Below are 186144 nucleotides of genomic sequence, written 5' to 3'. Positions count from 1 at the left end.
GTCGGGTGGAGCGGCTCCGCCGTGGGCTTCCATGGCAGGAGCCGCATCAGGGGCGGATCGTCATCCTGACCCCAGCTCAGGTGGGGCCGCCCCCGGCCCGGGCGCGGCCCCACCGGTGATCCACCGCACACGATCGGACCTCTCCCATGCCCCGCTCCGCCCGTTCCGCCCGTTCCGCCCGTTCCGCCCGCCTGGCCGGGGCCGCCGCCGTCGCCCTGGCCGCCGCGCTCACCCTGACCGCCTGCGGCTCCGACGCCGGCGGTTCCGCCTCCCCCGCCAAGGTCGTCCAGCAGAAGTCCGACTCGCCCTACGAGGGCACCGTGCTCGGCAAGAACTTCGAGAAGCCGGACCTCCAGCTGACCGACACCTCCGGCCAGCCGTACGACCTGCGCCAGCAGACCAAGGGCCGGACCACCCTGCTGTTCTTCGGCTACACCAGCTGCCCGGACGTCTGCCCGACCACCATGGGCGACATCGGCGTGGCGATGAAGAAGCTCTCCCCGGAGGAGCGGCAGAAGGTCGACGTGGTGTTCGTGTCCACCGACCCGAAGCGCGACACCCCGCAGGTGCTGCGCAGCTGGCTGGACTCGATGGGCAGCGACTTCATAGGCCTCACCGGGGACCTGGAGAAGGTGAAGACCGCCGCCAAGGCGCTCGGCATCCTGATCGAGGACCCGGTGATCAACGCGGACGGCACCGTCACCTCCACCCACGGCGCCCAGGTGCTGGCCTTCCTGCCCTCCGACGACAAGGCCCACCTGCTCTACCTGAGCGGCACCGAGGTGAAGACCTACGAGCACGACCTGCCGCTGCTCGCCAAGGGGGTCGCCGCGTGAAGGGCTCCCTCGGCTTCCGCCGGACGGCACTCGCCGGGGCGGCGCTGGCGACGGCACTGGGCGCCGGCGCGTTCCTGGTGGCCTGCGGGGCGGACGGCGGGAACGGCGCCGCCGGCGGCGGAGCATACGGTGGCGCGGCGGCCCGGCTGAGCGTCGCCGACCCCTACATCCCGCTGCCGCCGGCCGGCGGCATGGCGGCCGGTTACCTGACGGTGCGCAACGACAGCGGCCAGGGCGACGAGCTGGTCGAGGTCTCCAGCCCCGGCGCCTCCTCGGTCACCATGCACCGCTCCACGTCCACCACCATGGAGCAGGTCGACAAGCTGGACGTCCCCGCGCACGGCGCGCTGCAGCTCGCCCGCGGCGGTACGCACCTGATGATCATGGGGTGGCAGAAGGCCCCCGCCCTCGGCGACGAGCTCGAACTCGACCTGACCTTCGCCCGGACCGGCACCATCTCGGTCAAGGTGCCGGTCAAGGAGCTCACCTACCGCCCCGGCCAGCAGTAAGGGACACCGCACGATGCTGATCGCACCGGGACTGACGGGACGGCGGATCGCCGGGCTGATCGGCGTGCTCGCCGCCGTCCTCGCGCTGCTGCTCGGCGGCGCCGGACCCGCCGCCGCGCACGCCACCCTGCAATCCACCGACCCCGCGCAGAACGCCGTCCTGCCCGCCGCCCCGCAGTCCGTCACCCTGACCTTCAGCGAGGCCGTCTCGCTCTCCTCGGACTCGGTGCGGGTGCTCGACCCGGCCGGCAAGGCCGTGGACGCGGGCAACCCGGGGCACGCCGACGGCAAGGACAACACCGCCCGGGTCGCACTCGGCAGCGGGCTCGCCAACGGCACCTACACCGTCGCCTGGCGGGCCGTGTCGGACGACTCGCACCCGATCGGCGGGGCGTTCACCTTCTCCGTCGGCGCGCCGTCGGCCACCACCGTCTCCGCCACCGCGCTGCAGGGCGCCGAGGCGGACGGCCTGGTCGCCGCGGTCTACGGCACCGGCCGGGCCGTCGCGTACGGGGCGTTCGCGCTGCTCGTCGGGGCGGCCGGCTTCGTGCTGCTCTGCTGGCCGGCCGGGGTGGCCCGGCGCCCGGTGCAACGGCTGCTGATGAGCGGCTGGGTGGCGCTGCTGGTGTCCACGGTCACGGTGCTGATGCTGCGCGGCCCGTACGAGCGGGGCTCGGGGATCGGCAAGGCGTTCGACCTGTCGCTGGTCCGCGCCACGCTGGACGAGCGGATCGGCACCGCGCTGGCCGCCCGGCTGCTGCTGCTCGCGGCGAGCGGGGTGTTCCTGTCGCTGCTGGTCGGCCAGCTCGGGCAGCCCACCGGCCGGACCGTCCCGGCCACCGGCACCGCCGGGACCACCGGGGCCGGGTCGGCGGCCGGGGACGCCGAGGAGGCCGAACTGCGGGAGCTGGAGCGGCGCGCCGCCGAACGCCCGCAGCGCGAGGCCCGGCTGGGCCTCGGGGTGGCCGGACTGGTGCTGGCCGTCGCGCTCTCGGCGACCTGGGTCGGCGCCGACCACGCCTCGGTGGGCATCCAGGTCTGGCTCGCGCTGCCGCTCGGCATGCTGCACCTGGTCGCGATGGCGCTCTGGCTGGGCGGCCTCGCGGCGATGCTGGTCGGGCTGCGCGAGGGCATCGGCGCGGACGTCGCCGACCGCTTCTCGAAGCTCGCCTTCGGCGCCGTCCTGGTGCTGGCCGGCACCGGCGTCTACCAGTCCTGGCGCGGCCTCGGCAGCTGGAGCGCGCTGACCGGCACCGACTACGGGCGGCTGCTGCTGGTGAAGACCGGCTGCGTGGTCGCGATGCTCGGCGCCGCCTGGATGTCCCGGAGCTGGCTGGCCCGGCTGCGGGCCGCCCCGGAGGAGGCCGCGGAGGTCACCCCGGCGGAGGTCGCCGTCGCGGCCGGCGGCGTCGGCGGCGGTACCGGCAGCAGTGCCCCGGACGGTGGCGACGAGGACTCCGACGACCCGGTCCGGCGGGCCCAGCTGGCCCGGCAGCGGGCCGCCCGGGCGAACGCCGACCGGGACCGCGGGCTCACCCCGACCCGGGCCGGACTGCGCCGCTCGGTGCTGGTCGAGGCGGCCGTCGCGGTGGCCGTCCTGGTGGCCACCACCCTGCTCACCAACGCCCCGCCCGGGCGGGTGGCGGGCGAGGTCGCGGCCGGGGCCGCGAACGGCACCGCGCCGGCGGCCGGCACCGCGGCCGGAGGCACGACCGGCGGGGCGCCCGCCCCGCAGACCGTGCCGGGCCGGACGGTGGAGCTCGCCCTCCCGTACGACACCAAGGGCCGCACGCCCAACGCCAAGGGCACCGCGACGGTCACCCTCAACCCGGCGGGCACCGGCTCGAACGAGGTGCACCTGAAGCTGGACGGCGCGGACGGGCAGCCGGTCGAGGTGCCGGAGGTGCAGCTCGCCTTCACCCTGCCGGACCGCGACCTCGGCCCGCTCACCGTCCCGCTCACCCCCGAGGGCACCGGGCGCTGGACCGGGACGGCGCAGCTGCCGCTCGCCGGCAACTGGGTGGTGTCGGTGGTCATCAGATCCTCCGACATCGACCAGACCACGGAGATCAAGCAGCTGAAGATCGGATAGGGACAGCTCATGGCCACGGAGACCGGCACCGACAGCACCACCGGGCAGGACGGCACATCCGACGGCGCCGCCACCGGCTTCACCCGGCGGGCCCTGCTGGGCACCGCCGGGGCGGGCCTGGTGATCGGCGCGGGCGCCGGGGCCGGCACAGCCGTGGCCGTGGACCGGCCCGGCCCGCACCGCCCGGCGACAGCGTCCGGCGGCGGCCTCGGGCCGGCCCGGGTGGCGTTCCACGGCGAGCACCAGGGCGGCATCCTCGAACCCCAGCAGGCCCGGGTCCAGCTGGCCGCCTTCGACCTGGCCGGCGGGGTCGGCCGGGACGGCCTGCGCGGCCTGCTCCAGCGCTGGTCCCGGACGGCCGCCCGGATGGCCGTGGGCGAGCCGGCCGACGAGTTCGAGAACCAGGTCGCCCTGGACGCCGGCCCCTGCTCGCTCACCGTCACCTTCGGCTTCGGCGCGGGCCTGTTCGACAAGGCCGGCCTGGCCGACCACCGCCCGGCCGGGCTGGAGCCGCTGCCGGCCTTCCCGGCCGACGCGCTGGACCCGGCGCGCGGCGACGGCGACCTGTTCGTACAGATCGGCGCCGACGACGCGCTGGTCGCCGTGCACGCGCTGCGGGTGCTGCAGCGTCAGGCGGCCGGCACGGCGGCGCTGCGCTGGCAGGCGTCCGGCTTCGCCCGGACGCCCGGCGCCACTGCCACGCCGATGACCGGGCGCAACCTGATGGGCCAGATCGACGGCACCAACAACCCGCAGCCCACCGAGGACGGCTTCGCGGCCAAGGTGTTCGTCGCCGCCGGGGGAGAGCAGCCGGCCTGGCTGACGGGCGGTTCCTTCCTGGTGTTCCGGCGGATCCGGATGCTGCTGGACAACTGGGAGGCGCTGCCGGTGGACCGCCAGGAGCGGGTGATCGGGCGGCGCAAGTCGGACGGCGCCCCGCTCGGCGCGGCTGACGGGGCGGGCGAGCGGACGCCGGTGGACCTCGCCGCCCAGGCCCCGGACGGGTCGCTGGCCGTCCCCTCGGACGCCCACATCCGGGTCGCGGCGCCGGCCGCCAACGGCGGGGCCGCCATGCTGCGGCGCGGGTTCTCGTACCACGACGGGCTGCTGGCCGACGGCTCGCCGGACGCCGGACTGCTGTTCCTCGCCTTCCAGGCCGACCCCCGCAAGGGGTTCACCCCCGTGCAGCGCAAGCTGGCCCGGGGCGACGGGCTCTCCCGCTTCCTGCGGCACGAGGCGAGCGGCGTGTACGCCGTCCCGCCGGGCGCGCCGCAGGGCGGGTACGTCGGACAGACCCTGCTCGACTGACCGGGCCCGGTGCCCGGGCCGGCCGCTGTCCACGGATCGTCCGTCCTCCTCCCACGGAGCGGACCGCGACCACAGGAGGGCGGCGGAGTGGCTAAGGTGACTCCTTTCGGCGGTCCGCCGTTGTTCCCCACAGGTCCCGTTCCCCTTGGAGGCGTCATGTCGGCAACCCGCTACACGTACCTCGGGCCGGCGGGCACCTTTACCGAGGCGGCCCTGCGCACCCTGCCGGAGGCGGCGACCCGGGAGCTGGTGCCGATGTCCTCGGTGCAGCTGGTGCTGGACGCGGTGCGCGGCGGCGAGGCGTCCGGCGCGTTCGTGCCGATCGAGAACTCGGTCGAGGGCGCCGTCACGGCGACCAACGACGAACTGGCCTCCGGCGCGCCGCTGATGATCTACCGCGAGGTGCTGCTGCCGATCACCTTCGCGCTGCTGGTCCGCCCGGGCACCGCGCTGTCCGACGTGAAGACGGTCACCAGCCACCCGGTGGCCCAGGCGCAGGTCCGCCGCTGGCTGGCCGCCAACCTGCCGGACGCGCACTGGGAGTCCGCCGCCTCCAACGCGGACGGCGCCCGGCTGGTGGCCGAGGGGCGGTACGACGGGGCGTTCGCGGGCGAGTTCGCGGCGCCGATCTACGGTCTCGACCCGCTGGTCAAGGACATCGTGGACGCCCAGAGCGCGACCACCCGGTTCGTGCTGGTGGGGCGGCCCGGGCGGGTCTCCTCGCCGACCGGGGCGGACAAGACCTCGATGGTGGTCTGGCTGCCGGACGACCACCCGGGCGCGCTGCTGGAGCTGCTGCAGGAGTTCGCGGTGCGCGGGGTCAACCTGATGCGGATCGAGTCCCGGCCGACCGGGGAGGGGCTGGGCAACTACTGCTTCCTCATCGACTGCGAGGGGCACCTCAGCGACCGCCGGGTGGGCGAGGCGATGATGGGCCTCAAGCGGATCTGCCCGCAGGTGCGCTTCCTCGGCTCCTATCCGCGCGCCGACCAGCAGACGCCGGAGCACCAGCGGCCGGGTACCTCGGACGCGGATTTCAGCGCGGCCTCGGACTGGCTCTCGCGCTGCCTCGACGGCCGCGGGGACATCTGAGTCCGGTCGAGTCGGGCCGAGTCGGGCCGAGTGCGGCCGAGTCCGGCCGGCCGGGTCCGTCGGACATCCGGGCGCCATTCGGCGGCCATGTGTCCTTTTCGAACCGTTTTCCACCCCGCCGGGCGGCCGTCCACAGGGCGGCCGCCCCGGTGCGGGGCTTGTCCACAGGGGTGGGCACTGTCCACAGGTCCGAGTTATCCACAGGCCTGGGGATGAGTCGACAAACCGGTATAGCCACTGCGCGTTTCGGTCGGATCATCGGTTTGCGTCGCAGAGATGACTAATCGGACCAGAGTCACCCGGGTACCAGCAAATCACCCGTCCGAGCGCTTTAATTCGCTCACCCGGGAAGGTCAATTCAGGTTTGAAACCTGAATTTCATGGGTCGCTTCCTCGTCCACCGACGCCGCCCCACGATCCACAGCCTCCACCCCGAACCTGTGGATAACCGACCTCCGGACGGTTTCCCACAGCGGTTATCCACAGGCTGGAGCGAGTTATCCCCAGGGGAAAACCGGTACCGGTGGACAGGCGCCCGCCCGGTAGGCTTGGGCCCGTGATTGACCTTCGCCTGCTCCGTGAGGACCCTGACCGAGTGCGCGCCTCGCAGCGCGTCCGTGGCGAGGACGTCGACCTGGTCGACGCCCTCCTCTCCGCCGACGAGCGTCGCCGGTCCTCGGGCACGCGCTTCGACGAACTGCGCAACGAGCAGAAGGGCCTCGGCAAGCTCGTCGCCAAGGCCCAGGGCGAGGAGAAGGCCGCCCTGCTCCAGCGCACCAAGGAGCTGGCCGCCGAGGTCAAGGCCGCCGACGCCGAGCAGACCGAGGCCAAGGAGGAGGCCGAGCGCCTGCTCCGCTCGCTGGCGAACCTCATCGACCCGGCCGCCCCGGTCGGCGGCGAGGAGGACTTCGTCACCCTGGAGGAGATCGGCACCCCGCGCGACTTCGCCGCCGAGGGCTTCGAGCCCCGCGACCACGTCGAGCTGGGCCAGCTGCTCGGCGCGATCGACACCGAGCGCGGCGCCAAGGTCGCCGGTGCCCGGTCGTACTACCTGACCGGTGTTGGCGCGCTGCTGGAGCTCGCCCTGGTCAACATGGCGATCGCCCAGGCCACCGCCGCCGGCTTCACCCCGATGATCACCCCGGCCCTGGTCCGCCCGGCTGCCATGGACGGCACCGGCTTCCTCGGCCAGGCCGCCGAGAACGTGTACTTCCTGGAGGGTGACGACCGCTACCTGGTCGGCACCAGCGAGGTCCCGCTCGCGGCCTACCACATGGACGAGATCCTCGACGCCGAGAAGCTGCCGCTGCGCTACGCCGGCTACTCGTCCTGCTTCCGCCGCGAGGCCGGCACCTACGGCAAGGACACCCGCGGCATCATCCGCGTCCACCAGTTCGAGAAGGTGGAGATGTTCGTCTTCACCACGCCCGAGGACGCCGAGAACGAGCACCGCCGCCTGCTCCAGTGGGAGAAGGACTTCCTCAACGCCCTCGAACTGCCCTACCGGGTGATCGACGTCGCCTCCGGCGACCTCGGCGCCTCGGCCGCGCGCAAGTTCGACATCGAGGCCTGGATCCCGACCCAGGGCAAGTACCGCGAGGTCACCTCGACCTCGAACACCACCGAGTACCAGTCGCGCCGCCTCGCCATCCGGATGCGCGAGGAGGGCAAGGTGCGCCCGCTGGCCACGCTGAACGGCACCCTGGTCGCCGTCCCGCGCACCATCGTGGCGATCCTGGAGAACCACCAGCAGGCCGACGGCTCGGTCGTCGTGCCCGAGGCGCTCCGCCCGTACCTCGGTGGCCGTGCCGTCCTGGAGCCGGCCAAGTAGGACCGCCGGTGCCGGAACCGGCACCGGCCGCAGCCGCGGTGACGCGGACGCAGCAACGAAGCAACTCCCGGGAGACACGGCCCATGAGCACCACCAGCCCCAGCCCCGTCTCCCCCCTGGACGGTGGCGGCCTGCCCTTCAAGCTGGTCGCCACCGACCTCGACGGCACCCTGCTGAACAGCACGGAGGGCGTCTCGGCACGCAACCGCGCGGCGCTGGCCGACGCCACCGCGGCCGGGGCGCTGCACATCATCGTCACCGGCCGGTCGGCCACCTGGGCCCGCCCGGTCTTCGACGAGATCGGCTACCGCGGCATAGCCGTGTGCGGCCAGGGCGCCCAGGTCTACGACGCGGGCGAGCACCGGCTGCTCACCTCGCTCACCCTGGACCGCCGGGTGGCCGCCCTCGCGATCCAGCGGATAGAGGAGGAGACCGGTCCGCTGGCGGTCGCCGCCAGCCAGGACGGCCTGGACGGCGACGTACTGGCCGGCCCCGGCTACGAACTGCAGATCGGCTCCGAGCTGCCGGTGGTCCGGACCGCGAAGGACGAACTGCTCAGTGCCCCGGTCAGCAAGCTGTACATCCAGCACCCCGAGCTGACCGACGACGCCCTGGCCGAGGCCGCCCGCCACGCGGCCGGTGATCTGGTCGGCGTGGTGATGGCCGGCGCCGGCGTCGTCGAGCTGCTGCCGCTCGGCCTCTCCAAGGCCACCGGGCTGGCCGTCGCCGCCCACCGGCTCGGGGTGAAGGCCGCCGACACCATCGCCTTCGGCGACATGCCCAACGACGTGCCGATGTTCGGCTGGGCGCGGCACGGCGTGGCGATGGCCAACGCTCACCAGGAGCTGCTCGCGGTCGCCGACGAGGTCACCCTGAGCAATGACGAGGACGGCGTCGCGGCCGTACTGGAGCGGCTCTACCCGAACGGGTGAACCTCGCTGCGGCCACCGCCGGTTCAGCCGTTGGAGTGATGCTGCGGTGAGCCGCCGCGACGAAGCCGCGGGTCGGCGGGGGTGCGGCCGTCCCGGGCCGCCGGGCGGGCACCGGAGGGGTTTGTATGCTCCCAGGGTTGCCCGCTTCCGCCGCTGAGAGGTGCGCGCCATGTCAGTCCAGTGGGACCAGGGCCCGCCGGATCCGGCTGGGCGGCGGCGCGCCGACGGCGGCGGCGTCCGGACCGACCCCCCCGAAGAGGCCCCCGGCCGGTTCCCGCTGCCGCGCACCGGCGGCCGGGCCGAGGCCCGCCGGGCCGCGCAGGGCCGTACCGGGCAGACCCTCGCCGCGCAGACCCGCGTCGCGCAGGGCCGGATGGCACCGACCCGCACCACCCAGACCCGCACCACCCAGACTCACGCCGCACCAACCCGCACCGCACAGACCCGCGCCGGTCGGCGGGAGGCGGCCCGGTGCGGCCGGCGCGGCGCCCGGCGGCTGATCGCCTGGTCACTGGCCGGGATACTGGTCGCCCTGGCCGGCGCCGGCGCCGCGGTGTACTACCGGCTGAACGGCAACCTCCGGTCCTTCGACCCCGACGCCATCGCCCCCGACCGCCCGCCCGAACCCAGCGCCGACGCGCACGGCCACCGGCCCGTCAACGTGCTGCTGATCGGCTCCGACTCGCGCGCCGGAGGCAACGGCGACCTCGGCGGCGGCCATGAGAGCGGCGCCCGCTCCGACACCACGATCCTGCTGCACGTCCACGCCGACCACCGGCACGCGGTCGGCGTCTCGATCCCGCGCGACGCCCTGGTGACCGTCCCCCGGTGCAAGCTCCCGAACGGCACCTGGACCCGGGAGCAGCCCGGGCAGATGTTCAACTCGGCCTTCTCGGTGGGCAATTCCGAGTCCGGCAACCCGGCCTGTACGCAGAACACGGTGGAGAAGCTCACCGGCATCCGGATCGACCACACCATCGAGGTCAACTTCGCCGGCTTCGCCGCGATGACCGGCGCCGTCGGCGGCGTGGACGTCTGCCTGCCGAACGCCGTGCACGAGGGGAACATCAACCCCAATCTGGGGCGCAAGGGCAAGGTGGTGCTCACCAAGGGCCGCCAGCGGGTCTCCGGGCAACGGGCGCTGGACTACGTCCGGCTCCGGCACGGCATCGGCGACGACTCCGACGTCGGACGGATGAAGCGTCAGCAGGCGTTCCTCGCCTCGCTGCTGGCCCGGATCAAGAGCAGGGGACTGAACCCCGGCACGCTGCTGCCGCTGGCCGACGCCGCGACCAGCTCGATGACCGTCGACCCGGGCCTCGACTCGGCCGCCAAGCTGGTGGACTTCGCCCTGACGCTCAGGGACATCGACCTGCACGAGGTCAAGTTCCTGACCACGCCCTGGCGTTACAACGGCGCGCGGATCGACCTGGTGCACCCCGCGGTCGACACCCTGTGGCGGACCCTGCAGGCCGACCGGACCATCGACGGCCAGGACGCCACCGGCCACCAGCCGGACGCGGCCGACACGCCGCCCGCACCGTCACCGGCCGCGCCACCGTCCCCACCGTCCTCCTCGACGGCCCCCACGGCCCCGAGGACCCCACCGCCCCCTCCGCCCCCGCCGCTCGGCGCCGACGGTGCGCCGATCCGGGTCACCGTCCAGAACGGCACCGGCACCCCCGGACTGGCCGCCCGGGCCGCCGACACGCTCCGGGCGGCCCGGGTCACCGTGGCCGGGACGGCCACCGCGCGCGGCACCGCCCGGGCGGCGACCACCACCGTCGAGTACGGGGCCGGGCAGCGGAGCAACGCGCAGAAGGTCGCCGCACTGTTCCCGGGCGCCGCGGTGGCCCCCGGACCGGGAGCCGGGATCAGCCTGCGGCTCGGTCTGGACTACGCCACCGGCGCGACGTCCGGCGGGCCCGCTCCGGCCGCCGCCGCGCCGTCCGGCGTCCCGGCCCCGCTGCCCGCCGAAGTGGTCGGCCAGGCCCGCTCCGCCGACGACGACATCTGCAGCAACGTCTCCTACGGCTGACGGCGGGAGCGGGGGCGGCGGCGGGAGCACGCGGGGGCCTCAGAGCGCGGCGCGGATCCAGCCGTCCACCAGCCCGGTGAGGTCCTCGTCGGCCTGGCCGTGGTCGACCACATGGGTGCGGATCACGTCCCCGCCACCGCCGAACAGACCGCCGCGCCGGTCCGCCTCCAGCACCACCTCCACCTTGCCCGGGGTGGTCACGAAGCTGACCTCCAGCGAGTTGCAGGCGTGGGCGTACTGCGGTGCCGAGGAGTACTCGATCTCCTGGTAGAACGGCAGCGTCTGCCCGGTGCCGCGGATGTGCCCGGCCTCCAGGTCCGCCGAGCGGAACCGGAAGCCCAGCTGGAGCAGGGTGTCCAGGATCCGGCGCTGCACCGGCAGCGGCTCGACCTCCAGCGGGTCGGAGTCGCCCTTGTCCAGCGCGCCCGCGATGTCGACCTCGGTGCGCACCCCGAGCCGCATGCCGTGCAGGTGCTGCCCGGCGATGGTGGTGACCGGCGTCTCCCACGGCACCTGGACGGCGAACGGGATCGAGCGGTTCTCGCCCGGCGCCAGCTTCAGCGGCGCGGTCACCGAGAAGCGGGCGAACGGGTACAGGCCGGTGCTCTCGCCGTCCTCGTGCTCGATCTCCACCTGGGCGACCAGGGTCAGCGTGATCCCCCGGATGTCCGCCTCCACCGTCCCCCCGGTCAGCTCGACCGTGCCGGCCATCGTCCCGCCGGGCTGCACGACCGGCGTGCTCAGGACGGTGTCGACGCCGGGACCGCCGACGCCCAGGGCACCGAGCAGCTTCTTGAACACCATGCGGACGATCTCCTCGTATCAAAGGGGTGTGGAACCGAACGGGTGCGGACCGGGCCCGTCGTCACCGGATCACCGGTCGTCCGGAGGAACGCCAGGCCGCCGCGAGCGGTTCCCGCGCTGTTCACCGCCGGTTGTAGGATGACCGGACAAGCAGTTGTAGGATGACCGACGACCAGGCCGTAGCCGGCCCACGCCCGGGGAGGAGAGCCCGCCATGAGCAGCGCCAACAGCGGACAGGACACGCTGCAGACCGCCGGGCGGCGCTCCCTCGTCGACACCGCGATCGAGCAGCTGCGGGAGCAGCTGAGCGCCGGCGTCTGGCCGGTCGGCTCGCGGATCCCGACCGAGCACGAGCTCGCCGAGCGCCTCGGCATCGGACGCAACACCGTCCGCGAGGCGATCCGGGTCCTGGTGCACGCGGGCATGCTGGTCTCCCGGCAGGGCGAGGGCACCTTCGTGCGCTCCACCAGCGACCCGGCCGCCGTGCTGCGCGGCGTGCAGCGCTCCGGGGTGCGGGACGTCCTGGAGGTCCGCGCCGCGCTGGAGACCGAGGCCGCCCGGCTGGCGGCGCTGCGGCACACCCCCGAGGACATCCGGCGGATGCGGGCCGCGCTGGCCCGCGAGGCCGAGGTGATCGCGGCGCACCCCGAGCGGGCCGGCCGCGAGGCGACCGTCGAGCACGACCTGGAGTTCCACACCGCCGTCGTCGAGGCCGCGCACAACCCGGCGCTGACCGAGGTGTACCGCTACTTCGGCGCCTCGGTGCGCGAGTCGATGCGGACGGCGTTCGGCGACCACGAGATGCCCGAGGTGGTCGTGGCGACCCATCAGGCCCTCGTCGACGCGATCGAGAGCGGCGACCCGGAGCTGGCCGAGCGGGCGTGTCGCGCGCTGCTCGCCGAGCCGACCGCCGCCGTCGAGCAGCTCCTCGCCGCCATCGCCGCCCGGAAGTGAACGGGCCGAGGCCCCCGTTCCCCGCTCACCCGGTGTGCCCCCGCACGCCTTGAACTCCACGAAAGCAGCACCACCCATGGCCGTCACCCGTGCCCAGCAGCCGGTTGCCACCACCTCCGCGGGTACCGTCCCGCTCCCCGTCCCCAGCCGGCTGGCGCACCCCGCGCTGCTGCTGACCGGCATCGTGCTGGTCGCCCTGAACATGCGCGCCTGCCTGGCGGCGGTGTCGCCGATGGTGGCCGAGATCCAGCACACCTTCGGGCTCTCCGCCACCGCGAGCGGGCTGATCACCACCGTGCCGGTGCTCTTCCAGGGCGTCGGTGCCCCGCTCACCCCGCGGCTGACCCGGCGGTTCGGCACCGAGCGGGTGGTGCTGGGCGCGGTGCTGGTGCTCGGCGCGGGCGTGCTGCTGCGGGTGCTGCCCTCGGTGGTGGCGCTGTACGCCGGGTGCGTGGTGATCGGTGTCGCGATCGCCGTGCTGAACGTCTCGATGCCGGGCCTGGTCAAGCGTGAGTTCCCGGGCCGGGCCGCGGCGATGACCGGCGTCTACTCGACCACCATGCTGGTCGGCGCGACGATGGCGGCCGGCCTCTCGGTGCCGCTGGAGCACGCGCTGGGCGGCGGCTGGCAGGCCTCACTCGGTTCCTGGTCGGTGCTGGCGCTGATCGCCACGGTGGCCTGGCTGCCGCAGGTGCTGCGGGCCCGGGCCGCCGCCGGGACCGCTGCCGCGAGCACCACCGCGCCGGTCGCGTCGGCCGCCGCCTCCCGCCCGATCGAGGGCATCTGGCGCTCGCCGCTGGCCTGGCAGATCAGCCTGTTCATGGGCATCTCGTCGCTGCTGGTCTACACCCTGGTCGCCTGGATGCCGACCATCCTGGCCGACCACGGGATGGACCGCGGCGAGGCCGGTCTGGTCTTCGCCTTCTCCAACCTGGTGCAGGTGGCGGGCGCCTTCCTGGTGCCGCTGTTCGCCGGCCGGATGACCCGCCAGCGGGCGCTGGCCGTCTCGATGGCCGCGCTCAACGGCCTCGGCATCGCCGTCCTGCTGATCGCCCCGGTGTCCGGCGCCTGGGTGTCGGCCACCATCCTCGGCGTCGCCCAGGGCGGTTCGCTCGGCCTCGGACTCGCCTTCATCGTGCTGCGCACCGACAGCGTCGCCGGCGCCGCCCAACTGGGCGGCATGTCGCAGGCGGTCGGCTATCTGGTCGCTGCGGCCGGCCCGGTCGGCGCCGGCGCCCTGCACCAGCTGACCGGCGGCTGGACCATCCCGCTGGCGCTGATGCTGGTGCTGGCCGCCGTGGTCGCCGCCGCGGGCTGGGGCGCCGGACGCGACCGGACGCTCTGACCCCGTCCACCCCAGCCGGCCCGGGCCGGGCGCGCCCCGCTCCTCACTCCTCCGAGGCGAGGGTGAGCCCGGCCAGCCGCACCGAGGCCAGCGCGGTCGCCGCCACGCCGACCACCAGCAGCAGCGGCACGGCCGCGCCGAGCGAGACCGCCGAGGTGATCGAGCCCTCGGCCGCCACCGACTCGGCCACCGCCAGCGCCCACTGCTGGATGCTGAGCGTGCGGGCGCCCGCCACGAAGTTGCCGACCAGCGACTCCCACACCAGCGCGTACGCCAGCCCGGCCACCACCGCGTGCCGGGTCACCACGCCGAGCAGCAGGAACAGCGCGCTGTACGCGGCCCCGGCGACCAGCGCGGCGACGGTGTAGGCGAGCGCCAGGCCCTCCTTCGTCCCGTACAGCAGCAGGCCCGCGAGCAGCATCGGCAGCGCCGCGAAGGCCCAGGTGGTACCGATCGCGACGGTCAGCTTGGTGGTGATGATCTTCCACCGCGGCAGCGGCTTGGCCAGCAGGTAGACGATCGAGCCGTCGTCGATCTCGGTGGCGATGGCTCCGGTGCCGACGACCAGGCCGAGGATCGGCAGCAGGGTGCCGAGGCCGAGCTTGCCGAGCACGTTCACGACGAGCTCGTGCTTGTCGCCGTTCGACCCGGCGGTGATCGCCGAGACGGCCAGCAGCAGGGCGGGGACCACCAGCAGCAGCAGGCCGCGGCGGCGGCCGAGCAGGCCGCGCAGCGTCAGCCTGGCGACGGTCGGGTTCATGGTGGGTCGGCCTTCCTGGGGTCCTGGAGGTGGGTGCCGGTCGGCGGGACGGCGTCCGGGCCGCTACGCGGAGACGAGGTAGGAGAACACGCTCTCCAGCGACTCGTCCGCCGGTGCCACGGTGTACAGCCGGATGCCGGCCCGCTGGGCGACCTTCGGCAGCAGGGTGGTGAACCCCTGGAAGTTCACTGCCTGGATCCGCAGCGCCCGCTCCTGCAGGTCCAGCTCGATGCCGGCGGTCGACGGGTCGGCGATCAGCGCCGCCGCGAGCCGCCGGTCGTCGCTGGAGCGGACCAGGTAGCGGTGCGGGCGGTCGGTCATCAGCCGGCGGATCTTCCGGAAGTCACCGGAGGCGGCGTGCCGGCCGGCCACCACGACCTCGATGTGCCGGGCCAGCTGCTCGACCTCCTCCAGGATGTGCGAGGAGAACAGCACCGTCCGGCCGTCCGAGCCGAACCGCCGCAGCAGGTCCATCAGCTGGAGCCGCTGGCGGGGGTCCATGCCGTTGAACGGCTCGTCGAGCAGCAGCACGGCCGGGTCGTGGACCAGCGCCGAGGCCATCTTGACCCGCTGCTTCATGCCCTTGGAGTAGGTGCCGGTCCGCCGTTCCTGGGCGTACTCCATCTCGACCAGGGCGAGCGCCTTGCGGGCGGCGGCGCCCGGGTGGGGCAGGCCGTGCAGTTCGGCGTTGGCGAGAACGAACTCCCATCCGGTCAGGTAGTCGTACATCGACTCCCGCTCGGGGACCAGGCCGATCTGCCGGTACACCTCCTGGTTGCGCCAGATCGGCGCGCCGTCCAGGGTCACCGCCCCGGTGGACGGCGCCAGGAAGCCGCTCATCATGTGGATCAGGGTCGACTTGCCGGCCCCGTTCGGCCCCAGCAGGCCGGTGATGCCGGGGCCGATCGCCATGCTGACGTCGTTGACGGCGACCACGTTCCCGAACCAGCGGGAGACCTTGTCGATGGTGATGGTGGCCATGACGCCCTCTCAAACGTTCCGGTAGCGGCGCAGCAGCAGCCGGTACGAGCCGGCCACCATCGCGACGGCGACGGCGGTGAACACCAGCAGGCCGAGCCCGCCCGGCGCGTGCATCCGCTCGGGGCCGGTACCACCGAGGTCGAACAGCTCGTTGGTGAGGCTCTCCACCAGCCCGCCCGGCGACAGCAGCACCGCCCACTGGGTGGAGTCCGGGATGCTCCCGCCGACGGCGACGGTGGACATGCTCACCCCGACCACGATCGCGACCACCGTGGTGCTGACCGCGAGGTAGCCCATGATCGCGGCCACCCCGAAGCCGCGCCGCGGCGTGGCGGCGGCGATCACCACCGCGACCGAGGTCGGCACCAGCGCGTACAGCACCGCGGCCACCAGGCCGTAGCAGAAGTGCTCGGTCTGGTCGCCGAAGTCCAGCTTGATCAGCAGCGAACCGACGTACAGCACCACCAGCGGCGCGACCATCAGCAGCAGCTGGGCGCAGGCCATCGCCCCGAACTTGGCCCGCACGTAGTCGGCGCGGGTGATCGGGCGGGAGAAGTACAGCGGCACGGTGTGGTGGCGCAGGTCCCGGGAGAACAGCACCGGCGCCTGCGAGGCGAGGAAGATCGAGGTCACCAGCCCGATCGCGCTCAGGTACTGCGCGTAGTCCACCGGGAGCCGGTCGGACGCGGTCATCAGCGCGACCGCCACGATGATCAGGGCCGGCACGGTGGCCGCGCCCAGCACGATCATCGGCAGCACCTTGGACTTGCCGGACCGCCCGAGGCCGTACGCGGCGCGCAGGCTCTGGGTGAACAGCGAGCGCGTGGCGTACGCCCGGCCGAGCCGGGGGCCGGTGTAACCGCGGTAGCCGATGTCGTGGATGACGCCGGTGTCGGCCGGCCTGAACTCAGGAGGCAGTGACATCTGCGGTAACCCCCTCGTTCTCCGTCGTCCCCGCGTCCCGGGTGAACAGTTCGGCGACCCGGTGCCGCCGCTCCTCCAGCCGCACCAGCCCCAGCCCGAGGTCCGCGACCGCGTCCCGGATGGTGTCGTACGTGTCGTCACCCGCCAGCCGGACCAGCAGGATCCGGGTGCCCTCCGGCTCCACCGAGAGCCCCGCCGCCGCCAGCCGCTCGCGCACCGCGGCGCCCGCGTCCAGGCCGTGGTCCTCCGGGTGGTCCGTCACCTCGACCGCCAGGGTGGCCGTCGTGCCGGTGAAGGAGGCGGTGGACGAGGAGCGCAGCAGCTTGCCGCCGTCGATGACCACCAGGTGGTCGCAGGTGCGCTCCAGCTCGCCCAGCAGGTGGGTGGTGACCAGCACCGAGATGCCGAAGTCCGTGTACACCCGGCGGATCAGCGCCAGCATGTCGTCCCGGCCGACCGGGTCCAGCCCGTTGGTCGGCTCGTCCAGCAGCACCAGCTTCGGGTCGTGCACCAGCGCCTGCGCCAGCTTCACCCGCTGCTTCATGCCCGTCGAGTAGCCGCCCATCGGGCGGTAGCGCTCCTCGTACAGCCCGACGTGCCGCAGCGTGTCCGCCGTCCGTTCGCGCGCGGCGGCGGCCGGCAGCCCGGCCATCCGCGCCATGTGCACCACGAACTCGGTGGCCGAGACGTCCGGCGGCAGGCAGTCGTGCTCCGGCATGTAGCCGACCTGCTCGCGGATCTCCGACCCCTGGGTGGCGACGTCGAGCCCGAGCACCCGCCCGGTCCCGGAGGTCGCCGGGGCCAGCCCCAGCAGGATCTTGATGAGTGTGGACTTGCCCGCCCCGTTCGCCCCCACCAGGCCGACCACCCCGGGCTCGACCTCAACGGTCAGCTGATCGAGGGCGGTCACCCGGGGGAACCTCTTGGTGAGGCCGTCCGTCTTGATGACAGTGGACACGTTCCTCACCGTAGTGTCCGGCCCCGCGCCCGGTCATGAGCTGCGATGACGAGCCCGCCTGCTGCTCGGGTATGACGCCACCCCGCCGTTCCCCTAGGGGACCACGGCGCCCGCCCCCGAGAACCGGACCCCGGGGGCGTCGACGCGCCGTCAGGCCAACTGGGCCAGGCCCTCGGTGGCGATCCGCTCGAAGACGGCCAGGTCGTTGGCGAAGATCGAGTCCGGCACCGGCCAGTGGACCACCAGCTCGGTGATGCCGACCTCCCGGTACGTCCCGGCCCAGTCCACGAAGGCGTCCAGCGACTCCAGCGGCTTCTCCGCGGTCGAACCCTGGAGCAGCACCTTCTCCAGCGTCGCCACGTCCCGGCCCCGCTCCTCGCAGGCCGCCGTCAGCTTCGCGATCTGCTGCGCGACCACCGCGGGCGCCTGCTCCACCGGCACGTCCGCCGGAGCCTTCGGATCCCCGTACGTCACCCAGCCCTGCCCGTACTCCGCGGCCAGCCGCATCCCGCGCGGCCCGGCCGCGGCGACGTAGAAGGGCACCCGCGGGGTCTGCACGCAGCCGGGGATGTTCCGGGCCTCGACCGCCGAGTAGTACGTGCCCTCCCGGGTCGTGGCGTCGTTGCTCAGCAACTCGTCCAGCAGCGGCAGGAACTCCCCGAACCGGTCCGCCCGCTCCTTCGGCGACCACGCCTCCTGGCCCATCGCCGTCGCGTCGAACCCGGTCCCGCCGGCCCCGATCCCCACCGTCAGCCGCCCGCCGGACACGTCGTCGAGCGTGATCAGGTCCTTCGCCAGCGTCACCGGGTGCCGGAAGTTCGGCGAGGTCACCAGCGTCCCGATCCTCAGCCGCTCGGTCGCCGCCGCCGCCGCGGTGAGCGTCGGCACCGCCCCGAACCACGGCTCCTCCCGGAACGACCGCCAGCTCAGGTGGTCATAGGTGTACGCGGCGTGGAAGCCGAGCTCCTCGGCCCGCCGCCAGATCTTCTGTCCCTCGCTCCACCGGTGGATGGGGAGGATCACCGTGCTCAGACGCATACCGCCGACCCTACGGCAGCCGTCAGCGGCCGGGCGCCCTCCGACTTGACGACCTCATCCTCGCGACGGGACTCCTCTCCAGGACACGACCGCCGGTGCGGACCGGCCCCGTGCCGGATTCAACGCTGCAGCCAGCTCAGTACGCTGGAGGAGGTGCCCTGCCAGGAGCAAGCGCCAGGCCACTGGTACTACGGCGCGGCCCACACCCTGAACGTCACCGGCGGCACCGCCCACTGGTACCCGGCGTACAACGGCGACGGCACCGTCAGCGGCGGGGTCGCGGTCCTGCGCAGCGGCACCAGGGTCGCCGTCGTCGAGCTCACCGGCCGGCCCACCGACGCCCTGACCTACGTCGAGCGCATCGCCACCGCGGCACTGGAGCGCCTCTCCTCCTGAACAGCGGCCCCGCTCCGCCCGCGCCACCGTGCTCGGTCGCACGGCCCCGGCCCTACGCGGGCCGCCGGGGGCGGTGCGGGAGGCGGGGAGCCGGGTGCGGGAAGGTCAGGGGTGGGGGCGTTGGGAGGGGAGGCGCAGGGGGTGGGTGGGGCTGCCTCGGCGGGCGAGGTCGGCGAGGGTGTCGAAGAGGATGTCGCCGATCAGCACGGGTTCGCGGGAAGGCGGCGTGGCCGCCTCCTCGGGGAGGGGCGCGGGCTCGATCTCGATCTCGTCTGGGACCTGGCGAGTTCGCATGGCTCTTCCTGCCGACGGGGTGGCCGAGGAGAGTCCTGCCCGGTCGGAGGCGGTGGGACACCCCGGAAGCGGGCGGATCGGCCGGAACTGGCGCAGCGGGGGCCGAAACGTGCGCCGGACGGGGAGTGGGGGAGAGCGGCGGCGGTGGGCGAAGATGGAGCGGTGACCACACCGCGCACCGCTCCCCCGACCCGGCTGATCGCCACCGATCTGGACGGCACGCTGCTCTGCTCCGGCGGCACCGTCACCGAGCGAACCGCCGCCGCCCTGGCCGCCGCCGAGGCGGCCGGGATCCAGGTGGTGTTCGTGACCGGCCGCCCGCCGCGCTGGATGCAGCAGGTGAGCGCGCACATCGGCGGCCACGGGGTGGCGATCTGCTCCAACGGCGGCGCGGTGGTGGACGTGCGGCGCGGCGAGCTGCTGGAGTCGTTCCCGCTGGCCGGGGAGGACGCGCTCGCGGTGGTGGCCCGACTGCGGGCGAAGCTGCCGGGCACCGCGTTCGCCTTCGAGTACCCGGCCGGGTTCGCCCGCGAGCCCGGCTACGAGGTGCGGATGTGGGGGCAGGACGAGAACCACCCGGTCGGCCCGGCCGAGGAGCTGCTCGGCCCGGGCGGCCCGGTGCGCGGACTGTACAAGCTGCTCGCCAAGCACCCGGACCTGGACCCGGACAAGCTGCTGAGCGAGGCCCGGGAGGCCGCCGGGGAGCTCGCCGAGATCACCCGCTCGGCGCCGATACCGCTGCTGGAGATCAGTGCGCCCGGCGTCACCAAGGCCAGCACGCTGGCCCGTTGGTGCGCCGGGCGGGGGATCGACCGGAGCGAGGTGGTGGCCTTCGGCGACATGCCGAACGACCTGGAGATGCTGGCCTGGGCCGGCACCGCGTACGCCGTCGCGAACGCCCATCCGCAGGTGCTGGCGGCGGTGCCGCTGCACACGATGAGCAATGAGCAGAACGGCGTCGCCGCGGTGCTGGAGGAGATCCTCCGGCACCGCGGCGACTGAGGGCGCGAGCGGGTCGGGTCAGCCGAAGCGGCCGTTGACGTAGTCCGAGGTCCGCTGGTCGTGCGGCTGGTGGAACACCTGCTCGGTCGGCCCGGCCTCGACGATCCGGCCGGGGGTGTCGTGGGTGGCCAGGAAGAACGCGCAGCTCTGCGACACGCGCTGGGCCTGCTGCATGTTGTGGGTCACGATCACGATGGTGAGCCGGCCGCGCAGCTCGGCGATGGTCTCCTCGACCCGGCGGGTCGAGGTCGGGTCGAGCGCCGAGCAGGGCTCGTCCATCAGCAGGATGTCCGGCGAGACGGCCAGCGACCGCGCGATGCACAGGCGCTGCTGCTGGCCGCCGGAGAGCGAGCCGCCGGGGGCGTCGAGGCGGCTGGCCACCTCGTCCCAGAGGCCGGCCTGGCGCAGGCTGGTCTCCACCAGGTGGTCGCGCTCGTCCCTGGCGACCTTGATGCCGGCGAGCTTGAGCCCGCTGGAGACGTTGTCCTTGATGGACATCGCCGGGAACGGGTTGGGCCGCTGGAACACCATGCCGATCCGGCGGCGCACGTCGGCGGGCCGCCGGCCGGGCCGGTAGACGTCGTCGCCGTCCAGCAGCACCTCGCCGGAGAGCGCGGCGCCGCGGACCATCTCGTGCATCCGGTTGAGGATCCGCAGGTAGGTGGACTTGCCGCAGCCGGACGGGCCGATCAGCGCGGTCACCTCGCCGGCGGGCATGGCGAGCGAGACCCGCTCCAGCACCTTGCGGGAGCCGAACCAGGCGGAGACGTCCCGGGTCTCCAGTCCGGCCAGGGCGGGCTCCTGGTCGTAGCCCTCGTAGTGCGCGTCCTGCGGGTAGAGCAGGTGCTGCCCGTCGTAGCCCGCGTGGTCCGCGTGGTCGGCGTGGTCCGCGTAGTCGGCGGCCGGCAGCGTCATGGTGGTCTCGTCGGGCCCCGGGGCCTGGTCGTGCGGTAGGTCGGTCATCGGTGCATCCGTCATCGGTACGGTCCTCCGGGCGCGCTTCAGTAGAGGTTGGGCAGCAGGGCGGCGGCGTTCTCGTAGACCGCCCAGAGCAGCGCGCCGATCACCGGCGCGAGGCTGAGGTAGGCGGCCGAGCGGTGCCAGTACCGGGCGAGCACGACGGCGGCGACGACCGCGCCGAGCAGGCCCAGCGTCCACAGCTGCAGTGCGGCCAGCGCGCCCTTGTCGGCGGCCAGCGCCTTGTCGAACGGCACGGTGGCGGGGCGCCCGCCGGGGTTGGCCGCCGGGTCGCCGTCGAGCCGGGCGCCGATCAGCACCGTCGAGCTCGCGATCCAGTTGGAGTCGCTGGTCACCAGCACCAGGCGGTTGCGCACCGGGTCCACGATCGGGTGGTCCTCGTCGCCGTACACATTGACGGTGTAGGTGAAGGTGCCCTGCCCGGTGGTGGCCTGGATCTTGTCGCCCACCCGCAGCTTGGTCAGCTCGCCGAACGGCGCCCCGAAGGTCGCCCCGCGGCCGAACACCACCGACACCCCGGTCTGCCCGGGCAGCGCGGTGTCCCGGCGGTGGCCGGGACCGCGCATGAGGTCCCGGCCCGTGGTGCCCTCCACCACGACCGCCTGGTGCAGCCCGATCGCCGGGATGTCCAGCAGCGCGACGGGGGCGCCGTCCGCGGCCTTGCCGGTCGGGGCGGTCGCCTTGGCGAGCTGGTCCCGGAAGGACTTGTAGGAGGTGGACTGGAAGTGCTTCTCCTGCACGTGCGAGAGCGTGAACAGGTAGCCGACGAAGCCCATGGTGAGCGCTGCCAGCAGGCTCACCGCCCAGGCCGCCTGCAGGAACCGGACCCGCTTCGCCGTCCGGCCGGAGCCGTCCCGGCCGGGCCCGGCCGCGGCGGGCTCGGCCGCGGGCGCGGGGGCCGCCGGGGCCGGCGCGGGCTGCGCCGCGCCGACCGGCTTCTCCAGGGCGGGGGCCGTCATGACCGGCCGCCCGTCTGCGAGCGGCGGCGCAGCAGACGGCGGCCGAGCAGCGGCGGGACGATGACGACGGCGAGCAGTTCGACGGCGGTGAGGACGCTCAGCGTCCAGTCCTCGGGCCGGCCGCCGACGTTCACCACGTCGGCGGCGACCTCGGTGGTGCCGCCGGAGCCGCGCGCGACCACCTGGCCGGTCTGCGGGTCGACGGCCTGCTCGGCGCCCTGGCCCTCGCCGTCGGCCGAGGCCGCGGCGTTCGGGTCGGCGGCGACGGCCCCGGCGTTCGGGTCCGCGGCCGTGCCACCGGTCCCGCCCGTCCCGCCCGTGCCACCGGTACCGCCGGAGCCGCCGGTGGAGGACCCGCCGGTGCCGGAGCCGGAGCCGCCGGTGCCGGTGGTCCCGGGAGCCTTGGTGCCGGTCTTGTTGCCGGTGGCCTTGTTGCCGCCGGTACCGCCGGACGTGGCTGCCGCGCCTCCGGCGGCCGCGGCACCCGCGCCGCCCGCCGCAGCGCCGCCCGCCGCAGCGCCGCCGGTCCCACCGCCGGTGGCACCGCCGGTGCCCGCGCCGCCGGCCGCCGCACCGCCGGTGGTGGAGCCGCCCGAGGTGCCGCCGGGCCTCGTCTTGCAGTCCAGCGGGGCGCCCTTCGCGTCGCACTCGCTGGGCTGCGGAGCGGTCTTGAGGATGGTCAGCTCACCGGCACTGTTGAAGGTCGGGTTGTTGCAGTTGGAAAGGGTGTTGGGGTCGACCGGGCTGGCGTTCCCGGGGATGCGGTTGGTCTGCAGCAGACCGCCGCGGACCAGGTTGCGCGGGATCGGTGAGTAGCCGAGCGAGTCCGCCTCGCCCTGGCCCTGGCAGAGCACGTAGGCGAGGAAGCGGCTCAGCGCCGAGCCCTTGTCGTTGCTGAACTTCGGCAGCGACTGGAGCGAGTTGCTGCGCGGCACGATCAGGTAGCTGTAGCTGGAGAGCGGGTAGGAGCGCGGGTCCTTGTTGATGTAGACGCCGTCCAGGTTCTGCTGGAGGTAGTTCGGGTCTTCCGGCGAGGTGTTGTCGTCGACACCGCGGATCTGGGCGGCGGTCAGCGCGACGGCCACGTTGGAGGCGGTCGGCAGGGTGTAGTACCCGGCCGGGTTGAGGACCTTCACGACCGGCCAGTTGCTGTTCTTGGCGAAGGCGTACTCGTCGTAGCCGATGGTGCCCTCGCCGGAGCCGGCCTTGATGTAGCCAGCGACGGTGTCCGAGCCGCTCTGCGCGGTCATCCGGCCGGCGCGCGGGAAGAACTCGGTGTACAGGCCACAGCTCACCTTGTTGACCGACTTGCAGTACTCGTCCCACTGCTCGGGGTAGGTCCGGCTCATCCAGCGGGTGAACTGCGCGGTGGCGCCGGAGCCGTCGGAGCGGATCACCGGGGTGATCGGCAGGTTCGGCAGCTGCTTGCCGTAGTCCTCGGTGACCCTGGGGTCGTTCCAGTTGGTGATCTTGTTGGTGAAGATGTCCATGATGGTCTGCGTCGACAGCCGCAGGTCGTTGACCCGCTTGCCGCCCACCGTGAGGTGGTACATCAGCGCCGTGCCACCGGCGGTGATCGGAACATAGGAGTAGCCGTAGACGACCTTCTCCACGCCCGCCTCACCGGCGCGCTGGATGTCCTCGCCGGCCCCGGTGTCGACGGTGGTGCGGAACGGCACGTCGGAGGCGCTGAAGTCGTTGCGACCGGTGTTCCACTCGGCGCGACCACGGGCGGAACCGACCGCGTTGAAGTCGATCTGGATGCCCTGCGGGCCGACGTCCTGGCGCCACTGGTCGATCGCCGGGAAGGCCCAGCTGGACCCGCTGGCGGTGAGCGCGACGGAGGCCGCGCTGGCCGGGACGGCCTGTCCCAGCAGCAGGGACCCGGCCGCTAGCAGGGTGGACAACAGCACGGCCAAGGGACGTGCCAGGGGGCGGCTTGCGGCCTCCCGCGACATGGGGACTCCTCTGGTGCGGAGGGTGGTGGGTCGGAACATCAGTGCCCCCCGGTGGCGACGGCCGAGGTGGCGAGGCCGGGCTGGGCGGTGGGTCGGACGGCGTGCGGCCCGGCGACCTCGGGGGCGGCCGGCGCGGAGGCCCGGGAGGCGCGTTCGAGCCTGCGCTTCTGCCGGCGACTCAGTTCGCCCGGGCCGCGCCCGCCGAGCACGCGCGCGGTGACGAAGAGGATCAGCACGACCGCCATCAGGGTCAGCGCGGCGGCGAAGGCGCGCGCGATCATCGCGTCGTACGGCAGCTTGACGTAGCTCCAGATGTAGAGCGGCAGCGAGATCTGCGGGCCCTCGAAGGGGTTGGCGTTGAACCGCGAGGTGAAGCCCGCGGTCAGCAGCACCGGCGAGGTCTCGCCGACGGCGCGCGCCATGCCCAGCACCACGGCCGTCACCAGACCGCGCCGGGCGGTCGGCAGGACGACGTTCCAGACCGTGCGCCACTGGCTGCCGCCGAGCGCGTAGGACGCCTCGCGCAGGGTTCCGGGGACGAGGCGGATGACCACCTCGGCGGCCCGGGTGACGATCGGCATCATCATCACGGTCAGCGCCAGGGAGGCCGCGAAGCCACTCTTGTCGAAGCCGAAGGTGAGGATGACGATGCCGAGGATGAACAGGCCGGCGACGATCGAGGGCAGCGCCGTCATCGCCTCGACCAGGGTCCGCACCGGCCGGGCCAGCCGGCCCCCGATCTCGGACATGAAGACCGCCGCCGCGATGCCCAGCGGCACCGCGAACAGCGTGGCCAGGCCGAGCTGTTCGAGCGAGCCGACGACGGCATGGACGGCACCGCCGGAGGTGATCGGGGAGAGCGAGGCGGTCTTCTCCATCGACTCGGTGAAGAAGTTCGCGTGCTGGGCCGCCTGGTAGCCGCGCGAGGCGACGTAGCCGATCTGGTCCACGATCAGCGCGACCACGAGGGCGCCGGCGCTCCAGGCGACCACCGAGACCAGGCGCTCGCGGACCACCAGCGTGCCCCACTGCTGCCGGCCGAGGATGTAGTAGCCGGCCAGGAAGAGCAGGTACCAGCAGAGCACGAAGCCGAGCGCGCCGCTGAACGGCAGCACCCGCTCGTACAGCACCCAGTTCAGCCCGAGCGCGCCGACGATCGAGCCGGCGACGGTGAACACGTCGTCGCGGGTGATGCCGCCGAGCTTCAGCTTCTTCTCCGGCAGCTCCGGCCCGGGGGTCCGGTCACCGGGGGCGTCCGCGGGGGACGCGCCGACGGGTGCGCCGGCGGGGGGCGCTTCTGTGGGCGCCTTGTCGAGGGTGGTCATCGGTGCGTCCCTTCACGGCGGAGCGGCAGCGGTCGGCGGGCCCGGTGGCGGGTTCTCTGGTGGGCCATGGATCAGTCCGCCGTCGCCGCGCCGGAGCGGGAGCGGCTGATCACGAAGCTCGCGGCCATGTTGACCAGCAGGGTGATGCCGAACAGCACCAGTCCGGCCGCCATCAGCGCGGAGAGCGACAGGGTGTCGGACTCGCCGAACCGCAGCGCGATCAGCGCGGAGATCGAGTTGGCGCCGTTCTCGAAGATGTGGCCCATGATGTCGAAGCTGGGCGAGATGATCAGCGCGACGGCGATGGTCTCGCCCATCGCGCGACCGAAGCCGAGCATCACCGCGCCGATCACGCCGCCGCGTCCGAACGGCAGCACCACCGTGCGCACCATCCCCCAGCGGGTGGAGCCGAGTGCGTAGGCGCCCTCGCGCTCGCCCTGCGGGGCCTGGGAGAACACCTCACGGCTCAGCGAGATGATGATCGGGATGATCATCAGCGAGACCACCACGCCCGCGATGAAGGTCGAGGAGGTGTAGGAGGTGCCGATGTCACCGGTCCGGACCTTCAGGAACGGGATCGTGTCGCCGAGGTGGTTGGACATCCAGCGGACGGTGCCGATGATCTGCGGCTGGAGGAAGAAGAGCCCCCACAGGCCGTAGACGATGCTGGGGATCGCTGCCATCAGGTCGACCAGCGAGATCAGCGTGGCCCGCAGCCTCGGCGGGGCGTACTCGGAGATGAAGATCGCCGTGGCCAGCGCCACCGGGACGGCGATCACCAGCGCGATCACGGCGATCAGGATGCCGTTGGGCAGGACGGAGGCGATGCCGAAGTTGTGTGCCTGGGTCTGCCACTTCTTCTCCGTGAAGAAGTCGAAGCCGACCGCGCGCAGCGCGTCGCCGCCGCGCAGGACCAGGAAGAAGGCGATCAGCCCCATGATCGCGAAGACCGAGAGGCCGGCCGCCCGCAGCAGGCCGCGGAACACCCGGTCGCCGTTGGTGGCGGGGGCGGTGATGGTGCGGGGTACGTCGGGGTCGGGCTGGCGTGGAGCCTCGGCGTGGGGTGCCGCGGGCTCGGCGGCGGCTGTCATGGTCTGCTCTCCGGCTCGGTGGGACCTGCTCGGTACAGGGATCGGTGGGCGGAAACCGCCGCCCCGGCGCGGGGCGCCGGGACAGGGGTGCCCGCCCCCGGGAAGGGGACTCGGCGGGGCCGGAACGGCGGCCCCGCCGAGTCCTCACGGGTCGGGCGGTGTCAGGGGCGGCGGCGGATCCGCGCCCACACGCTCCGGGTGGCGGCGGTCGCCCGCGCACCCGCCGGAGTTCCGCCCAGGAACAGCGCCGCCGGGCCGCCGACCAGCAGCACCGCGCCGCCGATCAGCGCGATGGGTAGCAGCAGCCGAGCCCCGCCGGAGCGGTCGGGAGACGGCGAGCCGGCCGCGACCGGGGCCGCCGCGAGTGGGCCGTTCTGGGCCGGGGCGCCGCCGGCCGCGCCGGCTCCGGTGGCTCCCGCACCCGGCGTGGTCGCGCCGCCGGCTGCGCCGGCTCCGGTGGCTCCCGCGGTACCCGCGGCACCGGTGCCCGGGAGGTCGGGGTCCAGACCGCTCGAACCGGAGCCGCCGGAGATCCCGGAGCCGCCGGACGTGCCGGAGGTGCCGTCGCTCACCGGGGTGCTGTCGCCGCCGGTGGTACCGGTCGTACCGGTACCACCCGTGGTGCCGCCGGTACCCGAGGTCCCGGTGGTGCCGGTGGTGCCGGACGGGACCTCGGGGACGACGGTGCCGCCGGTACCGCCCGTCGTACCACCGGAGCCACCGGTGGGCGTCCCGGGCTCGGGGTTCCCGCCCTCGGGCTCGGGCGCCGGGGGCTTCTGGTTGCCCGGCCACTTGCCGTCCTGGTCCGCCACGTGCTTGACGGCGTCCTGAGCCTGCGCCCGCTGCTCCTTGGTGAGGGGGAGGAAGCCCTCGGGCAGGCGACCCGGCTCGACGCCGAACAGTTGACCGGTGTCGGTGACCGTCCGCAGGAACTTGGTGATGTCGTCGGCCTTCTTCGCCGACAGCCCGCCCGTCGGCACCATCGCGTACTGCACGACGGTCAGCGGGTACGCCCGCTGGTCGAGCGAGTACAGGGTGTTCGGCTCGCCGTAGGGCAGCAGCTGGGTGCCGGTCGCGGGATCCACCGGCATGTCGCCCAGTGCCGCCTGGAGGCTGTTGAGCGTCGGTGCGACGAAGGCGCCGGACGCGTTCTGCAGCGAGGCCTCGGGGAGGCGATAGGCCTTCGCCTGGGCGCTGTCGAGGATCGCGAAGTTCATCCGCTTGCCGATCGGGCGCGCGTCCAGTCGCGGGTTCTGGCCGTTCTGCTTGTCCCGCTTGCGGGCGGTCGACTGCCCCTGCTGCAGGTAGCGCAGCACCTCACCGAGGTTGGTCTGCAGCGGGTTCCACTCGTACTGCTTCCAGTGCGCCTTCTCGTCGGGCAGCGGCGGCTCGCCCGGCTTCTGGGCCAGACCGGTGTCGTCCTCGCGGATCAGCTGGTCGATCGGGTAGCCCTGGTAGTCGGGCCGCATGTAGCGCAGGCTGACCCGGGTGCCCCAGGGGTCGCGCTCGCCCGCCATGAACCGGGCGGCGTCCGGGTCCCCGGCGATCCACGAGGTCAGCTGGTAGGTCAGGTCGTTCGCCGTGCCCAGCACGATCGGGCTGGAGTTCTCCGGCCCGCCCTCGCAGCCCGGCCAGGCCTGGCCCGAGCCGGCCGGCAGCGGGTTGAGCTGGATGAACTCGGGGTCGGCGAAGATGCAGGCCGGGTTGCCGTCGACGGTGGGCGTGACGACGCCGTTCGCCTGGTAGGTCTGAGTGAGCAGCTTGGCGACCAGACGGGCGTTCAGCTTCATGTCCCTGAACTGGCGTCCGCTGTTCGGGTCGTCCGCCCAGAACACGATCGAGATGCCGGTCGTCGAGAGCGGCGCGTAGACGTACGGCCGGGCCGGGGTCTCCCGGTCCGGGACCGCGGTCAGTCCGACGTCCACCCGTGAACCGCTCAGGAACGACTGCCTGGCCGCCGAGTCACCACCGGCGGGGGTGTACTGGACCGTCAGCGGGGCCTTCTTGTCGAGGCACAGACCGGCCACCCACTGCTGCATGGCGCGGTTGGAGAGCTCCTGGCCCGCGGCGACCACGTCGGGGGCCTGCATGTCGCACTCGTCCGGGGTGGCGGTGAACCTGATCGGGATGACCTTGGCGTTCTGCCAGGCGCACATCTCGCCGGCGGCCGCGCCCGTCGTGGGGTTGTTGTAATTGGCGGTGCCCCAGTCCGACGCCGTGACCATGATGATGCCGTCGTTGTCGAACCCGTGGTCGGCGCAGTCCGGCTGGCCGCCGCGCATCTGGTACATGTCGACCGGGTCACCGCCGTAGTTGGCCTCGACCACGATGGAGCAGGCGTGCGTGGCGTCGCACCCGAGGTGCGGGCTCAGCCGCTTCGACCAGACCTCCATCGTGACCGCGCCCGAGCCGTCGGCACCGGTGATGCCCACCCGCATGTTCGACGGGAAGTCCGGGGTCGTCGTGCCCGCCTCCGGACGCACGTTCTCGAAGGCCTTGTCCGGGTCAGCCTCGAACAGGCTACTGCCGTAACAGTCCGTCACCTTCGGCTTGTCGCCGCGACACTGGTAGACCCGCACCGGATAGAGCACGGCGTCGCTGCCGGGCTCGACGCTCGACGCCTGCGACCCGTCGTACCGGCTCACGCTCGGGGTGAAGCCGGTCCAGGAGACCTGGATGACCTGGTCCGTCAGGTTGTCGGCCTGGGAGACGGTGATGCTCCCGGCGTCGCCGTAGTCCATCTTGCCCGGGAGCCAGACCCTCGGCCCCGGGACCGTCACCGAGGATGCCGCCTTCGCCTCGGTGAGGGTGCCGAGGCCCACCGGCACCGTCACCAGGGCACCCACGACGGCCAGGACGAGTGTCAACGACGGTAGTCGTCGGCGCCACCGCCCTCGCGCTCTCGGATCGGGTACGCGGATTCTCATGGCGGGCACCTCCGGGATGTGCGAGCCGCTCGGGGCGGCACGAGGGAATGGTCGCGCTCGGCTGACGGCTCCGGTTGCCTACTATTCGGCCAGCCCTACATGGCCGGATTCGGTCGACCGGGTGTACGAGAACACAACGCGACTACTCCGTACCGGAGTTGGGAACTCCGCATGCGGCGGACCCGCGCCGAAGCGCGGGTCCGCCGTGATGCGCTCCCGGGTTCGGGGAACCCGAGGTCAGCTGCCCTGGGTGAAGGTCAGCGCGAGCGAGCCGATGGTCTGGCCGCCCTGGAAGAAGGTGGTGTTCAGCTTGGAGTCGAGGTACTGGGCGCCCGCGGCGTCGATCTTGAGCTCCGAGGAGTTCAGGGTCTGGGTACCGGCGCTGTTGGCGATCTGGGTGCTGCCGGCCGGGTCGAACAGCGACACCGCAGCGGTGCCGCCAACCGGGACACCGGTGATGGCCCAGGAGTCGACGCTGAAGTGCAGCTGCTTGAAGGTGGTGCTCTTCCCGGTGAAGACGTTGACGAAGAGCAGACCGCCACCGAGCTCGATGTCGCCGTAGTAGCCGGCCAGGTTGGCCGCGCCGGCGGTCACCGGGAAGGTGGTGCTGATGCCGGTGGCGCTGTCGTACGAGGGAGCCGCGGTCGGCAGCGGGATGACGACGATCCCGTTGAGGGCCTGGTCCTTGAGGAAGGTGGTGCTGGAGTTGACCACCGCGCTGCCGGTGGACGGCGTGCTCGCCAGGGTCGTGTCGGCAACGGCCGCACCGCTCATGCCGGTCACGGCAAGAACGACGGCGGCACCGGTGGCGGCGAGGCGGGCGCGGGTACGGGACATGCTGAACTCCTTGGGAGAGGTGAAAGGTTGTGCTGGTGGCGCAGGCGGCCGATGGGCGCCGCCTCGACGGACGGCCGGCCCCGCACTGCCCGGCGGGGAACGGTGTCCGAAGCTTTCGGTGGTGCGGTCGGATCGCCGGGGCGAGGTGCTCCCGTACCTCGCCCTCCGCACGATCGGCCGGTAGATCAAATGTGGATCGTGGAGCCGCAGGCACCGGCCGGCAGGACCAGGAACCCGTAGCTCCTGGTGTCGGCCTGGCCGGCCGGGCTGCAGATCCAGCCGGTGACGCCGAAGATCTTCCGCAGAGCCTGACCGTGCGTGTCGGTGGCGTTCCAGTCGGAATCACGGACCACGTCGTAGAGGACCCGTCCGTAGGTGGTCGCGGCGAAGCTGGGGTTGATCGTCCGGGCGGCCGTCACGGGGATGATGCCGTTGATGTTGCGGACGGTCAGCGGACCCGCGCTGTCAGTCGCCGTCCCGCGGCCCAGGTACGCCTGACCGATGAAGTGGCCGACGGAGTAGGGGAACACCGCGTCCTGGTCGTTGAGCGCCTGGTCGGTTCCCTGGTTCTCCTCGGGCCCGGAGACGACACAGGCGCCGGGGGAGAGGGGGACACCGCCGCCGAGGGCCTTCAGGAAGAAGGCGCGGGTGCCGGAGGAGGGCGGCGGCAGGAAGGGCTTGATGGTGGCGTTCGGCCAGGTGGCGTCGATGTCGGACCACTTGGTGCTGACGCAGGTGTAGATGTCCTTCAGCTGCGCGGTGGTGAGGTTGGCCGGCGCGTGGCCGCCCGCCTGGGCGGCCCAGCTCACGGCGTCCTTGGCGAAGGCGACGAACAGGTCGCTGGGCAGGTCGCCGGCCTGAGGGCCGCGGTCGGACCGGACGAAGTCGATGGCACTCGGCCACACGTGCTGGGCCCCCAGACCGGTGCCGACGTCGATCGGCCGGCCGATCTGCGGGGCGCCCTGCTTGAGCGTGATCGGCGAGGGGCCCGTGGCGTCGAAGCTGTAGAGCCGGGGCGAGGTGGTGTCACCGGCGCTCGCGAGGGCGGCGTTGTAGTCCGTGGAGAACTGGTTGAACAGTGGCCCGGTGGTGTGCGAGCCGACCCCGACGATGTCCTGCGGGTTCGGCACGAGGGGCGGGGGCGGGTCCGCGAGGGCGGTGCCCCCGGTCAGACCGGCCGCCGAGCCCGCCAGGGTGGCGACGGCGAGCAGCTTGGCAATGATCCTGCGCATCTCGTGTCAGCTTCCTTTCGGCGGCTCTCGGGTGGGCCGGCGGCCACGGGCACGAGGCCCGTGGCCGCCGGATGGTGCGGGTTCAGCAGGTGGTGCGGGGTGACGCGTGGACCGGTGGATCAGACCGTCGAGCCGCAGGCGCCGGCCGGCAGGGCCAGGAAGCCGTAGTCCTTGACGATCGCGGCGCCCGCGGCGCTGCAGATCCAGCCCGAGGTGCCGAAGATGGCGCGCAGGGCCTGGCCGTGGGTGTCGGTGGCCACCCACTCGGCCTGGCGGACCACGTTGTAGATCACGCGGCCGTACGCGGTGGAGGCGAAGGACGGGTTGATGACGTGGACGGCCGGGGTGCCGGACAGGACGACCGGGGTGACGCTGTTCACGTCACGGATGGTCAGCGGGCCCTGGGCGTCGGTGCCGGTGGCCTTGCCGTTCCAGACCTGGCCGATGTAGTGGGCGACGGAGTAGGGAACGATCGCGTCGTTGTCGTCCAGGACCGAGTCGGTGCCCTGGTTCTCCTGGGTGCCGGAGACCACGCAGGCGCCCGGGTTGACGGTGACACCGCCACCGATCGCCTTCAGGAAGAAGGCACGCGTGCCGGAGTCGGCCTGCGGCAGGAAGGGCTTGATGGTGGAGTTCGGCCAGGCGGCGTTGATGTCGTGCCAGTTGGTCTTGGCGCAGGTGAAGATGTCCTTCAGCTGGTCCGTGGTCAGGCTGGCCGGCGCGTTGCCGCCGTTCTTGGCCGCCCAGGACACGGCGTCCTTGGCCAGGGTGACGAAGGTGTCGGTGGCCTGGTCGCCGGCCTGGCGGGCACGCGAGGAGCGGGCGAAGTCGACCGTGGTGCTGGTCTTCTGCTCCAGCTGCTTGATGCCGGCGCCCGAGCCGTTCGGACGGGTGAAGTTGGCGTCCGCACCGGTCTTGGTGACGATGGTGGCGGAGCCGGTGGCGTCCCAGCTGTACAGACGCGGGGAGGTGGTGTTGCCCGCGGCGGCCAGGGAGGCGTTGTAGCCGGCCGAGAGGCCGTTCAGGACGGCCTGGGTGGTGTCCGAGCCGACACCCACGATGTCCTGGGCGGCCGGGGTGACACCGGTGGCCGGGTCGGCGACGGCAACGCCGCTGGCGACGGTGGCGACCGAGGTGGCGATGGCGGCGGCGGCGAGCAGCTTGGCAGCGGTCTTGCGCATGTTCCTGTTCCTCCGGTGGGAGAGACGTACATCGCTTGCCCGGGTACTGGTCGTCAGTCCCGGGGCCGTGAGCCGCGTCCGCGGCGGCCCGTTCCGGCAGTGCCGATCCTGTCGGTCGGCGCGGTTCCGTCGGAAGGGCCGACAGCCGGTGCCGGCAATTGTCGATTTCTCGGTTCGGAGAGGTTTAGCAACAGGTCAGCGCGGCCGTGGAGGGGTGAAAAGTCGCAGGTCAGGGGCCGGTGACGTTCTTCTCCAGGTGGCGGCTCGGGGGGTTGCCGGATACCTGCGCTTCACCGGAAGAGGGGGAAACGGGGACCGTGCCGGGGGACAACGCGAGAAGCCGCCCGAAGGCGGCTGGGGGCGACGGCGGACGGACCGTCAGAAGGGCCAGGTGTCCTCCCGGCCGGGGCGTCGCAACTCCTGCCCCAGCCGCTGGAGTCCGGCCAGGAAGCCGGTCACGCCGGCCTGGCACTGGTCGCGCCGCAGGTACCCGCGGGCGCTGCGGGCCACCGGTCCGGCGGCGTCGGCGGCCCCCGGGCGGGTGGAGCGGACCGGCAGGAAGGCCGTCCACACCCACAGACGTGCCTCGGACTGGCCGACGGTACATCGCAGCGAGGTCCGCTCGATGATCAACTCTCTTACTGCTTCGGCGAGTTCGGGCTCGCTGCGATAGGTGCGCACGCCGACGCCGAGCTGCCGCCCGTTCGCCGCGCGAAGCGCCCAGGACAGCGAGCGGTCGCCGACCGGGACGGTCAGCAGGCGCGGCCCGCGCCGGTCAGCGGACATCTGAGGATCTCAACGACGGCCCCCGTTCGGAGAGTTCGGGACGTTCCAGGGCCGGCTGCTTGGCCAGCAGCACGACGAACCGCCGGAAGGCGTTCTGGCAGGTGGCGTACCGCTCGTAGGCGCGGCTGGACCGCACCTCCGGCAGGTTGCGCGAGCCGGGGATCACCCAGACCCAGCCGATGCCGTCCCGGACGTGCGTGATCCGGGCCGTGAGCCCCTCCGCGACGGCCCGTAAGCCGTCGAAGCCGCGCTCCGCGTCCCCGGCCGTCTCGTACGCGGCCGGAGTGACCGCGACGACGCGTCCGTTCGGTGCTTTCAACTGCCAGCGGTACCGCCCGTCCGGTGCCCGTTCGGCCCGGAACCCCCCACGACTTGCCCCTGCTGCGGTGTGACCGCGGCTCGACGCGTCCACTGCTCCCCCACCGTCCGGTTCCTCTCCGAGACGGGAGTAAAGCTATGTGTGCACACGAGAGCGCCGGAAGGGCACGAAATACACAACTTGCTCCGTTGGCCGGGAAGTTCTCTCTCGTTAAACTTTCACCAGGTGCACACCAAGTGCGCGCCAACCGAACCCGCCCCGGATCCCCGTCGTTCACGAACCGTTCGAAGAGTCCCCGGTGGCGAACCCATCGACCGGACGGGTGTTCAGAGCCGCGCCGTCCAAAGCACCCTGGTCCCCCGGCCGTACGGGCCGGGCTCGTGCCAGGCGTCGCCGCCGAGCGCCTCGGCCCGCCGTGCCAGGTTGCGCAGTCCGCTGCGCCGCCCGCCCACGGGGATGCCGACGCCGTCGTCGGTGACGGTCAGCAGCACGCCGGGCCGGCCGCCCCGGTCCAGCGACTCCGGATCGCCGCCGACCGGGCGCCCGCCGTCGTCCAGGTGCACGGTCGCGTCGGCCTCGACGCCGACCCGGGAGGCCCGGGCGTGCCGGGCCGTGTTGGACAGCATCTCCCTCAGGGCGGCGAGCAGTTGACGCCCGGTCTTCTCGCCGACCAGGCTCTCCACCGGACCGACGAAGGAGACTGAGGGCTTGAAGCCGAGCGCCGCCGCGGTCTGGCTGCACTCGCGCAGCACCCGGGTCCGCAGGGTGTCGGGCGCGTCACCGTGATCGTCGTGCTGGAGCGCGTAGATCGTGGTGCGGACCTCCTGGATGGTGGCGTCCAGCTCGTCCACCGCTTCGCCGATGCGGACCTTCACCTCCGGCACGACGGCCCGCCGGGCGGCGCCCTCCAGCATCATGCCGGTGGCGAACAGCCGCTGGATGACGAGGTCGTGGAGATCCCGGGCGATCCGGTCGCGGTCCTGGAAGACGGCGAGCCGCTGCTGGTCGCGCTGCCCCTCGGCGAGCCGCAGCGCGAGCGCGGCCTGCGAGGCGAAGGTCTCGGCGAGCTGCTTCTCGGCCTCGGAGAACGGCACCGCGCCGCGTGAGCGCCAGACGCAGAGCCCGCCGAGCACCCGGCCGGCGGCGACCATCGGCACGGCCAGCGAGGGGCCGAAGCGGCGGGCGAGCCGGATCACCACGGTCGGGTCGGTGGACATGTCGTCGAGGTGCACGCTCTCCCGCTGGAGCAGCCGGGAGGCGAAGCTGTCCGGCGGCAGCAGCTCGCCGCGGACGAACTCGGAGTCCTCCCCCGAGGCATGGGCGACCCGCATCCGGACGGTGCCCGCGTCCCCGTCCGTGACCGGCAGCAGGATCATGCCCAGCGCGGCGTCCGCCAGCTCCCGGACCTGCTCGGCGGCGACGGTGAGCGCCACCTCGGCCTCGTCGGTGGAGAGCAGCGCGGTGGTGACGGCGGCCGCGCCGGCGATCCACCGCTCCCGGCGCCGGCCCTCCTCGTAGAGGCGGGAGTTCTCGATCGCGACGCCGGCCGCGGCGGCCAGCGCGTGCACCACCTGCTCGTCCTCCGGGGTGAAGGCACCGCCGCTGCGCTTCTCGGTGAGGTAGAGGTTGCCGAACACCTCGTCACGGATCCGGATCGGCTCGCCGAGGAAGGTCTTCATCCCCGGGTGGTGCGGCGGGAAGCCGTAGGAGCGCGGGTCGGCGGTGAGGTCGCTCAGCCGCAGCGGCTCGGGCCGGTCGATCAGCGCGCCCAGGATGCCGCGGCCGACCGGCAGCTCGCCGATCTCGCGGACGGTCTCGTCGTCGACGCCGACGTGGATGAAGTCCTGCAGCCCGTGGCCGCCGGGTGCGACCACCCCGAGCGCGGCGTACCGGGCGTCCACCAGTTCGGCCGCGCCGGCGGCGATCCGGTGCAGCGTCGCGTGCAGGTCGAGCCCGGCGCCGACCGAGACCACCGCCTCCAGCAGCCGCTGCATCCGGTCGGTGACGGCGGCGGCGGACTGTAGCCGCTCGGACACCTCGGTGACCAGCGTGTCCAGCCCGAGCGAGGAGATCTCGGGCACCTGGTGCGGGGCCTGGTCGGGCTCCGGCTCACCGGGGGTGGCGGCGTCGGGCGGCTCTGGCGTGGGGTCCATGAGGAAGAGCGTAGTTTGTACGGTTTTAGACATAAGGAACGACGCGAGGGCGGCGGTCCGCTCCGGTCAGCCGATCGCGGGCGTCAACAGGCCGTCGGCCTCCCGCTCCCGGGCGTGCATGGCCCGCAGACGACCGGCCGGCAGGGCCAGCAGTTCGGACCAGCCACCGCGCTCGACGACCCGGCCGGCGTCCAGGACGAGCACCTCGTCGACCGTGGAGTCGTCGAGACCGGCCAGGCGGTGGGTGATCAGGACGGTGGTGCGGCCGGCGGTGGCGGTGAGCAGGTCCGCGGTGAGGGCGTCGGCGGTGGGCAGGTCGAGGTGCTCGGCGGGCTCGTCCAGGACGAGCACCGGGAAGTCGGCGAGCAGCGCCCGGGCGAGCGCGAGCCGCTGCCGCTGACCGCCGGAGAGGGCGGCGCCGTGCTCGCCGACCATGGTGTCCAGGCCGTCCGGCAGGGTCTCGGTGAAGTCCAGCAGCCGGGCGGCGGCGAGGGCGGCGCGCAGCTCGTCCTCGTCCGCGTCCGGCCGGGCGAGGCGGAGGTTCTCGCGCAGCGAGCTGTCGAAGACGTGCGCGTCCTGGGCGCAGAGCCCGATCACCCGGCGGACGTCCTCCCCGGCGAGCTCCCGGCTGTCCACAGCCTGTGGACGGCCGGCGGCCAGCACCACGCTCCCGGCGTCCTGGTCGAGGAAGCGCAGCAGCGCCTGGGCGAGGGTGGTCTTGCCGGAGCCGGACGGGCCGACCACGGCGATCCGCCGGCCCGGGGCGAGGTCGAGGTCGACGCCGGACAGCGCCTCGGCCTCCTGGCCGGGGTGGCGGGCGGTCAGGCCGCGGACGGCGATCGACAGCGGCTGCTCGGGCAGGGACTTCGGCGCGGCGGGCTCGGCGACCGCGGCGGGCGCGTCCAGCACCTCGGCGAGCCGCTCCGAGGCGGCCAGGCTGCGCCGGCGGGCCTGGACGGCGAGCGGCATGCCGGTGACGGCCTCGAAGGCGGCCAGCGGGGTGAGCACCACGACGGCCAGGCAGACCGGGGCGAGCGTCCCGGACTCGACGCCGCGCAGGCCGACGGCCGCGGCGGCGGCCACGGTGAGGCCGGTGAGCAGGGTGATCAGCCCGGTGCCGAGCGCGGCGGTGGTGGCCGAGCGGGCGGCCAGCCCGGTCAGCGCGGTGTCGGCGGCGCGGACGGCGGCGAGCCGGGCGGGCAGCGCGCCGGCCACGGTGAGCTCGGCCGTCCCGCTGAACGCGTCCAGCACGGTGGTGGCGAGCCGTCCGCGCGCCGGGGCCTGGCGGCGCTCGGCGGCGGCCGACCAGCGGGCGGTCAGCGCGGGCACCACCAGGCCGGCGAGCAGCAGGCCGGCGCCGAGCACCAGCCCGGCGGCGGGCAGGAAGGCGCCCATCGCGACGGCGGCGGCCAGCGAGACCACCGCGGCCACCGCGGCCGGCAGGCGCCAGCGCAGGTAGTGGTCCTGGACGGCGTCGACGTCGGCGACCAGCCGGGAGAGCAGGTCGCCGCGCCGGAACGCGGGCAGCCCGGCCGGGGCGAGCGCGGTGAGCCGGCGGTACACCGCGGCGCGCAGGGTGCCGAGGGTGCGCAGCACGGCGTCGTGCGAGACCAGCCGCTCGGCGTAGCGGAAGACGCTGCGGCCGATGCCGAAGGCGCGCACCGAGGTGACGGCCATCATCAGGTAGAGGACGGGCGGCATCTCGGAGGCGTAGGAGATGAGGTAGCCCGAGGTGGCCATCAGGGCGACGGCGCAGCCGAGCGCGAGCGCGCCCAGCAGGACGGACAGGGCGAGGCGGGGCCTGGCCGCGTCCGGGCCGGGCGCGGGCGCGTCCTCCGGGGCCGGCGGGGTGGGCCGGCCGCGGTGCGAGAGCACCGGGACGGCCGCCGGGGAGGCCGGGGGAGCGGCGGGGCCGTCCAGCCGGACCCGCCGGTCGGCGGCGGCCAGCAGCGCGGGCCGGTGGGCGACCAGCAGCACGGTGCGCGCCGGGTCGGCGGCCAGCGCCCGCACGGTGTCCACCACGGCCGCCTCGGAGGCGCCGTCCAGGTTGGCGGTGGGCTCGTCGAGCAGGACGAGCGGCCGGTCGTCGGCGAGCAGCACCCGGGCGAGCGCGAGCCGCTGGCGCTGGCCGGCGGAGAGCCCGGCGCCGTCCTCGCCGAGGAGGGTGTCCAGCCGGGTGACGAAGTCGAGGGCGTGCGCCGAGCGCAGCGCCGTCCACAGCTGGTCGTCGGTGGCCTCGGGCCGGTAGAGCCGCAGGTTGTCGGCGACGGTGCCGGCGAACAGGTGCGGGTGCTGGGGCACCCAGGCGATCTGCCGCCGCCAGCTCCCCGGGTCCAGGTCGGCCAGGTCGTGGGTGCGGCCGTCGGCGGCGGTGATCCGGACGGTGCCGGCGTCCGGGGCGGTGAGCCCGAGCAGGACGCCGAGCAGGGTGGACTTGCCGGCACCGGACGGGCCGGTGAGCGCGACCGTCTCGCCCGGGCGCAGCACCAGCGCGGCACTGTCCAGGGCGGGCGCGGTCCGGTCGGGGAAGCGCACGGTGAGGCCGTCGGCCTCGACGACGGCTCCGGCGAGGTCCGGCGCGGGGACGGTGCCGGCGGCCGGCAGCGGCGTCTCCAGCACCTCGAAGATCCGGTCGGCGGCGGTCAGGCCCTCGACGCTGGAGTGGTAGAGGGCGCCGACCTGGCGGATCGGGAAGTAGACCTCGGGGGCGAGGATCAGGATCAGCAGCCCGGTCTCCAGGTCGAGGCCGCCGTTCACCAGCCGGAAGCCGATCGAGACGGCGACCAGCGCGACCGAGAGGGTGGAGAGCAGTTCCAGGGCGAAGGAGGAGATGAAGGCGATCCGCAGGGTGCGCAGGGTGGCCCGGCGGTAGTCGGCGGTGATCCGGGCGATGGTGGCGGCCTGGGCGCGGGCCCGGTTGAAGACCTTGAGGGTGGGCAGCCCGGCCACCACGTCCAGGAAGTGGTGGGAGAGCCGGGCGAGGGTGGTCCACTGGCGGTCCATCCGGGCCTGGGTGGCCATCCCGATCAGCACCATGAACAGCGGGATCAGCGGCAGGGTGCCGGCGATGATCGCGGCCGAGGTGACGTCGGCGCCGACGATCCGCAGCAGCACGGTGACCGGCACGACCACGGCGAGCGCCAGTTGCGGCAGGTAGCGGGCGAAGTAGTCGTCGAGCGCGTCGACGCCCCGGGTGGCGAGGGCGGTGAGTTCGCCGGTGCGCCGGCCCGCCAGGTGGGCCGGGCCGAGCGCGGTGGCGTGGTCGAGCAGCCGGCGCCGCAGGGTGGACTTCACCCGGGCGACGGACCGGTGCGCGGTGAGTTCGGTGAGCCAGCCGACCAGCCCGCGCCCGATCGCGGTGAGCACCAGCAGCGCCAGCGGCGCGGTGAGCTCGTCGAGCCCGGTCCGCTGCTGGAAGCCGCGGACCACGAGCTCGGCGATCAGGCCCGCCTGGGCGACCACCAGGGCCGCGTTCGCCGCGCCCAGCAGGACGGTCCCGGCGAGGAAGACCCGGGTGGTGCGGGCGTACCCGAGGAGTCGGGGGTCGACCGGCTTCACGGCGTCAGGCCTGGTCGAGGGCGGCGGCCGGGTCGTGCCCGGGGATGTGCTGGACACCGATCCGCTTGCGGAACACCCAGTACGTCCAGCCCTGGTAGAGCAGCACGAGCGGGGTGAAGATCACCGCCACGATGGTCATCAGCTTGAGCGTGTAGGGCGAGGAGGCCGCGTTGCTCACGGTCAGGCTCCAGTCCGGGTTGAGCGTGGACGGCATGACGTCGGGGAAGAGCGAGAGGAAGAGCATGGCCACGGCGGCCACGATCGTCACGCCCGACAGGACGAACGCCCAGCCCTCGCGGGCCACCTGGTTGGCGGCGAGCGCGCCGACCAGCGCGAGCACCGCGATCACCAGGGCGGCGAGGCTCCAGCCGTTGCCGTGGTCGGCCTGGGTCCAGATCAGGAAGGCCGCGGCCAGTGCCGCCGTCGCCAGGCCGGTGCGCAGGGCGGTGGCCCGGGCCCGGTCGCGGATCTCGCCGACCGTCTTGAGCGCGGCGAACACCGAGCCGTGGAAGACGAACAGGGCGAGCGTCACCAGGCCGCCGAGCAGCGCGTACGGGTTGAGCAGGTCCCAGAAGCCGCCGACGAAGTTCTTCTGCGCGTCGATGTCGACGCCGCGCACGATGTTGGCGAAGGCGACGCCCCAGAGGAAGGACGGGATCAGCGAGGTCCAGAAGATCGCCTCCTCCCAGTTGCGCTGCCAGCGCGGCTCGGGCCGCTTGGCCCGGTACTCGAAGGCGACGCCGCGCACGATCAGGCAGACCAGGATGATCAGCAGCGGGATGTAGAAGCCGCTGAACAGGGTGGCGTACCAGTCCGGGAAGGCCGCGAAGGTGGCGCCGCCGGCGGTCAGCAGCCAGACCTCGTTGCCGTCCCAGACCGGGCCGATGGTGTTGATCAGCACCCGCCGCTCGGTGGTGTTCCTGGCCAGCGTCTTGGTCAGGATGCCGATGCCGAAGTCGAAGCCCTCCAGGAAGAAGTAGCCGATCCAGAGGACGGCGATCAGGACGAACCAGACGTCGTGAAGTTCCATGGTGTGTCGGTCCTATCGATCCTCGGGGGCCTCAGTAGGCGAAGGCGAGCGGCTTGTCGGCGTCGTCCTCGGCGGCCGGGCCGCGCAGGGACGGGTCCTTGGCGGGCGGCTGCTCGTCGGTGGCCGGGCCCGCCTTGGCGTACTTGACCAGCAGCTTGACCTCGATGACGGCGAGGATCGCGTACAGCGCGGTGAAGGTGGTCAGCGCGCCGATCTGGGTGCCGATGCTGACGTTCGGCGACACGGCGCTGGCGGTGGTCATCAGTCCGAAGACGGCCCAGGGCTGGCGGCCCATCTCGGTGAAGATCCAGCCGAAGCTGTTGGCGATCAGCGGGAAGCCCATGGTGAGGATGCCGATCCGCCAGCTCCACTTGGTGAGGAACGGGCCGAGCTCCTTCGTCGGGGTGAGCATCAGGCGCGGCACCTCGTCGTCGCCGGTGCGGAACTCCGGTGCCAGGAAGCGCTTCTTCCGGGTGGTCCAGAGTCCGATCAGGCCGGCCACGAAGGAGGTCATCCCGAAGCCGATCATGAGGCGGAAGCCCCAGTAGGTGACGAAGATGCTGGGGATGTAGTCCTTGGGGTCGCCGCCGTACTTGGCGGCCTCGGCGGCGGCGGTGTCGTTGATGCCGGGGACGGAGGAGCTGAAGTCGCTGTTGGCGAGGAAGGACAGCGCCGCGGGGATCTCCAGCTCGACCGAGTTGTGGCCCTTGCTGACGTCGCCGACCGCGAAGATCGAGAACGGCGCGGGGGCCTTGGTGTCCCAGAGCGCCTCGGCGGCGGCCATCTTCATCGGCTGCTGGCGGAACATGACCTTGGCCAGCTGGTCGCCGCTGAGCGCGGTGCCGAGGCCGGCGACGACGGCGAGCACCAGGCCGATGCGCAGCGAGGTGCGCATCGCGGCGACCCGCTTGGGGTTGGCGCCCTCCGGCTTGCGCTTGGCCTTCCAGAGGTGGAAGGAGGCGATGCCGACCACGAACGCCGCACCGGTGAGGAAGGCCGCGGTCAGGGTGTGCAGGACGACGGTGACGGTGGTGTCCTGGAACAGCACCCGCGCGATGTCGTTGAGCTGGGCCTTCCCGGTGACCGGGTCGATCGCGTAGCCGACCGGGTGCTGCATCCAGGAGTTGGCCGCCAGGATGAAGTAGGCGGAGAGCACGGTGCCGAGCGCGACCATCCAGATGCAGGCGCAGTGCAGCTTCCTCGGCAGCTTGTCCCAGCCGAAGATCCACAGGCCGATGAAGGTCGACTCGAAGAAGAAGGCGATCAGCGCCTCCATCGCGAGCGGGGCGCCGAAGACGTCGCCGACGAAGCGGGAGTAGTCGGACCAGTTCATGCCGAACTGGAACTCCTGGACGATGCCGGTGACCACGCCCATCGCGATGTTGATCAGGAAGAGCTTGCCCCAGAACTTGGTGGCGTGGAAGTACTTCTCCTTGTCCGTCCGCACCCACGCGGTCTCCAGCCCGGCGACGATCGCCGCGAGGCTGATGGTGAGCGGGACGAAGAGGAAGTGGTAGACGGTGGTGATGCCGAATTGCCATCGCGCGATGGTCTCGTGAGCGATTGCCAGTTCCACGTCGCCCTCTCTCCAACCGACCCTGTCGAGGTCATATTTCAGGACAAACTTCATCTATAGCCGGAGACCGCTGCTCAAGCGCGCAAGCTTGTCCGCTTGTGAACGTGAACACGTTCACAAGCATCAGTATCCATCACTCTTACAGGCGATTCACCGGCGGGGTGGGGTTTGACCGGCAGCGATGCCGTGCGCACAGTCTGCGAAGGGGGCCGTCGGACCACAACGAGCGCCCGGGCGCGCGCCGCGGAAAATCTGGACGATCCGTACATTGACAGCCGCCGGATCCTCCAAGGCGGCCCATTCGGCCTATTCGGGCCCCCTCCCCCGAGGCCGTGCCAGACTCGGCCCGTGCAGACGATCGTCGAAGCGATGGCCGGGCGGCTGGCCTCCGTGCCGGGGGTGGTGGGCGTCATGCTCGGCGGCAGCCGGGCCCGGGGCGAGCACCGGCCGGAGTCGGACTGGGACCTCGGTCTCTACTACCGCGGCGCCCCCGACCTCGACGCGCTGCGCGCGCTGGCCGGCCCGGGCGTCGAGGTGACCGGACCGGGCGGCTGGGGGCCGTGGGTGGACGGCGGCGCCTGGCTCACCGTCGAGGGCCTCGGCCGGGTGGACTGGATCCTGCGCGACCTCGACCGGGTCGACCGGGTCCGGGCCGACTGCCTGGTCGGCCGCTACGAGGTGGGCGTCCAGGCCGGCCACCCGCTCGGCTTCTGGTCGCCCTGCTACGTCGGGGAGTTGGCGCTCGGCCAGGTCCTCGCCGACCCGTCCGGCGCGCTGACGGAGCGCCGCTCCGCGTACGCGCCGTACCCGGAACCGCTGCGGGCCGCCCTGACCGGGAGCACGTGGGAGGCCGGGTTCCTGCTCGACGGCGCCGCCAAGGGCGCGGCCCGCGGCGACACCCTGTACGTCGCGCTCTGCCTCTCCCGCGCCGTCGGCATCCTGGTGCAGGCGCTGTTCGCGGCCGACCGCCGCTGGTGCCTCAACGAGAAGGGCGCCCTCGCCGTCGCCGAGTCGCTGCCCGCCGCCCCCGACGGCTTCGGCCCGCGCGCCCGCGCCCTGCTCGCCGCCCCGGGCGACGGACCGGCGGCGCTCACCGCCACCGTGACCGCCGCCCGCGCCCTGGTCGCCGACACCGAGGCCGCGCTGCGGGCCGGCTGAGCACGTCTATGCCCGGCCGAGGAGTTGGGTGCCGGGGGCGGAGGGGGCGCGGGCGGTGAAGAAGTCGACGAAGCCGCGCAGGAACTCGGCCACGGTGATGACGCCGTCGCCGTCGGTGTCCAGGCGGCGGAAGCCGTGCGAGAGTTCGGCCGGGTGCACCCGGCGGCCGTCGAACAGCACCCGGTACTCGGCGAAGTCCAGCAGGCCGTCCCCGTCGGTGTCGGCCGCCGCGAAGACGGCGCGCAGCGCGGGCAGCAGGCCGCCCTCCAGGTAGGCCGGGTCCCGGTCGCAGCCGGCCAGCGTCGCGGCGACGTACTCGTCCCGGCTGATCCGGCCGTCGCCGTCGGTGTCCATGCTCGCCCGCAGCTGCTCCCACCACGCCTCGAACGCGGCGTACACCCGGGCCTCGCCCTCCTCGGGGAGCTCCAGCTGCCAGCAGACGTTGTGCGCCATCGCCTGCAGGTCGCGGACGGTGAGCAAGCCGTCTCCGGTCTGGTCGAGGACCTCCCGGAAGAAGCGTTCCAGCCGGGGCGGCCGGGTGTCCTGGCGCGGCATCCGGCGGGGCCGGGAGGGCGGGCGCACGCCCGGGCCGCGGTAGCGGTAGCGGTCCGGCAGCCCGGTCAGCACCGCCCGGCCTCCCCGGTGCAGCAGCCCGGACAGCAGCGCCCCGCGGCGGGTGCGGACCAGGCCGAACCGCTCCCGGTAGACCGCCGGGAGGTCCGCGACGGTCAGCTCGGTGGCCACCCGGGCCACCAGCGACCGCAGCACCCGCCAGCCCACCGGCCCGAGGAAGCGCAGCCGGCGCGGGCAGGGCGCCTCGTGCAGCATGTCGTACAGCAGGTGCCGCGCCGCCCCGGTGAACTCCAGCCGCTCGACGGTCGTCCGCCGCAGGTAGCCGGGCAGCTCGGCGGCGGTGGCGGGCAACTCCCCGGCGGGCAGCCCGAACACCGCCGCGATCTCGGCGAACTCCCGGTACAGCTCCTCCAGTTCGTCCGGCGTGTACGGATCGCCGCTCAACTCCCGCATGGCGGCGACGGCTTCGAAGAGGGTGAGCAGCACCCAGGCCCGGGTGGCCGGGTCCTGGGCGTCGTACGCCCGGCCGTCCTCGGTGGTGCCGCGGATCCGCCGGTGCGCCCGGTCGAGCCGCTGGACCTCGCGCCAGAGCTGCTCCTGGTCGGCCTGGAAGAGCCGGCGCCCGCTGCCGAGGGTGTGCTCGATCCGGCGCCAGGGGTGGCCGCGGTAGGTGGAGTGCTCCTCCATCCCGGCCGCGACCACCGGATGGGAGGCCTGGAGCACCAGCAGCCGCCAGGCGACGAGCACGATCCGCCACTCCGAGAGGTCCCGGCGGAAGGACACCTCGGAACGTGCCGCCGAGGGTGCCGACGCTGCTGACGCTGCCATCCGGGAATCTCCTGGGAGTTGCGGGACCTTCGCGTACGGGCGGGGCCCTTCCCGGCCGTCCGGCGCGGAAACCAGACGCTGGATTGGTCAGACAGTGCTACTTAGCAGCTGCTGTCATTTCTGCGAGGTCCACCAGGTCGGCCGCGTCCAGGCGCAGCGCGGCGGCGGCGATGTGATCCTCCAGATCCACGACGGTCTCCTCGGCTACGAGCGCGACCATTGAGACACCCCTCGTTCCCGTCCGGTGCGATCGGTCCGCACGGTCCCGCACAAGCCACGGCCGCAGCCTCACACGCCGTCGGCCGATGGCGGCGGTGAACGGGCGGGGTTCACTCGGTCTGGCGGTTTCAGCGCTGGTGGGGGAGCTCCAGGCGGAAGGTGGCGCCGGTGCCCGGGGCGGTGTGGAGGGTGAGGGCGCCACCGTGGGCGTGGGTGAGGGCGGTGGCGATGGCGAGGCCGAGGCCGGCGCCGCCGCGGCGGTCGTTGCGGCTGCGGGAGGCGTCGACGCGGTAGAAGCGGTGGAAGACCAGGGCGGCCTGGTCGGCGGTGAGGCCGGGGCCGGAGTCGGCGACCTCCAGGAGGCACTGGCCGCCGTCGGTGCCCACGCCGATCCGCACCGGGGTGCCGGGCGGGGTGTGCTTGACCGCGTTGCCGACCAGGTTGGTGACCACCTGGCGCAGCCGCGCCTCGTCGCCGAGCACCGGCGCGGGCCCCGGCGGGCCGCTGCCGCCCGGGCCGGTGAGCGCGACCGAGCGGCTCGGGTCGAGCGCGGTGAGGTCGTGCAGGGCGTCGGCGGCGAGCGTGCGCAGGTCCATCGGGGCGAGGTCGAGCGGGCGTTCCTCGTCGAGCCGGGCGAGCACCAGCAGGTCCTCGACCAGGGCACCCATCCGCACCGCCTCGTTCTCGATCCGGTCCATGGTGCGCGCCACGTCGGCCTCGGACGGCAGGGCGCCCATCCGGTACAGCTCGGCGAAGCCGCGGATGCCGGCCAGCGGGGTGCGCAGCTCGTGCGAGGCGTCCGCGACGAACCGCCGCATCCGGGCCTCGGACTCCGCGCGGGCGGCGAACGCGGACTCGATCTGCGCCAGCATGCCGTTCAGCGCGATGGAGAGGCGGCCGACCTCGGTGTGCGGCGGCAGGACGGGCATCCGGTGCGAGAGCTCGCCGGCCGCGATCCGCTGGGCGCCCTCCTCGATCCGGCGCAGCGGCCTCAGCCCGGCCCGCACCGCGAAGAAGCCGAGCGCGGCGATCAGCACCAGGACGGCGCCGCCGATGCCGAGGAAGGCGGTGCGCAGCCGGGCGACGGTGCCGTCGACGTCCTCCCGGGAGACGGCGACCATCACGTACGCGGAGTTCGGCGTGGGCGCGGCGAAGACGCTGGCCGGGGCGTTCTGCCGCTGGACCGGCAGCACCAACACCCGCCAGCGGTACCGGCCGCCGCGCTGGTCGGGCAGGTCGAAGGGGGTGTCGGAGCCGACCTTGGCCGGGTCGAAGCCGGCCAGCTGCGGCGCCGGGTCGTTCTCGGAGACCGGCTGGCGCACCGCGAACTGCACCTTGCCGTCGGCGGACAGGTACTGGACCAGGTACTGGCTGGGCAGCGCGGCCAGGTACTGGGAGGTGCCGCGCTTGCCGCCCAGGGACGGCGGCTGCTGCTTGGCGTCCGGCCAGTTGAGCCGGGACGGGGCCCGGCGGGCGAGCGGCTCGCCGAAGCGCTCCAGCTGTTCGTCGAGCCGCTGCACCAGCTGGTGCCGGACGGTGCCGACCACCACGGCGTCGCTGACCACCAGCCCGGTGGTGACCAGCACGAGCGCGAGCACCAGCAGCCGGGCGCGCAGCGACAGCCGCCCGCGGCGGCGCCGCGGGGCGGGGTCCGACGCCGCCGTGGTGCCCGGCCCCACCGGGGGCAGCTCCGTCGGCTCCACGGCGGACGGCTCCGTACCGCTCAACCCTGCGGCGGGCGGCGCAGGGCGTAGCCGATGCCGCGCACGGTGTGGATCAGCTTGGGCCCGTGGGCCGGACCGGAGTCGAGCTTGCGGCGCAGGTAGGAGATGTAGGACTCGACGATGGACAGGTCGCCGCCGAAGTCGTAGGCCCAGACGTGGTCGAGGATCTGCGCCTTGGAGACCACCCGGCCGACGTTGGCCATCAGGTAGTGCAGCAGCTTGAACTCGGTCGGGGAGAGCGCGACGACACCGCCGCCGCGGGTGACCTCGTGGGCTATCGGGTCGAGGACGAGGTCGGCGACCATCAGCCGGCCGTCCTCGGCCGGTCCGCCGGAGCGGCGCAGGATGGCGCGGATCCGGGCGATCAGCTCCTCCAGGCTGAACGGCTTGGTCACGTAGTCGTCGGCCCCGGCGGCGAGGCCCTGCACCTTGTCCCCGACGCCGTCCTTGGCGGTGAGGAGGAGCACCGGCAGGTGGTCGCCGGGGTGGCCGTGGGCGGGTCCGGCGATGAGGCCGCGGCTGGTCTGCTCGCGCAGCCGCTCGACGACGGTGAAACCGTCGAGGTCGGGCAGCATCACGTCGAGCACGACCAGGTCCGGACGGTCCGCGGCGACCAGCCGCAGCGCCTCGGCACCGGTCGCGGCCGACGCCACCCGGAAGCCGGAGAAGCGCAGCGAGGCGGACAGCAGCTCGCGGATGTTCGGTTCGTCGTCGACGACGAGGAGGTAGGCCTCCCCCTGGCCGCCGCCGCTGTTCACCGCCGGAGTTCCTGGTGTCGACACAGTGCCTTGCACGGGGGTTCCGCCTCCCGGTCGGACGATGGCGTTCAGCTCGAGGCTAGCCCGGGGAGGCTATGGGCCATCGATGAATGTTGGATTAACACCTTATCGGGCGGTTTCCGGTGCCCAGTCCCGCAGGGCGGGGCTGGATGGTGTGCGCACGGCCTCCACCCCGGACCACCGCGACCCCGGAACGGCGGAGCGGGACACCGCCCGGCCCGGTGCCCCGCTCCACCCGCCTCACGTCCCGCGGACGCTAGTGGTCCGTGCTCCGGCGCCGTACCAGGAGGCCGCGGCCGGCGGTCCCGCCACCGGTCGGCAGCCCAGCCACCGCCACCGTCCCCGCGAGCAACAGCACCACCGCCCAGGCCCGGTGCGCCGACTGCCAGTGCGGATGTCCGGGGGAGACGAACAGCGCCGCCCACTCGGGCAGCAGGGCTGTGGTGATCACCAGCAGCAGCAGACCGGGCGCCGCGGTCATCGCGCCGTGCTCGCCCGCCGTGAAGCGCAGGCCCACCAGAGCCAGAGCCAAGGACGTGGCCGCCAGCGCGGCCGCCTCCAGCGCCAGCCCGCCCCAAGGGAAGAGCGGCCTCGCCTCGGCCGCCACCGCCTGCCGCGCGATCGCGGCGACACCCACCCAGGCCGCCGCCCCGATGACCAGCACCGGCAGCAGCCGCACGAACCGCTGGAGCCGCCTCGGCAGCGGCAGGACCGCCGTCGTCCGGGCTGCGGCGTCGTCCAGGGCGAAACCGACGGCGAGCGCGGTGGTGACCGCGCCCAGCCGGGTCAGCAGGGCCGCGTCCGAGAGTTCGAGGTCGCTGTGCAGCAGGACGGGCACCCCGGCGGCCAGCAGTGCGACGGCCGAGCCCGCCAGCATCGGGAGCCAGGGCGCGAGCCGCAGCGCGGGGCCCACCAGGGCGAACGCCGGCCGGGTGCCCCTCGGCCGGCGCCCGGCACCACTCAGCATCCCGCCACCGCGTCGGCGCCGTCCTCCGCCGGGACCGGAGCGCCGAGCAACTCGGCGGCCCGCGTCACCGAGGTGCCCGGGGCCGTGAGCTCGGCCCAGTGCTCGACCACCTTGGCCGCCGTCTGCTCGACCGGGTGGTCGATCAGCCCGAACGCGGCGGTGGCCCCCCGCGGTTCGAAGGAGAGTCCGGTGGCCGAGCCGAGCAGCGGCATGCTGATTCCGCCCCAGGTCCGGGTGCGCAGCGACCGTAGGGCGTCCCCGGTTCCCTCGGTGGCCTCCGCGGCCAACCACAGCACCAGGACGGAGCGGGCTCCGCAGACCATCTCCAGGCGCGGCCGGTCCGCCGAACGGCCGGTGACCGCCCGATGGGCGAACTGCAGTGCGAAGCCGGCGACCGCGTCGCTCCGCCGGTCCCCGCCGGCCGCGCCCTCGCTCCAGTCCGTTCCGACCGTGACCGCCCCGGGTGTACCCGCGGCGGCATCGTCCCGTGCCCACGACTCCAGAGGGGGTGCGACACCGCTGCCGCCGTTGCCACCTGCGGGGAAGATCCGCTGCCGAACGGCGAACGGACCCTTGGCCGTCTCCTGGGGCACGTGGCGCAGCACCCCCTCGACCACCGCGGCCCATTCTCCGGTCCACCCCTCGAAACCGGGGAACGCGCAGTAGGCGACGCCCTCACGGGTCACGCAGGTCTGCTGGGCGGCCGGCCGTTCGGTGGCCTCCGTCCGGCGCCGGTCGACCTCCGGTGCCACCGTGCGCAGTTGCAGGAACCCCCCGACCAGGGCGGCCACCAGTGCCAGCGCTCCCACGGCCTTCCAACCGACGCCCCGCGCTCCCGACCGGATCACGGCGACCCCCGCGCACACCACGGCCAGCGCGATCAACCAGAGGAGGTGGGAACCGGCGGGGCGGGCCACCAGCCCCACCGGCAGCGGCGCCGCGTTCTCGTTCTCCACCGCGAGCAGCCCGAGCCAGCGCCAGTCGGCGGTGCTGTTCACCGCGCCGGCGAAGGTCAGCACACCGAGCCCGACCAGGGCCAGCGGCGCGATGGCGGGTGCGGTGGCGACCACGGCCAGCAGCACTCCGAGGACCGCGGCCAGCAGCACGCAGGCCGGCCCCGCCAGCACGTCGAGGATCCCCACCTCGCCGGCGGCTCCCGGGCGGGCTGCCAGGTAGCCGATCCGCACCGCGGTGAGGAGCGCGGCGAGGAGAACCACCGGCACCGTCGCGAGCAGATGCGCGCAGACCCGGCCGGCCCGGTCCACCACCAGCACCTCGTAGACCGGCTCGGTGGAGTTCCGGTGCGAACGCAGTGCGCTCTGGTTCGCGGCCAGCAGGACCCCGGCGGCCAGCAGCAGCAAGGGCGGATGGATCGACCAGGACGACTCCTGCAGCACCGGGAAGCGGTTGCCGGCGTCCCCGGTCACCAGGTCGTAGCCCCAGAATCCCGCGTAGAGGGCGAGTCCGGCCAGCACCGCCGGGTGGCGCAGGAGCCGGACCGCCTCGACCCCGGCCAGTGCCGCCACCGCGGCCCTGCCGCGGCGGCCGACCGCGGCGGGTACCGGACTGCCGCTGCGCGGCCTGGACACGGTCCCCGTCCCGGCCGTCATCGCAGCACCCCCTGGTCCGCCGCGACCAGGCCGTCGAGCAGCAGCAGGTAGCCGTCCTCGAGTGTCGGCGCCGTGAGTGCGGCGCCGGCCGGAGGGTTGCCGATGTTCCGGAACGTCCCCTCCCCCGTACGCCAGCCGGCCAGCGCCGTGTCATCCCGCTCCGTGCTGGACCAGACCCGGTTCGCGGCCACCGCGACCAGTTCGGACGGCAGGCCCTGGAACTTCACCACGCCCCGGTCCAGCACGATCACCCGCTGGCAGAGCGCCAAGACGTCCTCGGTCTGGTGCGTCGACAGGAGCACCGTGCGCCCCTCGCCCAGACCGGCGATCAGTTCGCGGAACCTCAGCCGCTGTTCGGGGTCCAGACCGACGGTCGGCTCGTCGAGAATCAGCAGGTCGGGGTCGCCGACGATGGCGGCGGCGAGCGCCACCCGCTGCCGCATGCCGCCGGAGAGCGCCTTGATCTTCTTGCTCCGGTGATCGGCCAGTCCGACCGCCTCCAGGACCCGCAGGGCCTCGGCCCGCCGGGCCTTGCGGTCGGTCAGTTCCTTGAGGATCGCGACGTAGTCGATGAAGTCGAACGCCGTGAAGTTCGGGTGGAAGCCGGGATCTTGCGGAAGGTAGCCGAGCCGCCGCCGGATCGCGACCGTCTCCTGGGCATCGCGGGGGTCGTGCCCGAGGAGCGTGAGGTCGCCGCGGTCGGGCCTGGTTGCCGTGGCCAGCACCCGGAGCAGGGTGGTCTTGCCGGCTCCGTTCGGCCCCAACAGCCCGGTCACACCGGGCTGGAGCCGGAACGTGGCCCGGTCGAGCACCGGGCGGCCCCGGTAGCTCACGGAGACGTCCCGGACGTCCACCGGACTGCGCTGCTCGGACATCGGATTCCCTTCGGTTCGGGTTCTTCGGTTGGGGGTCGCGGACCCGGCAGTGGTGACTGGGCAAGGGGCTGGGGGCCGGGCGGGTCGGTGTGGCGGACGGGGTGGCCGGGGTGGCCGGGGTGGACGGGTCGAACGGATCGGGACGGGGTCAGCGGCTGTACGTCACGGGACGAGGCGCCGGGTGTGCCACCGCGATGCCCGCTCGAAGCGGTCCCGTTGAACAGCGATGTAGGCCGCCGCGGCCACCGCCAGCGCGAGTAGGACCGCCTGCCCGGCGGTGGTCAGCAACGCGGAACGGCCGCCGCCGTGGCGGCTGGTGGACAGCGCCACCACCGCCCAGCAGAGGCCGGTCACCCGGGCCGCCGTGGCGGCGTCAAGGTGGGCGGAGAGAGCGAGGGCCGCCAGTGTCACCGCCAGGGCGGGAACCAGCCAGCCGAACATGGCGATCCCCTGCCGGGGGAGGGCCAGCGTCACCAGGCTGCTGAGCGCCCCGGCCGCGACGAGCACCGTGGCGCTGCGGTAGAGGATCAGCCGCAGACTGTGCATCGGCATGACCAGCCCCAGCTCGTACATCGGGTCGAGCGCGGGACCGTACGAGAGCGCCACTCCGGCCAGCGGGATGAGCGGAGCCGTGGTGAGCAGGATCGGACCGGAGGAATCCGGCGCCAGCCGCGCGGCCACGACGGTGAAGAGCAGCGTGACCGCCGAGGCGATCAGCCACGAACGCCGCAGCAGCGGTGTCGCCATGGCCAGCCGGGCCACGTGCTCGGGCACCCCCAGACGCAGCAGCATGCGCTCGGCCGGGCCGCGCTCCGGCACGTCGATGGCCTCGGCCAACCGGCTCCAGCCGCGTTCCACCCGGACGCTCCGCGGACCGACGGCGAGCAGCCGTCGGCAGTCGGCGCAGCGATCGAGGTGGCGTTCGACCTCCGGTACCCGCGGCGTCGACAGTGTGCCCAGGCCGTAGGCCCCGATCAGAGCCGCCGCGGGGTGCGGTTCCTCGTGCCCGGTCACGACCGGTCCCATCCCGGTTCCCTCCGTTCCCTCGGCCGTCCTGCTCCTCGGCCGGCCGTCCTCATGCGAGTTCCTCCAGGAGCCTGCGCCGGGCCCGGCGGGCCCGGGTCTTGACCGTTCCCTCGGGGATGCGCAGCAGAGCCGAGGCCTCCCTGGTGGTCAGTCCGTCCAGGACCGTCGCCGCGAGCACCTCGCGGAGGTCGGACGGCAAGCGGTCCAGTGCGTCACCGACATCGCCGTGGGCCAGGTCCGCCAGCACGACCTCCTCGGCGGACGCCCAGCGCTCGTCCCGGCCGCGGAACCTCTCCAGCAGTGCGTGCAGCCGCTGCCGCGCCCCGTGGCTGCGCGCCGAGTCCACCAGGCGACGGGCGCAGATGCGCCAGAGCCAGCCCGCCACCTCGGCGTCCTCCTGCGGCCGGTACCGGCCGGCGCCGCGCCACACGCTGAGGACGCCTCCTGGATGACGTCGTCCACCTGCGCCGGGTCCGGACAGCGGCGGCCCAGCCGAGCCGCCAGCCAAGGGGCGTAGTGGCGGTAGAGCTGCTCGAACGCCTCCACGTCGCCCTCCGCCACCGCACATAAGAGCACCGCGTGCCCGCGGTCCGCCCGGTCCTTCTCGATCGCCACACCCCCTGATCGCAACCACCGGCTCCCCCGGTTCACTCCGGACCGAGAAACTTCACCCGTCCCCCGAGGAGGGCCGGTGTGCCGGACCGAGCTGATGAAGTACCCGATCATCCGGTCGGAGCGGGACCGGTGTGACGGGCGCGGCCTTCGTCCACCGGCCCGGAAAATGAGCGAGGCCGGTTCCCGGAATTTTCCGTTCCGGGAACCGGCCTTGATCGCATTCCACCTCGGGCGAATTCCGGAAGCGGAATTCGATCACCCGAAACGGGGAGTGGCAGCTTTTCGGCCGGGTCAGCCGGTGGAGGCGGGGCGGGAGGGGGCGGACGGGCCGGGGCCGAAGCCGGTGGCGCCCTCGACGAGCTGGGTCGCGGCGTAGCCGCCGTCGCCGGAGGGGGTGCCCATCACGGTGACGCTCTGGCCGGGCTGCAGGTCGGCGACCTTGCCCTCCTTGTTGAGCTGCACCTTGGTGCCGTCCCCGGTGGTCACCTTGATCGTGTTGCCGTTGGTGTCGGTGAGGTAGACGGTGGTGCCGTCCACGGCCTTGACCGTGCCCCGGGTGCCGTTCTGACCGCCTTGACCGCCCTGGCCGTTGCGGCGGGTGCCGTTGCCGTTGCCCGGGTAGCCGGACGCGCCCGCCCGCGGCTGCTGCGCGCCGGAGGCGGTGGTCCGCCCGGACCCGGCGGCACGGTCGGAGCCGTTGTCCTTCTGGTACCGGACACCGCCGGCGAACGCCGCCGTGGCGATCACCGCCCCGGCCAGGGCGAGCGACAGCCACGGCAGCCGGCGGCGCGGCGGTGCGGCCAGCTCGGCGGTGACGTCCCGGGCGTCCGGCGCGGTGGAGAGCAGGGCGACCTGCTCGGCGGGGGTGCGCGGCTCGATCTCGTTGCTCATGGTCTGCGGTCCTTGCTCACTCGTGGCGGAGGGCGTCGATCGGGCGCAGCGAGGCGGCCCGGTTGGCCGGGTAGCTGCCGAAGAACAGACCGATGGCGACGGCGATCCCGAACGCCCCGAGCACCGACTCGGGGATCACCACCGGCTCGATGCCGACGATCCTGAAGTGCGCGCCGGCGATCCCGGCCAGCACCCCCAGCCCGGCGCCGACCACCGACAGCAGGGTGGCCTCGGTGAGGAACTGCCCGAGGATCACCCCGCGCGGGGCGCCCAGCGCCTTGCGGATGCCGATCTCCCTGGTCCGCTCGGTGACCGTGACCAGCATGATGTTGGTGATGCCGATCCCGCCGACCAGCAGCGAGATCGCGGCCACCGCGCCGAGCAGCACCGTGAAGGTCCTGGTGGTCGATTCGCGGGTGCTGAGCAGCGAGGCCTGGCTGCTGATCCGGAAGTCCGCCCGGCTCGGGTCGGTGATCGCGTGCGCGCCGAGCAGGACGCGGGTGATCTCGGCCTGGGCCGCCGCCGTGTCGTCCGCCGAACCGGCCTGGACCAGGATCTGGTTGACCGAGCCGAAGCCGGTGAAGGCGTTCTGCACCGTCGGCAGCGGGGCGATCAGTACGTCGTCCGGGTCGGTGAAGCCGGTACCGCCCTTGGCCCGCAGCACGCCGACCACGGTGAACGGGGTGCCGCCGACGGTGATCGACCTGCCGACCGGGTCGGTGTCGGCGAACAGCTGCTTGGCGGTGGTCGCCCCGAGCACCGCCACCTTGCGGGAGGCCAGCACGTCGTCCTGGGTGAAGTACTCGCCGTGCTCGATCCGCTGGTTGGCGGTCTCGAAGTACGCCGGGTAGGTGCCGACGATCGAGCCGGGGCTGTAGGAGATGTCCCCGTACAGCGCGGTGCCGCTCGCCGTCACCACCGGCGCCACCGACCGGACGGCCTTGGCGTCCGCCTCGGTGGCCAGTGCCCTGGCGTCGGCGACGGTCAGCTTCCTGGCGGTGCCGGCGGAGCGGGCGCCGCCGGTGGCGGACCCGGAGGTCACGGTCAGCGCGTTGGTGCCGAGCGAGGTGATCGACTCCTTGACCGCGACCGAGGAGCCGTTGCCGACGGCCAGCAGCAGGATCACCGAGGCCACGCCGATCAGCACCCCCAGCATGGTGAGCGCGGAGCGCACCTTGTTGGCGGCCAGGCCGCCGGCGGCGAAGCGGAGCGTCTGCCAGAGGATCACGCCGGCACCCCCGCCCGGAGCAGCGCGGGCGGCGGCCCGTCCACCGGGGCCTGCCGGACGTCGGCGACGATCACGCCGTCGACCAGTCGCAGCACCCGCTTGGCGTGCCGGGCGACCTCGTCCTCGTGGGTGATCAGCACGACCGTGCGGCCGGTGGCGTTGAGGCCGTCGACGAGCGCGAGCACCTCCTCGGTGGAGCGGCTGTCCAGGTTGCCGGTGGGCTCGTCGGCGAGCAGCATCGCGGGCGCGGTGACCAGTGCCCGGGCCACCGCGACGCGCTGCTGCTGGCCGCCGGAGAGCTCGTTGGGCCGGTGCCCGGAGCGCTCGGCGAGGCCGACCAGGGAGAGCGCGGCACGTGCCCGGCGGCGGCGCTCGGCGGCCCGCACGCCCGCGTAGGCGAGCGGCAGCTCCACCTGGGCCAACGCGGTGGTGCGGGGGACGAGGTTGAAGGACTGGAAGACGAAGCCGATCTTGCGGTTGCGGACCAGCGCGAGCTGCTGCTCGTCCAGGTGGCCGACGTCGATGCCGTCCAGCAGGTAGCGGCCGGAGGTCGGCACGTCGAGGCAGCCGAGGATGTTCATCAGGGTGGACTTGCCGGAGCCGGAGCTGCCCATCACGGCGACGTAGTCGCCCTGCTCGACGTCCAGGTCGACGCCCAGCGGGGCGCCGGTGGCCGGGTCGTCGGGGCCGCGCAGCGCGTGCACGGTGGCGTCGCCGTGGCCGTAGGACTTGGTGAGGCGGCGGATCCGGATCACCGGGACCGGCGCGACGGGGTGCGGGTGGGCGGGGGCGTCGGCGCGCGAGGGGAGGCGGTGGGGCATCAGCGGCCACCGCCCCGGCCGGCGCCCGTGCCACCGGCACCTCCGGCGGCGCCGACAGCACCGCCGATCCCGGCCACCCCCGCGCCGCCGCTTCCCGCGCCGCCTCCCCGGCTGCCGTTGCCGCCCTGGCCGCCGTTCACGCCCGGGAAGGAGCCGTTGGGGAAGCCGTTCGAGCCGCTGGTGGAGGCCAGTTCGACCTTGTCGCCCTCGGCCAGCCCGGAGACCACCTGCACGGTGCTGTCGCCCTCGACGCCCACCTCGACGGTGACCCGCTCGGTGCTGCCGTCCGGGTGCACCACGGTGGCGGTCCGGCTCGCGCCGGTGCCGGACAGCGCGGCGGTCGGCAGCGACAGGGCGTCGTCCGCCTCGCCGGTGACCACCGAGACGGTCGCGCTCAGACCGGTGCGCAGCTTGCCGGTGTCCCCGGAGAGCTGCAGCGTCGCCGCGTACTGGACGGCGGCCGAGCCCCCGCCGGAGCCGCTCACCGGCAGCGGGCTGACCGACAGCACGGAGGCGTTGAACTTACTGTCGGACTGCGCGTTCAGCGTGACGGTGGCGGCCTCGCCCTTCTTCAGCTTGAGCGAGTCCAGCTCGGAGAAGTTGGCGGTGACCTGCATCCCGGTCGGGTTGGTCAGCACGATGAAGCCGCTGGGGGCGGCGGAGGCGCCCGTGGACGACTTGGTGCCCGCGGAGGAGGACAAGGAGCCGCCGGTCGATCCGACGGTGTCGCCGACCCGGCCCGCCACCGAGGCGACCGTGCCGTCCACCGAGGCGGTGAGCGTGGTGCCGGCCAGCGCCGCCTGGGCGTTGGCGAGGTTGGTCTGCGCGGTGGCGAGCTGCTGCTCGGCCTGGGCGACCGCCGCGTCGTCGACCTTGGTGGTGGTGACGGTGGTGGTCTGCGGCTCGGGAACGCTGGTCGTCGGCGCCGCCGGGACGGTGGCCCGCGCGGCCGGGCTGGTCTGCGCGGACGGGTCGGCCGTCGCGGAGGGAGCGGTCGCCGACGACGGGTCGGCCTGCGGGGCGGACGCGCTGCTCCCGTCCGCCCCGCGGCCGCTCGACCCGCCCGCGCCGGAGGATCCCGACGCGCCGGACGAGCCGTTGGCCCTGGCCGGCAGCTGCTGGACGGTGGTCGTGGTGACCCCCGCGCGCGCCTTGGCCAGGTTGACGGTGGCGGTGTTCAACGCGGCCTGCGCGCCGTCCACCTGCTGCTGCGCCGCGGTGGTGTCGACGGTGGCGAGCACCTGCCCCTTGGTCACCGTGTCACCGACGGCCACCTCGACGGCGGTGAGCCGCCCGCCGGTGGTGAAGTCCTGGGCCGCGTCGGTGGGCGACGCCAGGGTGCCGGTTCCGGACACCGTGGCCAGGACCGTGCCCTTGGTGACGGTGGCCGTCCGGGCCGGCGCCTTGGCGGCCGCCGTGCCGGTGCCGTCGTCCAGCACGGTGTACGCCAGGGCGGCGGCACCGAGCAGGGCCACGCCGAGCGCGGAGTTGACGAGGACGGCACCTCGCCGTCGCGGGAACAGCTTCATGGCGGACAGCTTCCCGGGGCGCTCTTGCACCGTCCTGGACACCGGCTGGGAGGTGGCTGACCGGCCGAACCGGGCATATGGTCACGCTCCGCCCAGCGCCGGCCGACGGCTTGGCGGACACCCGGGAAAGCGTTGACCGTTCTCCCAGCCGGCTCCCAGGGATCCCCAGGCACTCCTTGATCCATCGCGAACCGGAAGGCGCACCGGAAGACGTCCCGGAAACGCCGCGGCGGAGCGGGCGGCCCCACCGGGCCTCCCGCTCCGCCGCGCACCGGAGAAGGGGTTACAGCTCCTTGCGGAACGCCTCCGCCACCGCGAGGAAGATCGAGTTGCCCTCGACCTCGCCGATGGAGATCCGCACGCCCTCCGGGAACGGTCGGACGATCACCCCGGCCTCGGCGCACGCCGCCGCGAACTCCGCGGAGCGCTCGCCCAGTTCGAGCCAGACGAAGTTGGCCTGCGAGTCCGGGATCTCCCAGCCCTGGGCGCGCAGCCCGGCCACCACCCGGTTCCGCTCCTCGACCAGCGCGTCCACCCGCACCATCAGGGCGTCCTCGGCGCGCAGCGAGGCGACGGCCGCGTCCTGGGCGAGCTGGGTGACGCCGAACGGCACCGCGGTCTTGCGCAGGGCGGCCGCGACCGGCTCGTGCGCGATGGCGAAGCCGACCCGCATCCCGGCCAGGCCGTAGGCCTTGGAGAAGGTGCGCAGCACGCAGACGTTCGGGCGGTCGCGGTAGAGGTCGATGCCGTTGGGCACCTCGGGGTCGCGGATGAACTCGATGTACGCCTCGTCGACGACGATCAGCACGTCGGACGGGACGGCGTCCAGGAAGCGCTCCAGCTCGGCGCGGTGGATCACGTTGCCGGTGGGGTTGTTGGGGTTGCAGACGAAGATCAGCCGGGTCCGCTCGGTGACCGCGGCGAGCATCGCGTCCAGGTCGTGGTCCCCGCCCGCGGTGAGCGGCACCGGGACCGGGGTCGCGCCGGCGATCTGGGTGATGATCGGGTAGGCCTCGAAGGAGCGCCAGGCGAAGATCACCTCGTCGCCGGGGCCGGCGGTGGCCAGGATCAGCGACTGGGCGACGCCGACCGAGCCGGTGCCGGTGGCGATGTGCTCGGCCGGTACGCCGAAGTGCTCGGCCAGCACGGCGGTCAGCTCGGTGGCGGCCATGTCCGGGTAGCGGTTGAGCTTGCCGGCCGCCGCGACCGCCGTCTCCAGGACGCCGGGGAGCGGCTCGTAGGGGTTCTCGTTGGACGACAGCTTGTATGCGTCGGCACCGGCGGGCTTGCCCGGCTTGTACGTGGGAATGCCGTCCAGGGTCGGCCTGAGGCGAGGGCCCTGTGCTGCGGTCACGGTCGGTCTCCTTCTGTCTTTCCGCTGCGTTCGCCCGTCACGGGCGGGATCGCCGCCGTGTCCGGGATTCGGAAACGCACCCGGTCCACCCCGGTCGGGTGCCCTGAACGATACCGATCCGCGCTCACCCGTAGGAGTGAGATGCCCGGTCGGGTTACAGGTGCAGATCAGCCATTCTGCCGGGTTCCTTTGGCACATGTCAGAGGTGAACCGGCTGGTTTCGTACGGGGATCGAAGGGGCGCGCACGGGCTCACTCATGGAGAAACGTATCTCCATAGGCTCCCAATGCGCCGGTCACAGACCCTTGTCAGGAGCCATACGATCGGTCCGCCATGACAGCAGCAGCCAACCAGAGCGGTCGGCGACCCACCACCTCACGGCGTCTGGAGCGGGCCGGCATCCGGGATGTGGCAGCAGCCGCCGGAGTGTCGATCACCACCGTCTCCGACGCGCTGAACGGGAAGGGCCGCCTGCCCGACGAGACCAGAAGCCGGGTGCGCGAAGTCGCCGAGCGCCTCGGCTACCGCCCCTCGGCGGCCGCCCGAACCCTGCGCACCGGACGTTCCGGACTGATCGGGCTGACCGTCACCACCTACGGCGAAGAGCCGTTCACCTTCACCGAGTTCGCCTACTTCGCCGAGATGGCCCGGGCCGCCACCAGCGCCGCCCTGGGCCGCGGCTACGCGCTGGTGGTGCTGCCCGCCTCCTCCCGGCACGACGTCTGGGGCAACATCGCCCTGGACGGCACGGTGGTGATCGACCCGCCCGACCAGGACCCGCTGGTCAGCGAGCTGTACCGGTCCGGGGTCCCGGTGGTCAGCGACGGCAAGCCGGGCAACTGCCCGGTGACCGCCTGGGTCGACAACGACCACGAGGCCGCCGTGCTCGGCATCCTCGACCACCTCTCCGAGGCCGGCGCCCGCCGGATCGGCCTGCTCACCGGAACCAGCACCGACACCTACACCCGGCTCTCCACCGAGGCCTACCTCGGCTGGTGCGCCAAGGTCGGCCAGGAGCCGGTCTACGAGACCTACCCCGCGCACGACCCGGCCGCCGGCGCCGTCGCCGCCGACCGGCTGCTCGCCCGCCCCGACCGTCCCGACGCCGTCTACGGCCTCTTCGACCCCAACGGCACCGACCTGCTCGCCGCCGCCCGCCGCTACGGCCTGCGGGTGCCCGACGACCTGCTGCTGGTCTGCTGCAGCGAGAGCGACGTCTACGCCACCACCGAGCCGCCCATCACCACCCTGTCGCTCAAGCCCCGGCGGATCGGCACCACCGTGGTGAACCTGCTGATCGACGCCATCGAGGGGGTGGACTCCGGCACCGGCGTCGACATCGCCCGGCTCTTCCCGCCCCGCTTCCGCACCGCCGGCACCGGCCCGCCGCCCGGCACCCTGATGCCCACCGAACTCATCGTCCGGGCCTCCTCCCAACGGCGGAGCCCGCGCACCACGGTCAGCCCGCCCCGCCCGCCGGGCGAGGTGTGACCCCGGGCCGCACGGCTCGCACGTGCGGCCCTCCCCCTACCGAGTCAGGACAAATCGGACCTGACGGACCGACCGGCTGACGCTCCGGAGGATTGGATACCCACCAGGTGACGACGCCGGGAGAGTGGTCTTCCTATGATGGGCGAATGACACCCGAGGACCGCTTCCCCGGGCCTGAACACCCGGACCCAGGCCCCCGCCACCAGCCGGACCTCGACGTGCTGCCGTACGGCACCTACTACGAACCGGAACCCGTCGCCGACTACTCCGGGGGCGGGTACGAGGCCGAGACCTACAGCGGCTACGGCGGCGCCCGCTACCTCGAACAGCACTGGCCCGCCGCCGGCCCCGAGCACGGCCACACCGTGCACGCCCCCTCCGGCAGCGACGACCCGCCGACCATCGAGCTCGGCCCCCCGCTCGCCGAACCCGGCGTCCCCTACCACCCGTACCCGGCCCCCGGCCCCGACGAGCCGCCCGGCCCGCTCTACGTGGTCGGCGACGTGCACGGCTACCTCGACGAGCTCCGCGCCGAGCTGCGCCACCAGGGCATCATCGACGCCGACGGCCACTGGTCGGCCGGCCGCGCCCGGATCTGGTTCCTCGGCGACTTCACCGACCGCGGCCCGGACGGCATCGGCGTCATCGACCTGGTCATGCAGCTCGCCGCCGAGGCGGCCGCGGCCGGCGGCTACTGCCGCGCCCTGATGGGCAATCACGAACTGCTCTTCCTCGGCGCCGCCCGGTACGGCGACGAACCGGTCCAGTCCACCGCCGGCACCGCCTCCTTCCTCGCCGCCTGGCGGCTCAACGGCGGCCAGCAGAGCGACCTGGACCGCCTGGAGGCGCACCACATCAGCTGGCTCTCCCGGCTCCCGGCGATCGCCCTGGAGGACGGCCACCTGCTGCTGCACTCCGACACCACCGCGTACCTGGAGTACGGCGAGTCCATCGCCGAGGTCAACGACGCCGTGCACGTCCTGCTCGCGGACGAGGGCGTCGACGAGTGGTGGGACTGCTTCCGCCGCTTCACCAAGCGGTTCGCCTTCCGCGGCGACGCCGGGCCGATGGCCGTCCGCGAGCTGCTGGACACCTACGGCGGGACCCGTGTCGTGCACGGGCACAGCCCGATCCCGTACCTCACCGGCGCGGTGCACGCCGACGACGGCATGCCGCCGCACGTGCCGGGGCCGTACGTGTACGCGGACGAGCTGGCCGTCGCCATGGACGGCGGCGTGACCATGGAGGGCCGGCTGCTGGTCTCCCGCCTGCCGATCTGAACCGCGGGCCCGCCGGGACCGGCCGGGACGCGGCGCACAGCGCGGAGCGGAACGCGACCCGCCCCGGAAGGGGGGACCTTCCGGGGCGGGTCGGCCGGGGCGGGTCGGCCGGAGCGGGTCAGCCGGAGCGGGTCAGCTGCGGCGGGCGCGGCGGGCCAGCGCGACGGCGGCGGCACCGACCGCCAGCAGCGCGGCGGCGATGCCCGCCGGGACGGCGGGGTCGGAGCCGGTGTCGGCCAGCTCGCCCTGCGCGGCGGCGGCGGTCTTCGTCGGGGAGGGCTTGGCGGCGGCCTTGACCACCGACGGGGTGGCGGTCGGCGTGGCGGTCGCGCTCGGGGCGGCCGTGCTCGGCGCGGCGGTCGGGGTCTTGCTCGGCGTGGCGGTCGGCGTCGCACTCGGTGCGGTGGTCGGCACCGGCGCGTTCGGGTTCACGCAGTCGGGCGCGCCGTCGACCGGGGTCGTGGCGAGCGGCTGGGTGGTCCAGAAGAGCATCGGGCCGGCGCCCGGGAAGTAGCCGAAGCCGAGCCTCGGGTCCGAGGGGTCGAGCTTGAAGTTCCTGCCCAGGGTGATCCGGGCGTTGAGCACCTTGTCGTCGACCGGGCCGGTCGCCCACTTCGCCACGTCGACGGTGCCGTCGCCCATGCCGACCGCGCCCAGGTCCACCCGGTGCCAGCTGCCGTCCTTGGGGTCCTGGACGTCCACCTCGGCGTCGCAGCGCGCCGGACCGTCCATCGATCCGACGCCCTGGCCCGCCCACAGGAAGAACGAGGCCGTGGTGAGGTGCCAGTCGAACTTGTTCGCGGTCTTGATCGAGACCTTGAACGGGTGCGGCCTGCCGTCGGCGGGAATCGACTTCGGCAGCCCCTCGATCGTGGTGGAGAGGCCGTTCACCTTGGCCACCCGGCCGGTGCGCGCCACCACGTCCTTCGCCTGGCCGTCCGACCCCAGCCCGAGACCGATGAAGGCCTCCACCCCGAAGTCCGTCGCCGGACCCTCCTGGCCGGACTGCACCAGCTTGAACCGCAGCTTGAAGGTCCGCTCGGAGTGCGGCTGCACCTCGACCGCGCCTCCGGTGAGGTCGGCGGCGGTGCCCTCGTGGCCGCCGGTCTTCGCACCCAGGTCCTGGGCCACCAGCTTGACCGGCTGCCACGCTCCGGAGGCCCCGTCGGCGTACTCGGCGACGATCTCGTCCAGGCCGATCATCTGGGAGCCGAAGTAGACCAGCACGTGCTCGTCGGCGGAGAGCCGGTCGGTGTCGTTCTTGACCGTCACCGACCCCTCGGACCAGCCGCCACCGGGCTCGACGGAGTCGAATCCGTCCATCCGGACGGTGTGGGCCGGGTCGTTGCCGGCGGCCTGGGCAGCGGGAGCGGTCAGCGCGATCGGCGACGCGACCAGCGCCGCCGCCATGAGCGCATGGCGAATTCTCACATTTACCTCAATGGTCCGAAATGGCCGCGAGATCCGGCGGCCGCGCGGGGTTTCCCCACCGCGGAGGCGCAGACTATCCGATCACCGGATCGGGATGTCAACCAACTAATTCGCGGCAGAAATTCGATACAAGTCGACAAATACGGCCTTGATCACGGCGGCCTCGCGACGGATCGTGGAAGGTGTCGCCACAGCGTGCCCCTCCCCGACTGGAGCCACCATGACCCCCCTCCGCGTGAAGGCCCTCGACCACCTCGTCCTCAACGTCCGCGACATCGAACGTTCGCTGGCGTTCTACCAGGGCCTGCTCGGCCTGGAGCCGGTCCGCGTCGACGAGTGGCGGGACGGAAAGGCCCCCTTCCCGTCCATCCGGATCACCCCCGAGACGATCATCGACCTGATGGTCCGACCGCGCGGCGAGTCCAACGTCGACCACATCTGCCTCACCGTCGAACCGCTCGACTGGCAGGCGGTCCTCGACGCCGGCACCTTCACCGTCCTGGAGGGCCCGGTCCAGCGCTACGGCGCCCGCGGCAACGCCACCTCCGTCTACGTCCGCGACCCGGACGGCAACACCGTCGAACTCCGCTGGTACCCCGAGGACGCCACCCGCTAGGCCACCGGCGGCGCAGCGGACACGCTCATATATTCCTCCGATATATAAGGCCAACAGCATCTTTGAATATGGCAGTCGCCCGGCCGGACCCGTACCGGATGACGACGTCGGAAATCCGCCAGTGCCGGGGCCTGCCCGCGCCTAGCCTCGCCGGCATGTCACAACGCAGCCGCGACATCGTCCAGCACGCCTGGAAGGCATTCGCCAGCCACGACGCGGACCGGATCTCCGCCGTCTTCACCGAGGACGCCGAGTGGCTGGCACCGGCCGGGAACGCGACGGCCGTCGCGCTGGACTGCCCCAGCCACATGATCGGCAGAGAGGCGATCGCACGCTTCCTCGCCGAGGACTTCGGCCGGCTGTTCGCCCGGGACGTCGACGTCACGTTCCGCGGCTTCCACGTCGACGGCGACCGCGTCGTCGTCGAGGAGACCATGACCGCGACGCTCGCCAACGGCAACCACTACACCAACGACTACTGCCTCGTCTTTGAGCTCCGCGACGGCCTGATCCACCGCGTCCGCGAGTACATGGACACCGCACGCGGCCACCGCCTGGTCTTCGGCCCCGCCGAGCAGTGACCGGGAACGGCGAAGCGCCGCCCCGAGGCCTTCGGGCGGCGCTCGTCCCCTCGGCTCTCATGGCACGGGCGAACCGGGGACCAGCAGCCGGCGCAGGGCGGTGGGGGTGTGTCCCACGTGCTCGCGGATGGTGCGGGTCAGGTGGGCCTGGTCGGCGAAGCCGAGCTGTGCGGCGAGGTCGGCGAGAGCGGGTGCGCCCTCGGCGAGTCGGTCCATGGCCCGGGTGACCCGTACGCGGTTGCGGTAGCGGGTCAGCGAGACGCCCATCTCCCGTGAGAACAGCCGGCTCAGCCGGTAGGGCGACACCTTCAACAGCGCGGCCAGATCACAGAGTCGCCCGGCCTCCGGAGCCTCCTCGTTGATCGCCTCACGTGCCGCGGCCACCAACGCCCGGTCGGCCGGTCTGGGGCGTACGGTCGACTCGCCGGTCACCACGGCGACAAGACCCAGCAGCTCCTCCGTCAGCGCGTAGTCGATGTCGCCGGTGCCTGCGGCGGCGACGAGACGACGGTGGGCGAGATCGACGCGCGCGTCCACGTACAGCGTCGTCGCGGCGAGCGGGCGCCCCAGGAGGGCGGGATCGAAGCCGACCGACGTGCAGACGTCGCCGCCGGCCGGGTGCGCGAAGCGTTCCTCCTCGCCCGGCACGCCCAGGTAGGCCATGGTCGGGTCCAGATCGGCATCGGCGCCGTCGGCCCATCGCCGGAACCTGCCGCGCCGTACCAGCACCAGGCGGTGGTCGTCGCGCCGCTCCGGCTCCGACCATCGGACGTGGTCGGAACGGCACCCCACCACCGTCACGGTGAACTCGGGCCGGACGGCGAGGGTCGAGGCGGACAGCATGCTGCGCACGGTACGCGCCGGGTACGACAGGACGGCCCGCAAGGATCTTCAAGACCTTCCGCGCCACCGCCCCGAATGCTTGGGGTCACGTGATGACACGAAGGGAGCCACCCATGGCCGTCCACGCGGAACTCGCCGCGATCACCGTCGACTGCGCCGATCCCCGGGCACTCGCCGACTTCTACCGGAAGGTCACCGGCTGGGAGATCGCCCAGGCCGACGACGACTTCGTCCAGCTGGGCCAGGGGCCGATCCAGCTGGCCTTCCAGCGGGTCGCCGGCTACCGGGGACCGGGCTGGCCCGACACCGCCAAGCACGCCCACCTCGACTTCACGACCGCCGACCTGGAGGTCACGGTCAAGGAACTGCTCTCGGCGGGAGCGACCCTGCCCGAGTTCCAGCCCGGCGAAGGCCAGTGGACCGTTCTCGCCGACCCCGAGGGACACCTGTTCTGCCTCGCCTCGGTCTGACCCGCCTCGGCCCCGACCGGCTGACGCGACGACCGAGCGCCGCCCCGGGACCGGAACCACCTCGGGGCGGCGCGCCGAAGGTGGTGCGTCAGTCGGCGAGCGGGGGTCTTCCGACCGATCTCCGTCGCGGAGAGGCTCAGCCGGAAGGCGGCACGTCCGCCTCGTCGCACCGGGCCTGCGCAGCGGCCACCAGGACTTCCGCCGCCTCCGTGCGGACGTACAGCACGTACCGGCCGCTGCGGTGTGCGTCGACCAGGCCGGCAGTGCGCAGAGCGGTCAGGTGTTGGGAGACTCCTCCGGCGGTGATCCCGGTGCGGTGGGCCAGATCGGTCGTCGAGGCGGGGGTGTCGAGTCCGGCCAGCAGGCGGGCCCTGGACCGGCCGATGACCGCTGCCAGTGCCTGCGGGACGGCGGATCGCCGTTCCCAGAGCGTGGCTACGCCGCGCGGCGGATAGCGCAGGGTGGGCTGCCAGTTCGGGCTGACGACGGAGAAGACCCGGGGCCAGACGAACACTGACGGAACGAGGAGCAGCCCGCGCCCGCCGAGTTGCCGGCTGCCGCGGACATGGTGGTGCCCGACGTACAGGGTGTCCTCGTCCCAGGCCACGTCGGACGCCAGGTCGCCCAGCAGCTGATCCGCTCCGTGCTCGGCGAACAGCCTGGCCCGGTGCAGCACGTCGCCCTCCAGGAGGGAGCGCATCCGGGGCCAGTGCGGCGCGAGTGCGATCTCCCAGTAGCTCTCCACCAGTTCGGCGAGTTCGCCGAGACCGCGGCGCGGATCGCCGCGCAGCCGATCGATCCGCTCGGAGCGCGGCGCACGTTGGCCGCTGAGGCCGGACCGGACCTTCTCGGGTGGCGTCGCGCGCAGAACGGCAAGCTCAAGTCCCAGGTCGGCGACCGAGGTTGTCGGTGGTGGTGCGATGAAGACCGGGATCGACCGGGGCGGGTCCGGGACCAGATCGGCGAGCAGGCGCCAGTCCAGCTCCGAGGCGGCCAACCGGCGACGGGCATGATCGGTCCACGGGCGGTGCAGCGGGTGCTCGGCCGGATGCTTCAGCACCCTGACACTGGCCACCACCTCCCACAGCGGCGACAGAGCGAACCGGGTGCGGGCCAGATCACGGACGGAGAATGCCAGGTCCAGCACGGTGCAGCCCCCTCTGCGGCGGAAGACCCGGCGGCCGGCGGGTCAGGATTCAGCCCAGCCTAAATTCCTCGCCCGCCGGGCGGCGCGGCAGGAACCTCGCTCCATGACCAGCAATGAGATCGCCCACGGGCCGGACACGGCCGCTCCCACGCCCGATCCGCATCCTTCGGTCCTCCGGAGCCCGGACTTCCGCCTGCTCATCGGCGCCGCCGCGGTGAGCAAACTCGGCACCGCGGTCAGCTCCTTGGCGATCCCGCTGACCGCCGTCCTGGCCCTGCACAGCTCGGCCGGACAGGTCGGCCTGCTGGCGGCGCTGAGCACCCTCGCCTTCCTCCTGATCGGTCTGCCGGCCGGAGCCTGGGTGGACCGGATCCGCAAGCGACCCGTGATGATCGCCGCCGACCTGGCCAGGTTCGCGCTCCTCGGGTCGGTGCCGGCCGCCTGGCTGCTCGACTGCCTGACGATCCACCAGCTCTACCTGGTGGTCCTGCTGGCGGGCGTGGCCACCGTCTTCTTCGACGTGGCCACGATGAGCCAACTGCCCGACCTGGTGGGGCGGGACCGGCTCACCCGGGCCAACGCCCACCTGGTGACGGTGGACGCCATCACCCAGATCGGCGGGCGGAGCGTGGGCGGCTTCCTGGTGGCGCTGCTGTCCGCTCCCACAGCGGTCGTGGTCGACGCGGCCAGTTACCTGGGGTCGGCGATCCTCCTGCTGCGCATCCGCCGGACGGAGCCGCAACCGCAGCCCCGGCGCGACGCCCGCCTCGGCGGCGAGATCCGGGAGGGCCTGCGCTTCGTGTTCGGCAACCCGACCCTCCGGGCCGTCGCGCTCGCCGGAGCCTGCGCCAACCTGTCCATCCAGCTCTGCCAGACCATGCTGCCGGTGCTGTTCACCCGTGAACTCGGCCTCTCCGACGGTGTCATCGGCCTGTACTTCGCGGTCGGTGGCCTCGGTGTGTTCATCGGTTCGCAGTCGGCCCGCCGGCTGGCTCGCCGACTCGGCGCGGGTCGGGTGCTGTGGCTGATGGGCCTGGCCGTCGCGCCGTTCGGCGTCCTGCTGGCGCTGGCCGATCGCGGCCCGGCACTCTGGCTCGCCGCGGCGGCCTGGCTGATCACCACGTGCAAGGTCGGCATCGACAACGTGATCACGGTCAGCTTCCGCCAGAGCGTGACACCGGACCACCTGCTCGGCCGGATGAACGCCACCATGCGGGTCGTCCTGACCGGCTCACTCGCCGTCGGCGCCGCCCTGGCCGGTCTGCTGGGCGAACTCGCCTCGGTCCGCACCGCCCTGTGGGTCGGCGCGGCCGGGCTGGCCACGGTCTGGGTACCGATCTTCTTCTCACCGCTGCGCACCCGGCGCGAACTGTCCGGTCCCGGCGCCCTGCGGTGAACGGGTGACCACGACGAAGCGCCGCCCCGAGGTCGACCGGGGCGGCGCCGCGAGGACGGTGCGTCAGTCGGCCATCGGCAGGTAGACCTTGTTGCCGTGGACCTTGACCCCCTCGGACATAGCCTGCATGCCAGCCTCGGCCTCAGCGTCGTAGCCGGACTCGACGGCGGTGGAGCCGTCGCCGCGCTCGTCGCGGATCTTCCGACTGATCTTCATCGAGCAGAGCTTGAACAGACGTGGCATCAGCTACTGCGCTGACTCAAGAAGTCGTCGGCGGTGGCGTCCATCAGGAGTTCGTCGCAGGGACGGCCGCGCCAGTAGCCCGACTGCCGCAGGCGGCCAGCGGCCTGGAACCCGGCCTTCTGGTAGGCCGCGACGCCTGCCATGTTCGGCTCCAGGACCTTGAGCCACACCATCCGCAGGGCCGTGTACTCGAACGCCCATCGGAGCGTCAGTTCGGTCGCCTCAGCGGCGAAGCCCTTACCGCGCGCCTCCGGGGCGAGGAGGATGACGTACTCGGCCGTCCTCACGGCAGGGTCGATCGAGAGGGTCGTGATCCCGACCGGCGTGTGGTCGTCGCCGGCGACCACCTCGAACTGGGGGTAGTCGCGTTGCGGCCCTGACCTTCCCAGCCGCCCGCGCGGACCTCCCAGGACTGGGCGACCTGCGTGCCGAAGCCGAGGATGGTGCCGGGGTCGTTCTCCCATCGGTGGTAGTCGGCCAGGTGGTCACGGTTGGTCATCGCCAGGCTGACGCGCTCGCCGGGCAGCAGGATGTGAGGGGTGGGCATCAGTGCCTCGTTCCGGGTCGGTCGGTGCGTTGATCGGTGTGCAGTCGCCAGTCTGCTCGGGTTCCTCCACCGGCAGGCCGTGAACCCAGCAGCGAGCGCACGGCCGCCGGGCGGATGAGCCCGAGGCCGGCGAGGTGCCCGTCCACCAGGTCCAGGACGCGGGCCTTGTTCGCGCGCAGCCCGTGGTGGTGATCGGCCGCGAACACCCCCTTGGCGCCCCGCTGGAGGACCCCTTGAGGCAGGAGACCGGTCACGGCGGCGGTCAGCAGCGGCTTGTAGCGGCGTGCGGACCACCGTTGCGTCGCGGACGTGGCGAGGACGGTCTCCACGATGCGGGCGTCCGTGTAGGGGTTGTGCATCTCGGTGCCGTGCGCGGCGGCGAGCTGGTTCTCCGTCGCGGCGGTCCGGCCGACGTAGCGTGCTTCTCCCAGGAGGTAGCGGTCGGCGTGCCCGAGGGTGAGCGTGTCCGTGTGTGGAGCGGTGACGGACCGGGCCAGGTCGAGCGTGCGGCGGGTGAGCCACGGCATCGGCGCCGTCGCGCCGCCGAGCTTTCCGGGGTCACTCCAGGCCGCGGCCACCACTGTCCAGGGGCTCGACCCGTAGAGCCGTGCCCATACCTGCGCGTCGTCGGCCAGGCGGAGAAACCGACCCGATCGCACCAGGTCGGCCATGTGCACCGGGGGCGGCATGAACAGGGAGTCCCCGCCGTCCCCGGTCAGGTGCACGTTCATGCCGTCAGCTGCCAACAAGCGGAGTTGGGCGGATAGTTGGGCGTGGACGATGGCCGACGGCGCCGGTGTCCGTCAACGGGACGGAACCGAGGTCCGCGAAGGGCAGGTGCTCCGGGCCCAGGGGCATGAAGCGGTGGCGGATCGTGGGGAACGCACGGGCGACGGCGCGGGCGTGGTCGATGTCTCCGCCGCTCTCCCGCCCCTTGGGGTGGTAGGTGAGGCCGGTGACAGGACCGGACGTTGCGGCGATCGCCGCAAGGGTACTGGAGTCGAGACCACCCGACAGATCGGAGGACGCCGCTTGTCCGGAAACCCGGATGAGCACGCTGTCCTCCAGGTCGTCGCGCAGCCGCTGTACGGCGTCGCCCCAGGCGAGGCGGGGCGCCCGCCAGAACGGAGCGAAGGCGGAAGCGCCATGCGCGTTGGCGGTCCAGCGGTGCCCCGGGGGTACCTGTTCCACTCCCTTCCAAGCCGACCGGCCGGGAACCCACGCGGTCGGCTCGGCCAGGTGCGCGGCCAGCCAGGCTTCGTCCGGCTCGGCACCGATCAGCGAGGCCAGCGCGAGCGCACTCGATGCCCAGACCGAAGTCCCGTCCGCCTGGGTGATGTAGACCGGGGCCGCGCCGGCAGGGTCGGCCCACACCGTGAGCTCGCCGCGGCCGTCGTCGAGGGCCAGGGTGTACGCCCCCGTCCAGGCGGTTGCCGCCATGTCCAGGACGCGCAGACCGGTTGAACGGACGAGGCGATCCAGGTCCGCGTCCGTGGCACCGCACGGGCCGAAGACCGCCAACCGCTTACCGGCGCCCTCCGCCAGGCGTACCCGGGCGTCGACCGACCAGGCCGACGGGCCGCGCCACAACACCCGTGCGCCGGCAGGCGTTCGGGTGTTGTGGCCGGCGTGATTGATCCACCGAACAGGCTCATGCGATCACCTCCAAGGATCGAGCCCGAGCAAGGTGCGGCGGCACCCCCGGGGGGCAGGGTCCGCCGCCGTGCCGTCAACGTCAGGCGTCGTACGGCGCGCGCTTGCCCTCGACGCTGTTGTTGTTGCTGCCCTTCGTCAGGAACGTCGCGTCGCCCAGGACGACGACCTCCTCTTCCTGCTCGGGGTCAAGCTGGACCAGGTTCTCCATGTCGTTCACCTCCCTCCGCTGGTGCAGGCGTGACGGTCGATCCCGTCACGGTGGCGCACCCCCTCACGCCCAACGTCCTGCGTTCCCTGCAAGCGTCCATCGAGGACTATTGGCGACGCGACGACCAGCACGGCGGTGAAGCCCTACGGCCGGCGGTGATCGGCCAGCTCAGGTACGTCACGGGCATCATGCGCGACACCGCGGACCCCAACTACCGTCGAAGCCTCCACGGCATCGCTGCCGAACTCGCGCGCCTCACCGGGTGGACGTACTTCGACGCACGGCAGTTCAACACCGCCCAGAGCTACTTCACCGAAGCACTCCGGTTCGCGCGCGAGATCGGCGACCGCCCGTTCATCGCCAACGTGCTCGCCTGCCTCAGCCTCCAGGCGACCTACCAGGAGAAAGCCCAGGACGCGATCACGCTGGCCCGAGCCGCCCAGGACAACGCCCACCTCGACGGTGGTACGCCGAGGCTGCTGTCGATGCTGTCGATGCGCGAAGCCTTCGGCCACGCGAGCGCGCACGACCAGGAGGCGACCCACCGGGCGATCGCCACAGCGCACAACCACTTCGAGCGGATCGCCACCACCGACGACGACCCCGTGTGGGTCCAGTACTTCGACCACACCAAGCTCACCGTGGACACCGGGATCGCCCTTGGCCAGCTGGGCGATGCGACAGCCGCCGAGCCCCTCATCGCCGAAGCCCTCCGGGCCGAGCCGAAGACGAACCTCCGAGGCCGCGCGTTCCACAGCTTCTGGCTCGCCCGCACCCAACTCCAGCGGCAGGAACTCGAACTGGCCTGCACCACCGCGACGGCAGCCCTCGATCTCGCGGCGGCCGTCGAATCCCCCAGGGTGGTCGCCCATCTCCAGGAGTTCCGGCAGCTACTCAAGCCCTACCGCGGCCACACCCAGGCCGAGGAACTGGTCGACCGGATCACCGGCTCGGCCAGATGATCAGAGGCCGGCCTCGTCGAGCAGCAGGTAGAGCACACCCACGAGCGTGCCGCTGCTGACGATCTCGCGGCGGTCGATCATGCCGCGCAGCTCGGACAGGGCGACCCACTCGATCCGGTCGGACTCGTTGCGCTCGGTCGGCGGCCCCATGTACTCGACGGCATCGGCCCGGAACACGAAGTGCTCCGAGTCGGTGATCCCGTTCGCCGGCTGGGCGTAGATCAGCGGCTTGACCTCACCAACCCGCCAGCCGGTCTCCTCCAGCGCCTCGCGGGCCGCGGCCTCTGCCGGGGTCTCGTCCGGCTCGATCAGCCCCATCGGGAGTTCCCAGGCCCAGGTGTTGGTGATGAAGCGGTGCCGCCACATCATCAGAACCTGCCGCTCACCGTTCACGATCGCGGCCACGGCCAGGTGCCGCAGCTTGACCACGTGGTGCTCCCAGCGGTGCCCGTCGGGCTGCTCGACATCAGCCAGCCACAGGTTCACCCAAGGGTTCTCGTAGATCGGACGTTCCCCGTGGATCTTCCACTGCATAGCCGCAGCCCCTCTCGACGGACCTTCAGCATGGCAGACCATGAGACTCGCCGGGTTCGTTTCGGCGAATTTTCGTCAGAGTGACGCAATGTGCCCGGAGCTGGCCCATCTACGCCGTACTCGCGTCGTACTCGGTGTTGACGGACGTGTCGCCGCACAGTTCTGCGATGCTTTTGCTGATCTCCATCGAGGCCAACTACAGCGGGGGCAGTCGGCCGCCCGGGATGGGAGACCTGCCCTCCTCCAACCGGTAGAGGAAGATTCGCAGGTCCGTCGCAAGGCCGCCGGACAGGTAGGACTCGTAGTCCCGGACGGCGTCTGCCACTCCCTGATCGGCCCAGTCGATGCCGGCCCAGCCGTGGTCGGAGAGGTACTGCGTGATCCGACCACGGTCGCGCCACCACTCACGAACTGTCTCCAGCGTCCAGTGCGCGTCCCCGTCACAGCCGTAGCCGAGGAACGGGTCGCAGTCGGCCGCTTCGACCAGCCGAGCGACCTCCGCCGGGGTCCGGGGCTGGCGGTAGACGTACTCGGTCAGGTGCTCGCCCCCGTAGAGGACGTGCTGGGGCGCGGAGATCCGGCCTGTTTAGCAGGTGTCGGTCTCGCCTCCGTAGAAGGGCCCGGGAACATTCGGCCAGAGGCGGTCCTCCCAGCGGCCTCGGAATGCTTCACGGTCCTCGCCGAGTACCGGACCCGGGTCGAAGTAGAGCGTCACGGGCCGAGCATAGGACGACGCCTTCCATCAGCCACCGGGGACTCCGGAGCCGAGCGTCGCCCCGGGGTCGACCGGGGCGGCGCCACGAGGGTGGTGCGTCAGTCGGCCATCGGCAGGTAGACCTTGTTGCCGTGGGCCTTGAACTCCTCGGACATGGCCTGCATGCCGGCCTCGGCCTCGGCGTCGTAGCCGGATTCGACGGCGGTGGAGCCGTCGCCGTGCTCGTCGCGGATCTTCTGGGAGATCTTCATCAAGCAGAACATGAACACAAGCGCCACACGTCGAGCGGACGCCTAGCGCGGAGCATCGCGGACGTTGCGTTGAAGGACGTCGGTCAGCACCCCGGCAGCGGTGGCGAAGTCATTGTCGTCGTGCAGGACGATCAGCCCGTGGTGGGCCGCAGTGGCGCAGATCATCAGATCGACGGTGGACAGCGCCCGGACAGCTCCACCGCTCTGGGCGAGCCGGAACTGGGCGGACTCGATCCAGCCCCACATGTTCTTCGGCAGGGGCACGTCGGGGTACAGATCGGCGAACATCTCGCCCATCTGCTCGTAATGGACGAGGTTGCGGGCGGAACGCCGGAATTCGGTGCGCTGGGGAGCGCAGGACCCGATCACGCGCAGGTCGATGTCCTCCCCCCACGCGTCGTTCAGGTGCTGCTCGCGGAGCAGGCGCCATACGGCGGTGGAGTCCGCGAGGTACCGGATCACTCCGCTCCCCGCTTCTCGGCGTCATGGAGCTGCTGCCAGCCCTCGTAGTCCCACTCCTGGGCAGCCTGCATGTGCCGAGCACGCCTGGCAGCACGCTCGTGTCTGTCGGCGTACTCGCGGAGTGCGGTGTTCACCACGTCCTTCTTGGTCGCGCCTCCGGAGAATCGCAGAGCCTTCGCCAGCGCGTCATCGTCCAGATCGATGGTCGTCACGCTCATACATGCCTCCGATATATAAGGCCAACAACACCTTTGAATATAGCAGCGTCCGACCAGGACCGAGCCGGAGAACACCGGACGCCGCCCCCGAAGGTCAGCCTCCGGGAGCGGCGTCTGCCACGACCGCGTGCGTGCGTCAGTCCGCCAGCGGGAGGTAGACCTTGTTGCCCTGGGCCGCGAACTCGGCGGACTTCTCAGCCATGCCCGCCAGGGCCTCGGCGTCGAAGTCGCTCTGGACCGCGGAGGAACCGTCGCCGTGCTCGTCACGGATCTTTTGACTGATCTTCATCGAGCAGAACTTCGGGCCGCACATCGAGCAGAAGTGGGCGGTCTTGGCGGGCTCGGCGGGGAGGGTCTCGTCGTGGAAGGCGCGGGCCGTCTCCGGGTCGAGGGCCAGGTTGAACTGGTCCTCCCAGCGGAACTCGAAGCGGGCGTCGGAGAGGGCGTCGTCCCAGGCCTGGGCGCCGGGGTGACCCTTGGCGAGGTCGGCGGCGTGGGCGGCGATCTTGTAGGTGATGACGCCGGTCTTCACGTCGTCGCGGTTGGGCAGGCCCAGGTGCTCCTTGGGGGTGACGTAACAGAGCATCGCGGTGCCCCACCAGGCGATCATCGCGGCGCCGATGCCCGAGGTGATGTGGTCGTAGCCGGGCGCTACGTCGGTGGTGAGCGGGCCCAGGGTGTAGAAGGGGGCCTCGTCGCAGATCTCCTTCTGGAGATCCATGTTCTCCTTGATCTTGTGCATCGGGACGTGGCCCGGGCCCTCGATCATCACCTGCACGTCCCTGGCGCGGGCGATCCGGCCCAGCTCGCCGAGGGTCTGCAGTTCGGCGAACTGGGCCTCGTCGTTGGCGTCGGCGATCGAGCCGGGGCGCAGGCCGTCACCGAGCGAGAAGGTGACGTCGTAGCGGGCGAGGATGTCGCAGAGTTCCTCGAAGTTGGTGTAGAGGAAGTTCTCCCGGTGGTGCGCCAGGCACCAGGCGGCCATGATCGAGCCGCCGCGCGAGACGATGCCGGTCTTGCGGCGGGCGGTCAGCGGCACGTAGCGCAGCAGCACGCCGGCGTGCACGGTCATGTAGTCGACGCCCTGCTCGCACTGCTCGATGATCGTGTCGCGGTAGACCTCCCAGCTCAGCTCCTCGGCCTTGCCGTCGACCTTCTCCAGCGCCTGGTAGAGCGGCACGGTGCCGATCGGCACGGGGGAGTTGCGCAGGATCCACTCGCGGGTGGTGTGGATGTTGCGGCCGGTGGAGAGGTCCATGACGGTGTCGGCGCCCCAGCGGGTGGCCCAGGTCATCTTCTCCACCTCCTCCTCGATCGAGGAGGTGACGGCGGAGTTGCCGATGTTGGCGTTGATCTTCACCAGGAAGTTGGTGCCGATGATCGCCGGCTCGACCTCGGGGTGGTTCACGTTGACCGGGATGACGGCGCGGCCACGGGCGACCTCGTCGCGGACGAACTCGGGCGCCAGGCCCTCGCGCAGGGCGACGAACTCCATCTCGGGTGTGACGACGCCGCGCTTGGCGTACCCGAGCTGGGTGACCGCGGCTCCGTCGCGGCCGCGCAGCGGGCGGCGCGGTCGGCCGGGGAAGACCGCGTCGAGGTTGCGCAGGTCGCCGCCCCGCGGCGAGGTGTGGCGGATGCCGTCGTCCTCGGGGCGCGCCTCGCGGCCGTCGTACTCCTCGACGTCGCCGCGCCGGCGGATCCAGGCGTCGCGCAGGGCGGGCAGGCCGCGCCGCACGTCCGGCTCGTGGTCCGGGTCGGTGTACGGCCCGGAGGTGTCGTACAGCGGGACGGTCTTCCCGTTGGTGAGCACGACCTCGCGGTACGGCACGCGCAGGTCGGGGCGGGACCCCTCGCGGTGGGCCTTGCGCCAGGCCGGGGCCGGGTAGCCGCTGCCCGCGCTGGTGACGGCGTCCCCGGGGCCGGACTGGGGCCGGGCAGACTGCGGCTGTGCCTCAAAGGTGGTCATCGGACCTCAAACTCCCTACGCCGGCATTACCCGGTCAGGTTCCTGCGGTCGACGCAGCCGCCGGTCCGTCCGTCGACGTCCCGTTCAGCGCCCTCTCAGCCCGGTGCTCCGAGCTCCCGCGTCCGCAGGCGGTGTTGCCCGCGCATGACGTCCAACACCGTAGCGAGCCGATCGCCGGAGGTCCAGAGCGGGTCCGGGAGGGGGAACGTCGAGGTCCGGACGGTGAACGGGGGGCGCGGAGCCGCCGCTGCGGGCAGACTGGCTCCGTAGCGGACGAGGCGAGGAGGCCGGCGTGGTCGGGAGCACGGGGCGGGTCACCGGGGCGGTTGGCGCGGGGCTGGTCGGTGAGGTGATGGTGCACGTGCCGGAGCGTCAGGGCACCGAGGCGTTCCTCGCCTACCTGGCGGTGCCGGGCGAGCGGCTGACGGTCGGCACGCCGGTGGTGGTGATCGAGTACCAGCCGCCGAGGACGGTGTACGTGGCGCCGATCGGGCCGTGACACGCCGATGACCCCCCGGTGACGACCTTGTGACGGTCGGTCATGTCACGTCCCTTTCCTCCGGATCGGCCGGGGCGGACAATCCGATTCGGCGCATCTCCTGCGCTCGAAGGGGGAGTTGAACCATGGGACTCATCATCGCCGGGGCAGCCGTCGCGGCACTGATCACCGGAATCACGCTCTTCAAACTCATGTGGCGGGTGGCCGAGCCGAACGAGGCGCTCATCATCTCCGGTTCCCGGCACCGCACCGAGGGGGTCGGCGACGGTCTGGGCTTCCGGATCGTCACCGGGCGCGGCACCCTCGTCACCCCCGGCCTGCAGGGGGTCCGGCGGCTCTCGCTGGACCTCAACGAGGCGGAACTGAACGTCGAGTGCGTCACCACGCAGGGCATCCCGGTCCGGGTGAAGGGCGTGGTGATCTTCAAGGTCGGCGACGACGAGGTCTCGATCGCCAACGCCGCCCGCCGCTTCCTGGACCAGCAGAAACTGATCAGCCAGCGCGTGCACAACGTCTTCGCCGGCCACCTGCGCTCGATCGTCGGCGGGCTCACCGTCGAGGACATGATCCGCGACCGCGAGCGGCTCACCGGCGAGACCCGGGCCGCCTCCGGGCTGGAGATGGAGAAGCTCGGGCTGATCATCGACACCCTGCAGATCCAGGAGATCATCGACCCGACCGGCTACATCAAGAACCTCGCCATCCCGCACGCCGCCGCCGTCCAGCGGGACGCCAGGATCGCCCAGGCCGAGGCGGACCGGCTGGCCACCGAGGCCGAGCAGGAGGCGGCCGCCCGCAAGGCCGAGGCGACCCGCAACAGCGAGATCCAGCAGTCCTCGTACCAGGCCGAGATGGACACCGCCACCGCCCGCGCCCGGCAGGCCGGACCGCTGGCCGACGCCGCCGCCCGGCAGCAGGTGGTGGTCGAGGAGACCCGGGTCGCCGAGTTGGAGGCGCAGCGCAAGGAGCAGCAGCTGCAGATCGACGTGCGCAAGCCCGCCGACGCCCGCGCGTACGACACCCGCACCAGCGCGGAGGCGGCCCGCGACGCGCGGATCTCGGCCGCGCAGGCGCAGGCCCGGGAGACCGAGCTGGCGGCGGCCGCCGAGGCCAGCCGGGTGCGGGTCGCGGCCGAGGCGGACGCCGAGGCCACCCGGGTGCGCGGGCTGGCTCAGGCGGAGGCGACCACGGCGACCGGACAGGCGGAGGCGTCCGCCGCCGAGGCGCGCGGTCTGGCCGACGCCTCGGCGGCGCGGGCGATCGGGCTGGCCCGGGCGGAGGGCATCAAGGCCCGCGCCACCGCCCTCGCCGAGAACCAGGACGCGGTGGTGGCACAGGAGTTGGCGGAGCAGTGGCCGCAGATCGTGCGGGCCGCCGCGGAGTCCTTCGGCAACGTCGAGCACATGGTGCTGCTCAACGGGGCCGACGGGATGGGCGAGTTGTTCGCCAAGGCGCTGGCGATGGGCGGCACCGGGCTCGGGCTGGCCCGCCAGCTGTTGTCCACCGTCGGCCCGGACGGCGCCGCCGCCCCGGCGACCGCCGCCCCGACGGCCGTCCCGGTTCCGGTGGACGCGGTGCCCGTGCCGGCGGACGCGGTGCCGGTGGACGCGGTCCCCGAGGAGGACTGAGCGGTTGGGTAGCCCGGTCCCGCCCGCCTGAGTACCCGTACTCAGGCGGGCGCGGCCGGGCGCGCCGGACGATGGGGCCATGCAACCAGCAGCCATCGCGCGGATCGGCATCACCGCCGCCGGAGCCCAGCTCCCCGCCCGCCGACTGACCTCCCGGCAGCTCCAGGACGAGATCACCGCCGGCGGCCGGCTGAACCTGCCGGAGCGGACCCTGGAGAAGGCCACCGGCATCCTCACCCGGCACTTCGCCGCCGACGGCGAGTACGCCTCCACGCTGGCCCTCGGCGCCGCCCGACGCGCCCTGGACGCCCGCGGGCTGCACCCGCTCGACGTCGACCTGCTGCTCTTCGCCTCCGCCACCCGGGACGTCGCCGAGCCCGCCACCGCGCACCTCGTGCAGGCCGAACTCGGTTCCCGCGCCCACGCGTTCGACGTCAGCAACGCCTGCAACAGCTTCCTCAACGGAATCGACCTGGCCCGGGCGATGATCCTGGCCGGCCGGGCCCGCCGGGCCCTGGTGGTCACCGGCGAGACGCCCAGCCGGGCGATGCGCCGCGACCCGGGCGGAGCGGCGGAGTTCCGCGACGGCTTCGCCGGCTACACCTTCGGCGACGCGGGCGCCGCCGTGGTCGTCGAGGCGGTCGAGCGCGGCGGCATCCTGGACGTCGAGACCGAGACCGCCTCCGAGCACTGGCGGATCGGCGGCATCCCCGGCGGCGGCTCGCGCCACCCGCGCGGCGACGAGTACAGCTACTTCCGGGGCGGTGGAAAGGAGTTGCGCGGGGTCTTCGAGAAGATCGGGCTGGACATCCTGGCCCGGGTGGCCGCCCGCACCGGCCTCGGCTGGGACGACTACGCCCGGGTGCTGGTGCACCAGGTGACCGTGCCCTACCTGGAGCGGTTCGTCGAGGCCACCGGGGTCCCGGAGGAGAAGCTGGTGGTCACCGTGCCCGAGCTCGGCAATGTCGCCAGCGCCACGATAGGCATCCAACTCGAACGAATACGCGGGGAGTTGACGCCCGGAGACAAGGTTCTGATGCTCGGCCTCGGCGGCGGCGTCAGCCTGATGACGATGGTCTGGGAGGCGTCGTGACCGCGCTGTGGGTGGTCGTCCCCGCCTACCGGGAGGAGGCCCGGATCGGCGGCACCCTGGCCGCCCTCGCCGCCCAGCGGGACCGGGACTTCACCCTGCTGGTCGCCGACAACGGCTCCACCGACGGCACCGTGGCGGCCGTCCGTGCCTTCGCCGCCCGCGCGCCGTTCCCGGTCGAGGTGCTGATCGAGCCGGAGAAGGGCGTCGGCTCCGCCGTCGACACCGCGTTCCGGCACGCCATCGCGCACGGCGCCACCCTGCTCGCCCGCACCGACGCCGACTGCCTGCCCGAGCCCGGCTGGACGGCCGCCGCCCGGGCCGCGATGCTCGGCGGCGGCGGACTGGTCTGCGGCCGGGTCACCGCCCGCCGGGACGAGCACGGGCCCGCCGGGCGCGCCGTCTTCCTGGTGCTGGTCGCGCTCGGCGCGTTCTTCGGCCGGATCCGGCCCGCGCACCGGCGCCGGCACGGCTACCTCACCCGGTACCGGATGCACGCGGGCAACAACATGGCGATCACCGCCGAGCTGTACCAGGCGGTCGGCGGCATGCCGCGCCGGCCCTCGCCGACCGACCGGACGTTCATCAACCGGGTCCGCCGGCACACCACCGCGATCGTCCACCGCCGCGACATGGTGGTGCAGAACTCGACCCGGCGGATCCGCGCGTACGGGGTGGTCGGCACCGCCCGCTGGTACCTGGAGCGCGGTGCCGGCGCCCGTGCCGTCGACGTCCGCTGACCGCCGCCCCCGAAGAGCGGCCCACCGAAACCCGACCACCCGCCGAAACCCGAGGACAGCCCGTGCTCGACCGGCTCGCCCACACCCTGCGCACCGTCCACCCCGACCGCCCCGCCGTCCTGCGCCACACCCGGCTCGGCACCACCCGGGTGCGGATCCGCCGCGGCGAGCTCGCCGACCTCGCCGACAACTACGCCGTCGCCCTGAACGCCCGCGGCCTCGGCGAGGGCACCACCCTGGGCGTCGCCGTCCGCCCCGGCCCGCGCGCCCTCGCCGTGCTGATGGCCGCGCACCGGCTCGGCCTGCGCACCGCCGTCCTCGACCCCACCGCGGGCCCCGATGTGCTGGCCGCCCGGCTCGCCCTGGCCCGGCCCGACCTGGTGCTCGCCGACGCCGCCGCCCAGGCGGTGGCCGGCTGGGCGGGGCCGCTCGCCCGCCGCGCCGACCTCGCGCTGCCCCCGCTGGACACCCTCGGCCCGGTCGCCACGCTGGGACGCCGGCTGCCCGGCTGCGCGCCCCGGCTGCACACCAACCCCTTCGGCGCGTCGGTGCCGAGGGTCCCCGGACACGACACGCCCGGGCGCGACGCCGACGCCGTGATCGTCTTCACCTCCGGCACCACCGCCCGCCCGCGCGCCGTGGTGCACTCCCGCAGCGGTCTGGCCGCCGGGCTGGGCACCGTCACCGAACTGGTCGACCCGCGTCCCGGCACGGTGGTGCTGGGCGGCACCTTCTTCGTCCTGGTCCCCGCACTCGCCGCCGGCGCCGCCGTCGCCCTGCCGGCCCGCGAACCCGCCGCGCTGGCCCGCCAGCTCGACCGGCTCGCCCCGGCCCACAGCTATCTCACCCCGCCGCAGCTGCGCGCCGCGCTCACCGCCGGGGCCCGCTTCACCGGCCGGGTCTGGACCGGTTCGGCGCCCGCCGACGTGGCCCTGCTGCGCCGGGTCAAGCAGGCCGGGGCCGAGCAGGCCTGGGGCGTCTACGCGCTCACCGAGCTGTTCCCGGCGGCGGCCGTCGAGGAGGCCGAGAAGAGCGCCTTCACCGGGCCCGGCGACCTGGTCGGCGCGCCGCTGCCCGGGGTTCGCACCGCGCTCGGCGAGGACGGCGAACTGCTGCTCACCGGCCCCGGCGCCCGCCACCGCTACCTCGGCGAGGAACCCGAGCCCTGGGTGCGCACCGGCGACCGCGCCACGCTCGGCCCGGACGGCCGGATCGTGCTCGCCGGCCGGCTCAAGGACATGGTGCTGCGCCGTGCCGAGAACATCTACCCCGGTCTGTACGAGCCCGCCCTGCACCTGCCGGGCGTCGAACTCGCGGTGCTGGTCGGCGTCCCGGACGGCCAGGGCGACGAGCGGCTGGTCGCGCTCGTCCAGCCCTCGCCCGGCACCGACCCCCGGCGGCTGCGCGGCGCGCTGGCCGGTCCGCTGGACCGGATGGGCTCGGCCCGTCCGGACGCCCTGCTGTTCGGCGAGGTGCCGCTGGCCGGCCGCTCCCGCAAGCCCGACCGGGAGGCCGCCTCGGCCTACTGCGCACGGGAGTTGGCGATATGACCGGCCGATCCGAACGGGCCGAACGGGCCGGCCGGGCCGAGCGGACCGGACCCGCGCCGGCCGGGCACCCCGGGGCCCGCCGCCGGGACCGCCGGGTCTATCTGCGCAGCCACCCGCTGCTGTTCGCGCTGCTCGCCGTCACCCGCCGCCGCCCGGTGGCCCGGCTCGGCCGCACGGTGCTGGTGCACGGCGCCGAGGCGTACCGCGAAGCGCTCACCCGGATCCCGCTGGACCGCACCGCACCCGGCACCACCGGCGGCGCAGCTGCCGAACTCACCCACGGCGGCGTGCTGTTCGACCAGGAGGGTGCCGATCACCGGTCCGCCCGACGGGAGTTGGCCGCCGCGCTGGACTCGGCGGCGGTGGCGCGGCTCCGCCCGCACTGGCGGGCGGTGCTCGCCGCCCGGATCCCCGCACTCGCCGCCGGTGAGCTGGAACTCGTCGCTCTGGCCCGTGAGTTGGCCGGAGTGACGGCCGCCGGACTGACCGGCGCGACCGGCTGTCCGCACACCCTGGCCGGCGCCGCCACCGAGGCCGCGGCGGCCGCCGCCCGCGACCACCTGCCCGGCCCCCGCCCACGCGGCGCCGCCCGGACGGCCGCCGTCCGCGCCGCCGAACTCGCCGCGCTGCTGCCCGACCCCCGGGACGCGATGGTCGCGGTGGCCGCCGTCAACACCACGGTCGCCGCGCTCCCCCGGGCCGCCGCCTGGTGCGCCGACGCCGGCCTCTGGCCCTCGGTGGACGCCGCCGGCGCACCCGCGCTGGCCGCCGAACTGCTCCGGCTCACCGCCCCCTCGCCGCTGCTCCCCCGGGTGGCCGCCGCCGACGCCGAACTGGCCGGCCGGACCGTGCGCGGGGGCGACCGGCTGATCCTGGTCGCCCGGCACGCCGCCGGCGCGCACCGCCGCGGACCGTCCCCCGGACCCGCCGCCACCCAGGCGGTCTTCGGCGCCGGCCCGCACGCCTGCCCCGGCGCCGGGGTGGCCCGCGCCCTGCTCGCCGACCTGCTGCTCGCGCTCGCGCCGTACGCCCCCGCGGTCACCGCGACCCGGGCCGACCGCCGGGCCGCCCTGCCCGGCTGGGCCGCGCTCACCTTGCGCGCCACCCGCGCCCCCGGCTGAACCCCGTCCGTCCGGCCGAACCGTCCCGAACCGCCCCGAACCACCCGAGGAGACCTCCGATGCGGATCGCCGTCACCGGCGCGAGCGGCTTCTGCGGCTCGCACGTCGTCCGGGCCGCCGTCGCCGCCGGCCACGAGGTGCTCTGCTACGGCCGCCGCCCCGGCCCGGCCGGCCGTCATGTCCCCTGGGACGCCACCGCCGGGCAGCCGGACTTCGGCGACGCCGACGCGATCGTGCACTGCGCCGCCGCCGTCGCCGACCTGCCCCCGGGAGCCGGGGCCGAGGCCGCCCAGCACGCCGTCAACGTCACCGGCACCGAGCACCTGCTGCGCGCCGCCGGGGACCGGCCGCTCGCCTGGGTCTCCAGCGCCAGCGTCTACGACCCCCGGCCGGTCCGCACGGCCGTCCAGGAGCACCACCCCACCGAGGCCGGCCACCTCAACGCGTACGGCCGCACCAAGGCCGCCGGGGAACGGCTCGCGCTGGCGGCGGGCGCCGTGGTGCTGCGCCCGCGCGCCGTCTACGGCCCGGGCGACCCGCACCTGGTGCCCCGGCTGCTGGCGCGGGTGCGGCACGGCCGGCTGCTGCTGCCCGGCGGCGACGTCCGGCTCAGCCTCACCGCCGTGCAGAACCTCGCCGACGCCTGCCTGTCCGCGGTCGGCGCGGGCCGCACCGGCGAGCGCCCGTGGACGCCGGTCGCCTACAACATCGCCGACGCCCGGCCCTACCGGCGCGACGCGGTGGTGCGCGCGGTGCTGGCCGCGCACGGGGTGGACGTCCGGATCCACCACGTCCCGGCCCCGCTGGCCCGGCTGGCCGCCCGGACCGGACGGCTGCCCGGCCTGACCCCGTACGCGGTGGACCAGCTCTCCCGGGGCGTGGTGCTGGACCTCTCCCGCGCCCGGTCCCAGGGCTGGCGACCGCACCGGGACCTCGACGCCTTCCTGCGCGGGACCACCGCCTGACCGCTCCCGTACCCGGAAACGCCCGGCGCCCGCGCCCCCCACCGGGGGGCGCGGGCGCCGGGCCACGAGTCCGTCAGTTCTTGGCGGCCTTCTTCACCAGGACCACCACGGCGGCGGCGATGCCGACCACCACCAGCGCCTTGACAGCGAAGGCCAGCAGTGCGCCGACCACGCCGAAGACGAACATCAGCAGGTTCCAGGCCAGCACCAGTACCAGCACCGGCACGACGATGTTCCGCACCCACGAGGGCAGCGACTTCCAGAGCTCAGCCATGTCCGTTCCTTCTCTCCCCAAGGGGTCGGCTGCCGTCCGGTGCCGCATCCCGTTCGTTTTCGGTACTTCGATCGTACGGTGACGCGAGGGACGGAACGAGGCCCAACGGCCCCGAGAGAACCCGGAGATCCCCCCGACCCCGGACCCCGGGGGAACCCCCGGCCCGACCTCGGGGAACGCCCCCGACCCCGGCCCCCGGTACGACCCCCGGCGCGGTGCCCGGACCGGTCAGACCGGCCAGGTCTCCCCACGCCAGGCGGCGTCCCAGAACATCCACTCGTAGCGCGAGGTGGTGACGAAGTGCTCGATCACCCGGCGCCGCTCGGTGGGGGAGATCTCCTCGCCGAGCCGGTCGGTCAGCGCCAGCACCCGCCGCACCACCGACTGGAACGCCTCGTCGCCGTAGGTGGCGATCCACTTGGCGTACAGCGGGTCGGGGGAGCCCTCGGCGAGCAGCCGCTCGCCGACCCGGGCGTAGATCCAGTAGCAGGGCAGCACCGCGCCGACCGCCTCCGCGAAGGAGCCGCCGTACACGGTGGCGAGCAGGTAGCTGGTGTACGCGCGGGTGGTCGGCAGCACCGGCTCGGCGGCGGCGCCCTCGGCGGTGTCGCCGAAGGCGTCCAGGAACTCGGCGTGCATCCCCTGCTCGGCGGCCAGCGCGCCGATCGCGTCGTCCGCGAAGGCCCGCACCTCCTCCTCGCCGGGCGCCTTGGCCGCGCAGACGGCCAGCGCCCGGGCGTAGTCGCGCAGGTAGTGCGAGTCCTGGACGACGAAGTGGCGGAACGCATCCCGGGGCAGGGTGCCGTCGGTCAGGCCGGCGAGGAAGGGGTGGGCGAGGATCTCGGCGTAGACCGGCTCGATCGCCGCCCAGAGTTCTTCGGTCAGGCTCAGGCTGCTCATGCCCCGACCCTAACCGGAGGTCCACCGCGGCCAGGATCAGTCCTCCGGCGGTGAGAAGACCACCAGCACCCGCAGTTCCTCGGTGATGTGGTGGAAGCGGTGCGGTGTCCCGGCCGGGACGTAGACGACGGTGCCCCGGCCCACCGTGGCGGTCTCGTCCCCGACGGTCAGTTCGGCCCGGCCGCTGATCACCTGGTAGATCTCGTCCTGGGCGTGCGCGGTCTGGGTGTCGGTGTCGCCGGGGGAGAGCGCGTACAGGCCGGCGGACATCCGCGGCTCGCGCAGGAAGCGCAGGTACGCACCGTCGTTGGCGGCGCGTTCGGCGTCCAGGCGGTCCAGCCGGAACAGCTTCATCGGGGCACCCTCCTCGTAGGGCCTCGGGTCACCGGCATTCAACACCACCGTGCCCGACGGAACCTCGCCTCCCCTTGACCGACCTGGGACGCTGGCCCCATGAAGGGTTTCGTCATCAAGACACTGATCAACGCGGCGGCCATCTGGGTCGCCGCCTGGATCGTCTCCGGGATCACGCTCACCGGGGACGACTGGCAGCACAAGACGATCACGGTGCTCGCCGTGGCGCTGGTGTTCGGCGTGGTCAACTGGCTGATCAAGCCGGTGGTGCAGCTGTTCTCGCTCCCCCTGTTCATCCTCACCCTGGGCCTGTTCACCTTCGTGGTGAACGCGCTGATGCTCTGGCTGACCTCCTGGGCCTCGGACAAGCTCGACCTGGACTTCCACGTCGACGGATTCTGGTCGGCCCTGTTCGGCGCGCTGATCGTCAGCCTGGTGTCCTGGGGCCTCAGCCTCGCCCTCGACGAGGACTGAGCGGCATCCGTGCCGGCCCGTGCGGAAGGGGCCCGTACCCGGTGAACCACCCGGGTACGGGCCCCTTTCGATGCGCGTGCCGCGTCCGCCGGCGGCTCACCCGGCGTTCTCGTGCAGGATCAGCGCGAGCTGGGCGTCGAGGTCCCCGGCCGCGGTCTCCTCGCCGATCGGCACCAGCCGGTCGGTGCGCGCCAGGAAGGCGATCAGCGGCGGCGCGGCGCCGCACAGCACGGCGTCACCCTCGGGGGAGCGCAGCACCAGACAGACCTCGCCCAGCTCCCCGCCCACCGGGTGGATGTGCACATCGCCCTCGCCGGACGGCCGGGCCAGCCCGTCGAGCAGCAGATCGCGGGCGAAGACCCAGGTGACCGGCTCGTCACCGGGCAGGTGGAAGGTGAAGCCGACCGCGTAGGGGTCGGCGGGGTCGTAGTCGAGGTCGACCACGATGCTGAGGGTGAACTCGGACGAGACCACGAGGTTCATGGTCAGGTGGCCCTGGACTGTGCTGTGCTGCATGGCACCGACACCTCTCGTTGTGCCCGGCCGCGCGTGGGTGAGGGTTCGCGGGTACCGGACAGGGCTGTTGGCTGACGGGGGAGGGATTTGCGTGCGCTACGTCCGAGCTTCATCGTCCCCGTTTGCGGACGTAGTGGACAAGATGTGCTTTTTCAAATGGTGAACGAGCGGGATTGACCGGCCCGATCCCGGAGCCGCCTGGTCCGCCGGGGCGGTCAGAGCACGAACGACGGTGTCATCGCTCCGACGCTGCGCCGCAGTTGGCCCGCGACCGCGGCGAGCCGGTCGGCCTGCTCGACCGGCAGCGAGAGGGCCATGGTGGCCACCACCGAGCCCACGGTGATCGGCACGGCCGCACAGACGGTGCCGATCGCGTACTCCTGCCGCTCGACCACCGGCATGGTGTGCCGGACCCCGGCGATCCGGCGCAGCACGGCCGACTCGTCGACGAGCGTGGACGGGGTGAGGCCCACCGGGGGGTGACGGGCGAGGTGGTCGCGCCGGGCCTCCTCGGGGAGCTGGCTCAGCAGGCACTGGCCGATCGCGTGGGCGTGGGCGGTGGCCCGGAAGTCGGCCCACGGCTCGACGGCCGCCTGGTGGGCGCCGTCGACGGAGTCCACCACGGTGACCTCGCCGTCCTGGTAGAGGGCGAAGTAGACGGCCGCGCCGAGCTCTTCGCTTAACCGCTCCATCCGCTCCCGCAGCCCGTGCCGCTCGTTCTGCCGGTCGTCGGCCCCGACGATGGCGTCGACCGCCTCACCGTAGAAGAAGCGCCCGTCGGCCCGCCGCAGGTAACCCTCGTGGGCCAGGGTGCGCAGCAGGTGGTACGCGGTGCCGAGCGGGAGGCCGGCGGCGCGGGCGAGCTGCTTGGCGGTGGCCCCGTGGCGGAACCCGCCGACGGCCTCCAGCAGTCGCAGCGCCCGCTGGACGGAGGAGATCAGGGTGGGCTGCCGCTCCAGGCGCGAGGTCCGCGCCGGCCGCGCCGGTGTCGACGTGCGCTCCGCGATCCGATCCATGGCCACAGCCAGCCCCCAGCCCGAGACATGACACAGAAGAGCATGCGGAGTGAATCACTCCGATTCGCCCGATAGTCGCCCATTGCAGCACAGGCGCGGCAAGGTGGCAATGACTCTCACACCATTCAATCGGTAAAATCCTTTGAATCAAAGGTCATATGATCGCAAAATCTAACTTTCGAAGAGCCGTTTAACGTTCATCTTCGCTATCCAAGATCTTTCGTCACTACGAACCGATCACGAACGGACGCACCCGTGGGCGGGCCGCGTTTCGGGCGCGCCGGGCCGCGGGAGACTCCCGCACAACGCTCCAGCCCCGGAGGTCGCCATGCGCACCCCGCCCCGCCCCGTCGTCAAGCGCACCGCCCGGGCGATCCTGCTGGAGGTCGACCCGAACGACCCGTACGGACCGGCCTCGCTGGTGCTGATCAAGCGCACCCGGCCGGGCTCCCCGCATCCGTACTGGATCACCCCCGGCGGCGGCGTCGAGCGCGGCGACCGGACCGTGGTGGACGCCCTGCACCGCGAGGTGGACGAGGAGCTCGGCGGCAAGGTGGTCGACGTGGTCCCCGCCTTCGTGGACACCATCAGCCACACCCACCACGACGACGGCACCCTGCTCCACCCGCACGGAGTGAAGGTCCAGCACTTCTTCGTCTGCCGGCTCGCGTCGATGGACCTCGACCGCCGGCACGGCCCCGAGGTCGACGAGCCCAACGGCGGCTACGAGGTGGTCCGGGTGCCCTTCACCCGCGAGGGCGTCACCGGGGTCAACGTGGTGCCACCGAGCCTGCGGGCGTACCTGGCCGCCAACATCGAGGGCATCCGCGCCCTGCTCGCCCCCGACCTCGGCTGACGCCAGCCACCTCGCCGGGCCCGCCTCACCGGCTCGCGCTCACCGCGCGGCCAGGTCGTGCCGGATCCGCTCCGCCGGCAGACCGGCCCGCAGCAGCACCCCGCTCGTCCGCCGGACCATCGCGGGCGGCCCGGCGAGGCAGGCCGTCCGTCCGGTCCACGGCCCGAACCGGGCCACCGCCTCCGGGAGTTCACCCGCCAGCAGACCGGCCGCGGCCGACTCGGCCGTCCCGGCCCCCGGGCCGGACAGCACCGGGCGGACCGACAGCCAGCGGTGCCGCCGCGCCAACTCCCGCAGCCCGTCCAGTTCGTACAGCTCGCCGGCGCGCCGGGCGCCGTAGAGCAGCTCCACCGAGCGGCCCGCCGCGCCGTACCCGGCGGCCTCCTCGACCAGCGCCCGCAGCGGCGCGATCCCGGTGCCGCCGCCCACCAGCAGCAGGTCGGCGCCGTCGGCGTGGTCCAGGGTCATCCCGCCGGCCGCCGGGCCGAGCCGCAGCACGTCCCCCGGCGCGGCCCGGTGCACCAGCGCGTTGCTCACCCAGCCCGCCGGCACCGCCTTGACGTGGAAGGTCAGCAGACCGTCCGGCCGGGGCGCGGAGGCGAACGAGTAGTGCCGCCAGACCCGCGGCCACCAGGGCGTCTCCAGGCTGGTGTACTGCCCGGCCCGGTACGGGTAGGCCTGGTCGGGGCGGACGGTGAGCACCGCGACGTCCGGGGTGCGGCGCTCGTGGGCGACCACCTCGCCCTGCCACCAGGGCGGCGAGCTGCGGGCGTCCTCCTCGGCGGCCTCGATCATGATCGAGGAGACCAGCCGGTAGACCCGGCGCCAGGCCAGTTCGGTCTCGGCGGTCCACCGGCTGCCCGTGTACCTGGCCAGGGTGGCCACCAGGCACTCGCCGACCGGGCCGTAGTGGCCGGTCAGCGTGCCGTACCGGCGGTGGACGCAGCCCAGCGCGCGCAGATGGGTGCGCAGGCCCTCCGGGTCGCCGGCGCCGCGGGCGGTCATCAGCAGGGCGCGGAACAGGCGGTCGCGCTGGACGTCCATGGCGGCCGGGAAGAGCGCCCGGATCTCGGGGTGGCCGAGGAAGACCAGCGCGTAGAAGTGCGCGGTGGCCCGGTCGGCGACCGGCTCGACGACCGCCAGGCTGGTCCGGATCAGTTCGAGGTCCCGGGCGGTGGGCGGCAGTTCGGCCGAGGTGCGGGGGTCCGCTGCGGGCGACAGCGGGGTCGGCGGCACCGGGGCGAGGGGCGGGACGGCCCAGTTGAGACCGGGGGCGCTGGTGAACAGCGGCTCGATCACCGGAGCCGGCGCGGCGGCGTCCGGCCGGCTCGGCGCGGGCACCGCGGGCGGCCGAACCGGCATCGGCGGCACGGCCATCGGCACGACCGGCGGGGTGACCGGGGGCGCGGTCGGCGGCAGGTCCGGGGGGTCCGACGGCATCGGCGGAACGGCCGAGGCCGCCGCCGAGCCGTGCCCGGTCCGGACCAGGAGTGTCCTGCGGGATTTCACCGCAACGTTTCGTGTACCCAAGAGAATCGTTTCGCCTCCGGCCGGCCTTCGCCACCACCTGGCTTGTCTCGATTGACGCCCAGGAAGCGTGACACGCCCGGAGTGCTCATCCCACGAATCGCGCGAAGCCCGGACACCCGCCCCCGGGACGCGCTACTCTCCCCCGCCCCGGGGCGCCCCGGGTGGCGACTCCACCACCCGGGGCGACCCCGCCCGACCCGCCCGACCCGCCCGACCCGCTCAGAGCTGCCGCAGCAGCAGGCCCGGCTGCTCGACGCAGTCCGCGACGAACCGCAGGAACCCGCCCGCGGTGCCGCCGTCACAGACCCGGTGGTCGAAGGTGAACGACAGCTGGGTCACCTCGCGCACCGCCAACTCGCCCTGGTGGACCCAGGGTTTGCCGACGATCCGGCCGACCCCGAGCATCGCCGCCTCCGGGTGGTTGAGGATCGGGGTGGAACCGTCCACCCCGAAGACCCCGTAGTTGTTCAGGGTGAACGTGCCGCCGGTCAGCTCGGTCGGGGCGATCGACCCGGTCCGTGCCGCCTCGGTCAACCGGCCCAGCTCGACGCCGAGTTGCTCGGTGGTGAGGCGCTGCGCGTCCCGTACCACCGGGACGATCAGCCCGCGCTCGCCCTGGGCCGCGAAGCCCAGGTGCACCGACGGGTGCCGCCGGATCCCCGAACCGTCCTCGGTCACACTGGAGTTGAGTTCGGGGAAGCGCTCCAGCGCGACGGTGCAGATCCGGGCGAGCAGTGCCAGCACGCTCACCTTCGGCCCCGGCGCGGAGTTCAACTGCCGTCGCAGGGCCATGAGTTCGGTGGCATCGACGTCCACCCAGCAGGTCGCGGCCGGGATCTCGCGGTGGCTGCGGCCGAGCTTCTCGGCCACCGCCCTGCGCAGCCCGCGCAGCGGAACGACCTCCCCGGCGGCGGACGGCGCCGGCGCGGTGACGGGCGCGACGACGGGCGCGGTGACGGGCCCGGCGATCTTCGCCGCGACCGCCCGTTCGACGTCCGCCCGCATGATCAGCCCGTCCGGCCCGCTGCCGGTGACGGCCGCCAGGTCGACGCCCTGCTCCCGGGCCAGCCGCCGCACCAGCGGCGAGATCACCGCCGGCACGGCCGACACCCGCACGGCCGCCGGAGCAGTCGGAGCAGGCGGGGCAACCGGCGCAGCCGAAGCAACGGGAGCGACCTGAGCCGCCACCGCGGTCCCGCCCCCGACCCGGCGCCGCCGTCCGCCCCGCGCCGGTTCGGCGATCCCGTACCCGACCAGCGGCCGTTCCACCTCCGCCGCGAGCGGCTTCTCGCCCTCGCCCGGCGACACCGCGACCGTCACCAGCGGCGCGCCGACCGCGACCTCCTGGCCCACCTCGCCGAACAGCGCCGTCACCACCCCGCCGTACGGGCAGGGCACCTCCACCACCGCCTTGGCGGTCTCCACCTCCACCACCGGCTGATCGACCGCGATCACCTCGCCGACCTCGACCAGCCAGCGCACCACCTCCGCCTCGGTGAGCCCCTCACCGAGGTCGGGCAGGGTGAACTCGCGCACGACGGGCATCATCCTCAGTCCTCCCACTGGAGCCGGGCGACCGCGTCCAGGATCCGGTCCACCCCGGGCAGGTGGTGGTGCTCCAGCATCGGCGGCGGGTACGGGATGTCGAAGCCGGTGACCCGCAGCACGGGCGCGGCCAGGTGGTGGAAGCAGCGCTCGGTGACCCGGGCGGCGATCTCCGCGCCGGTGCCGCCGAAGCCGCCGGCCTCGTGCACCACCACGGCCCGGCCCAGCGAGCGCACCACCCGGCAGACCGTCTCGTCGTCGAACGGCACCAGGGTGCGCAGGTCCAGCACCGCGAGGTCCCAGCCCTCGGCCCGCGCCACCTCGGCCGCCTCCAGGCAGACCGGCAGCGAGGGGCCGTAGGTGATCAGCACCGCGGAGGTGCCGGTGCGCCGCAGCACGGCCCGACCGGCCGGCTCGACCGGCACGGCGGGGTCGAACTCCGCCTTGCCCCAGTACATCCGCTTGGGCTCCAGGAAGACCACCGGGTCGTCCGAGGCGATCGAGGCCCGCAGCAGCCCGTACGCGTCGGCCACCGTCGCGGGGGTGACCACGTGCAGGCCCGGGGTCGAGGCGTAGTAGGCCTCGGAGGCGTCGCTGTGGTGCTCGACGCCGCCGATGCCGCCGCCGTAGGGGATCCGGACGGTGATCGGCAGCGGCAGCCGGCCGGCCGTGCGGTTGCGCATCTTGGCGACGTGCGAGAACAACTGCTCCAACGCCGGGTAGGCGAAGGCGTCGAACTGCATCTCCACCACCGGCCGCAGCCCGTACATGGCCATGCCGACGGCGGTGCCGAGGATGCCCGCCTCGGCCAGCGGGGTGTCCAGGCAGCGGTCGGCGCCGAACTCGGCGGTCAGCCCGTCGGTGATCCGGAAGACGCCGCCGAGCGCGCCGACGTCCTCGCCGAGCACGTGCACCGTCGGGTCCTCGCGCATGGCGTCGCGCAGTGCCGAGTTGAGCGCCTGCGCCATGCTGGCGGTCCGTGCGCCGACGGTGGTGGGGGTGGGAGTGGCGGCCGTCGACATCAGTGCTGCACCTCGGCCTCGGCGGCCAGCTCCTCGGCCAACCGCGCCGCCTGCTCGCGCAGTTGCGGGGTCGGCTCGGCGTACACATGGGCGAACAGGGACATCGGGTCGAGCTCCGGGTCGGCGTGGAACTCGGCGCGCATCCGGGCCGCGAGCGCCTCGCCCTCCTCGGCCGCCTCCCGCACCAGGGCGTCGTCCAGCACCCCCAGCTCACGCAGCGCCCGCTCCATCAGCAGGATCGGGTCGTGCTCGCGCCAGGCCGTGACCTCGGCCTCGGTCCGGTAGCGGGTGGCGTCGTCGGCGTTGGTGTGCGCCTCGGCCCGGTAGGTGAGCGCCTCGATCAGGGTCGGGCCGCCGCCGGTCCGGGCCCGCTCGACGGCCTCGGCCAGGACGCCGTGCACGGCGGGCGCGTCGTTGCCGTCCACCAGCCGGCCGGGCATCCCGTAGCCGACGGCCTTGTGGGCCAGCGTCGGGGCGGCGGACTGCGCGCTCAGCGGGACGGAGATCGCGTACCCGTTGTTCTGCACCAGGAAGACCACCGGTGCCTGCAGCACGGCGGCGAAGTTCAGCGCCTCGTGGAAGTCGCCCTCGCTGGTACCGCCGTCGCCGAGCATCGCCAGCGCGACCACCGGGTCGCCGCTCAGCCGGGCGGCGTGCGCCAGTCCGACGGCGTGCGGGCCCTGGGTGGCGAGCGGGGTGCAGAGCGGGGCGGTCCGGCTGGCGCGCGGGTCGTAGCCGGTGTGGGCGTTGCCGCGCAGCAGGGTGAGCGCCTCCAGCGGGTCCACGCCGCGCGAGACCACGGCCAGGGTGTCGCGGTAGCTGGGGAACAGCCAGTCGCGCTCGCCGAGCACCAGCGCGGCGGCGACCTGGCAGGCCTCTTGCCCGGTCGAGGCCGGGTAGACGGCGAGCCGGCCCTGCTTGGTGAGGGTGGTGGCCTGCTGGTTGTACCGGCGGCCGACGACCAGGCGGCGGTACAGCTCGCGGAGCAGGGCGGGGTCGTACTTCTCCAGTGCGGGGGTACCGAGGACGCGGACGGGAGCGGGGTCCGGGAGCAGCGGGGCCGGGTCGGTGCGCGGGGCGGTGGCCCCGGGCAGCCAACCGGGCACCGCCGGGTGGTGTCTGTGGTCGAGAACGGTCATCTCGGGCACCTCCAGGGGTGGCGGGGGCTCCCTACCGATTGTTCGGTCGTCTGTTCATCTTGACCAGAAGCGTGCGAAGGTGGTGGACAATCGGTCCGGGTGGCGGTCGACTGGTGGCAGTGCGTCCAATCGGTGGGGGTGGGGGGTCATGTCGGCTGAACAGATGTCCAGACTCGACCGGGTCGACCGGTCGATCCTGCGGCTGCTGCAGCAGGACGGCCGCGCCTCGATCCGCTCGGTGGCCGAGCGGGTGCACGTGTCCCGGGCGAACGCGTACGCCCGGATCTCCAGGATGGTCGAGGACGGCGTCATTCGCGGCTTCACGGCCAGGGTGGACCACGAACGGGCAGGTCAGGGCGCGTCCGCCTACATCACCCTGAAGATCGTGCAGAACTCCTGGCGCACCGTGCGCGAGCAGCTGCTGGCGCTGCCCGGGGTCGCGCACATCGCCCTGGTCGGCGGCGACTTCGACGTCCTGCTGCTGGTGCACACCGCCGACAACCACGCCCTGCGGGAGCTGGTGCTCAACCGGATCCAGTCCATCCCGCAGGTCCTCGGCACCCGCACCATGCTGGTCTTCGAGGAGACCGACCAGGTTCCGCCGGACTGACCAGGCCCTCCCGGTCCGGCGGGCTCTGTTCGGCGAGACCGGTTCGGCGAGACCGGCTCAGCGGGCCCGCAGGCCGTCGAAGGCCAGGTGGACCACCGCGTCCGCGATGCCGTCGGCGGCCTTGCCCGGCCGGTACCACTCCACGATCGAGTTGATCATGCCGAAGAGCAGCCGGGTGGCCAGCCGCGGTTCGACGTCCGTCCGCAGCGCGCCGTCCGCCACCGCGGCCCGCACCAGCTCGGCCACCTGGTGGTCGAACTCCCGGCGGCGCTCCAGCGCCCACTGCTCGGTGGCCGTGTTGCCGCGTACCCGCAGCAGCAGCGTGACGTAGGGCAGCTCCGTCAGCAGCACCTCGGTGGTCCGCCGGACGACGTGCTCCAGCCGCTCCACCGCCGGCCCGTCGACCGCGCCCGGCTCGGCCAGGATCGCGGACAGTCCGTCCAGCGCCCGCCCGACGGCGAGCCGGAGCAGTTCCTCCTTGCCGCGCACGTGGTGGTAGATCGACGACTTGGAGATCCCGGCCGCGCGCGACAGGTCCTCCATCGAGGTGCCGTCGTATCCGCGCTCGTTGAAGACGTCGACGGTCACCGCGAGCAGGGACTCCACGGTGTAGGCGGTGCGCGTGGTGTGATCGGCCATCCTCCGAGTATCCCCGCCCGCCCCGGTGCGGCGGCGTCCGGGTGCCCTGGTCCACACCAAATCGCGGGCCCACGCCCTAGACTCGGCGGACGATCCGTCCGTGGCCGACCAGGTGGGGTAGTCGATGAGCGCAATACCGGCAGTCGAATCCGATCTGCCCGAGCAGCGCAGCGACGGATCGGCGACCGGCACCACCGCCGACTGGCGCGACCGCGGCCGCGACCTGGTGCTGCGCTTCGGCCCGGCCGTGTGGTGCTACGCGGTGCTGAAGCTGGTCGGCTTCACCGTTTTCATGAAGCTGCTCTCCTTCTCCGGCGACTACCTGGAGAAGCACCCCCGGTTCGGCGGCGGCGCCAACCCCTGGGACGTGCTGGCCAGCTGGGACGGCTGGTGGTACCAGCAGGTCGCCCAGTTCGGCTACCACCCGGCGCTGGTGCCGGTCCCCGGCGGCACCCCGGGCTTCACCATCGAGCAGAACTCCGCCGCCTTCTTCCCGCTCTACCCCGGCCTGATGCGGCTGGTCTCGGAGATCAGCCCGTTCGGCCTGTACGGCGCCGGGATGCTGGTCTCGGTGGTCGCCTCGCTGTTCGCCGCGGCCGGCATCTACGCGGTGGTCGACAAGCTGGCCGGCCCGCGCGCCGGCGTCATCGCGGCCGGGCTGTGGGCGATCGCCCCGGGCTCCGGCGCCGAGTGGGCGCTCTACTCGGACTCGCTGTTCATAGCGCTGGCCGCCTGGGCCTGCTACTGCGTGATGACCAAGCAGTGGGTGGCGGCCGGGGTGATCACCCTGGTCGCGGGCCTCAACCGGCCCACCTCGGCGGCGCTGATCGGCGCGGTCGGCCTGGCCGCGCTGGTGGAGCTGTACCGGCGGGACAGCGGGGTGCTGCGCCCGCTGACCGCCCTGCTGCTGGCCCCGCTCGGACTGCTCGGCTACGTCGGCTGGGTGGGCTGGCGGATGGGCGACTGGGGCGGCTACTTCACGCTCCAGCGGGACGCCTGGCTGCACTACTTCGACTGGGGCCAGGGCACCTGGAACGCGATCCGCGGCGTGCTGCTGGGCCGCAACGACTACCCCTTCGCCTACCACACCTCGGACATGCTGGCGACGCTGCTGGTCCTGAGCCTGCCGGTGCTGATCGTGCTGCTGGTCCGGCTGCGCCCGCCGCTGGTGCTGACCGCCTACACCCTGGCCACCATCGTCTCGGTGCTCGGCAGCCTGGGCATCTTCGGCAACACCTCGCGCTACCTGCTGCCGGCCTTCCCGCTGCTGATAGCGCTCGCGGTGGCGATGCGCAGGCTGAGCTGGCCGGTGCTGGCCGGGGTGCTCGGCACCGGCGCGGTCGCCTCCGGCTGGTACGCCGGCTACGTGATCTTCGAGCTCGGCATCCCGTAGGCCCCGCCGCCACCCGCTGCCACGACCCGGCCAGGGGCGCGTCCGTGATCGGACGCGCCCCTGGCCTTTGTTCGCCGTTCGCCCTCTTGAGCCGACCGATCGTTCGGTTACTCTGTGACGTGTCCCGTCCTCCCCTCTGAGGAGCGCACACCATGTCCGCAGCGGTCACCCACCCCCACGTCGCCGAGCTCGTCGAACGCCACCGGGCCACCCTGGAGGCCGCCGTCGACGCCGCCGCCAAGCGCGACTACTGGTCGCCCTACCCCGAGTTCCCCAAGGCCTACGGCGAGAGCGCCGCCGCGGACGGCAGGGCCGCCTTCGAGTCGCGGCTGAACCGGCCGTTCGAGCTGCCCGGCCACCCCGTCGACGGCGACCTGGTCGGCGGCGAGGCCTCCCCGTACGGCCTGGAGCTGGGCATCGGCTACCCGCACGCCGGTCCGGACGCCCTGATCGCCGCGCTGACCGCCGCCCGCCCGGCCTGGGCCGCCGCCGGTCCGCTCGCCCGCGCCGCCGTCTGCCTGGAGATCCTGGCCCGGATCAACGCCCGCTCGCACGAGTTCGCCAACGCCGTCATGCACACCACCGGCCAGGCCTACGCGATGGCCTTCCAGGCCGGCGGCCCGCACGCCCAGGACCGCGGCCTGGAGGCCGTCGCCTACGCGTACACCGAGCAGACCCGGCTGCCGGAGAGCGCCGGCTGGACCAAGCCGCAGGGCAAGCGCGACCCGCTGGTGATGACCAAGGAGTTCACCGTCGTCCCGCGCGGCCTGGCGCTGTTGATCGGCTGCAACACCTTCCCCACCTGGAACGGCTACCCCGGCCTGTTCGCCTCGCTGGCCACCGGCAACCCGGTGCTGGTCAAGCCGCACCCGCGCGCCGTCCTCCCGCTGGCGCTCACCGTCGAGGTCGCCCGCGAGGTGCTCGCCGAGGCCGGCTTCGACCCGAACGCGGTCTGCCTGGCCGTCGAGCACGAGGGCGGCACCGTGGCCGCCACCCTGGCCGTGCGCCCGGAGATCAAGCTGATCGACTACACCGGCTCCACCGCCTTCGGCGACTGGCTGGAGGAGAACGCCCGGCAGGCCGAGGTGTACACCGAGAAGGCCGGCGTCAACACCGTGGTCGTCGACTCCACCGACGACTACAAGGGCATGCTGAACAACCTGGCCTTCTCGCTCTCGCTGTACAGCGGCCAGATGTGCACCACCCCGCAGAACCTGCTGATCCCGCGCGGCGGCATCGACACCGACCAGGGCGCCAGGTCCTACGACGAGGTGGTCCGCGACCTCGCCGCCGCCATCGAGGGCCTGCTCTCCGACGACGCCCGCGCCACCGCCGTCCTCGGCGCCGTGGTCAACCCCGGCGTGCTGCAGCGCTCGGCCGCCGCGGCCGGCGGCGAGTACGGCGAACTCGCCCTCGCCCCGCGGGCGGTGGAGCACCCGGAGTTCCCCGGCGCGACGGTCCGCACCCCCGCGCTGGTCAAGCTGGACGCCGACAAGCCGGACGACCGCGCCGTCTACCGCGGCGAGTGCTTCGGCCCGGTCTCCTTCGCCGTCGCGGTCGAGAGCACCGCCGCCGCGGTCGAGTTGCTGCGCGACACCGTCCGCAGCCGGGGCGCGATGACCGCCTCCGGCTACACCACCTCGCCCGAGGTCGAGGCCGCCCTGGTGGAGGCCGCGCTCGACTCCGGCGTCTCGCTCTCGCTCAACCTCACCGGCGGGGTGTACGCCAACCAGACCGCCGCCTTCTCCGACCTGCACGGCACCGGCGCCAACCCGGCCGCCAACTCGGCCTACTGCGACGGCGCCTTCGTCGCCAACCGGTTCCGCACCGTGGAGATCCGCCGCCACAGCTGAGAGGCGTCACCCGCTCGCCTCCGGTCCCCGGCCACTCGCCGGGGGCCGGAGATTCACAACGTCACGCCCGGGAAGCGATGATGGAGGCGGGGAAACGCCACACCCGGCGTCCATCCGCTGTTCGAGCACCGGGAGCTGACACATGACCGAGAAGCAGACCGTCACCGACGTCATCGTGGTCGGCGCCGGACCGACCGGCCTGCTGCTGGCCGGCGACCTCGCCGCCGCCGGGGTGGGCGTCACCGTCCTGGAGAAGCGCACCTCCGAGTCCAACCTCACCCGGGCCTTCGCCGTGCACGCCCGCAGCCTGGAGCTCCTGGACGCCCGCGGCCTCGCCGACGAGCTCATCGCCACCGGCCGCCCGCTCGGTCACCTGCGGCTCTTCAACAAGCTCCGGGTCGAGCTCACCGACCTCCCCACCCGCTTCCCCTTCGTCCTGATCACCCCGCAGTACCGCACCGAACAGCTGCTGCTCGACCGGGCGGTGAAGGCCGGCGCCACGATCGTGCGCGGCGCCGAGGTGACCGGCCTGCAGCAGGACGCCGACGGCGTCACCGTCGAGACCGTCGAGAACGGCGCCGCCACCACCCGCCGGGCCCGCTACGCGGTCGGCGCCGACGGCGTGCACTCCACCGTCCGCGAGCTGCTCGGGCTGCCCTTCCCCGGCGAGTCGGTGGTCGACTCCGTGCTGCTGGCGGACGTGCGGCTGGAGCGCGAGCCCGACGAGGCGGTCAGCGTCGGCGCCAACGAGCACGGCTTCTCCTTCCTGGTGCCGTTCGGCGACGGCTGGTACCGGATCATCGCCTGGGACCGCGCCGAGCGGTTCACCGACGGCACCACGCCCCCGCTCGACGTGCTCGCCGACATCGCCCGCGACACCCTCGGCGAGGACTACGGCCTGCACGACGTCCGCTGGAGCTCCACCTTCCACAGCGACGAGCGGCAGGTGCCCAACTACCGTTCCGGGCGGGTCCTGCTGGCCGGCGACGCGGCCCACTGCCACTCCCCGGCCGGCGGTCTGGGCATGAACACCGGACTGCAGGACGCCGCCAACCTCTCCTGGAAGCTCGCCGCCGCCGTCCGCGGCCGGGCCACCGACGCGCTGCTCGACACCTACCAGACCGAGCGCCACCCGGTCGGCCGGACGGTGCTGCGCACCTCCGGCGCGCTGATCCGGCTCGCGCTCGCCCAGTCGGCCGCCACCCGGGCGCTGCGCGGCGCGCTCGCCTCGATCGCCGAGCACGTCGACCTGGTCGTGGACCGCGGCGCCCGCACCATCTCCGGCATCGGCATCGCCTACCCGGCGCCCAAGGACGCCCACCCGCTGGTCGGCAAGCGCGTCCCGGACCTGCGGCTGACCGCCCTGGAGCAGCCCCGCGTGGGCGGTCCGGCCGCCCCCCAGCGGCTCTACGAGGCGCTGCGGGCCGGGGAGTTCGTCCTGGTCAGCAATGACGAGGTGACGGCCGCCGACCCGTGGGCGGACCGCCTGGTCACCGCCGCCCCGGCCGATCCGCACGGCAAGCTGCGCGACACCGTGCTGCTGATCCGCCCGGACGGCTACGCCGCCTGGGCCGCCGTCGACCCGGGCGCCGGCGAGCTGCGCGCCGCGCTCACCGAGTGGCTCGGCGAGGCCTGACCCGCCGGCCCCGACCCCGCCCCGCCCGGCCCCGGGGCTCCACGGCCCCGGGGCTCCACGGCCTTGCGCTTTCGAGGCCCGGGTCAGGCCTTCGCCTTCTCGTAGTGCCGGGCCGCCTTCGCCCGGTTGCCGCACACCGCCATCCGGCACCAGCGGCGGCGGCCGTTCTGCGAGGTGTCGAAGAAGTGCAGGAGGCACGCCTCGTCCGCGCACTTCCTGATCCGCCCCGGCCCCTGGGCCAGCAGCCCCAGGAAGTCGTCCACCACCAGCCAGGCGGCCAGCCGGTGCGGCTCGTCCACCTCGACCCGGTCCACCGGCCCGGCCGCCGAGGCCTCCCGCCGCACCCGCCCGTGCCGCAGCACCGCGTCCAGCCCGGCCAGCTGGCCGGCCCCGGGCAGCCGGCCGGCGTCCAGCTCGCGGACCGCCGCCGCCAGCGCCTCCCGGGCCTCCAGCAGGGCGGCCAGCCCGGCCGGGTCCGCCGCGCACCGCCCGGCCAGTCCGGCCGAGGAGAGCCAGATCGCGTGGCCCTCGGGCGCGGCGAAGAGGTCGTTGACCGGCACACCGGCCCACCGGGTGTTCAGCAGGTCGAGCGCGAGCGGCTCGCCGAGCAGCGGGCGCGGGTCCCGCGGGTCTGCCGTCCGCTCCGTCATCGTCGCTCCCTCGCTCTCGAACGGTCCCCGAGTCTACGTCCGGCCCCGCCCGGGCGGTTCCTGGCCGGAACAGGACAGTGGACCGGCCGGATCGCGCCGCCCGCCCCGGGAAAGGGCGGTGTGTTTCCGTACTGTTTCAAGATCGCTCACTCGGCGGCCCACCCCCCGTGACCACTGTCATACGCACGACTGATGACGTAGCCTCTCGACCGTGCATAGGGTTCCCCACAGCTCGGCGAGGCCATTGACGGCGCGTTCCGGCGCCGCACCGGGTCTGCCGAACCCGCTCGGTGGGGAAGGTAACCACATGGCCTCACAGCACCCCCAGGACGCACGACTCAGACTGGTCGGGCCGCGCCAGGACGCGCCCGCGCCCACCCCTCGGCCACCCGCTCCGCCACTGTCTCCCGCCCCGACGCCCGGGCGCCCGAGCCCCACCGGGGGCTTCGCCGACACCCTGCACGTGGCGATCGAGGCCAGCGGCCTCAGCCTGGACCGGATCCGCGCGGCGCTCGCCCAACGGGGCGTCAGAGTCAGTGTCACGACACTGAGTTACTGGCGGCGCGGACGCAGCCAGCCCGAGCGGGCCAGTTCGCTGCGCGCCGTGCACCTGCTGGAGGAGCTGCTCGGTCTGCCGCACTCCACGCTGTCCGCGCTGCTCGGCCCGCCGCGCCCGCGCGGCCGCTGGGCGGCCAACGCCAGCACCAGCCATCTGCGGCTGGAGGACGTCTGGCCGGGCGAGCAGGAGCTCTCCGAGGTCTTCGCCGAACTGGACGCGCCGCCGGCCGGCGAGCTGGAGCGGCTCTCGGTCCACGACTCGTACTACGTCGACGCCGACCGCCGCGGCAACCTGATGCGGATCCGCCTGGTGGTGCGCGCCACGGTGGCCGGGGTGACCCGCTGCCTGGTGGTCCACAAGGCCGACGAGGAGGCGACCGGCTGTCCGGAGCTCACCGACGTGCGGCACGGCCGGCTCGGCCGGGTGCGCCGCCGCCCGGAGTCCGGACTGATCATCGGCGAGGTGATGCTGGACCGCCCGCTGGGCCTCGGTGACAGCACCGTCTTCGAGTACGAGGTGGAGATCCCGTCCGGCGGCGCCGAGACGACCGAGTACAGCCGCCGCTTCGCCACGCCGGTGCGCGAGTACGTGCTCCAGGTGCACTTCGACCCGGCGACCGTGCCGGTGCACTGCGAGCGCTACGACCGCGACCCGGGGGCGGACGTCGACCGCCGCCGCGAGCAGCTCTGGATCGGCGCCTCGGCCAGCGCCCATGTGCTCGCCCCCGACCAGCAGCCGGGCCACATCGGCGTCCGCTGGGAGTGGGAGTAGCCGCACCGCGGCCCGGCGCCCGCGCGCCCGCTCCCTCGCACGGCCCTTCGGCATTCTTGTCATGGCATAGCCATGCCCGGAAAATCTAACCATTGAAGACGCCAGTACTGGTTGACCCCTTCTCGACCTAACCACTACCGTCAATCACAACGGTTACGCGTGGCGCCCAGAGGCGTCCTGACCAGGGGAGTGATCAGGCATGTCCGGCACCATCAGCAGCACCCTGCAGACCGGCCACGTGGGGCTGAACGTCACCGATCTGACCCGCTCGACCGCGTTCTACCGGCGCGTCCTCGGCCTGGAGCTGGTCGACGAGGGCACCGACCCGGAGCGCCGCTTCGCCTTCCTCGGCCGCGACGGCCGCCCGGTGCTGACGCTCTGGCAGCAGAGCGAGGGCTCCTTCCCCACCGGCGCGCCCGGCCTGCACCACCTCTCCTTCCAGGTCGACTCGCTCGACGAGGTCCGCGCCGCCGAAGCCCTGCTGCATGAACTGGGCGCCTCCTTCACCTACGACGGCGTCGTCCCGCACCGCGAGGGCGCCGCCTCCGGCGGGATCTTCTTCACCGACCCGGACGGCATCCGGCTGGAGATCCACACCCCGGCCGGGGTCGACACCACCGGCAACCCGGCCCCCACCGAGTCCGCCCCGACCTGCGGTTTCTTCTGACCGCCCCCGAGGGAGGCACCCGCGATGAGCACCGCCGGTCCGGCCCACCGACCCGGGCCGTACCACCCCGGCGAACGGACCGTGCAGCACCGGGCCGGCCGGACGGACCGCGCCGACCACTCCGGCCGCGCCGTCGGCAGCACCATCCCGGCCGTGGCCGCCCGCTTCCTCACCGAGCGGCGGGTGCTGGTGGCCGGCGCGGCCGACGCCGACGGCCGGCTCTGGGCCACCCAGCTCAGCGGCCCGGCCGGCTTCCTGCGAGCCGCCGACGAGCGGACCGTGACGGTGGCCGCCCGCCCGGCCGGGGAGGACCCGCTGGCGGCCGCCCTGGCCGGCCCCGCCGAGGTCGGCACCATCGCCCTGGACCCGGCCGGCCGGCGCCGGATGCGGGTCAACGGCCGCTCCGCACCGGACGGCCGGGGCGGCCTGGTGATCAGCGCCGACCAGGTCTACGCCAACTGCCCGAAGTACATCCAGCGCCGCCATCCGGCGGACCGTCCGGAGGCCGGCGCCCCGCGCCGGGTGGCGGCCGGCTCCGCGCTGAGCACCGTCCAGCAGCTGTGGCTGAGCACCGCCGACACCTTCTTCGTCGCCACCGCCGGGCCGGACGGCGCGATGGACGCCTCGCACCGCGGCGGCGCCCCGGGCTTCCTGCGGGTGCTCGGACCGGACCGGCTGCGCTGGCCCGACTACGCGGGCAACAGCATGTTCATGACGCTGGGAAACCTGGAGCTCGACCCCCGGGCCGGGCTGCTCGTCCCGGACTGGGAGACCGGCGGCGCGCTGCTGATCACCGGCGAGGCCAGGACCGACTGGTCCGGACCGGCCGCCGCCGGCCTGCCGGGCGCCGAGCGGGTGGTCGACCTGACCGTCACCGGCGTCGTCGAACTGGCCGACGCCACCCCGCTGGCCTGGACCGAGCCCGAGTACTCGCCCGCCAACCCGCCGACTGTCCGACGCCCCGTCTGCTGACCTCCCGCCATTTCCCTGCCGGGAGCGCCCTCTACCTCCCCCTCCGACACGGTGCCACCGACCGGGCGCCGAACGGCCGTCACCCGTTCGGCGTAATCCGCCATGGCGCCCGGCGGTCCGCTTTGGGACTTTGGTCCCGATAACAAGCAGTGTGTCCCTGGGAAGGACCGTGCTGTCACGCCGTCAGCGGCGCGACCCGCACCGTCCCCCACCAGGAGAAACAAGAGGCGGAGTATGACCCGAACAGACCAGTCGGCCCCCCTGCTGGAATTCGACGAGATAGAGCCGGACGACGACTGCATATGCGGGGGCTGCTGCGCCCGCCGCCGGGCCCGGCTGCGTTCCGCGCCGGTGCACGAGGGCGGACACGCGGCGGCCCGCAGCGTCCGCCGTCGGGCGGCCGTGCTGATGGCCGCCGTCGGCACCGCCCTGGGCGGCGGCGCGGCCGGCGCGGCCACCGCCGTCGCGGCCCCGGCACCGACCCCGAGCCCGGGCGGCCCGGCCGCCCCGCGCGGCGAGACCCCGCAGGGCGAGGTCAGCGGCCTCTACGGCGAGTCCCCCACCGCCCGCTCCTTCGCCGCCCCGCGCGCCACCGCGACGCCGGTCACCCGGGCCCAGATCATCGAACGGGCCCAGCGCTGGGTCGACCAGAAGGTCCCGTACAGCATGAGCCGCTACTGGTCGGACGGCTACCGCCAGGACTGCTCCGGCTTCGTCTCGATGGCCTGGGGGCTGGGCAGCAGCCAGACCACCTGGACCCTGCCGGACTTCGCCGACCGGATCACCAAGGCCGACCTGCAGCCCGGCGACATCCTGGTCTACAACAACCCGGCCAGCCCGCAGTCCGGTTCGCACGTGACGATCTTCGGCGGCTGGACCGACTCCTCCCGCACCCGTTACATCGCGTACGAGCAGACCTCCCCGAACACCCTCAAGCGCTCCACCCCGTACGCGTACTGGAACAACTCCGCCTCCTACGTCCCGTACCGCTACAAGGGGCTCTCCACCTCCAACGGCGGCAGCAGCGGCGGCGGCTCCGCGTCGGCGGCCTTCCCGGGCGCCGGCGCGTTCGGCCCCGGCGCCAACAACGCCGACGTCACCAGGCTCGGCCAGATGCTGGTGCAGCGCGGCGGCGGCCGGTTCTACAGCGAGGGCCCCGGCCCGCGCTGGGGCGAGGCGGACCGGCGGGCCACCGAGGCCTTCCAGCTCGCCCAGGGCTGGCGCGGCAGCGAGGCGGACGGCATCCCGGGCAAGGCCACCTGGGACTACCTGGTCAACGGCAAGGGCCGCGACATCGACGGCGGCACCGGAGGCACCGGCGGCACCCCGCAGCCGCCCCCGCCGGTGAACCCCGGCACCGGGGTGCCGGCCTTCCCGGGCGCCGACAAGTTCGGCCCCGGCGCCAACAACGACTTCGTGCGGCAGCTCGGCGAGCAGCTGGTCCGCAAGGGCTACGGCGCCTCCTACACCCAGGGGCCGGGCCCGCGCTGGACGGAGTCCGACCGCCGCAACGTCCAGGCCTTCCAGGAGGCGCAGGGCTGGCGCGGCGCCGAGGCCGACGGCTACCCCGGTCCGGACACCTGGAGGCGGCTGTTCTCCTGACGCCGAGTCATCCGGCTCCGCCCGGCCGTCGGTTCACGCCGGCGCGCCGGGCGGGCGCCCGGACATCCAGTGGAACAGCCCCATCGCCACACTGGTCGCCAGGTTGAAACTGGAGACGCCGGGCCGCATCGGCACCGCGACCAGTTCGTCGGCCCGTGCCTTCAGCTCCGGCGTCACCCCGTGCCGCTCGGTGCCGAAGGCGAGCACCGCGTCGTCCGGGAAGGCCGTCGCCCGGATGTCCGCGCCCTCCGGGTCCAGCACGTAGAGCGGGCCCGTCGGCAGCTCCGGCAGGGTCAGCCGCTCGACGGCGGTGGCGAAGTGCAGGCCCGCGCTGCCGCGGAGCACCGCCGGGTGCCAGGGGTCCAGTTCGCCGGTGGTGACCACACCCGCGGCGCCGAAGCCGGCCGCGAGCCGGATCACCGCGCCGACGTTGCCCAGGTTGCGCGGGTTCTCCAGCAGCACGACGGGGGCCGGGCGGGGCCGGACGGCCAGCGCGGCGCGGTTGGCCTCGGCGGTGGGCCGCACCGCCAGCGCGATCACCCCGGTCGGGTGCAGCCGGGGCGCGAGGGAACGCAGCGCGTCCGCCGGCAGTTCGGCGGCCAGCGCGTCCAGCGCGGGGGCCACGTCCGGGGCGAGTTCGGCGGCGAGCGCCAGCAGCGCCGCCCGGTCGGCGGTCAGCACCTGCCGGACGGCGCCGCCGAACCGCAGCGCGTGCTTCAGCGGGTGGAACCCGTCCAGCAGCACCGTTCCCGGTTCCTCGGCCCCGGCCCGCCAGGCCCGCAGCAGTTCCTCGTTCATCCGGCTCACTCTGCCACTCCGGTGGGGGACGGCTCGCCCGGCCGTCCGGCGGCCGCGATCAGCTGCTCGAACGACAGCGGCTCCGCACCGCCGGCCCCGTCCCCGGCGCCCGGCCGCAGACCGGCCAGCGCGAGGTCCAGGTGCCGGTGGACGAGCGTGCCGTCGGCGTCCAGCGCGGCCAGGCCGCCCGGCAGCGGCCGGGAGACCCGTACGCAGAGCAGCACCAGGTCGCCCATGCCGACGTCCGCCCGCAGCTGCCCGGCGTCCTGGGCGGCGCGCAGCAGGGCCTCGACCTCGTCGACCGCGCGGGAGCGGACGGCGACCAGGTCCGCGTCGACGACCAGCCGTTCCAGCAGCACCACGATCGCCGCGCCCATCCGCAGGTCGGCGGCGGCGTGCGCGAAGCGGCGCAGCGCCCGGAAGGGGTCGGGCTCGGCGGCCCGGGCCTGTCCGGCGGCCTCGGCGAGCCGGGCCAGCAGGTCGGTGACCAACGCCCTGACCAGGGCCGTCCGGTCGGGGAATCGCCGGTAGAGGGTGCCCGGCCCGACGCCGGCCCGGCGGACCACCGCGTCCAGCGGGGCGTCCGGGCCGCGTTCCAGGAAGACCTCGCAGGCGGCGTCCAGGATCCTGCGCCGGCTGCGTTCCGCGTCCGCCCTCATCACCCAACCCCTTAACCGGAGAACTTTCCTCCTCCTATGCTAGCGTCGGCAAAGGCGGAGAAAATCTCTCCGTTTAAGTCGGGCACCCTCCGAGGAGCAACGCCATGACGACCACCGCCCCCCTGCACATCCGCACCCACATCGACGGCGTCCGGCACGAGCGCACCGCCGTGCTCGGCTGGGAGCTGGAACGCGGCCGGGCCGCCCTGCGCCTGCTGAAGCAGCGCCTCGGCGACGACCGCGTCCGCGACCTGCTCGCCCCCGACACCGCCGCCGCCGACGCCGCCATGGCCGACTGGCTGCGCGCCTCCGACGGCGAGTGGCGCGCCGCCGTCACCGAGCTGACCGCCACCGGCATCGACGCCACGACCTTCCTCACCTGGTGGCAGGGCCGGCTGCGGGCCCCCGACCGGGCCGCCCTGCTCGCCGCCAACCCCGAGCACTACCTGGCCGACTCCACCGGCGGCACGGTCGAGATCGTCGAGACGGTCGGCAGCGGTCCGCTCCGCTTCTTCCTGCGCTTCCACCCGACCCCCGCCACCCCGCGGTACCCGGTCCGGATCGGCGGCACCGGCCACCTGGCGGACGGCTCCGAGGTGCTGCGGGTGATGCACGAGTTCGCCGACACCCCCGAGGGCCTGCGGATCCGGCTCACCGTCGAGTTCCCGGCCGCCGCCCCGGCCGAGCTGTCCACCGGCCACCAGTGGCACTTCGCCTGCGAGTTCGCCAACTGGCTGGAGGCCGCGGCAGCCGGCGCCTAGCTAGCGCCCGGTGGGCTCCGGCTCGCGCCGCCCGGCGGCGGCCGCCGTGCCGCCGCCGCGCAGCGCCCGTTCGAGGTCCCTCAGCGCCTGGAGCAGCAGCCGGGTGCCGGAGCGCACCACATCCCGCTGCACCCCGGCCGGTTCCTCGGCGAGCCGGCGCTCCAGCCGCTCCTGGGCCTCCCGGACGGCGCCGAACTCCACCGGCTGACCGGTCAGCAGCGCACCGGCCGCCAGCGCCGTGGCCAGTCGCAGCTCCTCGGCGAACTCGGCCGCCCCCGGCACCGGCTCGGCGTCCGCCCCGGGCAGGTGGGCCTCCAGCAGGACGGCGACCCGCCCGAGGTGGCCGACCGCCGCGCGCGCCCGGTCCAGCTGGCGGCGGCTCACCCCGGGCAGCCCGGAGGCGTGCCGGCCGGGCTCCGCGTCGGCCCGCTGCATCGCCTGGAGCAGCTCTGAGCGCGCCTCCCGGGAGTCCAGCAGCGCCGAGCGGACCTCCCGTCCGCGCGGCGCCGCCGGCCGCTCGTAGACGGCGACCACCTCGGCCGCGTACCGCCCGGCGGCGGCCAGCCACTCGGCCAGCCGCTCGCCGAGCCGGGCGGTCTGCCAGGTCGGGAAGAGCGCGTAGACGAGCAGCGCCACCGAGCCGCCGAGCAGCGTGAGACCGACCCGCTCCACCGCCGTGGTCAGCGGGTTCCCCTCCTGGAGGCCGAGCAGGAAGACCACGTAGGAGGAGATGCAGACGGTGATCACCGCGTAGCCGGTGCGGAAGGTCAGATAGGCGCCGCCGATCGAGACCACCGCCAGCGCGGCCAGCACCCACTCCCCGGGCCGGGCCAGCTGCACCACCAGGGTGGAGACGGCCACGCCGACGACCGTCCCGGCCAGCCGGGCCACGCCGCGGCTGTAGGTCTGCGCGAAGTCCGGCCGCATCACCATCGCGGCCGTCATCGGCGCCCAGTAGCCGTGGTGGAAGCCGACCAGCCGGGCCAGCAGATAGGCGACGGTGACCACACCGGACAGCCGTACGGCGTGCTGGAAGACCGCCGAGCGCGGATGGAACTGCCGCCGCACCGCGCGCAGCGCCGTCGGCAGCATCTTGACCAGCGGCGGCTTGCGCAGCGCCCCGCCGGGCTGCAGGACGGGGGTGTCGATGGTGTCCTCGGAGCTGCGGTCCAGCGCGTCGGCGGCCTTGCGGAGCAGTCCGGCCAGCCGGCGCGCGGCCCGGCGGGCGGCACCGCGCAGCTCCGGTCCCTCGGTCCGGGCGACCAGCGTGAGCGCGGGCGCCGAACGCGGCAGCCGGACCGGCTCGCCGGTGCGGATCGCCCGGGCCAGCACGTCCATCGCCTCGGCGGAGGCGGCCAGCACCTCCCGGGCCCGGTCGCGCTCCGGGCCCTCCTCGGGGGCACCGACCTTGGGGTCGGCGATCGCCGCCAGGGTGGGCCGGATCCGCTCGGCGAGGCCGCGCAGGCCGCGCAGTTCGGCCGGCCGGTGCCGGTCCTGCCAGGGCGTCAGCGCGGCGGCGTGCCGGGCCTCCATGAAGGGCTCGGGGTCGATGTGCGCGGTCGGGTCCTGGCGCAGCCGGCGCGCGTAGTCGGCGAGCTCGGCGTAGGTGTCGGCGAGCGCCTCGCGCTGGGCGGTCCAACTGCCGATCGGCCAGACGGTGATGACCAGGGCCTGGACGGCGCCGCCGAGCGAGCAGACCAGCCCGTGACCGAGCGCGGTGAGCGGGCTGACCGGCAGTTGGACGACGATCAGCATCACCGAGAGCGTGTTGGCGGCGACCACCCCGGCGGTCGGCCCGATCGCCCAGGCGAGCCCGGCGCCGAAGGCCCAGACCGCCAGCAGCGCCGGGAACAGCCCGGTCACCCCGGCCGCCAGGTATCCGAGGCAGGTGCTGACGCCGAGTCCGACCCCGGCGGCGACGGCCAGCGTGGCCCGGGGCCGGAAGCTGCGCTGGAAGGTCGCCGTCCCGGCGATGAACGCGCCCATCGCGGCCGAGGTGGCGAGCCGGGCGTCGCCGAGCGCGAGGGTCGGGAAGAGCACCAGGGCGACGGCGACCGCCCCGCGCAGCGCCCGCTTGGGGTCGGTGAGCGTCCGGTCGATGGTCAGTCCGGTCCGCGCGGTGTCTCGAAGCGCTGCGAACCAGGACATAGCGGTCAGCTTAGTGGGGCCCTCCACGGCCGGATCCGCGCGACCCGCTCCCCGGCCCACAGCAGCGCCGCCGTGGGCAGGAACACCGCGTCCGCCGCGATCATCGCCAGCGAGAACACCGGCAGCCCGAGCAGCACCGCGATCCCCAGGTGCTCGGCCATCATCACCACCAGCAGCACGTTCTTGATCCGCCGGTTCACCAGCGTGAACGGGAAGGCCACCTGGAGCAGCACCGTCCCGTAGGTGATCAGGAACACCGGCAGCAGCATCCCGCCGACCAGCGCGGACAGCCCCGGCCAGGGCGTGAAGTAGTCCAGGTGCAGCGGGTAGTGGAGCGCGGTGCCGTCCTGCCAGCGCGAGCCCTGCACCTTGTACCAGCCGGCCGTGGCGTAGATCAGCACCACCTCGACGGCGATCACCAGCATCGCGCAGTTGTGCACCATGGTCGCCAGCGCGTCCAGCACCGCCCGGGTCTCGCCCTGCGGCGCCAGCCGGTCCACCAGCCACCAGAGCCCGGCCACCGCCCAGAGCAGCCAGAACAGCGCCCCCCAGCCGACGTACGGGAACGCCGGGACCGTCCAGTCCAGGCTCGACCCCGCGAAACCGCCCAGCTGACAGACCAGCAGCAGCGCCCCGAGCAGCGCCCAGAGCTGAACCCCGAGCGCCCCGCCCCGTCCGGACCGGGCCCGCCGGGCGTCCAGCGACCACACCTCGGCGCACCGGGTGAAGACCAGGTAGACCGCCATCAGATGGACGATGTTGTCGCCGCCGTCGCCGAGGAAGACGTTGCGGTTCTGCACCGACAGCACGGTGACCAGGAACAGCACGGTGGCCGCCCGGGTGCGCCAGCCGAGCAGCACCGCCAGCGCCGACAGCACCGCCAGGTGGTAGACCAGCTCGAACCAGAGCCGCCCGTCGAACCAGGGCAGCACGGTCAGCGCCCCGTTGTCGGCCAGCAGCTGCCGGGCCAGGTCCGCCGACCAGGGCGAGGTGTCGCCGTACAGCAGCCTCCGGTTGGGCCACTCGCGCAGCAGGTACGCCAGCCAGACCAGCCCGAAGCCGATCCGCACCGTCGCCGCCTGGTGGCGCCCGAGCACCCGGCCGGCGAAGACCGCGAACACCCGCGCGGCCGACCCGGCGAACCCGGCCGGCCCGGTCAGCCAGGCCGGCCCGACCGGACCCGGCCGCCGCGGACCGCCCGCGGCGTCCTCGGTACCCTCCGCGGCCACCGGTCCGGACTGACGCGGGATCCCCTCGCGCAGCCGCTCCGGCGCCCCGGCCGGTGTCGTACCGCTCACCGCAGCCCCCGCAGGTCCTCGTCCGCCACCGGCCACCAGGGCAGCTCACGCACCTTCGGCGCGGGCGGCGCCGCCTCCCCGCTCCACTCCGGCGGCGCGACGGTGCCGGTGGTCACCCGCAGCTCGACCGCCACCACCGGCCGCCCGTCCACGCTGCTCCCGATCCGCTGCACCGCGATCCGCTTCAGGTACTGCTCGGCGAGCCGCCCGCGCTCCGTGGTCGGCGACTCGTCCTGGGCGCTGTGCGAGCCGTCGTAGAAGTCCCAGGCCCGGCGCAGCAGGTTCTGGTCGGCGTGGCTGGGCGCCGGATTGCCCCGGATCGCCGCGATGTCCTGCGCGGTCAGCCCCACCCACCCGTGCACCACGGCCTCCCCGTCCGGCGTCGCCGTGCGCACCCGGGCGTCCACCGCGACGTTCTGCTGCAGCGGGTTGGGCGCGAACAGCTTCCAGTTCTGCTCGAACTCCGGGTAGATCAGGCCGTCCAACTGCTCCCGGTACTCCCGGGAGAGCGGATTGGCGGGCGCCACGTGCAGGAAGACGGCACCGAGGAACAGCCCGGTGGCCGTCACCAGCAGCACGGCCGCCGCGCCCAGGACGACCCGGGCGGGCGCCGACCAGGCCCGGCCGACGGGCGGCGCCTGGGTGCTCCCGGCGTTCTCGGCCTTCTCGGTGCTCTCGGTGCGTTCGGCGTCCTCGACGTGCTCGGCGTGCTCGACGTGCTCGACGTGATCGGCGTCCTCGGCACTCTCGGCCATGAACTCCCCCGGGACGGGTGGGGCCGGCACCGCGCCGGCCCGGTCGCGCGCCCATCCTGCCCTACTCGCGCCGCCCTGCGGAGCCCCCGGACCCGGTCGGTCCGCTCCGACGGCGCCGCCGCAGCACCACCGCCACGACGGTCAGCCCGACCGCCGCACCGGCCGCGCCCACCGTGATCGCGGCCACCGGGTGGCCGGTCGCCGCCAGCACCTGGCCGGCCACCGCGAGCAGCAGCCCCGGCACCACCGACCACGGGTACCGCAGCGCCCGCGGCACCTCCCGGGCCCCCTCGGGCCGCCCCTCCGGCTCGCTCCGCACAGTCCCCCCGCTCTCCCCGCTACAGGACGAAGGCGTCCTGCCCGTTGCCGCTCACCATCGGGCGGCCCGCGCCGTCCCAGGCGTACATCCCGCCGTCCACGTTGACCGCGTCCCGGCCGTTCTGCACCAGGTACTGGACGACCTGCGCGGAACGCCCGCCGACCCGGCAGAGCACGTACAGCTTCTCGTCCGGCAGCTCACCGATCCGCGCGACCACCTCGCCGATCGGGATGTGCAGCGCGCCGTCGACGTGCCCGGCGTCCCACTCGTCCTGCTCCCGGACGTCCAGCAGGGCGGCGTCGGCGGGCACGGCGGCGGCGTCGATGGTGGGGATCTGCGCGAACATCGTCTGGTTCTCCTGGGCGTCGGGATCGGCCCCGCCATTGTCCCCCACCGGGCCCATCAGCCGCTCCAGCTCGGCCTGCTGGGCGGCGGCCTTGGCCAGCAGCTGCTCGGCCAGCTCGGTCAGCAGCCCGTCCGGGTCCTGCGGGGCGAGCGCCAGCAGCTCACCCATCGCGCTGCGCTCCAGCCGGACCTGCTCGGTGGCGAGCTCGCCGATCCGGCCGGTCAGCCACTCCAGCCGGCGGCGCAGCCAGCCGAGCCGGTCGGGGGAGTCGACGGCGGGAGCCGCCTCGGGCGCGGTGGACCACTCGGCGGCCAGCGCCTCCAGCGCGCCGGTGTCGCCGTAGGCGTAGGCCTCGTTGACCCGGGCCAGGAACGCCGCCCGGCGCTGCTGCTCCTCCGGGTCGGTGGACAGGTCCGGGTGGGCGCGGCGGACCAGCTCGCGGTAGATCCGCTGGGCCTCCCGGCCGGGCCGCACCCGGGCGGGCGCGGCGGGCGGCGGCGGGGCCTGCTCCGGCCCGTCCGACTCCGACCGGCCCTGCTCCCGGACGCTGTCGAACAGCGCGTCCAGGTCCGGCAGGTCCTCGACCCGCTGCCGCGCCTCGCGGGCCCGCAGCAGGTCCTGCGGATCCCCGGTGCGGGCCGCCACCGCCTCGGCGAGCAGCGCGTCCAGCTCGTCCAGCCGGGCGTACAGCGGTCCGAGCAACTGGTGGTGGATCAGCGCGAAGTTGTCGATCTCGACGCGCAGCGTCCGGACGTCGACGTCCATCGTGAGCCAGGCGAGTTCGGCGGCCTCGACCCGCTCCTCGAGCTCCTGCTGCTCCGGATCGGTCCAGCGGACCGGGATCTGCGCGGTCACCTCTCGCCTCCTCCTGCGTGCCGTCCTGCGACCCTACCGCCCGCCCGCGCGCCGCCGCCGCGAGGCGGAAGGGGAGTGCGGACCGGCGCACGACATGTGACACGCAACTGATACCGAGGAATCTCCCCGTTTTGGTACCGGCTCCCGGCCCGTCCGTGCTTCGCTGGTATCCGCACAGCATGCCTTCCTCCGGAGAAACGGCCGTCTCCAGGCGTGGCGGCCAGGCGGGAGCAGACCGAATCCATGGTGGACGACCCCAACTCCACACCGCGTCCGGCGGGCACCGACCCGGTGCCCGGCACCGCACCGGGCGACCAGCCGTCAAGGGTGGTCGCCCTGGTCCGGCTCGCCCTCGTGCTGGTCGACCGCGGCGGGCGGGTCGCCCAGTGGAGTCGGGCCGCCGAGGAACTCTTCGGACACCGCGCGGAAACCGTCCGCGACCGCCCGGCCGCCGGACTGCTGCCCGCCGCCGAGCCGCGCAGCGTCCCCGGCCCTGCCGCGCTCCCGGCCGCCGGCCGCCGCCGGGACACCTTCGCCACCCTCGCCGAACTGACCGCGGCCGGCGCCGCCTGGGCGGGACAGCTGCCCGTGGTCGACCGCGAGGAGCACCTGCGGGACGTGCTCTGGTGGGCCTACCCGGTGGACGGCCCGGCCGGCGGACTGCTGGCCCTCGCCGCCGACGCCCGCCCGCTGCGCTCCGCCGGCCCGAGGCTGGCCGTCGGCGAGCGGCTGCTGCCGTTCGCCGCCGCCCCCGGCGCGCTGGGCGGCTTCCACCGGCTCTCCGCCGCGCTGACCACCACCGGCCGGCCCGTCCCGGAACCGCTCGCCGCCCTGCTGCCCGGCTCCGCCGAACGCCGCGGACCGCTGCTCGACGCCCTGACCCGGGCCGGGCTTCCCGCCCTCCGGCTGGACCCGGCCACCGTGCTGCCGCTGCACCCGGCCGACCCGGCGGCCGGCACCGCGCACGCCGCGGCCGGGATCGGCCGCCGCTACCCGACCGCGCAGCAGCGCACCGCCCGGCTCGGCCCGCCGCCGCAGCCCGAGCAGTCCGCGCCCGGCCGCCGCCCGGCCGGACCGCTGCCCGCCCAGCGCGAGTCCGCCGCCCCACAGGCCGGCGCCCAAGCCGCCGACCGGACCGGCGCTCCGGCCGTGGCCGGCCCGACCGTCACCGGCCTCGGCACACAGGCCGCCGGCCCGGTCGTCCCGGCCCCGCCGCGAGGAGGCACCACCATCGAGCAGACCACCGTCGGACCGCCCGCCAACGGGCACCGGCTCCACCCCGGCGAGCCGGCCACCCCGCCGCCCGCCGTCCCCGTCACCGTGCCACCGCCCGCCCCCGCACCGACCGCCGGCCGGCTCGGCCCGTTCCTCACCAACGGCCACGCCGGCGAGCAGCTGGCCCTGCTCAACGAGGTCGGCGGCAAGGTCGGCACCACCCTCGACCTCGGCTTCACCGCCCTCGAACTGTGCCGGGTGCTCGTCCCCCGGGTCGCCGACTTCGCCTGCGTCGACCTCGTCGACGGCCTGATCTCCGACTCCGAGCTGCCGGAGGCCCGCCCGGACGACGACACGATGCTCCGCCGGGTGGCCCTCGCCCGCAACGAGTCCACCGGCCAGTGGGACCACGTGCTCGCCGAGGGCTCGCTGGTCGCCATGCCCCGCCGCACCCCGCCCGGCATGGCCCTCCAGCTCAACCAGCCGGTGCTGGTCCCGGTGGTCACCCGGGACGTCGCCGTCGACTACGCCGCCGCGCTCGGCGGACCGGAACTCGTCCCGGTGGTCTCCGGCCGCTCGATGCTGGTGGTGCCGCTCTCCGCCCGCGGCACCGTGCTCGGCATCCTCAAGCTGCTCCGGCTCCCCGACCGCGGCCCCTTCGACGAGTGCGACGCCGCCACCCTCAAGGAGCTGGCCGCCCGGGCCGCGCTCTCGCTCGACAACGCCCGGCTGCACCGGGCCGAGGCGCGGGTCGCCACCACCCTCCAGCGGTCGATGATCCCGACCCGCCCGCCGCAGATCCCCGGCGTCCAGATCGCCCACCGCTACCTGCCCGGCGACTCCCGGGCCGAGGTCGGCGGCGACTGGTTCGACGCCATCCAGCTGCCCGGCAGCCGGGTTGCCCTGGTGGTCGGCGACGTCATGGGCCACGGCCTGCACTCGGCCGCCGCGATGGGCCGCTTCCGCACCGCCATGCAGACCCTCGCCGCCCTCGACCTGCCGCCCGGCCAGCTGCTGCGCCACCTGGACAACCTGGCCCACAAGCTCGGCGACGACCACCTCGCCACCTGCCTGTACGCGGTCTACGACCCGATCAACCGGACCTGCGAGCTGGCCAGCGCCGGCCACGTCCCGCCGGTCCTGGTCCACCCGGACGGCACCGGCGAGCTGCTGGAGATCCCGGCCGGCGCCCCGATCGGCGTGGGCGGGGTCCCGTTCGTCGCCAAGACCATCGACGTCTCGGACGGCTCGATGCTGGTGCTCTGCACCGACGGCCTGGTCGAGGTGCGGGGCGGCGACATAGGAGCCGGGCTGGCCGCGCTCTGCGGCAACCTGATCGACCCCACGCAGAGCCCCGAAGAGGCCTGCGACGTGGTCCTGGACCGGCTGCACTCGGACGACCGCAAGGACGATGTCGCGCTGCTGGTGGCCCGCTTCGACGGGGTCCCGCCGAGCGAGGTCGCCACCTGGGACCTCACCGTCGACCAGCGCGAGGTCGGCCGGGCCCGGGCCCTGGTCCGCGAGCAGCTCGCCGCGTGGCACCTGGAGTCGGTGAGCGACACCGTCGTGCTGCTGGTCAGCGAGCTGGTCACGAACGCCGTCCGGGTCGCCCGCGACCGGGTCCAGCTCCAGCTGATCCGGGTCGACAAGCTGCTGGTCGAGGTGAGCGACGACAACCACAACCTGCCGTCGCTGGAGCCCGCCGAGCAACTCGGCGAGACCGGCCGCGGCCTCACCCTGGTCACCAAGCTCGCCGACAGCTGGGGCACGGCCCGCAAGGCGGTCGGCAAGGTCGTCTGGTTCGAGCTGCCCCTTTAGCTGGAGCCCACTCGCCTCCGGGCCGCTGGGTGCCGGCGCCGACGGTCGGCGCTCCAACGCCACACCCTCTTGTCGGAGCCCACTCGCCTCCGGGCCGCTGGGTGCCGGCGCCGACGGTCGGCGCTCCAACGCCCCTCCTTCGTCGCGGCGTCCTCGCTTCTCCCTTTCGGCACCGGCGGCGGCCCTTCGGCTCGTGGGCTGCGTGCCGGGGTGCGCAGGGCGGCGTGCTCGTGGGCTGCGTGCTCGGGTGGGCGTGCTCAGGCGCCGGCGGGGGCGCGGCGGCGGGTCTCGGCGGCCGCCTCCAGCGAGGCGGTGGCGGTCGCCACCACGTCGGCCGCCCCGACGCCGGCCAGCACCCGCGGCCAGAAGTCCCCGAAGACCTCCACCGACACCGCGATCAGCAGCGCCGCGATCACCGCGACCACGTGCTCCATGCCCGCCAGGTTCGGCAGCACGACCGCCTCGCCGACCATCAGCGTCACCACCAGACCGGCGGTGAACCAGGCCCGGCAGCGGAACGCGATGCAGATCGCCAGCGCGACCACCGCGGCCGACGGCCCGGTGTCCCGCACGTAGGCGACCCACTTCGGGAACCCGAAGAGGTGGTCCGGCCCGATCGCCACGCCGACCCGGGCGAACAGCGTCCCGGCCAGCGTGCAGGTGTAGGCCACCACCAGGGTCAGCCGGCGGCCGAGCACGATCTCGGCGATCCCGAAGACCACGAAGACCTGCGCCAGCGCCCCCCACACCGGCAGGTCCAGGGCCGGCACGTACAGCGACAGCGGCGTCCGCAGCAGCGAGACGTCCAGCGGCAGCGCCGCCTTCACCACCCCGATCCTGGTGACGAAGTGCTCCCCGCCCGGCAGGTGCTGGACGATGCTGAACAGCAGGATCAGGCAGGTCGCCACGGTGGCCAGCGGGACGGCCGCGAACTTCTTGCGGACCACCTGCTCCCGGACCGTGCCGAACAGCGTTCCCCACTCGGCGACAGCGGCCTCTCCGGCAATAGCCAGCGGCCCCTTTCGCACGCCCCCCGCGTGGGTCCTCCGCATCACAACCGGTTCTCCAAATCCCCGTTGGCGCGAGCGCCTTCCCGACTACTCCCACATTAGAAGCCGCTAAACGAATCCACATCGGCATTTGTGCCGATCCCCGTCATCCTCAGGGGGGAGGAGCCACCCCGAAATCCCCCCATCCGGGCGACCGGCCCCCTCCGCCCCCCGGCGGAGGGTCTACCCCTTCCCGCCCCGTGCCGCCACCGGCACGCGGGGCGCCCCGACGGCGGGCGGCCCCTGGTGTCGGCGACGGAACAGCGCGGGCAGGCTCGGTGCGGTGATGAAGCCCTCGGCCCGGGCGCTGGCGATGCCGATCCGCGGAATCTCGCTGCTCTTCTCGAAGAGCAGATAACGCGGCTCCCAGATCGGCCGGTACTTGGCGTTGGCCCGGTAGAGCGATTCGATCTGCCACCAGCGCGAGAAGAAGCCCAGAACGGAACGCCAGAGCCGCAGCACCGGCCCGGCACCGAGCTTCGAGCCGCGCTCGAAAACGGAACGGAACATTGCGAAGTTCAGGGACACCCTGGCCAGATTCACCTCGCGGGCGCGCTGCAGGAGTTCGATCACCATGAACTCCATCAGGCCGTTCTCGGTGTCCCTGGCCCGGCGCATGAGGTCCAGCGAGAGCCCGTCCGTACCCCACGGCACGAAGCTGAGCAGGGCCTTCAGCTCGCCGTCGGCGTCGTGGCACTCCAGCATCACGCAGCGCCCGTCGCCCGGGTCGCCGAGCCGGCCCAGCGCCATCGAGAAGCCGCGCTCGGTCGCGCCGTCGCGCCACTGGTCGGCCTTGGCGACCAGGTCGGCCATCTCGCTCTCGGGGATCTCCTCGTGGCGGCGGATCCGCACCGTGTACCCGGCCCGCTTGACCCGGTTGTAGGCCTGGCGGACCACCCGCATCGCCCGGCCGTCCAGCGAGAACTCGTCGAGTTCGACGATCGCCTCGTCGCCCAGCTCCAGCGCGTCCAGGCCGTGCCGGGCGTAGATCACACCGGCCTCCTCGGAGGCGCCCATCACGGCCGGCGCCCAGGCGTGCTCGCGGGCCTCGGCCAGCCAGGCGTCGATCGCGCCCGGCCAGGCCTCCGGGTCGCCGATCGGGTCGCCGGAGGCCAGCGTGACGCCGCCGACCACCCGGTAGGCGATCGCCGCCTTGCCGCTCGGCGAGAAGATCACCGCCTTGTCCCGGCGCAGCGCGAAGTAGCCGAGCGAGTCCCGCTCGCCCTGCTTGTCCAGCAGCACCCGCAGCCGCTGCTCGTCCTCCGCACTGAGCAGCTCGGTGCCGCGCGGGCTGCGGAAGGCCACGTAGAGGACGAGCAGGAAGAGCACCGCGCCCATCGCGTTGATGACCGCGTTCACCCAGGTCGGCGCGTCGATCACGGAGCGCAGGTGCTCGGAGGGGGTGATGGTGATCATCCGGCCGACCGAGTAGCGGAACATGTCCCAGAAGCCCGCGGCCGGCAGATTGTTGGTCAGCGCGACCAGCGCGGCGCCGACCACACCGCCGAAGCCCAGGCCGGCCACGAAGGTGGCGGCGGCGGTCTTCGGGTTGGAGCGGTCGCCCTTGGAGGTGAACTCCTTCCGGCCGACCAGCAGCGCCAGCACGAAGCCGCAGGTCAGAACGGTGGAGACATAGTTCAGCGGGTGCCGGTCGAAGCCTTCGCCGGGCAGCGACATGGCGATCAGGTAGAGCAGGGCGAAGAGCCCGGCCAGGGCGAGGTTGAAGATCCAGGCGGCCCGCTTGCGGCGCCGCATGGCGATCGCCAGGAAGATCGACAGCACCGCGCTGCTCAGGCCCGCGGTCATCAGGTAGGGGGTGAAGTACTCACCCTCGTTGTGCGTCTCGACCTGGTCGCGGAACGGCTCCAGCAGCACCGTGACGAGGTTCAGCAGGGCGATCAGCCGCAGGTACCAGACCGTCGCCGAGGCGGCCCGCGGGCGCCAGCGCGCCATCACGGCGCCGGGGACGGACCCGGACCCGGTGGGGGAGGTGGACGGCTCCGGCTTCACAGTGGACGACACAGCTCAATTCCAAACGATCAGGTGGTGGGTCGCATCCGCACACGGCCCGGCTGGACGCCCACCTCGGCCGCAGGCCGACTGAGCGGCAGCCAATTCCATGGTTCCCCACTCAGCGTGAGAATCGCGTGAACCAGGTAGCCGATTCACACCCCCGCCGTTCGGCGGGGGTCGCCGGGCCCCGGGGCCCGGCGAAGCCGCCGGTCAGGCCCTACCCTCGATTCCAGTCATGCGGACCGGCCCCGGCCCGGCCGCCGAACCGAGGAGGGACCATCACCACCACCCGCGTGCTGATCGTGGACGACGAGATCCTGGTCCGGTCCGGGCTGGGCCTCATCGTCGGTTCCGCTCCCGACCTGGAGGTGGTCGGCGACTGCTCCGGCGCGCAGACCGAGGAGCACGTCCGGCGGCTGCGTCCGCACGTGGTGCTGCTCGACATCCGGATGCCCGACCTGGACGGCATCTCGGTGCTCCGCCGGCTGCGGGCGCTGCCCGACCCGCCGGCCGTGGCGATGCTCACCACCTTCGACACCGAGGAGTACATCGGCACCGCGCTGCGGGCCGGCGCGTCCGGCTTCCTGCTCAAGGACACCGCCCCGGAGCAGCTGGTGCACGCCGTCCGGGTGCTCGCGGCGGGCGGCAACATCCTCTCCCCGACCGTGACCCGCACCGTGATCGGCGGCTACGTGGACGGCGGCGGACCGGACGCCGAGGCCGCCACCCTGGCCCGCACGCTGACCGGCCGGGAGCTGGACGTGCTGGCGCTGCTGGGCGAGGGCCTGTCCAACGCCGAGATCGCCGACCGGCTGTTCCTGGGCACCGGCACCGTGAAGGACCACATCAGCGCGATCCTCGGCAAGCTCGGCGCCGCCAACCGGGTCCAGGCGGCCGTGATCGCCCACCGGGCCGGGCTGGTCCGCCCGAAGCCGAGCGACGGGGCATGAGCGGCGAGGCCACCGCCGCCCGACGCCTCCTGCCCGGGTTCACCGCCCCCTGGCTGATGCTCCTGCTGCCCGCCCTCTACTCGCTGGTGGACGCCGCCCTGGTGGCCCGGGACGCCCCGCCGTGGCAGACCCTGCTGTCGGTGCTGGCCGCCGTCGTCCTGCCGTGGCGGCGGCGCTTCCCGGTCGCGGTACTGCTGCTGACCATGCCCGGCAGCTACTTCGACGACATCTGGCTCGCCCCGATCACCGCCGTCTACACGGTGGCCGCGGAACGCCCCCGGCCCCGGGTGGTGGTGCCGTGCGCCACCCTGTTCGCCCTGGTCGAGTTCTTCCACTGGCCGGTCTCCGAGCAGAACTTCACGATCAGCCGGGACACCGCGCTGTACGCCATCCAGTCCGTGATGCTGGCGGCCGGCCCGGCCGCCACCGGTCTGCTCGCCCGGACGAGGCGCGAGCTGGCCTCCCGGCTGGACGAGCTGACCCGCGGCCAGGAGCGGGAGAGCCGGCTGCTCGCCGAGCGGGTGCTCAGCGAGGAGCGCGGCCGACTCGCCCGGGAGATGCACGACGTGGTCTCGCACCAGGTCAGCCTGATCAGCATCCAGGCCGGCGCGCTGCAGGTCTCCACCCCGGACCAGGCAGCCGTCGGCGCCGCCCGGACCATCCGCGAACTGTCCGTGCGCACCCTGGAGGAGCTGCGCCAGATGGTCGGGGTGCTGCGGGCGGGCGGTCCGCGGATGGACACCCCGCTGGCCCCGCAGCCCAGGCTGGCCGACCTGCCCCGGCTGATCGAGGAGAGCGGGCTGGCCGCGGACGCCGAGCTCGTCCCGGGCGACCGCCCCTGGCCGGAAGCGGTCGAGCGGGCCGCCTACCGCACCGTGCAGGAGGCGCTGACCAACATCACCAAGTACGCGCCCGAGGCCGCGGTGCACGTCAGGATCCGGGCCCGCGGGCGGCGGCTGCGGGTCGAGGTGCGCAACGACGCGCCGCCGGTGCGCCCCGCACAGATCCTGCCGGGCGGCGGCCACGGCCTGGTCGGCCTGCGCGAGCGCGCCCAGTTGCTCGGCGGTTCGCTCACCGCCGGTCCGACCGCGGACGGCGGCTTCGAGGTCCGCGCGGACCTTCCGGCCCCCTCCTCCTGACCCGACCGGGCGGGAGGACCGGCCCCGGGGCAGCGGGGGCGGTGGAGGGCAGGAGGGAACAAAAAAGCCCCGCAGATCCGAAGATCTGCGGGGCTTCGCTGTGCGCGAGGGGGGAGTTGAACCCCCACGCCCTTTCGGGCACTGGAACCTGAATCCAGCGCGTCTGCCTATTCCGCCACCCGCGCATGGGTGTTTTCACCGCTTGTCGGTCGATCAGCCGCTCCGCTCGGTACCATGTGGCCTTCGCGGTTCTTCGATCGGGCCGCCCGGTGGGCGCCCCTTCCGACATGGAAAACAGTAGCACGACCTGCGGGTCACCTCCGAATCCGTTCCCCGGGGGCCCGAGCGCATCCGAACGGATGCCCGGCGCACAGGCGAGCGACAGGTGGCGGCCCCGCGCCGGACGGGTGGCCCTGGCATGTTGCCGCCCGGATGCGTCACCCTGTGTGTCCGAGCCCACCCCCGGGCACCACGTGGTCCGGGAACCGTACGGATGGCCCCGGCGTGGATACGATCAGTACGGAAGTACCGCAAGTAGGCATGACCGGATCCCCAGGAACCGGTCGGCAGGCAGGCGAACGAACCCTGGAAGGGGGTGCCCCATGGGAGTGCTGAAGAAGTTCGAGCAGCGACTCGAGGGTCTCGTCAACGGCACCTTCGCCAAGGTGTTCAAGTCCGAGGTCCAGCCCGTGGAGATCGCCGGCGCTCTGCAGCGTGAGTGCGACAACAACGCGAGCATCTGGAACCGCGACCGCACCGTCGTGCCCAACGACTTCATCGTCGAGCTCAGCCCGCACGACCACGAACGGCTGAGCCCCTACTCCGGACAGCTGGGCAACGAGCTCGCCGGCATGGTCCGCGAGTACGCCGAGGCCCAGCGCTACAGCTTCATGGGCCCGCTCCAGGTGAACCTGGAGAAGGCCGACGACCTCGACACCGGCCTGTACCGGGTGCGCAGCCGCACCCTCGCCGCCGAGGAGCCGCAGCAGCAGGCCCCGGCGCAGCCGACCCAGCCCGGCTACGGCCGCCCGCCGGCCGCCCAGGCCCCCGGCGCACCGTGGCAGCAGCCCGGCGCCGCGCCGTACGGCGCGCCCCCGCCGCCCACCGCGCCCCCGGCCATGCCCCCCGGCCCGCCCGCACCGGCCGGCGGCAATGTGCGCCCGTTCCCGGGCGCCGGCCACGGCACCTCGGTCCGCCGCTGGATCGAGGTCAACGGCGCCCGCCACCAGATCACCGGCAATGCCTGCGTGCTCGGCCGCTCCACCGAGGCGGACGTCCGCATCGACGACCCCGGGGTCTCCCGCAAGCACGCCGAGATCCGCCCCGGCACGCCCGCGATGGTGCTGGACCTGGGGTCCACGAACGGCATCGTGGTGGACGGGCAGCACACCCAGCGCGCTACGCTCCGCGACGGCTCTCGAATCGTCGTGGGCTCCACCACCATCGTCTACCGACAGGTCGAAGGGTAGAGCGGGCGCGGTTATGTCAGAACTGACCCTCACGGTCATGCGGCTGGGTTTCCTGGCCGTGCTGTGGCTGTTCGTGATCGTCGCGGTCCAGGTGATCCGCAGCGACCTGTTCGGGACCCGGGTGAACCCGCGGGCCTCCCGCCGGAGCAACGGTGGCGCCACTGCGGCGACCACCGCCGGAGCGGCCGGAGCGGCCGCGGCCGCCGGGCGCGCCCCGCAGGGCCAGCCGGCCCCCGGCGGTCCGCCGACCCAGGGCGGCGGGCGCCGCCGCGGCGCCCCGACGCAGCTCGTCGTGGTCCAGGGCTCGCTGGCCGGCACCACGGTCGCGCTGCAGGGCCAGACCATCACGCTGGGCCGCGCCCACGACTCCACCATCGTGCTGGACGACGACTACGCGTCCTCCCGGCATGCCAGGATCTATCCCGACCAGACTGGGCAGTGGACGGTGGAGGATCTAGGCTCCACCAACGGCACCTATCTGGACCGTCAGCGCCTGACCGCGCCGACCCCGCTCCAGCCGGGCATGCCGATCCGTATCGGCAGGACCGTCATCGAACTGCGGAAGTAGTAGCGCATGAGGGACAGCATCCCGTCCATGACCCAGAGGGGGGCACAGGTCGCATGACCCTGGTGCTGCGCTTCGCCGCCGGCTCCCACAAGGGACTGATCCGGGAGGGGAACGAGGACTCCGGCTATGCCGGCCCGCGGCTGCTGGCCGTGGCCGACGGCATGGGCGGCGCGGCGGCCGGCGAGGTCGCGTCCTCCGAGGTGCTCGGCTCGATCGTCCGGCTGGACGAGGACGTGCCCGGCGCCGACCTGCTGACCCTGCTCGGCGACGCGGTCCAGGGCGCCAACGACCGGCTCCGCCAGATGGTCGAGGAGGACCCGCAGCTCGAAGGCATGGGCTGCACCCTCACCGCGATGCTCTGGACCGGCCGGCGGATGGGCCTGGTGCACGTCGGCGACTCCCGCGCCTACCTGCTGCGGGACGGCGCGCTGGCGCAGATCACCCAGGACCACACCTGGGTGCAGCGGCTGGTCGACGAGGGCCGGATCACGCCCGAGGAGGCCGAGACCCACCCGCAGCGCTCGCTGCTGATGCGCGCCCTGGACGGCCGCGGCCAGGTCGAGCCCGACCTGTCGATCCGCGAGGTCCGGGCCGGCGACCGCTACCTGATCTGCTCCGACGGCCTCTCCGGCCCGGTCAGCCACCAGACCCTCCAGGACACCCTGGGCAGCTTCTACTCGCCCGAGCAGACCGTGCAGGAGCTGATCCAGCTCGCGCTGCGCGGCGGCGGCCCGGACAACATCACCTGCATCGTGGCGGACGTGCTCGACGTCGGTGCCACGGACACCCTGAGCGGCCAGTTCAACGACGTGCCGGTGGTGGTCGGCGCGGTCGCCGAGACCCCGCCGTCCTCGACCGCCGCCGACCGCTCGATCGCGGACACCCCGGCCGGCCGCGCCGCCGGACTCGGCCGCGGCCCGCAGGGTGCCTTCGGCCCCGCCGAGGGCTACGGCGCCGGCCACCCCGACGGCCAGGGCGGCTTCGGCCCGGCCGATGGCTACCCGGACGGCGGCGAGCCCGCGGTCCACGGGACCGAGGACTTCGACGACGAGCCGCCCCGGAAGAAGCGCAGGAGCCGGGCGCTGACCTTCTCGCTGGTCGGCCTGGTCACCGTGGGCCTGCTCGGCGCGGGCGGCTTCTTCGGCTACCAGTGGACCCAGAGCCAGTACTACGTCGGCGCCGAGGGCGACCACATCGCCGTCTACCAGGGCGTCAACCAGAGCCTGGCCGGGCTGAGCCTGTCCTCGGTGCACACCCCGTACAAGGACATCGAACTCAAGTTCCTCCCGCAGGACCAGCGCACCCACGTCACCAACACCATCTCGGCGACCAGCCTCGGCGACGCCGACGACAAGGTGAAGAAGCTGGGCGAGCAGGCCGCGTTCTGCCGGAAGGTCGCCGACGTCCGGGCCGCCGCCGCCAACCCGCCCGCCCAGGGCACCGCCCCGGTGCCCGGCCAGCAGCAGGCCGCCGGGACGGTGGCGACGCACGCCGGGTTCGTGACGGCCACCACGCCCACCCCGGCCGCCACCGGCCGCGCCCCGGCCGCCGGCGTCCCCACACCGACCCCGACCCCGAGCGCCACCACCCCGGCCGCCGTCCCCAGTCAGAACGCCGCCGCCCCGGCCGCACCGCAGGGCGACCTGCCCGGCCTGACCGACGAGGAGCGGCAGCGCGCCGACTCCTGCCCGAAGCCGTGATGGACGCGACCCGACATAGGCCCGCCCGGCGCGGGCCAGCCGGCCGTCAGGGAGCGGCTAAAACGTGAGTACATCCGATGTGAGCAGCGGCGCCGATCGCCGGGACACCGGCGTGCCGGCCGACCGCGCGTCCTCTCGGCGCCGCCGCAACACCACCATCTCGCCACAGGCGACGCCGAACCGGCGCAACACCGAGCTGGCGATGCTCGCCTTCGCGGTGGCGCTGCCCGTCCTGGCGTACGCCAACGTGGGCCTGGCGATGGACGGGAAGCTGCCGGCCGGCATGCTCGGCTACGGCCTGGGCATGGGCGCGCTCGCGCTGATCGCCCACCTGCTGATGCGCAGGTTCGCGCCCTACGCGGACCCGCTGATGCTGCCCATTGCCACCCTGCTGAACGGGCTCGGCGTGGTGATGATCTGGCGGCTCGACAAGGCCGGGCCGCTGCTGCGCAGCAACTTCCCGGCCGCCGCCAACCAGCTGATGTGGTCGGGCCTGGGCATCGCGTTCTTCATCGTGGTGATGGTCTTCCTGAAGGACCACCGGGTCCTCCAGCGCTACACCTACATCTCGATGGCGGTCGCCCTGGTGCTGCTCGCCGCCCCGGCGTTCTTCCCGGAGCGCAGGGAGGACTTCGGCGCCAAGATCTGGATCCGGATGGGCTCCTTCTCGATCCAGCCCGGTGAGTTCGCCAAGATCATCCTGACCGTGTTCTTCGCCGGCTACCTGATGGTCAAGCGGGACGCCCTGGCACTGGCCAGCCGCCGCTTCATGGGCCTGTACCTGCCGCGCGGGCGCGACCTCGGCCCGATCATCGTGATCTGGCTGCTCAGCCTGCTGATCCTGATCTTCGAGAACGACCTCGGCTCGTCCTTCCTGTACTTCGGCCTCTTCGTGGTGATGCTCTACGTCGCCACCGAGCGGACCAGCTGGATCGTCTTCGGCCTGCTGATGTCGGTCGGCGGCGCGGTCATGGTGGCCTCCACCACCAGCCACGTGAAGACCCGCATCGACGCCTGGCTCAACCCGATGGCGGCCTTCGAGCCCAACCACCCCGCGTACGCCACCGAGCAGATCGGCCAGGCGCTGATGGCCTTCGGCTCCGGCGGGGCGACCGGCACCGGGCTCGGCCAGGGCCGGTCCTGGCTGATCGGCTTCGCCGCCAAGAGCGACTTCATCCTCGGCTCCTTCGGCGAGGAACTGGGCCTCACCGGCATGATGGCGATCTTCATGCTGTACGCCCTGCTGATCCAGCGCGGCCTGCGCACCGCGGTCGCCGCCCGCGACCCGTTCGGCAAACTCCTCGCCGTCGGCCTCTCCTCGGCGATGGCGCTGCAGGTCTTCGTGGTCGCCGGCGGTGTCACCGGACTGATCCCGCTGACCGGTATGACCATGCCCTTCCTCGCCCAGGGCGGCTCCTCGGTGGTCGCCAACTGGGCGCTGGTCGCGATCCTGCTGAAGATCAGCGACAACGCCCGCCGCCCCGGGGTGGAACCCACCCCGACACCCGAGATCCAAGGGGGCAACGCCTCGTGAACAAGCCGATCCGCCGGGTCTCGATCTTCTGCCTCGTGCTGGTCCTGGCCCTCATGGTGCGCACCAACTGGATCCAGGGCGTGCAGGCCGATGCCTGGGCGAGCAACAAGCACAACAAGCGCCAGGACTACGACCGCTACGCCTACCCGCGCGGCAACATCGTCGTCGACGGCCAGCCGATCACCCAGTCCACCTTCGTGAACGGCCTGCGCTACAAGTACAAGCGCTCCTGGACCGACCCCCTGATGTACGCCCCGGTCACCGGCTACTCCTCGCAGGCCTACGGCGCCAACCAGCTGGAGCAGCTGGAGGACGGCATCCTCTCCGGCAGCGACGACCGGCTGTTCTTCCGCAACACCCTGGACATGCTGACCGGCGAGCAGAAGCGCGGCGGCGACGTCGTCACCACGATCAACTCCAAGGCCCAGAAGGCCGCCTTCGACGGGCTCGGCAACAAGAAGGGCGCGGTCGTCGCGCTCGACCCGAAGACCGGCGCGATCCTCGCCCTGGTCTCCACGCCGTCCTACGACCCGGCCAGCTTCGCCGGCAACGAGAAGTCGGACGAGAAGGCCTGGACCGACCTCAACGCCGACCCCAACAAGCCGATGCTCAACCGGGCGCTGCGCGAGACCTACCCGCCCGGCTCGACCTTCAAGCTGGTCACCGCGGCGGCGGCGTTCGAGAACGGCCTGTACCAGAACATCGACGACCAGACCCAGACGCCGGACCCGTACACCCTGCCGGGCACCAACTTCGTGCTGAAGAACGAGTCCGACCAGGAGAAGTGCGGCAACGCCACCATCAAGTCCGGCATGGACCAGTCCTGCAACACGGTGTTCGCCAAGATGGGCGCCGACCTGGGCAAGGACAAGATGCGGGTGCAGGCCGAGAAGTTCGGCTTCAACAGCACCGTGGACACCCCGATCCGCTCGGAGAAGAGCGTCTTCCCGTCCAACTCCACCCCGGACGGCACCGCCCAGGACTCGATCGGCCAGCACGACACCCAGGCCACCCCGCTGCAGATGGCGATGGTCTCCGCGGCGATCGCCAACAACGGCACGCTGATGCAGCCCTACCTGGTCGCCGAGGAGCGCTCCGCCTCGCTGACCACCATCTCCAAGCACACCGACAAGCAGTTCTCCCAGCCGGTCAGCCCGGCGACCGCGAAGAAGCTCCAGGACCTCATGGTCTCGGTGGTCGAGAACGGCACCGGCAAGAACGCCAGGATCCCCGGCCTGACCGTCGGCGGCAAGACCGGCACCGCCCAGCACGGCGAGGGCAACGCGGGCCTGCCGTTCGCCTGGTTCACCTCCTACGCCAACGCCCCCGACGGCCGCTCGGTCGCGGTCGCGGTGGTCGTCGAGGACGGCTCGAACAGCCGTGACGGCATCAGCGGCGGCCGGCTCGCCGCGCCGATCGCCAAGTCGGTGATGCAGGCCGTCCTGGGCAAGTGACCGCATGCGTCCCGGGGTGAGGGAAATGTCACGATCGGCAGCCCTGTCCGGATACCGGTCTGGTATCGGCCTGCCGCCGACTCGGGACCCGCACGGTCGGACCGGTAGCGTATCCGCAGCAACGGGTGTGCCCGTTGCCGTCCGCGCGGTGCCGGAGGGTCCTGACCGCAGAACCACCCGGGGCCCGGACGGCGTCACACGGAGTGTGCGGGGACACCTACGTCACAGCCTCACCGGCGGGTGAGGGAGAGGGTCGGATCTATGGAAGAGCCTCGTCGCCTCGGCGGCAGGTACGAGCTCGGCGGCGTCCTCGGACGCGGCGGCATGGCCGAGGTGTACCTCGGCCATGACACCCGGCTCGGCCGCTCCGTCGCCGTGAAGACGCTCCGGGCCGACATGGCCCGTGATCCGTCGTTCCAAGCCCGCTTCCGCCGTGAGGCACAGTCGGCGGCGTCGTTGAACCACCCCGCGATCGTCGCCGTGTACGACACCGGCGAGGACTACATCGACGGCATCTCCATCCCGTACATCGTGATGGAGTACGTCGAGGGCTCCACCCTGCGCGAGCTGCTGCACTCCGGCCGCCGGCTGCTGCCGGAGCGCGCGCTGGAGATGACCATCGGCATCCTGCAGGCCCTGGAGTACTCGCACCGGGCCGGCATCGTGCACCGCGACATCAAGCCCGCCAACGTCATGCTGACCCGGCAGGGCAACGTCAAGGTGATGGACTTCGGCATCGCCCGCGCGATGGGCGACGCCGGCATGACGATGACGCAGACCTCCGCCGTCATCGGCACCGCCCAGTACCTCTCCCCGGAGCAGGCCAAGGGCGAGCAGGTGGACGCCCGCTCCGACCTCTACTCCACCGGCTGCCTGCTCTACGAGCTGCTCACCGTCCGTCCGCCGTTCGTCGGCGACTCCCCCGTGGCGGTCGCGTACCAGCACGTCCGGGAGGAGCCCCAGCCGCCGTCCGTCTTCGACCCCGAGGTGCGCCCCGAGGTCGACGCGATCGTGCTCAAGGCGCTCGCCAAGGACCGCGACTACCGCTACCAGACCGCCGACGAGATGCGCGACGACATCGAGCGCTTCCTCGACGGCCTGCCGGTGGCCGCCGCCCAGCAGGCCGCCGCGTACGGCATGGGCGCCGGGTACGGCTACGACCAGAACGGGTACCCGCAGCAGCACGACCCGTACGGCCAGACCAACGTGCTGCCGCAGCAGGCGCCCGGCGGTCCGACCACCGTCCTGCCGCAGGCCGCCCCGGGCGGCTACCCCGCCCAGCCGCAGGCCGGCGGCTACGACGACGGCTACGGCCAGACCTACGCCGGCGCCCCGGGCGGCGGCAACGACGGCTACGACGACGGTTACGGCCGCAGCGGTCGGCGCGCCGAGGAGCCGCCGAAGAAGAGCAACACCTCCTGGATCGTGCTGGCGGTCGCCGCCGTGCTGGTCCTGGTCGGCACCTTCTTCGTCGCCCAGGCGATGTTCGGCGACAAGAAGGGCGACCAGAAGAAGGAGGCGCCGACGGTCTCGGCGCCCAGCCTGGTCGGCAAGAGCCTGGCGGACGCCAGGACGGCCGCCGTCCAGGCCGGTCCCAAGCTGGTGGTGACCGAGGGCGAGAAGATCGCCTGCCCGGACAGCAACATCAAGAAGGACCAGGTCTGCACGCAGAACCCGGCCGCCGGCACCCAGGTGGCCGAGGCCGCCACGATCACCGTGCAGCTGTCCTCCGGCCCGGCCAAGGCCACCGTGCCGAGCGTGGTCGGCAAGACCAAGGACCAGGCCCTCAAGGCGCTCGGTGACGCCGGCTTCGCCAACGTCTCGACCGACTACAAGGACGACGACAACGCCCCGCTGGACCAGGTCATCGCGCAGGACCCGGCGGGCGGCGGCGCCGACCCGACCGCCCCGGTCAAGCTGACCGTCTCGCAGGGCAAGGCCAAGATCAACGTGCCGAGCGTGGTCGGCCAGCAGAAGGAGGCCGCGGAGGCCGCCCTGACGAGCGCCGGCTTCCAGGTGGACTCCTCGAAGACCGCCCAGACCAACGACCCGACCAAGGTCAACACGGTGGCCTCGCAGAACCCGGCGGGCGGCAAGCAGCCGGCCAACACCAAGATCACCCTGACCATCTTCAAGGCGCCGGAGAAGGTCTCCGTCCCGCCGCTGCAGAACGTCGTGCTCAGGGAAGCCATCAAGACCCTCGAAGGCATGGGCCTGAAGTACACCGTCGTCCAGGGCCCGCAGGACCCGAACTCCACGGTGATCGCCTCGAACCCGGCGGCCGGGACCCAGGTGGACCCGAACACCACGGTCGGGCTGCAGACCAAGCCGGTGGATCCGCCCAAAGGAGGCGACACACCCACCCTCCCCGGGATTCCCGGCCTCCCCACCCCCTCGAACACCAAAGGGGGACCAAACGGCAACAACTAGGCCACCCTGGCTCCCCTGGTTCTGAGCCCCTCGGGGCGGGACCGGCCGGGTGAGTTGTTCCGGGACAGCAGCGAGGGCCCGTCGACGGTGTCGACGGGCCCTCGGGCGTTCCTCCTGGGCCTTCCCGGGTGTCGGCGGGTTCCTCCGGGGGCTCCGGGGGGTCCTGGCGCCTCCTGGGGCTTCCTGGGGCTTCCTGGGGCTTCCTGGGGCTTCCTGGGGCCCTCCGAGGGTCAAGGACCTCGGCGGCCCCAGCGGCCCTCAGCCGCGCCGCAGCTCGGCGGGCGGGGTGCGCTTGGCGTCCATGTCGTCCACCCGCACCAGGCTCCCCCACACCGCCATCCGGTAGCGCGAGGTGTAGACCGGGGTGCAGGTGGTCAGCGTGATGTACCGGCCGGGCTCGGTGTAGCCCGAGCCCTTGGGCACCGGGGCGACGATGCCGGTGTCGAACTTGGAGGTCTCCGGCAGCGTGCTGTCGACCCGGTAGACGTACCACTTGTCCCGGGTCTCGACGACGATCGGGTCACCCTTCTTGAGCGCGTCCAGGTTGTGGAACTTCGCCCCGTGGCCGTCCCGGTGGGCGGCCAGCGCGAAGTTGCCGGACGCGTCCCAGGGCATCGCCGCGCGGTACGGCTGCTCGTAGACCCCGGCCACGCCCTCGGCCAGGGTGTCCGTGTCGGTGCCCATCCGGATCAGCACCTGGTAGTTCCGGCCCATCGCGGGGACGTGCAGGAAGCCGACCCCCGCGCCCGTCGACCCGCCGGAGCCACCGGAGCCGCCCGACCCGGAGCCGCCCCCGGTTCCCGTCTGCGCACCGCCCGCCGCCGGATCGCCCGGGGTGGCCGAGGCACCGGGAACGCCGGGGTCGCCCGGGGCTGCGGTGGCGGAGCCGCCGGACGGGGGAGCGATCGGTCCGCCGGCCGCCCAGGAGTCGCGCAGCTGGTCGGAGGCCGCGGCGGCGGAACGGTCCGCCAGCACGTCGGTCCACCAGAGCGAGTAGCTGACGAACAGTCCGAGCACCAGACCGAGGGTGATCAGCAGCTCGCCGAAGACCCCCACCACGGCCAGCGCCCGCCGCCGCCCGCGCCGTGGCACACGCCCGTCCCCGGACTCCGGCCCGGCCCCCGGAAAGGCCTCCTCGGCCACCGCTTCGGTCTCCTGGGTCACATCTCTCCCCTTGCTACTGGCCCGCTCGCGGTCAGCCTCCCGTGAGGGCGGCCGGCTTGCCCTGGGTGCGCGGCCGTTCCTCGATCATCTTGCCAAAGACGATCAGCCGGTACTTCGAACTGAACTCCGGCGTGCACGTGGTCAACGTGATGTACCGGCCCGCTCCGCTGTACCCGGCGCCGTTCGGCACCGGCTTGATCACGCTCACGTTGGACGGCGGGGTCTCCGGGATGCCGCCGGTGACCTCGTAGGTGAAGTACGCGGTCGCGGTCTCCACCACGATCTTGTCGCCCTTGCCGAGCTGGTTGATCCGCCGGAACGGCTCGCCGTGGGTGTTGCGGTGCGCGGCCAGCGCGAAGTTGCCCGCCTTGTCGGCCGGCATGCCGGTGCCCGTGTAGTGCCCCACCAGGCCCTTGTCGAGCACCGCGCCCTTGGCGGTGCCCTCGGCGATCGGGAACTTCTGGCCGAGCTTCGGCAGATGGATGATCGCGAAGCCCTTGCCGGGCTCGAACGTCTCCGGTTTGGCCGGATCCGGCGCCGGCTGTCCGGCCGCCGGGGCCGGGGCGGCCGCGTCGAACTGCTCCTCCAGCTGGCTGCGGGCCCCGTCGGCGGCCGCGTCGGCCTGCACATTGGTCCACCAGAGCTGGTACGAGACGAAGAGCAGCATCACCAGGCCGAGGGTGATGCACAGCTCGCCGAGGAACCGGGCGAAGACCACCGCCGCCGACTCCTTCGGCCGGGGCCGGTCCCCGGCCGCGGTCCGGACGCCCGCGCGGCGCCGTCCGCGCCCCTGCGCGGCCCGTCGGCGCTCGGCCCGCCCGCCGGCGGGAACGGCCGGCTGCGGTTCGGCGGCCACCGCGTCCATGGTGACCGTCTCGGCGGCGGCGAGCACCTCCCGTTCCGTTCCGGGCGTGTCGGGGCTCTCCAGGTGCAGCCGGAGCGTCTCCTCGGCCCGTTCGGGTGCCACGGAGGGCGCGGCCTGCTCGTAGACGCCCCAGCCGTCCTCGGCGTCCTGCGGCCCCGTCCAGCCCTGGTTCTGGCCCTGGCCCTGCTGGGCGGGGATGAAGCCGCCCTGCCGGAGCTGCTGCTCCTGGTACGGGTCGTACCCCTGGTACTGGCCCTGCTGGTACGGCCCCGGCGGGTACTGCCCGCCGTACGGGTCCTGCGGCACCTGCGCGCGGTACCGGCCGCCGTACGGGTCCTGGTGGCCGCCGTACTGCTCCTGGTGCCCCTGGGGGTCCTGGTGACCCTGGTGGGGGTACTGCTGCGGGTACGGCCCGCCCTGGTACGCGCCGCCGCCCTGCGGGTCCGCCTCCGGCTGGTGGCGTCGCTCCGGACGCACCGCGGTCACCCCGCTCAGCCCCGGCCGATCACCGGGGCGAGCCCGGCGGACCGGTCGACGGCCTGCGGGTCGCCGCACTCGGCCAGCCAGTTGGCGAGCATCCGGTGGCCGCCCTCGGTGAGCACCGACTCCGGGTGGAACTGCACGCCCTCCACCGCGAGGTCGCGGTGGCGCAGCCCCATGATCACGCCGCTCCCGGTGCGCGCGGTGACCACCAGCTCGTCCGGCACGGTGCCGGGCTCGACCGCCAGCGAGTGGTACCGGGTCGCGGTGAGCGGCGAGGGCAGGCCGGCGAACACCCCGCCGTCCTCGTGCTCGACCGGCGAGGTCTTGCCGTGCAGCAGCTCGGGCGCCCGGCCGACCACGGCGCCGTAGGCCACCGCGATGGACTGCAGGCCCAGGCAGACGCCGAACACCGGCAGTCCGATCCGCGCGCAGTGGTGCACCATCTCGATGCAGACGCCGGCCTCCTCCGGGGCGCCCGGGCCGGGGGAGAGCAGCACCCCGTCGAAACCGGCGTCGCCGTCGCGGCGCACCGCGTGCTCGACGGTCACCTCGTCGTTGCGGACCACCTCGCAGGTGGCGCCGAGCTGGTAGAGGTACTGGACCAGGTTGAAGACGAAGCTGTCGTAGTTGTCGACGACCAGGATGCGGGGCGGGGTCGGCCGGGAGGTCATGGGCGCGCGTTCTCCGGTGGGTGCGGGGACTGGGGCGGGGGGCGGAGCCGCCGGGTCAGCCGACGGCGCCGTCGCCGTCTCCGTCCACGGTGACGTCACCGAAGGGCAGGAGCGGTTCCGCCCACGGGAAGACGTACGTGAAGAGGAGGTAGACGATCCCCAGCACGAGGAGCACCGAGACGACGGCCTTGACCAGGGTGTTCCCCGGCAGATGACGCCAGATCCAGCCGTACATGGTGCTCCCTCGACGTAGCGGACTGGGGTCAAGACTAGACCCCGGGCCCCGGCTGCCAGGCGTGTCCCGCCGCTCTACTGCTGGCCGGTGGCCGCGCGGAGGTCCGCCGTTCCCGAGTAGCCGGGCAGCGCGAGGTCCCCGCTCTCCTGCACCTTCCAGCCCAGTCCGTACGCCTGTACGTACTGCTGGTAGTTGCGGATCGTCGGGTCCGCCTCCACCGCGGCGCGCAGCGCGTCGGTCCGGCCGACCGCCCTGACCACGTACGGCGGCGAGTAGACCCGGCCCTGGAGCAGCAGGGTGTTGCCCACGCAGCGGACGGCGCTGGTGGAGATCAGCCGCTGGTCCATCACCTGGACGCCCTCGGCGCCGCCGCGCCAGAGCGCGTTGACCACGGCCTGGATGTCCTGCTGGTGGATGACCAGGTCGTTGACGTCCGGCTCGCGCACGCCGGGGATGCGCGCGGTCGCGTTCGGCGGGGCGTCGTTGAGGGTGACGGTGAGGCCGGGGCCCTGGAGCGGGTCCAGGGCGGCGGCCTGCTCCAGGGCGGTGAGCTGCGCGGCGTCGGCCGGGCTGCGGCCCTGCTGGCCGGTGAGCTGCTGGGACCGCTCCTGGAGCTCGGCGAGCTGGGCCTGGGACTGCTGGTTCTGCGCGCTGCGCTGCCGTATCACGTCGGACAGGCTGAGGAGCGAGTTGTCGGTGCGCAGGTCGGTGCCGCGCGCGGTCTGCGCGCTGATGTAGAAGAGCAGTCCGGCGAGCGCGAAGACGGCGCAGGTCAGGGCACGTCCGACAATTCGGGTGCCGGAGGCGCGGGTACGGGCCGGCCGAGGGGGAATCGACAAATTAGGCACCGTACCCTTATCTCCTTCGGACCCGCCGAACCACTACGCTAACGGACGCCGCCACACCACCGTGAACCCCTGCGCGGTCACAGCGCATCGACAGGAGAGCTCCTCGTGCCGAAGTCTCGACTCCGCAAGAAGTCCGACTACACCCCGCCGACCACGGCGACGGTGAAGATCAGTTCGGGCCGCAGCTGGGTTGCGCCGCTGATGTTGGCGATGTTCCTGATCGGTCTGATCTGGATCGTCACCTACTACGTGACCAGCGGCAGCTGGCCGGTGGAGAGCTGGCGGAACTGGAACATCCTGGTGGGCTTCGGCTTCATCGCGGCGGGTTTCGGCGTCTCCACCCAGTGGAAGTGACGCCGGGGCTGCTGCCCTGAGCTCCTTCACCGCCGCCCCGGACGGCTCGACCCGGGGCGGCGTCCCGGTGTGCCCGGACGGTGGGCTTCCGCCGTGGTTCCGCGCTCGGTAATCCGATTACCACGCTTATCCACATGGTTATCCACACTGGGGAAAAGTCACTCGGGCCTGTGGATAACTCGCGCCGGGGGCGCTTTCCACACCGCCGCGCGCCCTTCTCTCGAAGGCCGGATCCGCACAGCAGGACACGCGTAGAACAGCCGTTCACGGCCGGTCGTTCGCACAGCCTGTGCACAACCCCGCACATGCTGTGGACAACCGTGCGGACACCGGACGCCCGTGCGGACGGTCCTGGGCGGCGGTTCACCCGCCGTAGGCGGCCGTCCCGGCGAGCACCATCGCCAGCACCAGACCGGCCACCCCCGCCAGCGTCAGCCCCTGGACGGCCGCCCGGCGACCCCGCGGGGCGTACATCAGGCCGGCCGCGGTCAGCATCCCGGCGATCAGGCCGCCGAGGTGCGCGCGCCAGTCGATCCCCTGCACCGAGAAGGTGACGATCAGGTTGAACACCAGCAGCGCGACGATCGGCCCGAGCGGGGCCCGGACCCGGCGGTAGAGCACCACGGTCGCGCCCAGCAGGCCGAAGACCGCCCCCGAGGCACCCAGCGAGCGCATCCCGTCGCCGGCCAGCAGGAAGGCGAAGGCACTGCCGGCCAGCCCGGAGAGCAGGTAGAGCGCGAGGAAGCGGACCCGGCCCAGGGCCGCCTCCAGCTGCGGGCCCAGCACCCAGAGCACCAGCATGTTGGTGGCGATGTGCCAGGGCGCGGTGTGCAGGAAGACAGCGGTCAGCAGCCGGTACCACTGGCCCGGGCCCTCGGCGACGCCGGAGGGGAACGGGTAGTAGTGGTCGGGGGCGAAGCTGCGCAGTTCGAGGTCGAAGGCCAGCCAGGGCGTGAGCACGTAGCCGGCGAGGACGAAGACCACCAGGTTGATGCCGATCAGCGCCTTGGTGACCAGCGCTCCGTCGGTGGCCGGGCGTCCGCCGAAGCGGGTGGTCGCCCGCCGGACCTGGCGGCCTCCCTCGCTGACGCAGTCCGGGCAGTGGAAGCCGACCGAGGCGTTCACCATGCACTGCGGGCAGATCGGCCGGCCGCAGCGCGAGCAGCCGATGCCGGTCTCCTGCTCGGGGTGCCGGTAACAGCGGGACAGCCCGTTCCCGCCGCCCGCCGGGCCGGGGGTCGGGTCGATCGGCGGCCTCGGCTCGTCCGGGAGCATCGGCTATCCCCTTCTGCCACGACTTGCTGCGACGACACGTACGCGCTCCCGGCGGGGACCCGCCGGAACCGCCAGCCTACTGCGGCCATACCCCCGACCGGACGGCCCATTCGCCCCCGCCCGGTACCGCCGCCCGCCGCACCACCGGCCGGCCCGCCACCGCACCCCCCAGCCACCGCGCCCCCGGCCACCGCACCCCACCACCGGCCCACTCCGGCATGCCACCGGACAAATCCGGATGCATGATCAGCATTCAGGTGGATATGTGCACAAAGGACGCCACCAGGAGGAGAGACTCGTGACCCCTTTGGACTCGGCCCGAGCAACGGCCGGCAACATCGCGGACAACGCCCGGCAGCAGGCCTCCCAGGCCGCCCACACCGTCCGCGTCCAGTACGACCGGCACATCGCCCCCCAGGTCGGTCACGCCTTCGCCAGCCTGCCGCCGGAGGCCCAGCAGAACACCCTGAAGGCCCTGCACCGCACCCAGGAGGCCGCCCTTGCCGCCCGCCACTCCGCCTCCCGGGCGGCCTGCCGGGCGCGCTCCACGGTCGCCCCCAAGGTCGTGCACGCCGTCGAGGAGGCCCGCGCGGCCGTCGGCCCGGTCGCCCTCGAGGCCCAGACCCGCGGCGCCGCCGCGCTGACCGCCATGCGGGGCAACGTCACCTCGGCGGAGATCAGCGATCTCGCGGCCCGCAACGCCCGCAAGTCGTGCCGGGGCGGCTGGGCGACGGGGCTGGCCGTGGCGGGGGTGATCGCGATCGTCAGCGGCATCGCCACCTGGCAGTGGTGGCGGCACCGCAGCAACCCGGAATGGCTGGTGGAGCCCCCGGCCGACGCCCGCGCCACGGGCCCCGGCACCGGCCCGGCCACCCCGGTGAACGGCTCGCCGGAGGCCGGCGGCCCCGGCGCGGCCGACACGCCCACCGAGGACCGCTCCGAGCCGCGGGACCCGCGCGAACCGCACTGAGAACGCGGATCGGCCGCTGACCAGGATTCAGGTCAGCGGCCGATCGCCGTCCACGCGTGGTGGACCGAACTGTGGAGCTTAGGAGACTCGAACTCCTGACATCTGCCTTGCAAAGGCAGCGCTCTACCAACTGAGCTAAAGCCCCGGGGCGGCACCGGGCGCACCGCCGGGCACTAGCGTACCCGGTCCCGGCACGAATCCGGTGCCTGGTCCCGGCACTCCTGCCGTGCGGGGCCGGAACCTCCGGCCGACCCGGTCACCCGACCGGGCCGGCCGGCCCGGGAGGCGCCGCGCGGCGCCTCCGAAGACTGTCGATCGTCAGATCGTCGGGGGCCTCAGCGACCGGCCGGGACCGGGTCGGTGGCCTCGGTCCACAGGTCCTGCTCGGCGCGGTCCGCCTGGACCTGACGGTAGACAAAGAAGCCGCCGAGGGCGACCAGGGCGACCAGGAGAAGCTTCTTCACCGCGGGACCTCGTCCTTCTTGCGTTGACGGACTCAGCAGCCGTGCGCCGATCGTTCCGATCGGGCCGACGAGTCCGTGGTTTGTTACGAGCACGAACGGGCGGTCGGTATGCCGGACTGCCCTTGCGGCCGATGATACACACCGGTGTCCCAATCGTGACCAGCGACCGCTGCCTCCAACCGACCCGTCCGGCCGGAGGATTGACGCCACACCTCCTGTCGTACGGTCGGCCCGGCGCAGAGCCTCCGCAGAGCCGTCACCGTTCCCGCCCACCCGCCGGGGAACCGGGCGGCGAACCGGGCGGTGGAGCCTGCGGGGAAGCGGGCGCGGAACCCGCCGGCGGCACCACCACCGCCACCCCGGACGCCAGGTCCACCCGGGTGCGCGGCGGCGCCCCGTCGTCCTCCTCGTCGCGCAGCATCAGGGTGCTCTGCCGTTCGTCGAGCTGGTGCTGCTTGCCGGCCGCGAACTGCGCGTGCAGCTGCTCGAAGCCGGTCGCCGAGATCTGTCCCTCCCGGCCGGTCCCCCGCCACGGCACCAGGCGCGACCGGCGCGCCCGGAGCGCCAGCTGGTCGACGAACGCCAGCGCCACCAGCAGGCAGACCAGACCGGGGATGGTCATCGCGAACAGCAGACCCATCGGGTCACCGCCTCCACCGTCGGACACCGCCGGGGCGGGCCCCGGCCTCCACCGGTAGAACACCCGGCCGCCGCCGGTGGTTCCGGGAATCCGGCGGAAACGCCGAAGGGCCCGGAGCGATGCTCCGGGCCCTTCGCGGTGGTGGGGCTAACAGGACTTGAACCTGTGGCCTCTTCCTTATCAGGGAAGCGCTCTAACCGTCTGAGCTATAGCCCCTTGCCGCACTGAAAGATTAGCGGACCGATCCCCGATCCCCCAAATCCGTTGCGGCCGGGCCCACGGCGGGGTCCTCCGGGACGGGCAGGTCGGAGGCGGTGCCGCGGGCGGCCAGCCACTCCGCGCGGGTCGCCGGGAAGTGTGCCGCGCCCTGGACGGAGGTGCGCACCGCGAGGATCTGATTGACCCCGATCCGGTTCTCCTCGAAGGCCAGCGCGGAGGCCGCCATGTAGAGCCGCCAGACCCGCGCCCGGCCGCGCCCCACCAGCCCGACCGCCTCCGTCCAGTGCGCCTCCAGATTGGCCACCCACTCACGCAGGGTCAGCCCGTAGTGCTCACGGAGCGACTCGACGTCGCGCACCTCGAAGCCGGCCTCCTCCAGCCGGGAGACGGTGGAACCGACCGGGGACAGTTCGCCGTCCGGGAAGACGTAGCGGTTGATGAACGGGCTGGGGCGGTACCGCTCGCCGGGGTGGTCGGGGCGGCGGGCGATCTGGTGGTTGAGCAGCCGGCCGCCGGGCACCAGCAGCCGGTACAGGCCCTCCGCGTAGACGCGGTACTGGGCCTCGCCGACGTGCTCCGCCATGCCCACGCTGGAGATCGCGTCGAACGGGCCGTCCTGGATCTCCCGGTAGTCCTGGAGCCGGATCTCCACCCGGTCCGCCAGCCCGGCCTCCTCGACCCGCCGCCGGGCCAGCGCGACCTGCTCCTCGGAGATCGACACACCGACCGCCGTCACCCCGTAGTGCCGGGCCGCGTGCAGCAGCAGCGAGCCCCAGCCCGAGCCGACGTCCAGCAGCCGCATCCCGGGCCGCAGGCCGAGCTTGCGGCAGATGAGGTCCAGCTTGGCCTCCTGCGCCGCCTCCAGGCTCTTCGCGCCGGGCTCCCAGTAGGCGCACGAGTAGACCATCGACGGGCCCAGCACCAGGCCGTAGAAGTCGTTGCCGACGTCGTAGTGGTGGTGAATCGCCGCGCGGTCGCGACCGCGGCTGTGCAGCCGCCCGCGGCCCGCCGGGGCCTCCTCCGGCGGCGGCACCGGCTCGGGCCCGAGCACGCCGGCCCGCAGCAGCGCGCCCACCGCCCGGCGGCCCCTGGCGCCCAGCACGTCGCCGGGGCCGAGCCGCAGCGTGCGGATCTCCGGGCGCTCGGCGAAATGCGCCACGGCCCGCAGCACGTCGTACAGATCGGTGTCCGGGGCGACCTCCAGGTCCCCCGAGACGAAGGCGCGGACCAGGCCCAGCTCTCCCGGCTGCCAGAGCAGCCGGCGCAGCGCGCGGCGGTTGCGCAGCACCACGGTGGGCGCGCCGGGCGGTCCGGCGACGCTGCCGTCCCAGACCTGCACCCGCAGCGGCACCGGGACCCCCAGCAGTCCGTCCAGAGCCTCGACCAGCCGCCTTGCGAGCTCCGCCATCGCGCGCCTCCGTCCTGCCGTGCCTGAGAGCAGTCGTCCCGGACCCGTCCGGTGGGAACCGGGGAGGCCTGCGCCGGCCGGGTGACGCGGAACGAGCGGACCCAGCTAAGCCCACCGCGACCCCGGCCCGTCCGGGCGGCACGCCGCCCCCGACGGCTGTCACCCGAAATGCCGACGGGCCCCACCGGCTGCAACAACCGGTGGGGCCCGCTGATTCCGTCCGCGAACGGAAGGCCCCCGCGCACGGCGGGAACTGATCCCGGGTCACGCCAGGGGGATCAGTCCTCCTCGGCCAGGGTGAGCTCGATGCCGCCGGTGAAACCGGCCGCCGCGTTGTAGATGAACGCCGAGAGCGTGGACAGCGCGGTCAGCAGCACCACGTCGACCACGGCGATCAGCGAGGTGAAGGTCATCACCTTGCCGAAGCCCACGTAGTCCATGATGTTCACGCCGCCGCCGTTGGTGTCCGAGCCGGTGACGTCCTTCAGGGTCTTGCCGAGCGAGTCGAAGACGCCGAGCGAGTCCAGCGTCATCCACAGCACCGCGGCCGCCACGATGATGATGATCCCGACCGCCAGCGACAGCAGGAAGCTGACCTTCATGACCGACCACGGGTCGGCCTTGGTGACCCGCAGCCGGGCCTTCCTGGTCCGGCCCAGGCTGCCGCCGGAGGCCGGCGCGGCGGCCGGACGGCGGGGGCCCGCGGCGGGCGTCCCGCCGGGCGGGGTGTTGCCGCCGCCGACCCGGGTGCCCCGGGGCGGGGTCGGCTGCCCCTTCGCGTAGGTGGTCGGCTGCGAGAAGCCGCCCGGTGCCGGTGCCCCCGGCGGCGGAGGCGTCTGACCGCCGTACGTACCGCCCTGGCCCGCTCCGCCGACCGGCGGCATCAGCGAGGTGGACGCGGCCGGGTGCTCCGGCGGCTGCGGCCCGCCGTACCCCCCGCCGCCCTGTGCTGCGCCCGGACGGCCGCCGGCGGCGCCTCCCGCAGCACCCGTGGCTCCACTCACTGGTCCTCCCGCACTTCCCACCAGGACGGACGCGCCGCCCTGCTTCGTCACTCGTCATCCAGCGCCCGGCGGGATTGCCCGGAACTGGTCGGCGGCCGGTACCGCCACGCCGTGTACGGATGTACGGACGTGACGGTACCGGCCGACGCGGTACGAGGTCAGGCCTGGGCGGTGTCCCCGCCCGTTTCCGTCCCCGTACCCTCGGCCACCTCGGTGGACTCGGTACCCGCCACCTCGTCCTCCGCCGACTCCTCGTCCTCGGCCTCCGCGTTGCGGGCCATGCCCACGACCGCATCGCGCTTACCCAGGTTGATCAGTTGGACGCCCATGGTGTCACGTCCGGTTTCACGAACCTCGGAAACCCTCGTACGGATCACTCCACCGGACAGGGTGATGGCCATGATCTCGTCGGTCTCGTCGACGACGAGTGCGCCGACCAGCGAGCCCCGGCCCTCGACGATCTTCGCCGCCTTGGTGCCGTAGCCGCCGCGTCCCTGGACACGGTACTCGTCCACACCGGTGCGCTTGGCGTAGCCGCCGTCGGTCGCGGTGAAGACGAAGGTGCCCGGACGGACCACGTTCATCGACAGGAGTTCGTCGTCCTCGCGGAAGGCCATGCCCTTGACGCCGGAGGTGGCGCGGCCGGTGGAGCGCAGCGCCTCGTCGGTGGCGGTGAAGCGGATCGACTGCGCCTTCCTGGAGACGAGCAGCAGGTCGTCCTCGGCGGAGACCAGCTCGGCGCCGATCAGCTCGTCGTCCCGGCCCTCCTCGTCCTGGCGCAGGTTGATCGCGATCAGGCCGCCGGAGCGCGGGGAGTCGTAGTCCTTGAGCAGGGACTTCTTCACCAGGCCGGCCCGGGTGGCGAGGACCAGGTAGGGCTTGTCCTCGTAGGTGCGGACGGCCATCACCTGGGCGATGTGCTCGTCCGGCTGGAAGGCCAGCAGGTTGGCCACGTGCTGGCCGCGGGCGTCACGCCCGGCGTCCGGCAGCTCGTAGCCCTTGGCGCGGTAGACCCGGCCCTTGTTGGTGAAGAACAGGATCCAGTTGTGGGTCGTCGTCACGAAGAAGTGGTCGACGATGTCGTCCTGCTTGAGCTGGGCGCCGCGCACCCCCTTGCCGCCGCGCTTCTGCGAGCGGTAGAGGTCGGAGCGGGTGCGCTTGACGTAGCCGCCGCGGGTGATCGTGACGACGATGTCCTCCTCGGCGATGAGGTCCTCGATGGAGAGGTCGCCGTCGGAGGGGATGAGGGTGGAGCGCCGCTCGTCGCCGTACTTCTCGACGATCGCGGTGAGCTCCTCGGAGATGATCCCGCGCTGGCGGGTCGGCGAGGCCAGGATCGCGTTGTACTCGTCGATCTTGCGCTGCAGCTCGTCGTGCTCGTCGGTGATCCGCTGGCGCTCCAGGGCGGCCAGCCGGCGCAGCTGCATCTCCAGGATGGCGTTGGCCTGGAGCTCGTCGATCGCGAGCAGCTCCATCAGGCCGGTGCGGGCCGCGTCGGCGCTCGCCGAGGCCCGGATCAGCGCGATGACCTCGTCGATCATGTCCAGGGCGCGCAGCAGGGCACGCAGGATGTGGGCGCGCTCCTCGGCCTTGCGCAGCCGGAAGGTGGTGCGCCGGACGATGACCTCGACCTGGTGGTTGACCCAGTGCCGGATGAAGGCGTCCAGCGACAGGGTGCGCGGCACGCCGTCGACCAGGGCCAGCATGTTGGCGCCGAAGTTGGTCTGCAGGTCGGTGTGCTTGTAGAGGTTGTTCAGCACGACCTTGGCGACCGCGTCGCGCTTGAGCACGATCACCAGGCGCTGGCCGGTGCGCGAGGAGGACTCGTCGCGGACGTCGGCGATGCCGGCGATCCGGCCGTCCTTGACCAGGTCGGCGATCTTCAGCGCGAGGTTGTCCGGGTTGACCTGGTAGGGCAGCTCGGTGATCACCAGGCACTGCCGGCCCTGGATCTCCTCGACCTCGACGACGGCGCGCATGGTGACCGAGCCGCGGCCGGTGCGGTAGTAGTCGTCGATGCCGCGGCGGCCGACGATCAGCGCGCCGGTCGGGAAGTCCGGGCCCTTGATCCGCTCGATCAGGGCGTCCAGCAGCTCCTCGTTGGAGACCTCCGGGTTCTCCAGGTACCAGAGCGCGCCGGAGGCGACCTCGCGCAGGTTGTGCGGCGGGATGTTGGTGGCCATGCCGACCGCGATGCCGGTGGCACCGTTGACCAGCAGGTTGGGGAAGCGCGCGGGCAGGACGGTGGGCTCCTGCGAGCGGCCGTCGTAGTTCGGCGCGAAGTCGACGGTCTCCTCGTCGATGTCGCGCATCATCTCCATCGCCAGCGGCGCCATCTTGCACTCGGTGTAGCGCATGGCCGCGGCCGGGTCGTTGCCCGGGGAGCCGAAGTTGCCGTTGCCGTCCACCAGCGGCATCCGCATCGACCACGGCTGGGCCAGGCGGACCACGGTGTCGTAGATCGAGGTGTCGCCGTGCGGGTGGTAGTTGCCCATCACGTCGCCGACGACGCGGGCGCACTTGTAGTAGCCCTTCTCGGGGCGGTAGCCGCCGTCGTACATCGCGTACAGCACCCGGCGGTGCACCGGCTTGAGGCCGTCGCGCACCTCGGGCAGGGCCCGGCTGACGATGACGCTCATCGCGTAGTCGAGGTACGAGCGCTGCATCTCGGTCTCGAGCTCGACCGGCTCGATCCGCAGGACGACCGCGTTGGCGGCCTCGGGGGTCTCGGGCTGCTCGCCTTCGGGACGGTTGTCGTCGACCACTGGTGGTCAGTTTCCTTTCACGCGGACTGGTACGTGCGGGGCCTGCGGGCAGGCGTCACACGTCCAGGAAGCGGACGTCCTTGGCGTTGCGCTGGATGAAGGAACGGCGGGCCTCGACGTCCTCGCCCATCAGGATCGAGAACAGTTCGTCGGCGCGGGCGGCGTCCTCCAGGGTGACCTGGAGCAGCAGGCGGTGGGCCTGGTCCATGGTGGTCACCCGGAGCTCCTCGGCGTTCATCTCGCCGAGACCCTTGAACCGCTGGATCGCGTCGTCCTTCGGCAGCCGGCGCCCGGCGGCCACGCCCGCCGCGATCACGGCGTCGCGCTCGCGGTCGGAGTAGACGTACTCGAAGTCGTCCTTGCCCCACTTGATCTTGTACAGCGGCGGCATCGCCAGGTAGACGTAGCCGGCCTCGACCAGCGGCCGCATGAAGCGGAACAGCAGGGTCAGCAGCAGGGTGCGGATGTGCTGTCCGTCGACGTCGGCGTCGGCCATCAGCACGATCTTGTGGTACCGCAGCTTGGACTCGTCGTAGTCCTCCTGGATGCCGCAGCCGAAGGCCGAGATCAGCGCCTGGACCTCGGTGTTCTGCAGCACCTTGTCGATCCGGGCCTTCTCGACGTTCAGGATCTTGCCGCGGATCGGGAGGATCGCCTGGATGCGCGGGTCGCGGCCCTGCTTGGCCGAGCCGCCGGCGGAGTCACCCTCGACGATGAAGATCTCGCACTCGGCCGGGTCCTTGGACTGGCAGTCGCTGAGCTTGCCGGGCAGCGAGGCGGACTCCAGCAGGCCCTTGCGACGGGTGAGGTCGCGGGCCTTGCGGGCGGCGACGCGCGCGGTGGCGGCCTGGATGGACTTGCGGATGATGTCCGCGGCCTCGTTGGGGTTGCGGTCCAGCCAGTCGTTCAGGTGCTCGTGGACGACCTTCTGGACGAAGGTCTTCGCCTCGGTGTTGCCCAGCTTGTCCTTGGTCTGGCCCTCGAACTGCGGCTCGCCGAGCTTGACCGAGATGATCGCGGTCAGACCCTCGCGGATGTCCTCGCCGGAGAGGTTGTCGTCCTTCTCGCGGAGCAGCTTCTTGTCCCGCGCGTAGCGGTTGACCAGGCCGGTCAGCGCCGCGCGGAAGCCCTCCTCGTGGGTACCGCCGCCGTGGGTGTGGATGGTGTTGGCGAAGGAGTAGACCCCCTCGGTGTACGAGGAGTTCCACTGCATGGCGATCTCCACCGAGATCGCCTTGTCCTTGTCCTCCGCCTCGAAGTCGATCACCGAGGGGTGGACGACCTCGCCCTTGCGGGAGTTGAGGTGGGCGACGAAGTCGGCGATGCCGCCGTCGTACTTGTACGTGACCGAGAGCGGCTTGCCCTCCTCGTCGACGTGCTCGGGGCGCTCGTCGGTGAGCCTGATGGTCAGGCCCTTGTTGAGGAACGCCATCTCCTGGAACCGGCGGGAGAGCGTCTCGAAGGAGTAGACCGTGGTCTCGAAGATGTCCGGGTCGGCCCAGAAGGTGACGCTGGTGCCGGTGCGCTCGGCGGCCTCGTGCTGGGCCAGCGGGGCGGTCGGGGTGCCGGCCTTGTACTCCTGGGTCCAGCGGTGGCCGTCGGTGTGGATCTCCACCGCGAGCCGGGTGGAGAGCGCGTTCACCACGGAGACGCCGACGCCGTGCAGACCGCCGGAGACCGCGTAGCCGCCGTTGCCGAACTTGCCGCCCGCGTGCAGGACCGTCAGCACGACCTCGACGGCCGGCTTGCCCTGGCCCGGCATGATGCCGACCGGGATGCCGCGGCCGTTGTCGACCACGCGCACACCGCCGTCGGCCAGCAGCGACACGTCGATGGTGTCCGCGTGACCGGCCATCGCCTCGTCGACGGAGTTGTCCACGATCTCCTGCACCAGGTGGTGCAGGCCTCGCTCACCGGTCGAGCCGATGTACATGCCGGGGCGCTTGCGGACGGCGTCGAGGCCCTCCAGCACCTGGATGGCGCTGGCGTCGTACGACCTGTCGGACTGGTCGGTCTGGTCTGGGGTCTGGCTGGGGTTGCCGGAATCGGCCACGAAGCGCCCTCTCTGGCACAGCGCGGGCCGCATCCCCGCTCCCTCTGCGGGCGGGCGTGCGACCACGGCGTTTCGACTCGGTTGCCACTAGCAACAGTGTTTGCCCTTCAGTCTACCGGTACGACTGACATCGATGGGCGTTTGGCAGCCTCTGAGGGCAGAAATGCCGCCCTGAATCCCCTCGGGACATGTCCCGATACTCGACCGGGGGGCTCAGACCGCCTGGCAGGGCCGTCAGGGGTTCCGGAGGATCACGGTCCGCTCCGCCCCGCGGCCCTCGGGCCTATCCCCAGGTGTCCCCGGGGCCCTTGCTGCCGGGGGCGCGCAGCCGGCCGTAGCCGCGCACCGGGGCGGCGGGGCCGAGCACCTTGATGGTGCGAACCGTGCCGTGGCCCAGCTCGTGGTTCAGACGGGCCACCAACTGCCGAGCCAGCCAACGGAGTTGAGTGGCCCACGCGGTGGAGTCGCACTGCACCGTGAGCACCGCGGCCTCGTCGTCGTAGGCGGTCGGCGTGCAGTGCGCGGCGATGTCCGGCCCGACGATCTGCGGCCAACGGCCCATCACCCCGCCGACCGCGGCCGAGGACTCCCAGCCCCGCTCGGTCAGCAGCCGGGTCAGCGCCGCGCCCAGCGGCACCGGGTCGCGGCCGTCCGAGCGGGCCCCGCTGCGCAGTCCGTGCCGCTTCGCCTCGCGCTTCTCGCGCACCTGCTCACCGCGCTGGCGGGCCTGCGCCCGGGCCGCCCGCAGCGCCGAGCGCGCCAGGTCGGCACCGGTCGGCTCGGGGTGCTCCGCCGACTCGCTCACGGCGATCTCCTTATCCCCACCCTGTGGACAACGGTGAGCCGTCCAGCGTACGGGAGCCGGGCGGGCGCGCGGCGGCGCGGGTGGGCCACGCCGGGGGTACGGACACGGGGTGTACGAGCCGCCCCGGCGGCAGCCCGGCGGGCGGGGGCCGGGCGGAGGGGCGCCGTCGGGCGGGCGCGGTTCAGCCGGTGACGCGCTGGACGGCGCCGTCGGCGACCGCGTACCGGGCGCCGGCCAGCGCCTTCGGCACGTCCTCGGCCACCGCCGCGGTCACCAGCACCTGCTCGCCGCCGGCCACCAGCTCGGCCAGCCGGTCGCGGCGGGCGGCGTCCAGCTCGGCGAAGACGTCGTCCAGGATCAGCACCGGCTCTCCCCCGTCGGCGCGCAGCAGCTCGTAGGACGCCAGCCGCAGCGCCAGCGCGAACGACCAGGACTCGCCGTGGCTGGCGTAGCCCTTGGCGGGCAGCGGGCCGAGCTTGAGCACCAGCTCGTCGCGGTGCGGGCCGACCAGGGTGACGCCGCGGTCGACCTCCTGCTTGCGGGCCGTCCGCAGCGCCTGCAGCAGCTGCTCCTCGGCCTGCTCGCGGCTGCTCGGCAGCTCGCCCTCGAAGGAGCTGCGGTACTCCAGCGCGGTCTCCCCGCCGCCCGGGGCGAGCTGTCCGTAGGCGGCCGAGACCAGCGGCTGGAGGGAGGCCACCAGCTGCAGGCGGAAGGCGGTGAGTTCGGCGCCGGCCCGGGCCAGGTGGCCGTCCCAGACCTCCAGGGTGGAGAGGTCGGCGCCCTTGCCGCCGCCGGCCCGGCGGGCCATCGCGGCGGTCTTCAGCAGGGCGTTGCGCTGCTTGAGCACCCGTTCGTAGTCCTGCCGGACCCCGGCCAGCCGGGGCGCGCGGGCGGTCAGCAGCTCGTCCAGGAAGCGCCGCCGCTCCCCCGGGTCGCCCTTGACCAGAGCGAGGTCCTCGGGGGCGAACAGCACGGTGCGCAGCAGGCCCAGCACGTCGCGCGGGCGGACGTTGTCGGAGCGGTTGATCCGGGCCCGGTTGGCCTTGCCCGGGGTGATCTCCAGCTCGACCAGGGTGGAGCGGCCGCGGTCCACCACCGAGGTGCGGATCACCGCGCGCTCGGCGCCCAGCCGGATCAGCGGGGCGTCGGTGGCGACCCGGTGGCTGCCCAGGGTGGCGACGTAGCCGACCGCCTCGACCAGATTGGTCTTGCCCTGGCCGTTGGGCCCGACGAAGGCCGTCACGCCCGGGTCGAGGGAGACCTCGGCCCGGGCGTAGGAACGGAAGTCGGCGAGCGACAGGTGCGCGACGTGCATGACGGTGGACTGCGCTCGCCTTCTGGGGTGGGACTGCGGGGACTACTTCGACTCGACCGCGTGACCGCCGAACTGGTTGCGCAGCGCGGCGATCATCTTCATCTGCGGGGAGTCGTCCTGGCGGGACGCGAAGCGGGCGAACAGCGAAGCGGTGATCGCCGGCAGCGGGACGGCGTGGTCGATCGCGGCCTCGACGGTCCAGCGGCCCTCGCCGGAGTCGGCGGCCCAGCCCTTGAGCTTGCCCAGGTGCTCGTCCTCGTCCAGGGCGCGCACGGCCAGGTCGAGCAGCCAGGAGCGGATCACGGTGCCCTCCTGCCAGCTGCGGAAGACCTCGCGGACGTCGGTGACCTCGGGGGCGGCCTCCAGCAGCTCCCAGCCCTCGGCGAAGGCCTGCATCATCGCGTACTCGATGCCGTTGTGGACCATCTTGGCGAAGTGGCCGGCGCCGACCGCGCCCGCGTGCACCGAGCCGAAGTCGCCCTCGGGCTTGAGGGCGTCGAAGACCGGCTGGACCTCGGCCACGTGCTCGGCGTCGCCGCCGTACATCAGCGCGTAGCCGTTCTCCAGGCCCCAGACGCCGCCGGAGACGCCGCAGTCGACGAAGCCGATGCCCTTGGCGGCCAGCGCCTCGGCGTGCTTGACGTCGTCGGTCCAGCGGGAGTTGCCGCCGTCGACGACCACGTCACCGGGGGAGAGCAGCTCGGCCAGCTCGTCCACGGTGGCCTGGGTGGCGGCGCCGGCCGGGACCATGACCCAGACGACGCGCGGGCCCTGCAGCTTGGTGACCAGCTCCTGGAGGCTCTCGACGTCGGAGATGTCGGGGTTGCGGTCGTAGCCGATGACGGTGTGGCCGGCGCGGCGGATCCGCTCGCGCATGTTGCCGCCCATCTTGCCGAGACCGATGAGGCCGAGCTCCATAGCCAAATCCTTACCTGTGGTGACGTCCCTGCGGGCGGCGCCGTTGCCGCGCCTCCTTGAGCCTACGTGCTGGAGCGGAAGGGCCTCCTCGTGGTCGGGCCGACCGGGGGAGGGTTCCACAGGTTTGTTCACAGGGCTGTGGAAGGAGCCGTGGACAAAGGCTCCCGGGCCGGACCGGTGGCGGCCGGTCCGGCCCGGGAGCGGAGCCAGCTCAGCCGGAGAGGCGGACCGGCATGATCAGGTACTGGTAGGCCTCGTCGGCCTCCGCGTCCACCGAGGCCTTGCCGCTGAGCAGCGCGGGCTTGGTCGGGGTGGTGAAGCTCAGCTGGGCGTAGGCGGAGTCGATGGCCTTGAGGCCCTCCTCCAGGTAGCCCGGGTTGAACGCGATCGAGATGGCGTCCCCCTCCAGGGAGGCGTCGATCCGCTCGGTGGCCTGGGCGTCGTCGCCGGAGCCGGCCTCCAGGGTGAGCACGCCTTCCTCGAAGTTCAGCCGGACCGGGGTGTTGCGCTCGGCGACCAGCGAGACGCGCTTGAGCGCCTCCAGGAAGGGCTGGGTCTGGATCGCCGCGATCGCGTTGAACTCGGTCGGGAACAGGCTGCGGTACTTCGGGAACTCGCCCTCCAGCAGCCGGGTGGTGGTCCGCCGGCCGGCGCCCTCGAAGCCGATCAGGCCCTCGCCCGCGCCGCCCGAGGAGAGCGCGATGGAGACGCTGTCGCCGCTGCCCAGGGACTTCGCGATGTCCTGCAGGGTCTTGGCCGGGACCAGCGCGACGGCCGAGATGTCGGCCTGCTCGGGCTTCCACAGCAGCTCGCGCACCGCGAAGCGGTAGCGGTCGGTGGCGGCCAGGGTGATCCGGTCGCCCTCGATCTCGACCCGGACACCGGTGAGCACCGGCAGGGTGTCGTCGCGGCCCGCGGCCACGGCGGCCTGGCTGACCGCGGAGGCGAAGACGTCACCCGGGACGGTGCCGGTCGCGGTCGGCATCTGGGGCAGCGCCGGGTACTCGTCCACCGGAAGGGTGGGCAGGGTGAACCGGGAGCTGCCGCAGACCACGCTGACCCGCTGGCCGTCGGTGGAGATCTCCACAGGCCTGTTGGGAAGGTTGCGCGAGATGTCGTTGAGCAGCCGGCCGGAGACCAGCACGGTGCCGGCCTCCTCGATGTCGGCCTCCAGCTCGACCCGGGCCGAGACCTCGTAGTCGAAGCCGGACAGCGCCAGGCTGCCGTCCTGCGCCGTCAGCAGCAGGCCGGCCAGCACCGGCACCGGCGGCCGTGCCGGGAGGCTGCGGGCAGCCCAGGCCACCGCCTCCGCGAGGACGTCACGCTCCACCCGGAACTTCACCGGTAACCGCCTCCTGGATCGAGCGCTCCCGCTCGCACGTCTGGTTCTTCTGATCTTGGTCTTCGGTGCGGCTGTCCGCCGAGCTCCGCCGCTCCGCTTCCAGTCGCCGAGGACAGTCTGACGTACTCCACCGACAGACGGGGCAGACGGGCGGAAGCAACTCGAACGGATGTCGGGCTGCGGTTGTCCACAGATTTCGGCCCCACCCGCTTTTGAACCAGTCGAACGGTCTATAGGTGTAGTGGTAGTAGTAGGGCCTGTGGAAACCGTGGATAACCCTGTTTGCGCAGGTCAGGCCCGGTTTTTTGTCCACAGGACATGTGGATGCGGCCTGTGGACGAACACGGCCCGCTGTGGACGGCGGAGCGTTACCCACAGGGCACGCTGAGTATCCACAGGTTATCCCCAGCGCTGTCCCCAGATCCGGGCCCGGTTATCCACGGGCGCCGGTCAACTTTTCGTGACGGCTTTCACACCTGGGCATGAACGAGGGCAGAAGCTTGTCGAACTGTGGACACGGCTGTGGACAACCTGGGGATAACCTCGCCCGGCCTGGGGACAACCGGTGGACAACACGGATGGCCCACTGACGGGCCGCCACTTGTCCACACCCTGTGGATAACGGTTGTGCACAAGTCCACAGGCACCTGACCTGCGCGGAAGAGCGTAGCGGCGGCCGCCCTGTGGAGGAATTCTGGATAACTCACGGCGCCCCGGCCTGTGGACGGCGGAGAACCCGCCCGGCCTGTGGATTTCCGCCTCGCGCACCGGTGGCGTTCGAATCCCCGGTCAGATGTTCGGCGCGGGCTGTGGACTGGCGGAGCGTCCGTTACCGGCATGCCTGCCCCGCCGATGCGCGGTGCACACCTGTGGATATGCCGAAAGGGCGCCAGGATCGCTCCTGACGCCCTTTTCCGGCCACCCGGGGCCCGCCCGTCCGCGGGCCCGCCGGCTAGCTCTTGATGCGGTTGGTCAGCTCGGTGACCTGGTTGTAGATCGAGCGCCGCTCGGCCATGAGTGACCGGATCTTGCGGTCGGCGTGCATCACCGTGGTGTGGTCGCGGCCGCCGAACTGCGCGCCGATCTTCGGCAGCGAGAGGTCGGTGAGCTCCCGGCAGAGGTACATGGCGATCTGACGCGCGGTCACCAGCACGCGGCTGCGCGAGGATCCGCAGAGGTCGTCCACCCCGAGTCCGAAGTAGGCGGCGGTCTGCTGCATGATCACCTGGGCGGTGATCTCCGGCCCGGCGTCCTCGTCGCCGCCCGGGATGAGGTCCTTGAGGACGATCCCGGCCAGCTCCAGGTCGACCGGCGCCCGGTTGAGGTTGGCGAAGGCGGTGACCCGGATGAGGGCCCCCTCCAACTCCCGGATGTTCCGGGTGATCCGGGACGCGATGAACTCCAACACGTCGGCGGGAGCGTTGAGTTGCTCCTGGATCGCCTTCTTGCGCAGGATCGCGATCCGGGTCTCCAGCTCCGGCGGGGTGACGTCGGTGATGAGTCCCCACTCGAAGCGGTTGCGCAGCCGGTCCTCCAGCGTGGTCAGCAGCTTGGGCGGCCGGTCGGAGGAGAGCACGATCTGCTTGTTGGCGTTGTGCAGGGTGTTGAAGGTGTGGAAGAACTCCTCCTGCGTGGACTCCTTGCTCGCCAGGAACTGCACGTCGTCCACGAGCAGGATGTCCATGTCCCGGTAGCGCTTGCGGAAGGTGTCCGCCTTGCCGTCCCGGATGGAGTTGATGAACTCGTTGGTGAACTCCTCGGAGGACACGTAGCGCACCCGGGTGCCCGGGAAGAGGCTGCGCGAGTAGTGCCCGATGGCGTGCAGCAGGTGGGTCTTGCCCAGCCCGGACTCGCCGTAGATGAAGAGCGGGTTGTACGCCTTGGCCGGGGCCTCGGCGACCGCCACCGCCGCGGCGTGCGCGAAGCGGTTGCTGGCGCCGATGACGAAGGTGTCGAACAGGTACTTGGGGTTCAGCCGGGCGGCCGGCTCGTCCTTGCGGGAGCCGCCGGCCGGGGGCGCGCCGGGTGGGGCGGGCACACCGGGGACCGCCGGGCGGTCGGTGGCGCGCTCGGCGGGGGCCTTGTCCGCGCCGCGGCCGGCGGCCGGGCGGGCCGCGGGGCGGCGGCCGGAGGCGGTCCGCGGGTGCTCGCCCGGACCGGGGCCGTAGGCGCCGCCGAAGAGGTCGCCCTGGGTGGTGGAGGGCGGTGCGGGGACGTGCCGCGGCGCGGGCCGGGGCACCGGCTCCTCGGGCTCGCGGTAGGCCGGCGGCTGCTCCTGGTAGCCGGGCCAGGCCTGGTTGCCGCCCGCCGGGCCGCCGTACGGCGCGGGGTGCTGCTCGTAGCCGCCGCTCTCGTAGTGCGGCCGCTCGTAGCTCTGCTCGTAACCCTGCTCGTAGTCCGCTTCGTAGGTCTGCGGGTAGCCCTGGTCGCCGTAGCCGCCGGCGTCCGGCTCGGACGGGTTCGGGTACGGCTCGGCGGCGGCCTGCGGGGCGGGGGTGGTCGGCACGGCGTTGGCGTCGACCATCACGGCGATCCGCACCGGGCGGGCCAGCTCGCGGGAGAGCGCCTCGGTCAGCTGCGGCAGCAGCCGGCCCTCCAGCACCTGCTTGGCCCGCTCGTTGGGGGCCGCCAGCAGGGCGGTGTCGTGCATCATCCACATGGGCTGGGTGCGCTGCACCCACTGCTTGTCCATCTCCCCGACATCCGGGTCGGCGACCAGCCGCTCGACGACCCTCGCCCAGACCGGGACGAGGTCGCTGTTGACATCAGCCACTGGTACACGCTTTCCGATGAACAAACCAGACAAGTCCTGCAACGGTAGTCAGCGAACAGGGCCGGATCAAGTCGTTGTCCACAGGCTGTGGGTAAGCGGCCCCCGGGCAGCTGGTTTGACCCTCGTGCCCCGTCCCGCGTACCGTAACCAGGTCGAGTTGTCGATGGCCGCTGCCGCATGTCCGCGGGTCCACCCGCTCCATAAGGCGCGCAGCACGGGCGCCGTGGATTGCCTCAAACCCCAGCCGAACTGGGGCGATGGGCCGGATTTCCGATACAGGGGAGATCACGCGGACGCACGGTGACGGCCAAGCGACTCCCCGTCATCCTACGATTCACCTCAGGAGCCCCCGAGTGAGCAAGCGCACCTTCCAGCCGAACAACCGTCGCCGCGCGAAGACCCACGGCTTCCGGCTGCGGATGCGTACCCGCGCCGGCCGCGCCATCCTGGCTGCCCGCCGTGGCAAGGGCCGCGCCAGCCTGTCCGCCTGATCCGCACCAGAGTCTGTTGTGCTGCCCTCCGAGAATCGGCTGCGGCGGCGCCAGGACTTCGCGACCGCGGTGAAACGCGGTCGCCGGGCCGGCAGGCCCCTGCTGGTCGTCCATCTCGCCAGAGAGGACGCCCCCGGGGACCGCACCGACCGGACCAGCGACACCCGCCCGCACGTCGCCGAGGGGACTCCTTCGGCGCGTGCGGGTTTCGTCGTGAGCAAGGCCGTCGGCCCGGCGGTCACACGCAACCTGGTCAAGCGCCGGTTGCGCCATCTCGTACGTGATCGTCTGTCCCGGCTGCCCGCCGGTAGCCTGATAGTGGTGCGTGCGCTGCCCCCGGCCGCGTCCGCCTCGTACCAGGAACTCGAACGCGACCTGGACGCGGCGCTCAAGCGGTTGCTCAAGGCCGAGCACGCCGCCTCGGCGCCGACGGGAGCAGGGCGATGAAGTACCTGCTAATGGGTCTGATCAGGGTCTACCAGTGGACCATCAGCCCACTGCTCGGTCCGGTGTGCCGTTACTACCCGTCCTGTTCGCACTACGGCTTCGAGGCCGTGAAGACGCACGGGGCGGTGAAGGGCGGCGCCCTGACCGCGTGGCGCATCCTGCGCTGCAATCCGTGGACTCCCGGCGGGGTCGATCATGTCCCGCCGCGCAAGCATCCGGTGTGGCACCGCCGGCTGGCGGACCGGCTGAAGGGCCGGTCCGCCGCCGACCAGCCGGTGATCATGCCCCCCGCCGGTCCGGACCCAGAGGGCCCGGCGACCATTGGCCCCATGGGGCCAATCCCAATGTCCAAGGAGCCTGACCGGTGACCTTCTCCTTCCTCAACCCCCTGTACACAGCGGTGTCCTGGATCATCGTCCAGTTCCACTCGCTGTACAGCCACGTCTTCAATCCGGATGGTGGCTGGGCCTGGGGTCTGGCCATCGCCTCGATGGTGGTCGTCATCCGGATCTGCCTGATCCCGCTCTTCGTGAAGCAGATCAAGGCGACCCGGGCCATGCAGGCGATCCAGCCGAAGATGAAGGCCATCCAGGAGCGGTACAAGAACGACCGCCAGCGCCAGTCCGAAGAGATGATGAAGCTGTACAAGGAGGCGGGTACCAACCCGTTCTCCAGCTGCCTTCCCATCCTCGTGCAGGCGCCGTTCTTCACCGCGCTCTACGGCGTGCTGGCCTCGGTCGCCAAGGGCCACGAGATCGGCGTGATCAACGGCGACCTGCTGGTGAGCGCCGGCAAGGCGCACATCTTCGGTGCTCCGCTGTCGGCCACCTTCGTGAGCAGCAGCGAGGTCAGCGTCAAGATCGTCGTCGCCGTGATGATCATCATGATGTCGGCGTCGCAGTTCATCACCCAGCGCCAGCTGATGACGAAGAACGTCGACCTCACCGTGAAGACGCCGTTCATGCAGCAGCAGAAGATGCTGATGTACGTCTTCCCGATCATGTTCGCCGTGATGGGCATCAACTTCCCGGTCGGTGTCCTGGTCTACTGGCTGACCACCAACGTCTGGTCGATGGGCCAGCAGCTGATCGTCATCCGCAACAACCCGACGCCGGGCAGCAAGGCCTGGGACGAGCGTCAGGTCCGTCTGAAGAAGGCCGGCCGGCTGAACCCGGACGGCTCGGTCATCAAGGGCCCGCTGTTCGGCCTGCTCCCCGCGAAGAAGTCGGCTGTCAGCGCCGAGGCCGTGGTCGAGGAGTCGGTGCAGGTGCGCCGGCAGCAGCCGCGGAAGCAGAGCAAGTCGCAGCGCCAGCACACCGGCGGCCAGCCGGCGAGCCTGACCAAGGACGCCCCGGCCGAGCAGCCCACCGACGCCGCCCCGGCCGACTCCGCGAGCACCGGCACGTCCGGTGGCAGCGGTGCGTCCGGCGGCAGCGCTGCGGCCAAGCAGACCGCGGCGCGTCCGGCGGGCGCCAAGTCGGGTCCGGCTCGTCCGCAGGGCGGCCGGCAGCAGCCCAAGCGCGGCGGTCAGCGGCCGAAGAAGAAGTGACCGGTCCGCTCCGGACCGGCCCCGCGGCCCCCTGAACCTCGTTACCGGCCCACCACCCGGGCCCATCTCCGAAGGAGTCCATCAGTGACGGAAGGCATCACCTCCGCCGTCGAGGCCGAGGCCGCCGCCAGCGCCGACGAGAGCCTCATCACCCGCCTGGAGCAGGAGGGCGACATCGCGGCGGACTACCTGGAGGGTCTGCTCGACATCGCCGATCTCGACGGTGACATCGACATGGACGTCGAGGGCGACCGCGCCCTGGTCTCCATCGTCAGCGACGGCAACGACCAGTCCCTGCAGCGGCTGGTCGGCCAGGACGGCGAGGTGCTGGAGGCGCTGCAGGAGCTGACCCGGTTGGCCGTCCACCGGGAGACCGGCGAGCGCAGCCGCCTCATGCTGGACATCGCCGGCTTCCGGGCCCGCAAGCGCTCGGAGCTGGCGACCCTCGGGTCGCAGACGGCCGACCAGGTGAAGAGCTCGGGGGAGCAGGTCAAGCTGCGTCCGATGACCCCGTTCGAGCGCAAGGTCGTCCACGACGCGGTGGCCGCGGCCGGTCTGCGCAGCGAGTCGGAGGGCGAGGAGCCCCAGCGGTGCGTGGTCGTGCTGCCGGCCTGACGGCAGGGTGACCGTCGGCGGCTTCGGCGGCCGGCATGCGACACGAGGACCCGACCCCGTCCGCCACGCGCGGGCGGGGTCGTCGTCCCTTCGCGTCGTCCCCTCGCGGGCCGTGGCCCGGCGAGAGATGTTTCACGTGAAACGGTGCAGGAGCGGGTCGGTGGATCCGGGGAGCGGAGAGTGCGAGATGGATACGGAGAGCGCGCCTGCCGGCGGGCCGGGGACGGGCGACGGCGGTCCGGGTGCCGAGGGCGCGGCCGTCGGCGGGCGTCCGGCGGTCGAGCCGCCGCCCGCGCCGCCGGCCGTCGCACGGGAGGTCTTCGGTGAGCGGTACGACGCCGCGGTCCGTTACACCGAGCTGCTGGCCACCACGGGGGTGACCCGGGGGCTGATCGGGCCGCGCGAGGTGCCCCGGCTCTGGGACCGCCATGTGCTGAACTGCGCCGTCCTCGCCGAGCTGCTGCCGGCCGGAACCACGCTCTGCGACGTCGGCTCCGGCGCCGGTCTGCCCGGCATCCCGGTGGCGCTGGCGCGGCCGGACGTCTCGGTGACCCTGCTGGAGCCGCTGCTGCGGCGCACCACCTTCCTGGAGGAGGTGGTCCGCGAGCTGGGGCTGGAGAACGTCACCGTGCTGCGCGGCCGGGCCGAGGAGATGGTCGGCAAGCTGGCGGTGGACGTGGTGACCGCGCGCGCGGTGGCGCCGATGGAGCGGCTGGCCGGCTGGGGGCTTCCGCTGCTGCGGCCGTACGGCCAGATGCTGGCGCTCAAGGGCGACAGCGCCGAGCAGGAGCTGGCCGACTCCCGGGCCGGCCTGGCGAAGCTCGGTGCGGTCGAGTGGGCGGTGATCGCGGTCGGCGAGGGCACCCTGGAGACCTCGACCCGGGTGGTCCAGGTCAAGGTGGGGGAGAGCCCGGGCGGCGTGAAGGCGGCGACCCGCCGGGCCAAGGCGGCCAGGGCCGGCCGCTCCGGCAGCCCGGTGCGCGGCGCGGACCGCGGCCGGATGCCCCGGCGGCGCGGCCGCTGAGCCGGACGTGAGGCCTGACACGGGCGGGGAGGTCCTCCGACCTCCCCGCCCGTGGCGTTCCCGGGGATCGACGGCATCCGGGTGACGGGCGGGCAGACGGCAGGACGACATCGGACCACCGGAGTGTCGCATCGTCAGAATTCCGACATTGCGGGCATGGTGTTTCACGTGAAACGTCGCTCTCTCCTCTCGGGAATCCTCGCGCGCAGCCGGGCGGCGACTGTTGCCGCTCCGGTTTCACGTGAAACACTGAGCCCCATGCAGGACTCGGAGACCATCGACCAGATCGATGACACGCCCATCGCGCGTGCTGCCCAGGCTGCGGTCCAGGCCATCGGCCGAGCGGGCGAGGGACTGCCCCGCCCCGCGGCCACCCGGGTGATGGTGGTGGCCAACCAGAAGGGCGGGGTGGGCAAGACCACCACCACCGTCAACCTCGCCGCCTCGCTGGCCATGCACGGCCTGCGCGTCCTGGTGATCGACCTCGACCCGCAGGGCAACGCCTCGACCGCGCTCGGCATCGACCACCACGCCGAGGTGCCCTCGATCTACGACGTCCTGGTGGAGGGCAAGCCGCTGGCCGACGTGGTGCAGCCGGTGGTCGAGGTCGAGGGACTGTTCTGCGTCCCCGCCACCATCGACCTGGCCGGCGCCGAGATCGAGCTGGTGTCGCTGGTCGCCCGGGAGAGCCGGCTGCAGCGCGCCATCGCCGCCTACGAGCAGCCGCTGGACTACATCCTGATCGACTGTCCGCCCTCGCTGGGCCTGTTGACGGTCAACGCCCTGGTCGCCGGCCAGGAGGTGCTGATCCCGATCCAGTGCGAGTACTACGCGCTGGAGGGTCTCGGCCAGCTGCTGCGCAATGTGGAGCTGGTCCGGGCACACCTCAACCAGGCGCTGCACGTCTCCACCATCCTGCTCACCATGTACGACGCCAGGACCAGGCTGGCCGCCCAGGTGGCGGAGGAGGTCCGGACGCACTTCCAGCAGGAGGTCCTGCACACCGCGATCCCGCGCTCGGTCCGCATCTCGGAGGCGCCCAGCTACGGTCAGACGGTGCTCACCTACGACCCGGGCTCCACCGGCGCGCTCTCCTACCTGGAGGCCGCCCGGGAGCTGGCGCTGCGGGCGGTGTCCGCAGGGGCCGGCGGCTCGTTGGTGGGGCAGCAGCGGGACGGTTCGGGGCAGGGTGCCCCGGGGGCACAGCACGGTACGACGGAGGGCAATCGGTGAGTGGTGGTCGCAGGGGTCTGGGACGAGGGCTGGGGGCGCTGATCGGCCCCGCCGCCCCGGCGGGCGGTGGAGCCGGGACCGGCACCGCGGCGCAGCCGGCGGCGGCCCCGGCGGCCTCGCCCGGGGCGGTCTCGCCGGCCGCGGTGCCGGTGCTGCCGTCCGGCCGGGGAACGCTGGCGGCCAAGGCGGCCGCGGAGAGCCTGCGGGAGCAGGCCGCCGGGGCGGAACCGGCGGCGCCGGCCGACGCCTACTTCGCCGAGCTGCCGCTGGACGCGATCACCCCGAACCCGCGCCAGCCGCGCGAGGTGTTCGACGAGGACAAGCTGAGCGAGCTGGTCACCTCGATCAAGGAGGTGGGTCTGCTCCAGCCGGTGGTGGTGCGCCAGGTGGCGCCCGGGCGCTTCGAGCTCATCATGGGCGAGCGGCGCTGGCGGGCCTCCCGGGAGGCCGGGCTGGAGCTGATCCCGGCGATCGTCCGGGCCACTGAGGACGACAAGCTGCTGCTGGACGCCCTGCTGGAGAACCTGCACCGGGCCGAGCTGAACGCGCTGGAGGAGGCGGCCGCCTACGATCAGCTGCTGCGGGACTTCTCCTGCACCCATGAGGAGCTGGCCGACCGGATCGGCCGCTCGCGTTCGCACGTGTCCAACACCCTGCGGATGCTGAAGCTCTCGCCGAAGGTGCAGCGCCGGCTGGTCGCCGGGACGATCACGGCCGGGCACGCCCGGGCGATCGTCGGGCTCGCGGTCCCCGAGCAGCAGGAGGAACTCGCCACCCGGGTGATTGCGGAGGGGCTCACCGTCCGGATGACCGAGGAACTGGTCCTGCTGATGAAGAGTGAGGAGCCGACGCCCAGGCGCTCGGCCGCACCCAAGGCGGGCAGGATCCTCTCGCCGGCCTTCAACGACCTGGCGAGCCGGCTCTCCGACCGCTTCGACACCCGGGTGAAGGTCGAGGTCTCGCAGCGGGGCGGCAAGCTCGGCAAGGGCAAGGTCGTCCTGGAGTTCGGCTCCGTGGAGGACCTCAACCGGATCCTGGACAGCATGGCGCCCGGCGACGACGGGCTGCGGTTGTCGCAGGGCTGAGCCGGGTCGGCATCGCGGTGGCGATGATGGGTGCATGTTCCGCGTGAGCGCTGTTTCACGTGGAACATGCACCCGTCGCCGTTCGGGGGAATGCTCGACTGTGGAGTGGACGAGGAGGTGCGGGGCATGGGACGCCGGATCGTTCCGCTGACGCTGGACAACCTCGCGGATCTGCCGTCGACCTGCCGCTCCTGTGTGTTCTGGGAGCTGGACCCGGTCAGTGGCCGGGCGGCGGTCGAGTCCGGCAAGCCCGAGCTGGAGAAGGAGGGGTGGATCTCCGCCGTCCTGCTGGAGTGGGGCTCCTGTGGCCGGGTGGTCTACGTGGACGACCAGCCGGCCGGCTTCGTGCTCTACGCCCCGCCGGCGTACGTGCCGCGGGCGCAGTCCTTCCCGACCAGCCCGGTCTCCTCGGACGCCGTTCAGCTGATGGTCAGCCGGGTGCTGCCGGGCTTCCAGCGGCAGGGGATCGGGCGGGTGCTGGTGCAGACGGTGGCCAAGGACCTGCTGGGCCGGGGGTTCCGGGCGATCGAGGCCTTCGGCGCGGTGGGGCGGCAGCCGGTCAGCTGTGTGCTGCCGGCCGAGCACCTGCTGGCGGTGGGTTTCAAGACGGTCCGCCCGCACCACCGCTACCCACGGCTTCGGCTGGAGGCGCGGACCACGCTCTCCTGGCGGGGGGACGTCGAGGGGGCGCTGGAGCGGCTGCTGGGCGGCGGGCGGAAGGAACCGGCGCTGCGGCCGTTCTGAGCACCGTTCTCCGGGCGAGGGCGGCAACGGACGAGGGCCGGCAAACGGACGAGGGCGGGACTCCCGGTGGGGAGTCCCGCCCTCGCGGCGTCCTGGGGGAGCGGCCTCAGATCAGGCCGTCCAGCTCGCGCAGCAGCGCGGCCTTCGGACGGGCACCGGTGATCTGCTTCACCGGCTCGCCGTTCTTGAAGAGGATCAGGGTCGGGATGGAGATGACGTTGTACGCCGCGGCGGTCTGCTGGTTGGCGTCGACGTCCAGCTTGGCGATCGTCAGCTTGTCCTGCTCGTCGGCCGCGATCTCCTCCAGGACCGGGGCCACCTGGCGGCACGGGCCGCACCATTCGGCCCAGAAGTCGACGAGGACGGGCTTGTCGCTCTTGAGGACGTCGGCATCGAACGTCGCGTCGGTCACGGTGGTGGTGGCGCCGGCCACGGTCACTCCTAAGGGTCAAACGGGAGGGGGGCTCTGCCAGGTCTACAACACCGCGCGGGGCGGTTCTGTTTCGGCCCGGCGGGGTGGGCGTGTTTCACGTGGAACACACCCACCCGGACGGTGGGGTCGGTGGGGTCAGACCGCGACGGTGGCGGCCTGGGCCTCCAGGTCGGCCAGCGAGGCCAGGTAGCGCTCGGCGTCCAGGGCGGCGGAGCAGCCGGTGCCGGAGGCGGTGATGGCCTGGCGGTAGGTGTGGTCGACGACGTCGCCGGCGGCGAAGACACCCGGGATGTTGGTACGGGTGGAGGGGGACTCGACCTTGAGGTAGCCCTCGGCGTCGAGGTCCAGCTGGCCCTTGAAGAGCTCGGTGCGCGGGTCGTGGCCGATGGCGATGAACAGGCCGGTGACCGGGAGCTCGCGGGTCTCGCCGGTGGTGGTGTCGCGCAGGGTGACACCGGACAGCTTGGGGTCGCCGTGGATGGCCTCGACCGCGCTGTCCCACTCGAAGCTGATCTTCTCGTCGGCGAAGGCGCGCTCCTGCATCGCCTTGGAGGCGCGCAGGGTGTCCCGGCGGTGGATGACCTTGACGCTGCGGGCGAAGCGGGAGAGGAAGGTCGCCTCCTCCAGGGCGGTGTCGCCGCCGCCGACCACCGCGATGTCCTGGTCGCGGAAGAAGAAGCCGTCGCAGGTGGCGCACCAGGAGACGCCGCGGCCGGAGAGCGTGTCCTCGTTGGGCAGGCCCAGCTTGCGGTGCTGGGAGCCGGTGGTGACGATCACGGCGCGGGCCTTGTGGACGTTGCCCTCGGAGTCGGTGACGGTCTTGACGTCACCGGTGAGGTCCACGGCGACGATGTCGTCGGGGATCAGCTCGGCACCGAAGCGCTCGGCCTGCGCCCGCATGTTGTCCATCAGCTCCGGGCCCATGATGCCGTCCCGGAAGCCCGGGAAGTTCTCGACCTCGGTGGTGTTCATCAGCGCACCACCGGCGGTGACGGCGCCCTCGAAGACCAGCGGATTGAGGGAGGCACGGGCCGTGTAGAGCGCAGCCGTGTAGCCGGCCGGGCCGGAACCGATGATGATCACGTTACGGACGTCGCTCACTGCATCTCCTGGTTCGCATCGCCACCCGCGTTTGCTGCGGGGAGGGCGGTCCTGCTCCGCCGCCCGGGACAACGACTGACCAGTGTCTCGCATTCCCAGGAGGATCAGTACCAGGTGCCCGCACTCTGGGAGTGTCGTGCGGCCGACGGCATGGATCGCACGGGAACCATCGGTCAGCCGGCCGGGACGGTGCGGTGCAGCAGGAGCCCGCAGTCGGCGGAGCGGAGGTAGACGTCGAGCTGGTCGGAGCGGCCGGGCAGGGCGTAGACGAGGAGCTCGGCGGGGGTGCCGGCGTAGCTGCCGCGGCCGGTGGCCAGCAGGGCGGCGGTGCTGGGCGGTGGGCAGGCCGGGGCGGAGCGACCGCCGCCGGACAGGCCCTGGCCGCCCTCGGCGGGCGGTGCGGCGCTCACGTCGGAGCCGTCGGCGGGGGCGGAACCGGTATCGGCGCCGGCGCCGGTGGAGGGCTTGGTGGGCAGGACGGGCCGGCCGGCGGCGGTCTCGGCGAGCAGCTCCCGGACCTGTGCGGTGAGCTGCTCCTCCCGGTAGACGGTGCCGTCGGGGGCCGGGTCGGCCTTGGCGGCGGCCGAGCCGCTCGGGGCGGCGGCGTTGGCGGCGACGGTGGAGTCCTGCTTCGGGGAGGGGGTGGAGAGCGACAGGAAGGCGCCGCCGAGGCCGAGGACGAGCAGTGCGGCGGCCGAGCCGAGCAGCAGGGTCCGGCGGCGCCGGGGGCGGGCGGTCCGGCCCGGCCCGGTGGCGGCGGCGGGCCGCGCCGGCGGGGCGGTCGGCGGGGCCGGCGGCGCGGGCGGCCCGGAGGAGGACGGGGAGGGCACAGCGGCGTCCTGGGCCGCCGCGGCCACGAGGGCGGCGTCGATCCGGGAGACGACGTCGGCCGGCATGGCCGGGGGTTCGTCCTCGGCGAGCAGCAGCCGCACCTCGGCGAGCGCGTCGACGGTCTCCCGGCAGTCGGCGCAGCCGGTCAGGTGCCCGCGCAGCGCGTCGGTGTCGGCGGGCGGGAGCAGGTCCTCGGCGAGGTCGGCCAGCTCGTCGACGGAGGGGTGCGCGTCCGCGGCGGGGTCGGGGGAGGAGGGTGGCGCCGTCATCGCGTGCTCGCGTCTCCTTCCAGAATCGGCCGGGCTGGATCCGGGACCTTCCCTGTGACGGTACGGGGCCCGGGTGGGTTCCCGGGTGGGCGGCCGGCGCCGGGGGCGGACGTCGTTTCACGTGAAACACCGGCGGCCCGGGCCGCGGCGCCCGACTCGGCGCGGTCCTCGAAGCGCTCCTCGGGGTGCTCCTCGCGCAGGTGCCGGACGAGTGGCAGCAGCCGGGCGCGGCCCCGGGCGCAGCGGCTCTTCACCGTGCCGACCGGTACTCCCAGCAGTGCGGCGGCCTCGGCGACGGGGTAGCCCTGCATGTCGACCAGGACGAGCGCGGCCCGCTGCTCGGCGGGCAGCTCGGCGAGCGCGGCGGACACCTCGCGGTGCACCTCGGCGCGGACCACCGGGGAGTCGGCCGGCTCGGCGGAGCCGATCAGGGCGTCCAGCCGCCGTGGGTCGTCGTCGAGCGGCTTGGTCCGGCGGGTGGCGGTGCGCCGGGCGCGGTCGAGGCAGGCGTTGACCACGATCCGGTGCAGCCAGGTGGTGACGGCCGAGCGGCCCTGGAAGGTGTGGGCGGAGCGGAAGGCCGAGACCAGGGCGTCCTGCAGGGCGTCGGCGGCCTCCTCGCGGTCGCCGAGGGTGCGCAGCGCGATGGCCCAGAGCCGGTCGCGGTGGCGGTTCACCAGGAGGCCGAAGGCCTCCCGGTCGCCCGCGACGTGCCGGGAGAGGAGCGTCGCGTCGTCGTCGCGCTCCGGTCCGTCCTCCGCCACGTCCACCCCTCGCCGTTCGTGCCGCGCCGCCGTTCCGGTCCGCAGGTCAGCCGAAGACCTTCGCGTCCAGGACGTGGGCCTGGTACTTGCCCGCGTCCTTGGTGCCGGACGGGTTCTGGGACAGGCTGGTCAGCCAGATCAGGACGTAGCGGGTGGTGACCGGCTCGTCCAGCTCGTACTCGACGGTGGTGCCGGCCTGCTTGCCGAGGACCGTGAAGTCGCCCGGCCGGGCCGTCGGCGGGTTGGCGACGCCCTTGCCCGGGATCCGGAGCTCGGCCGTGGTGGGGGTGCCGAACTTGAGGGCCACCTTGGAGACCGGCTGCGCCGAGCCGAGGTCGAGCAGCAGCCCGGTGCCTTCCTTCGTCCTCGGGAAGGGGTCGTTGTACCAGTTGGTGATCCACTCGGTGCTGGGGTCCCCGTCGATCGCCTTGGGCAGGCTGGAGGAGCCTTCCGGGCCGTCGCCCAGCGGGTTGAAGGAGATCGCCTCCTTGACCGCGATCGGCACCGGGTCGTGGGTCGCCGCGTGGGCGCTGGGGGTGGTCGTGGTGCTGCTGGGCTGGGGGACCGCGGCGGCGGTGCTCCCCGGGCGCAGGCTGTCCACCAGCTGCCAGGAGGCCACGCCGATGGCACCGAGGGCGACCGTCCAGGCGGTCACCTTGACCACCCGGCGCAGCCGCCGTCCGGCGCGCCGCACCGGGGCCGCCACCGGGGCGGGCGCGGTGCCGGGGGCGGCGACCACCCGGGTCGGGTTGGGCGCGGTCGGCAGGGCGTGGGTGTTGTGCCGCGGCGGGTTGGTGAAGACCGGCAGCTCGGGCTCGGGCTGGCGGATGCGCGGCATCAGCGCGATCGCCCGGGCGAGGGCCTCGGGGGTGGTGATCGGCTCGGCGTGGTGCGGCGGGTGGTCGAACAGGGCCCGGGCGGACAGCTCGGACAGGCCCTTGTGGACCCCGGCCCGGACCTGGTCGGGCGCGACCTCGCCGATGTTCCTGGGCAGGCCCTGGAGGTCGTGGCGGTCCTCGGGGTAGGGCCAGCGGTGGGTGAGCGCGGCGAACAGCAGGGCGCCGATGGCCCGGGTGTCGGAGCGCTCGGCGTCCTCGGCGTCCTCGGCGGGCAGGCCGCGCAGGGCGGCGTCCACCGCGATGCCGTTGATCCGGTACTGGCCGCTGTCGGTGCGCAGCACGCAGCGCGGGGTGAGCCGCAGGTGGGCCTGGCCGCGCCGGTGGGCGGCGGCCACCGCGTCGGTGACCTGGCGGACCATCTGGTAGGCCTCGTGCGGCTCCATCGGGCCGTCGGCGAGCAGCTTGGCGAGGTCGGAGGCGTGCGGCAGCCACTCGCGCACGACGTAGACCAGCTCGCCCTCCTGGACGGCGTCCAGGACCTGGACGAAGCGCGGGTCGCCGAGCAGGGCGGCGGACTTGGCGGCGGCCAGCACCTTGCGGGCGCGCTGGTGGCCGGCGGCCATCAGGTGGACGCCGACGGCGCGGCGCAGCTTCTCGTCGACCGCGCGCCAGCTGCTGAAGGTCTCGGTGGAGGAGATGCACTCCTCCAGCCGGTAGCGGTGGCCGATGAGGTCGCCGCTGTGCCGCAGCGGGGCGGGCAGGGTCTGCGGGAGGGTGGCGGTGTCCCGGGGGTCGTGGGTGGGCTGCGGGTCCCGGGGCGGGCGCTTGGCGGCGGGGCGGTCGGCGGACGCGGCGGCGGCCCGGCGGGCGGCGTCGCCGGCGGCCAGTTCGGCGGCGATCTCGGTGGCCGAGAGCGGGGCGGTGATCTCCGAGGTCTCCTCGGCGACGGCCGGGGCGTCGGAGGACGGTCCGCCGTCCTCGTCGGGCTCCTCGTCGGTGGCGGTACCGGTGTCGGCGCCCGTGTCGTCCTCGCCGGCGGGTTCGTCCTCGGACACGCCCTTCCCGGAGGCCGGTGCCTTCCCGGTGGACGCTGCCTTCCCGGCGCCCGTGGAGGCCTTCCCGGCGCCCTTGGCGGAGCGCTCGTCGGTCGAGGAGCCGGCCGCGGTGGCCCGGGCCGTGCCGTCGGCGAGTTCGTCGATCGCCGCGGCCAGCGCGGCCTCGTCCGCCGCGCCGTCAGCTGCTGACGTGTCGACGACCGCCTTGGTGCCATCAGCCACCGTGGTCCAGCCTCCCCTTGTGTCGCCCCGGGCCTGAGAGAGAGTCGTGCGGAGCGCTTCGGCCGGTGGCCCCGGTGCTCCAGGACAATTGTGCCCACTGTTCTCCACCGGGTACGACCGCCGAAAGGTCTGCGCGGTTGCCTGTTGGTGGAGAGATGTGATGCAGATCGGCATCGGGCCGCCGGCCCCGGCCCGGGAACGGTCCGGGGAGCGCGGCGGCCCGATGCCGGGTCAGCGGCCCAGTCGGCCGCGCACCATACCCAGCATGGCGTTCAGCTCCTCGATCCGCAGCCGCTTGGCGATGAGTACGAAGACGGCGAGCTGGAGGCCGCCGGCCAGCACGACGGTCAGCACGGCCCCGGCCCAGCCACCGACCACCCGGGTGATCGCGAGGCCGGCGCCCAGGCCCACCAGGGCCGCCGGGACGGAGGCCGTGGCGAGCCGGGAGTAGGTCTTGCCGATCCGCTTGGTGTCCAGGCCGCCGATCTTCTTCTTCAGCTTGGGCACCGCGACCGTCACCCCGACGGCGTAGGCGAGGCCGTAGCCGAGCGCCATTCCGGTGACCGTCCACTCGGCGGGCAGCAGCACCCAGCAGAGCAGCGAGAAGCCGGCCTGGCAGGCCGCCACCCAGACGGTGTTGGAGAACGGCGTGCGGGTGTCCTCGTAGGCGTAGAAGCCGCGGAGCATCACGTACTGCGCCGAGTAGGGGATCAGGCCCAGGGCGAAGGCGGAGAGCATCAGGCCCACGTTGCGGGCGTTGTCCAGGGCGGTGTCGCCGCCGCCCACCGCGTAGATGGCCTGGCCGATGGCCGGGCCGAGCGAGAGGAAGAGGAACGCCGCCGGGACGACCGCGACGGCCGTGGTGCGCAGCCCGTAGGAGAGGTCGTCGCGCACGGCGCCGGCGTCCTCGTCGGCGGCCGCGCGGGACAGCCGGGGCAGCACCGCGCTCATGATCGAGACGGTGATGACGGCTTGCGGGAGCTGCCAGATCAGCAGGGCGTTGGAGAAGGCCGCGAGGCCGACGCCGCCGTGGCCGCCCGCCTCGGCGTCACTGCCGGCGGCGGTGGCCAACTGGGTGATGACCAGGAAGCCGGCCTGGTTGGCGAGCACGAAGAAGAACGTCCACTTGGCCAGCCGGGCCGCCTTGCCCAGGCCGTGGCCGCGCCAGTCGAAGCGCGGCCGGAAGGAGAAGCCGGCCGCCCGCAGGTAGGGGATCATCGCCAGCGACTGCACCGCGAGGCCCACCAGGGTGCCGATGCCGAGCAGCCGGACCCCCTCGGGGGTGATGGTCTCCGGGGTGACGTGGGTGCCGTCGAAGCCGCCGTAGACCCAGATGTAGGCACTGAAGGTGAAGATCACCACGATGTTGTTGAGGACCGGCGTCCACATCATCGCGCCGAACCGGCCGCGGGCGTTGAGGATCTGGCCCATCACCACATGGATGCCCATGAAGAAGATGGTCGGCAGGCAGTACCGGGCCAGGGCCACGGTGGTGTCCGCGCGGGCCGGGTCCTCCATCATCGAGTGGGCGATCAGCTGGACGAGCACCGGTGCCCCGAGCACGGCCAGGAAGACCACGCCGGCCAGGCCGACCATCACCAGGGTGAGCAGCCGGTTGGCGTAGGCGGTGCCGCCGTCCGCGTCGTTCTTCATGCTGCGGACCAGCTGCGGCACGAAGACGGCGTTCAGCGCGCCGCCGCCGATCAGGATGTAGAGCAGGGTCGGCAGGGTGTTGGCCGCGTTGTAGGAGTCACCCATCACGGCGATGCCGATCGCGCCGGCGATCACCATGGTGCGCAGGAAGCCGGTGCCCCGGGAGACCAGGGTGCCGGCCGCCATGATCGCACTGGAGTTCAGCAGCGAGGCGACCTTGCCGCCGCCGGAGGTCTGCCCGGCGTCGGCCAGGGGGGCTGCGGGCGCGGACTGCTGCTCGGCCGCGAGGTCGGCGAGCGGCTCCACCGCGGGCGGCAGCTGCACCGCGGCCACCTGCATGGTGGCCTCGTCTTCGGCGAGCGGCGGGTCGAACTCGATCGGCGGGACGAAGGGGCGGTGCCCGTCCGGACCGTGGCCGCCGGGGCCGGGCCCGTACGGGGCCTGCGGTCCGTGCTGCCCCGGGTACGCGCCGGTCGGGGGGAACGGCGCGGGCGGGGCGGGCGGGACCGGCGCGGCGGGCGGCCGGGGGGCCGCCGGCTGCTGGGCGGGGGACTGCTGGGCCGGCGGGCGGGGCACCTCGGCGGTCACCTGGTTCCCGCCGAACAGCGCGTCCACGCCGACGTACTCGGTCGACTCGGAGTCCCAGGCGGAGTGCGCCGGTCCGGGCTGCCACTGCGGCTGACCGCCCCAGCCGGCGGCCGGAGCACCCGGATCCGGGGGAGCAGCCGGAGCCGCCGGGGCGGCGTCCTGCGGACGCCCGTCGTGCCGGCCGACCGGCGCCGGGGTGTCCCAGCCGGGCTGCACCGGCGGCACCGGCGGGGAGAACGGCGTCGGCGGCACCGGCGCCGGGTAGTCACCGCCGTGCGGCGGCAGCTGCGGCGGCACGTCGTACGCCGCCGCCGGCTGCTGCGGCGCCGCGGGCCGGGCGGCCCGCAGGCCGTACGGGTCCTGCTCGCCAGGACCGCCCTGGTACGCGTCGGCCGCGTACGGGTCCTGGGCGTAGGTGTCGGCCACGTACCAGTCGCCGGACGGCGACTCGGCGCCCGGACGGACCTCTCCGCGGCCCGGAGGCCGCTCCTCGCTGCGCCCGGTCATGTCACCTCTTCGCTGTCGTGGGGGAGGCCGCCCCGGGGTCGGGCGGTATCGGCGGTGTCAAGGACCAACCTTCTCATCACTGGTGGCCCGATCCCGGCCATCCGCGCTGCCGTGGTGCGGTGTCCGGGCGGCCGGGCCGGCCCGGCCCGTGGCGGCGCCGGTGCCGTCGTCGCGCTCCGGTCCGCCCTCCGGCCCGTCCGCCGGGTCCTCGTCCGGTCCGTTCCCGGGGCCGTCGCCCGGTGCTTCGGCCGGTCCTTCGCCCGATCCGCCGTCCGGTCCGTCCGCCGGGGCGAGCGGCGCGTCGCCCTCGTCGTCGTGCGCCACCCGGCGCTTGCGCTGGCGCAGGAACCGCACGGCCGCGAGCAGGAGCAGCACCGCGCCGCCGCCGAAGACGTACAGCACGCCGTTGGTGACCGAGGTGACGTCGACCCGGAAGACCACCGGCTCGCCGTACGGCTTCGGGTCGGGCCCGGTGGTGTACAGCTGGGCGGTCATGCTCACCGGCCCGTTGTTCTTCGCCTCGGCCGGGAACCGCAGGGTGACGCTCTGCGAGGCGGGCAGCACCAGTTCCTCCGCCGGCATCTCGACCCGGAGCCGGTTGGGCTGGCCCGGGGTCAGCACCAGCTTGAGGTTGGTGACCGTCTGGGTGAGGTCGTTGCGGACGCTGACCTGGAGCACACCGGTGTCCCCGGCGAAGGTGATGACCCGCTTCGGCGGCACCTTCACCGCTTCGGTGAGTTCCTTGAGGTAGTGCTTCACGCCGGCGCGGTAGACGGTGCCGGCCGGGGCGTCGGCGCGCCACTCGGTCGACAGCGAGCGGACCATGGCCGCGCTGAACGGCCCGCGCACCCGCTGCGGCAGGGTCAGCACCCGCATCAGCGTGTCCAGGTCCGACTGGATCCCGGTGGTGGTGGTCAGGTCGGCGGCGGACAGCTCGGAGTCGCGGACCCGGGCCGGGTAGTCGGCGGGCGTCGGGACGTTGGTGTTGGCCTTGGAGTCGGGCGTCGCCTGGGCGAGCGCGTCCAGCTTCGTCGGCTCCAGCCACTTGCCGTCCTGGGCCGCCTGGAGGGCGTTGGCCAGCACCTTGGCGGTGCCGGCGGTGAGCTCGCGCGGCGGCATGACGAGCAGGCCGCGCGGGTTCTGCGGCTCCTGCCGGGAGATCACGAAGGTCTCGGCGAGGAACCGCTGCGTCGCCAGGGTCTGGTTCTGCGGGGTCGCCAGGTCCTCCTCGAACAGCGAGGAGACCAACTGGTCGGCGACCACCGCGGTCTGCCCGTTGCCGATCGGCCGGGTGGCCGAGGGGGTGTACTTCAGCGCGTCCGACTCGGGCATGCTCGCACCGTTCACCAGCACCAGGCCGGCGCCGGCGCGCTGGGCGACCGAGGCGATCCGCTGGTCCAGGTAGCCCCGGTAGGGCCAGGCGACGTCGGCCCGGGTGTCCACCGAGAGCCGGCCCTCGACGGTCAGCCGACCGGCGGTGGCGGCCTTGCCGAGCGCGGCGTCGATGCCCTCCAGCTCGGCGGCGTTGTGCGCGATCGAGGCGAGGTCCGGATCGGCGTAGGGCAGCGCCACCACCTGGCTGCCGGGCTTGGCGACGGCGGCCCGCAGCTTCTCCAGCCAGGCCGTGGCGGCGGCGGTGCCGGTGCCGCGGACGGTGTTGTCGTCCTTGGCCGCGTTGCCCTCGGTACCAGGCTTCTGCACCCGGTAGTCCCTGGTCATCGCGAACGCGGTGTCCAGCAGGTCCGGGTCGACCACCCAGGTCAGCCCGGTCATCGTGGAGCCCGTCTCGACCAGCGCGTTCAGCCGGCCGCCGGGCGCGAACTCGGCGGCCAGGCTGTCGTCCCGCAGGACCGGGACGGTCTGGTCGTTGTCGGAGAGGGTCTGCGCGGCCAGCACGGGGGCGTGCACCAGCGGCCAGATGGTGGTGACCTTGGACGGCTGCGCCTCGCCCGGGGTCGGGTTGTAGGGCAGGAAGGTGCGGCTGATGCCCAGCGGGCGGTCACGCGGGTTGTCGGTGGTCGAGCCCCAGACGTCCACCGCCAGCTCGTACACGCCCTCGGTGGTGAGCTGCAGGTCGGCGACGGCCACGCTCAGCGTGTACGGCTGGCTCTGGCCGGGGCCGAGCTCGTTCAGCGCGTACTGCGGGCTGTCCAGTGAGATGCCGTCCGATCCCTGCGGGGTGGTCCGGCTCACGACCCCGGCGAGCTCGCTGCGGGTAGTGAGCGGCTTGCCCGCCCAGGGCTTGCGGACCGTCGCGTGCGCGGACTTGAGGACGGACTTCCCGCCGTTGGTGACGTGCCCGGAGATGGTCACGATGCCGTTCGGGACGGCCACCGGCTTGTTCACCGACTCGATGGTCATCGTCACCGGGTACTCGGCGCTGACCGTCGACTCGGACACCTGGGCCGATCCGCCGGCCGCGGCGACCGGGGCCGCCGTGGCGGCCGGGAGGCCGGGCAGCGCCGTGCCGAGCACCAGCGCGGCGCCGAACGCACCGGCCAGCCGCCGGGCGGCCCGTCGCAGGATCCGCCGGGGGCGGTCGGGCACCCGCTGTCCCGGGTGCCGTGCCGGCTCACTCACGCGGTTCGCCCTCGCTCACGGGTTCGCCCTCGCCGTTCTCGATCGCTGCTGCTGGTGCCGTGCTGCTGCGGATGTTCCGCCGGCGGTGGTGGATGCCGTGAGGATCAGCCGTGAAGAACATGTGGTCGCCCGTCGCCCGGGCGGCCATGACGGCGCACGGCACCGCGGCCCGCCGTCGGTGCCCCGGACTCGTTCCACCGGCATGGTAACGATGTGGTGAGGGGGGCGGTGTTGCGGGCCGGGGAGTGAGCGGGTGGAAACGCGCGGGCGGCCGGGCCGCCGGGCCACGTACCCTTGTGAGCCGTGTCCACTGCCAATGAGCCCACCGCCCACCCGACCGACGCCCATCATTCCAGTTCCGCCGTCCAGGTCGTCCCCGGCCTGAGCGAGGCCCAGACCCTGGGCCTGCAGGAACTGCTGCGGGTGTCCCCGGTCGCCGACGAGATCGCCCGCCGGTTCCAGGCGGCCGGTCACCGGCTCGCGCTGGTCGGCGGCTCGGTCCGGGACGCCCTGCTGGGCCGGCTCGGCAACGACCTGGACTTCACCACCGACGCCCGCCCGGAGCAGGTGCTCAAGCTCGTCCGTGGCTGGGCCGACGCGGTCTGGGACGTCGGCATCGCCTTCGGCACGGTCGGCGCGCGCAAGGACACCCCGCAGGGCTCCTTCCTGATCGAGATCACCACCTACCGCTCCGAGGCGTACGACCGCACCTCCCGCAAGCCCGAGGTGACCTACGGCGACACCATCGGGGAGGACCTGGTCCGCCGCGACTTCACGGTCAACGCGATGGCCGTCGACCTGCCCGGCCGCGGCTTCGTCGACCCGCACCACGGCCTGGACGACCTGGAGGCCCGGGTGCTGCGCACCCCCGCCACGCCCGAGGAGTCCTTCTCCGACGACCCGCTGCGGATGATGCGGGCCGCCCGGTTCGCCGCCCAGCTGGACTTCGACCCGGCCCCCGACGTGGTCGCGGCGATGACCGCGATGGCCGACCGGATCGCCATCGTCTCCGCCGAGCGGGTCCAGGCCGAGCTCAACAAGCTGCTGCTGGCCAAGCACCCGGTCAAGGGCCTGCGGCTGCTGGTCGACACCGGCCTGGCCGGCCACGTGCTGCCCGAGCTGCCCGCGCTGCAGCTGGAGCGCGACGAGCACCACCGGCACAAGGACGTCTACGAGCACTCGCTGACCGTCCTGGAGCAGGCCGTCGACCTGGAGCAGGACGGCCCGGACCTCGCCCTGCGGCTGGCCGCGCTGCTGCACGACATCGGCAAGCCGCGCACCCGCCGCTTCGAGTCGGACGGCCGGGTCTCCTTCCACCACCACGAGGTGGTCGGCGCCAAGATGACCCGCAAGCGGATGCGTGAGCTGAAGTACTCGAAGGAGCTCACCGAGGACGTCTCGCGCCTGGTGGAGCTGCACCTGCGCTTCCACGGCTACGGCGGCGGCGAGTGGACCGACTCGGCGGTGCGCCGCTACGTCACCGACGCCGGACCGCTGCTGGAGCGGCTGCACAAGCTGACCCGCTCGGACTGCACCACCCGGAACAAGAAGAAGGCCGCCGCGCTCTCCCGCACCTACGACGGACTGGAGGTGCGGATCGGCGAGCTCAAGGCGCAGGAGGAGCTGGACGCCGTCCGCCCGGCGCTGGACGGCAACCAGATCATGGAGCTGCTCGGCCTCAAGCCCGGCCCGATGGTCGGCAAGGCGTACAAGCACATGCTGGAGCTGCGGCTGGAGCACGGCCCGCTGGAGCACGACGCCGCGGTGGCCGCGCTGCGCTCCTGGTGGGACGCCCAGCAGTAGGCCCTGTCCCGGGCCGCGGAGCGGTCGGCGGGGGCGGTTCCGGGTTCCTCCCGGGGCCGCCCCCGCCGCTTGCGAGGGGCTCAGAGCTTCTTCAGGCAGAGGACGAAGCTGAGTGCCTCGGTGCTGGACTCACGGGTGTAGGTGCTCTCGGTGCCGGTGACGTCGTCGCAGGCCTTCTCGTTGTCGCTGGTCGCGTAGACCTTCTTGAGCACCTTGTACTGGGCCCGGGTGTCGGAGCACGGCAGCATGGTGATCCGCGGGCTGGCGTCGTGGGTGGCCGCGGTGCCGTTCTCGTTGCGCAGGCAGTCGCCGGCCTTGGCGACGTCGATGTCGCTGGGCACCTTGGAGCCGACCGACGGGGTCGGCAGGGTGATCGTCGGCACCGGTACCGGCGGCAGCGAGAGGCTCGGCGAGTGGGTCGGCGAGAAGGTCGGCGCCGGGATGGTCACCGTGGTCGGCGTGGGCAGCACCAGCGGGCGGTACGGGTCGTCGTCGTGCCGGGCGCCGAGGAGCGCGCCGGTCGCGATCAGGATGATCATCGAGCCGATTCCGAGCACCGGCAGCAGCAGCATGAAGATGTGCGGGCGCCGGGTGAGCGGCACGCCCGGGTCGAGCTGCGGTCCGTGGGTGCCGGGCGCGGGCGGCGGCAGCTCCTTGATCCGGTTGTGGGCGGCGAGGTTCCGCAGCAGGGTGACCACGGTGAAGATCCCGGAGAGGTAGCCCCACCAGCCCTGGACCAGGGTGCGGGCCGACATGTCGCGGACCATCGCGGTGCCGCAGGTGCGGCAGTACGGTCCCGGCTGCTTCAGGAACCGCATGATGATGATGATGCCCTGGTGCCCCCGGACGGTGGTGTCGACGGCCGGGAAGCCGCCGCAGAACCGGCAGACCGGTCCGCCCGGGTGGGCGTAGCCGGCCGGTGCCGGATAGCCCCCGGCCTGTGGGGGGTAGCCCGCGGCCTGCGGCGGATAGGCGTAGCCGCCGGGCGGGGCCTGGTGGGGCACGCCGTACCCGGGCGGCGCGGCCGGCGGCGGGGCGGCGGGGTAGCCGTAGCCGGCCGGCGCGGGGGCGGGCGGCGGCTGCGGGGCCGGGGCGCCGGCGTACGGGTTCCCGGTGGCGTACGGGTTGGCGCCGTCGGCGGGCGGCGTCGAGCCGTACGGCATCTGGGGCGGCGGCGGAACGGACAAGGGGATCCCCCGGAAGGAAGGTCGGGTGGCGGGCGGTCAGGACTTCTTGAGCGGCGGGACGCCGGTGAGCGGGCCGAGGCAGAGCACGTACCGCTTCTTGTTCCACCGACGGCCGCTCTTGCCCGAGACGGTGCTGGTGGTGCCGGCGGTGCTCCGGCACTTGGTGGTGTCGGTGGTGGACTCGAACGCGGCCAGCACCCTGTAGTTCGCCTTGCTGTCGGTGCACTTGACCACCGAGACGTCGCGCGAGCCGACGGCCCGGACGCAGTCGCCGGCCTTGGCGCCGCTGACGCTCGGACCGCTGACGAAGTAGCCGACGATCAGGGTGATCACGCCCAGGACCAGGCCGGCCGCCTTCAGCCGGGCCTTGCCGTGGCCCTTCGCGGCCGGTGCGCCGGCCGGGAGCGGGGCGGCCGGCGGGTAGCCGTGCGGGGAGGGGTGGCCGTAGGGGGCGGGGGCCTGGGGGTACGGCGGGGCCGGGTACGGCTGGGGCGGGTACGACTGGGGCGGGTACGACTGGGGCTGGGCCGGGTACGGGGGAGCCGCCTGGGGCGGTCCGTACGGCTGGGGCACGGGTGCGCCGTAGGGCTGCGGGACCGGCGCGGGGCCGTACGGTTGTGGTGGCCCGTACGGATGTGGCGGTGTGCTCATCAGATTGTCCCCCGAGACAGACTGCTGTCGCTCCGACAGATCTGACGTACCTTAGCGACTCGCGCCGACGTCCCCGGGGAGCGGGCCGGTGCGACGGGCGGCGCGCAGGTAGAGCACGGCCGCGACCGCGTAGACCAGGGCCACGCCCAGCACGACCAGCACCGAACGGCCGGAGAGCGGCAGCACCAGGGCGGTCACCAGGGCGGCGGCCACGAAGGCGACGTTGAAGAGCACGTCGTAGATGGCGAAGACCCGGCCCCGGTAGTCGTCCTCGACCGACTCCTGCACCACGGTGTCGGCACAGATCTTGGTGCCTTGGGTGACCACGCCGAGCAGCAGCGCCGCGATCAGGCAGGGCACCAGGCGGAAGCCCAGCCCGAGCACGGGCACGAAGAGCACCGGCGCGGCCAGGCAGAGCGTCATCCAGCCGGCCAGCCCGAGCCGCCGGCTGCACCAGGGGCTGATCACCGCGGCGACGAAGAAGCCGGCCGCGGAGAGCCCGACCGCCTGGCCCAGGGTGGCCAGGCCGGCCGCGCTGTCGGTGGGGTCGTTGAAGGTGTAGCGGGCGAGCATCACCACCACCACGATCAGCACGCCGTAGCAGAACCGTGCCGCGGTGACGGCGGCCAGCGCGTGCGCCGCCGGACGGCGGTCGCGCACCAGGTGGGTGACGGCGGCCTGCAGCTCCCGGGCGGCCTGGGCCAGCGCCTGGCCGAGCGCGGGGCGGTCCGGGTGGTGGGCGGGACCGAGCAGGTCGCGGTCCATCCGCAGCGCCGCCAGCGCGGCGGTCAGGTAGAGGACGGCGGCGAGGCAGACCAGGGCGGCGTCGGCCTTCGGCCCGGGGGGCATCACCTGGTGCAGCAGGAAGCCCAGCCCGCCGCCGCAGGCCGCCGCGACGGTGCCCAGGGTGGGGGAGAGGGCGTTGGCGGTGACCAGCTGCTCGCCGCGCACCACCCGGGGCAGCGCCGCCGACAGGCCGGCCAGGATGAACCGGTTGAGCGCGGTGACCAGCAGCGCGGAGGCGAAGAAGAGCCAGGTCGGGGCCTGGACCAGGAGCAGTCCGCCGGTGACCAGGCCGAGCCCGAAGCGGGCCAGGTTGCCCAGGTAGAGCACCTGGCGGCGGCGCCAGCGGTCCAGCAGCACACCGGCGAAGGGGCCGATCACGGAGAACGGCAGCAGCATCACGGCCAGTACCGAGGCGATGTCGGCCGGCGAGGACTGCTTCTCCGGGGAGAAGACCACATAGGCGGCGAGGGAGACCTGGAAGACGCCGTCGGAGAGCTGGGACAGCACCCGGGCCGTCAGCAGCCGGCGGAAGTCACGGCCGCGCAGCAGGTCGAGGAGCGTGGCGCGGTGCGCGGCCCGGTGGGTACTGCCGTTCTCGGTGATCGCCACGTGCCCAGAGTGCCATGGAAGGGGCCGGTGTTTCACGTGAAACATTCGCCGGGAAAAGATGAACGGGCCCACGGCTGTCGACCGTGGGCCCGTTCGGTGTCCGAGCGGACCGGGCTCAGTGCCCGGAGGGGCTCAGATTCAGCGCTCGACCTCGCCGCGGATGAACTTCTCCACGTTCTCGCGGGCCTCGTCGTCGAAGTACTGGACCGGCGGGGACTTCATGAAGTACGAGGAGGCGGAGAGGATCGGGCCGCCGATGCCGCGGTCCTTGGCGATCTTCGCGGCGCGCACGGCGTCGATGATGACACCGGCGGAGTTCGGGGAGTCCCAGACCTCGAGCTTGTACTCCAGGTTCAGCGGGACGTCGCCGAACGCGCGGCCCTCCAGGCGGACGTAGGCCCACTTGCGGTCGTCCAGCCAGGCCACGTAGTCCGAGGGGCCGATGTGGACGTTGTTGGCGCCCAGCTCGCGGTCGCGGATCTGCGAGGTGACGGCCTGGGTCTTGGAGATCTTCTTGGACTCCAGGCGCTCGCGCTCGAGCATGTTCTTGAAGTCCATGTTGCCGCCGACGTTCAGCTGCATGGTGCGCTCGAGGATGACACCGCGGTCCTCGAACAGCTTGGCCATCACGCGGTGCGTGATGGTGGCGCCGACCTGGGACTTGATGTCGTCACCGACGATCGGCACGCCGGCCTCGGTGAACTTGTCCGCCCACTCCTTGGTGCCGGCGATGAACACCGGGAGGGCGTTCACGAAGGCGACCTTGGCGTCGATGGCGCACTGGGCGTAGAACTTGGCGGCCTGCTCGGAACCGACCGGCAGGTAGCAGACCAGGACGTCGACCTGGGCGTCCTTCAGGGCCTGGACGACGTCGACCGGGGCCTCGTCCGACTCCTCGATGGTCTCCCGGTAGTACTTACCCAGGCCGTCGAGGGTGTGGCCGCGCTGGACGGTGATGCCGGTCGGCGGCACGTCGCAGATCTTGATGGTGTTGTTCTCGGACGCCGTGATGGCGTGCGCGAGGTCCTGGCCGACCTTCTTGGCGTCGACGTCGAAGGCGGCGACGAACTCCACGTCACGGACGTGGTAGTCACCGAACTGGACGTGCATCAGCCCGGGGACCTTGCCGGCCGGGTCGGCGTCCTTGTAGTACTCGACACCCTGCACCAGCGACGTGGCGCAGTTGCCCACACCCACGATGGCTACGCGAACCGAACCCATTCCGGTTGCTCCCTGTGATCTCATGAGCGCCGCCGGGGGTCGGCGGGACTCGTCCTGCTTCTTCGATGACTGCTGACGGGCGCGTGACGCGCCCGCTCCTGCCGCGCGGCACAGGGCTGGCGCGGTGTCAGCGCTCCTGGTCGGAGCGCCCCGGGCGGTCGTACGGTGGCCCGGGCGGGTCCACGGACCCGTCCTCCTCGCCTCGGCCGTCCGAAGTCCTGGGTACTGAGGGGCCGGTCGTGCCGGCCGACGGGCCGGTGCGGCCGGTGCGGTTGGCCCGCTCGGTCTCGATCAGCTCGTTGAGCCAGCGGACCTCGCGTTCCACCGACTCCAGTCCGTGCCGCTGCAGTTCGACGGTGTAGTCGTCGAACCGCTCGCGGGCGCGGGCGAGCGAGTTGCGCATCCGCTCCAGGCGCTCCTCCAGCCGGCTGCGGCGGCCCTCCAGCACGCGCATCCGCACGGCCCGGTCGGTCTGGCCGAAGAAGGCGAAGTGCACGCCGAAGTGCTCGTCCTCCCAGGCGTCGGGGCCGGAGTCGGCGAGCAGTTCCTCGAACCGCTGCTTGCCCTCGGCGGAGAGCCGGTAGACGATCTTGGACCGCTTGCCGTTGAGCGCGGTGGCCGGAACGTACTCGACGTCCGGGTTGTCCTCGGCCAGGAAACCCTGGGCCACCAGGCTCTTCAGACAGGGATAGAGCGTCCCGTAGGAGAACGCGCGGAACGAGCCGAGCAGGACGTTGAGCCGCTTGCGCAGCTCGTACCCGTGCATCGGAGCGTCGTGGAGCAGTCCGAGAACGGCGAACTCCAGCACTCCTGAGCGCCTGCCCACTGCTGTCGTCCTCCCTTCCCCGGCCGGTCCGCGACCCGCCTGGCTCGGCGGTATGTCGCTCCGATGTATCGGCTCGATATATCGAGAACAGTAAACCTGGCCCTCCGAACCGGCAAGGGGGACGCGCGTGAATGTGATCACAAGGCGACGCGCGGGTGTGCTTGGCAACGGGCGTGTAATGATCTGCTGCCGTTTTGCGGCTATTGGCGATTGATGCCCGATTGGTTCGGATTCCAGGCTGCGTACGCTGTCGCGTGTGCACGAGGACCACCTCCGGGGTTAGGTCGGTTGCGGGCATCGGACGTGGACCCTGCCTTCAGGCTCGACCGGCCTGGCGAGGAGTAGCTGGAACATGAGCGAACGACGGCGCAGGTCGCCAGGTGGCGACGGTCGTCCCCCGGGCGGAGACAACGGGCGAGCGGCGGGCGCCGGGCCCGACGAGCTCGGTTCGGAGGGCCTCGGCCGGCGCAGACCCCAGGGCGGGCGGGACACCGCCCAGCAGCCCCGGATGACCCGCGCCGAGATGCGCAAGGCGGCTCAGAAGGGCGGCCGGCGCGGCGGCGCGGAGGCCGGCGGCGCTGCCGCGGCCGCGGCCGGACGGGGCGGAGATCCCGGCAAGAAGCGGTTCATCGACTACCCGCGCTTCGGCAAGCAGGGCTTCCGCCGCTGGCTGCCGTCCTGGCGGCAGTGGCTGAGCGGCGTCCTGCTCTTCGTCGGGGCCTGCGTGGGCGGGGTCTTCTACGTCTACCAGACGACCGAGATCCCCAAGCTCAACGCCCTGGTGGACGACCAGAACAACATCTACTTCTGGGCCGACGGCACCGAGATGGTCCGCAAGGGCGAGACCAACCGGCAGATCGTCGAACTCGCCGACATCTCGCCCAACCTGCAGAACGCGGTCATCTCGGCGGAGAACGCGACCTTCCGCACCGACAGCGGCATCGACCCCAAGGGCATGATGCGCGCCGTGATCAACATGGCCAAGGGCGGACAGACCCAGGGCGCCTCGACGATCACCCAGCAGTACGTGAAGAACGCCTACCTGACGCAGGAGCAGACGCTCTCCCGCAAGCTGAAGGAGTTCTTCATCACCCTGAAGGTCAATCAGGAGTTCGAGAAGAACGAGATCCTCAAGGGCTACCTGAACACCAGCTGGTTCGGCCGCGGCGCGACCGGCGCCCAGGCCGCCGCCCAGGCGTACTACGGCGTCAACGCCAAGGACCTGGACCTGTGCCAGAGCGCCATGCTGGCCGGCCTGCTCAAGGGCGCGTCGTTCTACGACCCGACCATCAAGGGCAACCACGACCGCGCGCAGGAGCGGTGGGCGTGGATCCTCGACCGGATGGTGGAGACCAAGAACGCCACCGCCGAGGAACGGGCGAAGTGCACCACCTTCCCCGAGCCGATCAAGCAGGTCCCGCCGGCCAACATGAACGGCCAGATCAGCTACCTGGTCGAGACCGCCAACAAGTACGTCATGGCCAAGGACACGTCGATCGACCAGCGGGCGATCGACAAGGGCGGCTTCAAGATCTACACGACCTTCCAGAAGGACAAGGTCGACGCCCTGAAGAAGGCCGTCGACGAGGTCAAGGGCGAGACCCTCAACCCGCAGAAGCGCCCGGACAACGACAACTTCGTCCAGTTCGGCGCGGCCAGCATCGTCCCCAACGACGGTGCGATCGTGGCCCTCTACGGCGGTGACGGCGTGGAGAACGGCCACCACGACAACAACGCCGACGCCCAGGGCGTCCAGGTCGGCTCGACCTTCAAGCCGTTCGTGCTGGCCACCGCCATGCAGACCGGCGTGATGACCGCGACCGACGACAAGGGCAAGCCGAAGCGGATCAACGCCGACAGCCGCTACCTCTCCGACGACATGTCGGAGATCCGCAAGCCGGACGGCTCGCTGGTGATGGGGGACGACGGCAAGCCCTACCACCAGAAGAACGAGGAGAAGGGCCGGCGCGGCTACGTCTCGCTGCGGATGGCCATGCAGTACTCCTACAACGTTCCCTTCGTCCAGCTGAACCAGGACGTCGGCGGCCAGAACGTCATGCAGATCGCCGAGGCGATGGGCATCCGCAAGGAGAACATCGAGAAGGAGTCGAAGACCACGACCTTCCCGCTCGGCGTCTCCACCATCAGCCCGATCCGGATGGCCGACGCCTACGCGACCTTCGCCGCCAGCGGAAAGCAGGCCGACCCGTACTCGGTCACCAAGGTGCTGATGGACGGCAAGGAGCGGCCCGGCTTCGGCAAGCACGAGACCAAGCAGGCGCTGGAGCCGGCCGTCGCCGACAACGTCACCGACGTGCTGGTGAACGTGGCGAAGAACGGTACCGGTAAGAAGACCAACACCCTGGGCCGACCGGTGGCCGGCAAGACCGGTACCACCGACGAGAACAAGTCGGCCTGGTGGGTCGGCTACACCCCGCAGCTGACCACCAGCGTGGCGATGTGGCGCGAGGACGCGGCCCACCCCGGGCGGCTCTCGCTGAACGGCACCGGCGGCAAGGACTCGGTGCACGGTGGTGACGTCCCGGCGGACGTCTTCACCCGGTACATGAAGGCCGCGCTGGCCAACGAGAAGAAGCTGGACTTCCCGACCCCGCAGCCGGTCGGCTCGCAGGTCGACTCCTCGGGTGCGCCCAGCACCGCCAGCGCCATGCCGACGCCGACCACGACCGAGACCGGGCCCACCGCCCCGACGGACCCGAACGCCGGCCAGCCGGTCCAGCCGCCGGCCACCCAGGAGCCGGTCTGCGTCCCCGGTGTGGACTGCCCCGGCACCGTGCCCACCCAGCCGGTGCCGACCAAGACCAACCCGAACCCGGGCGGCGGTGGCAACAACGGCGGTACCAACGGTGGCGGCACCACCGGCGGAGCCGGGGGCACCGGCGGCGGCACCGGGACCGGTGGCGGCACCGGTGGCGGCACCGGAGGTACCGGCGGAACCAACGGTGGCACCGGTGGTGCGGGCACCGGCGGTACCGGTGGCACGGGCGGCACCAACCCGTCGCCGAGCTGCCTGCCCGTCATCGGCTGCTCCTCGCCGACCACGCCGCCGACCACCGACCCGGGCGGCGCCGGCGGGGCGACCGGCGGTCCGACCACCAGGCCGCCCAGGCCCAGCGGATCGGCCACGGCACCCCCCAACGGCAACGCGGCGGCACAGTAGGACGCCGTCGGACGGTGACCGGAAACGGCGGTGGGAGGCTCTCCGGAGCCTCCCACCGCCGTTTCGCCGCATTGGGAGCGATTCGTGCCGGTACCCCGGCGGCCGGTGGCCCGGTCACCGCCGCCCGCCCGCGGAAAAGGGGCAGGGGCATCCTCGTACGGGCGGGCGGGGTGCGGCAGGATGTCCGCCATGACGTCCAGCGTTCGTGACGAAGAGGCCCCGGCCGCGCCGCCGGTCGGTCCGCAGGCCAACACCGTGGTGGTGCCGGCGGACGAGGATCCGGTCGCGGCGGCCGGCAGCGAGGTGATCGGCGGCCCGCCCGGACGGCGCGCGCTGCTCGGCGTCTCCTGGTGGGTCCCGGCGCGCTTCCTGGCGCTGGTGGTGATCGTGGTCTCGGTGCTGGGCATGGCGCAGAAGCTGCCCTGCTACGACGCCGCCTGGTTCCAGCCCGGCTCGCCGCAGTACGTGCACGCCTGCTACAGCGACATCCCGCACCTGTTCTCCGGGCGCGGCTTCGCGGCCGGCCTGCACCCGTACGTGGACCGGATCCCGGGCACCAGCGGTGACCTCCAGTTCCTGGAGTACCCGGTGCTGACCGGCCTGTTCATGCAGATCGCGGCCTGGCTGACGCCCGGCGGCGGGTCCCTGCACGACCAGGAGCGGTGGTTCTGGACGATCAACGCCGGTCTGCTGATGGCCTGCGCGGTGGTCGCCGTGGTCGCGCTCTCCCGCACCCACCGGCGCCGCCCCTGGGACGCGCTGATGTTCGCCCTGGCGCCGACCCTGCTGCTCAACGCCACCGTCAACTGGGACCTGCTGGCCGTCGCGCTGGCCGCCGTCGCGCTGGCCTGGTGGTCCGGCTCGCGGCCGGTCTGGGCCGGGGTGTTCATCGGACTGGCCACCGCGGCCAAGCTCTACCCGGTGCTGCTGCTCGGCCCGCTGGTGGTGCTCTGCTGGCGGGCCGGCCGCACCCGCGACCTGCGGGCACTGCTCGGCGGCGCCGTCGGGACCTGGCTGCTGGTCAACCTGCCGATCATGATGGCCAACTGGCAGGGCTGGTCGACCTTCTACGTCTTCAGCAAGCACCGCACCGAGGACTACGGCTCGCTGTGGCTGATCCTCATGCAGAACCGGGGCGTGGGGCTGGCGAACCTCGACACCTTCATCGCCATCCTGATGCTGCTGAGCTGCGCGGGGATAGCGTGGCTCGGCCTCGCGGCGCCCCGCCGGCCGCGGGTGGTCCAGCTGGCCTTCCTGGTGGTGGCCGCCTTCGTGGTGTTCAACAAGGTCTACTCGCCGCAGTACGTGCTCTGGCTGCTGCCGCTCGCGGTGCTGGCCCGGCCGCGCTGGCGGGACATCCTGATCTGGCAGGCCTGCGAGGTGCTCTACACCCTGGGCATCTGGTCCCACCTGGGCTTCGTCACCGGGTCCAAGCAGCACGGCATCGGCGAGTCCTGGTACCACTTCGCGATCGTGCTGCACCTGCTCGGCACGCTCTACCTGGTCGGCATGGTGGTCCGGGACATCCTGCTGCCGGACCGCGACCCGGTGCGCTGGGACGGCAGTGACGACCCGTCCGGCGGGGTGCTCGACGGGGCGCCGGACGTCTTCGTGCTCGGCACCGCCCGCCGGCTGCGCGAGGAGGAGAGCTACGCCGGGTACGCGCCGGCCGGCCCCGAGGCGTGGCTCGACGAGCCGGCCGCCGCGGAACCGGCCGCTGTGGAGCGGCCCGGCACGGAAGCGGTCGGCGCGGAACCGGCCGCGGCGACGGAGCCGCCCGCCGCGGAACCGGCCGCGAAGGACTGACCGGCCGGACTCAGCGGTCCACCACGCGGTCGAAGTGCGTGGTGGTGTGCCGCACCTGCAGGCCGAGCTCGTCGCCGACCGCCGGCGGCTTGGCCTCGTTGTCCAGGAAGAGCAGCGAGACCTGCATGTGCGGCGGCTCGGCGAACCAGAGCTGCTTGCCGGCCCAGTGGTACGGCGACTTCGTCTTGTTGACTGTCGCCAGGCCGGCCCGGGCGATGCCCTTGGCCCGGGAGGACATGCCCTGCACGTACTTGGGCGCCTCCAGGCCGATGCCGTGCGCGGTGCCGCCGGCGACCACCAGCAGGTGGCCGTCGGAGGGCGCCGGGTGCTGGCGGTAGCCGTAGCGGTCGCCCTTCTGGACCGGGGTGACGTCCAGCACCGTCGCCCGGACCTCCAGCGCGCCGTGGTCGCCCAGCCAGAGCCGGGTGCCGATCCGGGCCCGGAAGACGGTGTCCGGGAAGCGCTGGGCCAGCTGCTCCATGCCCGCCGCGCCGAGGTGGCTGACGAACACGGTGTGCACCGGGACGCCGGCGGCCCGGGCGGTCTCCACCCAGTACGCGACCTCGTCGACCGGGCTGGAGCCGTCCGGCCGGTCCATCGGCAGGTGCAGCGCCAGGCCCTCGAAGTGGACGCCCTCCAGCTCGGCGGCGACCGTGGTGAGGTCGGCCGCCGAGACGCCGTGCCGGCGCATGGTGGTCATGCACTCCACCACCACCCGGGCGCCGTGCAGCGCCCGCAGCCCGTCCACGCTCGCCACCGTCCGGATCACCCGGGCGTGCGGCAGCGGCAGCGCCTCCTCGCCCACCCGGTAGGGGGTGAGCACCAGCAGCTCACCGCCGTACCAGTCGGCCGCGTCGGCGGCCTCGTAGGCGGTGCCGACCGCCAGCACGCCGGTGCCGAGGAGGGTCGCCTCCTCGGCCAGCCGGTGGTTGCCCAAGCCGTAGCCGTTGCCCTTCGCCACCGGCACCAGACCGGGGAACTCGGCCAGCACGGAGCGCTGGTGGGTACGCCAGCGTTCGGTGTCGAGGTAGAGCGACAGCGTCATCGGGTCATCTCCCAGAGGGTGTTGGGCACGGCTGCTCGGTGGCTCGGCGAGCGCTGCTCAGCGGCGCGACATGTAGAGGTCGAGGGCCTTGTGCAGCAGTTTGTTGAGCGGGAAGTCCCACTCGCCGAGGTACTCGGCGGCCTGGCCGCCGGTGCCGACCTTGAACTGGATCAGGCCGAACAGGTGGTCGTTCTCGTCCAGGGTGTCGGAGATGCCGCGCAGGTCGTACACCCCGCCGCCGAGGGCGTAGGAGTCGCGCATCATCCGCCACTGGATCGCGTTCGACGGCTTGACCTCGCGCTTGTGGTTGGCCGAGGCGCCGTAGGAGTACCAGACGTGCTCGCCGACGACCAGCATCGTGGTCGCGGCCAGCGGCTCGCCCTCGTGGTAGGCGATGTACAGCCGCATCCGGTTGGGGTCCTCGGCGACGAGGGCCTTCCACATGCGCTGGAAGTAGGCCAGCGGGCGCGGGGTGAACTTGTCGCGCTCGGCGGTCACCAGGTAGAGCTGGTGGAAGATCGGCAGCTCGTCGTAGCCGCCCTGGACCACCTCGACGCCGCTCTTCTCGGCCTTCTTGATGTTGCGGCGCCAGAGCTGGTTGAAGCCCTTCTGGATGTCGTCCAGCGAGCGGTTGGCCAGCGGCACCTGGAAGACGTAGCGCGGCTGGACGTCGCCGAAGCCGGCGCCGCCGTCCTCGCCCTGCAGCCAGCCGGCCTTGCGCAGCCGGTCGGCGACCTCGAAGGCGCGCGGCTCGTACCAGTCGGCCTCGATGTCGCGCAGGCGCTTGGCCTGCTTGGCGGCGATGGCCTCCTTGATGGTCGGGGCGTTCCAGCGGCGGATGACCACCGGCGGGCCCATCTTCACCGAGAAGGCGCCCTGGGACTTCAGGTGCGCCAGCATCGGCTGCAGCCAGCGGTCGAGGTCGCGGTCGAACCAGTCGATCACCGGGCCCTCGGGCAGGTAGGCGAGGTAGCGCTTGAGCTTGGGCAGCTGCCGGTAGAGCACCAGGCCGGCGCCGACGAGCTGGTTGGTCCCGTCGAACCAGCCGATCGACTCGGAGCGCCACTCGGCCTTCACGTCGCCCCAGGACGGCACCTGCATGTGGCTCGCCGAGGCGCGGCTCCTGATGAAGGCGAGGTGCTCCTCGCGGGTGATCGTCCTCAGGCGCAGGCTCATGCTCGGTGCTCCTCGTCGGTCGGGCTGCGGTGGGCCCCGTCTTCTCGGGGTGACCCTATCGTCCGGGGTCCCGTCGGCTTCGGGCACGGCGGCGCCCCCGCCGCGTACCCGTCCGCCTGAAGACAAGTACGCCACGGGGGCGCCAGGGGTTCCTCGGGGTGGTGGGGCCAGGGCCTGTCTCTCGGATTTTGTCGGATCAGGCAAGGATCCGAGAGACAGGCCCTAACCCCACAGACCGCCGCGTGCGATGCCGAGGTAGAAGCCGATCGCCGAGGCGCCGAGCGTGATCATCAGGACGAAGCGCTCGGCCGTGGTGACGGAGACGTACATCCCCAGCAGGCCGGTGACGATCCCGAACAGGCCGGTCCACGAGGTCAGCAGGTGCAGGTTGTGGAAGAACGACGTGATGAAGGCGATCGCGCCCAGGACGGCGGTGAGGCCGACCAGGGTGTTCTCCCGCGGGTGCGGGTGTCCGTCGGTGTTCAGGGTGAGGGCGGGCATGCGGTGGACGGTCTGGGCCATGAGTCCCACCTCCTGGCGTGGAGACGAACGGGCGGGAAACCCGTTCCGTCCAGATTGCGGCGGTTGGACGGGTCTCACAACCCCTATGCGTTTTGTTCGTCCGTCCGGGTGCGGGTAGGGTGTGTCGTCTGCACTGGTGTAGTTGTGCCCTCCTCTGCCCTCTTCCGAGTGAACGGGGACGGGCTGTCCGACCCGGCCGCTACGGTGGCCGTGTCGTCACTGCTCCGGTGCCGACGCTGCACAACCCTCCTGCCACGGAGAGACCGTGGCCGCTGAGTCCAAAGGAGGTGGGTTACTCATGCGTCACTACGAGGTGATGGTGATCCTCGACCCCTCGGTCGAGGAGCGCGCCGTTTCCCCCCTGATCGAGAGCTTCATGGCTGTCGTCCGCAACGCGGGTGGCAAGGTCGAGAAGATCGACACCTGGGGTCGCCGCCGTCTGGCCTACGAGATCAACAAGCAGTCCGAGGGCATCTACTCGGTCATCGACCTGCAGGCCACGCCTGAGGTCGTCAAGGAGCTCGACCGCCAGCTGGGCCTGAGCGAGTCGGTTCTGCGGACCAAGGTCCTGCGCCCGGACACCCACTGAGCCACCTCTGAGGCCTTCGGGTCTCGGGTAGCTCGCGACCGCTGTTTCACGTGAAACAGCGGTGAACGGACATCTTCCCGAGAGGTCATCACCACCATGGCAGGCGAGACCGTCATCACCCTCGTCGGCAATCTCGTCGACGACCCCGAGCTGCGCTTCACCCCGTCGGGTGCGGCGGTCGCGAAGTTCCGCATCGCGTCCACCCCCCGCACCTTCGACCGTCAGACGAACGAGTGGAAGGACGGCGAGAGCCTCTTCCTCACGTGCAACGTCTGGCGGCAGCCGGCGGAGAACGTGGCCGAGTCGCTCCAGCGCGGCATGCGCGTCATCGTGCAGGGCCGGCTGCGCCAGCGGTCTTACGAGACCAAGGAAGGCGAGAAGCGGACGGTCTTCGAGGTCGAGGTCGACGAGGTCGGTCCGAGCCTGCGCTCGGCGACCGCGAAGGTCACCCGGGCCAACCGGTCCGGCGGCCCCCAGGGCGGCGGCTTCGGCGGCGGCCAGCAGGGCGGCGGCCAGGGCGGCGGCTGGGGCGGCGGCGGTGGCGGCCAGCAGGGCGGCGGCTGGGGTGGCAACTCCGGCGGCCAGTCCGGCCCCTCCGACGACCCCTGGGCGTCCAGCGCTCCCTCTGGTGGCAACCAGGGTGGCGGCAGCTGGGGCGCCCCGTCCGGTGGCGGCTTCTCGGAAGAGCCCCCGTTCTAAGAGCTGACAGATTTCGTGCGGCCTGGCCGCGGGCGTCGCGAGACGCCCGCGCGGCCGTGAACCCCAATGGAGCACACAATGGCGAAGCCGCCTGCTCGCAAGCCGAAGAAGAAGGTTTGCGTCTTCTGCAAGGACAAGGTCAACTACGTTGACTACAAGGACACGAACCTGCTGCGGAAGTTCATCTCCGACCGCGGCAAGATCCGTGCCCGCCGGGTCACCGGCAACTGCACCCAGCACCAGCGTGACGTCGCCACGGCCGTGAAGAACAGCCGTGAGATGGCGCTGCTGCCCTACACCAGCACCGCGCGCTAAGAGAGGGTGACCGAACAATGAAGATCATCCTCACCCACGAGGTGCCGGGCCTGGGCT

166 protein-coding genes, 3 tRNA genes, 1 pseudogene and 1 riboswitch (1 of these 171 cut by a window edge) are annotated in these 186144 nt (G+C 73.0%); of the genes and pseudogenes, 65 read left to right on the top strand and 105 right to left on the bottom strand.

Translation table 11 applies throughout. From position 1 onward, the window contains the following. Positions 1-146 precede the first annotated feature (146 nt). The 8 genes from ACFVUH_RS09855 to ACFVUH_RS09820 all read left to right on the top strand — a co-directional run bounded on the left by ACFVUH_RS09855 (position 147) and on the right by ACFVUH_RS09820 (position 10638). On the top strand, positions 147-836 hold the full coding sequence (locus ACFVUH_RS09855) for an SCO family protein (protein ID WP_387912257.1): 690 nt from the start codon (positions 147-149) through the stop codon (positions 834-836). Continuing rightward, the gene (locus ACFVUH_RS09850; protein ID WP_387912256.1) at positions 833-1345 is read left to right on the top strand and encodes a copper chaperone PCu(A)C; all 513 of its coding nucleotides are present in this window, start codon (positions 833-835) and stop codon (positions 1343-1345) included. Before ACFVUH_RS09855 ends, ACFVUH_RS09850 begins: the two co-directional genes overlap by 4 nt. A 13-nt stretch (positions 1346-1358) precedes the next feature. Then, a complete protein-coding gene (locus tag ACFVUH_RS09845; protein WP_387912255.1) occupies positions 1359-3437 on the top strand; it encodes a FixH family protein in 2079 nt (692 codons plus the stop codon). Between the two features lie 9 nt (positions 3438-3446). Continuing rightward, complete coding sequence (gene efeB, locus ACFVUH_RS09840) at positions 3447-4745, top strand: iron uptake transporter deferrochelatase/peroxidase subunit (RefSeq protein ID WP_387912253.1); 1299 nt, start codon at positions 3447-3449, stop codon at positions 4743-4745. Between the two features lie 156 nt (positions 4746-4901). Beyond that, positions 4902-5837 carry a prephenate dehydratase gene (pheA, locus tag ACFVUH_RS09835; RefSeq protein WP_387912252.1) on the top strand — a complete coding sequence of 312 codons (936 nt, stop codon included), beginning with the start codon at positions 4902-4904 and terminating at the stop codon, positions 5835-5837. A 556-nt stretch (positions 5838-6393) separates the two neighbouring features. After that, the gene (gene serS, locus ACFVUH_RS09830) at positions 6394-7668 is read left to right on the top strand and encodes a serine--tRNA ligase (RefSeq protein WP_355362268.1); all 1275 of its coding nucleotides are present in this window, start codon (positions 6394-6396) and stop codon (positions 7666-7668) included. 83 nt (positions 7669-7751) lie between these two features. Then, on the top strand, positions 7752-8600 hold the full coding sequence (locus ACFVUH_RS09825; protein WP_355362270.1) for an HAD family hydrolase: 849 nt from the start codon (positions 7752-7754) through the stop codon (positions 8598-8600). A gap of 169 nt (positions 8601-8769) precedes the next feature. After that, positions 8770-10638, top strand: a complete 1869-nt coding sequence (locus ACFVUH_RS09820; RefSeq protein WP_387912250.1) for an LCP family protein — start codon at positions 8770-8772, stop codon at positions 10636-10638. Positions 10639-10677: 39 nt separating this feature from the next. Here ACFVUH_RS09820 and ACFVUH_RS09815 read toward each other — a convergent pair whose 3' ends face one another. After that, complete coding sequence (locus ACFVUH_RS09815) at positions 10678-11442, bottom strand: sporulation protein (protein WP_387912248.1); 765 nt, start codon at positions 11440-11442, stop codon at positions 10678-10680. A 213-nt stretch (positions 11443-11655) separates the two neighbouring features. On the opposite strand from ACFVUH_RS09815, the gene ACFVUH_RS09810 reads away from it, so the two are divergent. Both ACFVUH_RS09810 and ACFVUH_RS09805 read left to right on the top strand, forming a co-directional pair. Further along, positions 11656-12396, top strand: coding sequence for a FadR/GntR family transcriptional regulator (locus ACFVUH_RS09810; RefSeq protein WP_355362276.1), 741 nt, complete (start codon positions 11656-11658; stop codon positions 12394-12396). A 76-nt stretch (positions 12397-12472) separates the two neighbouring features. Then, positions 12473-13741: a CynX/NimT family MFS transporter gene (locus tag ACFVUH_RS09805; protein ID WP_387912246.1), complete on the top strand. Its 1269-nt coding sequence runs from the start codon at positions 12473-12475 to the stop codon at positions 13739-13741. Positions 13742-13784: 43 nt separating this feature from the next. On the opposite strand, the gene ACFVUH_RS09800 is transcribed toward ACFVUH_RS09805, so the two are convergent. The 5 genes from ACFVUH_RS09800 to ACFVUH_RS09780 form a co-directional block, all read right to left on the bottom strand. Next, the gene (locus tag ACFVUH_RS09800) at positions 13785-14501 is read right to left on the bottom strand and encodes an ABC transporter permease subunit (RefSeq protein WP_387912244.1); all 717 of its coding nucleotides are present in this window, start codon (positions 14499-14501) and stop codon (positions 13785-13787) included. Positions 14502-14564: 63 nt separating this feature from the next. Continuing rightward, complete coding sequence (locus ACFVUH_RS09795) at positions 14565-15482, bottom strand: ABC transporter ATP-binding protein (RefSeq protein ID WP_355362282.1); 918 nt, start codon at positions 15480-15482, stop codon at positions 14565-14567. A gap of 9 nt (positions 15483-15491) precedes the next feature. Beyond that, positions 15492-16406, bottom strand: coding sequence for an ABC-2 transporter permease (locus ACFVUH_RS09790; RefSeq protein WP_355362284.1), 915 nt, complete (start codon positions 16404-16406; stop codon positions 15492-15494). Next, positions 16390-17364, bottom strand: coding sequence for an ABC transporter ATP-binding protein (locus ACFVUH_RS09785; RefSeq protein WP_355362286.1), 975 nt, complete (start codon positions 17362-17364; stop codon positions 16390-16392). Before ACFVUH_RS09785 ends, ACFVUH_RS09790 begins: the two co-directional genes overlap by 17 nt. A gap of 150 nt (positions 17365-17514) precedes the next feature. After that, positions 17515-18402: an LLM class flavin-dependent oxidoreductase gene (locus tag ACFVUH_RS09780; RefSeq protein ID WP_387912242.1), complete on the bottom strand. Its 888-nt coding sequence runs from the start codon at positions 18400-18402 to the stop codon at positions 17515-17517. 153 nt (positions 18403-18555) lie between these two features. Here ACFVUH_RS09780 and ACFVUH_RS09775 point away from each other — a divergent pair, with 153 nt between their 5' ends. Beyond that, the gene (locus tag ACFVUH_RS09775) at positions 18556-18798 is read left to right on the top strand and encodes a hypothetical protein (RefSeq protein WP_387912240.1); all 243 of its coding nucleotides are present in this window, start codon (positions 18556-18558) and stop codon (positions 18796-18798) included. 105 nt (positions 18799-18903) lie between these two features. Here ACFVUH_RS09775 and ACFVUH_RS09770 read toward each other — a convergent pair whose 3' ends face one another. Beyond that, a complete protein-coding gene (locus ACFVUH_RS09770) occupies positions 18904-19092 on the bottom strand; it encodes a hypothetical protein (RefSeq protein ID WP_387912238.1) in 189 nt (62 codons plus the stop codon). Between the two features lie 162 nt (positions 19093-19254). Here ACFVUH_RS09770 and ACFVUH_RS09765 point away from each other — a divergent pair, with 162 nt between their 5' ends. Then, a complete protein-coding gene (locus ACFVUH_RS09765) occupies positions 19255-20094 on the top strand; it encodes an HAD-IIB family hydrolase (protein WP_355362301.1) in 840 nt (279 codons plus the stop codon). Positions 20095-20112: 18 nt separating this feature from the next. On the opposite strand, the gene ACFVUH_RS09760 is transcribed toward ACFVUH_RS09765, so the two are convergent. The 15 genes from ACFVUH_RS09760 to ACFVUH_RS09690 form a co-directional block, all read right to left on the bottom strand. Next, the gene (locus ACFVUH_RS09760) at positions 20113-21057 is read right to left on the bottom strand and encodes a phosphate ABC transporter ATP-binding protein (protein ID WP_387912236.1); all 945 of its coding nucleotides are present in this window, start codon (positions 21055-21057) and stop codon (positions 20113-20115) included. A 38-nt stretch (positions 21058-21095) separates the two neighbouring features. Further along, positions 21096-22031 (bottom strand): sortase, encoded by a 936-nt coding sequence (locus ACFVUH_RS09755; protein ID WP_387912234.1) that lies wholly within the window; start codon positions 22029-22031, stop codon positions 21096-21098. Then, positions 22028-23944 (bottom strand): substrate-binding domain-containing protein, encoded by a 1917-nt coding sequence (locus ACFVUH_RS09750; RefSeq protein ID WP_387912233.1) that lies wholly within the window; start codon positions 23942-23944, stop codon positions 22028-22030. The genes ACFVUH_RS09755 and ACFVUH_RS09750 overlap by 4 nt, the downstream gene beginning before the upstream one ends. 83 nt (positions 23945-24027) lie before the next feature. Next, on the bottom strand, positions 24028-25314 hold the full coding sequence (gene pstA, locus ACFVUH_RS09745) for a phosphate ABC transporter permease PstA (protein ID WP_387912232.1): 1287 nt from the start codon (positions 25312-25314) through the stop codon (positions 24028-24030). A 71-nt stretch (positions 25315-25385) separates the two neighbouring features. After that, positions 25386-26405, bottom strand: coding sequence for a phosphate ABC transporter permease subunit PstC (pstC, locus tag ACFVUH_RS09740; protein WP_380689106.1), 1020 nt, complete (start codon positions 26403-26405; stop codon positions 25386-25388). 161 nt (positions 26406-26566) lie between these two features. Next, positions 26567-29272 (bottom strand): hypothetical protein, encoded by a 2706-nt coding sequence (locus ACFVUH_RS09735; RefSeq protein ID WP_387912230.1) that lies wholly within the window; start codon positions 29270-29272, stop codon positions 26567-26569. A gap of 297 nt (positions 29273-29569) precedes the next feature. After that, positions 29570-30169 carry a hypothetical protein gene (locus tag ACFVUH_RS09730; protein ID WP_387912229.1) on the bottom strand — a complete coding sequence of 200 codons (600 nt, stop codon included), beginning with the start codon at positions 30167-30169 and terminating at the stop codon, positions 29570-29572. 185 nt (positions 30170-30354) lie between these two features. Continuing rightward, positions 30355-31401: a substrate-binding domain-containing protein gene (locus ACFVUH_RS09725; RefSeq protein WP_387912227.1), complete on the bottom strand. Its 1047-nt coding sequence runs from the start codon at positions 31399-31401 to the stop codon at positions 30355-30357. Between the two features lie 119 nt (positions 31402-31520). After that, the gene (locus ACFVUH_RS09720; RefSeq protein WP_387912225.1) at positions 31521-32582 is read right to left on the bottom strand and encodes a PstS family phosphate ABC transporter substrate-binding protein; all 1062 of its coding nucleotides are present in this window, start codon (positions 32580-32582) and stop codon (positions 31521-31523) included. A gap of 378 nt (positions 32583-32960) precedes the next feature. Then, positions 32961-33368, bottom strand: coding sequence for a hypothetical protein (locus ACFVUH_RS09715; RefSeq protein ID WP_387912223.1), 408 nt, complete (start codon positions 33366-33368; stop codon positions 32961-32963). Further along, positions 33358-33780, bottom strand: coding sequence for a DUF1508 domain-containing protein (locus ACFVUH_RS09710; protein ID WP_387912221.1), 423 nt, complete (start codon positions 33778-33780; stop codon positions 33358-33360). Before ACFVUH_RS09710 ends, ACFVUH_RS09715 begins: the two co-directional genes overlap by 11 nt. Positions 33781-34013: 233 nt before the next feature. Next, complete coding sequence (locus tag ACFVUH_RS09705; RefSeq protein WP_387912219.1) at positions 34014-35840, bottom strand: GAF domain-containing protein; 1827 nt, start codon at positions 35838-35840, stop codon at positions 34014-34016. A gap of 66 nt (positions 35841-35906) precedes the next feature. Next, positions 35907-39398, bottom strand: a complete 3492-nt coding sequence (gene cydD, locus ACFVUH_RS09700; protein WP_387912217.1) for a thiol reductant ABC exporter subunit CydD — start codon at positions 39396-39398, stop codon at positions 35907-35909. A gap of 4 nt (positions 39399-39402) precedes the next feature. Beyond that, complete coding sequence (gene cydB / locus ACFVUH_RS09695; RefSeq protein WP_355362331.1) at positions 39403-40428, bottom strand: cytochrome d ubiquinol oxidase subunit II; 1026 nt, start codon at positions 40426-40428, stop codon at positions 39403-39405. Between the two features lie 31 nt (positions 40429-40459). Further along, a complete protein-coding gene (locus ACFVUH_RS09690; protein ID WP_387912216.1) occupies positions 40460-42004 on the bottom strand; it encodes a cytochrome ubiquinol oxidase subunit I in 1545 nt (514 codons plus the stop codon). 348 nt (positions 42005-42352) lie between these two features. Here ACFVUH_RS09690 and ACFVUH_RS09685 point away from each other — a divergent pair, with 348 nt between their 5' ends. Continuing rightward, the gene (locus ACFVUH_RS09685; protein ID WP_387912215.1) at positions 42353-43162 is read left to right on the top strand and encodes a DUF4037 domain-containing protein; all 810 of its coding nucleotides are present in this window, start codon (positions 42353-42355) and stop codon (positions 43160-43162) included. A gap of 6 nt (positions 43163-43168) precedes the next feature. Here the strand turns inward: ACFVUH_RS09685 and ACFVUH_RS09680 are convergent, their stop codons facing one another. The 13 genes and pseudogenes from ACFVUH_RS09680 to hisC all read right to left on the bottom strand — a co-directional run bounded on the left by ACFVUH_RS09680 (position 43169) and on the right by hisC (position 58201). Next, positions 43169-44563: an oxygenase MpaB family protein gene (locus tag ACFVUH_RS09680; protein ID WP_387912214.1), complete on the bottom strand. Its 1395-nt coding sequence runs from the start codon at positions 44561-44563 to the stop codon at positions 43169-43171. 347 nt (positions 44564-44910) lie between these two features. Next, complete coding sequence (locus ACFVUH_RS09675; protein WP_387912213.1) at positions 44911-46485, bottom strand: sensor histidine kinase; 1575 nt, start codon at positions 46483-46485, stop codon at positions 44911-44913. Positions 46486-46505: 20 nt separating this feature from the next. Further along, positions 46506-47264, bottom strand: a complete 759-nt coding sequence (locus ACFVUH_RS09670; protein WP_355362342.1) for a response regulator transcription factor — start codon at positions 47262-47264, stop codon at positions 46506-46508. 277 nt (positions 47265-47541) lie between these two features. Further along, on the bottom strand, positions 47542-48252 hold the full coding sequence (locus tag ACFVUH_RS09665; RefSeq protein WP_387912212.1) for a hypothetical protein: 711 nt from the start codon (positions 48250-48252) through the stop codon (positions 47542-47544). Beyond that, complete coding sequence (locus ACFVUH_RS09660) at positions 48246-49841, bottom strand: ABC transporter permease (RefSeq protein ID WP_387912211.1); 1596 nt, start codon at positions 49839-49841, stop codon at positions 48246-48248. Before ACFVUH_RS09660 ends, ACFVUH_RS09665 begins: the two co-directional genes overlap by 7 nt. Before the next feature lie 17 nt (positions 49842-49858). Continuing rightward, positions 49859-50737 carry an ABC transporter ATP-binding protein gene (locus ACFVUH_RS09655; protein ID WP_387912209.1) on the bottom strand — a complete coding sequence of 293 codons (879 nt, stop codon included), beginning with the start codon at positions 50735-50737 and terminating at the stop codon, positions 49859-49861. Positions 50738-50899: 162 nt separating this feature from the next. Beyond that, positions 50900-51763: an anti-sigma factor family protein gene (locus ACFVUH_RS09650; RefSeq protein WP_387912208.1), complete on the bottom strand. Its 864-nt coding sequence runs from the start codon at positions 51761-51763 to the stop codon at positions 50900-50902. 49 nt (positions 51764-51812) lie between these two features. Then, positions 51813-52339, bottom strand: a pseudogene (locus ACFVUH_RS09645) (RNA polymerase sigma factor). A gap of 330 nt (positions 52340-52669) precedes the next feature. After that, entirely contained in the window at positions 52670-53269 is a 600-nt protein-coding gene (locus ACFVUH_RS09640; RefSeq protein WP_387912206.1) for a hypothetical protein, read from the bottom strand. A 16-nt stretch (positions 53270-53285) separates the two neighbouring features. Further along, positions 53286-54497 (bottom strand): ABC transporter permease, encoded by a 1212-nt coding sequence (locus ACFVUH_RS09635; RefSeq protein ID WP_387912204.1) that lies wholly within the window; start codon positions 54495-54497, stop codon positions 53286-53288. Then, entirely contained in the window at positions 54494-55318 is an 825-nt protein-coding gene (locus ACFVUH_RS09630; protein WP_387912202.1) for an ABC transporter ATP-binding protein, read from the bottom strand. Before ACFVUH_RS09630 ends, ACFVUH_RS09635 begins: the two co-directional genes overlap by 4 nt. After that, positions 55318-56847 (bottom strand): efflux RND transporter periplasmic adaptor subunit, encoded by a 1530-nt coding sequence (locus ACFVUH_RS09625; RefSeq protein WP_387912200.1) that lies wholly within the window; start codon positions 56845-56847, stop codon positions 55318-55320. The genes ACFVUH_RS09630 and ACFVUH_RS09625 overlap by 1 nt, the downstream gene beginning before the upstream one ends. A 283-nt stretch (positions 56848-57130) precedes the next feature. Next, complete coding sequence (hisC, locus tag ACFVUH_RS09620) at positions 57131-58201, bottom strand: histidinol-phosphate transaminase (protein WP_355362352.1); 1071 nt, start codon at positions 58199-58201, stop codon at positions 57131-57133. Positions 58202-58534: 333 nt separating this feature from the next. Between hisC and ACFVUH_RS09615 the strand changes: the two genes are divergently transcribed. Then, complete coding sequence (locus ACFVUH_RS09615; RefSeq protein WP_078879728.1) at positions 58535-59692, top strand: LacI family DNA-binding transcriptional regulator; 1158 nt, start codon at positions 58535-58537, stop codon at positions 59690-59692. Between the two features lie 146 nt (positions 59693-59838). Next, on the top strand, positions 59839-60972 hold the full coding sequence (locus ACFVUH_RS09610; protein ID WP_387912198.1) for a metallophosphoesterase: 1134 nt from the start codon (positions 59839-59841) through the stop codon (positions 60970-60972). Positions 60973-61104: 132 nt separating this feature from the next. Here ACFVUH_RS09610 and ACFVUH_RS09605 read toward each other — a convergent pair whose 3' ends face one another. Beyond that, entirely contained in the window at positions 61105-62403 is a 1299-nt protein-coding gene (locus tag ACFVUH_RS09605) for a hypothetical protein (RefSeq protein WP_387912197.1), read from the bottom strand. A 220-nt stretch (positions 62404-62623) separates the two neighbouring features. Here ACFVUH_RS09605 and ACFVUH_RS09600 point away from each other — a divergent pair, with 220 nt between their 5' ends. Together ACFVUH_RS09600 and ACFVUH_RS09595 are read left to right on the top strand one after the other, a co-directional pair. Further along, on the top strand, positions 62624-63019 hold the full coding sequence (locus tag ACFVUH_RS09600; protein WP_387912195.1) for a VOC family protein: 396 nt from the start codon (positions 62624-62626) through the stop codon (positions 63017-63019). Between the two features lie 155 nt (positions 63020-63174). After that, a complete protein-coding gene (locus ACFVUH_RS09595; RefSeq protein ID WP_387912194.1) occupies positions 63175-63600 on the top strand; it encodes a nuclear transport factor 2 family protein in 426 nt (141 codons plus the stop codon). Between the two features lie 57 nt (positions 63601-63657). On the opposite strand, the gene ACFVUH_RS09590 is transcribed toward ACFVUH_RS09595, so the two are convergent. After that, complete coding sequence (locus ACFVUH_RS09590) at positions 63658-64443, bottom strand: helix-turn-helix transcriptional regulator (RefSeq protein ID WP_387912193.1); 786 nt, start codon at positions 64441-64443, stop codon at positions 63658-63660. Between the two features lie 113 nt (positions 64444-64556). Here ACFVUH_RS09590 and ACFVUH_RS09585 point away from each other — a divergent pair, with 113 nt between their 5' ends. Continuing rightward, positions 64557-64913 carry a VOC family protein gene (locus ACFVUH_RS09585; RefSeq protein ID WP_387912192.1) on the top strand — a complete coding sequence of 119 codons (357 nt, stop codon included), beginning with the start codon at positions 64557-64559 and terminating at the stop codon, positions 64911-64913. Positions 64914-65049: 136 nt separating this feature from the next. Here ACFVUH_RS09585 and ACFVUH_RS09580 read toward each other — a convergent pair whose 3' ends face one another. Beyond that, positions 65050-66060, bottom strand: coding sequence for a DUF5937 family protein (locus tag ACFVUH_RS09580; protein ID WP_387912191.1), 1011 nt, complete (start codon positions 66058-66060; stop codon positions 65050-65052). Positions 66061-66163: 103 nt separating this feature from the next. Between ACFVUH_RS09580 and ACFVUH_RS09575 the strand changes: the two genes are divergently transcribed. Further along, complete coding sequence (locus tag ACFVUH_RS09575) at positions 66164-67456, top strand: MFS transporter (protein WP_387912189.1); 1293 nt, start codon at positions 66164-66166, stop codon at positions 67454-67456. 63 nt (positions 67457-67519) lie between these two features. Here the strand turns inward: ACFVUH_RS09575 and ACFVUH_RS09570 are convergent, their stop codons facing one another. From ACFVUH_RS09570 to ACFVUH_RS09545, 6 genes are all read right to left on the bottom strand, one after another. Then, a complete protein-coding gene (locus tag ACFVUH_RS09570) occupies positions 67520-67672 on the bottom strand; it encodes a thiamine biosynthesis protein ThiC (RefSeq protein WP_387912187.1) in 153 nt (50 codons plus the stop codon). Positions 67673-67698: 26 nt separating this feature from the next. Next, positions 67699-68046 carry a GNAT family N-acetyltransferase gene (locus ACFVUH_RS09565; protein WP_387912185.1) on the bottom strand — a complete coding sequence of 116 codons (348 nt, stop codon included), beginning with the start codon at positions 68044-68046 and terminating at the stop codon, positions 67699-67701. Then, on the bottom strand, positions 67983-68246 hold the full coding sequence (locus ACFVUH_RS09560) for a hypothetical protein (protein ID WP_387912184.1): 264 nt from the start codon (positions 68244-68246) through the stop codon (positions 67983-67985). Before ACFVUH_RS09560 ends, ACFVUH_RS09565 begins: the two co-directional genes overlap by 64 nt. Beyond that, positions 68246-68977: an asparagine synthase-related protein gene (locus ACFVUH_RS09555; protein ID WP_387912182.1), complete on the bottom strand. Its 732-nt coding sequence runs from the start codon at positions 68975-68977 to the stop codon at positions 68246-68248. The genes ACFVUH_RS09560 and ACFVUH_RS09555 overlap by 1 nt, the downstream gene beginning before the upstream one ends. A gap of 4 nt (positions 68978-68981) precedes the next feature. Continuing rightward, positions 68982-69767 carry an asparagine synthase-related protein gene (locus tag ACFVUH_RS09550; RefSeq protein WP_387912180.1) on the bottom strand — a complete coding sequence of 262 codons (786 nt, stop codon included), beginning with the start codon at positions 69765-69767 and terminating at the stop codon, positions 68982-68984. 214 nt (positions 69768-69981) lie between these two features. Continuing rightward, a complete protein-coding gene (locus ACFVUH_RS09545) occupies positions 69982-70110 on the bottom strand; it encodes an albusnodin family lasso peptide (protein WP_350755147.1) in 129 nt (42 codons plus the stop codon). A 29-nt stretch (positions 70111-70139) separates the two neighbouring features. Here ACFVUH_RS09545 and ACFVUH_RS09540 point away from each other — a divergent pair, with 29 nt between their 5' ends. After that, positions 70140-71072 (top strand): hypothetical protein, encoded by a 933-nt coding sequence (locus tag ACFVUH_RS09540; protein WP_387912178.1) that lies wholly within the window; start codon positions 70140-70142, stop codon positions 71070-71072. Here ACFVUH_RS09540 and ACFVUH_RS09535 read toward each other — a convergent pair whose 3' ends face one another. The 6 genes from ACFVUH_RS09535 to thiC form a co-directional block, all read right to left on the bottom strand. Next, positions 71073-71606, bottom strand: a complete 534-nt coding sequence (locus tag ACFVUH_RS09535; protein ID WP_387912176.1) for an NUDIX domain-containing protein — start codon at positions 71604-71606, stop codon at positions 71073-71075. It abuts the gene before it with no gap. Between the two features lie 196 nt (positions 71607-71802). Continuing rightward, positions 71803-71931: a hypothetical protein gene (locus tag ACFVUH_RS09530; protein ID WP_387912174.1), complete on the bottom strand. Its 129-nt coding sequence runs from the start codon at positions 71929-71931 to the stop codon at positions 71803-71805. Positions 71932-72419: 488 nt separating this feature from the next. After that, positions 72420-72572, bottom strand: coding sequence for a thiamine biosynthesis protein ThiC (locus ACFVUH_RS09525; RefSeq protein ID WP_387912172.1), 153 nt, complete (start codon positions 72570-72572; stop codon positions 72420-72422). Between the two features lie 42 nt (positions 72573-72614). Next, positions 72615-73034, bottom strand: a complete 420-nt coding sequence (locus ACFVUH_RS09520; protein WP_355362383.1) for a PIN domain-containing protein — start codon at positions 73032-73034, stop codon at positions 72615-72617. Next, on the bottom strand, positions 73031-73252 hold the full coding sequence (locus ACFVUH_RS09515; protein WP_355362385.1) for a type II toxin-antitoxin system VapB family antitoxin: 222 nt from the start codon (positions 73250-73252) through the stop codon (positions 73031-73033). Before ACFVUH_RS09515 ends, ACFVUH_RS09520 begins: the two co-directional genes overlap by 4 nt. Before the next feature lie 136 nt (positions 73253-73388). Continuing rightward, a complete protein-coding gene (gene thiC / locus ACFVUH_RS09510; protein WP_387912170.1) occupies positions 73389-75221 on the bottom strand; it encodes a phosphomethylpyrimidine synthase ThiC in 1833 nt (610 codons plus the stop codon). Then, positions 75217-75351: riboswitch (TPP riboswitch) on the bottom strand. (Overlaps the previous gene by 5 nt.) A 162-nt stretch (positions 75352-75513) precedes the next feature. Here thiC and ACFVUH_RS09505 point away from each other — a divergent pair. From ACFVUH_RS09505 to ACFVUH_RS09475, 7 genes are all read left to right on the top strand, one after another. Continuing rightward, positions 75514-75720 carry a hypothetical protein gene (locus tag ACFVUH_RS09505; protein WP_350560485.1) on the top strand — a complete coding sequence of 69 codons (207 nt, stop codon included), beginning with the start codon at positions 75514-75516 and terminating at the stop codon, positions 75718-75720. Positions 75721-75845: 125 nt separating this feature from the next. Further along, the gene (locus tag ACFVUH_RS09500) at positions 75846-77348 is read left to right on the top strand and encodes a flotillin family protein (RefSeq protein ID WP_387912168.1); all 1503 of its coding nucleotides are present in this window, start codon (positions 75846-75848) and stop codon (positions 77346-77348) included. Between the two features lie 79 nt (positions 77349-77427). Continuing rightward, on the top strand, positions 77428-78441 hold the full coding sequence (locus ACFVUH_RS09495) for a ketoacyl-ACP synthase III (protein ID WP_355362392.1): 1014 nt from the start codon (positions 77428-77430) through the stop codon (positions 78439-78441). Further along, complete coding sequence (locus tag ACFVUH_RS09490) at positions 78438-79178, top strand: glycosyltransferase family A protein (protein WP_387912166.1); 741 nt, start codon at positions 78438-78440, stop codon at positions 79176-79178. Before ACFVUH_RS09495 ends, ACFVUH_RS09490 begins: the two co-directional genes overlap by 4 nt. A 62-nt stretch (positions 79179-79240) precedes the next feature. Continuing rightward, entirely contained in the window at positions 79241-80728 is a 1488-nt protein-coding gene (locus tag ACFVUH_RS09485; RefSeq protein WP_387912164.1) for a class I adenylate-forming enzyme family protein, read from the top strand. Further along, a complete protein-coding gene (locus ACFVUH_RS09480) occupies positions 80725-81849 on the top strand; it encodes a cytochrome P450 (RefSeq protein ID WP_387912163.1) in 1125 nt (374 codons plus the stop codon). The genes ACFVUH_RS09485 and ACFVUH_RS09480 overlap by 4 nt, the downstream gene beginning before the upstream one ends. Before the next feature lie 59 nt (positions 81850-81908). Beyond that, entirely contained in the window at positions 81909-82814 is a 906-nt protein-coding gene (locus ACFVUH_RS09475) for an NAD-dependent epimerase/dehydratase family protein (RefSeq protein WP_387912161.1), read from the top strand. Between the two features lie 73 nt (positions 82815-82887). Here the strand turns inward: ACFVUH_RS09475 and ACFVUH_RS09470 are convergent, their stop codons facing one another. The 3 genes from ACFVUH_RS09470 to ACFVUH_RS09460 form a co-directional block, all read right to left on the bottom strand. Then, positions 82888-83088 carry a DUF5326 family protein gene (locus tag ACFVUH_RS09470; RefSeq protein ID WP_350560494.1) on the bottom strand — a complete coding sequence of 67 codons (201 nt, stop codon included), beginning with the start codon at positions 83086-83088 and terminating at the stop codon, positions 82888-82890. A 228-nt stretch (positions 83089-83316) separates the two neighbouring features. Then, on the bottom strand, positions 83317-83988 hold the full coding sequence (tenA, locus tag ACFVUH_RS09465; protein WP_387912160.1) for a thiaminase II: 672 nt from the start codon (positions 83986-83988) through the stop codon (positions 83317-83319). A 36-nt stretch (positions 83989-84024) separates the two neighbouring features. Further along, positions 84025-84342, bottom strand: coding sequence for a cupin domain-containing protein (locus ACFVUH_RS09460; RefSeq protein WP_344338921.1), 318 nt, complete (start codon positions 84340-84342; stop codon positions 84025-84027). A gap of 99 nt (positions 84343-84441) precedes the next feature. On the opposite strand from ACFVUH_RS09460, the gene ACFVUH_RS09455 reads away from it, so the two are divergent. Then, positions 84442-84816 carry a phage holin family protein gene (locus ACFVUH_RS09455; RefSeq protein ID WP_355362404.1) on the top strand — a complete coding sequence of 125 codons (375 nt, stop codon included), beginning with the start codon at positions 84442-84444 and terminating at the stop codon, positions 84814-84816. 96 nt (positions 84817-84912) lie between these two features. On the opposite strand, the gene ACFVUH_RS09450 is transcribed toward ACFVUH_RS09455, so the two are convergent. Together ACFVUH_RS09450 and ACFVUH_RS09445 are read right to left on the bottom strand one after the other, a co-directional pair. Beyond that, entirely contained in the window at positions 84913-85332 is a 420-nt protein-coding gene (locus ACFVUH_RS09450; protein ID WP_355362406.1) for an SsgA family sporulation/cell division regulator, read from the bottom strand. Between the two features lie 215 nt (positions 85333-85547). Then, complete coding sequence (locus tag ACFVUH_RS09445; protein ID WP_355362408.1) at positions 85548-86348, bottom strand: helix-turn-helix domain-containing protein; 801 nt, start codon at positions 86346-86348, stop codon at positions 85548-85550. A 328-nt stretch (positions 86349-86676) separates the two neighbouring features. On the opposite strand from ACFVUH_RS09445, the gene ACFVUH_RS09440 reads away from it, so the two are divergent. Further along, entirely contained in the window at positions 86677-87204 is a 528-nt protein-coding gene (locus tag ACFVUH_RS09440) for an NUDIX domain-containing protein (RefSeq protein WP_387912158.1), read from the top strand. A 39-nt stretch (positions 87205-87243) separates the two neighbouring features. Here ACFVUH_RS09440 and ACFVUH_RS09435 read toward each other — a convergent pair whose 3' ends face one another. The 4 genes from ACFVUH_RS09435 to pdhA form a co-directional block, all read right to left on the bottom strand. After that, positions 87244-88644, bottom strand: coding sequence for a globin domain-containing protein (locus tag ACFVUH_RS09435; RefSeq protein ID WP_387912157.1), 1401 nt, complete (start codon positions 88642-88644; stop codon positions 87244-87246). A gap of 309 nt (positions 88645-88953) precedes the next feature. After that, positions 88954-90279: a dihydrolipoamide acetyltransferase family protein gene (locus ACFVUH_RS09430; RefSeq protein WP_387912347.1), complete on the bottom strand. Its 1326-nt coding sequence runs from the start codon at positions 90277-90279 to the stop codon at positions 88954-88956. 5 nt (positions 90280-90284) lie between these two features. Next, positions 90285-91301, bottom strand: a complete 1017-nt coding sequence (locus tag ACFVUH_RS09425) for an alpha-ketoacid dehydrogenase subunit beta (RefSeq protein WP_387912156.1) — start codon at positions 91299-91301, stop codon at positions 90285-90287. Beyond that, positions 91301-92440 (bottom strand): pyruvate dehydrogenase (acetyl-transferring) E1 component subunit alpha, encoded by a 1140-nt coding sequence (gene pdhA, locus ACFVUH_RS09420; RefSeq protein WP_355362416.1) that lies wholly within the window; start codon positions 92438-92440, stop codon positions 91301-91303. The genes ACFVUH_RS09425 and pdhA overlap by 1 nt, the downstream gene beginning before the upstream one ends. Before the next feature lie 163 nt (positions 92441-92603). Here pdhA and ACFVUH_RS09415 point away from each other — a divergent pair, with 163 nt between their 5' ends. Next, positions 92604-93050, top strand: a complete 447-nt coding sequence (locus ACFVUH_RS09415) for an Lrp/AsnC family transcriptional regulator (protein ID WP_355362418.1) — start codon at positions 92604-92606, stop codon at positions 93048-93050. Between the two features lie 57 nt (positions 93051-93107). On the opposite strand, the gene ACFVUH_RS09410 is transcribed toward ACFVUH_RS09415, so the two are convergent. Further along, positions 93108-93689 carry a TetR/AcrR family transcriptional regulator gene (locus ACFVUH_RS09410; protein WP_355362420.1) on the bottom strand — a complete coding sequence of 194 codons (582 nt, stop codon included), beginning with the start codon at positions 93687-93689 and terminating at the stop codon, positions 93108-93110. A 124-nt stretch (positions 93690-93813) separates the two neighbouring features. Between ACFVUH_RS09410 and ACFVUH_RS09405 the strand changes: the two genes are divergently transcribed. From ACFVUH_RS09405 to ACFVUH_RS09395, 3 genes are all read left to right on the top strand, one after another. Further along, the gene (locus ACFVUH_RS09405) at positions 93814-95082 is read left to right on the top strand and encodes a glycosyltransferase family 39 protein (RefSeq protein WP_355362422.1); all 1269 of its coding nucleotides are present in this window, start codon (positions 93814-93816) and stop codon (positions 95080-95082) included. Positions 95083-95234: 152 nt separating this feature from the next. Next, positions 95235-96935, top strand: coding sequence for a phenylacetic acid degradation protein PaaN (gene paaN / locus ACFVUH_RS09400; RefSeq protein ID WP_355362424.1), 1701 nt, complete (start codon positions 95235-95237; stop codon positions 96933-96935). Between the two features lie 142 nt (positions 96936-97077). Next, positions 97078-98571 (top strand): FAD-dependent monooxygenase, encoded by a 1494-nt coding sequence (locus ACFVUH_RS09395; RefSeq protein WP_387912155.1) that lies wholly within the window; start codon positions 97078-97080, stop codon positions 98569-98571. An 83-nt stretch (positions 98572-98654) separates the two neighbouring features. On the opposite strand, the gene ACFVUH_RS09390 is transcribed toward ACFVUH_RS09395, so the two are convergent. Next, positions 98655-99221: a CGNR zinc finger domain-containing protein gene (locus ACFVUH_RS09390; RefSeq protein ID WP_387912153.1), complete on the bottom strand. Its 567-nt coding sequence runs from the start codon at positions 99219-99221 to the stop codon at positions 98655-98657. Positions 99222-99684: 463 nt separating this feature from the next. Here ACFVUH_RS09390 and ACFVUH_RS09385 point away from each other — a divergent pair, with 463 nt between their 5' ends. The 4 genes from ACFVUH_RS09385 (at position 99685) to ACFVUH_RS09370 (ending at position 103792) form a co-directional block, all read left to right on the top strand. Continuing rightward, the gene (locus tag ACFVUH_RS09385) at positions 99685-100551 is read left to right on the top strand and encodes a hypothetical protein (RefSeq protein ID WP_387912152.1); all 867 of its coding nucleotides are present in this window, start codon (positions 99685-99687) and stop codon (positions 100549-100551) included. Between the two features lie 199 nt (positions 100552-100750). Next, positions 100751-101218, top strand: a complete 468-nt coding sequence (locus ACFVUH_RS09380; protein WP_387912151.1) for a VOC family protein — start codon at positions 100751-100753, stop codon at positions 101216-101218. Positions 101219-101242: 24 nt separating this feature from the next. Beyond that, positions 101243-102190 (top strand): pyridoxamine 5'-phosphate oxidase family protein, encoded by a 948-nt coding sequence (locus ACFVUH_RS09375; protein WP_387912150.1) that lies wholly within the window; start codon positions 101243-101245, stop codon positions 102188-102190. A 234-nt stretch (positions 102191-102424) separates the two neighbouring features. Further along, the gene (locus tag ACFVUH_RS09370; RefSeq protein WP_387912149.1) at positions 102425-103792 is read left to right on the top strand and encodes a peptidoglycan-binding protein; all 1368 of its coding nucleotides are present in this window, start codon (positions 102425-102427) and stop codon (positions 103790-103792) included. A 33-nt stretch (positions 103793-103825) separates the two neighbouring features. Here the strand turns inward: ACFVUH_RS09370 and ACFVUH_RS09365 are convergent, their stop codons facing one another. Together ACFVUH_RS09365 and ACFVUH_RS09360 are read right to left on the bottom strand one after the other, a co-directional pair. Further along, the gene (locus ACFVUH_RS09365) at positions 103826-104590 is read right to left on the bottom strand and encodes a TrmH family RNA methyltransferase (RefSeq protein WP_387912148.1); all 765 of its coding nucleotides are present in this window, start codon (positions 104588-104590) and stop codon (positions 103826-103828) included. A gap of 5 nt (positions 104591-104595) precedes the next feature. Beyond that, positions 104596-105249, bottom strand: a complete 654-nt coding sequence (locus tag ACFVUH_RS09360) for a TetR family transcriptional regulator (protein ID WP_387912147.1) — start codon at positions 105247-105249, stop codon at positions 104596-104598. 104 nt (positions 105250-105353) lie between these two features. Here ACFVUH_RS09360 and ACFVUH_RS09355 point away from each other — a divergent pair, with 104 nt between their 5' ends. Beyond that, positions 105354-106010 (top strand): hypothetical protein, encoded by a 657-nt coding sequence (locus ACFVUH_RS09355; protein WP_387912146.1) that lies wholly within the window; start codon positions 105354-105356, stop codon positions 106008-106010. On the opposite strand, the gene ACFVUH_RS09350 is transcribed toward ACFVUH_RS09355, so the two are convergent. From ACFVUH_RS09350 to ACFVUH_RS09330, 5 genes are all read right to left on the bottom strand, one after another. Continuing rightward, complete coding sequence (locus tag ACFVUH_RS09350; protein WP_355362444.1) at positions 106011-108158, bottom strand: FUSC family protein; 2148 nt, start codon at positions 108156-108158, stop codon at positions 106011-106013. It lies immediately after the preceding gene. A gap of 5 nt (positions 108159-108163) precedes the next feature. Then, positions 108164-109456 (bottom strand): HTTM domain-containing protein, encoded by a 1293-nt coding sequence (locus ACFVUH_RS09345; RefSeq protein ID WP_387912144.1) that lies wholly within the window; start codon positions 109454-109456, stop codon positions 108164-108166. Then, positions 109453-110211, bottom strand: a complete 759-nt coding sequence (locus ACFVUH_RS09340) for a DUF5819 family protein (RefSeq protein ID WP_387912143.1) — start codon at positions 110209-110211, stop codon at positions 109453-109455. The genes ACFVUH_RS09345 and ACFVUH_RS09340 overlap by 4 nt, the downstream gene beginning before the upstream one ends. Before the next feature lie 61 nt (positions 110212-110272). After that, entirely contained in the window at positions 110273-110530 is a 258-nt protein-coding gene (locus tag ACFVUH_RS09335) for a hypothetical protein (protein ID WP_355362448.1), read from the bottom strand. 19 nt (positions 110531-110549) lie between these two features. After that, positions 110550-111731 (bottom strand): rhodanese-like domain-containing protein, encoded by a 1182-nt coding sequence (locus tag ACFVUH_RS09330; RefSeq protein WP_355362450.1) that lies wholly within the window; start codon positions 111729-111731, stop codon positions 110550-110552. A gap of 243 nt (positions 111732-111974) precedes the next feature. Between ACFVUH_RS09330 and ACFVUH_RS09325 the strand changes: the two genes are divergently transcribed. Then, positions 111975-114764: a SpoIIE family protein phosphatase gene (locus tag ACFVUH_RS09325; RefSeq protein WP_387912142.1), complete on the top strand. Its 2790-nt coding sequence runs from the start codon at positions 111975-111977 to the stop codon at positions 114762-114764. A 257-nt stretch (positions 114765-115021) separates the two neighbouring features. On the opposite strand, the gene ACFVUH_RS09320 is transcribed toward ACFVUH_RS09325, so the two are convergent. Beyond that, positions 115022-115792, bottom strand: a complete 771-nt coding sequence (locus ACFVUH_RS09320) for a hypothetical protein (RefSeq protein ID WP_355362454.1) — start codon at positions 115790-115792, stop codon at positions 115022-115024. A gap of 204 nt (positions 115793-115996) precedes the next feature. After that, a complete protein-coding gene (locus ACFVUH_RS09315; RefSeq protein WP_355362649.1) occupies positions 115997-117766 on the bottom strand; it encodes a phosphatidylglycerol lysyltransferase domain-containing protein in 1770 nt (589 codons plus the stop codon). A 359-nt stretch (positions 117767-118125) separates the two neighbouring features. Here ACFVUH_RS09315 and ACFVUH_RS09310 point away from each other — a divergent pair, with 359 nt between their 5' ends. Next, the gene (locus ACFVUH_RS09310) at positions 118126-118776 is read left to right on the top strand and encodes a response regulator transcription factor (protein WP_355362651.1); all 651 of its coding nucleotides are present in this window, start codon (positions 118126-118128) and stop codon (positions 118774-118776) included. Beyond that, entirely contained in the window at positions 118773-119915 is a 1143-nt protein-coding gene (locus ACFVUH_RS09305; RefSeq protein ID WP_355362456.1) for a histidine kinase, read from the top strand. Before ACFVUH_RS09310 ends, ACFVUH_RS09305 begins: the two co-directional genes overlap by 4 nt. A gap of 101 nt (positions 119916-120016) precedes the next feature. Here ACFVUH_RS09305 and ACFVUH_RS09300 read toward each other — a convergent pair. Further along, positions 120017-120100, bottom strand: a tRNA-Leu gene (locus ACFVUH_RS09300). 417 nt (positions 120101-120517) lie between these two features. On the opposite strand from ACFVUH_RS09300, the gene ACFVUH_RS09295 reads away from it, so the two are divergent. From ACFVUH_RS09295 to pknB, 6 genes are all read left to right on the top strand, one after another. Further along, on the top strand, positions 120518-121384 hold the full coding sequence (locus ACFVUH_RS09295; protein ID WP_355362458.1) for a DUF3662 and FHA domain-containing protein: 867 nt from the start codon (positions 120518-120520) through the stop codon (positions 121382-121384). A gap of 13 nt (positions 121385-121397) precedes the next feature. Next, positions 121398-121952, top strand: coding sequence for an FHA domain-containing protein (locus tag ACFVUH_RS09290; protein ID WP_355362460.1), 555 nt, complete (start codon positions 121398-121400; stop codon positions 121950-121952). 53 nt (positions 121953-122005) lie between these two features. Continuing rightward, positions 122006-123652 carry a protein phosphatase 2C domain-containing protein gene (locus tag ACFVUH_RS09285; RefSeq protein WP_355362462.1) on the top strand — a complete coding sequence of 549 codons (1647 nt, stop codon included), beginning with the start codon at positions 122006-122008 and terminating at the stop codon, positions 123650-123652. 112 nt (positions 123653-123764) lie between these two features. After that, a complete protein-coding gene (locus ACFVUH_RS09280) occupies positions 123765-125186 on the top strand; it encodes an FtsW/RodA/SpoVE family cell cycle protein (RefSeq protein WP_387912345.1) in 1422 nt (473 codons plus the stop codon). Then, positions 125183-126640, top strand: a complete 1458-nt coding sequence (locus tag ACFVUH_RS09275; protein WP_387912140.1) for a peptidoglycan D,D-transpeptidase FtsI family protein — start codon at positions 125183-125185, stop codon at positions 126638-126640. Before ACFVUH_RS09280 ends, ACFVUH_RS09275 begins: the two co-directional genes overlap by 4 nt. 261 nt (positions 126641-126901) lie before the next feature. Beyond that, positions 126902-129070 (top strand): Stk1 family PASTA domain-containing Ser/Thr kinase, encoded by a 2169-nt coding sequence (gene pknB, locus ACFVUH_RS09270; RefSeq protein WP_387912139.1) that lies wholly within the window; start codon positions 126902-126904, stop codon positions 129068-129070. Between the two features lie 258 nt (positions 129071-129328). Here pknB and ACFVUH_RS09265 read toward each other — a convergent pair whose 3' ends face one another. From ACFVUH_RS09265 to ACFVUH_RS09245, 5 genes are all read right to left on the bottom strand, one after another. Continuing rightward, positions 129329-130213 carry a class E sortase gene (locus tag ACFVUH_RS09265; protein WP_387912343.1) on the bottom strand — a complete coding sequence of 295 codons (885 nt, stop codon included), beginning with the start codon at positions 130211-130213 and terminating at the stop codon, positions 129329-129331. A gap of 52 nt (positions 130214-130265) precedes the next feature. After that, positions 130266-131576 (bottom strand): class E sortase, encoded by a 1311-nt coding sequence (locus ACFVUH_RS09260; RefSeq protein ID WP_387912137.1) that lies wholly within the window; start codon positions 131574-131576, stop codon positions 130266-130268. Between the two features lie 14 nt (positions 131577-131590). Then, entirely contained in the window at positions 131591-132253 is a 663-nt protein-coding gene (locus tag ACFVUH_RS09255; protein WP_355362470.1) for an aminodeoxychorismate/anthranilate synthase component II, read from the bottom strand. A gap of 55 nt (positions 132254-132308) precedes the next feature. Beyond that, on the bottom strand, positions 132309-132488 hold the full coding sequence (locus ACFVUH_RS09250) for a hypothetical protein (RefSeq protein WP_355362472.1): 180 nt from the start codon (positions 132486-132488) through the stop codon (positions 132309-132311). A gap of 74 nt (positions 132489-132562) precedes the next feature. Continuing rightward, the gene (locus ACFVUH_RS09245) at positions 132563-133327 is read right to left on the bottom strand and encodes a DUF881 domain-containing protein (RefSeq protein WP_380687380.1); all 765 of its coding nucleotides are present in this window, start codon (positions 133325-133327) and stop codon (positions 132563-132565) included. A 114-nt stretch (positions 133328-133441) separates the two neighbouring features. Here ACFVUH_RS09245 and crgA point away from each other — a divergent pair, with 114 nt between their 5' ends. Continuing rightward, positions 133442-133690 carry a cell division protein CrgA gene (crgA, locus tag ACFVUH_RS09240; protein WP_355362474.1) on the top strand — a complete coding sequence of 83 codons (249 nt, stop codon included), beginning with the start codon at positions 133442-133444 and terminating at the stop codon, positions 133688-133690. Between the two features lie 363 nt (positions 133691-134053). On the opposite strand, the gene ACFVUH_RS09235 is transcribed toward crgA, so the two are convergent. Beyond that, entirely contained in the window at positions 134054-134965 is a 912-nt protein-coding gene (locus ACFVUH_RS09235; protein WP_355362476.1) for a rhomboid family intramembrane serine protease, read from the bottom strand. Positions 134966-135263: 298 nt separating this feature from the next. Between ACFVUH_RS09235 and ACFVUH_RS09230 the strand changes: the two genes are divergently transcribed. Further along, positions 135264-135935 (top strand): DUF5324 family protein, encoded by a 672-nt coding sequence (locus ACFVUH_RS09230; RefSeq protein ID WP_387912134.1) that lies wholly within the window; start codon positions 135264-135266, stop codon positions 135933-135935. 72 nt (positions 135936-136007) lie between these two features. Here the strand turns inward: ACFVUH_RS09230 and ACFVUH_RS09225 are convergent. The 13 genes from ACFVUH_RS09225 to dnaA all read right to left on the bottom strand — a co-directional run bounded on the left by ACFVUH_RS09225 (position 136008) and on the right by dnaA (position 151641). After that, a tRNA-Ala gene (locus tag ACFVUH_RS09225) sits at positions 136008-136080 on the bottom strand. Between the two features lie 190 nt (positions 136081-136270). After that, entirely contained in the window at positions 136271-136399 is a 129-nt protein-coding gene (locus ACFVUH_RS09220; protein ID WP_014137031.1) for a DLW-39 family protein, read from the bottom strand. Between the two features lie 256 nt (positions 136400-136655). Then, a complete protein-coding gene (locus ACFVUH_RS09215; protein WP_387912133.1) occupies positions 136656-137039 on the bottom strand; it encodes a DUF6191 domain-containing protein in 384 nt (127 codons plus the stop codon). A 139-nt stretch (positions 137040-137178) separates the two neighbouring features. Then, positions 137179-137255 (bottom strand) — tRNA-Ile (locus ACFVUH_RS09210). A 16-nt stretch (positions 137256-137271) separates the two neighbouring features. Next, a complete protein-coding gene (locus ACFVUH_RS09205; RefSeq protein WP_387912131.1) occupies positions 137272-138666 on the bottom strand; it encodes a class I SAM-dependent methyltransferase in 1395 nt (464 codons plus the stop codon). Positions 138667-138944: 278 nt separating this feature from the next. Then, positions 138945-139670, bottom strand: coding sequence for a DUF3566 domain-containing protein (locus tag ACFVUH_RS09200; protein ID WP_355362484.1), 726 nt, complete (start codon positions 139668-139670; stop codon positions 138945-138947). Between the two features lie 158 nt (positions 139671-139828). Beyond that, on the bottom strand, positions 139829-142369 hold the full coding sequence (gene gyrA / locus ACFVUH_RS09195) for a DNA gyrase subunit A (RefSeq protein ID WP_387912341.1): 2541 nt from the start codon (positions 142367-142369) through the stop codon (positions 139829-139831). Between the two features lie 121 nt (positions 142370-142490). Continuing rightward, a complete protein-coding gene (gene gyrB, locus ACFVUH_RS09190; protein WP_355362488.1) occupies positions 142491-144521 on the bottom strand; it encodes a DNA topoisomerase (ATP-hydrolyzing) subunit B in 2031 nt (676 codons plus the stop codon). Positions 144522-144771: 250 nt separating this feature from the next. Continuing rightward, entirely contained in the window at positions 144772-145293 is a 522-nt protein-coding gene (locus tag ACFVUH_RS09185) for a DciA family protein (RefSeq protein ID WP_355362490.1), read from the bottom strand. A 181-nt stretch (positions 145294-145474) separates the two neighbouring features. After that, entirely contained in the window at positions 145475-146608 is a 1134-nt protein-coding gene (gene recF / locus ACFVUH_RS09180) for a DNA replication/repair protein RecF (protein WP_355362492.1), read from the bottom strand. Between the two features lie 42 nt (positions 146609-146650). Continuing rightward, on the bottom strand, positions 146651-147646 hold the full coding sequence (gnd, locus tag ACFVUH_RS09175) for a phosphogluconate dehydrogenase (NAD(+)-dependent, decarboxylating) (protein WP_387912128.1): 996 nt from the start codon (positions 147644-147646) through the stop codon (positions 146651-146653). A 91-nt stretch (positions 147647-147737) separates the two neighbouring features. Beyond that, positions 147738-148868 (bottom strand): DNA polymerase III subunit beta, encoded by a 1131-nt coding sequence (gene dnaN, locus ACFVUH_RS09170; RefSeq protein WP_355362494.1) that lies wholly within the window; start codon positions 148866-148868, stop codon positions 147738-147740. Positions 148869-149820: 952 nt separating this feature from the next. Next, complete coding sequence (gene dnaA / locus ACFVUH_RS09165) at positions 149821-151641, bottom strand: chromosomal replication initiator protein DnaA (RefSeq protein ID WP_387912126.1); 1821 nt, start codon at positions 151639-151641, stop codon at positions 149821-149823. Between the two features lie 353 nt (positions 151642-151994). On the opposite strand from dnaA, the gene rpmH reads away from it, so the two are divergent. From rpmH to ACFVUH_RS09120, 9 genes are all read left to right on the top strand, one after another. Beyond that, on the top strand, positions 151995-152132 hold the full coding sequence (rpmH, locus tag ACFVUH_RS09160) for a 50S ribosomal protein L34 (protein ID WP_030059672.1): 138 nt from the start codon (positions 151995-151997) through the stop codon (positions 152130-152132). An 18-nt stretch (positions 152133-152150) separates the two neighbouring features. Next, positions 152151-152579, top strand: coding sequence for a ribonuclease P protein component (rnpA, locus tag ACFVUH_RS09155; protein ID WP_355362498.1), 429 nt, complete (start codon positions 152151-152153; stop codon positions 152577-152579). Then, positions 152576-152947, top strand: coding sequence for a membrane protein insertion efficiency factor YidD (yidD, locus tag ACFVUH_RS09150; protein ID WP_355362500.1), 372 nt, complete (start codon positions 152576-152578; stop codon positions 152945-152947). The genes rnpA and yidD overlap by 4 nt, the downstream gene beginning before the upstream one ends. Then, positions 152944-154128 carry a membrane protein insertase YidC gene (gene yidC / locus ACFVUH_RS09145; RefSeq protein WP_387912124.1) on the top strand — a complete coding sequence of 395 codons (1185 nt, stop codon included), beginning with the start codon at positions 152944-152946 and terminating at the stop codon, positions 154126-154128. Before yidD ends, yidC begins: the two co-directional genes overlap by 4 nt. Before the next feature lie 84 nt (positions 154129-154212). Further along, positions 154213-154743: a R3H domain-containing nucleic acid-binding protein gene (locus ACFVUH_RS09140; RefSeq protein ID WP_355362504.1), complete on the top strand. Its 531-nt coding sequence runs from the start codon at positions 154213-154215 to the stop codon at positions 154741-154743. 187 nt (positions 154744-154930) lie between these two features. Beyond that, positions 154931-155767, top strand: a complete 837-nt coding sequence (rsmG, locus tag ACFVUH_RS09135) for a 16S rRNA (guanine(527)-N(7))-methyltransferase RsmG (protein ID WP_387912122.1) — start codon at positions 154931-154933, stop codon at positions 155765-155767. A gap of 258 nt (positions 155768-156025) precedes the next feature. Continuing rightward, positions 156026-157000 carry a ParA family protein gene (locus ACFVUH_RS09130; RefSeq protein ID WP_350560594.1) on the top strand — a complete coding sequence of 325 codons (975 nt, stop codon included), beginning with the start codon at positions 156026-156028 and terminating at the stop codon, positions 156998-157000. Beyond that, on the top strand, positions 156997-158085 hold the full coding sequence (locus tag ACFVUH_RS09125) for a ParB/RepB/Spo0J family partition protein (protein ID WP_387912121.1): 1089 nt from the start codon (positions 156997-156999) through the stop codon (positions 158083-158085). The genes ACFVUH_RS09130 and ACFVUH_RS09125 overlap by 4 nt, the downstream gene beginning before the upstream one ends. A 126-nt stretch (positions 158086-158211) precedes the next feature. Then, positions 158212-158829 carry a GNAT family N-acetyltransferase gene (locus ACFVUH_RS09120; protein ID WP_355362511.1) on the top strand — a complete coding sequence of 206 codons (618 nt, stop codon included), beginning with the start codon at positions 158212-158214 and terminating at the stop codon, positions 158827-158829. A gap of 106 nt (positions 158830-158935) precedes the next feature. Here ACFVUH_RS09120 and trxA read toward each other — a convergent pair whose 3' ends face one another. From trxA to ACFVUH_RS09085, 7 genes are all read right to left on the bottom strand, one after another. Beyond that, positions 158936-159262, bottom strand: coding sequence for a thioredoxin (gene trxA / locus ACFVUH_RS09115; protein ID WP_355362513.1), 327 nt, complete (start codon positions 159260-159262; stop codon positions 158936-158938). 135 nt (positions 159263-159397) lie between these two features. Next, positions 159398-160363, bottom strand: a complete 966-nt coding sequence (trxB, locus tag ACFVUH_RS09110; RefSeq protein WP_355362515.1) for a thioredoxin-disulfide reductase — start codon at positions 160361-160363, stop codon at positions 159398-159400. A 173-nt stretch (positions 160364-160536) separates the two neighbouring features. After that, positions 160537-161463: a hypothetical protein gene (locus tag ACFVUH_RS09105; RefSeq protein WP_387912119.1), complete on the bottom strand. Its 927-nt coding sequence runs from the start codon at positions 161461-161463 to the stop codon at positions 160537-160539. Next, the gene (gene sigM, locus ACFVUH_RS09100; RefSeq protein ID WP_387912118.1) at positions 161460-162233 is read right to left on the bottom strand and encodes an RNA polymerase sigma factor SigM; all 774 of its coding nucleotides are present in this window, start codon (positions 162231-162233) and stop codon (positions 161460-161462) included. The genes ACFVUH_RS09105 and sigM overlap by 4 nt, the downstream gene beginning before the upstream one ends. 40 nt (positions 162234-162273) lie before the next feature. Then, entirely contained in the window at positions 162274-164343 is a 2070-nt protein-coding gene (locus ACFVUH_RS09095) for a serine/threonine protein kinase (protein ID WP_387912117.1), read from the bottom strand. Positions 164344-164574: 231 nt separating this feature from the next. Beyond that, positions 164575-167091 (bottom strand): murein biosynthesis integral membrane protein MurJ, encoded by a 2517-nt coding sequence (murJ, locus tag ACFVUH_RS09090; RefSeq protein WP_387912115.1) that lies wholly within the window; start codon positions 167089-167091, stop codon positions 164575-164577. A gap of 57 nt (positions 167092-167148) precedes the next feature. After that, positions 167149-169671, bottom strand: coding sequence for a DUF6049 family protein (locus ACFVUH_RS09085; protein ID WP_387912113.1), 2523 nt, complete (start codon positions 169669-169671; stop codon positions 167149-167151). Between the two features lie 381 nt (positions 169672-170052). Between ACFVUH_RS09085 and ACFVUH_RS09080 the strand changes: the two genes are divergently transcribed. Then, positions 170053-171474, top strand: a complete 1422-nt coding sequence (locus ACFVUH_RS09080; RefSeq protein ID WP_387912339.1) for a CCA tRNA nucleotidyltransferase — start codon at positions 170053-170055, stop codon at positions 171472-171474. An 80-nt stretch (positions 171475-171554) separates the two neighbouring features. On the opposite strand, the gene ACFVUH_RS09075 is transcribed toward ACFVUH_RS09080, so the two are convergent. The 5 genes from ACFVUH_RS09075 to ACFVUH_RS09055 all read right to left on the bottom strand — a co-directional run bounded on the left by ACFVUH_RS09075 (position 171555) and on the right by ACFVUH_RS09055 (position 176754). Next, the gene (locus tag ACFVUH_RS09075; protein WP_387912112.1) at positions 171555-172661 is read right to left on the bottom strand and encodes a hypothetical protein; all 1107 of its coding nucleotides are present in this window, start codon (positions 172659-172661) and stop codon (positions 171555-171557) included. A 36-nt stretch (positions 172662-172697) separates the two neighbouring features. After that, entirely contained in the window at positions 172698-173234 is a 537-nt protein-coding gene (locus tag ACFVUH_RS09070; RefSeq protein WP_387912111.1) for a hypothetical protein, read from the bottom strand. 129 nt (positions 173235-173363) lie between these two features. Then, positions 173364-174707 carry an MFS transporter gene (locus tag ACFVUH_RS09065; protein WP_387912109.1) on the bottom strand — a complete coding sequence of 448 codons (1344 nt, stop codon included), beginning with the start codon at positions 174705-174707 and terminating at the stop codon, positions 173364-173366. A 138-nt stretch (positions 174708-174845) separates the two neighbouring features. Continuing rightward, on the bottom strand, positions 174846-175928 hold the full coding sequence (locus tag ACFVUH_RS09060) for an inositol-3-phosphate synthase (RefSeq protein ID WP_355362533.1): 1083 nt from the start codon (positions 175926-175928) through the stop codon (positions 174846-174848). Positions 175929-176055: 127 nt separating this feature from the next. Beyond that, complete coding sequence (locus ACFVUH_RS09055; protein ID WP_355362535.1) at positions 176056-176754, bottom strand: helix-turn-helix transcriptional regulator; 699 nt, start codon at positions 176752-176754, stop codon at positions 176056-176058. Between the two features lie 508 nt (positions 176755-177262). Between ACFVUH_RS09055 and ACFVUH_RS09050 the strand changes: the two genes are divergently transcribed. Continuing rightward, the gene (locus tag ACFVUH_RS09050) at positions 177263-179935 is read left to right on the top strand and encodes a transglycosylase domain-containing protein (RefSeq protein ID WP_387912108.1); all 2673 of its coding nucleotides are present in this window, start codon (positions 177263-177265) and stop codon (positions 179933-179935) included. 189 nt (positions 179936-180124) lie between these two features. Beyond that, positions 180125-181741 (top strand): glycosyltransferase family 87 protein, encoded by a 1617-nt coding sequence (locus tag ACFVUH_RS09045; protein WP_387912106.1) that lies wholly within the window; start codon positions 180125-180127, stop codon positions 181739-181741. Positions 181742-181751: 10 nt separating this feature from the next. Here ACFVUH_RS09045 and ACFVUH_RS09040 read toward each other — a convergent pair whose 3' ends face one another. From ACFVUH_RS09040 to ACFVUH_RS09030, 3 genes are all read right to left on the bottom strand, one after another. Next, entirely contained in the window at positions 181752-182786 is a 1035-nt protein-coding gene (locus tag ACFVUH_RS09040; protein WP_355362541.1) for an alanine racemase, read from the bottom strand. Between the two features lie 57 nt (positions 182787-182843). After that, positions 182844-183962, bottom strand: coding sequence for a lipid II:glycine glycyltransferase FemX (locus tag ACFVUH_RS09035; protein WP_387912104.1), 1119 nt, complete (start codon positions 183960-183962; stop codon positions 182844-182846). A 222-nt stretch (positions 183963-184184) separates the two neighbouring features. Further along, positions 184185-184484: a hypothetical protein gene (locus ACFVUH_RS09030; RefSeq protein WP_030304540.1), complete on the bottom strand. Its 300-nt coding sequence runs from the start codon at positions 184482-184484 to the stop codon at positions 184185-184187. 298 nt (positions 184485-184782) lie between these two features. Here ACFVUH_RS09030 and rpsF point away from each other — a divergent pair, with 298 nt between their 5' ends. From rpsF to rplI, 4 genes are all read left to right on the top strand, one after another. After that, positions 184783-185073, top strand: coding sequence for a 30S ribosomal protein S6 (rpsF, locus tag ACFVUH_RS09025; RefSeq protein ID WP_350570360.1), 291 nt, complete (start codon positions 184783-184785; stop codon positions 185071-185073). 96 nt (positions 185074-185169) lie between these two features. Further along, a complete protein-coding gene (locus ACFVUH_RS09020) occupies positions 185170-185772 on the top strand; it encodes a single-stranded DNA-binding protein (protein ID WP_355362545.1) in 603 nt (200 codons plus the stop codon). Between the two features lie 78 nt (positions 185773-185850). Beyond that, entirely contained in the window at positions 185851-186087 is a 237-nt protein-coding gene (gene rpsR, locus ACFVUH_RS09015; protein WP_030304537.1) for a 30S ribosomal protein S18, read from the top strand. Between the two features lie 17 nt (positions 186088-186104). Next, positions 186105-186144: the 5' end (the start) of a 50S ribosomal protein L9 gene (gene rplI, locus ACFVUH_RS09010; protein ID WP_355362547.1), read on the top strand. The gene runs 407 nt beyond the window's last position; 40 of the gene's 447 nt are visible here — the first part of the coding sequence; its start codon is at positions 186105-186107; its stop codon lies beyond the right edge, outside the window.

The sequence above is a fragment of the Kitasatospora sp. NPDC058032 genome, from assembly GCF_042885845.1.
Classification (GTDB): Bacteria; Actinomycetota; Actinomycetes; order Streptomycetales; family Streptomycetaceae; genus Kitasatospora.
Note: the sequence above shows the minus strand (reverse complement) of the source record. Positions and strands in the feature narration are given on the sequence as shown.

Excerpts from the sequence above, each read along its gene's own strand:
- ACFVUH_RS09045 (WP_387912106.1), top strand. The coding sequence starts at position 180,125 with ATGACGTCCAGCGTTCGTGACGAAGAGGCCCCGGCCGCGCCGCCGGTC.
- ACFVUH_RS09325 (WP_387912142.1), top strand. The coding sequence starts at position 111,975 with ATGGTGGACGACCCCAACTCCACACCGCGTCCGGCGGGCACCGACCCG.
- ACFVUH_RS09375 (WP_387912150.1), top strand. The coding sequence starts at position 101,243 with ATGAGCACCGCCGGTCCGGCCCACCGACCCGGGCCGTACCACCCCGGC.
- ACFVUH_RS09795 (WP_355362282.1), bottom strand. The coding sequence starts at position 15,482 with ATGGCCACCATCACCATCGACAAGGTCTCCCGCTGGTTCGGGAACGTG.
- pstC (WP_380689106.1), bottom strand. The coding sequence starts at position 26,405 with ATGACAGCCGCCGCCGAGCCCGCGGCACCCCACGCCGAGGCTCCACGC.
- ACFVUH_RS09845 (WP_387912255.1), top strand. The coding sequence starts at position 1,359 with ATGCTGATCGCACCGGGACTGACGGGACGGCGGATCGCCGGGCTGATC.
- ACFVUH_RS09355 (WP_387912146.1), top strand. The coding sequence starts at position 105,354 with ATGACGACCACCGCCCCCCTGCACATCCGCACCCACATCGACGGCGTC.
- ACFVUH_RS09730 (WP_387912229.1), bottom strand. The coding sequence starts at position 30,169 with ATGTCCCGTACCCGCGCCCGCCTCGCCGCCACCGGTGCCGCCGTCGTT.
- ACFVUH_RS09595 (WP_387912194.1), top strand. The coding sequence starts at position 63,175 with ATGTCACAACGCAGCCGCGACATCGTCCAGCACGCCTGGAAGGCATTC.
- rsmG (WP_387912122.1), top strand. The coding sequence starts at position 154,931 with ATGGATACGGAGAGCGCGCCTGCCGGCGGGCCGGGGACGGGCGACGGC.
- ACFVUH_RS09720 (WP_387912225.1), bottom strand. The coding sequence starts at position 32,582 with ATGCGCAAGACCGCTGCCAAGCTGCTCGCCGCCGCCGCCATCGCCACC.
- ACFVUH_RS09295 (WP_355362458.1), top strand. The coding sequence starts at position 120,518 with ATGGGAGTGCTGAAGAAGTTCGAGCAGCGACTCGAGGGTCTCGTCAAC.
- ACFVUH_RS09390 (WP_387912153.1), bottom strand. The coding sequence starts at position 99,221 with ATGACGGAGCGGACGGCAGACCCGCGGGACCCGCGCCCGCTGCTCGGC.
- gyrB (WP_355362488.1), bottom strand. The coding sequence starts at position 144,521 with ATGCGGCCCGCGCTGTGCCAGAGAGGGCGCTTCGTGGCCGATTCCGGC.
- ACFVUH_RS09415 (WP_355362418.1), top strand. The coding sequence starts at position 92,604 with ATGTCCAGACTCGACCGGGTCGACCGGTCGATCCTGCGGCTGCTGCAG.
- ACFVUH_RS09405 (WP_355362422.1), top strand. The coding sequence starts at position 93,814 with ATGAGCGCAATACCGGCAGTCGAATCCGATCTGCCCGAGCAGCGCAGC.
- rpsR (WP_030304537.1), top strand. The coding sequence starts at position 185,851 with ATGGCGAAGCCGCCTGCTCGCAAGCCGAAGAAGAAGGTTTGCGTCTTC.
- ACFVUH_RS09610 (WP_387912198.1), top strand. The coding sequence starts at position 59,839 with ATGACACCCGAGGACCGCTTCCCCGGGCCTGAACACCCGGACCCAGGC.
- ACFVUH_RS09255 (WP_355362470.1), bottom strand. The coding sequence starts at position 132,253 with ATGACCTCCCGGCCGACCCCGCCCCGCATCCTGGTCGTCGACAACTAC.
- ACFVUH_RS09380 (WP_387912151.1), top strand. The coding sequence starts at position 100,751 with ATGTCCGGCACCATCAGCAGCACCCTGCAGACCGGCCACGTGGGGCTG.
- ACFVUH_RS09440 (WP_387912158.1), top strand. The coding sequence starts at position 86,677 with ATGCGCACCCCGCCCCGCCCCGTCGTCAAGCGCACCGCCCGGGCGATC.
- ACFVUH_RS09825 (WP_355362270.1), top strand. The coding sequence starts at position 7,752 with ATGAGCACCACCAGCCCCAGCCCCGTCTCCCCCCTGGACGGTGGCGGC.
- pheA (WP_387912252.1), top strand. The coding sequence starts at position 4,902 with ATGTCGGCAACCCGCTACACGTACCTCGGGCCGGCGGGCACCTTTACC.
- ACFVUH_RS09555 (WP_387912182.1), bottom strand. The coding sequence starts at position 68,977 with ATGAACGTGCACCTGACCGGGGACGGCGGGGACTCCCTGTTCATGCCG.
- ACFVUH_RS09615 (WP_078879728.1), top strand. The coding sequence starts at position 58,535 with ATGACAGCAGCAGCCAACCAGAGCGGTCGGCGACCCACCACCTCACGG.
- ACFVUH_RS09315 (WP_355362649.1), bottom strand. The coding sequence starts at position 117,766 with ATGGCGCGCTGGCGCCCGCGGGCCGCCTCGGCGACGGTCTGGTACCTG.
- ACFVUH_RS09350 (WP_355362444.1), bottom strand. The coding sequence starts at position 108,158 with ATGTCCTGGTTCGCAGCGCTTCGAGACACCGCGCGGACCGGACTGACC.
- ACFVUH_RS09655 (WP_387912209.1), bottom strand. The coding sequence starts at position 50,737 with ATGTCCGAGCAGCGCAGTCCGGTGGACGTCCGGGACGTCTCCGTGAGC.
- ACFVUH_RS09020 (WP_355362545.1), top strand. The coding sequence starts at position 185,170 with ATGGCAGGCGAGACCGTCATCACCCTCGTCGGCAATCTCGTCGACGAC.
- murJ (WP_387912115.1), bottom strand. The coding sequence starts at position 167,091 with ATGACCGGGCGCAGCGAGGAGCGGCCTCCGGGCCGCGGAGAGGTCCGT.
- ACFVUH_RS09630 (WP_387912202.1), bottom strand. The coding sequence starts at position 55,318 with ATGCCCCACCGCCTCCCCTCGCGCGCCGACGCCCCCGCCCACCCGCAC.
- yidD (WP_355362500.1), top strand. The coding sequence starts at position 152,576 with ATGAAGTACCTGCTAATGGGTCTGATCAGGGTCTACCAGTGGACCATC.
- ACFVUH_RS09705 (WP_387912219.1), bottom strand. The coding sequence starts at position 35,840 with ATGGACCCCACGCCAGAGCCGCCCGACGCCGCCACCCCCGGTGAGCCG.
- efeB (WP_387912253.1), top strand. The coding sequence starts at position 3,447 with ATGGCCACGGAGACCGGCACCGACAGCACCACCGGGCAGGACGGCACA.
- ACFVUH_RS09450 (WP_355362406.1), bottom strand. The coding sequence starts at position 85,332 with ATGCAGCACAGCACAGTCCAGGGCCACCTGACCATGAACCTCGTGGTC.
- ACFVUH_RS09120 (WP_355362511.1), top strand. The coding sequence starts at position 158,212 with ATGGGACGCCGGATCGTTCCGCTGACGCTGGACAACCTCGCGGATCTG.
- ACFVUH_RS09500 (WP_387912168.1), top strand. The coding sequence starts at position 75,846 with ATGGGACTCATCATCGCCGGGGCAGCCGTCGCGGCACTGATCACCGGA.
- ACFVUH_RS09665 (WP_387912212.1), bottom strand. The coding sequence starts at position 48,252 with ATGCTGAGTGGTGCCGGGCGCCGGCCGAGGGGCACCCGGCCGGCGTTC.
- pstA (WP_387912232.1), bottom strand. The coding sequence starts at position 25,314 with ATGACCACCCTCGACAAGGCGCCCACAGAAGCGCCCCCCGCCGGCGCA.
- ACFVUH_RS09250 (WP_355362472.1), bottom strand. The coding sequence starts at position 132,488 with ATGTACGGCTGGATCTGGCGTCATCTGCCGGGGAACACCCTGGTCAAG.
- ACFVUH_RS09365 (WP_387912148.1), bottom strand. The coding sequence starts at position 104,590 with ATGAACGAGGAACTGCTGCGGGCCTGGCGGGCCGGGGCCGAGGAACCG.
- ACFVUH_RS09130 (WP_350560594.1), top strand. The coding sequence starts at position 156,026 with ATGCAGGACTCGGAGACCATCGACCAGATCGATGACACGCCCATCGCG.
- ACFVUH_RS09470 (WP_350560494.1), bottom strand. The coding sequence starts at position 83,088 with ATGGCTGAGCTCTGGAAGTCGCTGCCCTCGTGGGTGCGGAACATCGTC.
- ACFVUH_RS09585 (WP_387912192.1), top strand. The coding sequence starts at position 64,557 with ATGGCCGTCCACGCGGAACTCGCCGCGATCACCGTCGACTGCGCCGAT.
- ACFVUH_RS09445 (WP_355362408.1), bottom strand. The coding sequence starts at position 86,348 with ATGGATCGGATCGCGGAGCGCACGTCGACACCGGCGCGGCCGGCGCGG.
- ACFVUH_RS09780 (WP_387912242.1), bottom strand. The coding sequence starts at position 18,402 with ATGCGTCTGAGCACGGTGATCCTCCCCATCCACCGGTGGAGCGAGGGA.
- ACFVUH_RS09600 (WP_387912195.1), top strand. The coding sequence starts at position 62,624 with ATGACCCCCCTCCGCGTGAAGGCCCTCGACCACCTCGTCCTCAACGTC.
- ACFVUH_RS09425 (WP_387912156.1), bottom strand. The coding sequence starts at position 91,301 with ATGTCGACGGCCGCCACTCCCACCCCCACCACCGTCGGCGCACGGACC.
- ACFVUH_RS09205 (WP_387912131.1), bottom strand. The coding sequence starts at position 138,666 with ATGGCGGAGCTCGCAAGGCGGCTGGTCGAGGCTCTGGACGGACTGCTG.
- ACFVUH_RS09040 (WP_355362541.1), bottom strand. The coding sequence starts at position 182,786 with ATGACGCTGTCGCTCTACCTCGACACCGAACGCTGGCGTACCCACCAG.
- ACFVUH_RS09755 (WP_387912234.1), bottom strand. The coding sequence starts at position 22,031 with ATGACGGCCCCCGCCCTGGAGAAGCCGGTCGGCGCGGCGCAGCCCGCG.
- ACFVUH_RS09800 (WP_387912244.1), bottom strand. The coding sequence starts at position 14,501 with ATGAACCCGACCGTCGCCAGGCTGACGCTGCGCGGCCTGCTCGGCCGC.
- ACFVUH_RS09395 (WP_387912155.1), top strand. The coding sequence starts at position 97,078 with ATGACCGAGAAGCAGACCGTCACCGACGTCATCGTGGTCGGCGCCGGA.
- pknB (WP_387912139.1), top strand. The coding sequence starts at position 126,902 with ATGGAAGAGCCTCGTCGCCTCGGCGGCAGGTACGAGCTCGGCGGCGTC.
- ACFVUH_RS09215 (WP_387912133.1), bottom strand. The coding sequence starts at position 137,039 with ATGGGTCTGCTGTTCGCGATGACCATCCCCGGTCTGGTCTGCCTGCTG.
- ACFVUH_RS09480 (WP_387912163.1), top strand. The coding sequence starts at position 80,725 with ATGACCGGCCGATCCGAACGGGCCGAACGGGCCGGCCGGGCCGAGCGG.
- ACFVUH_RS09715 (WP_387912223.1), bottom strand. The coding sequence starts at position 33,368 with ATGTCCGCTGACCGGCGCGGGCCGCGCCTGCTGACCGTCCCGGTCGGC.
- ACFVUH_RS09495 (WP_355362392.1), top strand. The coding sequence starts at position 77,428 with ATGCAACCAGCAGCCATCGCGCGGATCGGCATCACCGCCGCCGGAGCC.
- ACFVUH_RS09820 (WP_387912250.1), top strand. The coding sequence starts at position 8,770 with ATGTCAGTCCAGTGGGACCAGGGCCCGCCGGATCCGGCTGGGCGGCGG.
- cydB (WP_355362331.1), bottom strand. The coding sequence starts at position 40,428 with ATGGAACTTCACGACGTCTGGTTCGTCCTGATCGCCGTCCTCTGGATC.
- ACFVUH_RS09855 (WP_387912257.1), top strand. The coding sequence starts at position 147 with ATGCCCCGCTCCGCCCGTTCCGCCCGTTCCGCCCGTTCCGCCCGCCTG.
- ACFVUH_RS09285 (WP_355362462.1), top strand. The coding sequence starts at position 122,006 with ATGACCCTGGTGCTGCGCTTCGCCGCCGGCTCCCACAAGGGACTGATC.
- ACFVUH_RS09475 (WP_387912161.1), top strand. The coding sequence starts at position 81,909 with ATGCGGATCGCCGTCACCGGCGCGAGCGGCTTCTGCGGCTCGCACGTC.
- ACFVUH_RS09515 (WP_355362385.1), bottom strand. The coding sequence starts at position 73,252 with ATGAGCGTGACGACCATCGATCTGGACGATGACGCGCTGGCGAAGGCT.
- thiC (WP_387912170.1), bottom strand. The coding sequence starts at position 75,221 with ATGACCACCTTTGAGGCACAGCCGCAGTCTGCCCGGCCCCAGTCCGGC.
- ACFVUH_RS09625 (WP_387912200.1), bottom strand. The coding sequence starts at position 56,847 with ATGAAGCTGTTCCCGCGACGGCGAGGTGCCGTCCTCGTCAACTCCGCG.
- ACFVUH_RS09105 (WP_387912119.1), bottom strand. The coding sequence starts at position 161,463 with ATGACGGCGCCACCCTCCTCCCCCGACCCCGCCGCGGACGCGCACCCC.
- pdhA (WP_355362416.1), bottom strand. The coding sequence starts at position 92,440 with ATGACCGTTCTCGACCACAGACACCACCCGGCGGTGCCCGGTTGGCTG.
- ACFVUH_RS09235 (WP_355362476.1), bottom strand. The coding sequence starts at position 134,965 with ATGCTCCCGGACGAGCCGAGGCCGCCGATCGACCCGACCCCCGGCCCG.
- ACFVUH_RS09810 (WP_355362276.1), top strand. The coding sequence starts at position 11,656 with ATGAGCAGCGCCAACAGCGGACAGGACACGCTGCAGACCGCCGGGCGG.
- ACFVUH_RS09290 (WP_355362460.1), top strand. The coding sequence starts at position 121,398 with ATGTCAGAACTGACCCTCACGGTCATGCGGCTGGGTTTCCTGGCCGTG.
- ACFVUH_RS09370 (WP_387912149.1), top strand. The coding sequence starts at position 102,425 with ATGACCCGAACAGACCAGTCGGCCCCCCTGCTGGAATTCGACGAGATA.
- ACFVUH_RS09455 (WP_355362404.1), top strand. The coding sequence starts at position 84,442 with ATGAAGGGTTTCGTCATCAAGACACTGATCAACGCGGCGGCCATCTGG.
- rpsF (WP_350570360.1), top strand. The coding sequence starts at position 184,783 with ATGCGTCACTACGAGGTGATGGTGATCCTCGACCCCTCGGTCGAGGAG.
- ACFVUH_RS09815 (WP_387912248.1), bottom strand. The coding sequence starts at position 11,442 with ATGGTGTTCAAGAAGCTGCTCGGTGCCCTGGGCGTCGGCGGTCCCGGC.
- ACFVUH_RS09575 (WP_387912189.1), top strand. The coding sequence starts at position 66,164 with ATGACCAGCAATGAGATCGCCCACGGGCCGGACACGGCCGCTCCCACG.
- ACFVUH_RS09410 (WP_355362420.1), bottom strand. The coding sequence starts at position 93,689 with ATGGCCGATCACACCACGCGCACCGCCTACACCGTGGAGTCCCTGCTC.
- ACFVUH_RS09725 (WP_387912227.1), bottom strand. The coding sequence starts at position 31,401 with ATGCGCAGGATCATTGCCAAGCTGCTCGCCGTCGCCACCCTGGCGGGC.
- ACFVUH_RS09340 (WP_387912143.1), bottom strand. The coding sequence starts at position 110,211 with ATGGCCGAGAGTGCCGAGGACGCCGATCACGTCGAGCACGTCGAGCAC.
- ACFVUH_RS09460 (WP_344338921.1), bottom strand. The coding sequence starts at position 84,342 with ATGAAGCTGTTCCGGCTGGACCGCCTGGACGCCGAACGCGCCGCCAAC.
- ACFVUH_RS09035 (WP_387912104.1), bottom strand. The coding sequence starts at position 183,962 with ATGAGCCTGCGCCTGAGGACGATCACCCGCGAGGAGCACCTCGCCTTC.
- ACFVUH_RS09050 (WP_387912108.1), top strand. The coding sequence starts at position 177,263 with ATGACCCGCGCCGAGATGCGCAAGGCGGCTCAGAAGGGCGGCCGGCGC.
- ACFVUH_RS09640 (WP_387912206.1), bottom strand. The coding sequence starts at position 53,269 with ATGAGCAACGAGATCGAGCCGCGCACCCCCGCCGAGCAGGTCGCCCTG.
- ACFVUH_RS09680 (WP_387912214.1), bottom strand. The coding sequence starts at position 44,563 with ATGGCAGCGTCAGCAGCGTCGGCACCCTCGGCGGCACGTTCCGAGGTG.
- ACFVUH_RS09525 (WP_387912172.1), bottom strand. The coding sequence starts at position 72,572 with ATGAAGATCTCCCAGAAGATCCGCGACGAGCACGGCGACGGCTCCACC.
- paaN (WP_355362424.1), top strand. The coding sequence starts at position 95,235 with ATGTCCGCAGCGGTCACCCACCCCCACGTCGCCGAGCTCGTCGAACGC.
- ACFVUH_RS09560 (WP_387912184.1), bottom strand. The coding sequence starts at position 68,246 with ATGCCCACCCCTCACATCCTGCTGCCCGGCGAGCGCGTCAGCCTGGCG.
- ACFVUH_RS09570 (WP_387912187.1), bottom strand. The coding sequence starts at position 67,672 with ATGAAGATCAGTCGGAAGATCCGCGACGAGCGCGGCGACGGCTCCACC.
- ACFVUH_RS09650 (WP_387912208.1), bottom strand. The coding sequence starts at position 51,763 with ATGGGACCGGTCGTGACCGGGCACGAGGAACCGCACCCCGCGGCGGCT.
- ACFVUH_RS09060 (WP_355362533.1), bottom strand. The coding sequence starts at position 175,928 with ATGGGTTCGGTTCGCGTAGCCATCGTGGGTGTGGGCAACTGCGCCACG.
- ACFVUH_RS09030 (WP_030304540.1), bottom strand. The coding sequence starts at position 184,484 with ATGGCCCAGACCGTCCACCGCATGCCCGCCCTCACCCTGAACACCGAC.
- tenA (WP_387912160.1), bottom strand. The coding sequence starts at position 83,988 with ATGAGCAGCCTGAGCCTGACCGAAGAACTCTGGGCGGCGATCGAGCCG.
- ACFVUH_RS09545 (WP_350755147.1), bottom strand. The coding sequence starts at position 70,110 with ATGGAGAACCTGGTCCAGCTTGACCCCGAGCAGGAAGAGGAGGTCGTC.
- ACFVUH_RS09760 (WP_387912236.1), bottom strand. The coding sequence starts at position 21,057 with ATGACCGACCTACCGCACGACCAGGCCCCGGGGCCCGACGAGACCACC.
- ACFVUH_RS09360 (WP_387912147.1), bottom strand. The coding sequence starts at position 105,249 with ATGAGGGCGGACGCGGAACGCAGCCGGCGCAGGATCCTGGACGCCGCC.
- ACFVUH_RS09805 (WP_387912246.1), top strand. The coding sequence starts at position 12,473 with ATGGCCGTCACCCGTGCCCAGCAGCCGGTTGCCACCACCTCCGCGGGT.
- ACFVUH_RS09305 (WP_355362456.1), top strand. The coding sequence starts at position 118,773 with ATGAGCGGCGAGGCCACCGCCGCCCGACGCCTCCTGCCCGGGTTCACC.
- ACFVUH_RS09535 (WP_387912176.1), bottom strand. The coding sequence starts at position 71,606 with ATGCAGTGGAAGATCCACGGGGAACGTCCGATCTACGAGAACCCTTGG.
- ACFVUH_RS09770 (WP_387912238.1), bottom strand. The coding sequence starts at position 19,092 with ATGCGAACTCGCCAGGTCCCAGACGAGATCGAGATCGAGCCCGCGCCC.
- ACFVUH_RS09430 (WP_387912347.1), bottom strand. The coding sequence starts at position 90,279 with ATGCCCGTCGTGCGCGAGTTCACCCTGCCCGACCTCGGTGAGGGGCTC.
- ACFVUH_RS09590 (WP_387912193.1), bottom strand. The coding sequence starts at position 64,443 with ATGCTGTCCGCCTCGACCCTCGCCGTCCGGCCCGAGTTCACCGTGACG.
- recF (WP_355362492.1), bottom strand. The coding sequence starts at position 146,608 with ATGCACGTCGCGCACCTGTCGCTCGCCGACTTCCGTTCCTACGCCCGG.
- ACFVUH_RS09790 (WP_355362284.1), bottom strand. The coding sequence starts at position 16,406 with ATGTCACTGCCTCCTGAGTTCAGGCCGGCCGACACCGGCGTCATCCAC.
- ACFVUH_RS09435 (WP_387912157.1), bottom strand. The coding sequence starts at position 88,644 with ATGCCGTCGGACCCCCCGGACCTGCCGCCGACCGCGCCCCCGGTCACC.